This window comes from Paenalcaligenes hominis (assembly GCF_041359055.1).
GTDB lineage: Bacteria > Pseudomonadota > Gammaproteobacteria > Burkholderiales > Burkholderiaceae_B > Paenalcaligenes > Paenalcaligenes hominis_A.
Map to the genome: position 1 here is coordinate 113,953 of NZ_JBGJKZ010000003.1, position 230,686 is coordinate 344,638.

222 protein-coding genes, 4 tRNA genes, 1 other RNA gene and 1 riboswitch (1 of these 228 cut by a window edge) are annotated in these 230,686 nt (G+C 46.8%); of the genes, 142 read left to right on the plus strand and 85 right to left on the minus strand.

Translation table 11 applies throughout. From position 1 onward, the window contains the following. Together actP and ACBP46_RS07730 are read right to left on the minus strand one after the other, a co-directional pair. Positions 1 to 634, minus strand: the 5' portion of a protein-coding gene (gene actP / locus ACBP46_RS07725; RefSeq protein ID WP_371016167.1) for a cation/acetate symporter ActP. Its footprint begins 1,028 nt before the window's first position; the window shows 634 of its 1,662 coding nt (coding positions 1-634); the start codon lies at positions 632 to 634; the stop codon falls past the left edge of the window. Further along, positions 631 to 945, minus strand: a complete 315-nt coding sequence (locus ACBP46_RS07730; protein ID WP_371016168.1) for a DUF485 domain-containing protein — start codon at positions 943 to 945, stop codon at positions 631 to 633. The genes actP and ACBP46_RS07730 overlap by 4 nt, the downstream gene beginning before the upstream one ends. A 349-nt stretch (positions 946 to 1,294) precedes the next feature. On the opposite strand from ACBP46_RS07730, the gene ACBP46_RS07735 reads away from it, so the two are divergent. Next, on the plus strand, positions 1,295 to 1,603 hold the full coding sequence (locus tag ACBP46_RS07735; protein ID WP_371016169.1) for a helix-turn-helix transcriptional regulator: 309 nt from the start codon (positions 1,295 to 1,297) through the stop codon (positions 1,601 to 1,603). A gap of 228 nt (positions 1,604 to 1,831) precedes the next feature. Here the strand turns inward: ACBP46_RS07735 and ACBP46_RS07740 are convergent, their stop codons facing one another. From ACBP46_RS07740 to trxB, 3 genes are read right to left on the minus strand one after another with little or no spacing between them, the layout of a single operon-like run. After that, positions 1,832 to 2,158, minus strand: coding sequence for a DMT family transporter (locus ACBP46_RS07740; protein ID WP_371016170.1), 327 nt, complete (start codon positions 2,156 to 2,158; stop codon positions 1,832 to 1,834). 8 nt (positions 2,159 to 2,166) lie between these two features. Further along, the gene (locus ACBP46_RS07745; RefSeq protein ID WP_371016171.1) at positions 2,167 to 2,892 is read right to left on the minus strand and encodes a Smr/MutS family protein; all 726 of its coding nucleotides are present in this window, start codon (positions 2,890 to 2,892) and stop codon (positions 2,167 to 2,169) included. Continuing rightward, positions 2,879 to 3,838 carry a thioredoxin-disulfide reductase gene (gene trxB / locus ACBP46_RS07750; RefSeq protein WP_371016172.1) on the minus strand — a complete coding sequence of 320 codons (960 nt, stop codon included), beginning with the start codon at positions 3,836 to 3,838 and terminating at the stop codon, positions 2,879 to 2,881. The genes ACBP46_RS07745 and trxB overlap by 14 nt, the downstream gene beginning before the upstream one ends. A gap of 44 nt (positions 3,839 to 3,882) precedes the next feature. On the opposite strand from trxB, the gene ACBP46_RS07755 reads away from it, so the two are divergent. The 4 genes from ACBP46_RS07755 (at position 3,883) to serS (ending at position 9,732) form a co-directional block, all read left to right on the plus strand. Next, entirely contained in the window at positions 3,883 to 6,351 is a 2,469-nt protein-coding gene (locus ACBP46_RS07755; RefSeq protein WP_371016173.1) for a DNA translocase FtsK, read from the plus strand. A gap of 9 nt (positions 6,352 to 6,360) precedes the next feature. Then, entirely contained in the window at positions 6,361 to 6,987 is a 627-nt protein-coding gene (lolA, locus tag ACBP46_RS07760; protein WP_371016174.1) for an outer membrane lipoprotein chaperone LolA, read from the plus strand. A gap of 13 nt (positions 6,988 to 7,000) precedes the next feature. Continuing rightward, positions 7,001 to 8,329: a replication-associated recombination protein A gene (locus ACBP46_RS07765; RefSeq protein ID WP_371016175.1), complete on the plus strand. Its 1,329-nt coding sequence runs from the start codon at positions 7,001 to 7,003 to the stop codon at positions 8,327 to 8,329. Between the two features lie 68 nt (positions 8,330 to 8,397). Then, positions 8,398 to 9,732 carry a serine--tRNA ligase gene (gene serS, locus ACBP46_RS07770; RefSeq protein ID WP_371016176.1) on the plus strand — a complete coding sequence of 445 codons (1,335 nt, stop codon included), beginning with the start codon at positions 8,398 to 8,400 and terminating at the stop codon, positions 9,730 to 9,732. A 59-nt stretch (positions 9,733 to 9,791) separates the two neighbouring features. On the opposite strand, the gene ACBP46_RS07775 is transcribed toward serS, so the two are convergent. Next, positions 9,792 to 10,157: a hypothetical protein gene (locus ACBP46_RS07775; RefSeq protein WP_371016177.1), complete on the minus strand. Its 366-nt coding sequence runs from the start codon at positions 10,155 to 10,157 to the stop codon at positions 9,792 to 9,794. A gap of 174 nt (positions 10,158 to 10,331) precedes the next feature. Then, positions 10,332 to 10,796: an acyl-CoA thioesterase gene (locus tag ACBP46_RS07780; protein ID WP_371016562.1), complete on the minus strand. Its 465-nt coding sequence runs from the start codon at positions 10,794 to 10,796 to the stop codon at positions 10,332 to 10,334. A 340-nt stretch (positions 10,797 to 11,136) separates the two neighbouring features. On the opposite strand from ACBP46_RS07780, the gene ACBP46_RS07785 reads away from it, so the two are divergent. Together ACBP46_RS07785 and ACBP46_RS07790 are read left to right on the plus strand one after the other, a co-directional pair. Then, on the plus strand, positions 11,137 to 11,457 hold the full coding sequence (locus ACBP46_RS07785) for a hypothetical protein (protein ID WP_371016178.1): 321 nt from the start codon (positions 11,137 to 11,139) through the stop codon (positions 11,455 to 11,457). Beyond that, a complete protein-coding gene (locus tag ACBP46_RS07790; protein WP_371016179.1) occupies positions 11,457 to 12,671 on the plus strand; it encodes a PqqD family peptide modification chaperone in 1,215 nt (404 codons plus the stop codon). The genes ACBP46_RS07785 and ACBP46_RS07790 overlap by 1 nt, the downstream gene beginning before the upstream one ends. Before the next feature lie 816 nt (positions 12,672 to 13,487). Here ACBP46_RS07790 and ACBP46_RS07795 read toward each other — a convergent pair. Further along, positions 13,488 to 14,168: a GntR family transcriptional regulator gene (locus tag ACBP46_RS07795; protein WP_371016180.1), complete on the minus strand. Its 681-nt coding sequence runs from the start codon at positions 14,166 to 14,168 to the stop codon at positions 13,488 to 13,490. A gap of 198 nt (positions 14,169 to 14,366) precedes the next feature. Between ACBP46_RS07795 and ACBP46_RS07800 the strand changes: the two genes are divergently transcribed. The 8 genes from ACBP46_RS07800 to ACBP46_RS07835 are packed head-to-tail and all read left to right on the plus strand — an operon-like array spanning position 14,367 to position 22,105. Next, the gene (locus tag ACBP46_RS07800; RefSeq protein ID WP_371016181.1) at positions 14,367 to 15,134 is read left to right on the plus strand and encodes an SDR family NAD(P)-dependent oxidoreductase; all 768 of its coding nucleotides are present in this window, start codon (positions 14,367 to 14,369) and stop codon (positions 15,132 to 15,134) included. 2 nt (positions 15,135 to 15,136) lie between these two features. Continuing rightward, positions 15,137 to 15,655: a TRAP transporter small permease subunit gene (locus ACBP46_RS07805; protein ID WP_371016182.1), complete on the plus strand. Its 519-nt coding sequence runs from the start codon at positions 15,137 to 15,139 to the stop codon at positions 15,653 to 15,655. A 12-nt stretch (positions 15,656 to 15,667) separates the two neighbouring features. Continuing rightward, positions 15,668 to 16,984 carry a TRAP transporter large permease gene (locus tag ACBP46_RS07810; protein WP_371016183.1) on the plus strand — a complete coding sequence of 439 codons (1,317 nt, stop codon included), beginning with the start codon at positions 15,668 to 15,670 and terminating at the stop codon, positions 16,982 to 16,984. A 52-nt stretch (positions 16,985 to 17,036) separates the two neighbouring features. Beyond that, on the plus strand, positions 17,037 to 18,167 hold the full coding sequence (locus ACBP46_RS07815) for a C4-dicarboxylate TRAP transporter substrate-binding protein (RefSeq protein ID WP_371016184.1): 1,131 nt from the start codon (positions 17,037 to 17,039) through the stop codon (positions 18,165 to 18,167). Between the two features lie 10 nt (positions 18,168 to 18,177). Next, positions 18,178 to 18,915, plus strand: a complete 738-nt coding sequence (locus ACBP46_RS07820) for an SDR family NAD(P)-dependent oxidoreductase (RefSeq protein WP_371016185.1) — start codon at positions 18,178 to 18,180, stop codon at positions 18,913 to 18,915. A gap of 28 nt (positions 18,916 to 18,943) precedes the next feature. Further along, positions 18,944 to 19,696: an SDR family NAD(P)-dependent oxidoreductase gene (locus tag ACBP46_RS07825; protein ID WP_371016186.1), complete on the plus strand. Its 753-nt coding sequence runs from the start codon at positions 18,944 to 18,946 to the stop codon at positions 19,694 to 19,696. A gap of 21 nt (positions 19,697 to 19,717) precedes the next feature. Continuing rightward, positions 19,718 to 21,454: an FAD-dependent oxidoreductase gene (locus tag ACBP46_RS07830; protein ID WP_371016187.1), complete on the plus strand. Its 1,737-nt coding sequence runs from the start codon at positions 19,718 to 19,720 to the stop codon at positions 21,452 to 21,454. Positions 21,455 to 21,490: 36 nt separating this feature from the next. Then, positions 21,491 to 22,105: a glutathione S-transferase family protein gene (locus ACBP46_RS07835; protein WP_371016188.1), complete on the plus strand. Its 615-nt coding sequence runs from the start codon at positions 21,491 to 21,493 to the stop codon at positions 22,103 to 22,105. 18 nt (positions 22,106 to 22,123) lie between these two features. Here the strand turns inward: ACBP46_RS07835 and ACBP46_RS07840 are convergent. Further along, positions 22,124 to 22,213: transfer RNA gene (locus ACBP46_RS07840), tRNA-Ser, on the minus strand. A 159-nt stretch (positions 22,214 to 22,372) separates the two neighbouring features. On the opposite strand from ACBP46_RS07840, the gene ACBP46_RS07845 reads away from it, so the two are divergent. Together ACBP46_RS07845 and yaaA are read left to right on the plus strand one after the other, a co-directional pair. Further along, positions 22,373 to 23,155, plus strand: a complete 783-nt coding sequence (locus ACBP46_RS07845) for a 3-hydroxybutyrate dehydrogenase (protein WP_371016189.1) — start codon at positions 22,373 to 22,375, stop codon at positions 23,153 to 23,155. An 11-nt stretch (positions 23,156 to 23,166) separates the two neighbouring features. Continuing rightward, complete coding sequence (gene yaaA, locus ACBP46_RS07850) at positions 23,167 to 23,949, plus strand: peroxide stress protein YaaA (RefSeq protein ID WP_371016190.1); 783 nt, start codon at positions 23,167 to 23,169, stop codon at positions 23,947 to 23,949. Here the strand turns inward: yaaA and ACBP46_RS07855 are convergent. Beyond that, complete coding sequence (locus ACBP46_RS07855; RefSeq protein ID WP_371016191.1) at positions 23,915 to 26,221, minus strand: FUSC family protein; 2,307 nt, start codon at positions 26,219 to 26,221, stop codon at positions 23,915 to 23,917. The two genes, yaaA and ACBP46_RS07855, sit on opposite strands and share 35 nt — an antisense overlap. A 203-nt stretch (positions 26,222 to 26,424) precedes the next feature. Here ACBP46_RS07855 and ACBP46_RS07860 point away from each other — a divergent pair, with 203 nt between their 5' ends. The 9 genes from ACBP46_RS07860 to pssA all read left to right on the plus strand — a co-directional run bounded on the left by ACBP46_RS07860 (position 26,425) and on the right by pssA (position 37,079). Continuing rightward, complete coding sequence (locus ACBP46_RS07860) at positions 26,425 to 27,393, plus strand: TAXI family TRAP transporter solute-binding subunit (RefSeq protein ID WP_371016192.1); 969 nt, start codon at positions 26,425 to 26,427, stop codon at positions 27,391 to 27,393. 80 nt (positions 27,394 to 27,473) lie between these two features. Then, positions 27,474 to 29,495 (plus strand): TRAP transporter permease, encoded by a 2,022-nt coding sequence (locus ACBP46_RS07865; RefSeq protein ID WP_371016193.1) that lies wholly within the window; start codon positions 27,474 to 27,476, stop codon positions 29,493 to 29,495. Further along, positions 29,492 to 29,926, plus strand: a complete 435-nt coding sequence (locus tag ACBP46_RS07870) for a DUF1850 domain-containing protein (RefSeq protein WP_371016194.1) — start codon at positions 29,492 to 29,494, stop codon at positions 29,924 to 29,926. Before ACBP46_RS07865 ends, ACBP46_RS07870 begins: the two co-directional genes overlap by 4 nt. 73 nt (positions 29,927 to 29,999) lie before the next feature. Next, positions 30,000 to 31,247, plus strand: coding sequence for a CaiB/BaiF CoA transferase family protein (locus tag ACBP46_RS07875; protein WP_371016195.1), 1,248 nt, complete (start codon positions 30,000 to 30,002; stop codon positions 31,245 to 31,247). A 6-nt stretch (positions 31,248 to 31,253) separates the two neighbouring features. Next, positions 31,254 to 32,450, plus strand: coding sequence for an acyl-CoA dehydrogenase (locus ACBP46_RS07880; protein WP_371016196.1), 1,197 nt, complete (start codon positions 31,254 to 31,256; stop codon positions 32,448 to 32,450). A gap of 460 nt (positions 32,451 to 32,910) precedes the next feature. Then, on the plus strand, positions 32,911 to 34,644 hold the full coding sequence (ilvB, locus tag ACBP46_RS07885; RefSeq protein ID WP_371016197.1) for a biosynthetic-type acetolactate synthase large subunit: 1,734 nt from the start codon (positions 32,911 to 32,913) through the stop codon (positions 34,642 to 34,644). Then, entirely contained in the window at positions 34,644 to 35,135 is a 492-nt protein-coding gene (ilvN, locus tag ACBP46_RS07890; RefSeq protein WP_077733713.1) for an acetolactate synthase small subunit, read from the plus strand. Before ilvB ends, ilvN begins: the two co-directional genes overlap by 1 nt. A gap of 50 nt (positions 35,136 to 35,185) precedes the next feature. Next, positions 35,186 to 36,202 (plus strand): ketol-acid reductoisomerase, encoded by a 1,017-nt coding sequence (gene ilvC / locus ACBP46_RS07895; RefSeq protein WP_371016198.1) that lies wholly within the window; start codon positions 35,186 to 35,188, stop codon positions 36,200 to 36,202. 115 nt (positions 36,203 to 36,317) lie between these two features. Beyond that, positions 36,318 to 37,079 carry a CDP-diacylglycerol--serine O-phosphatidyltransferase gene (pssA, locus tag ACBP46_RS07900; protein WP_371016199.1) on the plus strand — a complete coding sequence of 254 codons (762 nt, stop codon included), beginning with the start codon at positions 36,318 to 36,320 and terminating at the stop codon, positions 37,077 to 37,079. Positions 37,080 to 37,109: 30 nt separating this feature from the next. On the opposite strand, the gene ACBP46_RS07905 is transcribed toward pssA, so the two are convergent. After that, positions 37,110 to 37,610: a hypothetical protein gene (locus ACBP46_RS07905; protein WP_371016200.1), complete on the minus strand. Its 501-nt coding sequence runs from the start codon at positions 37,608 to 37,610 to the stop codon at positions 37,110 to 37,112. A gap of 181 nt (positions 37,611 to 37,791) precedes the next feature. Between ACBP46_RS07905 and rpsO the strand changes: the two genes are divergently transcribed. Then, the gene (gene rpsO, locus ACBP46_RS07910; RefSeq protein ID WP_077733709.1) at positions 37,792 to 38,061 is read left to right on the plus strand and encodes a 30S ribosomal protein S15; all 270 of its coding nucleotides are present in this window, start codon (positions 37,792 to 37,794) and stop codon (positions 38,059 to 38,061) included. Between the two features lie 88 nt (positions 38,062 to 38,149). Continuing rightward, entirely contained in the window at positions 38,150 to 40,291 is a 2,142-nt protein-coding gene (gene pnp / locus ACBP46_RS07915; RefSeq protein ID WP_371016201.1) for a polyribonucleotide nucleotidyltransferase, read from the plus strand. 142 nt (positions 40,292 to 40,433) lie between these two features. On the opposite strand, the gene ACBP46_RS07920 is transcribed toward pnp, so the two are convergent. Next, a tRNA-Leu gene (locus ACBP46_RS07920) sits at positions 40,434 to 40,520 on the minus strand. Positions 40,521 to 40,539: 19 nt separating this feature from the next. After that, positions 40,540 to 40,629, minus strand: a tRNA-Ser gene (locus tag ACBP46_RS07925). A gap of 190 nt (positions 40,630 to 40,819) precedes the next feature. On the opposite strand from ACBP46_RS07925, the gene ACBP46_RS07930 reads away from it, so the two are divergent. The 21 genes from ACBP46_RS07930 to serB all read left to right on the plus strand — a co-directional run bounded on the left by ACBP46_RS07930 (position 40,820) and on the right by serB (position 61,362). Further along, positions 40,820 to 41,794 carry an NAD(P)H-quinone oxidoreductase gene (locus tag ACBP46_RS07930; protein WP_371016563.1) on the plus strand — a complete coding sequence of 325 codons (975 nt, stop codon included), beginning with the start codon at positions 40,820 to 40,822 and terminating at the stop codon, positions 41,792 to 41,794. 78 nt (positions 41,795 to 41,872) lie between these two features. Continuing rightward, entirely contained in the window at positions 41,873 to 42,613 is a 741-nt protein-coding gene (tpiA, locus tag ACBP46_RS07935) for a triose-phosphate isomerase (RefSeq protein WP_371016202.1), read from the plus strand. Between the two features lie 19 nt (positions 42,614 to 42,632). After that, positions 42,633 to 43,013, plus strand: coding sequence for a preprotein translocase subunit SecG (secG, locus tag ACBP46_RS07940; RefSeq protein WP_371016203.1), 381 nt, complete (start codon positions 42,633 to 42,635; stop codon positions 43,011 to 43,013). 163 nt (positions 43,014 to 43,176) lie between these two features. Continuing rightward, positions 43,177 to 43,261: transfer RNA gene (locus ACBP46_RS07945), tRNA-Leu, on the plus strand. Between the two features lie 366 nt (positions 43,262 to 43,627). Then, entirely contained in the window at positions 43,628 to 44,713 is a 1,086-nt protein-coding gene (locus ACBP46_RS07950) for a porin (RefSeq protein WP_371016204.1), read from the plus strand. A gap of 624 nt (positions 44,714 to 45,337) precedes the next feature. After that, positions 45,338 to 45,697: an NADH-quinone oxidoreductase subunit A gene (gene ndhC / locus ACBP46_RS07955; protein WP_371016205.1), complete on the plus strand. Its 360-nt coding sequence runs from the start codon at positions 45,338 to 45,340 to the stop codon at positions 45,695 to 45,697. Positions 45,698 to 45,724: 27 nt separating this feature from the next. Next, complete coding sequence (locus ACBP46_RS07960; protein ID WP_077733703.1) at positions 45,725 to 46,201, plus strand: NuoB/complex I 20 kDa subunit family protein; 477 nt, start codon at positions 45,725 to 45,727, stop codon at positions 46,199 to 46,201. Between the two features lie 18 nt (positions 46,202 to 46,219). Next, a complete protein-coding gene (locus ACBP46_RS07965) occupies positions 46,220 to 46,831 on the plus strand; it encodes an NADH-quinone oxidoreductase subunit C (protein ID WP_371016206.1) in 612 nt (203 codons plus the stop codon). Between the two features lies 1 nt (position 46,832). Continuing rightward, a complete protein-coding gene (locus ACBP46_RS07970) occupies positions 46,833 to 48,086 on the plus strand; it encodes an NADH-quinone oxidoreductase subunit D (protein WP_371016207.1) in 1,254 nt (417 codons plus the stop codon). Between the two features lie 29 nt (positions 48,087 to 48,115). After that, on the plus strand, positions 48,116 to 48,607 hold the full coding sequence (gene nuoE, locus ACBP46_RS07975; RefSeq protein ID WP_371016208.1) for an NADH-quinone oxidoreductase subunit NuoE: 492 nt from the start codon (positions 48,116 to 48,118) through the stop codon (positions 48,605 to 48,607). Continuing rightward, positions 48,604 to 49,968: an NADH-quinone oxidoreductase subunit NuoF gene (gene nuoF, locus ACBP46_RS07980; protein WP_371016209.1), complete on the plus strand. Its 1,365-nt coding sequence runs from the start codon at positions 48,604 to 48,606 to the stop codon at positions 49,966 to 49,968. Before nuoE ends, nuoF begins: the two co-directional genes overlap by 4 nt. A 14-nt stretch (positions 49,969 to 49,982) precedes the next feature. Beyond that, entirely contained in the window at positions 49,983 to 52,310 is a 2,328-nt protein-coding gene (nuoG, locus tag ACBP46_RS07985) for an NADH-quinone oxidoreductase subunit NuoG (protein WP_371016210.1), read from the plus strand. Beyond that, positions 52,310 to 53,383 (plus strand): NADH-quinone oxidoreductase subunit NuoH, encoded by a 1,074-nt coding sequence (nuoH, locus tag ACBP46_RS07990; protein WP_371016211.1) that lies wholly within the window; start codon positions 52,310 to 52,312, stop codon positions 53,381 to 53,383. Before nuoG ends, nuoH begins: the two co-directional genes overlap by 1 nt. Positions 53,384 to 53,399: 16 nt before the next feature. Further along, positions 53,400 to 53,888, plus strand: a complete 489-nt coding sequence (gene nuoI / locus ACBP46_RS07995) for an NADH-quinone oxidoreductase subunit NuoI (RefSeq protein WP_371016212.1) — start codon at positions 53,400 to 53,402, stop codon at positions 53,886 to 53,888. A gap of 18 nt (positions 53,889 to 53,906) precedes the next feature. Then, positions 53,907 to 54,524 (plus strand): NADH-quinone oxidoreductase subunit J, encoded by a 618-nt coding sequence (locus tag ACBP46_RS08000; RefSeq protein ID WP_371016213.1) that lies wholly within the window; start codon positions 53,907 to 53,909, stop codon positions 54,522 to 54,524. Continuing rightward, positions 54,524 to 54,832 carry an NADH-quinone oxidoreductase subunit NuoK gene (gene nuoK / locus ACBP46_RS08005; protein ID WP_167660739.1) on the plus strand — a complete coding sequence of 103 codons (309 nt, stop codon included), beginning with the start codon at positions 54,524 to 54,526 and terminating at the stop codon, positions 54,830 to 54,832. The genes ACBP46_RS08000 and nuoK overlap by 1 nt, the downstream gene beginning before the upstream one ends. 16 nt (positions 54,833 to 54,848) lie before the next feature. After that, complete coding sequence (nuoL, locus tag ACBP46_RS08010) at positions 54,849 to 56,852, plus strand: NADH-quinone oxidoreductase subunit L (RefSeq protein ID WP_371016214.1); 2,004 nt, start codon at positions 54,849 to 54,851, stop codon at positions 56,850 to 56,852. Continuing rightward, on the plus strand, positions 56,849 to 58,351 hold the full coding sequence (locus ACBP46_RS08015; RefSeq protein WP_371016564.1) for an NADH-quinone oxidoreductase subunit M: 1,503 nt from the start codon (positions 56,849 to 56,851) through the stop codon (positions 58,349 to 58,351). The genes nuoL and ACBP46_RS08015 overlap by 4 nt, the downstream gene beginning before the upstream one ends. Before the next feature lie 9 nt (positions 58,352 to 58,360). Continuing rightward, positions 58,361 to 59,905: an NADH-quinone oxidoreductase subunit NuoN gene (gene nuoN, locus ACBP46_RS08020; RefSeq protein ID WP_371016565.1), complete on the plus strand. Its 1,545-nt coding sequence runs from the start codon at positions 58,361 to 58,363 to the stop codon at positions 59,903 to 59,905. 12 nt (positions 59,906 to 59,917) lie between these two features. Continuing rightward, positions 59,918 to 60,460, plus strand: coding sequence for a DUF2818 family protein (locus ACBP46_RS08025; protein ID WP_371016215.1), 543 nt, complete (start codon positions 59,918 to 59,920; stop codon positions 60,458 to 60,460). Between the two features lie 56 nt (positions 60,461 to 60,516). Then, positions 60,517 to 61,362, plus strand: a complete 846-nt coding sequence (gene serB, locus ACBP46_RS08030) for a phosphoserine phosphatase SerB (RefSeq protein ID WP_371016216.1) — start codon at positions 60,517 to 60,519, stop codon at positions 61,360 to 61,362. A gap of 102 nt (positions 61,363 to 61,464) precedes the next feature. Here the strand turns inward: serB and mfd are convergent, their stop codons facing one another. Further along, complete coding sequence (gene mfd / locus ACBP46_RS08035; protein WP_371016217.1) at positions 61,465 to 64,926, minus strand: transcription-repair coupling factor; 3,462 nt, start codon at positions 64,924 to 64,926, stop codon at positions 61,465 to 61,467. Positions 64,927 to 64,938: 12 nt separating this feature from the next. On the opposite strand from mfd, the gene ispD reads away from it, so the two are divergent. Continuing rightward, on the plus strand, positions 64,939 to 65,649 hold the full coding sequence (ispD, locus tag ACBP46_RS08040) for a 2-C-methyl-D-erythritol 4-phosphate cytidylyltransferase (protein ID WP_371016218.1): 711 nt from the start codon (positions 64,939 to 64,941) through the stop codon (positions 65,647 to 65,649). Beyond that, the gene (gene ispF / locus ACBP46_RS08045) at positions 65,640 to 66,128 is read left to right on the plus strand and encodes a 2-C-methyl-D-erythritol 2,4-cyclodiphosphate synthase (RefSeq protein ID WP_371016219.1); all 489 of its coding nucleotides are present in this window, start codon (positions 65,640 to 65,642) and stop codon (positions 66,126 to 66,128) included. Before ispD ends, ispF begins: the two co-directional genes overlap by 10 nt. Before the next feature lie 33 nt (positions 66,129 to 66,161). Here ispF and ACBP46_RS08050 read toward each other — a convergent pair whose 3' ends face one another. The 3 genes from ACBP46_RS08050 to ompR all read right to left on the minus strand — a co-directional run bounded on the left by ACBP46_RS08050 (position 66,162) and on the right by ompR (position 68,906). Beyond that, positions 66,162 to 66,713, minus strand: a complete 552-nt coding sequence (locus ACBP46_RS08050; protein ID WP_371016220.1) for a peroxiredoxin — start codon at positions 66,711 to 66,713, stop codon at positions 66,162 to 66,164. A gap of 63 nt (positions 66,714 to 66,776) precedes the next feature. Then, positions 66,777 to 68,156: a sensor histidine kinase gene (locus ACBP46_RS08055; RefSeq protein ID WP_371016221.1), complete on the minus strand. Its 1,380-nt coding sequence runs from the start codon at positions 68,154 to 68,156 to the stop codon at positions 66,777 to 66,779. A gap of 15 nt (positions 68,157 to 68,171) precedes the next feature. After that, entirely contained in the window at positions 68,172 to 68,906 is a 735-nt protein-coding gene (ompR, locus tag ACBP46_RS08060; RefSeq protein WP_077733688.1) for an osmolarity response regulator transcription factor OmpR, read from the minus strand. Between the two features lie 226 nt (positions 68,907 to 69,132). On the opposite strand from ompR, the gene tsaB reads away from it, so the two are divergent. Genes tsaB through ACBP46_RS08075 form a run of 3 tightly spaced genes read left to right on the plus strand, consistent with a single transcriptional unit; the run spans position 69,133 to position 72,612 of the window. Further along, entirely contained in the window at positions 69,133 to 70,350 is a 1,218-nt protein-coding gene (gene tsaB, locus ACBP46_RS08065; RefSeq protein ID WP_371016222.1) for a tRNA (adenosine(37)-N6)-threonylcarbamoyltransferase complex dimerization subunit type 1 TsaB, read from the plus strand. An 8-nt stretch (positions 70,351 to 70,358) separates the two neighbouring features. Further along, positions 70,359 to 71,210, plus strand: a complete 852-nt coding sequence (locus tag ACBP46_RS08070) for a uracil-DNA glycosylase (RefSeq protein WP_371016223.1) — start codon at positions 70,359 to 70,361, stop codon at positions 71,208 to 71,210. 31 nt (positions 71,211 to 71,241) lie between these two features. Then, positions 71,242 to 72,612, plus strand: coding sequence for an amidase (locus ACBP46_RS08075; protein WP_371016224.1), 1,371 nt, complete (start codon positions 71,242 to 71,244; stop codon positions 72,610 to 72,612). Here the strand turns inward: ACBP46_RS08075 and lplT are convergent, their stop codons facing one another. Further along, positions 72,613 to 73,917 (minus strand): lysophospholipid transporter LplT, encoded by a 1,305-nt coding sequence (gene lplT, locus ACBP46_RS08080; protein ID WP_371016225.1) that lies wholly within the window; start codon positions 73,915 to 73,917, stop codon positions 72,613 to 72,615. A 172-nt stretch (positions 73,918 to 74,089) separates the two neighbouring features. Here lplT and smc point away from each other — a divergent pair, with 172 nt between their 5' ends. Genes smc through ligA form a run of 3 tightly spaced genes read left to right on the plus strand, consistent with a single transcriptional unit; the run spans position 74,090 to position 80,722 of the window. After that, positions 74,090 to 77,611: a chromosome segregation protein SMC gene (gene smc, locus ACBP46_RS08085; protein WP_371016226.1), complete on the plus strand. Its 3,522-nt coding sequence runs from the start codon at positions 74,090 to 74,092 to the stop codon at positions 77,609 to 77,611. Between the two features lie 43 nt (positions 77,612 to 77,654). Next, a complete protein-coding gene (locus ACBP46_RS08090; protein WP_371016227.1) occupies positions 77,655 to 78,680 on the plus strand; it encodes a cell division protein ZipA C-terminal FtsZ-binding domain-containing protein in 1,026 nt (341 codons plus the stop codon). Continuing rightward, on the plus strand, positions 78,677 to 80,722 hold the full coding sequence (gene ligA, locus ACBP46_RS08095) for an NAD-dependent DNA ligase LigA (protein ID WP_371016228.1): 2,046 nt from the start codon (positions 78,677 to 78,679) through the stop codon (positions 80,720 to 80,722). The genes ACBP46_RS08090 and ligA overlap by 4 nt, the downstream gene beginning before the upstream one ends. Before the next feature lie 49 nt (positions 80,723 to 80,771). On the opposite strand, the gene ACBP46_RS08100 is transcribed toward ligA, so the two are convergent. Genes ACBP46_RS08100 through msrB form a run of 4 tightly spaced genes read right to left on the minus strand, consistent with a single transcriptional unit; the run spans position 80,772 to position 82,767 of the window. After that, entirely contained in the window at positions 80,772 to 81,548 is a 777-nt protein-coding gene (locus ACBP46_RS08100) for a peptidylprolyl isomerase (RefSeq protein WP_371016229.1), read from the minus strand. A gap of 15 nt (positions 81,549 to 81,563) precedes the next feature. After that, the gene (locus ACBP46_RS08105; protein WP_371016230.1) at positions 81,564 to 81,821 is read right to left on the minus strand and encodes a BolA family protein; all 258 of its coding nucleotides are present in this window, start codon (positions 81,819 to 81,821) and stop codon (positions 81,564 to 81,566) included. A gap of 8 nt (positions 81,822 to 81,829) precedes the next feature. Continuing rightward, entirely contained in the window at positions 81,830 to 82,378 is a 549-nt protein-coding gene (locus ACBP46_RS08110) for a septation protein A (RefSeq protein WP_371016231.1), read from the minus strand. Then, the gene (gene msrB / locus ACBP46_RS08115) at positions 82,375 to 82,767 is read right to left on the minus strand and encodes a peptide-methionine (R)-S-oxide reductase MsrB (protein WP_371016232.1); all 393 of its coding nucleotides are present in this window, start codon (positions 82,765 to 82,767) and stop codon (positions 82,375 to 82,377) included. Before msrB ends, ACBP46_RS08110 begins: the two co-directional genes overlap by 4 nt. Before the next feature lie 299 nt (positions 82,768 to 83,066). Between msrB and ACBP46_RS08120 the strand changes: the two genes are divergently transcribed. From ACBP46_RS08120 to ACBP46_RS08135, 4 genes are all read left to right on the plus strand, one after another. Further along, positions 83,067 to 84,236 carry an ABC transporter substrate-binding protein gene (locus ACBP46_RS08120; RefSeq protein ID WP_371016233.1) on the plus strand — a complete coding sequence of 390 codons (1,170 nt, stop codon included), beginning with the start codon at positions 83,067 to 83,069 and terminating at the stop codon, positions 84,234 to 84,236. Positions 84,237 to 84,345: 109 nt separating this feature from the next. Further along, the gene (locus ACBP46_RS08125) at positions 84,346 to 85,383 is read left to right on the plus strand and encodes a branched-chain amino acid ABC transporter permease (RefSeq protein ID WP_371016234.1); all 1,038 of its coding nucleotides are present in this window, start codon (positions 84,346 to 84,348) and stop codon (positions 85,381 to 85,383) included. A 4-nt stretch (positions 85,384 to 85,387) separates the two neighbouring features. Beyond that, complete coding sequence (locus tag ACBP46_RS08130; RefSeq protein WP_371016235.1) at positions 85,388 to 87,223, plus strand: branched-chain amino acid ABC transporter ATP-binding protein/permease; 1,836 nt, start codon at positions 85,388 to 85,390, stop codon at positions 87,221 to 87,223. Then, positions 87,224 to 87,979 carry an ABC transporter ATP-binding protein gene (locus ACBP46_RS08135; protein WP_371016236.1) on the plus strand — a complete coding sequence of 252 codons (756 nt, stop codon included), beginning with the start codon at positions 87,224 to 87,226 and terminating at the stop codon, positions 87,977 to 87,979. It abuts the gene before it with no gap. Positions 87,980 to 88,043: 64 nt separating this feature from the next. Here the strand turns inward: ACBP46_RS08135 and ACBP46_RS08140 are convergent, their stop codons facing one another. The 5 genes from ACBP46_RS08140 to fdxA all read right to left on the minus strand — a co-directional run bounded on the left by ACBP46_RS08140 (position 88,044) and on the right by fdxA (position 91,727). Next, entirely contained in the window at positions 88,044 to 88,730 is a 687-nt protein-coding gene (locus ACBP46_RS08140) for an ATP-binding cassette domain-containing protein (RefSeq protein ID WP_371016237.1), read from the minus strand. 79 nt (positions 88,731 to 88,809) lie between these two features. Continuing rightward, complete coding sequence (gene nth / locus ACBP46_RS08145; RefSeq protein ID WP_371016238.1) at positions 88,810 to 89,457, minus strand: endonuclease III; 648 nt, start codon at positions 89,455 to 89,457, stop codon at positions 88,810 to 88,812. 12 nt (positions 89,458 to 89,469) lie between these two features. Then, the gene (locus ACBP46_RS08150; RefSeq protein WP_371016239.1) at positions 89,470 to 90,096 is read right to left on the minus strand and encodes an RnfABCDGE type electron transport complex subunit B; all 627 of its coding nucleotides are present in this window, start codon (positions 90,094 to 90,096) and stop codon (positions 89,470 to 89,472) included. A 47-nt stretch (positions 90,097 to 90,143) separates the two neighbouring features. Then, positions 90,144 to 91,367, minus strand: coding sequence for a polyhydroxyalkanoate depolymerase (locus ACBP46_RS08155; protein WP_371016240.1), 1,224 nt, complete (start codon positions 91,365 to 91,367; stop codon positions 90,144 to 90,146). 36 nt (positions 91,368 to 91,403) lie between these two features. After that, positions 91,404 to 91,727 carry a ferredoxin FdxA gene (gene fdxA / locus ACBP46_RS08160; RefSeq protein ID WP_371016241.1) on the minus strand — a complete coding sequence of 108 codons (324 nt, stop codon included), beginning with the start codon at positions 91,725 to 91,727 and terminating at the stop codon, positions 91,404 to 91,406. 237 nt (positions 91,728 to 91,964) lie between these two features. Here fdxA and pncB point away from each other — a divergent pair, with 237 nt between their 5' ends. Then, the gene (pncB, locus tag ACBP46_RS08165) at positions 91,965 to 93,149 is read left to right on the plus strand and encodes a nicotinate phosphoribosyltransferase (protein ID WP_371016242.1); all 1,185 of its coding nucleotides are present in this window, start codon (positions 91,965 to 91,967) and stop codon (positions 93,147 to 93,149) included. Here the strand turns inward: pncB and ACBP46_RS08170 are convergent. Next, on the minus strand, positions 93,146 to 93,655 hold the full coding sequence (locus tag ACBP46_RS08170; RefSeq protein WP_371016243.1) for a flavodoxin family protein: 510 nt from the start codon (positions 93,653 to 93,655) through the stop codon (positions 93,146 to 93,148). The two genes, pncB and ACBP46_RS08170, sit on opposite strands and share 4 nt — an antisense overlap. Positions 93,656 to 93,748: 93 nt before the next feature. Between ACBP46_RS08170 and ACBP46_RS08175 the strand changes: the two genes are divergently transcribed. The 4 genes from ACBP46_RS08175 (at position 93,749) to accD (ending at position 99,094) form a co-directional block, all read left to right on the plus strand. Beyond that, positions 93,749 to 95,962: a RelA/SpoT family protein gene (locus ACBP46_RS08175; protein WP_371016244.1), complete on the plus strand. Its 2,214-nt coding sequence runs from the start codon at positions 93,749 to 93,751 to the stop codon at positions 95,960 to 95,962. 116 nt (positions 95,963 to 96,078) lie between these two features. Then, positions 96,079 to 97,278: a tryptophan synthase subunit beta gene (gene trpB / locus ACBP46_RS08180; protein WP_371016245.1), complete on the plus strand. Its 1,200-nt coding sequence runs from the start codon at positions 96,079 to 96,081 to the stop codon at positions 97,276 to 97,278. Positions 97,279 to 97,298: 20 nt separating this feature from the next. After that, positions 97,299 to 98,120 (plus strand): tryptophan synthase subunit alpha, encoded by an 822-nt coding sequence (trpA, locus tag ACBP46_RS08185; protein ID WP_371016246.1) that lies wholly within the window; start codon positions 97,299 to 97,301, stop codon positions 98,118 to 98,120. 98 nt (positions 98,121 to 98,218) lie between these two features. Then, complete coding sequence (accD, locus tag ACBP46_RS08190; protein WP_371016247.1) at positions 98,219 to 99,094, plus strand: acetyl-CoA carboxylase, carboxyltransferase subunit beta; 876 nt, start codon at positions 98,219 to 98,221, stop codon at positions 99,092 to 99,094. Positions 99,095 to 99,151: 57 nt separating this feature from the next. Here the strand turns inward: accD and ACBP46_RS08195 are convergent, their stop codons facing one another. Next, entirely contained in the window at positions 99,152 to 102,385 is a 3,234-nt protein-coding gene (locus ACBP46_RS08195) for an Rne/Rng family ribonuclease (protein ID WP_371016248.1), read from the minus strand. A 482-nt stretch (positions 102,386 to 102,867) separates the two neighbouring features. Between ACBP46_RS08195 and ACBP46_RS08200 the strand changes: the two genes are divergently transcribed. Next, entirely contained in the window at positions 102,868 to 103,836 is a 969-nt protein-coding gene (locus ACBP46_RS08200) for an RluA family pseudouridine synthase (protein WP_371016249.1), read from the plus strand. Further along, a complete protein-coding gene (locus tag ACBP46_RS08205; protein ID WP_371016250.1) occupies positions 103,833 to 104,492 on the plus strand; it encodes an HAD-IA family hydrolase in 660 nt (219 codons plus the stop codon). The genes ACBP46_RS08200 and ACBP46_RS08205 overlap by 4 nt, the downstream gene beginning before the upstream one ends. Before the next feature lie 44 nt (positions 104,493 to 104,536). Here the strand turns inward: ACBP46_RS08205 and ACBP46_RS08210 are convergent, their stop codons facing one another. Genes ACBP46_RS08210 through ACBP46_RS08220 form a run of 3 tightly spaced genes read right to left on the minus strand, consistent with a single transcriptional unit; the run spans position 104,537 to position 106,653 of the window. Beyond that, complete coding sequence (locus ACBP46_RS08210) at positions 104,537 to 105,352, minus strand: N-acetylmuramoyl-L-alanine amidase (protein WP_371016251.1); 816 nt, start codon at positions 105,350 to 105,352, stop codon at positions 104,537 to 104,539. Next, entirely contained in the window at positions 105,345 to 106,061 is a 717-nt protein-coding gene (locus ACBP46_RS08215) for an SAM-dependent methyltransferase (RefSeq protein ID WP_371016252.1), read from the minus strand. The genes ACBP46_RS08210 and ACBP46_RS08215 overlap by 8 nt, the downstream gene beginning before the upstream one ends. Next, positions 106,054 to 106,653, minus strand: coding sequence for a Maf family nucleotide pyrophosphatase (locus ACBP46_RS08220; protein WP_371016253.1), 600 nt, complete (start codon positions 106,651 to 106,653; stop codon positions 106,054 to 106,056). The genes ACBP46_RS08215 and ACBP46_RS08220 overlap by 8 nt, the downstream gene beginning before the upstream one ends. A gap of 95 nt (positions 106,654 to 106,748) precedes the next feature. Here ACBP46_RS08220 and ACBP46_RS08225 point away from each other — a divergent pair, with 95 nt between their 5' ends. The 20 genes from ACBP46_RS08225 to rarD all read left to right on the plus strand — a co-directional run bounded on the left by ACBP46_RS08225 (position 106,749) and on the right by rarD (position 123,699). Beyond that, positions 106,749 to 107,264 (plus strand): YceD family protein, encoded by a 516-nt coding sequence (locus ACBP46_RS08225; RefSeq protein ID WP_371016254.1) that lies wholly within the window; start codon positions 106,749 to 106,751, stop codon positions 107,262 to 107,264. Positions 107,265 to 107,326: 62 nt separating this feature from the next. Continuing rightward, complete coding sequence (rpmF, locus tag ACBP46_RS08230; protein WP_077733664.1) at positions 107,327 to 107,509, plus strand: 50S ribosomal protein L32; 183 nt, start codon at positions 107,327 to 107,329, stop codon at positions 107,507 to 107,509. A 38-nt stretch (positions 107,510 to 107,547) separates the two neighbouring features. Continuing rightward, positions 107,548 to 108,627 (plus strand): phosphate acyltransferase PlsX, encoded by a 1,080-nt coding sequence (gene plsX / locus ACBP46_RS08235; protein WP_371016255.1) that lies wholly within the window; start codon positions 107,548 to 107,550, stop codon positions 108,625 to 108,627. A gap of 24 nt (positions 108,628 to 108,651) precedes the next feature. After that, positions 108,652 to 109,626, plus strand: a complete 975-nt coding sequence (locus tag ACBP46_RS08240) for a beta-ketoacyl-ACP synthase III (protein ID WP_371016256.1) — start codon at positions 108,652 to 108,654, stop codon at positions 109,624 to 109,626. A 46-nt stretch (positions 109,627 to 109,672) separates the two neighbouring features. Next, positions 109,673 to 110,608 (plus strand): ACP S-malonyltransferase, encoded by a 936-nt coding sequence (gene fabD / locus ACBP46_RS08245; RefSeq protein ID WP_371016257.1) that lies wholly within the window; start codon positions 109,673 to 109,675, stop codon positions 110,606 to 110,608. Positions 110,609 to 110,614: 6 nt separating this feature from the next. Then, on the plus strand, positions 110,615 to 111,355 hold the full coding sequence (gene fabG / locus ACBP46_RS08250) for a 3-oxoacyl-ACP reductase FabG (protein WP_371016258.1): 741 nt from the start codon (positions 110,615 to 110,617) through the stop codon (positions 111,353 to 111,355). A gap of 184 nt (positions 111,356 to 111,539) precedes the next feature. Continuing rightward, a complete protein-coding gene (gene acpP / locus ACBP46_RS08255; RefSeq protein ID WP_077733660.1) occupies positions 111,540 to 111,779 on the plus strand; it encodes an acyl carrier protein in 240 nt (79 codons plus the stop codon). A 166-nt stretch (positions 111,780 to 111,945) separates the two neighbouring features. Beyond that, positions 111,946 to 113,178: a beta-ketoacyl-ACP synthase II gene (gene fabF / locus ACBP46_RS08260; protein WP_371016259.1), complete on the plus strand. Its 1,233-nt coding sequence runs from the start codon at positions 111,946 to 111,948 to the stop codon at positions 113,176 to 113,178. 2 nt (positions 113,179 to 113,180) lie between these two features. After that, the gene (locus tag ACBP46_RS08265) at positions 113,181 to 113,630 is read left to right on the plus strand and encodes a hypothetical protein (RefSeq protein ID WP_371016260.1); all 450 of its coding nucleotides are present in this window, start codon (positions 113,181 to 113,183) and stop codon (positions 113,628 to 113,630) included. Beyond that, positions 113,627 to 114,208, plus strand: coding sequence for an RNA polymerase sigma factor RpoE (gene rpoE / locus ACBP46_RS08270; protein WP_371016261.1), 582 nt, complete (start codon positions 113,627 to 113,629; stop codon positions 114,206 to 114,208). The genes ACBP46_RS08265 and rpoE overlap by 4 nt, the downstream gene beginning before the upstream one ends. 11 nt (positions 114,209 to 114,219) lie before the next feature. Further along, positions 114,220 to 114,693 (plus strand): sigma-E factor negative regulatory protein, encoded by a 474-nt coding sequence (locus tag ACBP46_RS08275; protein ID WP_371016262.1) that lies wholly within the window; start codon positions 114,220 to 114,222, stop codon positions 114,691 to 114,693. Further along, a complete protein-coding gene (locus ACBP46_RS08280) occupies positions 114,694 to 115,674 on the plus strand; it encodes a MucB/RseB C-terminal domain-containing protein (RefSeq protein WP_371016263.1) in 981 nt (326 codons plus the stop codon). A gap of 23 nt (positions 115,675 to 115,697) precedes the next feature. After that, positions 115,698 to 117,158 carry a Do family serine endopeptidase gene (locus ACBP46_RS08285; RefSeq protein ID WP_371016264.1) on the plus strand — a complete coding sequence of 487 codons (1,461 nt, stop codon included), beginning with the start codon at positions 115,698 to 115,700 and terminating at the stop codon, positions 117,156 to 117,158. Between the two features lie 106 nt (positions 117,159 to 117,264). Further along, positions 117,265 to 119,061, plus strand: a complete 1,797-nt coding sequence (gene lepA / locus ACBP46_RS08290) for a translation elongation factor 4 (RefSeq protein ID WP_371016265.1) — start codon at positions 117,265 to 117,267, stop codon at positions 119,059 to 119,061. 15 nt (positions 119,062 to 119,076) lie between these two features. Beyond that, positions 119,077 to 119,961: a signal peptidase I gene (gene lepB, locus ACBP46_RS08295; protein ID WP_371016266.1), complete on the plus strand. Its 885-nt coding sequence runs from the start codon at positions 119,077 to 119,079 to the stop codon at positions 119,959 to 119,961. Next, positions 119,961 to 120,683 carry a ribonuclease III gene (gene rnc / locus ACBP46_RS08300; protein WP_371016267.1) on the plus strand — a complete coding sequence of 241 codons (723 nt, stop codon included), beginning with the start codon at positions 119,961 to 119,963 and terminating at the stop codon, positions 120,681 to 120,683. The genes lepB and rnc overlap by 1 nt, the downstream gene beginning before the upstream one ends. A gap of 15 nt (positions 120,684 to 120,698) precedes the next feature. Continuing rightward, positions 120,699 to 121,589, plus strand: a complete 891-nt coding sequence (gene era, locus ACBP46_RS08305; RefSeq protein ID WP_371016268.1) for a GTPase Era — start codon at positions 120,699 to 120,701, stop codon at positions 121,587 to 121,589. After that, complete coding sequence (gene recO / locus ACBP46_RS08310) at positions 121,582 to 122,175, plus strand: DNA repair protein RecO (RefSeq protein WP_371016269.1); 594 nt, start codon at positions 121,582 to 121,584, stop codon at positions 122,173 to 122,175. Before era ends, recO begins: the two co-directional genes overlap by 8 nt. Next, positions 122,162 to 122,743: a PIN domain-containing protein gene (locus ACBP46_RS08315; protein WP_371016270.1), complete on the plus strand. Its 582-nt coding sequence runs from the start codon at positions 122,162 to 122,164 to the stop codon at positions 122,741 to 122,743. Before recO ends, ACBP46_RS08315 begins: the two co-directional genes overlap by 14 nt. 47 nt (positions 122,744 to 122,790) lie before the next feature. Continuing rightward, on the plus strand, positions 122,791 to 123,699 hold the full coding sequence (rarD, locus tag ACBP46_RS08320) for an EamA family transporter RarD (protein ID WP_371016271.1): 909 nt from the start codon (positions 122,791 to 122,793) through the stop codon (positions 123,697 to 123,699). A 58-nt stretch (positions 123,700 to 123,757) separates the two neighbouring features. Here the strand turns inward: rarD and ACBP46_RS08325 are convergent, their stop codons facing one another. The 3 genes from ACBP46_RS08325 to ACBP46_RS08335 form a co-directional block, all read right to left on the minus strand. Continuing rightward, positions 123,758 to 124,459 carry a Bax inhibitor-1/YccA family protein gene (locus tag ACBP46_RS08325; protein WP_371016272.1) on the minus strand — a complete coding sequence of 234 codons (702 nt, stop codon included), beginning with the start codon at positions 124,457 to 124,459 and terminating at the stop codon, positions 123,758 to 123,760. A 77-nt stretch (positions 124,460 to 124,536) separates the two neighbouring features. Then, entirely contained in the window at positions 124,537 to 124,977 is a 441-nt protein-coding gene (locus tag ACBP46_RS08330) for a DNA polymerase III subunit chi (RefSeq protein WP_371016273.1), read from the minus strand. Between the two features lies 1 nt (position 124,978). Further along, positions 124,979 to 126,466, minus strand: a complete 1,488-nt coding sequence (locus ACBP46_RS08335) for a leucyl aminopeptidase (RefSeq protein ID WP_371016274.1) — start codon at positions 126,464 to 126,466, stop codon at positions 124,979 to 124,981. Positions 126,467 to 126,520: 54 nt separating this feature from the next. On the opposite strand from ACBP46_RS08335, the gene lptF reads away from it, so the two are divergent. From lptF to ACBP46_RS08350, 3 genes are all read left to right on the plus strand, one after another. Next, complete coding sequence (gene lptF / locus ACBP46_RS08340; RefSeq protein ID WP_371016275.1) at positions 126,521 to 127,630, plus strand: LPS export ABC transporter permease LptF; 1,110 nt, start codon at positions 126,521 to 126,523, stop codon at positions 127,628 to 127,630. A gap of 92 nt (positions 127,631 to 127,722) precedes the next feature. Next, positions 127,723 to 128,664, plus strand: coding sequence for a CysB family HTH-type transcriptional regulator (locus ACBP46_RS08345; RefSeq protein ID WP_371016276.1), 942 nt, complete (start codon positions 127,723 to 127,725; stop codon positions 128,662 to 128,664). Between the two features lie 139 nt (positions 128,665 to 128,803). Then, positions 128,804 to 129,133 carry a DUF2325 domain-containing protein gene (locus tag ACBP46_RS08350; RefSeq protein WP_371016277.1) on the plus strand — a complete coding sequence of 110 codons (330 nt, stop codon included), beginning with the start codon at positions 128,804 to 128,806 and terminating at the stop codon, positions 129,131 to 129,133. Between the two features lie 61 nt (positions 129,134 to 129,194). Here ACBP46_RS08350 and ACBP46_RS08355 read toward each other — a convergent pair whose 3' ends face one another. Beyond that, on the minus strand, positions 129,195 to 129,827 hold the full coding sequence (locus ACBP46_RS08355) for a C40 family peptidase (RefSeq protein WP_371016278.1): 633 nt from the start codon (positions 129,825 to 129,827) through the stop codon (positions 129,195 to 129,197). 241 nt (positions 129,828 to 130,068) lie between these two features. On the opposite strand from ACBP46_RS08355, the gene ACBP46_RS08360 reads away from it, so the two are divergent. After that, complete coding sequence (locus ACBP46_RS08360) at positions 130,069 to 131,340, plus strand: MFS transporter (RefSeq protein WP_371016279.1); 1,272 nt, start codon at positions 130,069 to 130,071, stop codon at positions 131,338 to 131,340. Positions 131,341 to 131,386: 46 nt separating this feature from the next. Here ACBP46_RS08360 and ACBP46_RS08365 read toward each other — a convergent pair whose 3' ends face one another. Genes ACBP46_RS08365 through ACBP46_RS08375 form a run of 3 tightly spaced genes read right to left on the minus strand, consistent with a single transcriptional unit; the run spans position 131,387 to position 133,537 of the window. After that, positions 131,387 to 133,033: an electron transfer flavoprotein-ubiquinone oxidoreductase gene (locus ACBP46_RS08365; protein ID WP_371016280.1), complete on the minus strand. Its 1,647-nt coding sequence runs from the start codon at positions 133,031 to 133,033 to the stop codon at positions 131,387 to 131,389. 53 nt (positions 133,034 to 133,086) lie between these two features. Then, entirely contained in the window at positions 133,087 to 133,239 is a 153-nt protein-coding gene (locus ACBP46_RS08370; protein WP_371016566.1) for a LuxR C-terminal-related transcriptional regulator, read from the minus strand. Next, the gene (locus tag ACBP46_RS08375) at positions 133,220 to 133,537 is read right to left on the minus strand and encodes a response regulator transcription factor (RefSeq protein WP_371016567.1); all 318 of its coding nucleotides are present in this window, start codon (positions 133,535 to 133,537) and stop codon (positions 133,220 to 133,222) included. The genes ACBP46_RS08370 and ACBP46_RS08375 overlap by 20 nt, the downstream gene beginning before the upstream one ends. Before the next feature lie 644 nt (positions 133,538 to 134,181). Between ACBP46_RS08375 and ACBP46_RS08380 the strand changes: the two genes are divergently transcribed. The 7 genes from ACBP46_RS08380 (at position 134,182) to ftsB (ending at position 141,771) form a co-directional block, all read left to right on the plus strand. Further along, positions 134,182 to 134,874 (plus strand): CoA transferase subunit A, encoded by a 693-nt coding sequence (locus ACBP46_RS08380; protein WP_371016281.1) that lies wholly within the window; start codon positions 134,182 to 134,184, stop codon positions 134,872 to 134,874. A gap of 10 nt (positions 134,875 to 134,884) precedes the next feature. Next, a complete protein-coding gene (locus ACBP46_RS08385; protein WP_371016282.1) occupies positions 134,885 to 135,538 on the plus strand; it encodes a 3-oxoacid CoA-transferase subunit B in 654 nt (217 codons plus the stop codon). Between the two features lie 63 nt (positions 135,539 to 135,601). Then, entirely contained in the window at positions 135,602 to 137,413 is a 1,812-nt protein-coding gene (locus tag ACBP46_RS08390) for an aminopeptidase P family protein (RefSeq protein WP_371016283.1), read from the plus strand. A 67-nt stretch (positions 137,414 to 137,480) separates the two neighbouring features. After that, on the plus strand, positions 137,481 to 139,130 hold the full coding sequence (locus ACBP46_RS08395; RefSeq protein ID WP_371016284.1) for a CTP synthase: 1,650 nt from the start codon (positions 137,481 to 137,483) through the stop codon (positions 139,128 to 139,130). Positions 139,131 to 139,181: 51 nt separating this feature from the next. Further along, complete coding sequence (gene kdsA, locus ACBP46_RS08400; RefSeq protein WP_371016568.1) at positions 139,182 to 140,024, plus strand: 3-deoxy-8-phosphooctulonate synthase; 843 nt, start codon at positions 139,182 to 139,184, stop codon at positions 140,022 to 140,024. Between the two features lie 112 nt (positions 140,025 to 140,136). Beyond that, the gene (eno, locus tag ACBP46_RS08405) at positions 140,137 to 141,423 is read left to right on the plus strand and encodes a phosphopyruvate hydratase (RefSeq protein ID WP_371016285.1); all 1,287 of its coding nucleotides are present in this window, start codon (positions 140,137 to 140,139) and stop codon (positions 141,421 to 141,423) included. A 51-nt stretch (positions 141,424 to 141,474) separates the two neighbouring features. Then, the gene (gene ftsB / locus ACBP46_RS08410) at positions 141,475 to 141,771 is read left to right on the plus strand and encodes a cell division protein FtsB (protein WP_371016286.1); all 297 of its coding nucleotides are present in this window, start codon (positions 141,475 to 141,477) and stop codon (positions 141,769 to 141,771) included. Here the strand turns inward: ftsB and ACBP46_RS08415 are convergent. The 12 genes from ACBP46_RS08415 to ACBP46_RS08470 all read right to left on the minus strand — a co-directional run bounded on the left by ACBP46_RS08415 (position 141,747) and on the right by ACBP46_RS08470 (position 153,869). Continuing rightward, complete coding sequence (locus ACBP46_RS08415) at positions 141,747 to 142,481, minus strand: TadE/TadG family type IV pilus assembly protein (protein WP_371016287.1); 735 nt, start codon at positions 142,479 to 142,481, stop codon at positions 141,747 to 141,749. The genes ftsB and ACBP46_RS08415 overlap by 25 nt on opposite strands. A 121-nt stretch (positions 142,482 to 142,602) precedes the next feature. Continuing rightward, positions 142,603 to 143,520, minus strand: a complete 918-nt coding sequence (gene hslO / locus ACBP46_RS08420) for an Hsp33 family molecular chaperone HslO (RefSeq protein WP_371016288.1) — start codon at positions 143,518 to 143,520, stop codon at positions 142,603 to 142,605. 22 nt (positions 143,521 to 143,542) lie between these two features. After that, a complete protein-coding gene (locus ACBP46_RS08425) occupies positions 143,543 to 144,061 on the minus strand; it encodes an RDD family protein (protein WP_371016289.1) in 519 nt (172 codons plus the stop codon). 323 nt (positions 144,062 to 144,384) lie between these two features. Then, entirely contained in the window at positions 144,385 to 145,848 is a 1,464-nt protein-coding gene (locus ACBP46_RS08430; protein WP_371016290.1) for a THUMP domain-containing class I SAM-dependent RNA methyltransferase, read from the minus strand. A gap of 5 nt (positions 145,849 to 145,853) precedes the next feature. Further along, positions 145,854 to 146,276, minus strand: coding sequence for a CopD family protein (locus ACBP46_RS08435; protein WP_371016291.1), 423 nt, complete (start codon positions 146,274 to 146,276; stop codon positions 145,854 to 145,856). Further along, positions 146,276 to 147,556 carry a glutamate-5-semialdehyde dehydrogenase gene (locus tag ACBP46_RS08440; RefSeq protein WP_371016569.1) on the minus strand — a complete coding sequence of 427 codons (1,281 nt, stop codon included), beginning with the start codon at positions 147,554 to 147,556 and terminating at the stop codon, positions 146,276 to 146,278. The genes ACBP46_RS08435 and ACBP46_RS08440 overlap by 1 nt, the downstream gene beginning before the upstream one ends. 38 nt (positions 147,557 to 147,594) lie before the next feature. Continuing rightward, complete coding sequence (gene holA, locus ACBP46_RS08445) at positions 147,595 to 148,608, minus strand: DNA polymerase III subunit delta (RefSeq protein WP_371016292.1); 1,014 nt, start codon at positions 148,606 to 148,608, stop codon at positions 147,595 to 147,597. 2 nt (positions 148,609 to 148,610) lie between these two features. Continuing rightward, positions 148,611 to 149,222, minus strand: a complete 612-nt coding sequence (locus ACBP46_RS08450; RefSeq protein ID WP_371016293.1) for an LPS-assembly lipoprotein LptE — start codon at positions 149,220 to 149,222, stop codon at positions 148,611 to 148,613. Positions 149,223 to 149,229: 7 nt separating this feature from the next. Then, positions 149,230 to 151,887: a leucine--tRNA ligase gene (leuS, locus tag ACBP46_RS08455; RefSeq protein WP_371016294.1), complete on the minus strand. Its 2,658-nt coding sequence runs from the start codon at positions 151,885 to 151,887 to the stop codon at positions 149,230 to 149,232. A 161-nt stretch (positions 151,888 to 152,048) separates the two neighbouring features. Then, complete coding sequence (gene rpmG, locus ACBP46_RS08460; RefSeq protein ID WP_371016295.1) at positions 152,049 to 152,216, minus strand: 50S ribosomal protein L33; 168 nt, start codon at positions 152,214 to 152,216, stop codon at positions 152,049 to 152,051. 39 nt (positions 152,217 to 152,255) lie between these two features. Next, positions 152,256 to 152,492 (minus strand): 50S ribosomal protein L28, encoded by a 237-nt coding sequence (rpmB, locus tag ACBP46_RS08465; RefSeq protein ID WP_077733622.1) that lies wholly within the window; start codon positions 152,490 to 152,492, stop codon positions 152,256 to 152,258. A 168-nt stretch (positions 152,493 to 152,660) separates the two neighbouring features. Continuing rightward, complete coding sequence (locus ACBP46_RS08470; protein WP_371016296.1) at positions 152,661 to 153,869, minus strand: Bcr/CflA family multidrug efflux MFS transporter; 1,209 nt, start codon at positions 153,867 to 153,869, stop codon at positions 152,661 to 152,663. A 124-nt stretch (positions 153,870 to 153,993) separates the two neighbouring features. Here ACBP46_RS08470 and ACBP46_RS08475 point away from each other — a divergent pair, with 124 nt between their 5' ends. Further along, on the plus strand, positions 153,994 to 155,244 hold the full coding sequence (locus ACBP46_RS08475) for a class I SAM-dependent methyltransferase (RefSeq protein WP_371016297.1): 1,251 nt from the start codon (positions 153,994 to 153,996) through the stop codon (positions 155,242 to 155,244). On the opposite strand, the gene ACBP46_RS08480 is transcribed toward ACBP46_RS08475, so the two are convergent. The 3 genes from ACBP46_RS08480 to radC all read right to left on the minus strand — a co-directional run bounded on the left by ACBP46_RS08480 (position 155,241) and on the right by radC (position 158,233). After that, entirely contained in the window at positions 155,241 to 156,995 is a 1,755-nt protein-coding gene (locus tag ACBP46_RS08480; protein WP_371016298.1) for a glycosyltransferase, read from the minus strand. The two genes, ACBP46_RS08475 and ACBP46_RS08480, sit on opposite strands and share 4 nt — an antisense overlap. A 126-nt stretch (positions 156,996 to 157,121) precedes the next feature. After that, the gene (locus ACBP46_RS08485; RefSeq protein WP_371016299.1) at positions 157,122 to 157,385 is read right to left on the minus strand and encodes a type B 50S ribosomal protein L31; all 264 of its coding nucleotides are present in this window, start codon (positions 157,383 to 157,385) and stop codon (positions 157,122 to 157,124) included. Between the two features lie 161 nt (positions 157,386 to 157,546). Further along, entirely contained in the window at positions 157,547 to 158,233 is a 687-nt protein-coding gene (radC, locus tag ACBP46_RS08490) for a RadC family protein (RefSeq protein ID WP_371016300.1), read from the minus strand. Between the two features lie 50 nt (positions 158,234 to 158,283). Here radC and ACBP46_RS08495 point away from each other — a divergent pair, with 50 nt between their 5' ends. The 4 genes from ACBP46_RS08495 (at position 158,284) to ACBP46_RS08510 (ending at position 162,060) form a co-directional block, all read left to right on the plus strand. After that, complete coding sequence (locus ACBP46_RS08495) at positions 158,284 to 158,760, plus strand: FKBP-type peptidyl-prolyl cis-trans isomerase (RefSeq protein WP_371016301.1); 477 nt, start codon at positions 158,284 to 158,286, stop codon at positions 158,758 to 158,760. After that, positions 158,757 to 159,740, plus strand: coding sequence for a 4-hydroxy-3-methylbut-2-enyl diphosphate reductase (gene ispH, locus ACBP46_RS08500; protein ID WP_371016302.1), 984 nt, complete (start codon positions 158,757 to 158,759; stop codon positions 159,738 to 159,740). Before ACBP46_RS08495 ends, ispH begins: the two co-directional genes overlap by 4 nt. A 64-nt stretch (positions 159,741 to 159,804) precedes the next feature. Continuing rightward, on the plus strand, positions 159,805 to 160,665 hold the full coding sequence (locus ACBP46_RS08505; protein ID WP_371016303.1) for an NAD(P)-dependent oxidoreductase: 861 nt from the start codon (positions 159,805 to 159,807) through the stop codon (positions 160,663 to 160,665). A 3-nt stretch (positions 160,666 to 160,668) separates the two neighbouring features. Next, positions 160,669 to 162,060 (plus strand): YdgA family protein, encoded by a 1,392-nt coding sequence (locus tag ACBP46_RS08510; protein ID WP_371016304.1) that lies wholly within the window; start codon positions 160,669 to 160,671, stop codon positions 162,058 to 162,060. Here the strand turns inward: ACBP46_RS08510 and ACBP46_RS08515 are convergent. The 8 genes from ACBP46_RS08515 to ACBP46_RS08550 are packed head-to-tail and all read right to left on the minus strand — an operon-like array spanning position 162,052 to position 168,542. After that, entirely contained in the window at positions 162,052 to 162,651 is a 600-nt protein-coding gene (locus ACBP46_RS08515; protein ID WP_371016305.1) for a Maf family protein, read from the minus strand. The genes ACBP46_RS08510 and ACBP46_RS08515 overlap by 9 nt on opposite strands. A 16-nt stretch (positions 162,652 to 162,667) precedes the next feature. Beyond that, positions 162,668 to 164,104, minus strand: coding sequence for a pyruvate kinase (pyk, locus tag ACBP46_RS08520; RefSeq protein WP_371016306.1), 1,437 nt, complete (start codon positions 164,102 to 164,104; stop codon positions 162,668 to 162,670). Between the two features lie 5 nt (positions 164,105 to 164,109). Further along, positions 164,110 to 164,580, minus strand: coding sequence for a 23S rRNA (pseudouridine(1915)-N(3))-methyltransferase RlmH (gene rlmH, locus ACBP46_RS08525; RefSeq protein ID WP_371016307.1), 471 nt, complete (start codon positions 164,578 to 164,580; stop codon positions 164,110 to 164,112). Between the two features lie 29 nt (positions 164,581 to 164,609). After that, the gene (gene rsfS / locus ACBP46_RS08530; protein WP_371016308.1) at positions 164,610 to 164,984 is read right to left on the minus strand and encodes a ribosome silencing factor; all 375 of its coding nucleotides are present in this window, start codon (positions 164,982 to 164,984) and stop codon (positions 164,610 to 164,612) included. A gap of 8 nt (positions 164,985 to 164,992) precedes the next feature. Next, on the minus strand, positions 164,993 to 165,589 hold the full coding sequence (nadD, locus tag ACBP46_RS08535; RefSeq protein WP_371016309.1) for a nicotinate (nicotinamide) nucleotide adenylyltransferase: 597 nt from the start codon (positions 165,587 to 165,589) through the stop codon (positions 164,993 to 164,995). Next, positions 165,571 to 166,485: an oxygen-dependent coproporphyrinogen oxidase gene (gene hemF / locus ACBP46_RS08540; protein ID WP_371016310.1), complete on the minus strand. Its 915-nt coding sequence runs from the start codon at positions 166,483 to 166,485 to the stop codon at positions 165,571 to 165,573. The genes nadD and hemF overlap by 19 nt, the downstream gene beginning before the upstream one ends. Then, positions 166,485 to 167,774 (minus strand): phosphoribosylamine--glycine ligase, encoded by a 1,290-nt coding sequence (gene purD, locus ACBP46_RS08545; RefSeq protein WP_371016311.1) that lies wholly within the window; start codon positions 167,772 to 167,774, stop codon positions 166,485 to 166,487. Before purD ends, hemF begins: the two co-directional genes overlap by 1 nt. A gap of 36 nt (positions 167,775 to 167,810) precedes the next feature. Continuing rightward, on the minus strand, positions 167,811 to 168,542 hold the full coding sequence (locus ACBP46_RS08550) for a YebC/PmpR family DNA-binding transcriptional regulator (protein WP_371016312.1): 732 nt from the start codon (positions 168,540 to 168,542) through the stop codon (positions 167,811 to 167,813). Positions 168,543 to 168,868: 326 nt separating this feature from the next. Between ACBP46_RS08550 and ACBP46_RS08555 the strand changes: the two genes are divergently transcribed. Then, on the plus strand, positions 168,869 to 169,801 hold the full coding sequence (locus ACBP46_RS08555) for a 2-hydroxyacid dehydrogenase (protein WP_371016313.1): 933 nt from the start codon (positions 168,869 to 168,871) through the stop codon (positions 169,799 to 169,801). Between the two features lie 32 nt (positions 169,802 to 169,833). After that, positions 169,834 to 170,817, plus strand: coding sequence for a quinone oxidoreductase family protein (locus ACBP46_RS08560; protein ID WP_371016314.1), 984 nt, complete (start codon positions 169,834 to 169,836; stop codon positions 170,815 to 170,817). A 75-nt stretch (positions 170,818 to 170,892) separates the two neighbouring features. Here the strand turns inward: ACBP46_RS08560 and ACBP46_RS08565 are convergent, their stop codons facing one another. Both ACBP46_RS08565 and pepN read right to left on the minus strand, forming a co-directional pair. Beyond that, on the minus strand, positions 170,893 to 171,915 hold the full coding sequence (locus ACBP46_RS08565; RefSeq protein WP_371016315.1) for a class 1 fructose-bisphosphatase: 1,023 nt from the start codon (positions 171,913 to 171,915) through the stop codon (positions 170,893 to 170,895). A 4-nt stretch (positions 171,916 to 171,919) separates the two neighbouring features. Then, positions 171,920 to 174,592: an aminopeptidase N gene (gene pepN, locus ACBP46_RS08570; RefSeq protein ID WP_371016316.1), complete on the minus strand. Its 2,673-nt coding sequence runs from the start codon at positions 174,590 to 174,592 to the stop codon at positions 171,920 to 171,922. Between the two features lie 78 nt (positions 174,593 to 174,670). On the opposite strand from pepN, the gene ACBP46_RS08575 reads away from it, so the two are divergent. Then, positions 174,671 to 175,309: a DUF4136 domain-containing protein gene (locus tag ACBP46_RS08575; protein WP_371016317.1), complete on the plus strand. Its 639-nt coding sequence runs from the start codon at positions 174,671 to 174,673 to the stop codon at positions 175,307 to 175,309. A gap of 61 nt (positions 175,310 to 175,370) precedes the next feature. On the opposite strand, the gene ACBP46_RS08580 is transcribed toward ACBP46_RS08575, so the two are convergent. Further along, positions 175,371 to 175,700 (minus strand): H-NS histone family protein, encoded by a 330-nt coding sequence (locus ACBP46_RS08580; RefSeq protein ID WP_371016318.1) that lies wholly within the window; start codon positions 175,698 to 175,700, stop codon positions 175,371 to 175,373. A 150-nt stretch (positions 175,701 to 175,850) separates the two neighbouring features. Here ACBP46_RS08580 and ACBP46_RS08585 point away from each other — a divergent pair, with 150 nt between their 5' ends. From ACBP46_RS08585 to thpD, 7 genes are all read left to right on the plus strand, one after another. Beyond that, positions 175,851 to 176,681: a carbon-nitrogen hydrolase family protein gene (locus tag ACBP46_RS08585; RefSeq protein WP_371016319.1), complete on the plus strand. Its 831-nt coding sequence runs from the start codon at positions 175,851 to 175,853 to the stop codon at positions 176,679 to 176,681. 18 nt (positions 176,682 to 176,699) lie between these two features. Beyond that, a complete protein-coding gene (tldD, locus tag ACBP46_RS08590; protein ID WP_371016320.1) occupies positions 176,700 to 178,160 on the plus strand; it encodes a metalloprotease TldD in 1,461 nt (486 codons plus the stop codon). A 124-nt stretch (positions 178,161 to 178,284) separates the two neighbouring features. After that, the gene (locus ACBP46_RS08595; protein ID WP_371016321.1) at positions 178,285 to 178,806 is read left to right on the plus strand and encodes a MarR family winged helix-turn-helix transcriptional regulator; all 522 of its coding nucleotides are present in this window, start codon (positions 178,285 to 178,287) and stop codon (positions 178,804 to 178,806) included. Continuing rightward, positions 178,803 to 179,342, plus strand: coding sequence for a diaminobutyrate acetyltransferase (gene ectA, locus ACBP46_RS08600; protein ID WP_371016322.1), 540 nt, complete (start codon positions 178,803 to 178,805; stop codon positions 179,340 to 179,342). Before ACBP46_RS08595 ends, ectA begins: the two co-directional genes overlap by 4 nt. Before the next feature lie 16 nt (positions 179,343 to 179,358). Then, complete coding sequence (gene ectB / locus ACBP46_RS08605; protein WP_371016323.1) at positions 179,359 to 180,663, plus strand: diaminobutyrate--2-oxoglutarate transaminase; 1,305 nt, start codon at positions 179,359 to 179,361, stop codon at positions 180,661 to 180,663. Beyond that, entirely contained in the window at positions 180,663 to 181,052 is a 390-nt protein-coding gene (locus ACBP46_RS08610; RefSeq protein WP_371016324.1) for an ectoine synthase, read from the plus strand. Before ectB ends, ACBP46_RS08610 begins: the two co-directional genes overlap by 1 nt. An 11-nt stretch (positions 181,053 to 181,063) precedes the next feature. Next, entirely contained in the window at positions 181,064 to 181,963 is a 900-nt protein-coding gene (gene thpD, locus ACBP46_RS08615) for an ectoine hydroxylase (RefSeq protein ID WP_371016325.1), read from the plus strand. 63 nt (positions 181,964 to 182,026) lie between these two features. Here the strand turns inward: thpD and ehuA are convergent, their stop codons facing one another. The 4 genes from ehuA to ehuB are packed head-to-tail and all read right to left on the minus strand — an operon-like array spanning position 182,027 to position 185,047. Beyond that, complete coding sequence (ehuA, locus tag ACBP46_RS08620; RefSeq protein WP_371016326.1) at positions 182,027 to 182,821, minus strand: ectoine/hydroxyectoine ABC transporter ATP-binding protein EhuA; 795 nt, start codon at positions 182,819 to 182,821, stop codon at positions 182,027 to 182,029. Beyond that, entirely contained in the window at positions 182,814 to 183,512 is a 699-nt protein-coding gene (gene ehuD, locus ACBP46_RS08625) for an ectoine/hydroxyectoine ABC transporter permease subunit EhuD (RefSeq protein ID WP_371016327.1), read from the minus strand. The genes ehuA and ehuD overlap by 8 nt, the downstream gene beginning before the upstream one ends. Next, entirely contained in the window at positions 183,512 to 184,183 is a 672-nt protein-coding gene (gene ehuC, locus ACBP46_RS08630) for an ectoine/hydroxyectoine ABC transporter permease subunit EhuC (RefSeq protein WP_371016328.1), read from the minus strand. Before ehuC ends, ehuD begins: the two co-directional genes overlap by 1 nt. Positions 184,184 to 184,186: 3 nt before the next feature. Next, on the minus strand, positions 184,187 to 185,047 hold the full coding sequence (ehuB, locus tag ACBP46_RS08635) for an ectoine/hydroxyectoine ABC transporter substrate-binding protein EhuB (RefSeq protein WP_371016329.1): 861 nt from the start codon (positions 185,045 to 185,047) through the stop codon (positions 184,187 to 184,189). A 402-nt stretch (positions 185,048 to 185,449) separates the two neighbouring features. On the opposite strand from ehuB, the gene aroG reads away from it, so the two are divergent. From aroG to ACBP46_RS08650, 3 genes are all read left to right on the plus strand, one after another. After that, positions 185,450 to 186,508, plus strand: a complete 1,059-nt coding sequence (gene aroG, locus ACBP46_RS08640; protein WP_371016570.1) for a 3-deoxy-7-phosphoheptulonate synthase AroG — start codon at positions 185,450 to 185,452, stop codon at positions 186,506 to 186,508. 175 nt (positions 186,509 to 186,683) lie between these two features. Then, entirely contained in the window at positions 186,684 to 187,799 is a 1,116-nt protein-coding gene (gene mnmA / locus ACBP46_RS08645; protein ID WP_371016330.1) for a tRNA 2-thiouridine(34) synthase MnmA, read from the plus strand. Then, positions 187,799 to 188,620: a sulfite exporter TauE/SafE family protein gene (locus ACBP46_RS08650; RefSeq protein WP_371016331.1), complete on the plus strand. Its 822-nt coding sequence runs from the start codon at positions 187,799 to 187,801 to the stop codon at positions 188,618 to 188,620. Before mnmA ends, ACBP46_RS08650 begins: the two co-directional genes overlap by 1 nt. Before the next feature lie 102 nt (positions 188,621 to 188,722). Here ACBP46_RS08650 and ACBP46_RS08655 read toward each other — a convergent pair whose 3' ends face one another. Continuing rightward, complete coding sequence (locus ACBP46_RS08655; protein WP_371016332.1) at positions 188,723 to 189,349, minus strand: glutathione S-transferase N-terminal domain-containing protein; 627 nt, start codon at positions 189,347 to 189,349, stop codon at positions 188,723 to 188,725. Between the two features lie 326 nt (positions 189,350 to 189,675). Between ACBP46_RS08655 and purB the strand changes: the two genes are divergently transcribed. Then, positions 189,676 to 191,052, plus strand: a complete 1,377-nt coding sequence (purB, locus tag ACBP46_RS08660) for an adenylosuccinate lyase (protein WP_371016333.1) — start codon at positions 189,676 to 189,678, stop codon at positions 191,050 to 191,052. A gap of 77 nt (positions 191,053 to 191,129) precedes the next feature. Here purB and ACBP46_RS08665 read toward each other — a convergent pair whose 3' ends face one another. The 5 genes from ACBP46_RS08665 to dsrO form a co-directional block, all read right to left on the minus strand. After that, positions 191,130 to 191,516, minus strand: a complete 387-nt coding sequence (locus tag ACBP46_RS08665) for a COG3650 family protein (protein WP_371016334.1) — start codon at positions 191,514 to 191,516, stop codon at positions 191,130 to 191,132. 31 nt (positions 191,517 to 191,547) lie between these two features. Then, complete coding sequence (ribA, locus tag ACBP46_RS08670) at positions 191,548 to 192,156, minus strand: GTP cyclohydrolase II (RefSeq protein ID WP_371016335.1); 609 nt, start codon at positions 192,154 to 192,156, stop codon at positions 191,548 to 191,550. 137 nt (positions 192,157 to 192,293) lie between these two features. Further along, positions 192,294 to 195,443, minus strand: a complete 3,150-nt coding sequence (locus ACBP46_RS08675; protein ID WP_371016336.1) for a molybdopterin dinucleotide binding domain-containing protein — start codon at positions 195,441 to 195,443, stop codon at positions 192,294 to 192,296. Positions 195,444 to 195,464: 21 nt separating this feature from the next. Continuing rightward, entirely contained in the window at positions 195,465 to 196,505 is a 1,041-nt protein-coding gene (gene nrfD / locus ACBP46_RS08680; protein ID WP_371016337.1) for an NrfD/PsrC family molybdoenzyme membrane anchor subunit, read from the minus strand. An 11-nt stretch (positions 196,506 to 196,516) separates the two neighbouring features. Then, complete coding sequence (gene dsrO / locus ACBP46_RS08685) at positions 196,517 to 197,284, minus strand: sulfate reduction electron transfer complex DsrMKJOP subunit DsrO (RefSeq protein WP_371016338.1); 768 nt, start codon at positions 197,282 to 197,284, stop codon at positions 196,517 to 196,519. Between the two features lie 159 nt (positions 197,285 to 197,443). After that, positions 197,444 to 197,619: riboswitch (yybP-ykoY riboswitch) on the plus strand. A gap of 16 nt (positions 197,620 to 197,635) precedes the next feature. On the opposite strand from dsrO, the gene ACBP46_RS08690 reads away from it, so the two are divergent. Together ACBP46_RS08690 and speE are read left to right on the plus strand one after the other, a co-directional pair. Next, positions 197,636 to 198,205 (plus strand): TMEM165/GDT1 family protein, encoded by a 570-nt coding sequence (locus tag ACBP46_RS08690; protein WP_371016339.1) that lies wholly within the window; start codon positions 197,636 to 197,638, stop codon positions 198,203 to 198,205. A 225-nt stretch (positions 198,206 to 198,430) separates the two neighbouring features. Then, the gene (speE, locus tag ACBP46_RS08695) at positions 198,431 to 199,669 is read left to right on the plus strand and encodes a polyamine aminopropyltransferase (RefSeq protein WP_371016340.1); all 1,239 of its coding nucleotides are present in this window, start codon (positions 198,431 to 198,433) and stop codon (positions 199,667 to 199,669) included. An 81-nt stretch (positions 199,670 to 199,750) separates the two neighbouring features. On the opposite strand, the gene ACBP46_RS08700 is transcribed toward speE, so the two are convergent. From ACBP46_RS08700 to ACBP46_RS08715, 4 genes are all read right to left on the minus strand, one after another. Beyond that, positions 199,751 to 200,938 carry a glycosyltransferase family 4 protein gene (locus ACBP46_RS08700; RefSeq protein ID WP_371016341.1) on the minus strand — a complete coding sequence of 396 codons (1,188 nt, stop codon included), beginning with the start codon at positions 200,936 to 200,938 and terminating at the stop codon, positions 199,751 to 199,753. Beyond that, a complete protein-coding gene (locus ACBP46_RS08705) occupies positions 200,938 to 201,660 on the minus strand; it encodes a polysaccharide deacetylase family protein (protein ID WP_371016342.1) in 723 nt (240 codons plus the stop codon). Before ACBP46_RS08705 ends, ACBP46_RS08700 begins: the two co-directional genes overlap by 1 nt. 44 nt (positions 201,661 to 201,704) lie before the next feature. After that, on the minus strand, positions 201,705 to 202,202 hold the full coding sequence (locus ACBP46_RS08710) for a nucleoside 2-deoxyribosyltransferase (RefSeq protein ID WP_371016343.1): 498 nt from the start codon (positions 202,200 to 202,202) through the stop codon (positions 201,705 to 201,707). Positions 202,203 to 202,292: 90 nt separating this feature from the next. After that, a complete protein-coding gene (locus ACBP46_RS08715) occupies positions 202,293 to 202,556 on the minus strand; it encodes a hypothetical protein (protein ID WP_371016344.1) in 264 nt (87 codons plus the stop codon). 458 nt (positions 202,557 to 203,014) lie between these two features. Between ACBP46_RS08715 and ACBP46_RS08720 the strand changes: the two genes are divergently transcribed. Then, positions 203,015 to 204,334, plus strand: coding sequence for an esterase-like activity of phytase family protein (locus ACBP46_RS08720; protein ID WP_371016571.1), 1,320 nt, complete (start codon positions 203,015 to 203,017; stop codon positions 204,332 to 204,334). A gap of 57 nt (positions 204,335 to 204,391) precedes the next feature. On the opposite strand, the gene ACBP46_RS08725 is transcribed toward ACBP46_RS08720, so the two are convergent. Beyond that, a complete protein-coding gene (locus ACBP46_RS08725) occupies positions 204,392 to 204,742 on the minus strand; it encodes a DUF4870 family protein (protein WP_371016345.1) in 351 nt (116 codons plus the stop codon). 173 nt (positions 204,743 to 204,915) lie between these two features. After that, positions 204,916 to 205,285: a transfer-messenger RNA gene (gene ssrA / locus ACBP46_RS08730) on the minus strand. Between the two features lie 113 nt (positions 205,286 to 205,398). Here ssrA and sstT point away from each other — a divergent pair. Further along, positions 205,399 to 206,625: a serine/threonine transporter SstT gene (gene sstT / locus ACBP46_RS08735; protein WP_371016346.1), complete on the plus strand. Its 1,227-nt coding sequence runs from the start codon at positions 205,399 to 205,401 to the stop codon at positions 206,623 to 206,625. A 54-nt stretch (positions 206,626 to 206,679) separates the two neighbouring features. On the opposite strand, the gene gph is transcribed toward sstT, so the two are convergent. From gph to ompA, 3 genes are all read right to left on the minus strand, one after another. Further along, positions 206,680 to 207,348 (minus strand): phosphoglycolate phosphatase, encoded by a 669-nt coding sequence (gene gph, locus ACBP46_RS08740; protein WP_371016347.1) that lies wholly within the window; start codon positions 207,346 to 207,348, stop codon positions 206,680 to 206,682. Beyond that, complete coding sequence (ubiG, locus tag ACBP46_RS08745) at positions 207,349 to 208,056, minus strand: bifunctional 2-polyprenyl-6-hydroxyphenol methylase/3-demethylubiquinol 3-O-methyltransferase UbiG (RefSeq protein ID WP_371016348.1); 708 nt, start codon at positions 208,054 to 208,056, stop codon at positions 207,349 to 207,351. A gap of 94 nt (positions 208,057 to 208,150) precedes the next feature. Beyond that, the gene (gene ompA / locus ACBP46_RS08750; protein ID WP_371016349.1) at positions 208,151 to 208,750 is read right to left on the minus strand and encodes an outer membrane protein OmpA; all 600 of its coding nucleotides are present in this window, start codon (positions 208,748 to 208,750) and stop codon (positions 208,151 to 208,153) included. A gap of 433 nt (positions 208,751 to 209,183) precedes the next feature. Here ompA and gyrA point away from each other — a divergent pair, with 433 nt between their 5' ends. The 14 genes from gyrA to cysM all read left to right on the plus strand — a co-directional run bounded on the left by gyrA (position 209,184) and on the right by cysM (position 224,101). After that, a complete protein-coding gene (gyrA, locus tag ACBP46_RS08755; protein WP_371016350.1) occupies positions 209,184 to 211,850 on the plus strand; it encodes a DNA gyrase subunit A in 2,667 nt (888 codons plus the stop codon). A gap of 24 nt (positions 211,851 to 211,874) precedes the next feature. After that, on the plus strand, positions 211,875 to 212,984 hold the full coding sequence (gene serC / locus ACBP46_RS08760; RefSeq protein WP_371016351.1) for a 3-phosphoserine/phosphohydroxythreonine transaminase: 1,110 nt from the start codon (positions 211,875 to 211,877) through the stop codon (positions 212,982 to 212,984). Then, positions 212,977 to 214,065 carry a prephenate dehydratase gene (pheA, locus tag ACBP46_RS08765; protein ID WP_371016352.1) on the plus strand — a complete coding sequence of 363 codons (1,089 nt, stop codon included), beginning with the start codon at positions 212,977 to 212,979 and terminating at the stop codon, positions 214,063 to 214,065. Before serC ends, pheA begins: the two co-directional genes overlap by 8 nt. Before the next feature lie 5 nt (positions 214,066 to 214,070). Then, positions 214,071 to 214,961 (plus strand): prephenate dehydrogenase, encoded by an 891-nt coding sequence (locus ACBP46_RS08770; protein ID WP_371016353.1) that lies wholly within the window; start codon positions 214,071 to 214,073, stop codon positions 214,959 to 214,961. Then, positions 214,958 to 216,280, plus strand: coding sequence for a 3-phosphoshikimate 1-carboxyvinyltransferase (gene aroA, locus ACBP46_RS08775; protein ID WP_371016354.1), 1,323 nt, complete (start codon positions 214,958 to 214,960; stop codon positions 216,278 to 216,280). Before ACBP46_RS08770 ends, aroA begins: the two co-directional genes overlap by 4 nt. Next, the gene (gene cmk / locus ACBP46_RS08780; protein WP_371016355.1) at positions 216,281 to 216,961 is read left to right on the plus strand and encodes a (d)CMP kinase; all 681 of its coding nucleotides are present in this window, start codon (positions 216,281 to 216,283) and stop codon (positions 216,959 to 216,961) included. 109 nt (positions 216,962 to 217,070) lie between these two features. Then, on the plus strand, positions 217,071 to 218,789 hold the full coding sequence (gene rpsA / locus ACBP46_RS08785; RefSeq protein ID WP_371016356.1) for a 30S ribosomal protein S1: 1,719 nt from the start codon (positions 217,071 to 217,073) through the stop codon (positions 218,787 to 218,789). A 3-nt stretch (positions 218,790 to 218,792) separates the two neighbouring features. Then, positions 218,793 to 219,098, plus strand: coding sequence for an integration host factor subunit beta (locus ACBP46_RS08790; protein ID WP_371016357.1), 306 nt, complete (start codon positions 218,793 to 218,795; stop codon positions 219,096 to 219,098). 112 nt (positions 219,099 to 219,210) lie between these two features. After that, positions 219,211 to 219,534 carry a LapA family protein gene (locus ACBP46_RS08795; protein WP_371016358.1) on the plus strand — a complete coding sequence of 108 codons (324 nt, stop codon included), beginning with the start codon at positions 219,211 to 219,213 and terminating at the stop codon, positions 219,532 to 219,534. A gap of 12 nt (positions 219,535 to 219,546) precedes the next feature. Further along, positions 219,547 to 220,761 (plus strand): lipopolysaccharide assembly protein LapB, encoded by a 1,215-nt coding sequence (gene lapB, locus ACBP46_RS08800; RefSeq protein ID WP_371016359.1) that lies wholly within the window; start codon positions 219,547 to 219,549, stop codon positions 220,759 to 220,761. Further along, entirely contained in the window at positions 220,758 to 221,690 is a 933-nt protein-coding gene (gene rfaE1, locus ACBP46_RS08805; RefSeq protein WP_371016360.1) for a D-glycero-beta-D-manno-heptose-7-phosphate kinase, read from the plus strand. The genes lapB and rfaE1 overlap by 4 nt, the downstream gene beginning before the upstream one ends. Continuing rightward, on the plus strand, positions 221,687 to 222,673 hold the full coding sequence (gene rfaD, locus ACBP46_RS08810) for an ADP-glyceromanno-heptose 6-epimerase (RefSeq protein WP_371016361.1): 987 nt from the start codon (positions 221,687 to 221,689) through the stop codon (positions 222,671 to 222,673). The genes rfaE1 and rfaD overlap by 4 nt, the downstream gene beginning before the upstream one ends. A 106-nt stretch (positions 222,674 to 222,779) precedes the next feature. Further along, the gene (locus tag ACBP46_RS08815) at positions 222,780 to 223,118 is read left to right on the plus strand and encodes a ComEA family DNA-binding protein (RefSeq protein ID WP_371016362.1); all 339 of its coding nucleotides are present in this window, start codon (positions 222,780 to 222,782) and stop codon (positions 223,116 to 223,118) included. A gap of 74 nt (positions 223,119 to 223,192) precedes the next feature. Next, positions 223,193 to 224,101 (plus strand): cysteine synthase CysM, encoded by a 909-nt coding sequence (gene cysM, locus ACBP46_RS08820; protein ID WP_371016363.1) that lies wholly within the window; start codon positions 223,193 to 223,195, stop codon positions 224,099 to 224,101. Between the two features lie 74 nt (positions 224,102 to 224,175). Here cysM and mltB read toward each other — a convergent pair whose 3' ends face one another. Beyond that, complete coding sequence (mltB, locus tag ACBP46_RS08825) at positions 224,176 to 225,330, minus strand: lytic murein transglycosylase B (RefSeq protein ID WP_371016364.1); 1,155 nt, start codon at positions 225,328 to 225,330, stop codon at positions 224,176 to 224,178. Between the two features lie 11 nt (positions 225,331 to 225,341). On the opposite strand from mltB, the gene ACBP46_RS08830 reads away from it, so the two are divergent. The 6 genes from ACBP46_RS08830 to rplS all read left to right on the plus strand — a co-directional run bounded on the left by ACBP46_RS08830 (position 225,342) and on the right by rplS (position 230,678). Beyond that, complete coding sequence (locus ACBP46_RS08830) at positions 225,342 to 226,274, plus strand: histone deacetylase family protein (protein ID WP_371016365.1); 933 nt, start codon at positions 225,342 to 225,344, stop codon at positions 226,272 to 226,274. Positions 226,275 to 226,355: 81 nt separating this feature from the next. Next, the gene (locus ACBP46_RS08835; RefSeq protein WP_371016366.1) at positions 226,356 to 227,105 is read left to right on the plus strand and encodes an electron transfer flavoprotein subunit beta/FixA family protein; all 750 of its coding nucleotides are present in this window, start codon (positions 226,356 to 226,358) and stop codon (positions 227,103 to 227,105) included. Continuing rightward, positions 227,106 to 228,035, plus strand: a complete 930-nt coding sequence (locus ACBP46_RS08840) for an electron transfer flavoprotein subunit alpha/FixB family protein (protein WP_371016367.1) — start codon at positions 227,106 to 227,108, stop codon at positions 228,033 to 228,035. It abuts the gene before it with no gap. 65 nt (positions 228,036 to 228,100) lie between these two features. After that, a complete protein-coding gene (locus tag ACBP46_RS08845) occupies positions 228,101 to 229,894 on the plus strand; it encodes an acyl-CoA dehydrogenase (protein WP_371016368.1) in 1,794 nt (597 codons plus the stop codon). A 136-nt stretch (positions 229,895 to 230,030) separates the two neighbouring features. Further along, positions 230,031 to 230,198: a hypothetical protein gene (locus ACBP46_RS08850; RefSeq protein ID WP_371016369.1), complete on the plus strand. Its 168-nt coding sequence runs from the start codon at positions 230,031 to 230,033 to the stop codon at positions 230,196 to 230,198. A 105-nt stretch (positions 230,199 to 230,303) separates the two neighbouring features. Beyond that, positions 230,304 to 230,678: a 50S ribosomal protein L19 gene (gene rplS / locus ACBP46_RS08855; protein WP_371016370.1), complete on the plus strand. Its 375-nt coding sequence runs from the start codon at positions 230,304 to 230,306 to the stop codon at positions 230,676 to 230,678. Positions 230,679 to 230,686: the final 8 nt, after the last annotated feature.

Consider the following 230,686-nt stretch of genomic DNA (forward strand, 5'->3'; position numbering starts at 1 on the left):
CTAGTAGCATAAGCACTGCCTTAATAATTTGTACCCAAGTAGTGGCCGTCATGCCGCCAAAAGCGACGTAGATCATCATGAGAGAGCCAACGATAATCACGGCAAATTTGTACTCAATACCGAAGAGCAACACAATTAGCTTGCCCGCGCCTACCATTTGAGCAATTAAATATAAGGCAATAATTAAAAGAGAAGCGCTGGCAGCTAAGACTCGCATAGGGGTTTGGCGTAACCGGAAAGAAGTCACGTCAGCAAAGTTATAGCGACCTAAGTTGCGTAAGCGTTCAGCAATTAAAAACATCACCGTTGGCCAACCAAACATAAAACCAATGGCGTAAATCATGCCGTCAAAACCACTGACGTACACCATTCCCGCAATACCTAAGAAAGAGGCCGCAGATAAATAGTCACCCGCAATAGCCAAACCATTTTGAAAGCCGGTGATGCCCCCGCCAGCAGTATAGAAATCAGAAGTGGTTTGTGTACGACGTGCCGCCCACCATGTAATTACCATGGTCCCTGCAATAAAAATCAGGAACATAACAATGGCAGACATGTTATTGGGTGTCTCGGCAGCATGGGCTATTGAAGAACTTGCCGCAAATAAAGCAAAGGCAGAAATCCATGGTTTCATTCTTTTACCTCCGCTAGAACGGCATTTAATAAAGGATCAAAAACCTTATTAGAGATATAAACGTAAAGTGCGACGAGAATACTTGCACTAATCAAAACTAAAATGCCAATGAACACGCCAATGCTCATGGTGAGATTGCCCATTGGGCGACTAAATAGCTCAGGATCAAAAGCAAGGGTTAAAATAAAGCCTGCGTAGATAATGAGAGTGACCACAAAAAATGCCATACTGATGCGGGTACGTCGTGCCAGTAGCTCTTGGTATTTTGGGTTGTGGATCACCTCGGCGACGATATCGCGGGATGAACTCATGTATGTCTCCTTTTATGATGTTGTTTTCATCGATAAGGTTTTTTTACTGCTAAGGGCAATAAGGTGGCGTATGAGTACGCTCTAGCATCCCAATATACGGTGGCAAGATAAATTTCAATAGACGACTTTGGTTGTAGATTGGGGGGTAGAGACACAAGGGTAAATACTAGGAAACAGAGGTTAATTCACGATATAAGTCGTAAAAAAGCTTTTTTCTAGATAGGGATCATGTTCTAGCGCTTGCTTTTATGCTAAATAGATTACTTATAGACAAAGATTGATTAACCCTTACAGCCAACGCTCTTTGCATAAAAGGCTAACGTGGAATAAGACATTACCGAGGACAGGAATGAGTTATCAGTTTATGGATGCATATCGTTTTGGTGAGTTACTGCGGGAAAGGCGACGCCAGCTAGGGCTTAGCCAAGCTGAAGTGGCATCTCAGGTAGGGGCCAGCAGACAGTGGGTGATCGATATAGAAAAGGGTAAAGAGCGTGCGGAAATAGGTATGGCTTTTAAATTAGCTCAGGTTTTAGGGGTGCAGTTCAAAACACAAACAAAAGCGGCGCGCTCTTTAAAAACTCCGATCAATCCTCAAGCAAAGCAAGCAGAACAAACCATGCAGGATTTAGCCGCTGCTATGGATTTTTTAGACTAGGGCAATATTTCTTCCATGCAATCAAAAAATAAATGCTTATCCTAGTGCATACCCTAAGTGTCAGGCTGAATAAAGTAGGGCACAATAAGAACATGTTGGTGAGGAGACCATAGGCCCATACATAGGGCTAGCCATAAAAAAATAATGGCATCAGCAGTAACCAAAATTATAATAAACCCACAAAACCAGTCTGGAAACCAGACTGGTTTTGTCTTTTCTGGCTTTGGTTTAACTGCTGGTTTTAGAAAAAATATTTAAAATAAGTACCCCAACCACAATAAAACCCACCCCAATCATAGCAGCAGCATCTAAGCGTTGTTTAAATAAAACGAGCCCAATAATTGAAATGGCTACGATGCCAATGCCAGACCAAACTGCATAGGCCACACCCACAGGAATATCTTTTAAAGATAACGATAAAAAATAAAACGCAATCGCATAACCGCTTACCGTCACAATTGAAGGCACTAATACACTAAACCCTTCGGCTTTTTTTAGGGCTGTGGTGGCAATAATTTCGGCGAAAATAGCGATAGATAAATAAATCCAGCTCATAGAAAACCTTATGAATGACGCTTGATACGTAATAGTACTTTTACAGCGCCACTCCCTCCTTCAGCTGGGTTGCAGTCTGTAAAGGCTAATACAAAGTCTAACTGACTTAACCAGCGTCGCACCGCTAAAGGTAACACCGGGCTTTTATCTTTAGAACCATATCCAACCCCATGGACAATACGCACACAACGGTATTGTTCAATAAGACTATGTTTTAAAAAATAATTAAGGCGCAAACGGGCTTGCTCTAGGGTTGAGCCATGTAAGTCAATATGGTTGGCAATGGGCCAGCGTCCTTTTTTTAAATCGCGTAATACATCAGTACCGCAATAGGAGCTGCGGTATTCGTTGATAGGTCTATCGTAAAACTCGAGCGCAAACTCATCTGACAGGCCGTAAATGTCTAAAAGCTCATCTTCACCACTGGCATGTCGTTGGCGTTGTAAATATTGTTCGGATGGAACGGTATTTTTTTTAGGCAATACAGGCAGTTTTTGGCCTGTGTTTTTTGTCTTTAATGGGGTGGTGCCACGTACAGCTTGGTGAAAGAGGGCTTTGTCATTAGGGTCTAGCACAGCATTAAGCGTGCTTTTTGAATGGAGCCCGAAGCGCAACGTGGGTTTTTGAGTAGACTGCGCCTCAGCCACCATAGGAGGAGGCTGAGGCGGTGTTTGCAACGCTTTTTTTAAGGCTTTAAGTTCAGCCAGCGTTTTGTGGTGTTTAAAGGTTTTCACTCTCGAGCCAACGCTGAGCATCTAAAGCCGCCATACAACCAGTACCAGCGCTGGTGATAGCTTGGCGGTAAATGGTGTCTTGTACATCGCCTGCAGCAAATACACCTGGAACGGATGTCATGGTAGCCATTCCCTCTAGACCACTACGCGTAATAATATAGCCGTCTTTCATAGTTAGCTGATCTTGGAATAGCTCAGTGTTAGGGTGGTGACCAATAGCAATAAACACACCCATCACATCTAATTCTTCGGTTGTGTTGTCTTGATTATTACGTAAGCGCACACCTGTTACGCCCGAGGCATCGCCCAAGACCTCGTCAAGCTCGTAAAAGAGTTTGAGCTTGATATTGCCATTTTCTACACGCTCCATAAGTTTGTCCGTTAAGATAGCCTCTGAGCGGAAGGTATCACGACGGTGAACTAATGTTACGGTTTTGCAAATGTTTGATAGGTACAATGCCTCTTCAACCGCTGTGTTGCCGCCACCGACTACAATGACGTCCTGATTTTTGTAGAAAAAACCATCGCAGGTCGCACAACCGGAAACACCACGCCCCATGAATTCTTGCTCAGAATCTAAGCCTAAGTACATGGCAGAGGCTCCTGTGCATATAATCAGTGCATCACATGTATATGTATTTCCGCCGTCACCCTTTAAGGTATATGGACGTTGTTTTAAATCTACCGATACAATTTGATCAAAGATGAGTTCTGTTTCAAAGCGCTCGGCATGGGCCTGGAAGCGTGCCATGAGGTCTGGTCCTGTTACCCCATTTGCGTCAGCGGGCCAGTTTTCTACGTCTGTGGTGGTCATTAGTTGCCCACCGGGCTCCATACCCGTGATCAGCATGGGCTTTAAATTAGCACGAGCTGCATAGATGGCCGCTGTATATCCAGCGGGGCCGGAGCCTAAAATCAAAACTTTAGCATGTTTAACAGTAGACATTATCTATTTCCCAATAATCAATGATCAGCCAATTATAATGAGTCATGGCTAGAATACCTGCAACTACAAATCGATCAGCAAAAAACGTCCGTAATGGGCCTTCTAAATGGCAACAGCGGCTTAGCTCTTTGGCGCTTGAAGCCCGTTGGGTTGTGTTTCTATTATTAGCGACCTGGCTAGCTTTGGTCCTATTTACATGGAATAGTTCCGACCCGGCTTGGTCCCACTCGTTGGATGCAGGGGCTATTCATAACCAAGGTGGCAAGCTAGGCGCTTATGTATCCGATATTCTGTATTACCTATTTGGTTACAGCGCATGGCTTTGGATTGTATTGCTAGTGCAATACTTAGTGGTCGGCTTTTACCGAATTACTAACATTGTAATGCCAACTGGGCGCATTCAAGAACCCTTAGCCAGAGTGCCATGGGAAATCGGCATAGGATTTGTGCTTTTCTTGTTTGGCTCAATGGGGTTTGAGGCGCTCCAGTTGCGGTTTGGTTTCGATTTACCTGCGGGCGCTGGGGGGCAAATTGGACAGCTATTTGCCTCACTTTTAGTTACGTATTTAGGCATGGCTGGCGCTATAGTCATGCTGCTCGTTGCTGTTTGCGTTGGGGCCAGTTGGTTTTTTGGTTTTTCGTGGTTAAATGTGGCGGAACACGTAGGCCGTAGTTTAGAGATCATTTATTTTAAAATAGGTGCGCTCAAAGCGCGCTGGGATGATAAGCGAGTGGGGCAGCGTAAAGCCGCTGAACGTACCGAGGCTATTTCGACCAAACAAGAACTACGTCCCGAACCTAAGTCTGAGCCTGTGCTCACAGCACCTTCACCCGCAGAACGTAAAGAGCCCACTTTAGGTGGTTTGGCACACACTCAAGCTGCTGGCCTAGAGCAAGAGCCAATCACTTCTAGACCTTATAAACATCCAATCTTTGATGAGCCTGCCGTTGCCAGTCCCGAGCCAGAGGCTCCCAAAGCTGTAATACAAACACAAACGCAAGCCGTGGTGGTTAAAGCAGCACGGCCTGTAGCAGACGTTAATTTGCCTCCTCTTGATCTTTTAGACGTAGCTCAAGAGCTAGGTGAGCCTATTTCTGCGGAAACTCTCGAGTTCACATCACGCTTAATTGAGAAAAAATTAGGTGACTTTGGTGTGAATGTGACCGTAATGGAAGCCCAGTCTGGGCCTGTTATTACTCGCTATGAGATAGAGCCTGCTACCGGGGTAAAAGGCAATCAAATTGTGAATTTATCCAAGGACTTAGCCCGTTCTTTAAGTCTAGTAGACATTAGGGTGGTAGAAACGATCCCTGGCAAGAACTTAATGGGTTTAGAGCTGCCCAATCCTAAACGCCAAATGGTACGTTTAGAGGAAATTGTGGGATCTAAAAGCTTTGTGGAAAGCAAGTCTTTGCTAACGGTAGCTTTGGGTAAAGACATTGCAGGGCACGCTGTTGTGGCCGACTTGGCGCGTATGCCGCACCTATTAGTGGCTGGTACCACTGGCTCAGGTAAATCAGTGGGGATCAACGCCATGATTCTTTCTATTCTTTACAAAGCCACACCAGAAGAAGCACGACTCATTCTTATTGATCCTAAAATGCTAGAAATGAGCGTGTATGAAAACATCCCTCATTTATTGGCTCCTGTAGTGACGGATATGCGCGAAGCCGCCAATGCGTTGACATGGTGTGTGAATGAAATGGAGCGGCGCTACAAGCTAATGAGTAAAATGGGGGTGCGTAATTTGGCTGGCTTTAATAGCAAAATTAAAGAGGCCAAAGAGCGTGGTGAAAACATTCCTAACCCGTTCTCTTTGACACCGGATGCACCTGAACCTTTAGACGCGCTGCCCTTTATCGTAGTGGTTATTGATGAGTTAGCCGATTTAATGATGGTGGCTGGCAAGAAAATCGAAGAGCTTATCGCCCGCTTGGCGCAAAAAGCCCGTGCTGCCGGTATTCATTTGGTGTTGGCGACTCAACGCCCCAGTGTGGACGTCATTACTGGTTTGATTAAAGCGAATATTCCCACGCGTATTTCGTTTCAAGTTTCGTCACGTGTGGACTCCCGCACTATTTTGGATCAAATGGGGGCCGAAAGCTTGCTGGGCCAAGGCGATATGCTGTATTTGCCGCCGGGCACTTCCGTGCCTATACGTGTTCATGGCGCTTTTGTGGATGATGAAGAGGTTCATCGCGTGGTGGACTACCTCAAAGAGCAAGGCGAGCCCGATTATATAGATGGCATTTTAGATGCTGGGGGCGAAACCGGTGATGGCGTGAATGCGGTAACCGGATTCGTCGATGCCGAGTCCGACCCGTTGTATGATCAAGCGGTAGCGGTAGTTATGGAAACACAACGTGCCTCCATTTCAGGAGTACAACGTCAACTGCGAGTAGGCTATAACCGTGCGGCCCGTTTAATTGAAGAAATGGAAAAAGCCGGAATTGTTTCAGCAATGGGGCCAAATGGAAATCGCGAGATTTTGGTTCCTGTTAATAAAGACTAAAGGAATGCTATGACATGGTTGTCAAAAATTAGCGTAATGGCTCTGAGTCTTGCTGCAAGTGCGATGGTGTATGCGCAGACAGCAACGCAACAGCTTCAACAGTTTGTTCAACAGGTGCACAGTGCATCGGGACAATTTAGTCAAAGTACCATTGATGCTCAAGGTGCCTCGCGTCCTGCTCAAACAGGGGAGTTCGCGTTTAAGCGCCCAGGAAAGTTTAAATGGTCTGTATTGAAACCCTACGAACAGTTGGTGGTTTCTGATGGTAAACAGCTCTACCAGTACGATCCCGACCTTAACCAGCTAACTCAGCGTGGGGTGGATCAAGCCATTGGCACGTCACCGGCAGCTATTTTATTTGGCTCAGGGCAACTTGAAGACAGTTTTGTATTGGAAGACAGGCCCGACGAAGAAGCGGTACAGTGGTTACGGGCCACGCCCAAGTCCAAGGATGCTGGGTTTACTTATGTAGATATTGCGTTTAAAGACCAGCTACCTATTCGTCTGGTGCTATTAGATAGCTTTGACCAGCGCACAATCATTGATTTAACCCAGGTAAATACACAGGCAAATCTAGCAGACTCAACATTTGAATTCAAAGCCCCATCGGGTGTCGATGTGGTGACCTTGCCTTAACCAATACACGCTAATGGCTGACGATTTATTTACTTCTCAAACAACTCCCTATGCGCCCTTAGCAGAGCGATTACGACCTCGTCATCTTGATGAGGTCGTGGGGCAGACCGATCTGGTCGGAGAAGGTAAACCCTTGCGTGTGGCTTTTGCTTCGGGTCGTCCTCACTCAATGATCTTCTGGGGGCCTCCCGGTGTGGGCAAAACCACCTTGGCTCGCATGATGGCGCAGGGTTTTGATGCGCAGTTTATTGCTATTTCTGCCGTGTTGGGTGGTGTTAAAGACATTCGAGATGCGGTGGTAAAAGCTCAGGTTGCACAAGGCCAAGGTAGACGCACTATTTTGTTTGTCGATGAGGTGCACCGCTTTAATAAGGCCCAGCAGGACGCCTTTTTACCGTATGTGGAAAGCGGCTTGTTTACTTTTATTGGGGCAACAACGGAAAACCCCTCGTTTGAAGTGAACTCGGCCTTACTTTCTAGGGCGCGAGTCTATGTATTGCAGCCACTAACTATAGAGCAGCTTTTGCTCTTGGTTCAAAAAGCCATTGCGCGTTATGTTGAGGATGCGCAAATTAATTTGCATTTCACTGATGACGCACAGCAGCAGTTGGCGGCTTGGGCAGATGGTGACGCCCGTCGTGTTATTAATGCTGTCGAGGTAGTGGCGGAGTCGGCTCAAGCCGCAGGCGTTGACCAAGTCGATCAAGCTTATCTAGAGCAGTCACTTTCACATAATTTGCGACGCTTTGATAAAGGCGGTGATGCATTTTATGATCAGATTAGTGCCTTGCATAAATCTGTACGCGGCTCAGACCCCGATGCGGCTTTGTATTGGTTTAGTCGCATGCTAGATGGGGGCGCAGACGCCTCCTATTTGTCTCGTCGCATTGTGCGAATGGCATGGGAAGACATTGGTTTGGCTGACCCCAGAGCCATGCAAATTGTGAATGATGCAGCGGCTACGTTCGAGCGACTGGGTTCGCCCGAGGGCGAACTTGCCCTAGCACAAGCCGTGATTTATTTAGCTATAGCACCAAAAAGCAATGCGGGGTACATGGCGTATAATCAAGCGCGTCGTTTTGCTGCCGAGCACGGTAGTGCTGCGGTGCCAGTGCACTTACGTAATGCCCCCACTAAATTAATGAAGCAGCTTGGGCATGGCAAAACGTATCGCTATGCGCACGATGAGCCTCATGGTTATGCGGCAGGTGAAAATTACTTCCCTGATGGTTTAAGCCCACGTTTTTACATACCTACTGACCGAGGCTTAGAGCAAAAAATAGCAGAAAAGCTTCGTTTTTTGTCTGATCTAGACCGTCAATCCCAACGCACAAAATCCTAGTTTCGACTTAAATCTTAGTCTGAACTTCGCTACAATCTTTTTATTCTTATATTCCTTGAGCTTTTACTATGTTAGATATTAATTCGTTGCGTAGAAATTTAGATGAGGTGGTTGCGGCTTTAGCAACCCGTGGGGTGCAGTTTGATACCGAACGTTTTAATACGCTAGAGAGTCAGCGTAAAGCGATCCAAGTAGAAACAGAGTCCCTGCAAGCCCGCCGCAATACGCTATCAAAGCTCATTGGACAATTACGTGCTAAAGGCGAGGATGCGTCCCAGGAAATGGAGGAATCCAAAGCCATACCTAAAAAACTGCACGAGCTAGAAGCTCAATTGGGTGAGTTACAGGCTGAAATTCATGATTGGCTCAGTGGTTTACCTAATACGCCTCATGCCTCGGTTCCGGTTGGCGATTCCGAAGAGCAAAATGTAGAGGTGCGTCGTTGGGTGCCTGGCAACGAAGCCGCTGATGCAATACCTCAGCCGTTTGACTTTGAAGTAAAAGACCATGTTGCTATTGGCGAGGGTATTGGGCTTGATTTTGAAGCCGCGCGCAAGCTCTCTGGGGCTCGCTTTATGGTGTTGCGTGGTCAAATAGCCAAATTACATCGCGCTCTAGCGCAGTACATGCTTGATGTACAAACCGAAGAGCACGGCTATACCGAATGTTATACCCCTTACATTGTGAATAGCTCCACATTATTTGGCACCGGACAGTTACCAAAATTCAAAGACGATATGTTTTGGGTAACCAAAGGGGGACAAGACCATACTGACGAGCACGAGGGCCAAACCGAAGATTTATACTTAATTTCTACCTCGGAAATTACATTAACGGGGACGGTGCGCGATGAAATTTTACGTGCCGATGAGCTTCCTATTCGTTTAACTGCTCATACGCCGTGTTTCCGTTCTGAGGCGGGCAGTGGTGGCCGAGATACACGCGGTATTATTCGTCAGCATCAGTTTGATAAGGTCGAAATGGTGCAAATAGTGCATCCCGACCAGTCCTACGATGCGTTAGAGCAAATGGTTGGACATGCAGAAACCATTTTGCAGCGTTTAGGTTTGCCTTATCGAGTCGTGTCTTTATGTACGGGTGATATGGGCTTTTCAGCTGCAAAAACGTATGACCTCGAGGTATGGCTACCCGCGCAAAACACATGGCGTGAAATTTCCTCTATTTCTAATTGCGAAGCATTTCAAGCGCGACGTTTACAGGCCCGTTTCCGTCAAGAAAAACGGCCGGAGTACGTGCATACACTAAATGGATCTGGTCTAGCCGTAGGACGTACCTTGGTGGCTGTATTAGAAAATTTCCAACAGGCCGATGGCAGTGTTTTAGTACCAGAAGTATTACGCCCTTATTTGGGTGGTAAAGCGTACTTAACGCCCCATATTTAATTTAAGTGGTTTTTCACTAAAAAGCTGGCGTTAAGCCAGCTTTTTATTTGCTTGCCTAGTTAAAGAGTAGGGCGTCGCAGAACAGGATAGTCTTTGGGCATAGGCAGCATTAAAGGTTGTGTTTTGCTGTCTTCGTCCAAATACACGGGGTGACGTTTTGGTCTGGCAGTAAAGTTGAGAAGTTGAATAAAAAGAAATAGCCAAACAGCACAAGAAACCACCTTTGCGATAAGTCCATTTAAGCTGGCATACCCTGTTTCGGGCGAGGCTGCAATACCTAAAAGACTAGCAAGGCTAGGAAAAGCGCCAATGAGCTCAACAAATAAATTACCCGGTAGAGTAAAAGCAAGGCGTAGGTAATCCCAAATGCCTACTGAGCTGGACGCTTGGAGGTCGTAAAACCACTGTAGCGATTGAATATGCATAATAGACTCCTTAGAAGAAAGCCTGTGAACATGCACAAGAGACAAAAATTACCCTGTCTCAATTCAATATAGAAGCGTTCATTAAAGTTGGCAAGGCCTTGTTGCTTAAACGTTATCCCTAGTTTTGGCCTATCTGCTTGTGCGACAGGGGGTAAATGAGGGTTTCAGCTCTTATTAAGAGGATGCCGCATTGAGGAGTGCTTTTTGTCGTTGTTCAATTTCCTGGCGCAGCTCGCGTCGCATTTGGGCTGCTTTATAGCGCCTTTTTTCATCTTCTGTTGCGGGGATTAGTGCAGGTACAGGCACAGGCTTTTTATCCTGATCATCGACTGCTACCATGGTAAAAAAACAGCTGTTAACGTGACGTACAATACGATTTCGAATGTCTTCAGCTATAACTTTTACGCCAATCTCCATAGAGGTTTTACCCGTGTAATTAACGCTGGCTAAAAAAGTGACAAGTTCGCCCACATGGATAGGCTGCTTAAATGTCACTTGGTCCACACTCAGTGTAACTACATAACGATTAGCATAGCGACTAGCACACGCATAGGCGACTTGATCTAATAATTTCAGAATGGTTCCCCCATGCACATTGCCCGAGAAATTGGCAGTATCGGGGGTCATCAGCACACTCATAGTCAGCTGGTGTGTAGGTAAATCAATCAACGTAAACTCCTTGAGCTTAAACAAAAAAGAACGAGCTTACCATTGGTGGGTGTAGCGGAAAACATATAAGCCTGTGATGCTTTAAATAGAGCAGGTGCTTTTACTCGCTGCTCTGATGGGTTAGGCCGCAATAAACGTAATTAGTAACGCCTGCTGAAACATTTTTACAGGTATTAGCGGTACCTTATAGGCTCTTGGGCTTAGCCCTTATTATGTGTTGTGGTTAATGGGCAGTGATGGCGTTTTTGTCTGAACCCTACCGTAAAAATACCCGACGCAGTAATGACTTAGCCATAGTTAAGGTTTCAATATGTCAAAAAAGCAAAAAAGTGAACTGAATGAGAAAAAGCAGCGCCGTCGCCGTTTGCTTTCTAGTATAGGAATAGGAATGCTAGGTGCTTATGTAGCCCCCACTTTTTTCACAGTCGGCGAGGCTCAAGCACAATGGCGACGTCAGCGTAGCTACTCTCACCCCAGCTATTCACGTTATCGCCGCTCCTACTCCTACTCGTATTCGTATTCAGCACCCAGCTATCGAGCTCTGCAACGTCAGCGTAGTCGAATTCGTGACTATGCCGAAGATCCATTATTGATTATTGAGGATGCTATTACAGGCTCACGGAAACGATAGTGACAGATTCGGTTGTTGATTTATGCCTGCCAGGGATCGGGCCGTGTGTACGTATCATCCATGCTCCAGAGGTAACGGCTGCTTTTAACGCTGCATTAGCTGGCTGTTCAGTTAGCTTTACGCCTCCTCATAACGAGGCACCGCCTTTTTATATTAAAAAAGACAAAGAAGGCTTATGGCAGGGAGAGTGGACTAGCCGTGACGAGTTTTACATACCATCTGCGACCTCTGCAGTATGCAGCGTGGTGGGTGAGCTAATGGGGCGCTACTTGGCACAGCAACCAGAGATTTTGGGCTTACATTGTGCCGCAGTGGAAATAGCAGGTCGATTAATACTCTTTCCAGAGGATAGTCGGGCGGGTAAAAGCACCTTATCAGCGGCTTTTATGGCAGCTGGTTATAAAGTATTTGGTGACGATGTCTTGGGCTTAACCGCTCAGGGCGAAGGAATAGCTATGGGCGTGGCTCCACGCCTACGATTGCCTCTGCCAGCGACTTTTTCTGCTGAATTTCTTGATTATTTAAACGATTCACTGCGTCTTTCCGATGAGCGATATGGTTTTGTGCTCCCCTCAGAGTCGCGCTTAGCACAACATGCCGAGCGCGCTCCTGTAGGGGCCATTGTCTTATTAGAGCGCAGTCATGATGAGTTAGCGCAAGCGGAACCAGATCTTATTCGTCTTTCAGCAGGCGAAGGTTTGTTGCAATTACTCTGTCAAAATTTCGCCTACGAGGCTTCTGGCGAGGAGCTTATCACTTTTTTAATGCCGCTAATGCAACGCACGCCGTGTTATTTATTGCGCTATAGTGAACCGCTTGCAGCGGCGCGCTACTTGGCTGATCAATTAAAGCAACCAACTAGCATAGTGCAAGCAGCCAGCTTGCTCAGTTACCCGCCGAATGAGCAAAACGAAGTAGAACAAAATTTAACACCTGATACGGTATGGCAGCCTGTGCAGAATGTAAGTCTCTATGAGCTTGATGACGACTTATTTTTAATTCATGCCGATACCGGAGTCATCCATCGATTGAATAGTACGGCTAAAGCTGTGTGGCAGCTGCTGCAACAAGAGCCGTTGTCTGGACTAGAGATAAGTGAAGTGCTAGCAGAGTATTTTGAGATAGGCCTAGCGCGTGTACAACGCGATATATTGCCGTTGTTGGCAGCGTTGGCACAAGCCGAGCTGATTACTCAGACAAGGAATGAGCAATAGCTGTAAAGAAATAAAAATGGCGTATATTGGCACAAGATTTACAACTAAGGTTTTTATCTTTATTGAGTTATCAAAGCTCTCTAAAGAGGCAGCATGACATTTGATTAGAACGCACTGCCATTTAATATCATTGGCATCTAGCTCCTATAAGCAAATTCAAATAACAAAAAAATGAATTTGATTTTTCTTATATATTATTCTAGGTGAGTAATTGATTTTTTAACGCACTTTGATATTTATTATTCTTAAATGTTTTTTATTTTATTCAACATAATCGAACCGTTTTTTGGTAATGATGAATGGGAAAAAGTTTGAGGTTTTAATTGCATATATAAGTTAAAAAATTGGGTATTATGTTCAAAATTTTAATTAACTTATTAAATAATAAAACTTAAATAGAAAGCATTGTTTTTTCAGATGCTGTGTCTTTATTTGTATAGTTAAGTTTGCATTTTACCTCTAGTATAAAGACCGATCTCTGATAGAATTTGACTCTCAAAGAATTGATTAATAGTTTAGTATATTTCTAGAGATCTATTGTAAAATTACCGACTAAAAAAATAACTATTTAGAAGGTTGGCAATACTGAAGTTTATAAATTCATCCTTTGGTTTTTATCGTGGGTTTGTTATAGGTATTATGAGTACATAAATCACTCCTAGAGGAGTTCTTTTTGGAATGTATGTAACCCAGTGGAGTTGCCTTTCAATCACTATTGCTAAATAAGTCTTTAGTAACTCAGATGAATGAATAGAAATTAGCTATAAATTATTTTTCTATTTTTTATTTTAAGTCTCAAGGTTTTATGAGCAGTTTTTAATTAATATTTTTTTCAATAAGTTTAGCGTAATGGTTTTTCATAATAACGCTTGCATAGTACACATGCTCACTCATTAAAATATCTGCTCTATAAGGATCTTTTTCTATTACAGCCTTCACAATACGGTGATGATCCTCATGGGAATGTTGTATTATGGCATGCTCTACATCCCATAATACAAACCAATCAGAAGCATAGGGGATTTGTTGGGTTTGGTGAGTAAAACGCTTTAACCAAGGGTTATTAGCTGCCTCTATAAATATACTATGTAGTTTGGCGTTCATGGCTTGATAAGGAGCATGATCCTCAGGCAATAGTTTCATTTTGCTTAAAATCTCATCACCTTGAGCTAAACAAGTTTGTAAAGCATGCACTTGCTCATCGCTCAATCCTTTTGACGCAGCAGTACGGCAAGCTAAACCTTCTAAAACAGATCGTACTTGATATGCGGCCATCACATCTTCTAAATCAAAACTACGTACGGTATAGCCTCGCTTAGGCTGATAGTCTATTAACCCTTCATTGGCTAGCGCAGCTAAGGCAGCCCGTATAGGTGTACGCGATACACAAAGTTGTTCAGCCATAGGTATTTCTTCTATACGTTGCCCAGGTAAAAAACGCCCTCCCAAAATCCAATTACGTAGAGTATGCGTTACCTTTTCTGAAAGTGTAGTCATGGTAATCATCCTTAATGAAATAAACCCATTATGACGCATCACCTTCTCAGAAGTTAAGTTTATGTATCTAAAACACCAATACGTCGCCATCATGTATACATGATAGGGGAAAATAAGGGTTTTAGGGTAACCACTTAGTGTTTTTTTGATTTCATGTATACATAATGGAGTCTCTATTGTTATCTAGCAGAGTGGTTCATGAGCAAAAAAACACAACGGTTAGCTTTAGTGACAGGTGGCGGTGGCGGTATAGGTAAAGCAGTATGCCGTCGTTTAGCACAAAGTGGAATGCGAGTTATTGTTACTGACATAAACAAAGAATTAGCAGAACAAACCGCTTCAGATATAGGTAGTGGACACCTAGCTTATGCGATGGATGTAGCTTGTGAGCAGTCAGTACAGCAGTTATTCCAGCAAATAGAAACTGAGCAGGGGGCTTTGTCTGTATTGGTATGTGTAGCTGGTCTACTCATCTTACCCAATGGTGAAAGACCTCTCATAGAAGACACTACTTTAGATATTTGGGATCAAGGTTTCGATGTAAACAGCAAAGGGGCTTTTTTATGTAGTCGAGAGTTTTTGCGAGCACGTAAAAAGCAGCCTATAGATGGGGCTAGCGTCGTGTTTTTTAGCTCCGTAGCAGCACAGTTGGGTGGATATCGCTCTAGCGCTAGTTATATAGCAGCTAAGGCTGCTGTATTAGGCTATGCCAAGGCTTATGCACGTGAAGGGGCTGCTTATGGAATTACGGCAAATACCGTAGCGCCTGGCTTAATAGATACAGATATGTTACGAAACACAGTAAATAGCAGTGGTGCTTTGAATAGTGCGGCCAAAAGCATTCCTTTACAACGTATAGGCACCGTTGATGATGTGGCTAATGCTGTTGATTACTTGGTCTCCCCACAAGCGTCTTATCTCACAGGTAGTGTAATAGACGTAAATGGCGGTTATCGGATGCAATGATTATGAAGCGCGTCATAGATTTATTAGCTCAAATTTTAGCGGTAATAGCAGGCTTATCTTTAGTGCTTATGCTTGTGCATGTCACTTTAGATGTTGCGGGGAAATACTTATTTCATGCACCGTTACCGGGTACAGCTGAAGTAGTAGCTAGCTATTACATGATTGCGGTGGTGTTTTTACCGTTAGCTTATATAGAAGTGCATAATCGCCCCATTTTGGTAGAGCTGTTCTATGACCGCTTTGGCCCCCATTTGCAAGCGGCATGTGACGTAATAGCTTCCTTATGCTCTATTGCTTTCTACTTTTTTTTGGCTAAAGAGAGCTGGGTTATAGCAATGAAAGCAATGGAAATACGAGAAATTGTTGAAGGTACATGGAAAGTAGTGGTCTGGCCTAGCCGTTTTATTATACCGCTAGGTTTAGCTATAGCTTGTATAGCCTTACTTCTTCGATTGTGCATGCTGTTAACTGGTAAACGTGCGCAGTTGCGCTCTGAGTCCTCCTCTTCTTTTAATCAGTAGTAGGTCTAGTATATGGAATTGGATCGATCCACTATAGGGATGATAGGCGTAGCCATCACACTTTTGCTTATATTTATACGGGTACCAATAGGGGTAGCAATGGGCCTAGTAGGCTTAGGAGGTATTGCAGCTATCATGTCTTGGAGCGCAGCCGTAGGCATAGCTAAGGGGATTCCTTACGCACTTATAGGTGATTGGAATCTTTCAGCGGTACCTATGTTTTTACTTATGGGTTATATAGCTTCCTCTACTGGACTTACGAATGGTATTTTTCAAGCTGCGCGTATATTTGTAGGCCGCGTTCCTGGAGCATTAGCCTCGTCTACTGTATTAGGAAGTGCATTATTCGCGTCAGCCTCCGGGTCTAGTGTAGCTACAGCAGCTGCATTTTCTAGAATCTCTATTCCCGAGATGATGCGCTCTAAGTACGATCCAGCTTTTGCGTCAGGTAGCGTAGCTATAGCAGGCACTTTAGGTTCCTTAATTCCTCCCAGTGTGCTCTTTATTATTTATGGCATGCTAGCAGACGTGTCTATATCAGCCATGTTTATGGCTGGGGTAGTGCCGGGTATTTTATCAGCGGTTATGTTGGTTGCGTATATTACGATACGAGCCAAACTAAATCCTACTATTGCACCGCCTGATCACACGGTATATAGCCGTCAAGAAAAAATCGAGACTCTTAAAGATGTATGGCCCTTACCAGTACTTATTTTAGGTGTGTTAGGGGGGATATTCGCTGGCATATTTACCGCTACTGAAGCTGGAGCTATAGGTGCAGCCTTAGCCTTGATATTGGCTTTAGCTCGTAAGGCACTTACTCGTAAAACCTTTATTAAAGCCTTAGTAGACACCGCAGAAGGCACTGCCGCTATCTTTATTATTGTGGTTGGGGCCGCTATATTTTCTCGCTTTATGTCTTATAGCAACTTGCCGGGAGTGATGTCCGATTGGCTAGTGTCCTTTAGCGATAATCCCATGATACTGATGATTGCGATCAGCGGGATCTTTCTAGTGCTAGGCATGGTATTAGAAAGTATTTCTATTATGTTGCTAATGGTGCCGTTGTTATTACCTTTGTTAAATGTCTTGGATATTAATCTGATTTGGTTCGGATTAATTATGGTGAAACTATTAGAAATAGGTTTATGCACACCTCCGGTAGGTATGAATGTCTACGTAATTAAAAGTGCATTAGGGGACCAAATTAAACTGACAACTATTTTCCGGGGGGTATTCGGCTTTATCTTAGTAGACCTACTTACTTTGGGTCTGTTGCTAGCTTACCCACAAATCAGCCTGTGGTTACCTAACTTAATGTCAAGATAGCTCACAACATTATTTAAATAATTTAAAACTATTCATCAAAAGGAGGCAGTAGATGTATAAATCTATTTTTGCAACTACTTTGGTTGCGGGGCTAACATTAGCTGCTTGGTCTGTTCCAGCCAAGGCAGACTTGTACATGGCAACAAATTGGATGACGCCAGTACATATTCTGAATGAAAACCCTTATCAGCGTTGGGCTAAAGATGTCAAAGAAGCGACTGATGGCTCTATAGAGTTTGAGGTGCACTCTTCGGGTTCTTTAGTGCCTGCTCGCTCTACTATGCAAGGGATACGTGATAACGTCGCTGCTGTGGGGATTGTATACCCAGGTTATACCCCTTCTGAGCAGCCCCTAAATAATGTACTCAATGATTTAGTGTTTGTGGCTGATGACGATTTTGCTGCCGCCTTTGCTTTTATAGAACTCGGCATGAGCTCGCCTAGCTTACAAAATGAATGGAAACGTAATGGAGGCTTGTTTGCGGGTGGTTATGCTACACCGGTTTATAACTTTATGTGCATGAAGCCAGTGCGTAGTCTGGCCGATGCCAAAGGAATGAAAACACGTACAGCAGGTGGAGCACAAACGGACTGGATTAAGCATATTGGTGGGGTGCCAGTTTCCGTACCTATTGCAGATGTTTACTCTGGCTTAGAGCGAGGATCTTTAGATTGCACCCTGTCTGATCCTACTAACTTAGATAAAGGTAATAAATTTTGGGAAGTTGCTAAGTCAGTTACTACTTTGCCTATGGGGGTGGTTTTAGGTGCTACTTATGTATACAACATTGATTTTTGGCAAAGTCGCACATCTGAAGAGCGCAAGATTTTATTAGACACCATGGCTAAAGGGGTAGCACGCTCTCAAGTGCAGTACCACATAGGAGTACAAACTGCTCTAGAAGGTGCCAAAGAACGTAACTTAGAAATCATCACACCTGATGAGAGTTTGACTAGTGAGTTACAGGTGTTTGCCGAACAGTTTATTGCCGCTTTACCTGAGCAGTCAATAAAAGTACGTAAAGTAGAAGACCCTACTGAGCTTATTCAAGAGTATTTAGGTCTTTACGATAAGTGGAAAGAATTGGCTAAAGACGTAGATCGCACCGACGAAGAAGCTGTATATGAGTTAGTTTATCAAAACTTATACTCCAAAATTGATGAAAATACCTTTGGCATGTAAAGGATAATTCATGATGAGTACCTCCCCCCAGTTGGCCTTAGTCACGGGGGCTGGTTCGGGAATAGGCAAAGCAATTGCCGCCCAACTGGCCCAGAATGGCTATAAAGTTATTATTGCGGACATACGTCTAGAGGCAGCTCAACGAGTCATGAGTGGACTTGTGGAAATGGGTTTACAAGCGCAGGCAGTAGCTATAGATATTACTGACAGCCGAGCAGTAGCCACTTTGATTGATAAGCTGCCTCCTCTACAAATATTAGTGAATAATGCTGGCATTTTTAATGTGAAAGCATTTTTTGACTTATGTGAAGAGGACTTTAGACAAATGTATGAGGTCAATACTATATCGGTCTTTACCTTATCTAGATTAGCAGCTAAAAAAATGCCCGCTGGTGGCCGTATTATTAATATTGCTTCACGTTCTATGCTTGGCGCTAAAGAATATGTGCATTATGCGACATCTAAAATAGCCGTAGCGGGCCTAACACGCAGTATGGCTTTAGAGTTAGCTCAAAAGCATATCACAGTAAATGCTGTTTCTCCCGGTGTAATAGAAACCGATATGCTTAAAGCAAGATCAGATACCGATTTAGATCACCTGCGTACCTTGCAACCCATGGGAGAGTTGGGATCCCCACAACACATAGCGCATACTGTGGCTTTTTTAGCGCATCCTCAGGCTCAGTTTATCACCGGACAGGTTCTGATGGTGGATGGTGGCCGTTCTATAACTACGGCTTCTTTTTAAGTCGAGTTTGCAAAGATAGGAATTAACTATGTTGAGCTTCATAGATAAACGGGTATTGGTAACAGGAGCAGGAAGAGGGATGGGCGCAGTTATAGCTCATGGTTTTGCTGCACGCGGAGCGCACGTAATCGTGGCTGATATAGACCAAGATAATGCGCAAAAAGTAGCAACAGAAATCGCTCAGCTAGGCTTTAAAGCTTCAGCTCATAGGCTGGATGTGGCAGATAGTGTAGACGTTAAAAACTTTGCCCGAACACTACGCCAAACTCAAGGTCCTATGCATATAGTCATCAATAATGCAGGTATCTCAGGGCGTGAATCGGCAGAGCATGAAACTGAGGAGATGGTGTGGGACAGAGTTATAGCGACTAATCTAAGTGGAACGCGCAATGTAGCTTACGCTTTTAAAGAAGATTTAATTGCTACTCAGGGTAATTTAGTCAACTTTTCCTCCATAGTTGCTTTTGTTAGTGGCAGCTCTAGAGCTTCGTATATTGCCTCTAAAGGGGCTGTGCGCTCTCTAACTCAAGCTTTAGCGCGCGATTTAGGTAAATATGGAGTGCGAGTAAATGCTGTTGCTCCAGGTTTTATACTGACGGATATGGTGCAACCACAGTTAGCTACAGAGTCGGGTACCGATTGGTATATGCATCGTGCTCCTTTAAAACGAGGGGGGCAACCTGAGGAAATGGTGGGTCCTGTACTGTTTTTAGCTTCTGAGTTAGCTAGCTATGTGAGCGGTGTCATATTGCCGGTAGATGGTGGCTTTTTAGCTGCATAGGCATTTTAAGGAGTTATACGCATGACCCAAACATCTTCATCTGTCTCAGAGTGGGATGCTGAATATGATGTATTGGTAATTGGTTCAGGCGCAGCGGGTCTGTCCACAGCTATTACCGCTTCTATAGAAGGCGCTAAATCTTTAGTCATAGAAAAAACTGCTTATATAGGGGGCTCTACAGCTATATCTGGAGGTGCTATTTGGGCTCCGTTGCATGCTCAAAGTGCTCAAGCTGGCCATCTTGATAGTTTGGGAAATGTTAAAAAATACCTAGATCAAGTAGTAGGTTCTGCAGGCAAAGCTGAAACAATGGCTTGTTTTTTAAAGTATGCGTCTCAAATGGTGGATTATTTTAGTGAGCATGATGTGCTGCATTTGGTGGCCCGTACTTATGCGCCTGACTATTATCCAGATTTAGAAGGTGCTTTACTAGGGGGTCGCTCATTTGATCCTGTAGTATTTGATGGTAAGAAACTAGGTAAAAAGTATCTAAAAGAGTTGCGTAACCCATTGAGCGAGTTTATGGTTTTGGGCGGAATGATGGTTAATGTAACAGATGCAAAAAACCTTTTGGCGGCTACACGCTCTTTTTCCGCTTGGAAGGCTAGCATGAAGTTGTTAATACGTTATGCTCAAGATCGGCTTATGGGTTACCACAGAGGCACGCGCTTATTATTAGGAAATGCTGTAGCCGGTCAGCTTTTTCACAGCTTGTTACAGCGTGCTATACCTTATTGGTTAAACACCTCTTTAGAGCGTTTAGTGCAGGATGAGACTGGACGTGTAGTAGGTGCTATTGTTCTAAAAAACAGTAAAAAAATACGTGTTTTAGCTAAAAGGGGAGTGGTCTTAGCTACAGGTGGTTTTGCCTTTAATGAACAAATGCGCAACGAATATTATCCTCAGCCTACACAACTTTGGTCTATGGCTCCTAGTTCAAATACTGGTGATGGGATACAAAATGCACTAGCGGTTGGCGCAGCTATGGGTCAAGGCCATACTAGTCCCGCTTTTTGGGCACCAGTTTCTGTACGTCAATTAGCAGATGGCTCGTGGCAGCGTTTTCCTCATTTAGTTTGGGATAGAGCTAAGCCGGGTTTAATGGCAGTAAATGCCGCAGGTCAACGTTTCGTGAATGAGTCTACTTCCTATCATGAATTTGTGTTGGCTATGTATGAGTCAAATAAAGTTGTGCCTACTGTGCCCGCATTTTTAATTTGTGATAGTCCCTTTATGGAAAAGTGGGGAATGGGATTAGCTTTGCCTGGAGGCCGTCCTCGTCAGCACTTGGTTAAGGATGGTTATTTATATAAGGCAGAGACTCTACAAGAGCTAGCCGAATTATTGCAAATAGATACCGAGGGGTTAATCAACTCAGCAAAACAGTTTAATGATGCGGCACGGCTAGGCGTAGACACTGCTTTTGCTAAAGGTAGCACGTCTTACAACCGTTACTTGGGTGACCCCGACCATGGCCCTAACCCTTGTTTAGGGACTTTAGAGCAAGGGCCTTTTTATGCAGTAAAAGTTTATCCAGGAGATATAGGTACAGCACATGGTTTGGATTGCAATGAAAAAGGACAGGTGCTTAATGCGCAAGCAGAGCCTATACCAAGCTTATATGCGGTAGGAAATGATATGCAGTCAATTATGGGTGGATGTTATCCTGGCCCAGGGATTACTTTGGGACCAGCCCTAACTTTTGGCTGGCTAGTGGGCAGGCAATTAGCTCAAATATCATCAGATAGCATTCTATAGACGAAATTTTTAAATATACTTTTGGTTTGGAGTTAAATGATGAAGTTATATTTCTCACCTTTTTCCCCTTATGTGCGTAAGTGCTTGGTAGTGGGATATGAGCTAGGATTAAATGATCAAATTGAGTTACTTAACTCAAATGCTCATCCAGTTAACCGTGATCTAGAAATAGTGAAAAGCAATCCTTTAGGAAAAGTCCCTACTTTTTTTAATAAAAAAGGTCAGCCGTTGTTCGATAGTCGTGTGATTTGTGAATACCTAAATCATGAAGGTCGTGGTAACTTATTCCCCGTCCAAGCAGAGCAGCGTTGGACTGCTCTTGTTTTACATGCATTGGCTGATGGTATATTGGACTCGGCTTTATTAGCTCGCTATGAGACAGTAGCACGCCCAGAGCAATATTATTGGCAGGGTTGGGAGCAGGCTCAAATGGAGAAAATTAACTCTAGTTTAGATTATTTGGAGACCGGTAAATTAGAGCTTGACCAACAGCCTTGCATTGGTACTTTAAGCATAGCTTGTGCTTTGTGGTATTTGGATTTGCGTTTTTCTGATTTTGATTGGCGACAGGTATACCCTAAAGTCGCTGAGTGGTACGCTGAGTTCTCTCAAAGACCATCTATGCGCCATGAGTGGTCTTTAAAAGTTTAATCTTTTTTAAATAAAAAATGGCGGGCAGGGTGGGATTCGAACCCACGATACGCTTGCACGTATACTGAATTTCGAGTCCAGCGCATTCGACCTCTCTGCCACCTACCCGCACGCTACTTTTAATAAAAAAGTAAGACTCACATTCTATCAGAGTTTACTAAAAAAAGACCAGTGCTTTGTGTAGATTAAAGCAGTACCTTCCCCGAGAGCAACGCGCTACACTAAGAGTCATAACGAATGGGTTAGTGCTTTTTCTCGGAGAAATGAATGCTTACAGATAAAACAGCAGTGGTTACGGGCTCTACTAGCGGAATAGGCTTAGCTATTGCACAGCAATTAGCTTCCCAGGGTGCCAATATTATTTTAAATGGCTTTGGGGATGCTCAAGACATAGAAAAACTACGCGTGAATTTAGAGCTGCAAAACGATGTCAAAGTGCATTATATTGCTGCTGATCTAAGCCAGCCCGAGTCGGCCCGACAGTTCATACGCCAAGTCATTCAACTCATGGGCCGACTCGATATTCTGGTTAATAATGCCGGCATTCAACATACGGATCGTATTGAGTCTTTCCCTACCGAGCGCTGGGACCAAATTATTGCTCTAAATCTATCTGCTGTTTTTCACACTACAGCGGAAGCTCTACCGCAAATGCAAAAGCAAAAGTGGGGGCGCATCATTAATATCGCTTCAGCACATGGTTTGGTGGCTTCAGAGCAAAAAGCGGCCTATGTGGCGGCTAAGCATGGGGTGGTTGGCTTAACCAAAGTCACCGCGCTAGAAAATGCTGGTCAAAATATCACATGTAATGCTATTTGCCCTGGTTGGGTACGTACTCCTTTGGTAGAGGCTCAAATCGAAGCCTTGGCAGCGCAGCATCATGTAGATATTGAAACAGCTGCCCGCCAGTTACTAGCAGAAAAGCAGCCATCTTTGCAATTCGTGACACCAGAGCAAGTCGGTGCGGCTGCGGTGTTTTTATGCTCTGATGCCGCCCAACAGATGACGGGGACCACGATGTCCTTAGATGGTGGTTGGACAGCTCGCTAACAGAGGACATTATGTTATTTATTTTATCTCCCGCTAAAAAGCTTGATTACGACACCCCTGTACGTACCACATTATTTACCCAGCCTGTTATGGTGCCCCAAGCCCAAGCTCTTATAGAGGTATTGCGTACCAAACCTGCTGCAGAAATCCAAGCCTTAATGAAACTAAGCGATGCTCTAACTCAGCTGAATGTGCAGCGTTATCACGATTGGCAAGCCCAGTTCGATTTAGACAATGCGCGTCAGGCCGTTTTAGCTTTTAATGGGGATGTCTACGAGGGCTTACAGGCAAACACCTTATCGGATGTACAGCTTGAGTGGTTGCAACAGCACGCCTTAATTTTAAGTGGTTTGTATGGCGTGTTGCGCCCCTTAGACTTAATGCAAGCGTATCGCTTAGAAATGGGAACGCGTTTGGTTACCCCAAAGGGTAAAAATCTGTATGACTATTGGGGCAGCCAATTAGCGCAGTATATAAATCAGCATTTTGAGCAGCACCCAAGTCCGCACCCAGTAGTGGTGAATTTAGCTTCAAATGAATACTTTAAAGCCGTAGATAAAAAAGCATTAACTGTTCCTGTAGTCGAATGCGTTTTTCAGGATCAAAAAGGCGCTGACTGGAAAATTATTAGTTTTTATGCCAAAAAAGCCCGTGGTTTAATGCTGCGTTATGCGGTTGATAATCAATGCACTACGCCAGAGCACTTAAAAGGCTTTAACTACGAAGGTTATACCTTTGCTCCAGATGTGTCGTCAGCAACTAAGCTTGTGTTCCGCCGCCCCGAACCGAATTAAATAGCCGTCTAAATTGGCCTGGGGCAGGGGGCCCCGAACTTAATGCTAAGCCTTGCATGTCTTGACGTATAAGCTGCGAGGCTTTCATCATTTGACGTAACGGATACGCTAACATGGCTAATTCACCTTCGGTCTCTAGACTACCCACAGGTGGTGCATCAAGATTATTTAGCTCGCGTTCAATAAATACAATTGCATTATTTACCTCGGGGGGAATCTCTGTTAGCGAGGCCAATAATGGAATAGAAGCACTTATTTGCGATGCTAAAACATGGTTTTGGCTAAGCAAATTATTTAAGATCGCTACATTGTGTTGATGTGAGCTGGGCTCATTCATCATTCTATAAAAGCCTGAAGAAAAATTGCTAAAACTAACATGAACTTGGCGTCTGGCTAACTGCCATTGGGTTTCCGCTTCGGTGAGATCATGAGCTAATTTGCTAATGGTATCAGTGCTAAGAGCTAAAGCTTGTTCGTCGTGAGTACTAGTCGTGGCTGCTGTGTATTGGCGATTCAATTCCGCATAATACAAACCTGTGCGTAAATAGTTTTTATTGGCTTGTAAGGCGTCTTGGGCAGCGCCAGTCATCGAGTTTGATTCCCACCATGGCAAAATATAGCTACAAATCAGAGCGATGACACACCCGATTAACGTGTCTACAAAACGCTCACCAATAATAAAGCTGCTGCTACTGTGCAAGAACTGAAAAGCAATCAATACGAAAACTGTATTGAACATGGCCGACAGCATATAGTTTACGAGCGTTAGGCTGTTGCCCAATATATAAGCAAAAAATAATACGATTAAATACACCTCGCTGTTAGAGGTGGTCTTTAATAGCAGCAAGGTCAAAACGCAACCCAAGGCCGTGCCTGCTAAACGATAGGTATTGCGTTGCTTAGTTAAAGAGAACCCAGGTTTTAAAATAACTAAGCACGTCATAATGATCCAGTAGCTGTACGAGGTCAAAGCGCTAAGTATTTCTGTCTGAGGAGAAAAATACGCCGCTACAGTTGGTACCGTTAAGCTTAATAAACAGGCGCAGCTAATGCGCACCGCATACCTAAATGTGGCTGAGTTCCAGCGTAAATTACTGGTTAGCATGCCAAACCGGATTTCATCCCGTGATAAAAAGCGACTTAGGGATTTTTCTAGATACTGGTCAAGTGGAATGTCATTGCTAGGGCTGCGGGTTTGCGCTGCCATGTGATTAATTAGCTTTTGAATATTGCGTAATCTACGCACAATTTGCACAAGTAAAGCATAGATCTCGGGCTGTTCTTTGTTGAATTGGTTTTTTTTATAACGTTCCAGCTCGTATTCTAGGGCACGTATTTCTGCTTTAGCGCTTTGTGGGGCTTGGGTAGTGCGGCGGCGCGAGACATTAAGCGCTATACGGCCTACAGCCAAACCCATTTGGTACAAGGCATCGTGTGTAAACAATAGAAAATCACACTTGCCCATAGCGCGACGTAAATTAACGTAATCGGTGTGACTGGCGACAAGTGAGTCACGTAAACTTTCCATATTAACGTAAATCGCCAGCATAGAAAGACGGGTGGACTCAGCAGTACCGCCTCCGCCTTTAGGCAGTTCGCGTAACACCATATCGCGTGCTGCTTGTTGGGATTCAGTCATGTCAGCTTGAATTTGAATCAGCTGACGGTACGTGTCATCCAGTTCGCTATCTGTATCGTAGAATTTAGCGCGTTGCTGCATGTAGGCCGCCGTAGAAAATAGCGCTACAGCCAAGGTGCTGCGCTCGTCTTGATAAAAGAGCAAACGCCTAAATAGCACACTAAAAGAAAAGTAAAAAAAAGCGCCTGCTGCTGAGGTTAATGTATGGATAAATACCTCATCAGGACTCATGGGGTAGCGCAGGGTAAGCACCATCAACAGCAAACAGGCAAACCCGATTAGCCCCCCGCGCTTTCCATATACATTTAACATGGAATAGCAAAAGCCAAGGGTAGGCACTAATAACCAGATGGCTATTGATGAGCTAGAGCTTAGTCCAGTAATACAAGCGGTAAAGGTGCCTAGAATGGCAGCACCTAGCATTTCATTGGTGCGGTAGCGCCTTGGGCCGCCCGCTTGGTCAACAATGGCAACGCATAATGCGCCCATCGCCGCAATAATGCCTAGGTGATAGAGCTTAAAAATACCCCCTAAAATAATAACAGGTAACAGCACGCCAATAGATTGACGTAATCCAGCCAATAAATGATGGCTGTAAAAAAAACGCTGTAAGGGGGGAATAGGGAGAATCATGAAGCCAGCAAGTTCACTCTAGAAAAGATTAAGTATACCTAGGTGAGTGGCTTTTGCACTCTTTTGCAAAGAGCGATTTGGGGTAATCCCGTCTTGTGATGCAGAGCAATACACGGCAACGTATCAAAGAGGATAAATCCGACATATACGATAAGAAACATCTATCCTTATTACTTGGGTAGTACCAATATCTGGAGACATATATGCGAGTGAAAAAATGGATTGTTGCCGCGGCCGTAACCAGTGCCTCAGCATTTGTAGCGTTTTCTGGTAGTGTCCAAGCCCAAAAGGCTCAATTTGTTAATGTGCTCACCGGAGGGCAAAGTGGGGTTTATTATCCTCTTGGGGTGGCCATGGCACAGCTATATGCACAAAAAATTCCCGGTGTAAAAGCCACCGCACAGGTTACCAAAGCCTCTGCGGAAAACATGAACCTTTTACAAGCAGGCCGAGGTGAAGTCGCTTGGTCGTTGGCAGACTCAGTTTCTGATGCTTGGGAGGGCAACGAGGAGGCCGGGTTCACTAAAAAGCTCGATAAACTACGCGGTCTCTCAGCCACCTACAACAACTATATTCAAATCGTAGCAAATGCCGATGCCGGTATTAATAGCCTAGAGGACTTAAAAGGCAAGCGTATTTCAGTAGGTGCCGCGCGCTCAGGCACCGAACTTAACGCACGCGCCATTATAAAAGCAGCAGGTCTAAGCTATGACGACTTTGCCAAAGTCGAGTATTTACCTTTTGGTGAGTCTGTCGAGCTCATGAAAAACCGTCAACTAGATGTCACCTTGCAGTCTGCTGGCTTAGGCGTTTCATCAATCCGAGACTTGGCCACTGCCGTAAAAATTGTGGTAGTTCCCATTCCCAAAGAGGTAGTAGAAAAAGTAGGCAAAGCTGCGTATCAGCCTGGCATCATTCCAGCCAACACCTATGCGGGCCAAGATCAAGACCTTCCCACCGCAGCTATTCCAAACTTCTTAGTCACACACTCTGATGTGCCCGAAGAGCTCGTCTATGAAATGACTAAAACTCTCTATGACAACTTAGGGGCTTTACAGTCAGCTCACAATGCAGCTAAAGCCATTGATCTTAAAAACGCAGCCACTGGGATGCCGGTGCCTATTCACCCTGGTGCAGAGCGCTATTACAAAGAAAAAGGCATTATCCAATAATACGCGCAAGTAAAACGGAACGAGGACGGCTTCTTTAGGTAACAGATGCCGTCTTTTCTGAGGCTGTTAAGGGTTTTTTAATGAATCTTGATCAAGAAAAATCAATGGATGCGCTGCCTAAAGCAGTGTTTGCTGTAGCAGTTCTGTTTTCTGCATTCCAAATCTACACCGCAGCATTTAGCCCCATGTCTAGCCAAGTTATACGTGCTATTCATGTGGGCTTTGTTATTTTGATGATTTTTACGCTTTATCCCACTTTTTTTGGCCGGCGTATTCCTTGGCTAGGCTGGTTGTTAGGTGGGGTTGGCTTTGTATTTAGTTTTTACCACTGGGTTTTTGAGTCGGACTTAACGGCTCGTGCAGGTGAGATGACCGATACGGATATGGTCATCGGTATTGTATTGATTGTGATGGTTTTTGATGTCACGCGCCGCATGATGGGGTGGGCCTTACCTATTATTTGCGCCTTGTTTTTGGCATATGGCTTATTTGGCGAGTATTTACCTGGCGCTCTAATGCACAGAGGCTATGGGTTTGATCAAATCATAGGCACATTAGGTTTTGGGACCGAGGGGATTTACGGTGTGCCTACCTACGTTTCATCAACCTATATCTTTTTGTTTATTTTGTTTGGCTCATTTCTTGAGCGCGCCGGCATGATCGGTTTATTTAGTGACTTTTCCATGGGCATGGTGGGTCATAGCCGTGGTGGTCCAGCCAAAGTGTCTGTGGTGAGCTCAGGTTTAATGGGCACCATTAATGGTTCTGGCGTGGCGAATGTAGTCACTACTGGTCAGTTCACCATTCCATTAATGAAACGCTTTGGCTATAGCTCCTCGTTTGCTGGTGGTGTAGAAGCAACCTCCAGCATGGGTGGGCAAATCATGCCACCGGTAATGGGCGCGGTGGCTTTTATTATGGCCGAAACCATTAATGTCCCTTACGTGGAAATAGTAAAAGCGGCAATTATTCCTGCTTTGCTTTATTTCTTTACGGTATTTTGGACTGTGCACCTCGAAGCGGGACGTAAAGGTTTAGATGGTTTACCGCGCTCTGAGTGCCCTGACCCCTGGAAAGCGGTCAAAGAAAAATGGTACCTATTGGTGCCATTAGTGGGGCTGGTTGCATTGCTATTCTCTGGTTATACCCCCTTGTTTTCTGGAACTGTAGGTTTGGGTTTAACTGCGATCTTAATTTTTGGCGCTGCTGTCATGAGCAATGTGTCATCGATGACGCTGCGTTATATTTTCTGGATAGTCTTGGCTCTGGCGTGTTCGGCATTTATGCAGGTCGGAGTCATCAGCTTTTTCGTTATTATTGCTCTGCTGGTGGCGATTTTGCTGGTCAAAAAACACCGTGAACCAGTCTTGCGTGAATCCTTAGTTTCCTTAGCTGAGGGCGCTCGCCATGCGCTGCCTGTGGCTACGGCGTGTGCATTGGTCGGGGTTATTATTGGCATTATTAATCTTACCGGTGTAGCCGCAGAGTTTGGTGGGCAGGTTATAGCCATTGGTCAAAACAATTTGCTTTTGGCACTGGTTTTAACCATGGTGACCTGCTTGCTCCTGGGGATGGGCATTCCCACCATACCCAATTACATTATTACTAGCTCCCTAGCGGCACCTATTCTTTTGGATTTAGGCGTGCCGTTGATCGTATCCCACATGTTTGTGTTTTATTTTGGGATTATGGCGGACCTGACGCCACCCGTGGCGTTGGCGGCTTTTGCGGCAGCACCTATTGCTAAAACATCCGGTTTAGCCATTAGTTTTCAAGCATTGCGCGTAGCTATAGCGGGGTTTATCGTGCCATATATGGCCGTTTATGCACCTGCTTTAATGCTTCAAGATTACTCAAGCTGGTTTGAGGTAGCGTATGTGGTGGGCAAAGCGTTATTAGCTATTGTGCTGTGGGGGGCAGGTGCGACGGGTTTTCTCTTGGGGCGTTTAAATGCACTTGAGCGCATATATGTTGTGCTAGCAGCGGCTTTGCTCGTGTGGGCAAACCCTCTTTCAGACCAACTAGGAGCCGCTGCCACAGTGCTTTTTGTGGTTTGGCATGTGTGGCGTATTAAACGCAAAACGGTGGGCGTATCCGTATGAGTTGGGTAATAACAGTGGGGGCTTGCATGCAGTGGGCCGCTGCTGTGCCTGCTCCGGTCGTAGTTATGCCCACGCAGGCTTTTACGTTGGCTTGGCAGCACAGCATAGAGAAAGTACGTTGGGAAGAGGATTACACCATAAAGCTAGATGCTATTTCTCAACAGCCTGTGCTGCTAGCCGGTTTAGCTCGTGTAACGGGTTCTGCTGCTGGCATGGAGCCACCTCCTAACGCCAAATGGCGAGCAGGGTGGTATGAATACCAGCCCGAACCAATTAAGCAGCCTGTTTTGACCTTAATGCGCTCTGAATACACCGCCGATTACGAATGGTGTGAGCAAGATCAATGCAGGCCCTTAGCAGACTACTTACCATCAGATGGCGGTGTGACCCAGCTAAGTGCGTGTCAGCATTGGAAATGGTCAGCATTTTGACTTATCAACGTGCGCAGAAAGCCTCGTCGTTTATGACGAGGAAGATGTCAATTGACTCAATAGGATAAAGACGATGAGCGGTTTACGTGTAGCGCCTTTAACTGGATTACGGGTTTTGGATTTGACCCGGGTATTAGCAGGACCATGGTGTACGCAGAATCTTGCTGATTTAGGGGCTGAGGTCATCAAAATTGAACGCCCCAATCAGGGTGACGATACCCGACGCTGGGGGCCGCCCTACATGCCAGATGATTCAGGCCAACCGTCTAACGAAGCCGCTTACTATGCTGCGGCCAACCGCAATAAAAAATCGGTCACTATAGACATAGCCACTCCGGCAGGGGCCCAAGCTATCCGCAAGTTGGCCGTTCAAAGCGATATTTTGGTAGAGAATTTTAAAGTAGGTGGGCTCAAAAAATATGGTCTTGATTATGAAAGCTTACGTCTGATCGCTCCCCGTTTGATTTACTGTTCAATTACAGGGTTTGGTCAAACGGGCCCGTATGCCGAACGTCCTGGCTACGACTTTATGATTCAAGGGATGGGAGGGCTAATGAGTATTACAGGAGAACAAGACCCTCTGCCTGGTGCGGGCCCTCAAAAGGCAGGGGTTGCCGTAGCCGACCTCATGACAGGCATGTATGCCACAGTAGGTATTCTTTCGGCTTTGCATGAGCGTAACCAAAGTGGACTGGGTCAACATATTGACATGGCGCTTTTAGACTGTCAGGTGGCCATGTTGGCAAACCAAAATATGAATTACTTAGCCACCGGCCAAGCACCCACACGAGCAGGCAATGCTCACCCTAATTTAGTGCCTTATCAGGTATTTACTGTAGCAGATGGTCATCTCATTATTGCGGTGGGTAATGACACACAGTTTCAAGCCTTAACTCGGGTATTGGGTTGCCCAGGGCTAGCTCATGATGAGCGTTTTGCAACGAATCCGCAACGTGTGCGCTATAGAGAGCAACTAATTCCTTTACTACAGCAGCGTTTACATCAAGGCAGCCAAGCCCATTGGCAAACGCAGTTAGAGCAAGCTAATGTGCCTGTGGGGCCCATCAATACCCTAGACCAAGTCTACGCTGATCCACAGGTTCAAGCACGGGGCTTAAAACTCACTTTGCCCCATGCTGAGATTGGTCACATGAGTTCTGTGGCTAATCCTATACGATTATCAGGTAGTCCTCTTAGTTATAAAACAGCGCCTCCTTGTTTAGGGGAGCACACCGAACAAGTTCTTAGCGAATTGCTTGGCTTGGACTCGTCTCAGATTGAGGCGTTGCAAGGCAACCGTCACGATTTTATTAAGGAGTAAGTACTCATGGCAGCACGTCCTTCATTTCATTGGGAAGATCCTTTGCTTATCGATGCGCAGCTCTACGAAGAAGAGCGTATGGTGCGCGATGCCGCGTTGGCTTATGCTCAGGAAAAACTCGAGCCCCGTGTGCTTAATGCGTTTAGAAATGAGCAGACTGACGTTGAGATTTTTCAAGAAATGGGGGCGCTCGGTTTGCTAGGGCCTACTATTGCTGAAAAATACGGTGGGGCCGGATTAAATTATGTCAGCTATGGCTTGATTGCGCGTGAGATTGAGCGTGTGGATTCGGGTTATAGATCTATGATGAGTGTGCAGTCTTCATTAGTTATGGTTCCCATTGAAACATTCGGTTCCGAGCAGCAAAAACTTAAATATCTGCCTAAACTAGCCAGTGGCGAGTGGGTGGGTTGCTTTGGCTTAACTGAACCAAATCATGGCTCAGACCCAGGTGCTATGGAAAGCCGAGCTCGACTCACTCCTGACGGGTCTTATGTGCTGCATGGCACCAAAATGTGGATTACCAACTCCCCTATTGCCGATGTGTTTGTGGTGTGGGCTAAGGTCGTGGGGGGTGACGACGACGGTAAAATACGTGGCTTTATCTTAGAAAAAGGGATGCCAGGTTTAAGTGCGCCCACTATTCATGGCAAAGTAGGGTTACGGGCTTCCATTACCGGTGAAATTGTTATGGATGGCGTCGAGGTCGATGCCGAGCAAATGTTGCCTCACGTCAGTGGGCTGCGTGGGCCATTTACCTGCTTAAATTCTGCGCGTTATGGAATTGCATGGGGCGCGCTAGGGGCGGCAGAGTTTTGTTGGCATACGGCACGTCAATACACCTTAGATCGTAAACAATTTGGGCGTCCTCTGGCTGCTACACAACTTGTGCAGAAAAAGCTGGCTGATATGCAAACAGAAATTACCTTGGGTTTACAAGGGTGCTTACGTTTGGGACGCATGAAAGACGAAGGCAGCGCTGCGGTTGAAATCACATCAATTATGAAACGTAATTCTTGTGGTAAAGCTTTAGACATTGCACGCATGGCGCGTGATATGCTGGGGGGCAACGGCATCTCAGACGAGTTCGGTGTAGCACGACACTTGGTAAATCTAGAGGTGGTCAATACTTACGAAGGAACGCATGATGTGCATGCGTTAATCCTCGGCCGCGCACAAACCGGCATACAAGCTTTTTTCTAAAAATCAGCCATTTTGCAAAAGCCAAGTTCATTGCTTGGCTTTTTTTGTTTTAAAGAGCTACGAAATGCGTTTTTAAGGGTATGCTATTGCATTGCACAATACCAACATGCTATGGCTTGGGGTTGCTTAGGGTTTGATAAACGGGTTATTCTAATTAATTCATTCTTATCAGAATGAATTAATAGGCTTTAAGTTGCACGGTTATCCGCCTGTTATTTTGCGCCTTTTTTACTGCTGCTGGCCGCGTCACAAGCGTGTGCTGCCGGGCTTTCGTTTCAAGCTGTACGCCATGTTGGCGTGATTGCCGTATCTCACAGAGTGCAGATGGCTCTGTAATGTGTCTAGGTGGCAAAGCCCTGTGGGCTTTAAAGCGCTAGGTCATGTTGCAGTTGCTGATTCAGACTCCGGCTTAGGTGCCAAGTGGGGTGTTTGAGCAAAACCTGAAAGGAAAACTATTATCATGGAACTTAATGGCGCCGATATCGTGGTGCGCACCTTAGCCGAAGAAGGGGTTGAACACGTTTTTGGCTATCCCGGTGGTGCGGTACTTTACATCTACGATGCTATTTTCAAGCAAGACAAATTTCGTCATATCTTAGTACGTCATGAGCAGGCGGCTGTTCATGCGGCGGACGCGTATTCACGTTCGTCCAACAAGGTTGGCGTAGCTTTGGTAACCAGTGGCCCTGGTTTGACTAATGCGGTGACGGGTATTGCTACTGCTTATACGGATTCAATTCCTATGGTAGTCATTAGCGGCCAAGTCCCTAGTCAGGCTATTGGTGAAGACGCTTTCCAAGAGTGTGATGCTATAGGTATTACACGCCCTTGTGTTAAGCACAACTTCCTCGTTCGCGATGTGCGCGACCTAGCAGATACCATTCGCAAAGCATTCTACATTGCCAAAACCGGACGTCCTGGTCCCGTGTTGGTTGATATCCCTAAAGACATTACAGTAGCGATGGCACGTTACACCCCTAAAAAAGGTGAGCCGCGCTTACGTTCTTATATGCCTGTTACTAAAGGGCACCAAGGGCAAATCAAAAAAGCGGTTCAGTTATTAGCCCAAGCCGAGCGTCCCATGATTTACGTGGGGGGTGGTGCTATTTTGGCTAATGCTTCAGCCGAGGTCATTGACCTAGTCAAGCAAACGGGTGCGCCATGTACCACTACATTAATGGCTTTGGGCGCATTCCCAGGGTGCGATGATCAATACGTAGGTATGCCAGGTATGCACGGCAACTACGAGGCAAATATGGCTATGCAGCACTGTGATGTGTTGATTTCCGTAGGGGCTCGTTTTGACGACCGTGTTATTGGCAATCCACGCCACTTCGCCCAAGTACCCCGTAAGATTATTCACATTGATATCGACCCGTCATCAATATCTAAACGCGTCAAAGTCGATGTACCTATTGTGGGCTGTGTCAAAGACGTGCTGGTAGAGCTCAATGAGTTCTATCAACAATCTAAAGCCGCTAGCCAAGCCAAAAAAACGGCATTGGCAAAATGGTGGCAACAAATTAATGAATGGCGTGGCGTTGAGTGTCTGTCTTACCAAAAATCTGACAGTGTAATTAAACCTCAGTCCGTCGTTGAGGCCCTCTGGGAAGTCACTGGTGGCAATGCCTTTGTGACCTCTGATGTGGGGCAGCACCAAATGTGGGCTGCTCAATACTATAAATTTAATCACCCGCGTCGTTGGGTTAACTCTGGTGGCTTGGGCACCATGGGTGTAGGCTTGCCGTATGCCATGGGTGTACAAATGGCTAACCCAGGCGCTGATGTGGCAGTTATTACTGGCGAAGGCTCTATTCAAATGAATATCCAAGAGCTCTCCACATGCAGCCAATACCGTTTATCACCCAAGGTGCTTTGCTTAAACAACCGCTATTTGGGTATGGTACGCCAGTGGCAAGAAATTGATTACGGTTCTCGTTATTCCGAGTCGTATGTTGATGCGCTGCCCGATTTTGTCAAACTGGTTGAAAGCTATGGCCACGTGGGTTTACGTATCGAAAGCCCTTCCGATGTTGTTCCTGCTATCCGTGAAGCCTTTACTAAACATAAAGACCGTTTGGTTTTCTTGGATTTCATTACTGATCAGTCTGAAAACGTATGGCCAATGGTGAAAGCCGGTAAAGGCCTAACAGAAATGATTCTCAGTGCAGCGGATCTCGAGGAGGGGGCATAATGAAGCACGTTATTTCCGTTTTATTAGAAAACGAACCCGGCGCGCTGTCTCGGGTAGTTGGTTTGTTTTCTGCACGGGGTTACAACATTGAAACCTTAACCGTTGCGCCAACCGAAGACGAAACCCTGTCTCGTATGACTATTGTAACAGTGGGTTCAGATGAAACCATCGAACAAATCACCAAGCACCTCAATCGTTTGGTTGATGTAGTGAAAGTGGTGGACTTATCCGAAGGCCCGCATGTAGAGCGTGAGCTCATGCTAATTAAAGTTCGCGCTGTTGGAAAAGAGCGTGAAGAGCTAAAGCGTATGGCTGATATTTTCCGTGGTCGTATTATTGATGTTACCGATAAGACCTACACCATTGAGCTTACCGGTGTACAGGAAAAAATCGCTGCTTTTATTCAAGCTATAGATCGTAGTGCTATTCTTGAAACGGTGCGCACTGGTGTTTCCGGCATTAGCCGCGGTGAACGCATCCTAAAATTATAAAAACACCTCGTTTAGATTAAGACAAATCAAATCGTTTTTCGGAGTTATCCATGAAAGTTTTTTACGATAAGGACTGCGATCAGTCTCTCATTAAAGGCAAAAACGTTGCCATCATCGGTTACGGTTCACAGGGTTATGCCCACGCAAACAACTTGAACGATTCAGGTGTTAACGTAACAGTTGGCTTACGTAAAGACGGTGCGTCTTGGTCCAAAGCCGAAGCCGCTGGCCTACAAGTAAAAGAAGTCGCTGACGCAGTTAAAGATGCAGACGTGGTTATGATTTTATTACCTGACGAAAGCATCGCTGAAGTTTATCGTAATCAGGTTGAGCCCAACATTAAAGCCGGTGCTGCTCTTGCTTTTGCACATGGTTTTAACGTGCACTATGGTCAAGTGGTGCCGCGTAAAGACGTAGACGTCATTATGGTTGCTCCTAAAGCACCAGGTCATACCGTACGTGGTACGTACCAACAAGGCGGTGGGGTGCCACACCTTGTAGCCGTGTACCAAGACGTTTCTGGGGCAGCACGTGATGTAGCTTTGTCCTATGCTAGCGCAAACGGTGGTGGCCGTGCCGGTATTATTGAAACTAACTTCCGCGAAGAAACAGAAACCGACTTGTTCGGTGAGCAAGCTGTACTATGTGGTGGTGCTGTAGAGCTCATTAAAGCGGGTTTTGAAACACTAGTCGATGCGGGCTACGCTCCTGAAATGGCTTACTTCGAGTGTTTGCACGAGCTAAAACTTATCGTAGATTTAATCTACGAAGGCGGCATTGCCAACATGAACTACTCCATTTCTAACAACGCAGAATACGGTGAGTACGTAACAGGTCCTCGCATTATTACAGACGAGACCCGTAAAGCCATGCGCGAGTGTTTAGAAAACATTCAAAACGGCGAATACGCAAAGAACTTTATTCTAGAGCACGCAGCAGGTGCGCCTTCTATGACAGCTCGTCGTCGTATTAATGCTGACTCACAAATTGAGCAAGTGGGTTCGCAGCTACGCGCCATGATGCCTTGGATTGCAGCGAACAAGCTAGTAGACCAAAGCAAAAACTAATAACTTACTCTTAGTTATTAGTAATAAAACCCCTGCCAAAGGATGGCAGGGGTTTTTTTCTGGGTTATGCTGTAGATTAAGTATAAAATACCCTTTTTTTTTATATAGAACGTGTATGCCTAACTTGCATTCCGAAGACAAGCGTCGCCGTAGCATTTATTTGCTACCAAATGCGTTTACTACAGCTAATTTATTCGCTGGCTTTTATGCCGTGGTTCAGGCCATGGGCGGGCACTTTGAGGTGGCTGCCATAGCGATTTTTTTGGCTATGGTATTTGATGGCATGGATGGGCGCGTGGCACGTCTAACTAATACGCAGTCAGCCTTTGGAGAGCAATACGACTCCATGGCAGACATTATTTCATTTGGTGTTGCCCCGGCTTTTGTCATGTATGTGTGGGTGCTTCAGGATTTGGGTCGTTGGGGCTGGCTTGCTGCTTTTGTGTATGTGGTAGGAGCAGCTCTACGTTTAGCGCGTTTCAATACCAATATTGCCGTTATCGACAAGCGTTTTTTCCAAGGCTTACCCAGCCCAGCTGCAGCAGCATTAATTGCCGGCTTTGTGTGGTTAGCGGTAGACAACAAAATCAATGTTGATGCTCAGCCCATGTCTTGGTTGGCTTTTACATTGACGGTTTATGCTGGCGTTACGATGGTGTCGAATGCTCCATTTTATAGTGGAAAATCATTTGCACTGGGCCGTAGTGTTCCGTTTTGGGTCATGCTGCTTTTTGTTTTGCTTTTTGTTTTTGTGTCGTCTGATCCACCCATTGTTTTATTTAGTTTGTTTATTGTGTATGGGTTATCGGGTTGGGGGCTCATGGCGTGGCGTTGGCGCAAGGCCAGACGGCTTGCTGCTAGTCGACGCGCAGAGTAATAAAAACGGTGCTTAGGCACCGCTTTTATTTTAAAAGTTAAAAAAAGTTGGTTCTTCGCGCAACGATAGTGGGTCGGGGCCAGGGTGATGATGTTTGACTAAGCCGTCATCGCCAAAATACACGTACATAAGTGCTGGCCAGACGCTGCTTTGCTTGTAGCGATAAGACCAAACCCGCATTTTGACACCCACATAGGGGGTGTAGTCTTTTTCAGCAGGAGGGCCAAAATGACAAAATACACGCTCTTTAGTCCAGTCGCCTTGGCTTAGCTGCTCGAACTCGTGGTCAGACAGCACTTGTGTCATTTGAACTAGTTCGTGTTGTTCATTTACATCAGCAGCCCAGGCAAATTGACCAAAAGGTTGTTGGCTCCATATAAAACGCTGGGGCAGCTGTGGGGGGCAAGCCACAGAGGGGCGGCCAAACTGGCGCTGTAGTTCACTTAGCGGGGTGCCGGGCGGCATGTCACTAAGCGTAGTACAAGCGCTAAGGACTAAAGGGAAAAGGGCCAAGCACAGTTTTCGTAACATAACGTCTCCTGATAATAAGGCCTAATTAATGAGATACACACTGCCGCATGCATTTATTCTTATTATAGTATCGGCTTTTTGCTTTAAATCCGTTATAATTTTCTACTTGGCTTAATTTTTAAGCTTTTTGTATTGCACGTCAGAGCATTCTCGGCCCTGACGCATGTTTATCGAGGTTAAAATGTCTGGTACAAATATCAATAAAGCTGAAGTCGTTGAACAATTTCAACGTACTAAAGGCGACACAGGTTCTCCTGAGGTTCAAGTTGCACTACTAACTGCACGCATTACAGTGCTAACAGAGCACTTCAAGAGCCACAAAAAAGATCATCACTCACGTCGTGGTTTGTTAAGCATGGTAAGTCGTCGTCGTAAATTGCTCGACTACCTAAAAGATCGCAAACCTGACTCTTACCGCCAACTGATCGAAAAACTCGGTCTACGTAAGTGATACTCGGGCCTGGTCCCGCGATACAGCCGTGCATCTGGCGAGCCTAAGCTCGCTGTGCGCGGCTTTTTTATTGTAAGGATATATCCTAATGTTCAATAAAGTGACGAAGTCATTTCAATATGGACAGCACCAAGTTGTAATTGAAACGGGCGAGATTGCTCGCCAAGCGTCTGGTGCTGTACTCGTGTCAGTTGAAGACACGGTTATCTTAGCTACTGTGGTTGGTGCTAAAAAAGCAAAGCCCGGCCAAGACTTCTTTCCTCTAACTGTTGATTATGTAGAAAAAACCTATTCTGCGGGTCGTATTCCCGGTGGTTTTTTCAAACGCGAAGGCAAGCCATCCGACCGTGAAACATTAACAGCTCGCCTTATTGATCGTCCATTGCGTCCTTTGTTCCCCGAAGGCTTTTATAACGACGTTCAAATCATTATTCACGTTTTATCTGTTAACCCAGAGATCCAGCCAGATGTGCCAGCAATGATTGGTGCTTCGGCTGCATTAGCCATTTCAGGTATTCCATTTAATGGTCCTGTTGGCGCTGCGCGTGTTGGTTACATTAACAACGAATACGTTTTAAACCCTGCTTCCTCTCAAATCCAAGAGTCTGATCTTGATTTGGTGGTAGCCGGTACCGAGGCTGCAGTGCTTATGGTAGAGTCCGAAGCCGAGCAGTTGTCTGAAGACGTAATGCTAGGTGCAATTGCGTTTGGTCACGAGCAAATGCAAGCAGCAATCAATGCGATTAATGAATTAGTCGAAGAGGCAGGCAAGCCCGAGTGGGACTGGCAGCCAGCACCGGCTAACGAAGCCCTAATCGCTGCGGTTAAAGCAATTGCCTTTGATGATCTCAAGGCCGCTTATCAAATTCGCCAAAAACAAGCGCGTACTGATGCATTAAAAAACGTACGTACTAAGCTTGAGGCCGCTCTTAGCGAGCAGGCTGCAGCAGCTAACGAAGCCGCAGCCGACTCTGTTGAAGTCGACAACATTGTATTTGGCCTAGAGAGCGAAATTGTTCGTGGTCAAATTTTAAATGGCGAGCCGCGCATTGATGGCCGTGATACACGCACAGTACGTCCTATCGAGATTCGTCTCGGGGTGTTGCCGCGAGCTCATGGTAGTGCGTTATTTACTCGTGGTGAAACTCAGGCATTGGTTGTGACCACATTGGGCACACGTCAAGACGAGCAAATCATTGACTCCGTTATGGGCGAAGCGCGCGATCGCTTTATGCTGCATTACAACTTCCCACCGTTTGCTACTGGTGAAACGGGTCGTTTTGGTGCGCCTAAGCGTCGTGAGATCGGTCATGGAAACTTAGCCAAGCGTGCGTTGACACCTTTGCTTCCTAGCCCCGAAGACTTCCAGTACTCCTTGCGCGTTGTGTCTGAAATCACTGAGTCTAACGGTTCCTCTTCTATGGCATCGGTTTGTGGTGGCTCACTGGCTATGATGGATGCAGGGGTACCATTAGCGCATCACGTGGCGGGTGTTGCTATGGGTCTAATCAAAGAAGGCGGCAAGTTTGCTGTACTTACCGATATCTTGGGTGATGAGGATCACCTTGGCGATATGGACTTCAAAGTAGCGGGTACCGAAGATGGGATCACCGCTTTGCAAATGGACATTAAAATCCAAGGTATCACTACCGATATCATGCGCGTTGCTTTGGCCCAAGCCAAAGAAGGCCGTATGCATATTTTAGGCCGTATGCAAGCCGCTCTAGATGGTTCTCGTACCGAGCTATCAGCTTTTGCGCCACGCATGCTCACTGTCAAAATTAATCCCGACAAGATCCGTGATGTGATTGGTAAAGGTGGTGCGACAATTCGTACCTTAACCGAAGAAACTGGCACGCAAATTGATATTGGCGATGACGGTACCATTACTATCTCTAGCGCAGATCTAACTATGGCCCAAGAAGCCGAGCGTCGTATTAAAGAACTCACCGCCGAGGTTGAGGTCGGTCAAGAGTACGATGGTTCTGTGGTTCGGGTGCTGGACTTTGGTGCGATTGTTCAGGTGTTGCCAGGTAAAGACGGTCTACTGCATATCTCCGAGATCGCTAACTACCGTATCAATAACATCAATGATGTAATTGCTGTGGGTCAAGCTGTACGTGTTAAGGTTATCGAAGCCGATGACAAAGGCCGTTTACGTTTGTCTATGAAAGCAATTGGCGGTATTGAAGCTCAAGGTGGTCCACAAGACCCAGCTAGCGAAGAATAATCAATTCTTCTGAAGCACAGCAAAACCCCTCTTAGGAGGGGTTTTTTGTTTGGGGGTGTTGCTTAGGTCGAGTAGAGTTTAGGGAAGTCGCATAGCAGAAATGAAAAAAGCCCTGACTAGTGCTAGTCAGGGCTTTAAATCTTGGTGCATCCACCCGGAATCGAACCGGGACGAACTTGCGTTCGAGGGATTTTAAGTCCCTTGCGTCTACCTATTCCGCCATGGATGCGGCGTTTGTGTAATTGGTGTGGCGGAAGCGGTGAGATTCGAACTCACGGATGAGTTACCCCATCGCTGGTTTTCAAGACCAGTCCATTCAACCACTCTGGCACGCTTCCGGTGCCTAACTACGCAAATTGTTTTTTTAGTCTTTTTGCATCGGCATCAAGCTAAAAAAACTATATTAGCCTATCTAAAATTAAAAGTCACGCATTTTTTAACTAAAAGACGCTAAATCATAAAAGCTGATGCTTTATAATGACATTGATGACTGATAATAGGACTACGGAGGAAGCAGTGTCTGAATTAATGAATGTGGTTGAGATTACCGTCCCAGGTGGGCCCGAGGTGCTATCGTTGGCGCAACGTGAAATACCAACACCCCAAGCTGGGCAGGTGCTGATCAAGGTGGCTGCTGCTGGCGTAAACCGTCCCGATGTTTTTCAGCGTCAAGGTACTTATCCGCCACCTCCTGGTGCCTCCGATCTCCCCGGGCTAGAGGTTGCGGGTACGATTGTAGCGGGTGATCTGACCGGAACGGACTTGCAGCTAGGTGATGCCGTTTGTGCCTTAGTGCCTGGCGGTGGTTATGCTGAATATGTGGTTACACCGGCGCAACATTGTTTACCTGTGCCAAAGAATCTCTCTCTGATCGAGGCAGCGGGGCTAGCGGAAACCTGCTTTACTGTTTATAGCAACGTTTGGATGCGAGCGGCATTACAGCCGGGCGAATCATTATTAGTGCACGGTGGCGCAAGCGGTATAGGTACCACTGCTATACAAATGGCAGTAGCGCTTGGGCATACGGTGTATGCGACGGCAGGCTCGGATGAGCGTGTGCAAGCCATTGAGGCGCTGGGGGCTGTAGGTATCAATTATAAAACGCACGATTTTGTTGAGGTGGTGCAGCACCATACTCAAGACAAAGGGGTTAATGTCATCTTAGATATGGTCGCAGGCGAGTACATAGATCGAGGCCTACGGTGTTTAGCGGATGATGGACGTTTGGTTGTGATCGCTTTGTTGGGCGGGGCAAAAAGCACCATTAATATGGCGCAAATCTTACGTAGACGTTTGCATATCACTGGGTCAAACCTACGTCCTCAGTCTGATGCGAAAAAAGCAGCGATGGCTCAGGGCTTACGCCAGCATATTTGGCCTCTAATTGAAGCGGGTGAATTGCGACCTTTGATTCACGCTACTTACCCCTTAAAAGAGGCGGCCCAAGCACACAGCTTGATGGAAAGTGGGGCGCAAATAGGCAAGATTATTCTAACTGTCTAGTTTTTCTTAGGTGCTACACGTTACAATGCGTGGTTTGGCTACCTGTTTGTGGTGTGGGACCACGTTTGGGCTTTTATTATGACTAGACAACGATTAGTAATAGGCAACTGGAAAATGAATGGTTCGCTAGAGCAGAACCGTCAGCTCTTAGAGCAATTGGTTGCGCAGCGGGATGAGTTCTTAGCTCAAAATCATGTTGTTGTGTGTGTGCCACACCCTTATTTAGCGCAAACACAAAATGCGCTGCAGGATTCGGGCATACAGTGGGGTGCGCAAAACCTCAGTTCGCAACAAAATGGAGCCTTCACCGGCGAGGTTTCTGCAGCCATGCTGCAAGATTTTGGTTGCCAATGGGCACTAGTAGGGCATTCAGAGCGTCGTGCCTTATATGGCGAAACCGATTTGGATGTGCTTTTAAAAACCAAGGCAGCTCTGGATGCAGGTTTAACCCCTGTGGTGTGTGTGGGTGAAACAGACAAAGAACATGCTGAGGGGTTAACAGAAGCTATTGTTTTGCAGCAGCTTCAGTCCATACTAAAATTAGATGCTGAGCAGTTAAAGCGTTTAGTGATTGCGTATGAGCCCGTTTGGGCCATAGGTACTGGAAAAAGTGCTACGCCAGAACAAGCCCAAGCTATTCATGCCTATATCAGGGAACTCTTAGCTCAACACGGGGCTGGCTCTGTTCAGATTCTTTATGGGGGCAGTGTTAATGCCACCAATGCGCAGGCATTGTTTGCTATGCCAGATATTGATGGGGCGTTAGTAGGCGGCGCATCATTAAATGCAGTCGATTTTTTATCTATAGCAGCCGCATAAGCGGCTCGGAGTCAAATTCATGGAATGGTTATCTCCTTTGTTGCAAGCAGTACAGGTTATTGCTTCGCTTTCTATTATTGGTTTGGTGCTTTTACAACAAGGTAAGGGCGCTGATATGGGTTCGGCCTTTGGTGCTGGTTCGGCAGGTAGTGTGTTTGGTGCAGCAGGCGCGGCCAACTTCCTCTCCCGTATGACCCGTTGGGCTGCCATTGTGTTTTTTATTGCTACTGGTGGTTTGGCTTGGGTGGCTCATCATCCTGTTCGTGTCGAAGCAGAAAGCAGCATTATGCAGGGCTATGAATCCATTGTTCCAGGTGTATCTGTTGCACCAGACCAACAGTTGGATGCTCCTGTTTCTACGCCAGAGGTACCCCAAGTTCCGACTTCGCCTGCGCAATAGTTGCTTAATCTTACCTGTCTAGTTGATCGTCATTGAAAAAATGAATTGTTGTGAGTTTGCAACGAGATTTTGAAAAAGGCGCTTTGTTTTTTCAATTAGATAGTGTTTTTTTAGACAGGCGTGGTATAGTTTGGTCTTCGTTGTTTAGGCATATCTAAACAAGGCCGACGTGGTGGAATTGGTAGACACGCTATCTTGAGGGGGTAGTGGCGAAAGCTATGCGAGTTCGATTCTCGCCGTCGGCACCAGAATTTTTAAAAACCGAGCATGGCTCGGTTTTTTTATGCTTGCATGTTTGGTGCAATGCAGGCTTAAATGGAATCATTCATTAGCCGCATGGCGACGTGATGTTGTTTGAGCAAAATTAATGCAAAGAGCATCTAAAAGATGCCACCAACCTCAAGTAGTCGTGTTAGTTTTACGCTACGACTTGTTGTGGTTAAGCAACGAAATGCAGTGGTTATGTGGGTTTTTTACTTCAAACCATAGCCAGTTGCTCTGAATTTTGCTGCAATAGCATCAACTTCCCATTGCGGAGTTAGAAAGAGCAGTAGCACACAACCTGTTGTTGGGCTGCTCTGATTTACTCAAAAAAATCCACGGAGATTTCACAAATGAAAAAGACTCTGCTCGCTGCTGCTCTGATGGCCGGTTTTGCTGGCATCGCTCAAGCAGAAACTTCTGTTACTTTGTACGGTATTATTGACGGCGGTATCGGTTACGATCGCACTAAAACTCACGCTAACGGCGAAAAACAAACACGCACTGGTTTGATCCAGGGTGTGCAGCTCGGTAACCGTTGGGGTCTAAAAGGTACAGAGGACCTAGGCAATGGTTTACGTGCTACTTTCCAACTAGAAAGCGGTTTTGACCTAGCTACTGGTAACCAGCTACAAGGCGACGATTCTAACGATCGTTTGTTTGGTCGTTGGGCTACATTGGGTCTAGCTGGCGACAGCTGGGGTCGTTTAGACGTGGGTCGTCAAACAACCGTTGGTTCTCAGTACTTTGTTGACGTACACGGTCAGGGCTGGGACACAACAGGATCTGGTAGTGCTTTCCGCGGCCAAGATACAAACCGTATCGATAACGCCGTTATCTACCAAACACCTAACTTCTCCGGCTTCCAAGCTGGTGTAGGTTACAGCTTCCAAGCTAACGGTGGTCAGACCGCTAAAGAGTCTGGCTTCAAAGACACTAACAAGAGCGCAATCACAACTGGTATTCGTTACGCAAACGGTCCTATCGCCGTTGCAGCGTCTTATGACCAAGTTCGTTTGCCTGTTCCTGGTGTAGCCGAGAAATACAAAAACGGCCAAACATGGGCAGTTAGCGGCTCTTACGACTTCGAAGTTGTAGCGCTATCTTTGGCTTTTGGTCAGGATTTCAACGGTAAATACACAAGCGCCTACGGTGCTAATCGTGAGTACAACAAAAACTTTGATTACAACAACTACGCTGTAGCGCTAGCTTTCCCAGTAGGTGAAGGCAAGCTAAGCGGTGAGTACTCAATGAAACAGCCACGTAAAGCTGCTAAAGATGACGGCGAGAAAAAACAACACGCCTTCAGCTTGGCTTACAAGCACCCACTATCCAAGCGTACTGACGTTTACGCTATTGGTGCTTACGTGAAAAACCTAAACAACCAGACCAAAGACACACGTACTGTTGCTGGTGTAGGTCTAACACACCGCTTCTAATCTCTAACGCAGCATTAGCTGTCTAGAGTTAGATGTAGAGCGACTTTAGGGTCGCTCTTTAAAAACCTCAAAAAGTTATACATGACTTTTTGGGGTTTTTTTGTTGTCTAAACCACTTGAGTAGTTTGGGTTTGCTTACTAATTATAAGAAATAAGCAAATAACTGAAATGAATCTGGTGATGTGGTGAGTTGCTTGTCTCGTCCGAAATCATAGCCTCCTTGGGTAATAGCCTTTAGTGAAGTTCGTTCGGGTATAGGCTAAAAGCGTGTATTCGAGGCTTAGGGTATTTTAGACGAGGAGGAAATCAATATTTAACGCACTTTGTGGGCTGAAAAGTAGAGTCAAAATAAATAAGATTAATGTGCGTACAATGAAATTTAACCGAGTGTTACTCTTATATAAGAGTAATACTTCTGTTAAAATAAGTGCGTTGCAAAATGGTTGCAATAAATCGTACGCGCTACGTACAGATTGAGGTAAGTGTAGCTTACGTCAAACTCAACGGTGGCGCTCCTTACGCGTCCTGATCGCTCTTAAATCTTTGTTTTATGGGCGTTTTACGTAAACTCGGAATGTAAAATGCTACAATCTAAGAGTTTATCTATTGTGAGTGGGTGATTGCATGAATCTGCAAAATTACTTTCCCGTTTTACTCTTCATTATTGTGGCAACACTAATCGGCTTGGCTCTGTTAGGGGCAGGTCGCCTGCTTGGTCCACATCGCCCTTACGATGAAAAACTGTCACCCTATGAGTGTGGGTTCGAAGCTTTCGGCGATTCGCGCATGAAAGTGGATATCCGCTATTACCTCATTGCTATTCTCTTCATTATGTTCGACCTTGAAATTGCATTTTTGTTTCCATGGGCTATGGCTCAGGGAGCAGTCGGCATTGTGGGCTTTGGGGCGGTGATGGTCTTCCTGTTGATCCTAACAGTAGGCTTCATCTACGAATGGAAAAAAGGCGCTCTCGATTGGGAGTAAATAGCTTAACGCTTAAAAGGCAACACTATGGCTATCGATGGCATTCTAAAAGAAGGTTTTATTACCACCAGTGCAGACAAGCTCCTGAACTGGGCGAAAACAGGCTCAATGTGGCCGATGACGTTTGGTTTGGCCTGCTGTGCAGTTGAAATGATGCACGCTGGGGCAGCTCGCTACGACTTGGATCAATTTGGTATTATTTTCCGTCCTAGTCCTCGTCAGTCAGACTTAATGATTGTTGCGGGCACTTTGTGTAACAAAATGGCTCCTGCACTACGCAAAGTATACGACCAAATGGCTGAGCCTCGTTGGGTGGTTTCAATGGGGTCCTGTGCAAACGGGGGTGGCTATTACCACTATTCCTATTCGGTAGTGCGTGGTTGTGACCGGATTGTGCCCGTAGATATTTATGTACCAGGGTGTCCTCCTACTGCTGAAGCATTGGTTTATGGCTTATTGCAAATGCAAAATAAAATTCGCTTGACCAATACCATTGCCCGATAAAGCTTTTAAGGTACAAAAATGACTTGGCTTGAAACTCTACACACAAATTTGCGAACGGTATTTGGTGAAGACGCAAAAATCACCCAGGCGCTTGATGAAATTACCCTAGAGGTGCCTTCCGAGAAATGGATAGATGTTTGTACTACACTGCGCGATCACCAGCTATTGCGCTTTGAGACCTGTATAGATTTATGTGGCGTTGATTATTCCGCGTGGAAAGCACCCACTTATGAACAAGCTTCCTCTATCTTTCCCCATCGTTTTGCTGTTGTCATTCATTTACTTTCTTTAACTCATAATTGGCGTTTACGTGTTCGTGCTTTCAACACTGATGATGAGTTTCCTTCAATTCCCACTTTGTTCCCAGTTTGGCCTACTGTTAATTGGTTTGAGCGTGAAGCTTTTGACCTTTACGGTATTGTGTTCGAAGGGCATCCAGACTTACGCCGTATCTTGACTGATTACGGTTTTATCGGTCACCCATTCCGTAAAGACTTCCCTGTTTCCGGTTATGTGGAAATGAAATACGACCCTGAGCAGAAACGAGTGGTGTACCAGCCTGTCACGATTGAGCCACGTGAAATTGTGCCACGTGTAGTGCGTGAAGATGATTATGGAGTAGGACGCTAAGATGGCTGAAATTCAAAATTACTCGCTTAACTTTGGACCTCAGCACCCAGCGGCTCACGGTGTGTTGCGCTTGGTGCTAGAGATGGATGGCGAGGTCATAGAGCGCGCAGATCCACATATTGGTTTGTTGCATCGTGCAACAGAAAAACTAGCCGAGCATCGTACTTATCTACAGACGATGCCCTATATGGATCGTCTGGACTATGTGTCCATGATGTGTAATGAACACGCGTATTGCTTGGCAGTGGAAAAGCTGCTGGGTGTAAAAGTACCACTGCGTGCACAGTACATCCGCGTTATGTTTGACGAAATCACTCGTCTTTCAAATCACTTAATGTCTGTGGGTTCCCATGCTTTAGACGTGGGGGCAATGGCGGTGTTTTTGTATGCTTTTCGCGAACGCGAAGACATCATGGATATGTACGAGGCGGTTTCCGGTGCCCGTTTGCACGCGGCTTATTACCGCCCAGGTGGTGTATATCGCGATTTGCCAGACACTATGGCGCAATACCAAGGCAATAAATACCGTAGTGAAAAAGAGCTACGCCAAATGAACGAGGCTCGTTCTGGGTCGCTACTCGATTTTATCGAAGACTTCACTAACCGTTTTCCTGCTTGTGTTGATGAGTACGAGTCCTTATTAACGGATAATCGTATTTGGAAGCAACGTCTGGTTGATGTCGGTATTGTGACACCCGAGCGTGCAATGGCGCTAGGTTTTACTGGTCCTATGCTACGAGGCTCAGGGGTTGAGTGGGATGTACGCAAAAAACAACCTTACGAAGTCTACGATCGCTTGGATTTTGATATTCCTGTGGGCACCAATGGCGATTGTTATGACCGTTACTTAGTGCGTATTGCCGAAATGCGGGAAAGTAACCGTATTATTCGTCAGTGTGTTGAGTGGCTACGTCAAAATCCAGGGCCTGTCATTATAGACAACCACAAGGTGGCACCGCCTAGCCGAGTTCAGATGAAATCGGGTATGGAAGACCTCATTCACCACTTTAAGTTGTTCTCAGAGGGTATGCACGTGCCTACTGGTGAAGCGTATGCCGGTATTGAACACCCCAAAGGCGAATTCGGTATTTACCTGATATCTGATGGGGGCAATAAACCCTACCGTATGAAAATTCGTGCACCGGGATTTGTGCACTTGCAATCGTTGGATGAAATGTCCCGTGGTCATATGTTGGCGGATGCGGTGACTATCATCGGTACCCAAGACATTGTTTTTGGCGAGATCGACCGCTAAGGCGGCATTAAACATAACGGAATCGAATTATGCTGCTTTCCGAAAAAGCCTATCAACACATCGACAGGGAATTAGCAAAATTCCCAACCGAGCAAAAACGTTCGGCCATTATGGCTGCGTTAACCATAGCCCAAGAAGAAAAAGGCTGGTTATCTAACGAGCTCATAGAAGATGTAGCGAACTACCTTGGTTTGCCCCCTATTATGGTGCAAGAGGTGGCCACGTTTTATGATATGTATCATTTACAACCCGTAGGAAAATACACTATTTCGGTGTGTACGAACCTACCCTGTGCGTTACGCAATGGCGTGAAATCAGGTCAGTATCTCCAAGATAAATTGGGAATTGGCTACGGAGAAACCACGGCAGATGGTCTTTTCACACTCGAAGAGTGCGAGTGTATGGGCTCTTGTGGGGATTCTCCTGTCATGCTTGTGAATAATCACTTTATGTGCGTGCGCATGGAGCCAGAGCGTATCGATACCATGTTAGACACCCTGAAAAACGGAGAGTCAGCATGAATTTAGATGTATTAAATCGTTTGGCAGAAGGTCTAAATCCAAACCCTGGTAACGATCTAACGACTAGCATGATCTTTCATGGTCGCCATATCAGTCCCCAGATCTTGGCAGACCTAGATGGCACTAACTGGGATTTAGATGGATACGTCAAACGCGGTGGCTACGAAGCCTTACGCCGTATATTGACCACCGGTTTAACGCCTGACGACGTGATTGCCGAAATTAAAACGTCCGCATTACGTGGTCGTGGTGGTGCAGGTTTCCCTAGTGGTCTGAAGTGGAGCTTTATGCCTCGCACCATGCCTGGTCAAAAATATTTAGTTTGCAACTCGGACGAGGGCGAACCAGGCACCTTTAAAGACCGCGATATTCTGCGCTTTAACCCCCACTCCGTCATCGAAGGTATGGCTATTGCTGCATACGCAATGGGTATTACCGTAGGGTATAACTACATACATGGCGAAATTTTTGAAGTCTACAAGCGCTTCGAAGAGGCCTTAGAGCAAGCACGTGCAGCAGGGTACTTGGGCGATAATATCTTGGGCTCGGGCTTCAACTTCGAACTGCACGCTTTCCATGGGTATGGCGCCTATATTTGTGGCGAAGAAACGGCGTTGCTAGAGTCGCTCGAGGGCAAAAAAGGTCAACCCCGTTTTAAACCTCCGTTCCCTGCCAGTTTTGGTTTATATGGTAAACCCACCACTATTAACAACACCGAAACCTTTGCCGCGGTGCCTTGGATTATGCGCAACAGCGGCCAAGAATACCTCGAGGTTGGGGTGCCTAATGCAGGTGGAACCAAAATCTTCTCAATCTCTGGTGATGTCGAATTACCCGGCAACTACGAGATTCCTATGGGTACTCCATTCTCTAAGCTGTTGGAGCTAGCGGGTGGTGTACGTGGTGGTCGTAAACTCAAAGCAGTCATTCCAGGTGGCTCCAGTGCACCAGTGGTTCCTGCTGATATTATGATGCAAACCAACATGGACTATGACTCCATTGCCAAAGCTGGCTCAATGCTAGGTTCTGGTGCGGTCATTGTCATGGACGAAACCCGGTGTATGGTGAAGTCTTTATTACGCTTGTCTTATTTTTACTATCACGAAAGTTGCGGTCAGTGTACGCCTTGTCGTGAAGGAACAGGTTGGCTCTGGCGTATGGTTCATCGTATCGAGAACGGCCAAGGTCGCCCCGAAGACTTAGCTATGCTTGACGAGATCGCAGGCAATATCATGGGACGTACTATTTGTGCGTTAGGTGATGCGGCAGCCTTGCCGGTACGTAGTTTTGTTAAGCATTTCCGCGACGAGTTCGCACACCACATCGAGCACAAAAGCTGTGTGGTGCCCCAATATTTGTAGGCTCAGGAAAACAAATGGTAGAACTCACCATCGATGGCATTAAACTGGAAGCTCCTGAAGGCAGCATGGTTATCCAAGCTGCGCATGAGGCAGGCGTTTATGTGCCGCACTTCTGTTATCACAAAAAGCTTAGCATTGCAGCAAACTGCCGCATGTGCTTAGTTGACGTAGAAAAAGCTCCCAAGCCTTTGCCCGCCTGCGCAACGCCGGTAACCAATGGCATGATTGTGCATACACGCTCAGAAAAGGCGATTGCAGCACAAAAAGACGTAATGGAGTTTTTGCTTATTAACCACCCCTTAGATTGCCCGGTGTGTGATCAAGGTGGCGAATGTCAGTTGCAAGACTTAGCTGTAGGGTATGGCGGTTCCACTTCTCGTTATAAAGAAGAAAAACGTGTTGTGTCTGCTAAATCCATGGGGCCGCTTATTTCCACCGAGGCCATGCAGCGCTGTATTCAATGCACGCGCTGTGTGCGCACAGGCGAAGAGATCGCAGGCATCCAAGAGGTCGGAATGGTTAACCGCGGTGAACATGCGGAAATCACCACCTTTGTTGGACGGGCTGTAGAGTCTGAGCTTTCTGGAAACATGATTGATGTGTGTCCGGTTGGGGCTTTGCTCTCTAAACCTTTCCACTTTAAAGCGCGTTCTTGGGAACTAGGGCGACGTCGCACGGTTAGTCCACATGATAGCTTAGGCGCTAACTTGGTTGCGCATACTAAGCGCGATCAGGTATTACGTGTGGTGCCTTTTGAAAACGAGGCCGTGAATGAGTGCTGGATCAGCGACAAAGATCGCTTTGCCTATGCAGGTCTTTATCAAGACCGCTTAGAGCATCCCATGATTCGTGAAAACGATGGCTCTTGGCGTGAAGCCTCTTGGAATGACGCATTACAAATGATTGTGCATGGTGTTAAAGCCATCCAAGAAAAATTCGGTAATGATCAAATCGGTGCTCTAGGCTCAGCCACTTCCACCACGGAAGAGTTAGCACTTTTAGCACGTTTGACTCGTGCATTAGGCTCTGAAAATATTGATTTTCGGTTACGTCAAACCGATGCGCGTTTTGATCAAGCATTAGCAGGGGTGCCATGGCTAGGCATGCCTTTAACCGAGCTAAATCAACTTGACCGCGTCATTGTTATTGGTTCGTTCTTGCGTAAAGATCATCCACTAATGGCTCAGCGTTTACGTCAAGCCATTAAACAGGGCGCGCAGGTGTCATTTATTGACTCCGCAGCAGATGATCCTCTGTTTACCCATGTAGCAGGGCGCATGACGGTAGCACCTAGCCAAATTGCTAACGCAGTGGCTCAGGTCTCAGTTGCCCTGGCGCAGTTGCGTAACCAAGCCCCGCATGAGGCTTACCAAGGACTAGAAGCCTCTGAACAAGCAAAAGTTATTGCGCAAAGCATTGCTTCAGGCGAACGAGTTGCTGTTTTCTTAGGAAATATGGCGGTGGCGTCTGATCAAGCTAGTGTCATCATGGCAAATGCCTCGGCCTTAGCCAAAGCTGCCGAAGCCAAACTAGGGTTTTTAACTGCTGGTGGTAATACAGTGGGCGGGTATCTTGCTGGAGCTACTCCGCAAAATAACGGTCTTACTGCAGAGCAAATGCTGGCACAGTCATTACGTGCTTACTTTGTGCTGAACGTCGAGCCAAGTCTAGACAGCGATTTAGGCGAGCGTGCTGTAGAAACGCTAAAAGCCTCTACTTTAGCTGTGGCGTTAACGCCTTATAAGTCGGCTGCCCAAGACTGGGCTGATGTGATGTTGCCTATTGCTCCTTTTACAGAAACCTCAGGTACTTTTGTGAATGCCGAAGGTCGTGCTCAAAGCTTTAAAGGCGTGGCGGCACCCGTGGCCGATTCGCGTCCAGCTTGGAAAGTGCTGCGAGTGCTAGGTAATTTGTTCGAGCTTGACGGTTTTGACGAGGAAACCTCTGAAACGGTACGTGATACAGTTCTTAGCTCAAATATCCTAAGTCGTCTCAACAACGACATTACAGCAGCACCTGCTGTATTGCCTGCGACTACGGCTTTAGAGCGTGTTACTGAAGTGCCTATTTATCGCACAGACAGTATGGTGCGCCGTTCTGAACCTTTACAGCAAACGCCAGCCAGTGTGTCACCTACAGCACGTATGAATGCAGCGACGCTTGCTGAGTTACAGCTAGTTGATGGCGATAAAGTTCGCGTTCGTTCGGCTCAAGGCGAGGTTCAGCTGCTTGCTCAGCTTGATCCGACTGTGGCGACTGGCTGCGCACGTATAGCGGCTGCTTTTGCTGAAACGGCTGCGTTAGGCAGCGCCTTTGGTCAATTGACAGTGGAGCGCGTGTAATGGAGTTGCTGGCTACTATTCAAACCTTTGGTGAGGGCCTATTAGGGCCCACACTGTGGTATGCCGTTTGGACTTTAATCAAAATTGTTTGTATTGCATTACCTATCATTATTTGTGTTGCCTACTTAACGTATTGGGAACGCAAAATGATTGGTTTTATGCACGTCCGTAAAGGGCCAAACCGCGTAGGTTATCGTGGTTTGTTACAACCATTTGCTGATGTATTCAAACTACTAACCAAAGAAGTCATTATTCCCAGTAAAGCAAACCGTGTGTTGTTTTTACTAGCGCCAGTAGTGACATTGATGCCTGCATTGGCGGCTTGGGCGGTTATTCCGTTCGGACCTGAGCTGGTTCTAGCTGATGTGAATGCTGGGTTGCTTTATGTATTGGCAATTAGCTCTTTAGGTGTATACGGGGTAGTGGTTGCAGGTTGGGCCTCTAACTCTAAATATGCCTTATTGGGTGGCTTGCGTGCTGCAGCTCAAGTTTTGTCTTACGAGCTAGCGATTGGTTTTGTTTTGGTTACCGTTTTATTGGTATCCGGTACGCTTAACCTCAGCGGTATAGTCCAAAGTCAAGATGCAGGGATGTTTGCTAATAAAGGCTTGAACTTCTTGTCTTGGAACTGGCTACCTTTATTGCCTTTATTTGTCATTTATGTGGTTTCCGCAGTGGCTGAGACAAACCGACACCCATTTGACGTGGTGGAAGGGGAGTCTGAGATCGTAGCGGGCCCAATGGTGGAATATTCCGGCATGGGTTTTGCCTTATTCTTCTTGGGCGAATACGCCAACATGATTATGTTGTCTGCGTTGGCTTCAATCATGTTCTTAGGCGGCTGGTTACCCCCCTTGGACTTTGCGCCATTTACTTGGGTACCCGGTTGGTTATGGTTAGGATTAAAAACCTTTGTAGTGGTGTCCATGTTTGTATGGTTCCGCGCTACTTTCCCACGTTATCGCTATGACCAGATCATGCGCTTAGGTTGGAAGGTTTTCATTCCCTTGACGGGTGTATGGCTAGTTGTAGTGGCGATTTGGATGCAAACGCCATGGAACATCTGGAACTAAGGCACAGGGGTAAATTATGGAAGCAATTAAGGATTTTTTTGGCAGTTTAATGCTGTCGGAAATGCTAAAGGGCATGCGCCTGACAGGACGGTATTTTTTCCGTCGTAAAGTCACGTTGCATTACCCGTATGAAAAAACACCGGCCTCACCACGTTTTCGCGGTTTACATGCGTTGCGTCGTTACGAAAATGGCGAAGAGCGCTGTATTGCATGCAAACTATGCGAAGCCGTTTGTCCAGCATTAGCGATATCTATAGAGTCACATGAACGCGAAGACGGCACACGTCGTACTACTCGTTATGATATTGACCTCGCTAAATGTATTTTCTGTGGTTTCTGTGAGGAAAGCTGTCCTGTGGACTCGATTGTGGAAACACATATTCACGAGTATCACGGTGAGAAGCGTGGTGATTTGTACTACACCAAAGAAATGCTTTTAGCGATTGGTGATCGTTACGAATCGGAAATTGCCGAGCGTCGCGCTGCTGACGCGAAGTATCGCTAGGGTAAAGGGACAGACTTCATGTTTACTACTATTCTGTTTTATGTCTTGGCCCTTATCTTAGTGGTTGCGGCATTTCGCGTGGTTATGGCACCCAGTCCTGTGGCGGCTGCGCTTAACTTGATCCTCGCTTTTTTCACAGCGGCTATGTTGTGGATGACTCTAGGGGCCGAGTTTCTTTCTCTACTCTTAGTGGTGGTGTATGTGGGTGCGGTGATGGTGATGTTCTTGTTCGTCATCATGCTGTTAGATACACGCATGCCATCCTTGCGTAGTGGGTTAAAAGCCTATCTACCATTGGGTGCTACGGTAGCCATCATCATGATTTTAGAAATGGCCTTTGTGCTAACGCGCGCTTGGATGGATGCAGGCGCACCTGCCCAAATGCCCGAGGACTACAACAACACCTTAGCAATTGGTACAGCAATGTATACCGACTACATCTTAGCTGTAGAGGTAGGGGGTATTGTGTTGCTAGTGGGTATGGTTTCGGCCATTGCACTGACCTTGCGTAAGCGTACTGATGTTAAACGCACTGTATCGTCTGATCAGGTTCGTGTTAGAGCGTCTGATCGTCTACGTATTGTCAAGATGGAAGCCACTCAATCGACTTCAGCCCAAGCAGGAGACAAAGAATGATGACCGTGGGATTAACGCATTATTTGGTGCTTAGCGCCATTTTGTTCACCATAGGCTTATTTGGCTTCTTTTTAAACCGTCGCAACTTGATCATTTTGTTGATGTCGGTCGAGCTGATTTTGCTTTCTGCCAATATGAACTTCATCGCTTTTTCCTCTTGGTTTGGGGATACAGCGGGTCAGGTCTTTGTTTTCTTCGTGCTAACGGTGGCAGCAGCAGAAGCCGCTATTGGTTTGGCTATTCTGGTCTTGCTGTTCCGTAACCTGAATACGATTAACGTAGAAAAACTGGATCACCTGAAGGGTTGATGGGGTAGCACATACAATGAACTCACCAAGTCTATATCTAATCATTGCATTAGCTCCCCTCGTCGGGGCGCTGGTCGCAGGTCTTTTTGGCACGGGCTTTTTAGGCCGTTTCGTGTGTAAAAAAGGCGCACATATTATCACCATCCTCGGTGTGGTGGTGTCCTTCGTCGGTTCCGTCATGGTGCTTAAACAGACCTTAGGCGGTTTAACTTTCGATGGGCCAGTCTACACGTGGGCCACCATTGGCGATGCCACATGGCAAATTGGTTTCTTAATTGATAACCTAACAGCGCTCATGATGGTGGTTGTTACCTCTGTGTCGTTGATGGTGCATATCTATACCATTGGCTATATGGCAGACGACCCAGGGTATCAACGATTCTTTTCCTACATTTCGCTCTTTACTTTCTCCATGCTGATGCTGGTCATGTCAAACAACATGCTACAGCTCTTCTTTGGATGGGAAGCGGTAGGTCTGGTGTCGTATTTGCTAATCGGCTTTTGGTTTAAAAAAGAAACCGCTATTTTTGCCAACATGAAAGCCTTTTTGGTAAACCGAGTCGGTGACTTTGGTTTTGCGCTAGGCATTGGTTTGCTTTATGCCTACACGGGCACCATGCATTACGGCGAAATCTTTGCTCAAGTCGAGCAATTAGCACAGCTCACTTTCCCCGGTACAACGTGGCAGTTACTGACAGTAGCCAGTATTGCGTTATTTATCGGTGCGATGGGTAAATCAGCACAGGTGCCGCTGCATTCATGGTTACCTGATTCCATGGAAGGCCCAACTCCTATCTCTGCATTGATTCACGCTGCAACGATGGTGACAGCTGGTATCTTTATGGTGGCGCGCTTCTCTCCCGTGTTTGAGCAGTCCACGACCGCTTTGTCATTTATTTTAGTGATCGGTTCGATTGGGGCGTTGTTTTTGGGTATTTTGGGTATTATCCAAAACGATATCAAACGCGTGGTGGCGTACTCCACATTGTCTCAGCTAGGGTACATGACCGTAGCCTTAGGGGCATCGGCATACTCCGTGGCGATTTTCCACTTAATGACACACGCTTTCTTCAAAGCTTTGCTGTTTTTGGGCGCGGGCTCGGTCATTATTGGAATGCATCACAACCAAGATATCCGTGCGATGGGTGGTTTACGTAAATACATGCCCATTACGTGGTTAACGTTCCTAATTGGTACGGCTGCTCTGGTAGGCACTCCATTTTTCTCTGGTTTTTACTCCAAAGAGCACATTATTGAAGCCGCGGCTGCTGCGTCCGCTGCCGGTGTATGGGGGGCTACTTTTGCTGAGTATGCAACCTTAATTGGTGTCTTTGTGACATCGCTGTATTCGTTCCGTGTTTACTTTTTAGTCTTCCATGGCAAGGAAAATTTCCGTAACCCTAGCCCCGAAGCCCTAGGCGAGCACGAAGCATTACATGGCGAGCCTAAAGAGTCACCATGGGTGGTGACCTTGCCGTTAGTTTTATTAGCCATACCGTCTGTGATGGCAGGTATTTGGTTTATCGATCCATTGTTATTTGGGGATTTCTTCAACGGTATTATCGCCGCAAGCCCTGATAACACAGTGATGATGACCCTAAAAGAAGGTTGGCATGGGTGGATGGCGTATGCGTTACATGGTTTTGTAACCGTGCCTTTCTGGCTCATGATTGCTGGTCTAGTGGTAGCTTGGTATTTTTACTTGGTGAACCCAAGTATCCCAGCTGCTATCAAGCGTAATTGCTCAGGCATTTACCGCATCCTCGAAAATAAATATTACGTGGATTGGGTTAATGAGCAGGTCATAGCACGCGGTGTACGTTGTTTAGGAACCGGCTTGTGGAAAGGCGGTGACATGGGGCTAATTGATGGCCTGATTGTCAACGGCAGTGCTCGTGTTGTGGGCTGGGTAGCCGCAGTATCCCGTCGTTTACAGACTGGTTACATTTACCACTACGCCTTCGCCATGATTCTTGGCATTATGGCGCTCTTAACCTTTTTCGTGTTGACGGTTCAATAATGGCTAGCGATATGGCGTCTTCTACTTTTCCTTGGTTAACGCTAACTATCTTTACGCCTATAGTGGCAGGGCTATTAGTCCTTGCCCTAGGGCGTGACGATCGAGCCAACTTTACGCGTACTCTCGCGTTAATTGGTTCTGTAATAGCGTTTCTTATTACTTTACCGCTGATAACCGGCTTTGATCCGAGCACAGCGAATATGCAGTTTGTGGAGTTCGCTCCATGGATTAACACCTTTTCGGTTAATTACCATCTAGGTATTGACGGAATTTCTTTGTGGTTTATTCCCTTAACTGCTTTTATTACCATCATTGTGGTGTTAGCGGGTTGGGAAGTAGTTAAAGAGCGTATCCCACAATACATGGGTGCTTTTTTAATTCTTTCCGGCCTAATGATAGGGGTGTTTGCTGCATTAGATGGCTTGTTGTTCTACATCTTCTTCGAGGCAACCTTAATCCCGATGTACATTATTATCGGGGTTTGGGGTGGACCACGTCGGGTGTATGCCTCAGTTAAGTTTTTCCTCTATACGTTGTTAGGTTCTTTATTGACCCTAATTGCCTTTATTTATCTCTGGCACAGTGCCGGCGGTAGCTTTGACATCCTGACCTGGCATAAATTACCTCTAGGTATGAATGCACAGGTACTGGTTTTCTTAGCAATGCTAATGGCTTTTGCTGTCAAGGTTCCAATGTGGCCAGTACACACTTGGTTGCCTGATGCACACGTTGAAGCACCAACGGGTGGTTCCGTGGTGTTAGCCGCCATCATGCTGAAATTGGGTGCGTATGGGTTCTTACGTTTTTCATTACCCATTGCACCGGATGCCTCCCAAAGCTTATCGGGTTTGATGATTGCTTTGTCTTTGGTTGGGGTGGTGTATATAGGCTTAGTGGCTATAGTCCAAAAAGACATGAAAAAGCTAGTGGCGTATTCCTCTGTGGCCCACATGGGTTTTGTGACGCTCGGTTTCTTTATCTTTAACAAGACGGGAATGGAAGGTGCCATCATGCAAATGATTTCGCACGGTTTCGTTTCCGCTGCGATGTTCTTGTGTATTGGTGTGCTGTACGACCGTTTACATTCCAGAGAAATCGCCGACTATGGCGGTGTGGTTAATGTGATGCCACGCTTTGTCACTTTCTTTGTGCTGTTCTCTATGGCTAACAGTGGTTTGCCCGGCACGAGTGGGTTTATTGGTGAATTTACCGTCATCATGGGCGCAGTGGAATACAACTTCTGGATTGGTTTATTAACAGCCACAGCGTTAATTACCGGTGCTTCGTATTCACTTTGGATGCTCAAGCGCGTGGCTTACGGTCCTGTCACTAACCCTGCGGTAGGGGCAATGAATGACCTAAGTAGTCGTGAGTTTTTTGTGTTGGGTGTTATGGCAATTGCAGTGTTGGGCATGGGTATTTATCCGGCACCATTTACTGAAGTCATGCACACCTCCGTCGATGCTCTGCTGCAGCATGTCTCTGTATCGAAACTGTAGACCTGGAACATTATGCAAAATTCATTTGATATCGCTCTGGCTTTGCCTGAGATCCTGCTTCTGATCCTTGCTGCAGGTGTATTGGTTTTTGATTCTTTCTCTAAGTCAGAAGCTAGACATAGTACCTTTGCGTTTAGCCAATTTAGTCTGATTGTTGTGGGGCTAGCAGTCGTCTGGCAGTGGACCACCGATCTATACGGCGTCACCTTTAGTGGCCTGTATGTGGTGGACCCTATGTCTCACTTTTTGAAATTACTGTCGTGTATAGCAGTAGCTGTAACGCTGTTATATGGTCGTCAGTATGCAGAAAATAGTCAGATGGTAGAACGAGGTGGTGAGCTGTATTCGTTGACTATGTTGGCGTTGTTAGGCCAATTGCTCATGATTTCAGCAGGCAACTTAATCATGGTGTTCTTAGGTGTAGAACTCATGTCATTTGCCTTGTACGCCTTGGTTGCTATTCGACGTGAGCACACGCAATCCGTTGAAGCCGCCATGAAATACTTTATTCTAGGCGCATTGTCCTCTGGGGTATTGCTCTACGGTATGTCGATGATTTACGGGGCCACAGGCCACTTAGATCTTGAGCAAATCGCGGCTGTGATTAATGCAGGGGATGCTGGACGTCTGGCTTTGGTTTTTGGTGTGGTTTTTGTGGTGTCAGGGTTGGCGTTTAAATTAACCGCCGCACCCTTTCATATGTGGACACCAGATGTTTATCAAGGTGCACCAACTACGGTAACTCTCATCATTGCGGCGGCTCCTAAGTTAGCGGCTGTAGCCATTACTTTGCGTTTACTTACCGAAGCACTTCATGGCATAGCCTTAGACTGGCAGCCCATGTTGCTTTTGCTAGCTGTGTTGTCATTAGTTGTAGGGAACTTTACCGCTCTAGTACAGACTAATTTCAAACGTATGTTGGCGTATTCCACCATTTCTCACATGGGTTTTATTTTCCTTGGGTTGATGGCAGGGGTATCTGCAGAGGTAGGTGCAGCAGAAGGCTTAGCCGGTCTAATTCGTCAGCTCATCGGTACTGATGTGGCTATGGCGCATTTTGCTTATGGTTCTGCTTTGTTTTATGCCGTTATTTATGTACTCACAACCCTAGCGACCTTTGGTATTATTTTGGTGCTTAGCCGTAAAGGTTTTGAATGTGAAGAAATTGCTGACTTAAAAGGCCTTAACGCCCGTCATCCATTTCTTGCCTTGCTTTTACTGTTGGCTATGTTCTCGCTAGCTGGTATACCTCCTATGGCAGGCTTTTATGCCAAGCTTAGTATTCTTCAAGCTGTGGTAGGGGTTGGGCACATTGGTATAGCCGTTTTAGCTGTGTTGTTGTCTTTAGTGGGGGCGTTCTACTACATTCGTGTTGTAAAAGCCGCTTACTTTGACAAGCCTGAAAACGATCTGCTAGAGCAGCCCTTACAAATTGGTGTGGTAGCTAAAACAGTATTAGCTATCAATGGGTTGCTAATACTAGTGTTAGGTATTTTGCCAGGCGGCCTCATGGAGACCAGCATGCGTGTTATTCAAGAATCACTACGCTTTTAAATTAGGTTAGTCATGAGTCAAAATGTTGCTATTTGGGTATTAATACTGGTGTCGTTAATCGGTGCTAATTTACCGTTTTATATTCAACGTCCCCTGTTATTTTTACCCTGGCAACAAAAAGGCGAGGTTGCACGTCCTGCGGTGTTGCGCTGGTTTACGTTTTTAGCTTATACCGCCTGTTTGCTTGCCGTAGGTTGGTTTATGCACCGCACCCTAAGCCAAACACTTTTTGTTAGCCCGTTGCATTTGCTTTTAATTAGCGCCGTGTGTGTGGTGGTAGCAATACTAATGTTTGCCATTCCCGCATTACTACAGCGCACCCAAGCAATTGAAAAATCGTTTTTTGCACGCTTACTAGAGGTGACGGCGCTCTATGCTTTTGTGGGGTTGTTAGGGGTAGGGTTTGAGTCCAGTTTAGGTAGTGTATTTCCCCAACGTTGGGAGTTTTATGTCATTACCTACTGTTTATTCATTATTTTGGCTTACCCAGGCTTTGTGATACGTTATTTGCTTAAACGTAGACGTGTTTTAGTCGCTCAACCAAAAACCGCGTAGTTGTTATTTCTTTTATAATGACCCCTCTATTCCGAGGGGTCTTTTTATTGCTATCTATGTCTAATTTAATTTTACAAGCACCACTAGTAGATGCTTCTGCTATCGAGAAAATCGCTGCTATTGTAGGAGCCGATGGTGTCCAAGAGTTAGGGCCTACCGTAGTGCGTATGTTGGGAGCCGATCCAAGCGCTCAGGCCGAGATAAAGCCTATTTGTGAGCAAGCTAAATTGGATTTTGCTTTTATTGAGCCTATTCATTATTTACGTGACATTAAAATCCTAGCTATGGACATGGATTCCACGTTAATTAATATTGAGTGCATAGATGAAATTGCCGCTGCTGTAGGGCGCAAAGCCGAGGTGGCTGCCATTACTGAGGCAGCAATGCGCGGGGAAATAAAAGACTTTGCAGAAAGTTTGACGCGTCGCGTTGCTTTGCTTGAAGGCGTACCCGAGTCCGCATTGCAGCAAGTCTACGATCAACGTTTACAGCTAAATGCAGGGGCTCAACAGCTAGTGCAGAAGGCAGCAGATCATGGTATACGCACACTCTTGGTGTCGGGTGGGTTTACTTTTTTTACTGAACGTTTAAAACAACGTCTAGGTATTGATGAGGCGTATTCCAATACATTGGAAGTAAAAGATGGCAAATTAACAGGTCGTGTGGTGGGTGCAGTGGTGGGGGCACAAACCAAAGCGGATCATGTGGCACGCTTAGCGTCCGAGCTCGGGGCCAATAAAACGCAAATCGTAGCAGTAGGAGACGGTGCCAACGATTTGCCTATGTTGGCACATGCGCATTACTCAGTGGCTTATCGCGCTAAACCCATCGTACAAGAGCAAGCTAACTATGCGTTAAATTACTCTGCTTTAGATAGCATTTGGAACTGGTTTAGGGTGTAGTTCTATTTGTTGATTTAATTAAAAACCGCTCTTTCTGAACAGATCCCTAAAAATTAGACCGTCATCTAACTTCTAGGGACCAGTTCCCTAAGAGCGGTTTTTTTAGCTCAAGTGCTGCATAAGTTGATTAAGCTTTTGTACGCGTTGCGGGATAGGGGTCGTTTCTGCTAATTCCACCCGCAATTTGTCAGGGCCATTAAAGCGAATTGATTTATCTTTTTGGACTAGCTCGATTAAGCGCACCGGATCCACGTTGGGTTTGGCGTTAAATTGCAATACCAGCTGATCCTCTTGTAGGTCCATTTTCTCTAAGCCTAAGTGTTCACCTTTAATGCGCAGTTGATGCACGGTGAGAAGGTTTTGTGCAGGCTCAGGTAGCAGTCCATAGCGATCAATAAGCTCTTCTTGGATATCAGATAACTCCTCGGCAGTGGCAGCATGAGAAAGTTTTTTATAAAAACCTAAACGGGCATGTACATCTGGGCAGTAATCATTAGGCAATAAAGCAGGGCTGCGCAGGTTGACCTCACACTTAGTATCAAAAGGCGACATCAAATCTGGTTCTTCGCCGGCTTTTAATGCTTTTACTGCTTTGTTCAGCATATCGGAATACATGGAGAAACCAATTTCATGGATATTTCCGGATTGGTGCTCACCTAAAACCTCGCCCGCACCCCGAATTTCCAAGTCATTCATAGCTAAGAAAAAGCCGGCCCCTAATTCATCCATGGCTTGAATGGCCTCAAGCCGTTTTTTGGCATTAGAGGTAATAGCGTCTTCACCAGGGGTTAATAGGTAGGCATAGGCTTGGTGATGAGAGCGACCTACTCGGCCACGTAACTGATGCAGCTGTGCCAAACCCAGTTTGTCTGCTCGTTGAATGACAATGGTATTGGCGCTAGGTACATCAATACCGGTTTCAATAATCGTGGTACATAACAACACATTGAAGCGTTTTTGATAAAAATCCTTCATGACGCTTTCTAGCTCACGTTCGGGCATTTGACCATGAGCTACGCCAATACGCGCTTCAGGAACAAGCTCTTGGAGTCGTGCGCGACGGTTTTCAATGGTTTCGACTTCGTTATGCAAGAAGTAAACCTGACCACCTCGTTTTAACTCACGCAGTAAAGCTTCCCGTATCGTGCCATTGTCTTCTCTGCGCACAAAGGTTTTGATGGCAAGGCGCTTTTCTGGTGCTGTAGCAATAATAGAGAAGTCACGAATACCTTCTAAAGACATGCCTAGGGTACGTGGGATAGGCGTGGCGGTTAGCGTGAGCATATCCACTTCGGCACGTAAGGCTTTAAAAGCTTCTTTTTGACGTACACCAAATCGGTGTTCCTCATCAATAATAACCAAACCTAAATTCTTGAATTTGACCTCTTTGGAAAGCAGCTTATGCGTGCCAATCACAATATCCACATGACCATTAGCTAAGCCTTCGATAGCGGCTTTGGTTTCTTTGCTGGTTCTAAAGCGTGATAGCTCGGCAACCTGAATGGGCCAATCTACAAAACGATCGGCAAAGTTTTGAGCATGTTGCTCTGCCAATAGGGTGGTAGGACATAAAATCGCCACTTGTTTACCATTGGCGACAGCCACAAAGGCGGCGCGTAGAGCCACTTCTGTTTTACCGAAGCCCACATCGCCGCAAATCAGGCGGTCCATGGGTTGGCCTGATTTCATATCGTCCAGTACAGCCTCTATTGCTGCTGCTTGATCGGGCGTAGGCTCAAAACCAAAACCTGCTGCAAACGCTTCGTAATCGCTAAGAGGAACTTTGTATTGTTGGCCTTCACGTAATGCGCGCTGTGCGTACAGAGCTAGTAGCTCTGCTGCGGTGTCGCGGGCTTGTTTAGCTGCTTTTTGTCGTGCTTTTTCCCATTGACCGGAGCCAAGTTGATGCAAAGGAGCGGATTCGGCATCGGTGCCGCTATAACGTGAAATCACATGTAGCTGTGCAACAGGCACATACAGAGTTGCCTCGTTAGCGTACTCCAGATGCAGCAGCTCTACTGGCCCTTCGCCTAAATCCATTTCAATCAGCCCCTGATAGCGCCCGATGCCGTGCTCAGTATGCACAACAGGGTCGCCGGCGCGTAGTTCAGATAAATCTCGAACCATGGCTTCGACATTAGTACGCTGACTACGTCGTGTCCGTTGACGGGTACGGACCTGATGAGGATAGAGGTCGTTCTCGGTTAAAAGGGTAACTGCGGCCTCGTGTAAGGCAAAGCCTTGGTACAAGGATGCGGTAACCAGAGCAAACGGAGCATTGCCATATAAAAAGCTGTCTAGCTCTAGGCAGTGAGGGTCGGGAGCTAAATGATGCTCGCTTAGCATCTGAGCGATGGTTTCACGTCTACCTGGCGATTCGGCACACAACAAGGTGCGTCGGGCTGGATCACGTACTTCGGTGCGCAAAGCCGAAAGGGGATCCTCAGCGCGCCGAGCTACAGCCACATCAGGGACAGGAATAAAATCAGGATGCAGGCCATTTGCTTGTAAATCTAATCGAGCAAATAACTTTAATGCACTGAAAAACTCATCTTCGTTTAAAAATAGATGTTCGGGGGCTAAAACAGGGCGTTCATTATCACTTTTTAAGAACTGGTAACGCTGTTGAGCGTCGGCGTGAAAGCTTTGTATGGCGTGCGCTGTGGCTCCATGGGTTACGACAATACTGTCGTTAGGAAGGTAGTTAAATAGCGTGGCCGTTTGTTCAAAAAACAAAGGTAAATAGTATTCGACCCCGGCAAAAGCAATGCCATTGCCTATTTCTTTATAAGGCAAAGCACGCGAGGGGTCGCCCTCAAAATGCTCACGAAATTGAGCTCTAAAAATATGACGCGCCTCTTCGTCCATAGGAAACTCGCGCCCTGGCAGTAAATCTACCTTTTTGACAGGATAAAGACTGCGTTGGGTGTCTGCATCAAAGGCACGAATGGACTCAATCTCATTATCAAATAAATCTAAACGGTAAGGTACCACCGAGCCCATAGGAAACAGGTCAATCAGACCACCACGTATAGAGAATTCGCCGGGTGCAGTGACTTGAGTAACATGATTGTAGTTGGCAAGCACCATTTGCTCTTTAAGTTGTTGCTCATTAAGTTTCTCGCCTTGTTGGAAACTAAAGCTGTGAGCGGCTAAAAAAGCAGGCGGCGCTAAGCGATAAAGAGCCGTACTGACAGGAATGGTAAGTACGTCTACTTCGTTGTGCAATAAAGCATTTAAGGCTTTAAGGCGTGCAGAAATTAAATCTTCATGAGGGGAAAAGCTATCATAGGGCAAGGTTTCCCAGTCGGGGAATTGCTGCACGGTAAGCTCAGGCCCAAAAAGCTTAATTTCATGGTTTAAACGCTGTGCATCTAGCGGATCAGTGCAAAACACGATTACACTGTGGGTGCTTTGCCGTGCTAAATCAGCAAGCAGCAAAGCGTCTCCCGAGCCCGGTGGCAAGGGTTGTTGAAAACGTTGCCCAACTTTTAAGGCCTGTAAACTGGATGAGGTGCTGCTAAGATAAAGGCTGGTTGTAGTAGGGCTTTTGGTTTTGCTCATGGGAATACGTTTATGTCAAAGAAAATAATTGCTTTAGTGCCTGCTGCTGGTATTGGTGCGCGAGCAAGACGACAAACTACAGCGGCAATATTAAAACCAGATTTACCTAAACAGTACGAATTAGTAAATGGCTTGCCGATGTTGCGACTCTCAGTAAAGGCTATGTTAGCCGATCCCCGCATTGATCATGTGCGAGTTATTGTAAGTCCGACTGATACATGGGTAAATGATGCATTAGCGGGGTTAGAGCGTACTACTTGGCGTGCAGTAGGGGGGGAAACCCGAGCCGATACAGTACGTAATGGCTTGAAAGATTTAAATCCAGACCCCGAGCAATGGGTGGTGGTCCACGATGCGGCCCGTCCTGGTCTTCCTGCCGAGGCCCTAACCCGTTTGCTAGATACCTGTCTAGAACAGGATCAAGGTGGATTATTAGCATTGCCTGTGCCGGATACAGTTAAAAAAGCAGGGGGGGCAACCGACCCAGAGGTGCAGCAAACGGTATCACGGGAAAACCTTTGGCTTGCTCAGACCCCTCAAATGTTTAAAGCGACAGAGCTGTTGCAGGCTTTAGAGCAAGCAGAGCGTGAGCAATGGTCTGTTACCGATGAGTCATCTGCTATGGAGCAAGCTGGATACCGCTCTTTATTAATTCGGGGCGCTCCGCAAAACTTCAAGGTAACATGGCCAGGTGATTTTCAAATATTGGAGAAATGGTTATGAATTTGCGCGTAGGTCAGGGCTTTGATGTACATGCTCTGGTTGAGGGGCGTCCATTAATAATTGGTGGGGTGACGATTCCTCATACGCATGGCTTGTTAGGTCATTCTGATGCAGATGTGTTGTTGCATGCGTTAACAGATGCCCTACTTGGGGCTGCGGCCTTGGGCGATATAGGACGTCATTTTCCTGATACAGACCCACGTTACAAAGGGGCAGATAGCCGTGTTTTGCTGCGCGATGCGTATGCATTAGTGCAAAAGCACGGTTGGCATGTGATTAATGTGGACGCCACCATTCATGCCCAAGCGCCAAAGATTGGCCCGCATGCAGCGGCTATGATTGAGGTGATCAGTACGGATTTGGGGTTGGCTGTGAGCTGTATTAATATCAAAGCTAAAACCAATGAAGGTTTAGGCCATTTAGGCCGTAAAGAAGGCATTGCAGCAAATGTAGTGGTGCTGTTGCACCAGCCTACCTAAATAAAAAGCGTAGACAGTTTCTACGCTTTTTTATTAATCGAGTGTGGGGCCGCCAATTTGACGATTGCTAGGGCATAACGCATCGGTTTGAATTGCGTCTAGCAAACGTAATATTTCCTCGGGACTACGGCCTACGTTTAGGTTGTTGACAGAAATATGTTGGATAAGATTGTCAGGGTCGACAATTAAGGTGGCACGCAATGCCACGCCTTCGGTTTTATGGCGTATGCCTAGCTGGTCAATGAGCGCACCGCAGGTGTCTGCAAACTGATAATGCTGTAGACGATGCAGATCGGGGTGTTCACGGCGCCAAGCCAGTTTTACAAACTCGTTGTCGCTGGAGCCCCCCATCACAATAGCGTTGCGCTGGGTAAAATCGGGCTGTAAACGACCAAAGTCAGAAATTTCAGTCGGGCAAACCGTAGTGAAATCTTTAGGATAGAAATAAATAATTTTCCACTTATGTGGAAAAGAGCTTTCTGTGATTTCCTCAAAAGCCGAGATGCCGTTTTCTTGAGCCTCGTTAAAGCCAGGCTTGATGCCGATGACCTTAAAAGGTTCGAGTCTATCGCCAACCGTTTTCATAAAGTTCCTTTCAGTACACTAGTCAGAATAATTCTACCCGAATGGATTTGTTTGCCTAGTCGTTTAGCGCACTTTTAACTTAGGGATTTCGATACGTGCAGTTAAGCCTTGTCCGGGTGGGGAGGTTAACTCAAAGCGACCCCCAACTTGCAGTAATAAGCGTTCTACGATGGCTAAACCTAAACCCGCACCATTGACACCTGTGCGTGCTAATTCGCCTCTAGAAAAGGGGCGCAATAGGCGTTGTACTTCGTGTTCTTCAATACCAACCCCTTGGTCTTGGACTTTTATTTCAATTAGGTTGCCTTTAGGTTGAGCAGAAAGGTAAATATAGGCTTTGTCATCTGCGGCACTACGACCATAACGACGCGAGTTTTCAATTAGATTGCTTACAATGCGTTTTAAGTCGTTTTCATCAATGCGCCCAAAGAGATTAGGAGCAATATCGGCAGTGAGTTCACCACCTAGACTTTCGGTGTGGCTGCGCTCACGCTCATATAAAGAGTTAAGCGCTTTGCTAATATCAATGCCTTGCTCTGGGGCTTTGGCTGCAGGGCGAGCGTACTCCATAAGCTGGTCAATGCTGTGATCGATTTGAGCGAGGTCTTCGTCAATGGCTTGGCGTGTTGCATCACTGACATTAGATAGCTCGATTTCCAGACGCATGCGAGCTAGAGGGGTGCGTAAATCGTGGGAAATACCGGCCAACATAATTTCTCTATCGGCTTCGGCCTGACGAATATCGCGTGTCATACGGTTAAAAGCCACATTCATGTCGCGAATTTCAGCAGGACCGCGTTCCGGTAAGGGCGACGGCGTTTCACCCCGAGCGAGCTGATGAGTAACCTGAGCTAGACGGGCAAGTGGGCGGTTTACAAAACGTACACTGATTGCTGCCCCTAAGAAAGAAAGGAGCAGGGCTGATAAAAGCCACCCAATCCATTCTGCGCCAGCAATTAAACTGAGTTGCTCGCGATTAAAGACAAGCCAGTACTGTTCGGTATCGAGCTCAAAAGAGACCCAAACCCCAGGAACGTTGTTGACTGACCACATAATCAGGGTGTTACTGCCTAGATCTTTGCGTACCTCTTTAGAAACTTTGGTCCAGTAGGCAGAGTGCTGAATGGGTTCCAGAATGTCGTCCGGTTCGCGCGGCTGAATACGCAGGCTTTCTTTAGTTGCTAAATCAAGCAGCAGGGCGGGGCGTTGATCAAAGGGCGCATACGCCAACGCAGAGCGTGTAATGCTGACGGAGGTAGAAACGCGTTGAGCCATTTGGGTGGCGCGGGGGCCGGATTCGATTGAGAAAAAGACCTGAAGCCAGATGCCAAAGCTCATGCCCATAAGGCCAAGCAGAAGAAAAAAAGTACGACTAAAAAGCCCCATCTTAAAAGGGGGCTTTTTTGAAGGGGCACTAGAGGAGGAAAGGGCAGTTTTGCTCATGCCCTTATCATACCTTTAATGACCACCATCAGGAACAAAAACATAGCCCAAGCCCCAGACCGTTTGAATAAAAACGGGTTTGGATGGATTGGGTTCAATGAGTTTGCGTAAACGAGAGATTTGAACGTCTAGGCTGCGGTCAAATGCCTCGTACTCTCGGCCACGGGCTAACTCCATTAGCTTGTCACGAGACAAGGGAATTTTTGGGTGGCGTGCAAATACTTTTAATACGGAGAACTCACCTGTAGTGATAGGGACGACTTCATCTCCTTTAGTAAGCGTGCGCGTAGAGAGGTTCAGCGAATACGGACCAAACTCGATCGCTTCATTTTCTTGGCTAGGTGCGCCAGGATGCTCTTCTGTGCCGCGACGGCGTAAAATGGCATTTACCCGAGCAAGAAGCTCGCGTGGGTTAAATGGCTTCACTAAATAGTCGTCCGCACCCATTTCCAAGCCAACGATGCGGTCAATTTCTTCCGCCTTTGCTGTTAGCATAATAATAGGTGTGTTATCGTGACCCCCTCGTAAACGACGACAAATTGAAAGTCCATCTTCGCCTGGCAGCATTAGATCAAGGATAAGTAAATCAAAATGTTCGCGTTGCCAGAGTTTAGACATTTCTTTGCCATCTTCGGCAACAAAAACATTAAAGCCTTGTTCCGTTAGATAGCGTCGCAATAAATCGCGTAAACGTGGATCGTCATCGACGACGAGTATTTTTCTGGTAAGAGGTTGATTTTGTGTGTTCATGATTAAAATGTAACAGGCAAAAAGGGGGGCGTACAGGCTCGTAGAAAATTTTTACAATTGATGCTTTTTGCTCATAAAACGCCCGTAAATTAACTGAAAAGTTTTCATTTTGTTACATGGTTTGGGTGGTAATTAGCAACCACGCCAAAGGTGCTACGCGTTTACAATCATTCCATCTAATCATTCTAATGCTAAATAGCTGTTATCTGAGCGAAGTAATACATCAATGAAAGTAAATCTTTTGGCTTTAGATAGTGCAAGTGCTGTGTGTGGTGTTGCGATATTGCAATCCGATGCCGGACTATCTGGATTAACTGTGGCTGAACACGAGGGTTCTGCCCAACATGCAGAGCGTATGCTGCCTTTAATAGAGCAATGCCTAGAAGAGGCTAGTATAGAGCGTTCCGACCTACATGCTATTGCGTTTGCGCAGGGGCCGGGTGGCTTTACTGGGCTGCGGGTTGCCTGTGGGGTTGCCCAAGGTTTGGCTTATGCGCTTGGTGTGCAAGTGGCCCCGATCCCTTCATTACTAGCCATTGCGGCCCAACAAGAGCTACTGCCCAATGCCTCTATTGAAATAGTGGTAGCAGATGCGCGTATGCAAGAGCTGTATGTAGGGGCTTACCAACGCACCCAACAAGGTTGGTATAGCTTACATAAACCTATTTTAATGGCTGAGTCGGCGTTTTATTACTATTTGCAGCAATTAATTCAACAACAAACTGAACTGAAAACAGGTACCGCAGTGCGTGTGTCGGGGGATGGCTTATGCGCTTTTCCGGCCCTTAATCAACAGGTACTAAGTTTAGGAGCGCAGCTAGGCAATACCGAGCGTGTCCAGGTTCAGACCTTAGCCAAATTGGCGTTATTGGCGTTCAAACAAGATCAGTTGATTGACCCAGCGTTAGCCGCGCCATTATACGTGCGTAACCGCGTGGCTTTTACTATAGCAGAACGTGAAACGGGGCTAGGGGGCAACCCCAGCGCATTATGGCAAGCAGTGCAGTTTAAACCGATGACTGCCGAGCATTTCGAGGCGGTAGCTGCCATAGAACATAAGCTTCAATATGAACCCTGGTCTGCCGGACAATTTGAACAAAGCATAAAGGCTGGACATTGGGGTTGGGTGGCATTGTATCAGGACCGAGTAGTGGCATATGCTGTAGTAAGGCCTATAGTAGATGAGGCCGAGCTATTACTTATTGGTGTGGCTCCCGATCAGCAACGTCAGGGCATAGGACAGCAGTTGTTGTGCTATATAGAACAGGATGCCAAAGCTAAAAATGGCTTAACTATGCACTTAGAGGTTAGGGAGTCGAATACAGCAGCACGAGAGCTATATACTGGTGCGGGTTATTATCCCGTTGGTATTCGAAAGAATTACTACAAAACGTCGGCAACAGCAAAAGAGGCCGCAGTGCTATATAGTAAAATTCTGGCATAGATGTATTTATGACTCACTCTTTTCCTCAACTTAGCTCTATTCAGCAAGCGTGGTTACGCGAGTTACAGGTGGCTTCAGTATTTTTGACTCCTGCTCCTGCTGTCGCTGCATCGCAAGCGCAACGAGCTAGTCCACCTGTGTCTGACACCCCGCTAAAGGCCACAGGCACAGCTACTACTATGCCTGCCGCAGCTCGGGCTCAGTTGCATGATCAATTAGGTTTAAAAAAATCAACTACGCCTGCTGTGGTAAAGGCCGATGTGCCGCCCCAGTCACCGCCTGTGGCGCTAGAGGCCATCAACAAACTAAACCTAGAGCAAATTCAACACTATGCGGATCAATGCGCGGCCTGTGCTTTGCATGAGCAACGCCAACGCGCAGTACTTGGTGCTGGCCATACCGATCAACCCGATTGGATGGTCATTTCAATTGCTCCTAGCAGTAACGAAGAAATGGCTGGTTTGCCTATGCAAGGTAAAACCGGAGAGCTTTTTGCGCATCAGCTGCAAAGCATCACAGTACCGAGTCATTTTACTTTTTATACGACTCAATTAGTGAAATGCCGGAGTCCTCACCATACAAAATCTGAATATATTCAGGCCTGTCAACAAATTTTGTGGCGTCAAATAGAGCTGATCCAGCCAAAACATATATTGCTACTAGGAGAGGCTGGCGCAGAGCTATTTTTTGGAGCTAGCGCCTCGTTTGATGAATTACGTGCTGAGGCGCAATCTTGGCAGCGCCCAGATGGGGTAAGGATTCCAGTGATTGTTACCTTTGATCCAGTGTCTTTATTATTACGTCCCCAAGACAAAGTTAAAGCGTGGGCAGATTTATTACTGATGCGAACGCTATTCTAAAACAACAATTAGGTATTAATTAGGAGACAGTATGTCTAGCTTTTCATTAAAGCAGATGCGTGAATTATTTTTAACTAAGCAGTTATCGCCTTCAGAGGTAGTCGAGGACTACCTAGCTCGAATAGAAAAGCACCGTGATGCCAATATTTATATTACGGTTAACGCAGCACAGGCGCGTCATCAAGCCGCATTAGCTACGCAACGATATCATCTAGGTGAAGCTTCAGGGTTGTTAGAAGGGATACCTGTAGCCTACAAAGATAATATTTTTGTACGAGGTTTACCTAACACGGCAGGCTCATCCATAGAAAAATCTTTTATTCCTGATCAAGATGCTCCTGCGGTCAGTCGCATGCAACAGGCGGGTGCAATTAATTTGGGCAAGCTTAACTTGCATGAGTATGCGTTTGGTATTACCAGTCAAAACCCTTTTTATGGCGCAGTAGAAAACCCATGGAATCGTCGCTTTAGTCCCGGAGGCTCTAGTGGTGGGAGCGGAGCTGCTTTGGCGGCTGACCTAGCTATGATGACTCTAGGCACTGACACAGGCGGCTCCATCCGTATTCCGGCTGCAGCCTGTGGTGTGATTGGTCTGAAAGCAACGCGGGACGTAATTTCTGCTCAAGGAACGCGTCCTATTGCGGCTTCCTTAGATCATGTGGGTCCGCTTACCAAAACCGTAGAAGACATGGCATTAGGTCTAGAGGTGCTAACAGGTCAAGATTACCTTGCTCACTTAGCTCGATCTTTAAAGGGCTTGCGTATTGGGGTGCCGACCAATTATTTTTGGCATCAAGTGGACGCTCATGTAGGGGCTGCCTATGAACGAGCTTTGCAGCAGTTACAAGCGTTAGGAGCGGTATTAATAGAGGTTGAGGTACCCTACACAGAGGCCGATGCGGGCGTGGTTTTTGCATTAGCTATTTGCGAGGGGGCGGCTGAGCATACAGAGCGCATGGCACAGTATCGGGACCAGTACGGCGCTGATGTATTAGCGGCTTTAAGTGCAGCAGAGAATTTCACCGCTGTGGATTATATTAAAGCCAAAGAGCGTCAAGTAGAGCTTACTCAGCAGTTCGAATACCTACTGCAAGACATTGATGTGTTGGCTATACCCACTACGCCGGTGACTGCCCAAGAAATAGGTGTAAACGAGCTTGAGATAGCAGGCCAAAAACAGGATCTTTTTGGGTTAATTGTACATAACTGTGCGCCATTTAGCGTAACGGGACACCCGGCATTGAGCTTGCCATGTGGTCTAGGCGCACACTCTATTCCTATTGGTCTACAACTGGTAGCGGCTCATCACAGAGAGCGTGTGGTATTGCAAGTGGCTTATGCTTACGAACAAGAATACCTTGCTGACTTTTACGCACAACGAATGCAGGTGGCATTTAGCTGATTAGCGTAGGGCTTGGCCGTGGCACTCTTCGCCAATACAGTCATCTAAGTGCGGGCTATGCTGATGGTTTTGTTTATCCCAACGGATGAACACCACCATCAGCGTGGCGACGAGCAACCCAAATATCGTAATAATTACATTGATAGGTATATCTAGCCACAACATAAAACTATAAAAGCTCAGCATAAATAAAATATTGAGCTGTTCGTTAAAGTTTTGTACTGCAATAGAGTGGCCTGCCGATAATAAGACGTGACCACGGTGTTGCAGCAAAGCATTCATGGGAACTACAAAAAAGCCTGAGGTGGCCCCAATTAATAGCAGTAAACTATAAACGGCCCATGTGCTTTTTACAAAAGGCATCAACAGTACAGTTAAACCCATGACCACCCCCATAGGTAAAACTTTTAATGCTTGTTTTAAAGGCACTTTACCAGCCAGATAGGCTCCCACCACGGTACCTAAAGCCGCTACGCCCATTAAAATCGAGGATTGATCTAATCGATAACCCAGCTGGTGGGCTCCCCACTCAATTACAATAAACTGTAATGTGGCCCCTGCACCCCAAAAGAGGGTAGTTACAGCTAAGGAGATTTGTCCGAGCTTATCGCCCCATAAAATTACCACATAGCCTTTGAAGGTTTTAATAAGCTCAATAGGGTTGGTTTTCTGTTTAGGGTAAATAATATTGGTTTTAGGAATAAGTAGATTACAGGCTGCTGCTGCTAAATAAATAAAACCAATGATAAGAATAGCGGTTTCAGTAGGGTTTAACGTCATTTGGTTTATGACAGGAGCATTGCGTAACACAGGGCTGATGTCAGGGTGAATTAAGACCCCGCCAAGCACTGTGCCTAAAATAATGGAAAGCACAGTAAGGCCTTCAATCCAGCTGTTGCCTTTGACGAGTAGCTCGGGTTTGAGCATTTCAGTGACAATGCCGTATTTGGCTGGTGAATAAGCGGCTGCGCCTATGCCCACGAGTGTGTAAGCAAAAAATACGAGAAAAAGCTGAGAGTCTTGGTGTTGGGATAACTGGTGCACCCCAAACATTAAAAGACAGCCTAAGACCTTGATGCCGTTAGTAATGAACATAACGCGCCCTTTAGGGAAGGCATCGGCAAAAGCACCCACAAAAGCAGCCAAAACGACATAAGCAAGTGCAAACCACCATTTCATTAAAGGAGCCATCCAGTCGGGACCACTTAACTCTACAATTAGGGCTATAGCAGCGATAAGCAAGGCATTATCGGCTACAGATGACAGCGCTTGCGCTGCCATAACTAGATAGAAACCTTTGTTCAAAATGGATCTCGATAAGCAATAAAAGCGTTAAGGGCGGCGTATGTAAAACTACAGCCAGCCCAAATAAGTAAATCAGTATAACTCTATGCTATTTTCTAGGTAAGTCAGCATCTCTATAATGGCTTGGGCTATTATACGAAAGCTGTAATTATCTTGCCTAAGCGAGTACTTGGTGCGTTTAACACAAATTAAATTATCAGGATTTAAATCCTTTGTAGATACTACCCTAATCCCCACCCCTAGCCAGTTAGTGGGCGTGGTCGGGCCTAATGGGTGTGGTAAGTCAAATATTATTGATGCAGTACGTTGGGTGCTGGGGGAAAGTCGTGCCTCGGAACTACGTGGCGGCTCCATGCAAGACGTGATTTTTAATGGTTCCGGGCAACGTAAAGCAGCGGCTCGGGCTTCTGTGGAGCTTAGCTTTGATAACTCCGAGGGCCGTGTATTAGGGCAATGGGGAGCTTACACCGAAATTTCCGTTCGACGCGAACTGACACGTGATGGTACTAGTGGTTATTTTATAAACGGGCAACAAGTTCGTAGACGTGATATTAACGATATCTTTTTAGGAACTGGGCTAGGGGCTAGGGGGTACGCCATCATTGGGCAAGGCATGATTAATAGACTAATCGAAGCCAAGCCCGACGAGTTACGTGTTTACCTTGAAGAGGCCGCAGGTGTATCGCGCTACAAAGAGCGCCGCAAAGAAACAGAAAGTCGATTGCGTGACACCAATGAAAACCTAACTCGTCTAGAAGACATACTGCAAGAGCTAGAGCAGCAGCTGGTTCGGCTTGAGTCTCAGGCAGAAATTGCACGTCAATATAAAGACTTACAAGCTGAGGGCGAAAAAAAGCAACATGCGTTATGGTGGTTGCGCGAACAAAATGCACGTCAAGAACAACGTCAGCATGCATTGGCTATTGAGCAGGCGCAAACAGCTGTTGAAGCAGCTATGGCAGATATGCGCAGTACTGAAGCGCGTCTTGAAGCTTTACGTCAATCACAGTTAGACCAAACTGATGCGGTACAAAAAGCCCAAGCTCAGCTTTATCAGCACGCCGCTCAGGTTAATAAGATCGAAGCCGAGATTCATCATGCCAAAACAGCACAGCAACGGCTAGAACAACGGCAACAGCAGCTGCAAGCACAACAGCTTGAGTGGCAGCAGTTACGTAGCGATAGCAGCGATGAACTAGAGCTAAAACAGGATGAGTTAGAGGAGCTCGCTTTACGCAATGAGGAAGTGATTGGGCGTCTAGAGGCGTGCCAACAGCGTTTAGCTCCATTAGAAACGGCTCAGCATCGAGCCGTTCAGGAAAAAGAGCAATTACAAGAACGTATTCAACAAACTCGACAGCAGATTGCCTTAGCGACGCAGCGCCTAAGCTCTGCGCAGGTGCAGCAAGAGCAGCTACAGCAACGGCAGCAGCGATTTGAGTCTGATCTCAGCCAGTTGCAGTTAGATAAAAATCAGGACAGCACCGAGCTAAAAACCGAATGGTTACAAGCCCAAGAGCGTGTGGTTACGCAGCAGCAAATTGTGCAAGCCCTGGTGCAGCAAGAGCCTGAGCTCCAACATGCCCAAGCGCAAACCCAACAGGTCTTGCAAGAGCAAGAGCGTACTTATACTCAAATCCAAGCGCAACTGCAGGCGATGGAGCAGCTCCAAACGCAGTTGCAACGCCATGAACAGATGGAGCCTTGGCTTAAACAGTATGGTTTGGATCAGTCGCAACCGTTTTGGCAGCGTTTACAGGTGAATGAGGGGTGGGAGACCGCATTAGAAGCAGTGTTGGGCTTACGTTTGCAAGCATTGACTGTGGATGAGCTTAATGGATTAGCTGATTTAGGCAGTTTGCCGCCAACACGACTTTGGTTAGTAGAGGCGTTCGAGCAAGAACAGGCTGATGAGTTGCAAAGTCAGATGTTGAGCCCATTAAGTGATTATGTACGCGCCAAACACAGTGCGTGGCAAGATGTTTTAAATCAATGGATAGCTGGGTTTTACGTGGTGCGTACTCTAGAGCAAGCGCTGAGTCTACGTTCTGCCCTTAGCTCTACCATGTCATTGGTTACCTCTGAGGGCCATATTGTACAGGCGCATCAGGTTATGCTGTATGCGGCTGACACCGAGCAAGCGGGTGTGTTGGGGCGTCAGCAACAAATAGAACAACAGCACAAAGCGTTAAAAGCACAAGCCCTGCATCTAGAGAGCGCTAAAGAGCACGCTTTGCTAGCGCATCAAGCGCTGATTGCCAACAGAGACGAACAGGCTAAAGCCAGCACACGCTTACAAGAACTCACCCATTTAGCGCATGAGTTGCAGTTACACTACCATCAAATTGAGCAAAAAACTCGACAGCAGCAAGAGCGCCTGCATCAAGTACAGGTTGAGCTACAAGAGATAGAGGAGTTAAAAACGCAGTGGCAAGAAACACAAGAAGAGGCCTTGTTACAGCGCGAAGAGCAAGAGCTTATTCTTGAGGCGCTTTTAGAGCAGCAAGATGAGCTGCAGCAAAACTTAACGGAACTTAACGATCAACTGCAGGTATTGCGTACCCAGCTGCGTGAATTAGAACAGCAGAGTCAGGGCTTGCAATATAATCAAAACTTGACACAGGCTCGTGTAGACGAGTTATTGCGTAGTCAACAACAGGCTCAAGAGCTGGCTCAGCGCGCACAAATTGAACTGGCAGGTTTAGTGGATGAGTACGAAAGTACGGATGTAGCAGAACTGCATGAGCAGCTCCAAGAGGCTTTAGAGCAGCGCGTCTATGCAGAAGACTTACTTCATGCAGAACAAAAGCAATTGACAGAGCTCACTACGCAACTGCATGACTTGCAACACAGTCGCCACCAAACGGGTGATGGGTTAGAGCCATTACGTCAGCAAGTTACTCAGTTGCAACTAGCCGAACAGTCGGCGCGGCTGACCGTAGAGCAATATGCGGCGCAGTTGGATGCGCAGCAGGTTAATCGCCAAGCCTTAGCCGCATTTATGCAAGAGCAAGAGGAAAACTGGCATAAAGTGACTTGGTTGCAAAATGAAGTACAGCGTATTAATCGCGCTATTGAAGCATTAGGGGCGGTTAATTTGGTGGCTCTAGAAGAGCTACAAACCGCACAAGAGCGACAGGTTTATTTACAGTCTCAACATGATGATTTAACACTAGCTATTCAAACACTAGAAGACGCTATCCGAAAAATAGATAGGGAAACGCGCGCATTATTACAAAGTACGTTTAACGAGGTGAATACGCATTTTGGTGAGTTGTTTCCTAAGCTTTTTGGTGGGGGTGAAGCAAAACTCATGATGACAGGTGAAGAAATTCTTGATGCGGGTGTACAAGTCATGGCTCAACCGCCAGGCAAAAAAAACAGTACTATTCAGCTGCTTTCTGGGGGCGAAAAAGCATTAACAGCAACGGCTTTGGTTTTTGCGTTTTTCAAATTGAACCCAGCGCCTTTTTGTTTATTAGATGAGGTGGATGCGCCTTTAGATGATGCGAATACTGAGCGATACGCGAATTTAGTTGAAAGTATGAGTGATCAAACTCAGTTTTTATTTATTTCTCATAATAAAATTGCTATGCAGATGGCAAAGCAGTTGGTTGGCGTTACTATGCAAGAACAAGGTGTATCTCGCATTGTTGCGGTAGATATGGCCGCCGCTGTAGAAATGACACATTAATGTGATTTGCAATTTTTTAGCCTAATAAGGGTCGGGTCAGAGAATGAGTGATTTAAAAATAGCCTTAGTGGCCTTAGGGGCCATACTCATTTTATTGGTATTGCTTTTCAATTGGTGGCAAGACCGTCGTGTACGCAACACCATGAAAGATAAGTTTCCAGAGGTGCCTGCAGATCCGTTGATGACGCAGCTAGAGGCTGAGCGCCGTGAGCCTACTGTACGCATAGCAGAAACCTTAGCACAACCTAAAGCGGAGCCTGCGGTGCTAGCCGAAGACATTGATGCAGCTACAGAAGCGGTAATTGATGTGCAGTTTCCCAAAGCGGTGCCAGGGGCAGAGCTTATGGACTTACTGCGAGCGTATCTACGCGTTGAAACCAAGCCCGTGCGCTTATTTGCATTAAGCACCCAAGGCGAGCATCATGCGTATCCCCACGAGGCCGAGCAGTATGTAGGAATGCAGTTGGCGATGCTACTTGCCAATCGTAAAGGGCCGCTCAGTGAAATTGATTGGTCAAGACTATGGATGGCAGCGCAAAATTTAGCGCAGCAGCTCGATGGCACTGTAGACGGCCCAGAGCAGCAAGAGGTCATAGAGCGTGCTCAGCAGCTTGATAACTTGTGCGCTAATCTAGATGCGCAAGTCGGTTTAAGCCTGCGCTTAGCCGAGCCTTTAGCCACTGCAGAAGTGCGTCAGGTGGCGTTAAATGCTGGTTTTATGGAGTACGGTAAACAACTGGGTTGGTTAGCCAGCTCTGGCATACCTCGTTTTACTTTATTGTTTGATGGCAAACCTGCCATGGATTTGCACTCTGCTCAAGTCAATCGCTTAGATTTGCTGCTTGATGTGCCCAATAGTCCTAAAGACACCAACGCATTTAGTCGCATGGCAACCGTAGGGCGTGATTTAGCGGTGCGTCTGGATGCAGAGCTCATTGATGACCAAGGCCAGCCTTTAACCGACCATTACGATGACGAAATTGATCAACAGCTCTATCAAATTTACGAGCAACTAGAAGACGCTGGCTTTAATGCTGGCGAAACCAGAACGTTACGGGTATTTACGTGAAACAACGCTTAGATGAACTGAAAGAACAACTGCATTTTCATAATTACCGGTATTACGTTTTAGACCAACCCGTGATTGCGGACGCTCAGTACGATGCATTACTGCGCGAATTACAGCAAATTGAAGCGGCACACCCCGAATGGGTTAGTGCGGACTCTCCCACTCAGCGCGTGGGAGCCGCGCCCGTATCAGCGTTTAGTACGGTAACGCATAGCCGTCCTATGCTTTCCTTAGGGAATGTGTTCGACGAAGAAGAGCTATATGCTTTTGATAAGCGCATTGCAGAGCTTTTGCGCGCAGAAGGAGTGATTCAAAACCAAGCCATTGAATACAACGCTGAGTATAAATTTGATGGTTTAGCGGTTAGTTTGCGCTATGAAAATGGTTTGTTAGTACAGGGGGCTACCCGCGGCGATGGCATAACGGGCGAAGACATCACCTCTAATGTACGTACTATTAGCTCTGTACCCCTTCGCCTTCAAGGCGAGGCTGCCCACTGGCCTGCTGTGCTTGAGGTGCGTGGTGAGGTTCTGATGCACCGTGCCGATTTTGAAGCGTTAAACCAAGCACAATTACGTAGGGGTGAAAAAGTTTTTGTTAATCCACGTAATGCCGCAGCAGGTAGCTTACGCCAACTAGATCCTCGCATTACGGCACAACGCCCTCTGCGTTTTTTTGCATACGGTTGGGGTGAAATCCAAATTGCAGGTGCAGCGCCCTCTACTGAGCCTTACCGCACGCAATCTGCCATGCTTGATTGGTTACGTCAGTTAGGCTTTGCTGTGGATAATCATCAACGCGTACTACAAGGTGCAGCAGCGTTACAGCAGTTTTATATTGATACCGAGCAAGTCCGCTCTGAACTGCCTTACGAAATTGATGGGGTGGTTTACAAGGTCAACGTCCTAGCTCAGCAAGAGTTATTAGGCTACGTGGCTCGTGCTCCACGTTTTGCGGTAGCGCATAAATTTCCCGCCCAGGAAATGACCACTAAACTGCTGAGTATTGATGTACAAGTAGGGCGCACCGGAGCCATCACACCCGTAGCACGCTTAGAGCCTGTTTTTGTGGGAGGAGTCACTGTAACCAATGCTACGTTGCATAATGAGGATGAGATCCGCCGTAAAGATGTGCGGGCAGGTGATACGGTAATTGTACGCCGTGCCGGGGATGTCATTCCCGAGGTTGTAGCGCCTATTATTGAGCTCAGACCCGAACACACTGAGCTTTTTGAATTTCCTACCCAGTGTCCTGTGTGTGGTTCAGCTATTGAACGCCCTATAGATGAGGCAATTGCACGTTGTACAGGGGGGTTGGTTTGTGCTGCTCAACGTAAACAAAGTTTAGAGCATGCAGTTAGCCGCAAAGCATTAGATGTAGATGGTCTAGGAACCAAATTAATCGAGCAGCTAGTAGATGCTAATCGAGTAAAAAATCTTGCCGACTTATTCACGTTGACCCAATTAGAGCTAGCGACTTATCCTCGAATGGGAGCCAAATCGGCAGGCAATGTAATTGTTGCTTTAGAGCAAGCCAAAACACCGCCATTGGCACGTTTTATTTATGCATTAGGCATACGTCATGTAGGTGAGGCAACAGCTAAAGCCTTAGCTGATCATTTTTTGCATTTAGAGCGCTTAGTGCGGGCCACTGAGGATGAGCTATTAGAAATTGATGATGTGGGGCCGGTTGTAGCGGCTGAGATTGTTAACTTTTTTGCAGAGCCCCATAATCGTGAGGTATTGGCCCAACTGGAGCATGTGGGGGTGGTGGCTATCGAACCAGAAACACAAGCAAACCGTTCTGTAAGCACAGCACTAACGAGTAAAACGGTAGTCTTAACAGGAACCCTGCCCACATTGTCTCGTACTGAGGCCCAAGCCTTAATCGAAGGAGCAGGAGGACGAGTAACGGGGTCAGTCTCTAAAAAAACAGATTTTGTAGTAGCAGGCTCGGAGGCTGGTTCTAAACTAACCAAAGCGCAAAGCTTAGGCGTTACCATTTTGAATGAAGCGCAGTTTTTAGAGTTGCTGCAAACCTAACTGCTATCCCCTCAGCACAGGTAATGCTCCTGTGCTGAGGGGCTTTGTTTTATTGAATTTTGGCTTTTTCCATTAATGTATTTTGGAAATCAGTCAGTTGCTTTTGACGTAGTAGTTCTTCAATTTGTGGTTTTACTTCGTCTAAAGTAGGGAAGCTCATGTCGCGTACATCGTCCACTTGCAAAATATGCCAACCAAACTGAGATTGAACGGGTGCGGCGCTGAGCTCACCTTTCTTTTGTTTGGCTACTGCATCCGCAAACTCTTCTACATAGATGGTGTTAGGTGCCCAGCCAAGATCACCACCTTGTGCACCACTACCAGGGTCAATGGATTTATCTTTGGCAGCATCTGCAAAGCTGATTTTTTTGGCTTTAATGTCAGCTAGCAGCTGTTTGGCTTCGGCCTCGTCTTTAAGCAAAATGTGTTTGACTTTATATTCTTTTTGACCCGCTTCTTCTTTTTTTAAGCGCTCGTATTCGGCTTTGATGTCTTTGTCAGAAAGTGGGTTTTTAGTGACGTAATCATTAAGTAATGCACGAACGAGGATGCCTTGTTGGGCAAGTTCTAGTTCTTGGGCCACTTGGGGTTTTTTATCCAAACCCATTTTTTTGGCCTCTTGGGTGGCAACTAAGCGCACCGTCATTTCTTTTTGGACTTGTTCACGTAATTGAGGCGAGTCTTGCGCACCTTGTTCAATGAGTAAAGCCACAAAGTCATCGAGTTGTTTTTGGGTAATGCTCTCGCCATTTACTGTGGCAATGTTTTGAGCAGCTAAAGGAAAGGCCAAAGCACAGCTAAGCGCAGCAATAGCAAATCGTTTCATATATAAAGTCCTTGGTTAAATAATTTCAATGGCTAAGGCGTGAATAGGAAAGGGCATCAAGTCATTCACCTGTTGATAGATCAAGCGATGTCTAGCCACTGTATTTAAATTGTCGAACTGCTCGGAAGCGATCACTACACGAAAGTGACTAGCGCCACCTTTGGCGCCAGCATGCCCCTCGTGGAGGTGAGACTCATCTATTAAATCGAAATAAGTCGGGTTTAATGTTTGCATGCGCTGTGTGACCAGCTCAATTAATTCTTGTTTAGACATAGTTTTTACTAACGTTCAGATTGATCGTTCATATATTTGCCCAACCAAAGTGATTGAACAATTATAAAAATGACCAGCAAAATCAGGGAGCCAAAGACTTTGAAGCTAACCCATTGAGATTCGCTGAAATAGCCAGAAAAGGCCACAAATAAATTGACTGCGCCAGAAAATATAAAAAATAAGGCCCAGCTATAGTTAAGTTTTGTCCAAGCCGGTGCAGGAAGAACCAGTTGAGATCCCATTAGTTTTTGCATGAGGTTGCGACCTAGAAAGAGGTGGCTACCAATTAAAACCGTTGCAAAAAGCCAGTACAAAACGGTGGGTTTCCATTTGATAAACGCATCGTTTTGAAAAAATAGCGTGGCAGAGCCAAATACAACAATAACGCCCAGGTTAATCCAATGCGTGCCTTCAATGGTGCGTTGGCGCACTTTTAGCCATACGATTTGTAATACAGCGGCTGCCATCGCAACGGCTGTTGCCGTGTAGATATCAAAGGTGCGAAAAGCAATAAAAAATAAAATAAGGGGGAAGAGGTCAAACAGAAATTTCTTCATGCAGGTTCAAAGCGAAGAGCAACAGAGTTAATGCAATAACGTAAACCGGTAGGCTCGGGTCCGTCCGGAAACACGTGTCCTAGGTGTGCATCACAGAGGGCGCATAGAATTTCAGTACGTATGCGACCATGGCTGAAATCAGGTTCTTCACGGACGTGGTCTGGATTTAAGGGAGCAAAATAACTAGGCCAACCACAGCCCGCATCAAACTTAGTATCGGATGCAAACAAAGCCGTATCACAACACACACAATGATAAATACCGTGTTCAGAGTGGTGATTGTATTGACCAGTAAAAGGGCGTTCAGTTCCTTGTTGGCGTGTAACATAAAACGCATCTGGACTAAGTTGAGCCTGCCATTCTGCTAAGCTTTTACGAACTTTATTCATAAAAAGTGAATTGATAAAACAAAATAAATAAGATCACAGTGTAGCCTTGATCGAGGCGGACGCAAACTATTCTATGCGTAATAAAAGCAGGGATAATCCTTAAAGCGTTAGCGTTAGTAACTTTACGATAATACAGGGCAGCCCAGTGTAATTAGTTTAGAACTGAGCTATTTAAGGTTAATACCTATATGGTTTTAACCAACGATTTGATACGGTTACGCTGTATCTGTTATGAAAAATGTATAACAACGAGCTAATAAATTACTCTCAGCTCAAATCAACACTTCTGGAGACATACTATGCAGCTCTCTCAATCTATGAAACGTACTGTATTAGCAAGCGCTATTGCGTTAGCTTTACCTATGGCTGCTATGGCTCAGGTAAAGGTTGGTATTTCTGTATCCTCTACAGGTCCAGCCGCATCATTGGGCATTCCTGAGCGCAACACTGTCAGTTTGTTACCCACCGAGATAGCAGGGCAAAAGGTGGAGTACATTGTACTGGATGATGGAACAGATACTACAGTAGCGGTGCGCAATATGCGCAAACTCATCACTGAGGATAATGTGGATGTAGTTATTGGTACTTCCGTAACACCGGGCTCGTTAGCCATGGTGGACGTGGCTGGTGAAACCAAAACACCCATGATTAGTGTGGCCGCGAATGCACGTATTGTAGAGCCTGCAGAAGGCGCGCGTGAGTGGGTATTTAAAACCCCGCAAAACGACCAGTTAATGGCGGCAGCCTTAGCGGATGCGATGGAAAAACAAGGTGTTAAGACCCTAGGTTTTATTGGTTTTAATGACGCTTATGGCGATGGTTGGCTCGATGTGATGACTAAGGCTGCTGAAGCCAAAGGCATCAAAATGACCGCAGTAGAGCGCTATAACCGTAACGATACGTCGGTTACAGGTCCTGTGTTGAAGTTAACTGCCGCAAACCCAGATGGGATTTTAATTGCTGGTGCAGGTACCCCAGTGGCTCTACCACAGGGTGAAATCATTAACCGCGGCTATAAAGGAGTGCTCTATCACACTCACGGCTCTGCCAACAACGACGTATTGCGTGTGTGCGGTAAAGATTGCGAGGGCATGGTTCTACCCGCTGGTCCATTACTCGTAGCCGATCAGTTACCTGACGACAATACCGTAAAAACTTCCGCTCTAGAGTATAAAAAACTTTACGAAGACAAATACGGCGAGGGCTCTATTAACACCTTTGGCGGCCATATGTGGGATGCTGCTTTATTGGTGCACGATGCAATTCCTCGCGCTTTAGAAAGCGGTGCTAAACCTGGTACTGCCGAGTTCCGTGCAGCATTACGCGATGCAATTGAAAAAACATCAGACCTAGCTGCCTCACAAGGCGTATTTACCATGTCAGCAGACGATCACGCTGGTTTAGACGAGCGTGCCCGTGTCATGGTCAAAGTAGAGGGCGGCAAGTGGACCTATCAGCCCGACCTATAAATTACTGCCTATAGGTTTTCGAGCGGCTAGCCTGTATATTACGGGCTAGCCTGATCATTGGTTACATTAACCTTTGATTTTTTATGTGTGTTGTCATGGTGCATCCGAAATGGATTCAACGATAGTTCTGATATTACTGCAGGACGGCCTCTTGAACGGAGCGATTTATGCTCTGCTTGGTCTGGCTTTGGTGCTAGTGTTTGCCGTCACTCGTGTTATTTTTATTCCCCAAGGTGAGTTTGTTACTTTTGGTGCGTTGACCTTAGCGTTTTTAGTAAATGGTCAGGTACCTGGTACTGTGCATCTTTTGCTCATTATGGGCGTGTTGGTCTTTTTGCTAGAGCTAGGCTGTGCTATTCGAGCTAAGCTATTTGGCGGGCTATGGCGTACAGCGCTATGGACCTTAGCTTTACCTGCGGCTTTGTATTATTGTTTGCCGTTAGTTTTGCAAAAAGACACTTCCTTATGGTTGCAGGTGATATTTTCTATGGCTCTGGTAGTACCAATGGGGCCCATGATCTATCGTTTGGTGTATCAGCGTGTCGCTGAGGCCAGTGTTTTGGTTCTGCTGATTACCTCCGTAGCGGTGCACTTTGCCTTAACTGGTTTAGGTTTGGTTTTCTTTGGTGCAGAAGGCTGGCGTACCCCTCCTTTCATGACCGGTCAGGTCGAGCTATTGGGTATGGCGTGGTCGGCACAAACCTTATTTGTTCTTGCCGCAGCGGCTATTTTAATTGGGGCGCTTTGGCTATTTTTTGGTGGCACGCTATACGGTCGCGCCTTGCGAGCCACGGCAGTGAACCGACGTGGCGCACGCTTAGTCGGCATTAGCACGCTAATGTCAGGTCGTATTACCTTCACTTTAGCGGCAGCAATCGGTACCTTGTCAGGGATGCTCATCGCTCCAGTTACTACTATTTATTACGACACTGGCTTTTTAATTGGCCTGAAAGGTTTTGTGGCTGCCATTGTGGGTGGGCTTGCAAGCTACCCCCTTACTGCAGCAGGCGCTATTTTTGTAGGGATTCTCGAAGCCTTTTCCTCTTTCTGGGCTAGCTCCTACAAAGAGGTCATCGTATTTACATTTATTATTCCCGTTTTACTCTGGCGCTCTTTTGGTGTGCGTCCTGTAGACGATGAGGACTAAGGACATGAATCGCTTACTTTTAGTTGTTGTGGTGGGCGTATTGGCCATATTGCCACAACTTAGTCTGGTACCCGAGTTTTGGATTACTCAACTGAATTACATTGGCTTGAGCAGTCTTGTGGTTCTTGGTTTGGTGTTGTTAACTGGCGTAGGGGGGCTCACTTCCTTTGGTCAGGCTGCTTTTGTGGGCATTGGTGCCTATACAACTGCTTGGTTCACAACCAAGCTAGGCTGGTCGCCTTGGCTTACGTTGTGGGTAGCTCTTGCCCTGACTTTTGTGTTTGCCACTATTATTGGTGCGATCACTTTGCGGTTGTCCGGTCACTATCTACCACTCGGTACCATTGCTTGGTCATTATCGTTGTATTACTTATTCGGTAATCTTGGCTTTTTAGGTCAACACGACGGTATTTCTGGTATTGCTCCACTTTCCATTTTTGGGATTTCATTGGGGGCAGGCCGAAATATGTATTATTTGGTCTGGATATTTGTCTTAGGCAGTTTATGGGTGACATATAACCTCTTGCACTCTCGCCCTGGGCGCGCTATTCGAGCACTCAAAAGCGGTAGCAATATGGCGGAGTCCTTTGGGGTAAACATGGCCAACTACAAAGTCATTGTCTTTGTGTATGCGGCGCTGTTAGCGTGTGTATCTGGTTGGTTATATGCCCATTTACAGCGTGCTGTTAGCCCAAGCCCATTTGGTCTGAATTACAGTATTGAGTATTTATTCATGGCTGTTGTTGGTGGGGCAGGCAGTGTCTGGGGCGCGGTAGTGGGTTCTGCACTCATTCTGACGCTAAAAGATCAATTGCAAAACCTCTTGCCTCGTCTTTTTGATACCACGGCTAACTTTGAGCTAATCGTATTTGGCATTTTGATGATTTTTATACTGCAATACGCCGGCAATGGGATTTGGCCTTTATTTGCTCGCATTGGTCAGCTCCTGGGCGGTGGCGCTAAAAAAGATCAGCTCAAAGCCCCTGCTCAGGCCGAGCCCCTGGTGCAACGTCCACGTCCAGAAAAAGGTACGCTTATCCTAGAGCTTGATAAAGCACGTAAAGAGTTTGGTGGTTTGGTAGCGGTTAATGACATTAGCTTCAAATTACACGCTGGCGAAATTATGGGGTTAATCGGCCCTAATGGCGCGGGTAAGTCCACCACCTTTAACCTCATTACAGGTGTGTTGCCCTTAACAAGTGGCGATATCCGTTTTGAAGGGCAGCGTATTGATAAGTTGCGTGCTCGCGATATAGCTCGTCTTGGTATTGGCCGTACTTTCCAGCACGTGCAACTTATTCCTACCATGAGCGTATTAGAAAACGTCGCTCTGGGCGCACACTTGCGCCGTGACGTAGGTGTGGTTGCGGCCGCATTGCATGCCGAGCGTCGCAGCGAAGCCGAGCTATTGCATGAGGCAGCGGTGCAGTTACAGCGTGTTGGTTTGGGTGATTATTTATACGAAGAAGCGGGTAACCTAGCCCTAGGTCAACAGCGTATTTTGGAAATTGCGCGTGCCTTGGCGGCTGACCCGGTGTTGTTACTATTAGACGAGCCAGCAGCAGGCTTACGTTACAAAGAAAAGCAAGAGCTCGCTCACGTGTTAAATCAGCTTAGCGCCGAAGGAATGAGTATTTTGTTGGTTGAGCATGACATGGACTTTGTGATGAACTTGACTGATCACTTGGTAGTGATGGACTTTGGAACCAAGCTTGCCGAAGGCAAACCTCAGGAAGTCCAACAAAACCCGGCTGTGCTTCAAGCCTACCTAGGTGGGATTGATGACGATTTTGATGAGAACGAGCTAGCAGGCCTTCATCCAAATAAGGAGGCGGTGTAAATGCAGCCTTTATTAGAAGTTAAAAATTTAAACACCCAATACGGCAAAGTCACCGCCTTAAACAATGCCAATATTGTAGTGAACCCAGGCAGCATCGTAACGGTAATTGGGGGCAATGGTGCAGGCAAGTCCACCATGTTGAACTCCATTATGGGAAATTTGCCTGCCAATGGTCGTAATGAGGGGTTAGTTACTTACGATGCCCGCAATTTAGCTGGGTGGCAGGTAGAGCGTCGTGTTAGCGAAGGGCTTTGTTTAGTACCTGAAAGTCGTGAGTTGTTTGCCAGTATGTCGGTCGAGGACAACTTGCTGCTTGGCGGCTTTCGCCTATATCGTCAACGCGTCAGTGGATGGCGGGATACCATGGACGAGGTGTATGAGCTATTTCCTCGTTTAAAAGAACGTCGTACCCAACAAGCAGGAACCTTATCCGGAGGGGAGCGTCAAATGCTGGCTGTAGGGCGAGCTTTAATGTCACGACCCAAGCTACTTATGCTAGATGAGCCCAGTTTGGGCTTGGCTCCACGTATTGTGCGAGAAATCTTTTTGATTATTGCACGCTTACGGCGCTCAGGTGTGTCGATTTTGCTGGTCGAGCAAAATGCCCGTGCTGCTTTACAGGTGGCCGATTATGGCTATGTGTTAGAGACGGGGGAAATTATTCTAGAGGGGCAGGCTGCAGAGTTAAGCGATAACCCCAGAGTAATTGAAAGCTATTTGGGTCTAGGTAATAAAGATCGTAGCGAGGATGATTAAGCTCACTAAAAACGGTGCAGTTACAGCACCGTTTTTTTATGTCTAGATGGGTAAAACATATGAGCTAATCCGAGATAGGGTGAGCACGTTGGTGGATAACGGAAAGACGCACGTCATTGTTTTGTAAACAATAGATCTTATCAGCCAAATTAGCGGCAAAATTTTTATCCGACTCGTTAAGAATTAGGGTGTATCCGCGGTTTTTTAATTGCGTAAGCACTTTGATGGCATGAGGTAAAATGGCAGGGCAAATATCAATGTGCAAATCGTGAAAAATAATGATATCGGCCCCAGTACGCAACACGCGAGCTAAGGCTAAAAGATGTTGTTCGCCTGGGCTGAGCCGCGAACAAGGGGCGTCTTTATAGAGGGTGAGTAAAGGAAAAAGATCGTAGATTTCGGTTAAGGATAAGCCACCACCCAGACTAAGGCCGGACAGGGGCAAAAGAAGATTTTCTTCGCAGCTTAAATCTAAATCTAGGCCCATGGCTTTTGAGCAAAAGGCAACACCTAACCATGTCATTTGCTTGGAGCTAAGGTGAATAGTTTCCGTTTGGTGGATGCGTATGGAGCCTTTACGGTGTTGGTTAATACCTAATAGGCTTTCCAAAAGAGAGGACTGAGTGCTTTTGCAGTTAGAAACCAAAGCAATCATCTCGCCTTGTTTGGCATACAGGCTTAGGTCTTGAATAATCGGTTGATGATTATTCCAGGTGTGCAGATTGCGAACTTCTAAAGCCGTTTTATGCATAACGGTTCCCCTTTAGAGACAAAATAGTCCTGAGTAAGTCCTATTATGCGGTGCAGCATAGGGAACGGCTATGAGGGTTTTACTTAGTTTGCTGTAAAGTGATTTTTTCTTTAAATTCGCATAGGTCTGAAATACCGCATTCAGGGCATTTGGGCTTGCGGGCAACACATACATAGCGTCCGTGCAAAATTAACCAATGATGCGCATCCAACAAAAACTCGCTTGGTACCAGACGCATCAAACGATCCTCAACCTCGCGCACGTTTTTGCCTTTGGCTATACCCGTGCGATTGGATACCCTAAAAATGTGTGTATCTACTGCCATAGCAGGTAGGCCAAATGCTGTATTTAAAACCACATTTGCCGTTTTTCTGCCAACACCAGGTAAAGCTTCCAGTGCTTCGCGCGTATTAGGCACCTCTCCTTGATGCTTTTCAATTAATAACTCACAGGTCCGCATTACATTTTTGGCTTTGGTTTTGTATAACCCAATGCTTTTAATGCACTCGGTTAATCCTTCTAATCCCAGTGCAATAATACCCTCGGGGCTACCGTGGGTAGGAAAAAAGCGTCGGGTGGCAATATTCACAGACACATCGGTGGCTTGCGCTGACAAAATAACAGCAATCAATAATTGAAAGGTGTTTTCATACTCAAGCTCGGTGGTGGGATGTGGATTTGCAGCTTTAAAGCGTTCAAAAATTTCAGTACGGATTTGACGATTCATGAAAGCAATATATTAGGGTGATTGACGACGTGCACGTGCTTTGGCTAAAACATCAGCAATAGTAGCAGCGCGGTGTGTGCTTGAGTCAGCCTGTGCGCTGACCTTGGGTTTGTTAGCTAAAACACGAGCGGCAACGCCAGTCGCCTCACCGTGTTTTTCTGCTAATCGTTCTTGGCGCTGGTTAAAATGATCGCGAGCTTGGTTGGCAAGATGAACTGTCCACACAGCAGGGCCTGGCACCATAGTAATACAATCTACAGGACACGGAGCAAGACATAAATCACAGCCGGTACAGCGATCGCTTAATACGGTATGCATTTTTTTATTAGCGCCCACGATGGCATCGACCGGGCAAGCTTGAATGCACAGGGTGCAACCTATGCAGTGTTCTTCATCAATGAGTGCTACCGTTGGGGCTGTATGAGCACCGCACTCGGGGTCAAGCGCTTGAATCGGTTGTTGGGTTAGGGCTGCTAGGGCTTGGATGCCAGCATCCCCACCAGGAGGACAACGGTTGATCGCCTCGTTATCTATAGCAATAGCTTGCGCATAGGGCAAACAGGCATCATACCCGCAACGGGTACATTGAGTTTGCGGTAAAACAGCATCTATCTTTTGGATTAGGGCGTGAGTATTCATGTGACAAAAAAAGAGGGCTTAGCCCTCTGTGGCCGCAGATTTAAGGTCTAGGCGTGTTGTTGAATAAAAGCTTTAACTTGTGGGTAAATATGTTGGCGCCAGCGGCGGCCAGAAAAAATACCATAATGACCACTGCCTTGGGCAATATAGTGGCGCTTTTTAGACTGAGGAATGTGCTGACAAAGGTGTTGTGCGGCTTCAGTTTGACCTAAGCCTGAAATATCATCAAGTTCACCTTCTATAGTTAGCAGCGCAGTATGAGTGATGGCGGCCGGATCTACTTTTTGTCCATCAATAGACCATGTGCCTTTAGGTAATGCATAGTCTTGGAAAACCACTTTGATGGTATCAAGGTAGAATTCAGCAGGCATATCTAACACGGCATTATATTCATCATAAAAACGACGGTGAGCTTGGGCATCGTTATCTTGCCCTTTAATTAGGTGCTGATAAAAGTCGTAGTGCGATGACATATGTCGGTCGGGGTTCATAGCCACAAAACCAACATGTTGTAAAAAACCGGGGTAAACACGTCGGCCAGCGCCCATATAACGTGCTGGAACGCGATGAATTAAATGATCTTCAAACCAGCTGTATGGCTTGGTTGTGGCTAGGCGGTTGACTTGGGTCGGTGATTGACGTGCGTCAATGGGCCCACCCATTAGCGTTAAGCTTTTGGGTGGGTTGGGGTGTGCCTTAGCAGCCATTAATGATATTGCAGCTAATACAGGAACGGTGGGTTGGCACACAGCAATAACATGCACATCTGTATTCAAAAACTGTAAAAAGTCCTCGATATACCGTACATAATCATTTAAGTGAAACGAACCCGCTGCAAGTGGGATCATACGAGCGTCAACCCAGTCGGTTACGTAGACATCGTGATCTTGCAGTAAAGTACGTACCGTGTCCCGTAATAAGGTGGCATGGTGCCCAGATAACGGAGCAACCAACAAAACCGTGGGTCTAGGAGCTGCTGGGGGGTGTGCTAAGCTAAAACGTACCAAATGACAAAAAGGCGTGGAATACACCGTATGCTGATTAACAGCTATATGTTGGTTGGGACTACGCAACGCGTTAATGTCCCACTCCGGTTTTTCGTACTCTTTACCTAGGCGATGTATCAGCTCGTAGCCGGCTGCTAACTGCTTTGATATGGGAGTATAGGCCCATGGGTTATATGGATTAGTTAAAAGTTGTGCACTATGGCTTGAAAAAGTCGCTAATGGCGACAGAAAAGAGCGTTGTAGCTCGTGTAGATCATACAACATGAGGCCGTAATCCCTTGTGAGGTTTTAGACTGACTCTTAACGCTCTAGGTGCTGTAGTTTATCGGGCACCCCGTTCCAATTGTCAGCATCAGGAAGTGGATCTTTTGATCGGTTAATCATACCAAAGACTGGGGTAAGTTCTGCATTGAGTTCAATGAAGTGGACTTGGTCTGCTGGCACATCTTCTTCAGCATAAATGGCGTTGGCTGGGCATTCCGGAATACAGACGGCACAGTCAATGCACTCATCAGGGTCAATAACAAGAAAATTTGGGCCCTCGCGAAAACAGTCCACCGGGCAAACATCTACGCAATCGGTAAATTTACATTTAATACAGTTTTCGGTGACGACGTGTGTCATTTTGAGGCTCCAGCTTGAATCAAGGCAACAAAAAGTAGATAAATAAGAATGGTCTTTGAGGGAAAGAGTAAAAAAAGAGTCTTTCCTGTAGACCAAGTTAACTATTTTAACGAATATATAGGCATAGGTTTGAATTTAAACTAAAGTGTAGCGCTTTAGTGCTGTGCCTTGGCATAAAACATACATAACACCACGTTGGTGTGGTGTTGCTTTTTTCCTTTATTAGGTGGTGTGGCGATGATAATTACCTCTTTGCTAGATACAGATTTATATAAGTTTTCCATGATGCAGGTGGTGCTACATCATTTTCCAGCCGCTCAGGTGCAATATCGCTACCAATGCCGCACACCTAATATCAATTTGCATCCTTATATTGATGAAATTCGCCAAGAAATTAAAGCGTTGTGTCAGCTTCGCTTTAACGAGGACGAGCTGAATTATTTGCGACAGCTGCGTTTTATCAAAAGTGATTTTGCTGACTTTTTAGGTTTGTTCCAGTTGCCTGAGCGTTGCATACGAGTGGATTATGGTGACAAACCAGGCGAGTTGAGCATAGAGGTAGAAGGGCCCTGGTTACATACTATTTTATTTGAAATTCCTGTACTGGCTATTGTAAACGAGGTGTACTTTAGAAACACACAACCTCAACCCGATTGGGAAGAAGGGCGTCGTCGCCTCAAAAACAAAATGGAGCTCGTGTTAACGGACGCTGACCTTAGCGACTTTAAAATTGCCGAATATGGCACACGTCGTCGTTTTTCAAAGGTATGGCACAACGAGGTCGTTGCTACGCTTAAAGCCACCATGGGTTCTCATTTTGCAGGAACAAGCAATGTACTCATGGCAAAAAATCATGGTGTATTGCCTTTAGGCACTATGGCGCACGAATACCTTCAAGCTTGCCAAGCTCTTGGTCCGCGTTTACGTGATTCACAAATTTACGCGTTCGAGGTCTGGGCCAAAGAGTATAGGGGTGACTTAGGGATTGCTTTGTCCGACGTATATGGTTTAGAGGCCTTTTTAAATGACTTTGATATGTATTTTTGTAAGTTGTTTGATGGCGCGCGGCATGACTCAGGAGACCCTTTTGTTTGGGGCGAGCGCTTATTGGCTCATTATCAACAAAACCGTGTGGATCCTCGTACAAAGACTTTGATTTTTTCTGACGGTTTGAATTTCCCTAAGGCCATTGAGCTAGCCAAGCATTTTGCTGGTCGTTGCAAATTGGCGTTTGGTATAGGCACAAACTTAACTAATGATTTGGGGTATGAGCCTTTGCAGGTGGTAATGAAAATGGTGCGCTGTAACGGACAGCCTGTGGCTAAAGTGTCAGATACACCGGGTAAAACCATGTGTGATGATCCCGCCTATTTGGCTTATTTGCGTCAAGTCTTTAATTTGCCAGAGGTTATAGATAATTAGTTTAACTGAAGACTTAATTGGGCGGCTAAGAGTCCGCCCAGCTCTTTGGCCTGAGCAATAGCCTGAGGGGAAAGTGTTTTAGGAGCGAGAATAGCCGCAGGTGACTGAGCGTCAAAAAGAACAATGGCGGTGGGATAAATACGTTGCAAGCGCCACCCTGTGCAAATGCTTTCTAGTTGTTTTGCTGCGCCGGTACCTGAACTGCCTGCACTAATCATAGCGCTATAAGGGCGACCATTCAGTTGGTCTAAAACCGCATAGTAATTACGATCGAAAAACGCTTTCATTTCCCCGCTTAGGCTGCCTAGGTTTTCTGGCGCACAAAATAAATAAGCAGAGGCATTAAGCAAATCGTATGCCTGCACTTGATCAGCTGGTAGGCAGATGATGCTGCAGCGGGAGCGTAGCTGTAACTCGTCCAGCACCTCTTTAGCGCCCTCAGCAGCAAAAAAAGCCAGTTGTTGGCTGGCACTGGTGCGGGAATGCCATACAATAAGTAAACGCACAATAATTCCTGTGTATATCGTAATAGGGTGTCGAGTCAGGTACATAAAGTACGATAACTTGCGTATAAAACAACTTATTTCATCTCCATCGTTATGTCTAGCTTTATTCCCGATCAGCCTCAGTCAGCCATAACGGCCAGTAGCCCATTCACTGCCGAGTGGCTTCGTCACGTGTCGGCAGACTTACCCGCACCTCAACAGGAAATGCTTGCTTCGGCTGTAAAGCGAGCAGAACCATTAATCCATGGTTTGTATACCCCAGCCGGCGAGCCCTTAGACTCACATACGGCAGCGGTGCTTGGTATTTTGCATGATTTAAATGCCGATGCTCACACTCGCATTTGTGCATTGTTAGCGGTGCTCGAGACCAAAGACCAGCTGAAACACGAGGTTCTGAAAAACGAGTTTGGTTCGCAAGTCGCCACCATGGTGGGGGGCGCACGAGCCCTGTATGACCTGGGCGTATTAGCCGCTAAAGCTCATGATCAAGCAGCCACAGGCACCGATCAAAAAGAAATGAAGCGCAAAATGCTTTTAGCTATGGCAGTGGATTTGCGTATTGTGCTGGTACGTTTGGCTTCACGCCTACAAACGTTGCGCTGGTTTGTGTTTAGTAAAACACCATGCCCGTATGATTACGCTAAAGAAACCATGGAGCTATATACACCGTTGGCAAACCGCCTTGGGATTTGGCAGCTTAAATGGGAAATGGAGGACTTGGCGTTTAGGTTTATGCAGCCCGATACCTATAAAGCCATAGCAAAACAGCTCGAGGAAAAACGGGCTGAACGTGAACAGTTTATTGATCACATTGTGCAGACTTTAACTCGAGCCCTACTCGATATGGGGGTTCGTGCCGAGGTTAATGGGCGTCCCAAGCATATCTACAGCATTTACAACAAAATGCGCAATAAAAATTTGCGTTTTGACCAGCTTTACGATATTCGAGCATTGCGCGTTATTGTGGACGATGAGCGCAGCTGCTATAGCACGTTGGCGTTAATTCATGCTATGTGGACACCCATAGCTAACGAGTTTGATGATTACATTTCTCGACCTAAACCTAACGGATACCGATCACTGCATACCGTAGTGGCCGACGAGGAAGGGCGCACCTTTGAGATTCAAATTCGTACCGCTGAAATGCACCATTTTGCCGAGTTTGGGATGGCAGCGCACTGGCATTATAAAGAGGCTGGCGCAAAAGGAGGGCAAGTATCTGCCTCTGCTGAGGAGCAAAAAATTGCCTGGATGCGGCAGCTCCTAGCATGGGATCACACCACCGATGATAAGGCGTCGGCTATGGTGGAGTCCGCTCCCGAACATATTTATGTGCTTACTCCCCAAGCCCGAGTCATTGAGTTACCTTACGGGGCGACTCCTGTGGATTTTGCGTACTACTTGCATACCGACTTAGGGCACCGTTGTCGTGGAGCCAAAGTAGACGGGCATATGGTGCCTCTGCTAACTAAACTAAAAACAGGGCAAACCGTTGAAATTATCAGCACTAAATCAGGCGGTCCATCCAGAGACTGGCTCAATCCTCAACTTGGTTTTTTAGCTAGTCCCCGCTCTCGTGCCAAAGTGCGAGCTTGGTTTAATGCCGTTGAGTTGCAACAACGCATCAGCCAAGGGCAAGCTCTGGTGGAAAAAGAGCTACAGCGTTTAGGCAAAACAGCAGTTAACTTAGAACAGCTGGCGCAGAAATTAAATTTTGCTCGCGCTGATGACTTGTATATAGCGGTAGCCAAAGACGAGTTTAGTCTGCGTCATATAGAAAATGCGTTTAAGGTTTCTAGTGATAGTGCAGCAACATCTACGACGACTAAAATTTTTAATGCCAATGCGGCTAGTGTGACGCGCACGGGTCGTAGCGGGGTATTGGTGGTTGGGGTAGACTCGCTTATGACACAATTGGCGCGTTGCTGTCGGCCTGCTCCACCTGATAGTATTAGTGGGTATATTACCAAGGGCCGAGGTGTATCTATTCACCGCAGCGACTGTAAATCATTTTTAGGTCTTGTGGCAGCCCAGCCTGAGCGAGCCATAGATGTAGACTGGGGTGATACAGGTGATGCCTTGTATCCTATTGACTTATTAGTCAGTGCCTCCGAGCGCCCTAATTTATTACGGGATATTTCCGAAGTCTTTGCTCGACTACGTGTGAATGTCGTAGGGGTAAACAGCCAAAGCCGCCGGTCACTAACTCAACTGCTTTTTACCATCGAGGTCAAAGACGGCGAGCAAATTCAACGCACTATCAGTACTTTGCAGGATATTCCAGGCGTGCGTGCTGTGCGTCAGTAGTGTCAGTCTAGCTAGGCAGAGCAGTATTGGTTCTTCATCGGTCTTAGCGTTAAACTGATAAAATTATGACCTTAATCATGATCATCTTGAATTTTTAAAAAACAGAGAGTATTACTTTGACTACCTATAGTTATCCCGATCAGAAAGGGCATTTTGGTCCTTTTGGTGGGTCTTTTGTCGCAGAGACGTTAGTACATGCTCTAGCTGAGCTGCGTGAGGCCTACGATACGTATCGTAATGATCCCGAGTTTTTACGAGAGTTTCACTACGAATTAAAGCATTTTGTAGGGCGTCCGTCGCCTGTGTATCATGCTAAACGATGGTCGGAGCAACTAGGTGGCGCACAAATTTGGTTTAAGCGTGAAGACTTAAATCACACAGGTGCTCATAAGGTGAACAACTGTATTGGTCAAATACTCTTAGCCAAACGTATGGGTAAAACCCGCATTATTGCAGAGACAGGTGCAGGTCAACATGGGGTTGCAACGGCAACTGTGGCAGCTCGTTATGGCCTAGAGTGTGTGGTGTATATGGGCAGCGAGGACGTAAAGCGTCAAGCCTCTAATGTCTATCGCATGAAACTATTAGGTGCAACCGTGGTGGCGGTTGACTCTGGCTCTTGTACTTTAAAAGACGCTTTAAACGAAGCCATGCGTGATTGGGTCACCAACGTAGAAAATACATTTTATATTATTGGCACTGTTGCTGGGCCTCATCCTTACCCAGCCATGGTGCGCGATTTTCAGTCGGTCATTGGCACAGAATGCTTAGAGCAAATGCCAGAGGAAACGGGCCGTCAACCTGATTACATCGTGGCAGCCGTGGGCGGTGGCTCTAACGCCATGGGTATTTTTTACCCGTATATTGACCAGCCCCAAGTCCAATTAGTTGGGGTAGAAGCAGGAGGCGAGGGCTTAACCACATTAAGGCATTCAGCCTCGCTTAACGCCGGGCGCGTTGGTGTCTTACATGGAAACCGAACCTATGTGCTTCAGGATGAGTTTGGTCAGGTTCAAGCTACGCATTCTATTTCGGCAGGTCTGGACTACCCTGGGGTTGGACCCGAGCACGCATGGTTAAAAGACTCAAAACGCGCACTGTACGAGGTTATTAACGATGACGAGGCATTGCAAGCGTTTCATAACTGTTGTCGTATCGAGGGCATTATGCCTGCTCTAGAGTCCTCTCATGCTATTGCTCAGGCTGCGAAAATGGCACCAAGTTTAGCTAAAGACAAAATTATTTTAGTCAGCTTGTCTGGTCGAGGCGATAAAGATATGCATACTGTTGCCGAGCACAGTGGCATCAGCCTTTAATTTTTTGTGGCCTTAATTTTATGTCTACTACATCTAACCAACGATTAAAGGCGGCCTTTGAGCGCCTTAACGGACGAGCAGCGCTTATCCCTTATATAACAACCGGCGATCCTTCAGTAAGTATTACTGTGCCTCTTATGCATGCTTTGGTCAAAGCGGGGGCCGATGTGATTGAGCTTGGCGTACCGTTTTCCGACCCAATGGCCGATGGCCCTGTTATTCAGCGTGCTGCAGAGCGCGCAGTGAGCAGAGGTGTTTCACTTAGTAAAGTTCTCGAGTTAGTCGCCACCTTTAGAGAAACCGATCAGCAGACACCTGTGGTATTAATGGGATATGCCAACCCAATCGAGGCCATGGGACAACAGACTTTTGCTGCCGCCGCTGGTGCAGCTGGCGTAGACGGGGTATTAACCGTCGACTATCCGCCCGAGGAAAGCGAGGACTACATTCGCTATTTAAGTGAACATCACATTGATCCTATTTTCTTGCTGGCTCCCACTTCAACAGAGGAGCGCATGCAATGTATTGCTGACATCGCGCGCGGTTATGTTTATTATGTGTCCTTAAAAGGAGTGACGGGTTCTGCAGCCTTAGATGTAGAAAGCGTTGCTCAGCAAATTAAACGCATCCGTGAATATGTCACCATTCCAGTTGGGGTGGGTTTTGGTATTCGTGATGCTCAAAGCGCACAAAAAGTGGCAGAGGTGGCTGATGCAGTAGTAATTGGCAGCAAGTTAATTGAAACCCTAGAGCAATCTTATGCCGAACATGGGGATGATCAACGCGCCATTGATGCTGCTGCTCAGTGGCTCCAAAGCGTAAGCCAATCCCTATCTGCTTAAACTTTTGTTTTGATAACCTTTTTTAGCTCAGTATTTTATGTACTTAGCTAGTAGTGGTTTTAGGGTGTGCCCTAAAACCCCTTCAACAGGATTACCCAATGAGCTGGATCCAAAAATTATTACCCCCTCGAATTAACCGAGATCATGGCAGTAGCAAACGCGTTCCTGAAGGACTTTGGGTGAAGTGCCCTTCATGCGAGTCGGTGCTCTACAAAGAGGATTTGCAAGCTACTTTAAATGTCTGCCCCAAGTGTGACCATCACTTGCGTTTAAATGCACGGGGCCGCATTGATGCTCTTTTAGATACGGATAACCGTGTAGAAATTGGTCAAACAATTCGACCCATGGATCCATTAAAGTTTCGTGATACGAAAAAGTACCCCGACCGTGTGACACAAGCGACTCGAGCTACTGGCGAGACAGATGCGATGGTGGTCATGGCTGGTACGATATTATCCATGCCTGCTGTTGTAGCGTGTTTTGAATTTGAGTTCATGGGCGGCTCCATGGGGTCAGTAGTGGGCGAACGCTTTGTGCGTGGTGTCCAAGAAGCCATTCAGACTCGCTCTGCTTTTGTGTGTGTGGCCGCCTCGGGTGGTGCACGTATGCAGGAAAGCTTATTTTCTTTAATGCAAATGGCTAAAACAAACGCGATGCTGGTGCAGCTTTCTGAGGCCGGTCTGCCCTTTATTAGTGTGCTTACTGACCCAACAATGGGTGGGGTATCTGCCAGCTTTGCATTTATGGGTGATGTGGTGGTTGCCGAGCCCAATGCGTTGATAGGTTTTGCTGGTCCACGTGTTATTGAGCAAACAGTACGAGAAAAACTACCCGAAGGCTTTCAGCGCGCTGAGTTCCTTTTAGAGAAAGGTGCTATTGACATGGTGGTAGACCGTCGAGAAATGCGCAAAGAGCTTGCTGAGCTGATGGCATTAATGATGCGTCAGCCTGCAGAAGCAGTGCAAGCGCGTTAATTAAGCGACTACAAAAAAAGCCGGGATGCGATCCCGGCTTTTTTTTGCTTAACGTAATCAGTCTTGCTTTTGTGTCTCGATTTGCTCAAGTGTTGTTTGGGTTACTTGAGGTACAGTACGACGTGGTCGACCAAGAGGCACAGTGGGCTGTTTGATTTCTACGATAGCGTCTGCGCGAGTTTGCACCAACTCTAGACCCGCAGCTTCCAGTTCGGCTTGTAGTTGTGCTGGATCAAAACGAGCCGTGGATTGTGGGGCTTGAGCTAGGGAAGGCTCTGCGCTGATCTCTGTCTGCTGTTGGGGGCTAGGCTCTTCAATGGCTGCGTCAGCAACTGAGGTGATTTCAGTAGGCGTAGTTGCTTCATCAGTTAAGAGCTCATCCGTTACAGGAGAACTTGGCGTAGCATCAGCTTCGTCAACTGCAGAAAGGTCTTGTGCAGCAGTAGGCGTGGTCTCTGCTGACTCAGGACTGAACTCAACAGCTTGGGTTGCTTCTGATACGCTTTTTGCTGTTTCTGTTGACTGAGGAGCTTCTGCTGCTTCTGTGGCAACAGGAACGGGAGCGTTGCCTGTCTCAACCATGACTAATGGCTCATGTGCGACGGGCTCAGCCCAACGAGACCGTGGATTACGGCCTAGAGGTTGGGTAGGTGCCTCAGGCTCTGGTATAGCAGAAGTCTGAGTTTGGATTAACTCTAGACCTGCGTCAGCCAACTCAGCATGCAATTCCTCATCCTTAGGGGTTTCTGGTGTGAGGCTGTCAGCAGTTTGGACTGTTGGGCTGGTTTCTGTGACCACTGTATCGGTGGGCTCACTTGCAACGAAATCATTGCTAGAAACAGGGGTTGGCTTGACGGTTGTGTCAGAGTCCTCTGTTGAGCTAGCGGTTTCAGTTACGGGTGAAGTCGGTACGTCAGTAGCACTAGATGTTTGCTCTTCCTCTAGCACAGAGGCGTCGAATCGTGGCGTTTCATGGGCAACAAACTGAGAGGCGTTTTCTTCAATGTGTTCTGTGGACTCCACTTCTACATTGGTTTCTTCGCTAGGGCGACGACTACGACGACTGCGGCGGCGGCGATTGCGGCGGCGCTCAGTGGGCTGCTCATCATCGTGCTCAGAGGCAGTCTGCTCAGTGTTTAGCTCTTCAACCGGTGCTGTTTCATCAATAGGCTCTTCGATTGGCTTTGATGGCTTTGATACGGGAGCAGGGCTTTTGGATTGCTCGCTGACCTCGTTCAAAGCGGCGCTTTGTTGCAGGTTTTGTTCATCTGTAGCCACGTTTTCACGTCGACGATTGCGTGGGCTGCGACGACGGCGGCGGTTGTTGCTTTCAGCTTGTGCTGGCTGCTGCGCTGATTGATCGACCTCGGGGCTGCTGTCTGGCGTTACCACGGTATCCGTTGTGGGTTTGGCGGCACGACGATTGCGCACTGGGCGTCCAGACTCCACTACTGCTTTAGGGTCGGTGGGGTCAGGGCGGCGCTCGTTCTTATTGCGATTTTGTCGTTGGCGGTCGTGAGGACGACGTTCATTTTTCGCTTGGCGCTGACGTTTTTGTGGTTCAGGTTTTGGCTTGGCTGCTTTTTCTTCCGTAGGAGCAGGACTAGCGAATAAGGTTTTAATCCAAGAGCTTAAACGCGTCAGCAGGTTGACTTGGGTTTGTTTTTCAACCGCTGCCATAGGCGCGGGTTGAGCAGGAGTCACCCCTTTTACTAGCGCTACAGGGCGTGGCTTGATTTCATGGGTGCGGTGTGGTGTTAAGGTGCTTTCTTCCTCAACTTTGACCTGTTGATAACTGGACCGTAGCTCTTCTAGACGGGGATCATCGTGCCGTAAGCGCTCGATAATATGATGGGGGGTTTCTAGAGACTTATTAGGAATAAGGGTGAGATTGACGTTTAAGCGTGATTCAATCTTCGCTACATCGCTGCGTTTTTCATTGAGCAGATAAGTGGCTACATCGACCGGCAATTGTGCATGAATGGCGGCAGTGCCTTCTTTCATGGCTTCTTCTTGGAGCAGGCGTAATACGTGCAACGCACTGGACTCAGCATCACGGATCACACCTGTACCGGTACAGCGTGGGCAGGTAATGTGCGAGCCTTCGTTAAGAGCAGGGCGTAAACGTTGACGTGATAGCTCCATGAGACCAAAACGTGAGATTTTGCCCATTTGCACACGAGCGCGATCAAGGTGCAGAGCGTCGCGTAAGCGTTGCTCAACAGCACGTTGGTTTTTATTGTCTTCCATGTCGATAAAATCGATCACGATTAGACCACCTAAATCTCGCAAGCGTAACTGACGCGCGACCTCATCTGCGGCTTCGAGGTTAGTACGTAGGGCGGTTTCCTCGATGTCGGAACCCCGCGTAGAGCGTGCAGAGTTAACATCAATAGCGACTAGTGCTTCGGTATGATCAATGACAACTGCACCGCCTGAAGGTAGCTGTACAGTACGTGAATACGCCGTTTCAATTTGGTTTTCTATTTGAAAACGTGAGAATAAAGGGATGTCATCGCGGTACATTTTGACGCGACTGACGTTATCGGGCATAACCAAGCTCATAAAAGCGGTGGCTTGTTCGTGGATATCATCCGTATCGATGAGGATTTCACCAATATCTAGAGAGAAATAATCACGAATGGCACGGATAACTAGACTGGACTCTAGGTAGATAAGAACAGGGGCCTGATTTTCCTTGGCCGCGCCATCAATGGCAGCCCAAAGCTGTAGCAAATAGTTTAAATCCCATTGCAGCTCTTCAACGCTACGTCCAATGCCGGCTGTGCGCGCAATAATGCTCATGCCTTGTGGAACTTTGAGTTGGTCCATGGCCTCGCGCAGCTCTTGGCGTTCTTCGCCTTCTACGCGACGCGATACGCCGCCACCGCGGGGGTTATTAGGCATGAGTACTAAATAACGACCCGCTAAAGAGATAAAAGTGGTTAAGGCTGCCCCTTTGTTGCCGCGTTCTTCTTTTTCTACTTGGATGATGAGTTCTTGACCCTCAACCAATGCATCTTGAATTCGAGCATTACGTACATCGACGCCTTCTTTGAAATAAGAGCGAGCGACTTCTTTAAAAGGCAAAAAGCCATGGCGGTCTTCGCCATAGCTTACAAAACATGCTTCAAGTCCAGGTTCAACACGAGTGATAACACCTTTATAAATGTTTCCTTTGCGTTGTTCTCGACCGGCAGCTTCAATGTCGAGGTCAATCAGTTTTTGACCATCAACAATAGCAACACGTAGTTCTTCTTGGTGTGTTGCATTAAATAACATGCGTTTCATGAGTGTTATTCTCCGTAGTCATGGCGCGCAGACAATCGGCGCGCGACCGCGGGTCACTCGGTGTGGGGCACTACAATCACTGCGAAAGCGGGGGCAATTACATGCTGCCCACACTTAGTCGAATGGGCACAGCGCGTTTCACAGGGCGCAGTTCTATCAGCAGGGGGGTCATATTCACAATAGTGTTAGACAATATCAATAAATTGCTGGAACCACCGTTGTATGGGTCACATACAACGGGTGCTAAATTCTTTTTACAGCGACAACTTTGCAGAATGAGGAGTGCCGCACGCGGTAATCAACACAATAAGTGCGCGCGGAACTAGTTAACCGCGTCTATACAGAGTGTTGCTCCGACGACCTTATGACCCGAAAACTGTGCACAATACGTATTACAATAAATACTTTTACGGCTAGCGGAGACGCACCCTTGCATCTCTACGTCTAGCGGTGTCACAGTTCCCATAGGCTGAAGCGATTATATGCCTCTTTTGAGTATGAGAAAACCATTAGCAGTGAAAAAGACCATACCGCAGGTACGGATACTAGAAATTAGCCCAGAATGGGCGGGGCAGCGACTCGATAATTTCTTGGTTAGGGAGTGCAAAGGTGTGCCGAAAAGCCACATCTATAAAGCCATACGTAGTGGTCAGGTTCGAGTCAATAAAGGTCGCGTTAAAAACGAGTACCGTTTACAAGAGGGTGATGTGCTGCGTATCCCGCCTATGCGCATGCCCGACCCTGAAGCCGCGCCACGCGTGCCGCCAGCGCAGTTTCCGGTTGTGTTCGAGGACGATTACTTATTAGTTATCAACAAACCCGAAGGGGTTGCGGTACATGGCGGAAGTGGGGTGTCTTTTGGTGTGATTGAACAGTTGCGTGCCGCGCGCCCAGAGCAAAAATTACTCGAATTGGGTCATCGCCTCGATCGCGATACCTCAGGGCTATTAATTATCGCTAAACGTAGACGCTCGTTGGTTGCCATCCATGATATGTTTAGAGAGGGTCAGATAGAAAAATTCTATCAAGCCTTAGTCGAAGGGGATTGGGTCAATGACCGTCAGCATTTAAAAGCCCCTTTGCTGCGCTGGATGACTGCATCCGGAGAGCGTCGGGTGCGGGTGGATGCCGAGGGCAGGCCCTCTCATACTATTGTTAGCTTATTACAACGCTATGGTGACTATAGTTTGGTTGAGGCCGAGCTAAAGACAGGGCGTACGCACCAAATTCGTGTGCACTTGGCACACGAAGGCTTCCCTATTGTGGGCGATGATAAATACGGCTCTGATGCGGTTCGTGCGCAGTTTGCTCAATGGGGCTTTAAGCGCATGTTTTTACATGCGGTACGACTTCGTATGCGACATCCCGTAACCGAGCAATGGCTAGAGCTCGAGGCTCCTTTGCCTCAAGCATGTACTGAAATTCTTACTACGTTGGAGAAAAACTGTTGAAACACTACGATGCGGTCATTTTTGATTGGGATGGCACCCTAATGGATTCCACGCACTCTATTATTGAATCTATTCAGCTGGCTAGTGCGGACTTAGGTCTACCTGTACCCCCAACTATGCAGGCCAGTTGGATTATTGGCTTGTCTTTAGAAAGTGGGTTGTATAGAGCCGTTCCCGAGCTAACAGCAGAGCAAATGCCGCAATTCTTAGAGCGTTACCGTCACCATTTCTTTCAGCGGGATGCGACCATTAAAATGTTTGATGGGGCTGTCCCCATGCTAGATCAACTGCGTGATCGCGTGGTGCCCATTAGCGTGGCTACTGGCAAAAGCCGTCTAGGCTTAGATCGCGTTTTAAAAGTGGTCGATTTAGCGCATTACTTTACAACTACGCGCTGTGCAGATGAGACGCGTGGCAAGCCCGATCCATTAATGTTGCAAGAAATCCTATGGGAACTTGATCTGCAGCCCGAGAATGTACTGATGGTTGGTGACACCACCCACGATACCTACATGGCGCATAATGCAGGCATGGATTGTTTGGCGGTTACCTATGGTGCGCACGATGTACCTACTTTGGAAAAATCTGAACCTACTGCTATTGTGACTTCAGTGCCGGAAATGCACGAGTGGATAATTAGTCGCTTAAAAGACTAGCAATAAAAAACTGGCGTAAAGCCAGTTTTTTTATAGGCTAAGGCTTAGGACTCATTGGGCGCAGCACCCTGTTGTAAAGCGCGTAGAATGCCTGCGGTTTCAGTATCTAAAATACCATCGTAGCGAGCTGGCCGGTAGTGCATTTGAAAAGCTCGCAAAACATTGATGGAGGCATCATCCCATAGCCCTGTGAGGTCGATTCGGTAACCTATTTGCTGTAATAGCTGTTGTGATTCCAACGCCGAAGGTAAACCTTCGGCGGCATAGTAATCAGCAAAGTGTTGTGCTGTCGCAGCATCAAACCAACGACCTAAACCCGCTTGTGCTAGCTGTTCCCAAGGGAATAGCGGGCCTGGATCGATTTTACGTTGTGGCGCAATATCACTGTGTCCCACAATATGCTCTGCGGTGATAGCGTGCTTTGCAACTAAATCGCGTAATAAAGCAATTAAGGTATCGACTTGCTGTGGTGTATACGGTGCCCAGCTTAGGTCTGGGCGACGGCCTTCGTTGACCAATTCTATACCTATAGAGCTGGTGTTGATATCGGGGTAGTCATACCATGAGCTTAGGCCTGCATGCCAGGCGCGCCGGTTTTCATCAACCAGCTGATACACCACTGGTCTAGTAGTATCTGAAATTAAATAATGGCTGCTAACGTCTTGTTCGGTTAGGGTTTTTAAGGCGACTGGAAATGGGCTGGAGGTATAGTGAATCACAATATGACGGATTCGGCTGCTTTGCCCTTGTGCTTCAAAGTCTGTGTTTAACACATAGTCGGGTTGGGGCGCTAAGCCACTGCATGCACTGACCAAAATACATACCCCTGTTAATAAACTAAGACGTAATGCGTTACGCATGAGCTTGAAATAAGAATAAGGTGGGAAGCTTGTTGAGTTCTGGCGCGGGCTGGTTGCGCCATTGGCTGACAGTATGAGTGCGTACCCATTCGTCGGCAGTGGTTAAGGCTCGAGCCACACATAAGCGCGTAGTAGGAGCTAAGTGTTTGAGTAGACTATCAAATAAAGCTGGGTTGCGATAGGGCGTTTCAATAAAAATCTGGGACTGGTTGAGCTTTTTAGATTGTTGCTCCCAGAGCTTCAAGGTGCGGACCTGATCGTCCGACTGGCGAGGTACATAACCATGGAAGCAAAAATTTTGACCATCAAGACCACTGGCCATTAAGCCCAATAAAATCGATGAGGGGCCCACATAGGGTTTGACCGTAAAGCCTAAATCGTGCGCCATGGCTACTACTAGAGCGCCGGGGTCTGCTACGGCAGGGCAGCCGGCCTCGGACATCAGGCCAATGCCGTTGGCAGCTTCTGGGCTTTGCAACCATTGTTGGATTTGTTGTTTAGAACTGTTGTGCTTATCAAGTTGAAATAAGGTGATGTCTTGTAAAGCGTGTTGGGTTCCCATTTGTTTTAAAAAAGCGCGTGCTGTTTTGGCGTTTTCCACAATAAAGCAACGTAACTGAGCCGCTTGATTTTGTACCGCAGTAGGTAACCACAAAGCATTGGCGCTATCACCTAATGGAACGGGTAGTAAATGTAATGTTTTAGTCATGGTGCACAGAAGAAAGTGGATTCAGAAGGGGATTCACGCCTCGTTCGCGCAACAAACGAGCTAATTCAATAAGTGGCAAGCCTATAATTGCGGTGGGGTCATCTGACTGCATGGATTGCATCAGACTGATACCTAAGCTTTCTGCTTTGGCACTACCAGCTGTATCGTAGGGCTGTTCAAGCGTCAAGTAATTTTCTATTTCCTGATCGCTTAATGAGCGGAAATAACAGGTGGTTTTTACATTGACGGTTTGGTAGTGTGTGTTTTGTGCCACGCATAAAGCAGTGTGGAAAACAACCTTTTGGCCTTGAAGTTGTTTGAGTTGTGCTACGGCCAGAGAATGGCTGCCAGGCTTGCCTAGGCTTTGAAAACCCAGTGCAGCCACTTGGTCCGAGCCAATCACAATGGCTTGGGGGTGCAGGGCTGCTATAGCCTGTGCTTTGCACGTGGCTAGACGCAAAGCCAGTTGCTCGGGGTGCTCGTTGGGCAAGGGGCTTTCATCCACATCAGGAGCAAGTACTTCAAAGGGAAGACGAAGGCGCTCTAGAAGTTGACGGCGATAAATAGAGCTTGAGGCCAGAATAAGACGCATAATCGCTTTGTGGTGTAAAATGAGTGAAGTGTTTGACTAGCTAAAGGTCAACGCGTTATTATCTCCCTTTTTCTTCGTTATTGGAAATACTTGCCTTGCAGCCAACACAATATCTATTAGATACTGCGGCGTTCACTCGCAACGGTGAAGTGTTTGCAGCCCAAAACCCGATTTCTGATTTTAAACGTGCCCTAGAGGGCTTGCCTCAGCAAAAAGGCCAGTCTTTAAGTTGGTCCGTACAAGGTAGCGTCGATACAGCAGGTCAAGAGTTTTTAACTATTACCTTGACAGGCTTTGTAGTGTTGACATGCCAGCGTTGTATGCAAGATTTTGACTATGCTATCGATGCTAAAAATCAGGTTCTAGTGGTGGCTAACGAACTAGAGTTAGACATAGACGCAGACGATCCCGATGCCATCGAGCGTATATTGGGAACGGTGCAGATCAATGCATTAGATCTGGTCGAGGACGAGCTGATCCTCAGCCTACCCTACGTTCCGCGTCACACTCAGTGTCCTCACCTACCCGAGGCGCTCGCTATCCAAGACGAAGAGGCCGAAGACGAAAAGCCCAATCCTTTTGCCGTCCTCAGCCAACTTAAAAAATCGTAAATTTATTTTATTTTTCATTTACGGGGCTGATTTATCGATCTGCCCTGTTTACAGGAGTCATCATGGCTGTTCAGCAAAACAAAAAGAGCCCGTCTCGTCGTGGCATGCGTCGTTCGCACGATGCCTTAACCGGTCCTGCAACTGCAATCGAGCCCACTACAGGCGAGCTACATTTGCGTCACCACATCAGCCCTAACGGCGTTTACCGTGGTCGTAAAGTGCTACAAACTAAAAACGACGATTAATTCTTTGCGTCGTCGTTTAATGCGCCGTTGCGTTTCACATGTCTAATCCGTTTATACGTATCGCCATCGATTGCATGGGGGGCGATGTAGGTTTGGCTGTAACCATTCCTGCTGCCGCTCAGTTCGCTCAGCAACACGAGGATGTTTTGTGCTTGCTCGTTGGTGACACAGAAGCCATTGCAACTCATTTGCAACAGCATCGTGGTCCCGATCGTAACTGGTACGAAGTCATACATGCCTCTGAGGTCATCACTATGGATGATTCGGTCGAGGTCGCACTACGGCGCAAAAAAAATTCCTCAATGCGCGTCGCTGCTCAGTTAGTAAAAGATGAGCTTGCTGACGCGTGTGTTTCGGCCGGTAATACAGGTGCATGGATGGCGATTTCTCGCTACGTGCTTAAAACCTTAGACGGCATTAGTCGTCCGGCCATTGCGACCTCCATTCCCAATCAGAAAGGGGGCGCGACAACCATGCTTGATTTAGGTGCCAACGTGGACTGCAGTGCTCAGCACTTATTGCAGTTTGCCATTATGGGCACGGCATTGGCCTCCATCGTAGATAAACAACAAAGCCCTTCGGTAGGCTTGCTCAATATTGGTGAAGAGGTCATTAAAGGCAACGAGGTAGTGCGTCAAGCTGCCGAGTTGTTGCGTCACAGCGGGTTGAACTTTTACGGCAACGTAGAAGGCGATGATATTTGCAAGGGCACCGTAGACGTTGTAGTGTGCGATGGCTTTGTAGGTAATGTGGTCTTGAAATCCCTAGAGGGGTTAGCCAAAATGGTCGCCTCTATGTTGCGCGAAGAGTTCACCCGCAACAGCTTGTCTATGGCGGCGGGTCTAGTCGCCAAGCCAGTCCTAAGCCGTTTAGGGCATCGTGTCGATAACCGCCGCTACAACGGCGCGGCACTACTTGGGTTACGTGGTATCGTAATTAAAAGTCACGGCTCTGCCGATGCTTATGCTTACGGCTACGCGCTTCAACGCGCTCGAGATGCGGTGAAAAATGGTTTACTTACCGGAACGACCGAAGCCATCGACCGCTTGCGCCACCAACTGGAAACGCAAAACGGCAAAGAGCTTCCTCTGGACACGCAGTCTGAGCCTGCGCTATAAGCGCAGCATATCAAGGATTTCACAATGCCATATACCAAAATAATAGGTACTGGTTCCTACTTGCCCCCTCATGTTGTTAGCAATGACGATTTAGCTGCTCAACTGGCTCAAGATGGTATCGAGACTTCTGATCAATGGATTATGGAGCGCACAGGAATACGGCAGCGACACATTGCAGAGCACGGTGTCACCACAAGCCAACTGGCAGCACAAGCTGCTCAGGCTGCTTTGTTAGATGCGGGTATAGATGCCTCTGAGATCGACTTAATAGTAGTTGCCACATCTACGCCTGATTTTGTATTCCCAAGTACGGCTTGCTTAGTTCAAAACCAGCTCGGCATTTCTGGTGGGGCCGCTTTTGATGTACAGGCGGTTTGCAGCGGTTTTGTTTATGCATTAACAACTGCTGATGCCCTGATTAAGGCAGGTAATGCCACCAAAGCCTTGGTCATTGGTGCAGAGGTGTTCTCTTCCATTTTAGACTGGAAAGATCGTAGCACCTGTGTGTTGTTTGGCGATGGGGCGGGCGCAGTGGTGCTGGCCGCATCGTCTGAACCCGGGTTACTGGCAACCCAACTTAAAGCAGATGGCAGTCAAAGCCATATATTATGCGCAGCTGGAAATGTTTCCTATGGCAAGGTGGTGGGTGATCCTTTCTTGCGTATGGATGGTCAGGCTGTATTTAAATTTGCTGTTAATGCGTTGACCAAATCGGGTCAAGAGGTCGTGGCTCAGGCCGGACTGACAATGGACCAAGTCGATTGGCTCATTCCCCATCAAGCAAATGTGCGCATTATTAATTTTATTGGCCGCAAACTAGGTGTTCCCAACGAGAAAGTGGTTATCACTTTAGATAAACATGCAAACACATCGGCGGCGAGTGTGCCCTTAGCTTTAGACGCAGCCCGCAAAGATAGCCGGGTTAAAGCCGGTCAAACTGTCCTGATGCAAGGCGTTGGTGGCGGTTTTACTTGGGGTTCTATCCTAGCGCGTGTTTAGGCAATTTATGCTAGGCTAAACAGCAGTTATTTTTACAGTCAAACACATGAAAAAAATTGCATTCGTATTTCCAGGTCAAGGCTCCCAGTCGGTGGGCATGCTTGATGCATGGTCTGATAACCAAGCGGTCCAAACCGCCATTCAAACCGCCAATCAGGCTCTAGGCCAAGACTTAGGTCACTTAATTGCTACAGGGCCTGATACAGATCTTAATTTAACTACCAATACACAGCCGGCCATGTTGCTTGCTGCGGTTGCCATGTTTAATGCATGGATCGAAGCAGGCGGGGCATTGCCAGATCTAGTTGCTGGTCATAGCCTAGGTGAATATTCCGCTTTAACCGCTTCGGGTGTGTTGCGTTTAGCCGATGCCGTGAAGCTAGTGCGTATTCGTGCTAATGCAATGCAAGAGGCTGTGCCTGTTGGCGTAGGGGCAATGGCGGCCGTGCTTAATCTTAACGATGAGCAAATTCGTCACGTGTGCGCTGAGGCTGCTCAAGGGCAGGTTGTAGAGCCTGTTAACTTTAATGCGCCCGGTCAAATTGTAATTGCAGGCCACAAAGAGGCTGTAGAACGTGCCTGTGAGCTTGCTAAGGCCGCTGGTGCCCGTCGCGCTGTATTGCTGCCTGTATCTGCTCCTTTTCACTCAAGTCTACTTGAGCCTGCTGCGGATGTATTAGCGGTAGCACTAAATCATATCGAGCTTGATGCACCCCGAATTCCCGTCATTAATAACGTAGATGTGGCGTATCCGGACGAAACCACTGCCATTAAATCAGCGCTACAGCGCCAAGCCTGGCATCCTGTTCGTTGGGTGGAAACCATCGAGAAAATGCGTGCCTTAGGGGTCACCCACATTGTAGAATGTGGTCCAGGTAAAGTTCTCTCCGGCTTAGTTAAGCGTATCGATAAAGATATGATAGTCTTATCTATTAACGATCCGGCTTCGCTTGAGCACGTCTTAACAAGCTTACAAAATTAACTGCATATGACAACACTACCTTTAGCTGGAAAAATTGCTCTTGTGACGGGCGCTACGCGTGGTTTAGGCCAAGCAATTGCCTTACAGCTGCAAGCCCAAGGAGCTCAGGTAATAGGTACTGCCACCACAACTGCAGGGGCTGAAACCATTACTGCTTATTTAAATAGCCCCCACAGTCGTGGCGTACAATTAGATGTCACTGACGATCAGGCCTGCGATGACTTAATTGCCCAATTGTCCAAAGAGGGTGGGCCGCATATATTAGTCAATAACGCGGGCATCACTCGTGACAACTTAGCAATGCGTCTAAAAGACGAAGACTTTGATGCTGTTATAGACACCAACTTGCGTGCTGTTTTTCGCCTAAGCCGAGCAGTGATTCGTCCTATGATGAAAGCTCGTTGGGGTCGTATAATAAACATTAGCTCAGTGGTTGGTTACAGTGGCAACCCTGGGCAAGCCAACTACGCTGCGGCCAAAGCCGGCGTAGCAGGCATGTCACGTGCTCTAGCGCGTGAGCTAGGCAGTCGCAATATCACTGTTAACTGTGTGGCTCCGGGTTTTATTGATACTGATATGACTCGCTCGCTTTCAGATGAACAAAAAACGGCTTTGCTTACTCAAATACCATTAGGTCGATTAGGTCAAAGCGAAGATATTGCGAATGCTGTAACCTTTTTGGCAGGCCCTCAAGCCGATTACATTACAGGTACCACTTTGCATGTCAATGGTGGTATGTACATGTAAAAGGCTTGGCGAAAAGCCGATCTAAGGTTAAATTAATCACTTTAACTATTTTTTAAGGGGCGTATCGTTTTATATCAATGCCTTATTGAGACAAATCGATATTGCCATTTTTGGTCATAGCCTGCACCCTTTCAATTGTTTGGCTATAATTTGCGGGAATTAATCCCCAATTTGGAGAATCTGCATGGAAAGCATCGAACAGCGCGTCAAGAAGATCGTCGCTGAACAACTTGGCGTAAACGAAGCCGAGATCAAGAACGAATCTTCTTTTCTTGACGACCTCGGTGCCGACTCGCTCGACATGGTCGAGCTCGTGATGGCGCTCGAAGACGAATTCGAAACCGAAATCCCAGACGAAGAAGCTGAGAAAATCACGACGGTTCAGCAAGCTGTTAACTACATTAACGCTAACAGCGAGCAGTAATTTCAAACCTGGGTGTGGGCAGGCCAGACATAAATAGATGTGACGGCTTGCCCCTAAGCTCAAGGCGGTTTACAGAGAATGATACAGTGGCTCTACCTTAGCTTGCTTTGGTAAATGTATTGGGTCATTCGCTACGAACCGCTTTTTTTGTATTTAGGAGTCATCCGTGAAACGACGTGTCGTAATTACCGGGTTAGGTATTGTGTCTCCAGTCGGTAATGACATACCAACCGCTTGGGATAACATCGTTAATGGGCGTTCAGGTATTGGGCGTATTACACGCTTTGATCCCTCAGCTCTCACAGCCCAGATTGCGGGTGAGGTTAAAGATTTTGATGTCACGCAATACATTACAGCTAAAGAAGCCAAAACCATGGATACTTTTATCCATTATGGTGTGGCTGCTGGTGTACAGGCGTGGCAAGACGCTGGCCTAGAGGTCACCGAAGACAATGCCGATCGTATCGGTGTTATTGTTGGTTCGGGGATTGGCGGTTTACCTCGCATCGAGGCCACACAATCCGACTACCTCGAACGCGGCCCGCGCCGTATTTCCCCGTTTTTTGTGCCCGGCTCTTTAGTCAATTTGGTTTCGGGCCAGTTATCTATTTTACTGGGCCTTAAAGGGCCAAGTTATGCTGTGGTGTCGGCCTGTACAACTGGTTTACATTCTATTGGTGATGCTGCTCGTCTGATCGAGTATGGCGATGCTGATGTTATGGTAGCTGGTGGTGCCGAGGCCACGGTATCTCCCTTAGGGATTGGTGGTTTTGCAGCAATGCGTGCACTCTCTACCCGCAACGACGATCCCGAAACGGCCTCACGCCCTTGGGATACCGACCGAGACGGTTTTGTCTTGGGCGAAGGGGCAGGGGTTTTAGTACTCGAAGAATACGAACATGCTAAAAAGCGTGGTGCTCGTATTTATGGCGAGTTCGTTGGTTATGGCATGAGCTCAGATGCTCATCACATTACTACGCCTGATAGTGATGGGCCGCGTCGTGGTATGTTAAATGCCCTACGCAATGGAAAAATTAATGTAGAGGAAATTGACTACATTAATGCACACGGTACATCTACACCACTAGGTGATATTAATGAAACCGTAGCCATCAAACTAGCACTCGGAGAGCACGCAAAAAATGTAATTGTGAACTCAACGAAATCCATGACTGGACACTTGCTAGGTGCGGCAGGTGGTATTGAAGCTGTTTTCACTACCCTTGCGCTCTACAATCAAGTCTCGCCACCTACAATTAATATCTTTAATCAAGATCCTGAATGCGATCTGGATTATTGTGCTAATCAAGCGCGAGAAACCAAAATTGATGTCGCTGTATCTAACTCTTTTGGTTTTGGTGGCACAAATGGCACCATGGTGGTGCGTCGTTTGGCCTAACCATGGTTCCCCGAACCCAACACTTCACTACACGTATTCCTTTACGTGTTCGAATGTTGGGTTTGTTGTTTCTTGTTTTGGTTTTAGGCGTGCTGGGCCTGCTTAGTCAACAGTGGCACCTTTCTCTTGTCGTATACTTAGGCATCAGCTTTACAGCTATAGTGGCTTATCTCTATCAAAGCCTAACGCAGCCTATTCATTACCTAAGCTGTACCCACCAAAGTCAGTTTTATTTCACTTACCCTCATCCTCAGCCAGTGCATATTACACATGTATGGCAGAGCGCTTGGGCTGTTTGTTTACGCCTTCACCATAACGCTCAACCTCAGCGTGCGCAGGTGGTGGTTTTTTGGCGTAGCGCTCAGTCAGTAACCGCATGGAGATATTTACATATTCACGTATTGCGTTATCAACTCCAGCACAGTGACCCCTCTGCAGAGAGCATGGTATGAGTCATGATGTAGATAAAGAGCTAGTGCGTCAGGTTCAACAGGGCGATAAACGTGCTTTTGACCTGCTTGTTATTAAATATCAACGTCGTATTATGCGTTTGTTGACGCGGATGATTTCGGATCCGGCCGAGGTCGAGGACGTGGCCCAAGAAACGTTTATTAAAGCTTATAGGGCCCTACCACAGTTCCGTGGTGATAGTAATTTTTATACATGGCTCTATCGCATTGCTATCAACTCTGCGCGAAACTGGCAAGCTGCTAGTGGTAGGCGTCCACTTCAGGTTCACGAGTTTGAAAATGAGGAAGGTGAAACTTTTAGTTCACTTGACACTCTAACTGATATCAATACACCGGAGTCCATGTTGGTAAGCCGACAGGTAGCAGATACCGTTAACGCGGCCATTAATCAGCTGGCTCCAGAGCTGCGCACAGCCATTGTTTTGCGCGAAATTGAAGGTCTAAGTTACGAGGAAATTGCTCAAACTATGGACTGCCCTATCGGCACGGTTAGATCCCGTATTTTTCGAGCTCGAGAAGCCATTACCGAGCAATTACGTAAAGTACGAGAAAGCAGCTAAGGAATTACACTATGCAAGCCAAAAAACAGGAATATCTCGACCAAAGTCTCGATCTAAGCCTAGAGGAATCCATTTCGCTCTGGGTAGATAGCGAGCAGTCTATTGACGCTGAACAACTTAATAGCCCTTATGGGCGTCAGCTTTGGGATAACTATAATCTCATTGGGGATGTGTTGCGTAGCGAAGAGCTTGCCATTGAACCTTCCGAGTTATTTTATGCGCGCGTCTCTAAGGCCATAGATGAAGAGCCCATTGTATTTGCGCCTAATGCGATTAAGGCTCCTGTGTGGCGTCGTTGGTCCATGTCGTTAGCTGTGGTTGGGGCTGCTGTGTTTCTAACGTTTCTAATGGTCCAACCCCAATCCACTACAGACGAGGCACCCGTATTAGCCAGTGCCGATGATATGTGGGGCGATTATATTGATGCGCATCATGCGATGACGGGCTTAGCTCCAGCTAGTTATGTTTCTTATGTGGGTAATTAAATGAAGCGCTTTTCAGCTCATCTATTACGATTTGCTTTAGGGGCTACGTTGGTGTGTGCTTCTGCGTTGCAAGCCGCTCCTGCCGATCTAAATACCTTGTTGCAGCAGGTGCAGCAGGCAGCTCGAGAGCTAGATTACTCGGGCGTATTTAGTTACAGCAATAGTGCAGGCGTACAGACTATGCGCTTGGTGCATGTAATAGACGGTAAAGGCGAGCGTGAGCGCCTAGAAAGCTTAGATGGCCCCGAGCGTGAATATTTGCGTATTAACGACGTCACCCAGTGCTTAATTCCCGAACGTCAGATCATTATCCTAGAACAGTCCCGAAACGATCGTTTCCCCGCATTGCTTACCGGGGCTACCGATAAAATCGATCAGTTTTATCAAATGCAGACCCAAGGTAAAAAGCGTGTAGGGGGTCGAGAATGTCAAGAATATACATTGACCCCCCTTGATGAGTGGCGCTATGGCTACCATCTATGTGTTGATACTGAACATAATTTGCTATTGCAAACACAAACCATAGCTATGCGATCCGAGCCCGCTGTGGTCAATCAAACGGCTTTTGCTAGTTTGACTGTGGGTGGGGCAGCTGCTCAGGCCCTTGACTCTAGCTGGAAGTACAATGAATGGCGCGTTATTGCGGCCAATAGGGAAGACGTGGATTTAGCCGCTACAGGCTGGCGTATTCCTTATCCGGCTGGCTTTGTGCCGGTTTCACAGATATCCCGTTTTATGCGTAGCGAGCGTCAAGTAGCACAGCTTGTTTTATCTGATGGTTTGGCTTCTATTTCAGTATTTATTGAGCCGGTTGATAGTTATAGCCAACGTCTTAAAGCCGACCCTGGCTCTAAAAAAGGTAGTATTCACTTATTTCGCAAACGCATAGGTGATTACTGGTTAACGGCAACAGGTGAAGTCCCTCTGACTACTTTGCACTATGTGGGTAATGGGACGGAGTTTGTTCCTGTAGTTAAATAAATACATCCTTCGGAGTGCATACAATGCAAATTCGCACCACTCGTCTTTATCATGCTTTAGGTAGCGCCTGCTTGGTCGCCGCACTAAGTCTTGGTGTCAGCACAAGCCCTGTGCAGGCACAAACGTCTTCGCCTGCTGTGGTGCTGCCAGATTTTTCTCAAATTGTTGAGCAAACAGAAAAATCTGTAGTGAATATTCGCACTACAGAATCCATCCCTGTACGTCCTGTACGTGGTGGTGGCAACGACCCATACGATTTGTTTAGGTGGTTTTTTGGTCCAGATGTAATGCCACATGGCCCTGGCGCTAGCCCGCATGGTGGTAACTCAGCTCCACAAGAAGAACGTGTGGTGCCACGCGGTGTAGGCTCAGGTTTTATCATTTCTAAAGATGGTTATATCTTAACGAATAACCATGTTATTGCTGACGCCAAAGATATTTTCGTCACGTTAGTTGATGGCAAAGAATACAAAGCCAAGGTGATTGGTGCTGATGAGCGCACAGATGTGGCCTTGATTAAAGTAGAGGCCGATGATTTACCGCCCTTGAAAATTGGTAGCCCTAGTGCTTTGAAAAAAGGGCAGTGGGTCATGGCAATTGGTTCACCTTTTGGTTTGGACTCCACTGTGACTGTTGGAATTGTTAGTGCTATTAATCGTGATACAGGCGATTATTTACCATTTATTCAAACCGACGTAGCCGTTAACCCAGGTAATTCAGGTGGTCCCTTACTTAACCTATCTGGTGAAGTGGTTGGGGTGAACTCCCAAATTATTTCACGTAGTGGTGGTTTCATGGGTATCTCGTTAGCCATTCCTATTGACGAGGCCATGAACGTAGTTGAGCAGTTAAAAACCCACGGTCGAGTGACTCGCGGTAGAATAGGGGTGCAAATTACCGATGTTAGCGAAGAGGTCGCTAAAGCTCTAGGTCTAAAAGACAGCAAAGGGGCTTTGGTCAGTAATGTCGAGGAAAACGGTCCTGCAGCAAAAGCGGGTATACGTAATGGCGATGTGATCTTGCGCTTTGGTGACAAAGAGATCAAACAAATGAGCGATCTTCCTCGTATCGTAGGCTCTGTCCAACCAGGCACTCAAGTCGATGTACAAGTATGGCGCAAAGGTAAAACCCATACAGTCAAAGCCGAAGTGGGCGAGCTCACTACTGGCACAGCCGTCGCAGAAAAACCCGAAGCCACGGTATCGGTTGACCGCTTAGGTTTACAAATTGAAGCCTTAGCGGCTAATGAACAACAGCGCTTAGGTATCAGTGGTGGGGTAAAGGTTAAACAAGCTGCGGCTCCTGCTAGTGCAGCCGGTATTGCCGAAGGCGATATTATTGTGCAAATCAATAACCATGACGATTTAGATGTCGGTAATTACGAGCGCATAGTAAAATCATTATCTGCTAATGAAAATGTAGCGCTATTAGTTGTACGTGGAAATAATGCCCAGTGGGTTGTAGTAAAACCAAACACTAAATAATTCACGTAATAAAAGGCTAAAATAGCAATCAACAGGGGCGCCCTGAGCGCCCCTTTTCTGTCGTATGTACAGAGTCCGATTAACAGGTGTTTTTTTATTTAGGTCTATGGATCTTATCCGCAACTTTTCTATTATTGCTCATATTGACCACGGTAAATCTACCTTGGCCGATCGTCTAATTCAACGCTGTGGAGGACTCGAAGACCGTGAAATGTCGACACAGGTTCTGGATTCGATGGATATCGAACGAGAACGTGGCATTACTATTAAAGCCCAAACCGCAGCCCTCAGCTATCAAGCCAAAGACGGTAATACCTACCGCTTAAATTTAATCGATACTCCAGGGCACGTTGACTTTTCTTACGAGGTCAGCCGTTCGCTACAAGCTTGCGAGGGCGCGTTGTTAGTAGTGGACGCATCTCAAGGCGTAGAGGCGCAAACCGTTGCCACGTGTTATACCGCCCTAGAGCAAGACCTAGAGGTCATTCCTGTTTTAAATAAAATTGATTTACCTTCCGCAGACCCTGATGCTGCGCGTCAGGAAATCGAAGACGTCATCGGCATTGATGCCTCCGAGGCTATTGAGGCCAGTGCTAAAACAGGTCAAGGCATTGATGATATTCTTGAAGCCATTGTGGCTCATATCCCTGCTCCTGAAGGCGACCCCGACGGCCCCTTACAAGCCCTAATCATTGACTCATGGTTTGATAACTATGTAGGGGTAGTGATGCTGGTGCGTATCGTGAATGGCGTTATGAAGCACCGTGATAAAATTCAACTCATGGCTAACGGCTCCAATCACATTTGTGAGCAAATTGGCACTTTCACACCAAAAGCCACTCCGGTCGACCAGTTATCAGCCGGAGAGGTTGGCTTTGTAGTAACTGGTATCAAAGAGCTAGAGCAAGCCAAAGTTGGTGATACCATTACTCATAGTGGTAACAAAGCTGCTCCTTCACCGTTACCTGGTTTTAAAGAGGTTAAGCCGCAGGTTTTCGCTGGTGTGTATCCGGTAGAAAGCAGTGAGTACGACCAATTACGAGACTCGTTAGAAAAACTAAAACTGAACGATGCGTCGCTGATGTTTGAACCCGAGGTCTCACAAGCCCTAGGGTTTGGCTTTAGATGCGGCTTTTTGGGTTTGCTGCACCTAGAGATCGTGCAAGAGCGCCTAGAGCGAGAGTTCGATATGGATATCATTACCACTGCACCGTCAGTGGTTTACGAGGTTCATCGCAACGACGGTGAAGTGCTCATGATTGATAGCCCATCACGCATGCCCGAGGTCGGTCAAATTGCTGAAATTCGTGAGCCTATAGTTGAAGTCACCTTATTAATGCCTCAGGACTATGTTGGTCCTGTGATGACGCTGTGTAATCAAAAGCGTGGGGTGCAATTAAATATGACGTACTTAGGGCGTCAGGTTAGCCTAGTGTATGAAATTCCGTTAGCTGAAATTGTGCTAGATTTCTTTGATCGGCTAAAGTCGGTTTCCCGCGGCTATGCTTCCATGGATTACGAGTTCAAAGAGTATCGCTCCGCAGAGGTGGTAAAAGTTGACCTCTTAATTAACGGTGACCGAGTCGATGCTTTATCCATGATTGTGCATCGCTTGAACGCACGTTACCGAGGGCGTGAAGTGGTCTCCAAGATGCGCGGTATTATTCCACGTCAAATGTTTGATATTGCCATTCAAGCAGCCATTGGTGCCGAGGTAATTGCACGGGAAAACGTTAAAGCCTTGCGCAAGAACGTGCTAGCGAAATGTTACGGTGGTGATATTTCTCGCAAGAAAAAACTGATCGAGAAGCAAAAAGAAGGTAAAAAACGCATGAAACAAGTAGGGAACGTAGAGATCCCTCAAGAGGCGTTCCTTGCCATTTTACAAGTCGAAGACAAATAAGAAACGGTGTTATCTATGCGTTGGGATTTCTCGCTTATATTATTTATTTTGTTGGTGATTACTGGGGTCGTTTGGTTTTGGGACAAGTACTCTCTAGCGGCCAAACGCAAACAGCGTGTTGAAGAGGCTGCAGCCAGTGTGCCTTTTGTGCCCGGCCTTAGTGCAGAGCAACAGCAAGAGTTACGCGAGGAAGCCCGTACAAAAGCCGCTCGTATGGCTTGGTGGGTTGAGTACGGGGTCAGTTTCTTTCCCGTTATTCTTTTTGTGTTTGTATTACGTTCGTTCATATTTGAACCATTTCGTATACCGTCTGGCTCCATGTTGCCCACATTGCAAAATGGAGATTTTATTTTGGTAAATAAATTCCAATATGGTGTACGGCTGCCCGTCGTAAATAAAAAAGTTATCCCACTAGGTACACCTAAAGCGGGTGATGTATTGGTGTTTAGGTATCCGGTTGACCCCAGTATTGATTATATTAAGCGCGTGGTGGGCGTGCCGGGCGATACCGTGCGTTATGAAAACAAGCAACTCTACATTAATGACAGTCCCGTAGAAAACAGCTCGGTAGGACAGTACTTTGAGCCCGATCGTGCTGGCTATACGACTGAGTATGCCGAGTTGTTAGGTGAAACCTCGCACCATATCTTGCTTAATAAACAGCCTAACCAAGACTACATGCCTATAGTACGGTTCCCGTATTATGACAATTGCACTTACGGACGTCAGGCCATAGAGTGTGTAGTGCCTGAAGGACAGTATTTTGTGATGGGGGACAACCGTGATAACAGCTTAGATAGCCGTTATTGGGGTTTTGTACCAGATGAAAATGTAGTGGGTCGCGCATTTTTTATTTGGATGAATTTTAGCGAACCCAGTCGAATAGGACGATTCCACTAATGCTAGCACGGCTTTCTCGCTTACAGGATGCGATTGATTATCAGTTCAAACAGCCCGAGTTGTTAGAACAAGCTGTGACTCATCGCAGCCACAACGCCAAGCATAACGAACGCCTCGAGTTTTTGGGCGATTCGGTGCTGAATTTTGTGGTGGCCTCGTTGCTCTACAACCAGTTTGATCGCATTGACGAGGGTGATTTGTCACGTCTACGTGCTAATTTGGTCAAACAGTCCACCTTGGCCGATATTGCACAAAAATTAGCTTTGGCGGATTATTTGCGCTTGGGCGAGGGCGAGCTAAAAAGCGGTGGTTTTAGACGCCCTTCGATTTTGTCAGATGCTCTTGAGGCCATCTTTGGTGCGGTGTATTTAGATGGTGGTTTTGATGCCGCTGCCTATGTGGTGGGGCGTCAATACGAGCCCATTTTGTTAACCGTGGACCCTAAAACATTGGGCAAAGACCCTAAAACCCTACTCCAAGAAATGCTACAAGGTCGTCGCATGGAGCTGCCTGTGTATTTAGTTATCGCCACCCATGGTGCCGCGCATAGTCAAATCTTTGATGTAGAGTGCCGTATAGACCGCTTAGATATTGTTGTTCAGGCCAGTGGCAGCAGCCGACGTGCAGCAGAACAAGCCGCTGCCTTGCAGGCTATTGATCAAGTCCAAGCTATAGAGCCAGCCAAAAGCCCGCGTTCCGCGCGTCGTCATCGTCCTGCCTAAAAAATTGATACAGTTATGAGTACACCTGAATTTAAATGTGGTTTTGTTACGGTAGTAGGACGCCCAAACGTGGGAAAGTCCACACTTACTAATGCGTTAGTCGGGGCAAAAATTTCTATTGTGTCGCGTAAAGCGCAGACCACGCGGCATCGCATCCATAGTGTCTTAACACGTGACAACGAGCAGTTTGTGTTTGTGGATACACCGGGCTTTCAAACGCGTCACGGTGGGTTGATGAACCGCATGATGAATCGTGTAGTAACTCAGTCTTTAACCGATGTGGATGTGGTGCTTCATGTGGTGGAAGCGGGGAAGTGGAATGCGGGTGATGAACAATTAATTCCTTTGTTACCTAAAGACGCCAAGGTCATCTTAGTCATAAATAAAGTCGATTTAATTAAAAATAAAACCGACTTGCTGCCTTATATTGCACAGGTTAGTGCTCAGTTTGATTATGCTGCGGTAATTCCTATCAGTGCAGAGCGCGGTGTGCAGCTAGATACTCTCTTAGATGAAATTGCGCGCTTTTTACCTGTGAATGAGCCTATGTTTGATGAGGACACGCTCACAGATCGCTCCATGCGTTTTATTGCTGCAGAAATTCTTCGCGAAAAAGTTTTTCGTTTGGTCGGAGACGAATTGCCATATGGCTGTGCTGTCATGATCGAGCAATGGGATGAAAATGAGTCCGGGGCGCGTATTGCGGCATGTATTTTGGTAGAGCGCGAAGGGCATCGCCCGATCTTATTAGGGGCCAATGGCACTCATATGAAGCGCATAGCCACTGAGGCACGGCAAGACATTCAAAATCTGCTTGAAAAGCCCGTGTTTTTAGATGTGTATGTAAAAGTGCGTCGTGGCTGGACCGAGCGTGAGTCAACGCTACGTGAACTAGGGCATGAGTAAACGCCAACGTGTGGCAGAGGCTCCGGCCTATTTATTACATGCGGTTGCCTGGAAAGAAACCTCGTTAATCACTCAAATGTTTAGCCGCGATCATGGCATAGTGGCATTAGTGGCTAAAGGCGCAAAACGTCCGTATTCTGCATTAAAACCGGTCTTGCTTAATTTTCAGCCATTGTTGCTGTCATGGAGCGGTGCTAACGAAGTAAAAACGCTAACCAAAGCAGAAATCATGGGGTTACACCCGCTAAGTGGACGTAACTTAATGCCTGCTTGGTATATGAATGAATTAATTATGCGTTTGTTACCGCGTGAAGACCCACATCCAGCGCTATTTGACCAGTATAAAAATGCGTTACAGCGTTTGGCTGCTAGCGGCACTGCCACCGCCCCTATTCTAAGGGAGTTTGAGTGGTTTTTATTACAAGAAACGGGTTATGGTATGGATGAGCCAATGCCTGACTTTTTGGAGTTAGACAACGAGGTAGGATTACGCCAGCGCTTGCGCGAACGCATTGATTACCTTTTGGGGCGGCCTTTGCGCACGCGCGCTGTGTTAATGGAGCTCCAGCACTATGGTCGAAACTAAAACCAACACCCAAGTGGTAGTACTGGATACTTGTATTCTTATTTCTAATGTACTGCGCTTTTTAAGTTTAGGTTTAGCCCAAGCAGGGTATTTTCAGCCTGTATGGAGCCCTCACATTCGTGAGGAATGGTTGCGTAACGCATCGCGGTTATGGCAGGTCGAGCGCTCTGCACTAGAGCAAGACTGGGAACAATGGGAGCACCAATTCCCGCGTGCAAATCAAGGCATCGTGTCTGGTTTTCAAGATGGGCTAAAATATAGTGACCCTAAAGACTGGCATGTGATTGCGGCAGCCCGAGCGGCTCAGGCTAATTTTGCGGGTCAACCTGTCAGTATCTTGACTAAGAACAGCAAAGACTTTAATCGCAGTGAACTAAAGCGCTTAGGGATTACGCGTTGGGCCCCTGATCGTTTTTTCTGTGCACTTTGGCCTCAGGCACAAACTCACCTACGTCTTTTGTTGCAGCAACTCCCTGTTGCAGTATGTGCGCCCGACAAAGCGCTACTATCAACCGAAGCACTATTAAAGCGCGAGCGATTATTTGATTTAGCTAGTCTTTGCGCTTAGTTATCTATGCCTACAGCTAGGCTTTGAATTTCCCTGTTGGAGTCCTTATGAAGCAAGGTATTGCCTTATCGGTCGGTGCCTCTTTTTTATTTGCGGTAATTTATTATTACGCAACACTCTTGCAGCCCATGACTGGTACTGAACTGTTTGCTTGGCGCATTGTATTGGGCATTCCCGCTTTAGCATTGTTAATTACACAGCTGCGTGCCTGGGATGAAATTAAACAAGTTGGATTACGTTTAATTAATGAGTTGCGTTTTTTTCTTTTTATGTTGCTGTGTGCTTTATTGTTTGGCATTCAAATGTGGTTATTTGTTTGGGCACCCGTACATAATAAAGCGCTGGATGTGTCATTAGGCTATTTTCTTTTACCATTGACCATGGTGGTAGCAGGACGAGTGGTTTATAAAGAAAAACTGAGTCGACTGCAGAAAATAGCTGTGGGCTTTGCGGTATTGGGGGTGTTGCATGAGTTTGGGCGTAATTATTCGTTTTCTTGGGCGACTGCTTTAGTCGCGTTTGGGTATCCGCCTTATTTTATGTTGCGTCGTCATTTGCGATTGGGTGCTTTAACAGGGTTGTGGTTTGATTTTAGCTTTTTGTTTGTGCCTACCTTGTATGTATTGTTTAGTCAGGAAGTAAGTCTTAAACAAACATTTTTAAATACACCACATTTTTTTTGGCAAGTGCCTTTGTTTGGTTTGTTAAGCTCTATCGCATTGGCCTTTTATTTAAGCTCAAGTCGCTTATTGCCTTTGGGTTTATTTGGATTACTGGGTTATGTGGAACCCATACTTTTATTTTGGGTGGCGTTTTTATTGATTGGTGAGCCTATTCAACCAGGTGAGTGGTGGACCTATATTCCTATCTGGATTGCAGTAGGCATAGTAGTAAGTGAAATTGTTTGGCAACTGTATAAAGACTGGCGTTGTGGGCGCTTGGTATTAAAAAGCTAATGTGTAATAAAAAACGCCTCGCAGTTACGAGGCGTTTTTTTTATGGTGAATAAGGCGTTTATTCGCGGTCACCACCTAAAATACCAAATAGAGCTAAGAGGTTGCTAAAGATATTATAGAGGCTGAGGTAAACCGATAAGGTCGCGCTGATATAGTTGGTTTCACCGCCATTAATAATACGTTGTAAATCTACTAATAAAAACGCAGAAAAAATGGCAATAGCCATGACCGAAATGGTAAGCATTAAGGCTGGCATTTGTAAAAAGATATTCGCTAGTGCAGCTAAAATAAGAATAACAGCACCAATGAAAAGGAATTTTTGCATACCGCTGAAATCGCGTTTGCTGGTGCTGGCAATGCTGGCCATAACTCCAAATACTGCAGCGGTGCCGCCAAAGGCGAACATAATTAATTGAGTACCATTACTCATGCCCATGACGAAGCCAACTAGGCGTGAAAGCATAATGCCCATAAAAAAGGTGAAGGCTAATAGCAAAGCTACGCCCACAGAGCTGTTTTTATTGCGCTCAATGAGATACATCATGCCAAAGGCACCCACTAAAAATACAATCGCGCTCATTCCAGGGCTGGAGCCCAGAGCATAGGTAAGACCAGTGGCTAAGCCAAGCCAAGCCCCCAACACGGTAGGGATCATGGAGACTGCTAATAGCAAATAGGTATTACGTAGCACGCGGTTGCGCATGACAACGTTGGTTGCGCCTCCGTACTGGGAGGGCATATCAGGACGATATTGATTCATAACATTTCCTTAACAGCATAATTGAATAAAATAAGCATAGCTGACAATTAGCTGAATGATCAAGCATAATACGTGCTTTAACGGGACGGTAATTGATGCGCTCGTACATCGAACTGCCATTGTTGATATTGTCGCCAACGCTGACGAGCACTTTGTTTGTCTTGCTCTTGATCGGATACTATTTCTAGTATGCGCTGAAACTGTGCAGCGGTAGAGGGACATTGATTGTCGAGATTTAATAACCAGATAGGTTCGGCAGGGTTGACCGTTAAGGGTTGTGGAGCGGTATCCGTTAGCAAAATAGGGGTTTGTGCCGCTAATGGGTGCTGAACACTAACATGAGGTATAAACGCATCGGGTTCAAACCCCCACAATAATCGGTCGAACCGAGCAAGAGCGCGTTTATCAGAGTGGTAAATAATTAATTTGCGCCCGGCTAAATAGTGTTTACGCACTACCTGGCAGGCGGTGCGTAAACGATGGGGCGCGCCGAAAGCAAAATCGACGCGAGTTGTCATATTATGCGGTTTGATTAATTAAGTATTGGACTAATAAAGGTACGGGGCGTCCGGTTGCACCTTTGTTGGCACCACTGGACCAAGCGGTACCCGCTACGTCTAGATGCGCCCATGGGTAGCTTTCTGTAAAACGTGCCAAAAAGCAAGCTGCAGTAATAGAACCAGCACCTGGTGTGCCAATGTTGGCTATATCAGCAAAGTTGGATTTTAGCTTGGCTTGGTATTCATCAGTAATAGGTAGCTGCCAGACGCCGTCGTTGGTCTGTTGGCTGGCTTCTTTGATTTGCTCGGCTAAGTCATCGTTATTGCTGAATAGGCCGCTATTAATATCGCCCAATGCTACGATACATGCCCCTGTGAGCGTAGCAATGTTGATCACTGCTGCAGGCTTGAAGCGCTCAGCATAAGTTAAGGCATCGCATAATACTAAACGGCCTTCGGCGTCTGTATTGAGAATTTCAATGGTTTTACCTGCCATAGAGGTGACAACGTCGCCGGGTTTGTTGGCGCGCCCACTTGGCAAGTTTTCGCATGCTGCCACAATACCAATAATTTCACGGTTTAAACCCAGTTCAGCTACAGCACGCATAGCACCAAAAACACTGGCTGCTCCGCCCATGTCGTATTTCATTTCATCCATGTTTGCAGCGGGTTTTAATGAAATACCACCCGCATCAAAGGTTAACCCTTTGCCTACTAAAACAAGAGGGGCCTCGTCGGATGCTGTGCTTGGGGTGTGTTTGATAACAATAAATACAGGGGGTTCATCTGAGCCTTTGGCTACAGAAAGGAAAGATCCCATTTTTAATGCTTCAATTTGCTTGCGTTCGAGAACCTCGACTTTAAGAGAGTCGAATTGCTCGTCTAGTTTCTTGGCTTCTTGGGCTAGGTAGGTAGGAGTACATACGTTAGGCGGTAAGTCGGCCAATAAACGGGTAAAATTAACCCCATCAGCAATAGCTTTACCCTGTTTGAAACCGGTTTCTACTTCGGCGGCTAGAGTGGGTGCAGACCAAATGGCTGCGCGTTGAATAGCCGTAGCCTTTTCTTTTTGGCTAAGCGTTGCATCGTATTTGTAATTCGCATAGCCCAGAGCCTGAGCAGCAGCTCGGCTACGATCTGCAATGCTGCTGTCTGCAGTATCAATGCTAGCTAGGGTGCTGACGACCTCGGTAATAGAAGCGCCCTTGGCATAGTGTGCAAAGGTAGCTTCAGCTGCGGCATGGGCTTTGGCGTTGTATTTGTCTTTTTCACCCAAACCAATAATGACTACGCGTTTAGCAGCTACTCCGTTAAGATGGCGCAATACCAAAGAGCTTTTAGCATCGGCTTTGAATTCAGACTCGAGCACTGAACGAATAGCACCACCACTGGCTTGATCAATTTGTTCGGCGGCGGGGCTAAGTACTTGGTTTTTAAATACACCGACGGCCAAGGCTTCTGTGTTAATTTGAGCTAAATCAGTTGAAGTTTGTGTGCTAAATTCCATAATCGTTCCTTTAAAAACTGGCTTTTTGCCACTGTTATTACTCTATTGTCTCATATGTCTTTATTTAAACGAGCTGTTATCGCAGAAATTCTCAGTCATGTAGGGGTTGTGTTGTCGACTTTGCTGATTGTGTGGGTCAGTGTGCTCTTAGTGCGCTTATTAGGCGAGGCAGCAGGAGGCAATATCGGTGCAGAGGTTGTATTAAGTTTGGCGGTTTTCTCTAGCATTACCGCTTTACCTGTGATTCTTACAGTCTCATTATTTATTGCTGTGCTCAGTACCGTTACACGCAGCTTCAGAGAGTCTGAGATGGTGGTGTGGTTCACCAGTGGTTTGTCATTAAAAGATTGGATTAATCCTATTTTGCGCTGCGCCGTACCCATGGCTATTTTTATTGGTTTGGTTACCTTTTATGCGGCTCCATGGGCTTATAGACAAATGTCTGAATATAGGCAACGTTACGAATTACGCTCTGATTTAAGCAAGGTCACCGTGGGCCAGTTTATAGAAACAGAAAATGGCAGCCGTGTGTTTTTTACAGAGTCTCCAGAGCGTCCCCAAGATGAGCTGGGTCAGGTTGTGGCACGGGTTTTAGATGATGAGGGCTGGATTAATGTCATCAGTGCAGACAGCGCTCATGTGGAAACCGCAGAAAATGGTGATCGATTTTTAGTACTGAATGAAGGGCAGCGCTACGACATTATGCCGGGCCAAACTCAGCTGCGTTTAGTTAATTTTGAGCGCTATGGGGTGCGTTTGGAAAGCAAAGACGACCAAAGCAGTCCAGAGTCCATACGGGCCAAAGCAGAGCAACAAATTAAAGGCAGGCCTACGCAGCAATTAATAGCAGATCAAACAGAAAAATCGTGGGCGCAAATCATGTGGCGCTTGGCCTTACCCTTAGCAGTAATTAATTTATGTTTACTTGCTATTCCTTTAGGTGCGGTTAATCCTCGTTTGGGTAAATCCGGTGACATTATGTTGGCAGGATTAATAGGTTTGCTCTATATGAATTTAATTAATTTATCGCGAGGGTGGATTGCTAGTGGGGCCTTAGCTTTCGGTGTAGGGGTGTGGGCTGTACATGCTGTGTTTGCCTTGTTAATGGCGTATTTATTTTGGCAACGATTACGATTAAAAGCACCGAAAAAGCAAGCAACTTAATACCTCTTTCGCTGTTAAGTTTATAGCTAATAGTCATTATAGCTTCTGTCTATATTCAATATAATGAGGTTATAACTACGGGGGCTACTTATATGAATTTACAGCAATTTCGATTTGTGCGTGAAACCATACGCCAAAATTATAATCTCACCGACGCTGCTCGCGCTCTTTATACATCACAACCTGGTGTGTCTAAAGCGATTATTGAATTAGAAGACGAGCTAGGAATTAAAATTTTCGAGCGTCACGGTAAACGCCTAAAGGGGTTGACTCGTCCTGGTGAGGCTGTAGCAGAAGTAATAGATCGCATTATGCGTGAAGTGGATAATTTGCGTCGTGTTAGTGATGATTTTGCACGGCATGACGAGGGGGCTTTGGTCATTGGTTGCACCCATGCTCAAGCGCGTTATCTGCTGCCTAAAGTGATTCCTAGCTTTAGAGCACGCTTTCCTAAAGTGCATATGTCATTGGCCGAGGGCAGCCCGCCTGCGTTGGCACAAATGGTATTGCACGAACAGGCAGACTTAGCCATAGCAACAGAAACCTTATCCAATACACCTGGGTTAATTACCTTGCCGGTTTACTCTTGGCAACATACGGTGGTGGTGCGGCCAGATCATCCGCTAGCCGACTTGCCTTCGAACCATGCCGAAGCACTTAGTCTACAAGAGCTAGCTAAATACCCAATTGTCACATATGACCATGCTTTTTCAGGCCGTACCGCTATCGACGAGGCCTTTGAGCAAGCCGCTGTGGAGCCCGATATTGTATTGGCGGCTTTAGACGCTGATGTAATTAAAACCTATGTGGATGTGGGTTTAGGTATTGGAATTATCGCTGGTATGGCCTTTGATCCACGTCGTGATAAAGGTTTAGTTGGGCTTCCTGCAGGGCATTTATTTGGCACACACCAAACACGTTTAGCTGTTAAAGAGGGCGCTTTTATGCGTGACTACTTGTATGTGCTGCTTGAAATGCTGAATCCAGAGTTAGAACGTGATGTAGTAGAAGCCGCTCTTGAACCCACCGAGTAATCCACTCTGTATTTTTCTGGACCTTTACCCCACAAAGCTAACTAATACATAGTTAGCTTTTTTTTAAATAAACACCTGATTGACAATCTAAATGAGAATGATTATCATTTGTCATAAACTCATTTAGTGGAGACTGGTTATGTCACAACGTGTAAGTGCTGTTATTGTCGGGGCTGATCGGTTGGGAAACATTCCAGCCTTGCTTCAGACGCATAATATTAAGATCAAGCAACACATTAGCGGTCGCGATCCTTCGCATCAAAAAAAGACCTTAGCTTTGCCTTCCGGCACGGAACTGTTGATTTTATTAACAGATTTCTTGGGTCATAATGTGATGAAGACGTTTCGTGCAGCGGCGCAGCGTTCAGGCGTAAAGGTGGTGGCTTGTAGACGCTCGGTGTGTAGCGTTAAAGCTGCGTTACAACAAGAAGGCTTTTGCGAAAATTGCCCCTATAAACAATTGCATTAAAGTTAGTTTGAATACAAAAAAAGCAGCCTAATTTAGGCTGCTTTTTTAATGGGTATTAAGACTAGTTATTGGTGCTTGCGCTTGATAAGCGACGTGCCCCGTTATAGCGTTTTTGCCAATAGGCAATAGTCATGTCCTCGACACGGACCACAGCACCTGTGCGTGGCGCATGAACAAATTTGTTATCACCTAGATAGATACCAACATGCGAATACCGTTTGCCACTGGTATTAAAAAAGACTAAATCGCCTTTTTGAAGGCTTTGCTTGTTGATGTTTTTACCTAGACGAGCCATCTCGGCCGAGGTACGAGGCAGTTTTAAACCCAATGATTTTTCTGCAACGTAGTTAACTAAGCCGCTACAATCAAAGCCGTTGGATGGGGCGGTGCCACCAAACCGGTACTTTACCCCTAGAAAATCTAGTGCAGCGTTTGCAAAATGATGCTGCGAATTTTGTGGGGTGTCCTGTGGTTTGCTGTAGGTGGTGATAACATCTGAGCGGCCGCGATTAGCTAAATAAGCACCTAGCGGGTCGGCCTGTGTGTCGTAGTGGTATTCTTTATTGAGCTGGGCAAGTAGTGCTTCGGCTTCGGCGGAATCTGGCCCTTGGGTGGTAGCGCAACCGGTTAATACTAACACAGCGAGAACTAAACCGAAGCGAACAGGGCTAAGGAGGCGGAGTAGTGATGACATAAAATTATTGACTGTTATGGCTTGCTTTGTTGGTGGGACAAATCAGAACGTTGTATCGTTACAAAACGATAAAAAAGTCAACTTCTGGCAAATTGAACAATACCAACGTAGCAGTTTACCTAAGCAAAAGAGTTAGGTAAACCGTAAATGCCCTAACTAGACATATTTTGTGTAAAAAAACGCAGTTAATCGGTTAATTTCGGGTTATATGGCCTAATTAGTGAAAAATAAAGAGCAGAAAATGGAAACAAAAGGTGTCTTGCAACCCGAGGTAAAGCCCAGAGAATTATATGCCTGGGCTATGTATGATTTTGCAAACTCTGGCTATACCACCGTAGTGATTACCACTGTATTTAGTGCGTATTTTGTGGGGGTGGTTGCACAGGAATACGAATGGGCTACCTTGCTTTTAACTTTAACGTTGTCGGTATCGTATTTGCTGTTAATGCTCAGTTTGCCAGCCATGGGCGCTCGTGCTGATCGCCAAGGCAGTAAAAAATGGATGTTGTTTTTTAGTACCTTGTTATGTGTAGTGACCACAGCTTGTTTGGCTTTTTCTGGCCCGGGTTATGTAGTGTGGGCTGTTGTGTTTTTGCTGCTTTCAAATTATGGCTATGGTTTGGGTGAAGCCTTAATCGCTTCTTTTTTGCCCGAAATAGCAAAGCGTGAGGCGCTAGGGCGTGTTTCAGGCTGGGGGTGGGGGTTTGGCTATTTGGGCGGCTTATTAACACTTAGCTTAGCTATTGCCATCGTGGCATTTTTTGATCATCAAGGGCTTGGACCAGAATACTCTGTGCCATGGGTAATGATTTTAACTGCGGTTGTTTTTCTTGTTATGGCGTTACCTGCCTTGGTGTTTTTGCGTCAACGTCGGCGTAATACTAGCCATTTGCCTTCATCGTCGTTTATGTTGAGCCAAGTATGGTTAAGCTTAACGCAGTGTAGGCGTGATCACCCCAACTTGTTTAAATTATTGCTATGCGGGGCATGGTATCACGCGGGCATTGCTGTGGTTATTATCTTATCTTCGGTCTATGCCACTCAAGTGATGGGCTTTAGCATGCAACAGACCATGATGCTGATATTTATAGTGAATATTGCAGCAGCAATAAGCGCTTTAGCTTTTGGTCATGTGCAAGATAAAATCGGGCATAAAAGTGCGCTAGCCTTAACACTATGTGGTTGGATAATTATGGTCGCGATTGCCGCGACCACCCACACAATAGCCGGATTTTGGCTGGCAGCCACCTGTGCGGGGCTTTGTATTGGCAGTAGCCAAAGTGCAGGTCGTGCCATGGTAGGGGTTTTGGCACCCAATGACCGTTTAGCTGAAATGTATGGATTATGGGCTTTTGCTTTGCAGTTTGCTGCAATAGTAGGGCCGCTCGCCTATGGGCTGATTACCTGGCTCAGTGCTGGCAATCATCGCTTGGCCTTGGCATGTACTGGGGTGTTTTTTTTAATGGGGCTGTGGCGTTTGCGTGCTGTGCAGTTTGCCCAAACGAACTCATAATACAACCAAAGCCAAGCCTATTAACAGACCTGGCTTTGGTGCAGGCTTACATACCGCTGTAAACAGGGCCTTCGCCGCCCTGAGGCACAACCCAAACAATATTTTGGCTTGGGTCTTTAATATCACAGGTCTTGCAATGCACACAGTTTTGCGCATTGATTTGTAGATGGTCCGCTCCGGACTCATCAGTAATAAACTCGTATACCCCTGCAGGACAATACCGACTTTCTGGGCCTGCATAGTCTGCTAAATTTACGCGTACTGGTACGGTGGGATCTTTAAGGGTGAGATGAACCGGTTCGTCTTCCTCGTGATTCGTATTCGATAAATACACAGAACTTAATCTATCGAAAGTTAATACACCGTCTGGCTTGGGGTATTCGATAGGCGTACATAAGGCAGCGGGTTGTAGCGTGGCGTGATCAGGTTTGTGATTGGTAATTGACCATGGCATTTTGCCTTTAAGTAGCCATTGCTCTATGCCGGTCATAAGCGTCCCCACAGTACGACCTTTTTTAAACCATTGTTTAAAATTTCGTGCTTTGTTGAGCTCTTCGTAAAGCCAAGAGCGTTCAAACTCATGGGTATAAGCGCTTAGTTCATCGTGTTGACGTCCGGCAGTGATAGCAGCAAATGCGGCCTCAGCGGCAAGCATACCGGATTTAATAGCAGCATGGCTGCCTTTGATACGCGATGCATTTAAAAATCCAGCCTCACAGCCCACCATGGCCCCGCCAGGGAATACAAATTTGGGTAAAGCCAATAACCCCCCAGCCGTTAGCGAGCGGGCTCCGTAAGCAATTCGTTTTGCTCCGTCGAAGGTGGGTTTAATAGCGGGGTGAGTTTTGTAGCGCTGGAACTCCTCAAAGGGCGAAAGCCACGGGTTGGCATAATCCAAACCCACTACCAAGCCGACGACGACAAGATTATTATCTAAATGATATAAAAATGAACCGCCATATGTGTCGGCATCTAAGGGCCAGCCAGCTGTGTGGATCACCAAACCGGGCTGTGACTGTGAGGGATCTACCTCCCACATTTCCTTAATGCCTATACCGTAGCTCTGGCTGTTTTTACCGGCATCTAATTTAAATTTTTCTATTAGCTCACGACCTAGGTGGCCTCGGGAACCCTCAGCAAAAATAGTGTATTTAGCTAGAAGCTCCATACCAGGCTGGTAGTCTGGTTTATGAGTGCCATCACGTGCGATACCCATATCCCCAGTCAAAACACCGCGTACTGAGCCATCTTCGTTGTAAAGCACATGCGCAGCAGCAAAGCCCGGAAAGATATCGACTTCTAGTGCCTCTGCCTGTTCTGCGAGCCATTGGGCGACTTCGCCCAAACGCACCACATAATTACCTTCATTTTTAAAACAGTCGGGTAAAAGCCAGGAGGGCGTATTACGGGTTTTGCTTTCAGTTAAAAATAAAAACTGGTCTTGTGTAACATCTACTGTTAATGGCGCACCACGCGCCTGCCAATCAGGAATAAGCTCATTGAGCGCGATAGGGTCCATGACGGCCCCAGACAGAATATGTGCACCGACTTCGGCACCTTTTTCTAATACACAAACGCTGAGTTCTTGATTTTTTTCGGCAGCTAGCTGTTTAAGACGAATAGCGGTGGATAATCCCCCTGGGCCAGCCCCTACGATGACTACGTCGTATTCCATCGATTCACGTTCAGACATGGGTTTTCTCCAAGACAAAGGGTTAATGTTTTTATGATAATAGAATGAAGCGATTAAATGATTTGGAGCCGTATTGCTAACTGTACTAATTGCGCTAATGACTCAAGCTCTAGTTTTTGAATCAGATTAGCACGATGTCCTTCTATTGTTTTACGATTAACACCTAAGACATCTGCTGTTTCGTGATTAGATAAACCGTGTGCTATATGAAAAAGACCTGTTTTCGCGTTTAGTTAGACTCTGGTATTTTTGCTTAATTAATAAGGTTTCCTGATATTCTATACGATTTTGTTTGTCTTGTTCTAAAGCCGCATAAATATAATCAAGTAGCTTTTGTTCATCAAACGGTTTTTCTAAAAAAGTGACAGCACCTTGTTGTAATGCCTGAACAGCGGTTTCAATACGGTCATGGGCTGAAATCATTATTAATGGCATTGTAATGCCATAGTCCGAAAGTTTCTTGAGGGCATCCAGCCCGTTTAGGCCAAACATATGTAGATCCATCACAATGTATCTGGTGTATCGGCGCTATAGTCCACAATATATACAAAAGCATTGGTTGCTATAGTTGAAATAAATGCACTGTTCCTCTAAAGATGGAGTGCAAGCTTAATTGAAGGTGAAAAACAGGTGTCTGGTTCTGGGGCTGACTAGACTCAACGTTCTACACCCAGTTGTTCTATTAAGGATTTACTAATTGCTAAACCCATGCTTTTGCGGAAAAGCCCCTCATGCGGTGAATTTTAGTCCCTGATCGTAACGCTGTTTCTGTGATGTTAGCTAGGGTTTGATCAAGATCAGTAGTACTGTTTACAGCACCTTGCACGTTTTAAGGCTCTTAAAAAAGTGGTGTTCGTGGCAGAAATTCCTAAAACCCCAACAGGGAAAATTCAAAAAAATCTCTTGTGGAATCAGGCCGCTGCAACTACATAGCTAAGTTTTGCAGGGTTCATTTAAAAAGGCTTCACTTTCAAGTTGATTAACTAAATAGTGAGGCTTTTTTATTCTGCTCTTTCATGCTTTTAGATTTGGGCTCAACTGTATATACTCATAAGTAGAAAGAGTTTGCTGCAAAGCAACAACTAATTAAATAAATTAATACCTGTAATTGCTGTTTTTGAGCACATACTTATAGAGGAGCTGTCATTATGAATAAGGTCTATGCCAGCGCTGCCAAAGCTCTTGAGGGCTTGGTAGCAGATGGGCAAACCATCGGGGTAGGTGGTTTTGGCTTGTGTGGAATTCCCGAAGCGCTGATTGCGGCCTTACGCGATACGGGTGTTAAGGATTTAACATGCGTTAGTAATAATGCGGGGGTAGACGGATTCGGCCTAGGACTGCTGTTGGAAACAAGACAAATCAAAAAAATGATTTCTTCCTATGTCGGCGAGAACAAAGAGTTTGAACGTCAGTATTTAGCCGGAGAGCTTGAGCTTGAGTTCACTCCCCAAGGTACCTTGGCCGAGCGTTTGCGTGCAGGGGGGGCGGGTATTCCTGCATTCTTTACTGCCACTGGTGTAGGAACCATAGTGGCCGAGGGCAAAGAGGTGCGCGAGTTTGAGGGTAAACAATACGTGATGGAACGTGCTATTGCCCCCGATGTTTCGCTAGTTAAAGCGCATATTGCAGATCGTAGCGGTAACCTCATTTTCCATAAAACCGCCAGAAACTTTAACCCTAACGTAGCCCAAGCTGGTCAAGTTACGGTGGTTGAGGTCGAGAAAATTGTAGAGGTGGGCGAGCTAGACCCCGATCAAATTCATTTACCTGGCATTTTTGTGCATCGTATTGTGTTAAACGAAAATCCAGAAAAACGTATTGAACAGCGCACCACTCGCTAGGAGGTTAAAAATGGCTTGGACTAGAGAACAAATGGCAGCTCGTGCTGCTCTAGAGTTAGAAAACGGCTTTTACGTTAACTTAGGCATTGGAATGCCTACGTTAGTTGCCAACCATGTGCCTGAAGGGATGCAAGTGTGGTTGCAGTCTGAAAACGGACTATTAGGCATTGGGCCTTTCCCTACTGAAGATGAAGTTGACCCTGATCTTATTAACGCAGGCAAACAGACGGTGACTACATTACCCGGTTCGTCTTTTTTCTCTTCTGCCGATTCATTTGGCATGATTCGCGGTGGTAAGATCAACTTAGCTATCCTCGGTGCCATGCAGGTGTCAGAAAAGGGCGACCTAGCCAACTGGATGATTCCTGGCAAAATGGTAAAAGGCATGGGTGGGGCCATGGATTTAGTTGCAGGCGTAGGGCGAGTAGTGATTCTTATGGATCATGTTGCGCGCTCTAAAGACGGTACCGAGTCCATGAAAATTCTACCCGAGTGCACCTTACCATTGACAGGGGTTGGGGTGGTCGACCTTATCATTACAGATTTAGGTGTGCTTGAGGTGACCGAGGCGGGACTCAAGGTCTTGGAGTTAGCCGATGGGGTTACTGTTGATGAGATTCAATCTAAGTCAGGCGTGAACTTAGATGTCTCTGCCGTGGCTTAATTTATTATGTGTTTCCAGACAGGCACGCCAGTTTGCGTGCCTGTTTGTTTTTAAGAGTCATTTATGTCTGTTTATTTCTCTCGTTTGCAAGCTCTGCGTCAAGTAATGCAGCGCGCTGGGGTAGATGCTTATGTGGTCCTAAGCTCCGACCCCCATTTGTCTGAGTATCTGCCCGATCATTACCAAGGCCGAGCGTGGTTAAGTGGTTTCAAAGGATCGGCGGGCTCAATACTAGTGACAGCAGAGTTTGCGGGGGTATGGACAGACAGCCGATATTGGGTACAAGCCGCTGAAGATTTGCAGGGGTCAGGCTTTGAGTTGATGCGCTGGGGCGACCCAGAAACTCCCGACATGATGGAGTGGATAGCGCAGCATTTGCAACCGAATCAAGTCATTGCTTACGACGGTCAAGTCGTGGCTCTAGCGCAGTCGCGGGCATGGCAGGAGCTCGCCCTAACGCATCAGTTTACATTGGATCAGTCCAAAGACTTACTGGCCTTAATCTGGCCTGATCGCCCACTATTGCCCAAGGCAGCGATTCAAATTCATGCTGCACCGTTTTGTCAGCGCACCGTAGAGGAAAATGTCCAAAATGTACGAGCTAGTATGCAAAGCTTGGGCGCTAGTGCCCATTTGCTGTCTAGCTTAGATGATATTGCGTGGCTATTAAATTTACGCGGCAACGATGTGGTTTACAACCCTGTGTTTATGGCACATGTGTTGCTCACTTTAGATGACGTGATTTTGTTTGTGGATGCCAACAAAATTACAAATGAGGTTCAACATTATTTAACCCAACATCAGATTAGTGTGTTGCCATACGAGCAGCTCTCACACGCATTGGCTGCTTTACCCCATTCCTCTTCTTTGCTGGTAGCACCCCATGCTGTAACGGTAGGTACATTAGCGGCCGCTTCCCAAGTACAACTCATCGAAACCCCAAATCCATCCACTTTAGCTAAAGCGTGTAAGCTGCCTGCCGAGGTGCAACAGGTACGTCAAACCATGGAGGCGGATGGGGCAGCGCTATGTGAGTTTTTTGCTTGGTTTGAGCAAACCATTCAGCAGCGTGCCATTACAGAGCTAGAGGTGGATGAACAAATTACGGCAGCGCGAGCTCGTCAACCTCATTTTGTTTCCCCTAGTTTTGGGACTATTGCCGCTTTTGGCCCGAATGGGGCCATGCCACATTACCAAGCCACTGCCGAGGCCTATGCCACCATTCAAGGGGACGGCTTATTGTTAATTGATTCCGGTGGGCAGTATTTAGGGGGCACTACTGATATTACTCGTGTTATCCCAGTGGGTACGCCTACTTCCGAGCAAAAACGCGATTACACCTTGGTGTTAAAAGGTATGATTGCTTTATCGCAAGCGGTATTTGTTAAAGGGCTAACAGGGCAGCAGCTTGATACGGTGGCACGTATGCCGCTGTGGCAAGCAGGGGTAGATTTTGGTCATGGTACAGGTCATGGCGTGGGGTATTTTTTAAATGTCCATGAAGGACCTCAGTCGATTTCTTGGCGTACACGGCCGGGCAGTCAAGCTGTGGCGATGCAGCCAGGTATGATTACGTCAAATGAGCCAGGTCTATATCGACCAGGGCAATGGGGTATTCGTATTGAAAACCTCATTGTTTGTGTGGAGCATTTACACAACGAATTTGCAGAGTTTTATGCATTTGAAACATTGACGCTGTGTCCAATTGATACCCGTTGCATTGAGACTTCATTGTTAACTCTGACCGAGCTACATTGGCTAAATCAGTATCACCAGCATGTGTATGAGCGCTTAGCGCCTCGTTTGTCGGGCTCGGCCTTGGCTTGGTTAGAGCAGGCAACTCAACCTTTGGCTACAACAAATTGTTCCAACTAGGCCGGTCTAACCGTTATAATTCAAATTTCCAGTTCTTGCCTGATCCAAGTCAGGATTGCTATTCACAATGACCACCAAATACGTATTTGTTACCGGAGGGGTTGTTTCCTCCTTAGGTAAAGGTATTGCGGCTGCCTCCCTCGCCGCCATTCTTGAGTCGCGTGGTTTACGCGTGACCATGCTGAAGCTTGATCCCTACATTAACGTAGACCCAGGCACAATGAGTCCTTTTCAGCACGGCGAGGTATTTGTTACCGAAGACGGCGCTGAAACCGATTTAGACTTAGGCCACTACGAGCGTTTCATCACGACGCGTATGCACAAGCTCAATAACTTCACAACGGGTCAAATTTACGAAACCGTACTACGCAAAGAGCGCCGTGGGGATTACCAAGGAAAAACCGTTCAGGTGATTCCTCATATTACGAATGAAATTCAAGACTCCATTGCCCGAGGCGCAAAGGCCGCGTTTAATGGCGAGGCAGACGTAGCCATTGTGGAAATTGGTGGTACGGTCGGTGACATCGAATCACTACCGTTTCTTGAGTCAATTCGTCAGATGCGTTTACGTTTGGGGCGCAATAACACGGCGTTAGTACATTTAACCTTAGTCCCATTTATTCCTTCTGCGGGCGAGCTTAAAACCAAGCCTACGCAACACTCTGTGCAAAAGCTGCGCGAAATTGGCTTGTACCCCGATGCGATTTTGTGTCGTGCTGACCGTGAAATTCCTGATGACGAGCGTGCCAAGATCTCTATGTTCTCTAGCGTGCCTCTGGATGCCGTTATTTCTGTTCAAGATGCCGAAACCATCTATGAAATACCTTCTATGCTACATAGTCAGGGCCTAGACAACTTAGTGTGTGATGCGTTGGCGCTATCACCTCCCCCTGCTGATCTCAGCATGTGGGATCGCTTAGTTCATACCTTGAAAAATCCTAAGCACCTAGTGCGTATTGCTATGGTTGGCAAATACGTTGATTTAACAGAGTCCTATAAATCCTTGTCCGAGGCCTTGACGCATGCGGGTATTCATACTGAAACCCAAGTGCAAATTGAATACATTGACTCCGAAGACATCGAGGAAAATGGTACAGGTTGTCTCGAGGGTTTTGATGCTGTTTTGGTACCCGGTGGCTTTGGTAAACGAGGCACCGAAGGCAAGATCCAAGCGGTACGCTATGCGCGTGAAAACCAAGTGCCTTACTTAGGCATTTGTTTAGGTATGCAGTTAGGGGTAATCGAATACGCCCGTCATGTGGCTGGCTTGGGTGGCGCTAACAGCACCGAATTTGATCCTTCTGCTGCTCATCCCGTGGTCGCTTTAATTACCGAGTGGAAAGACCGCGAAGGTCGAGTAGAGCATCGTACTGGGGACGAAGACTTAGGCGGTACGATGCGTAAAGGGGCTCAAGAATGCCCAGTTAAGCAGGGTACTCGGGCTTATGAAATTTATGGCCCCGTTGTTAACGAGCGTCATCGCCATCGTTTTGAGGTCAACAATGTGTATGTGCCTCGTCTCGAAGAAGCAGGTTTAGTCATCAGCGCGCGTACCCCTAACGAGAGTCTGCCCGAGATCATGGAGTTACCGGCCAATGTGCACCCTTGGTTTATGGGCGTGCAATTCCATCCCGAGTTCACCTCAACTCCACGCGATGGTCATCCGCTCTTTATCAGCTATATTAAAGCTGCGCTTGCCCATAAAGCCAATTCGTAATCGTTTCATCATGCACCGCTTTATGCGGTGCTTGTTTTTGTGAGAATGATGATGGAATTATGTGGTTTTACCGTTGGTATAGACCAACCTTTTTTTTTAATAGCTGGTCCGTGTGTTATTGAGTCTCGTCAAATGGCATTTGATACGGCGGGCTATCTCAAAGAAATTACTGACGAGCTAGGCATTCCTTTTATTTATAAAAGCTCGTTTGATAAAGCGAATCGAAGTTCCGGGGCGTCGTATCGTGGCCCGGGGGTGCTCGAAGGTCTGCAAGTTTTAGTTGATGTGCGTGAACACTTTGGGGTGCCCGTATTAACGGATGTTCATGAAAAGGACCAAGTGGATGATGTGGCTGCCGTCGTCGATGTGCTGCAAACACCGGCCTTTTTATGTAGACAGACCGATTTTATCCAAGCCTGTGCCGCAACCTTAAAACCTGTCAATATTAAAAAGGGGCAGTTTTTAGCGCCTCACGATATGGCACATGTGGTAGACAAAGCCCGTGCAGCGGCATTGGATGCCGGCGGCGATGGGGACACTATTATGGTGTGTGAGCGGGGCACTTCCTTTGGCTATAACAACTTAGTCTCGGATATGCGCTCGCTAGCTATTATGCGTGCAACGCAATGCCCAGTAGTCTTTGATGCCACGCATTCGGTTCAGTTGCCAGGGGCTCAAGGCAATGTATCTGGCGGACAACGTGAGTTTGTTTCTGTGCTGGCCCGTTCTGCTGTTGCTGCAGGCTTAGCAGGGCTGTTTATGGAAACACACCCTAATCCAGATCAGGCCCGCTCTGATGGTCCTAATGCTGTACCTTTAGATCAAATGGCGGCATTGCTGCGCCATTTAAAAGAAATTGATACTATTGTAAAAACCTCGGGGATGCTGGATTAAGGCTATTATTTACCATAGCTGGTTGTACAATAGGGGCAACTTTATTTCCTAAGCGTAATTATTACGTTTTTCATTTATTAGCGTTATTGCTGTACAGCAAGGACTACATTTCATGAGTGCTATTGTAGATATTATTGGTCGCGAAATTTTAGACTCGCGTGGCAACCCCACCGTAGAGTGTGACGTGCTATTAGAGTCCGGTGCTATGGGACGTGCGTCTGTACCTTCCGGAGCCTCCACAGGAACGCGCGAAGCGCTAGAGTTACGTGATGGCGATGCGGCCCGTTATTTAGGTAAAGGGGTATTGCGCGCTGTAGAAAACATTAACAATGATATTGCCGAGGCGCTAATTGGTTTAGATGCTCAAGAGCAAAACTTCATTGACCAAACCTTGTTAGATTTAGATGGCACTGAAGACAAAAGTCGTCTAGGCGCTAATGCAATGCTAGCAGTTAGTATGGCAGTCGCACGTGCGGCAGCAGATGATTGCGGTTTGTCGCTGTATCGTTACTTCGGTGGCAGTGGCGCTATGCAAATGCCTGTTCCCATGATGAATGTCATTAACGGTGGCGCACACGCTAACAACACCCTTGATATGCAAGAGTTCATGATCATGCCTATCGGTGCAAAAAGCTTCCGTGAAGCCTTGCGTATGGGTGCAGAGGTCTTTCATGCGTTGAAAGATTTAATTCATGCCCAAGGCATGTCCACTGCGGTGGGTGACGAGGGTGGTTTTGCCCCAAACGTCACAAACCACGAAGCAGCTATTCAGTTGATCCTTCAGGCTATTGATAAAGCCGGTTACGAAGCCGGTACACAAATTGCATTGGCTCTGGACTGTGCTAGTTCCGAGTTTTACCGCGATGGTGCCTATCACCTCGAGGGCGAGGGCGGAATCAGCCTAAACGCTACGCAGCTGGTTGATCTGCTAGAAAGCTGGTGTGATAAATACCCCATCGTTTCCATCGAAGATGGCATGGCAGAAGACGACTGGGAAGGTTGGAAAATCCTTACCGATCGTTTGGGTAAAAAAGTACAACTCGTAGGCGACGATTTGTTCGTGACCAACACCAAAATTTTGCGTGAAGGTATCGATCGTGGCGTAGGTAACTCCATTTTGATCAAGATTAATCAAATTGGTACGTTGACTGAAACCTTTGCTGCTATCGAGTTAGCCAAACGTTATGGTTACACCGCTGTGATTTCACATCGCTCTGGTGAAACCGAAGACTCCACCATTGCTGATATCGCTGTAGCGACAAATGCTATGCAGATCAAAACCGGATCCTTATCTCGTTCCGATCGTATGGCTAAATACAACCAGTTATTACGTATTGAAGAAGAGCTCTCTGGTGTGGCCTCTTACCCAGGTCGCGATGCTTTTTATAACCTACGTTAATAAGGGTTAAGGCAAAGGGCTGAAATATCAGCCCTTTGTTGTCGCTAGATTATGCGTTTGATTTTTATATTTCTCTTAGGCTTATTGTTCTATTTCAATTATGAGCTATGGCTAGGGGATAATGGCGTAAGCCGTATTGCTGAATTACAAACAAAAATTAATGAACAGCAAGAGCTTAATGACGCTTCCCTGGCGCGCAATAATGCCATGTCAGCCGAAGTCCAAGACTTGCGTGATGGCTCGTCCGCCATCGAAGAACTAGCCCGGTTTGAACAAGGTATGATTAAGCAGGGCGAAGTGTTCGTGCAAATTTTAGGTACAAATCAAAAAAGCGGCCCACAACACTGATCTCCGTCACAGGCGGCTTCTGGAATGAAAGGATCAGACCTAGGAGCCCATGGCGATAACCAACCCGAGTCAACTGTATTCCACCCTAACGAGCTGAGGGGGGCTGGGCGCAATTGCGCAGCAGTAGTGGCATCATTTAATGCGCGAGCAGTGCGCTGTCCCGAGTAAGGCGTGGACTGATTAGACTGCATAGGTAGTTGGAGTTCTGTAACGATAGGAATCAAACCATATTGGGCTAGAGCGGCATGCTCAGTGTGTTGCCAAGTATGTGTCCATGCTATAACTGTGCGCACTAGGGGAGTTAATGGTTTGTGGGCATACAGCAACTGCAGCACTAAGGTGTTTTGATCAAAAATGGCCGTATTACCTTGGGTGTATTGTAGGGCTTGATAACTGTGGCGTACCGGCCCATTGGATTGGGCAAGTGAATGATGCTGGATTCGCCAGTAAGTATGTGATGCAGGCCGTACAAAGGAGCGTAAAGATTGCAGTTGCTCTTCAAAGGCTTGCTGTATTATTTGAGGGTGAGCCTGCTGTGTGACGGCAATACGCGCTGTATTAAATAAGGCCTGATTAAGAGCCTGTCTAAGCAACAGCCAATGGGCGCTTTCAATTAAGCCTAAAAAAATTAAGCAAAAAATCAGCAAGCTTAGGCTGCTTTCAGCTAATGTAGCCCCTGACTGTGAGTGGGTATAAGTGGTGTATGCCATACACCTAAGTATGCATACCCACATGCACAGCGCCTAGTTGTGACTTGTGCTTGGACAAATAAACCCGTCTTAATGTAAAAGACCCTGTTAATTAACAGGGTCTGTCAAAGCTGGGTTTAGGTTAATGCAGTGTTTTTTTCGATTCCGGCTGATCGGATTTTGCAATAAAAAGCTGAGCGCTATCTACGGCATCAAAATGGTAGGGTTTGCCGCAAAAGTTGCATGCTACTTCTATGTATTCTTGTTCGGACAAGATGGATTCAATTTCATCACGACCTAACATTTGTAGCATGTCTGCTACCCGTTCGCGTGTGCATGGGCAGTGCCATTGTAAATCGGTAGGCTCTAGTTGTAATAGGTCCTCTTGCCAAAATAGACGATGAATAAGCTCAGCAGCAGGCAGCTCAAGTAGCTCTTCATTTTTAATGGTCTGGGCCAACTGTTGCGCACGTTCCCAACTGGGTTCCTCGGGGGCCTCTGTGCCTTCGATGGAGCCGCCAGTACCGGGCAAACGCTGCAACAACAAACCATTTGCTTTGTTAGCATCTGCCGCTAGGAAAATTTTTGTATCTAGCTGTTCAGAGTGCTTCATGTAGTTTTCCAGCACTTCTGCTAGGTTTTCGCCTTGCAGAGGCACAATGCCTTGATAAGGTTGCATATCGGTACCAGGCTTGGGCTCAAGTACGACAATAAAACGTCCATTGTCATAGGTATTCAGCAAGCTTTGCAAATCGGCATTTTCAGGTATAACCGCATCCTCGCGCAGTGTAGCGGTTGCACGAATTTCAAATTGTGATGTGCATTCGACCACCATCAATGCAATGGGGCCATCGCCTTGCGCTTGTAATACTAGCGATCCATCAAGTTTTAAGTTGCCTGCTAACAGCACTGCTGCCGCCGCAAGCTCACCCAGTAAATTGCGTACGCTTTCTGGGTAATGCTGATGCTCTAGGCCCGTTTGCCAAGTATGTTGAAGCTCTACGGTTTGGGCACGTGTTAGTTGATCAGCGAAAAGGTATTTATTGAGTTGGTCTGTCATGGTGGTAGCGTAAAAAAGAGTCTTATTTATTTATATGGGGACGAAGGTCCACAATTCGAGTCCCTGCTAAGCGATCGTGCAAAAAAAGTTGATCTGGATCGAACCATGTCCAGATAAATAGGCTTAACGGGGTGAAGACAATGAACAAAAGCAAAGCAGGCTGGCTGGTCATAGCGGCAGCAAACTGTAGTGCTAAAGTAAAAGCCAACGGAATTAACCACATCAATAGGTAACGGTATACGGCCCTGAGCCAACTGGGCTTGGATCCGTCAGCCATTTGCAAACGCATATGCCATGTTTTCATGGGTAAAGTTTGGCCTGTACGACGCCAACACAATAAAAAATAAAGGCCTATGCTTAGGAACAGGATGACCTGACGTGCATCACGCAAAAATAAAGCATGACGACTTTGGGTGAGGGAGTCAAAAACCAGCAAAACACCAAACACAATGCCAAAAAGCAAAATGCCTTCGTACACCATGCATAAAAAGCGGCGCCAGCGGGAGGGAGTAGGGAGGGGGAAAAAAGCTTCAGCAGACATGGCGAAATTATAATCTAACTCGCCGTTGTTTAGGTGCTAGGAGGAGAAACTAGCGCATGTGCGGCCACTGAAGCTTAAAGGAGATTCACTATATGAAAAAACTAGGCAAACAGCTGCTTAAACCACGCTTTTAGTGTTAGCAAAGGGCGTAAACGCTCTTGGTGCTCTACGGCGTGTTGAATAAGACGACGTTCTAGGTCGTCTGTTAATAGCATATCATGAGAATTTTGCTAATACATAATAATTACTCACATTAAAATAAGTATTAACCCTATTATAGGGGTTAACCCTTGATATTTCAATGTGAGTAGTTAATTACCTAGCTATCTGTTGCTGGCTGTCACCATTTGGAAATTAAACAGTCTGCAGTCTAAGGGGCCGTTAAATAGTGGAAAACGGCGGTTTGGTTTTAGACGCAGTTTAGATGGCAGCTCCAAGTCGCTCGTAATGACGTTCACGCTCCAACCGCTGAAATTACGTTTAAGATGACTTGCCCATGCGGACCAGAACTCAGTATCTGTATCGTCAAGGCGCTCGCCATAAGGGGGGTTGGTAATAATCCAGCCTTTAGAGGCAACGGGTTGGATATCCAGAGCATTTTTGACTTCAAATTGAATGGTGTCAGAGTGCAGGTGGGCTCGCGCTAAGTTGGCGCGCGCAGCAGCAATAGCACCTGGGTTTAAGTCGCTGCCCAGCAATGGCACCTCAATTTCTGGGGCGATGTGAGCACGGGCTTCGGCTTTGAGGTCTTGCCAGGCACGGGCGTCATGATGACGCAAGCGTTCAAAATGGAAAGGACGCCCTATTCCGGGTGGCGCTCCTAAGGCAATCCAAGCGGCCTCGATAAGAATAGTGCCACTACCACAAAAGGGGTCGATCAAAGGTTGATTGGGATCCCAGTCAGCTAGAGCTAACAGCCCCGATGCTAGGTTTTCACGTAAAGGCGCATCCCCTTTATCGTGACGCCAACCCCGTTTAAATAAGGACTCTCCTGAGCTATCTATATAGAGCGTAGCGGAGTCTTCGTTTAAAAACGCATGGACTTTAGCATCAGGTCTTACGGTATCAATATCAGGACGTGCCCCTTCGCGGTCGCGCAAGCGATCACAGATGGCATCTTTTACACGCAAGTTAGCATATTGAAGACTTTGGAAAGGGCTGCGTATGGCTGAGGTATCAACGCGCAGCGTTTGTTCAGCGCCAAACCAGTTTTCCCAAGGGGTTTGGTACGCTAACTCATAGAGTTCGTCTTCATTTTGAATTTTGGCAAAAGCCATTTGCACCAAAATACGCGTTGCTAGGCGCGAATAAAGGTTCGCTCGTAGTACATCATGCCAATCACCTGAAAAATGGCAGCCAGCTCGGCCTTGGGATACCTCGGCGAAGCCTAGAGCTTGTAGCTCAGTGGCAAGAGCTTCTTCAAGACCAACTGGGCACGGTGCAAATAAAGTGAATTCGTCATCGCGCTGTGCCGTGAATCGGGCTTGGATTTTAGGGCCTTCAACTCGATGACGTTTAGGGAGAGAGGATTTAGCCGGTCGTTTACTGGCCGGAGCATAGCCGCTTGGTGCACGCTGTGGTTTAGCTGTGACTTTAGGGCGACTTTGCGCAGGAGAGACCGGCGTGCTCTCTGGTGTGGTGCTATTGGGAGTGTTGTCACGCAAACGCTGCATTTGCTGAGCTTGTCGAGCACGAGCACCCGAACGTTGACGGGGCACAGAGCTGTCGCCGTCAGTGGTGCGGGGCTTTTTTTTGAGAGTCAGCGTTTTTTTAGGGGTAGAGGTCATACAAATTAAAAAGGTTTAATGACAACAAGAATTAAGACTAAGAGCAGCAGTAAGACCGGAACTTCGTTATACCAACGATAGTACACGTGGTTTTTGGTGTTTGTGCCGGCTTTAAAAAGACGAAGTATGCGTCCACAATGCCAGTGATAAAGCAATAAAGCGAATACTAGTAACAGCTTGGCATGAATCCAGCCCATGCCTTTACCTACACCGAAACCTAAATAGAGGATTAGGCCCGTAATAATGGTGAGTAGAGCGAGTGGTTTCATGAACCTAAAGAGACGCTGCGCCATACCGATTAATACGGTTTGCGCTGCAGGCTCAGTTTGTTGCGCTAAATTGACATAGATACGTGGCAAATAAAAAAGACCGGCAAACCACGAAGTCACCATCAAAATATGAAAAACTTTAACCCAAAGATAGGCCATTATTTTTGCCCACGTAGTTGAGCATCACCCGTGAGCACCCATTTTTGAGTGGTTAGGCCTTCTAGGCCGACTGGACCGCGTGCATGCAAGCGGTTGGTGGAAATGCCAATTTCTGCGCCTAAGCCGTATTCAAAGCCATCGGCAAAACACGTCGGTAAGTTGATATAGACGGAGCTAGAGTCGACTTCACGTTGAAAACGGCGCGCAGTGGTTAGGTTTTCAGTGACAATGGATTCAGTATGCTCAGAGCTGTATTGCTCGATATGGTCCATGGCTTCGTCTAGGCTATTGACTATACGTATCGCTAGGATGGGCGCAAGGTATTCGGTTTCCCAGTCAGACTCGTCGGCGGGATTTACGCCGCTAAGCAAAGCACGAGTGCGCTCACAGCCACGCAGCTCAACCTGCATGTCTTGTAAGGTTTGTGCTAGCTCGGGTAGCACTGCTGGGGCAATTTCATGGTGGACTAATAAGGTTTCCATCGTGCCGCAAATGCCGTAACGATAGGTTTTGGCATTAATGGCAATGCGGTGCGCTTTTGAAACGTCTGCGTCTTTATCGATATAGACGTGACAGTTTCCATCTAAATGCTTAATAAGCGGCACCTTGGCATCAGCACTAAGGCGGGCTATTAGACCTTTACCGCCACGAGGCACAATCACATCCACGTAATCGGTCATGGTAATTAGGTGACCTACTGCATCGCGATCGGTGGTGGCGACGACTTGAACAGCGTGCTCTGGTAGGCCTGCTGCTGCCAGACCTTGTTGGATAATTTGGCCTAGGGCTTGATTGGAATAAAAGGCTTCGCTACCCCCACGCAAAATAGTAGCATTGCCCGATTTAAGACAAAGGGCTGCAGAGTCAATGGTAACGTTGGGTCTGGATTCATAAATAATACCAATGACCCCAAGTGGGACCCGCATTTGGGCTACATCCATTCCGTTTGGACGTTTAGTTGTTGGGCCCACCGCGCCTACAGGGTCTGGCATTGCGGCAATTTGACGCAAACCGGTGGCCATGGTGTTCAGGGCTTGATCAGAGAGTTTTAAGCGATCAACAAGAGCAGGTTCTAGACCATTTTTTTCTGCTGCGGCAATATCTTTTGCATTTTCAGCCTGAAGATAGGTTTTATTTGCCTCAAGCAAATCGGCCATAGCTAAAAGCGCTTTGGATTTTTTTGTGTCAGACGCATTGCGTACAATACGAGATGCAACGCGAGCTTGGCGGCCCATTTTTAGCATCTCTTGAGTTAATTGATCTTGATTCTGTTCGGTCATAGCGTTGTAGTAAAAACGAATGATAAGAATGCCTATACCTAGTGGGCTAAGGCAATGCGTAAGCACAAGCGAGCGGCTTCTTCCCATGGGTCGTCTAAGCAACCCGGAACAGAAAGCCCCTTGATGAGCTGGTCAACTTCATGAGCATGTCGAACGGCGGCAGGCCATGCTTGGGGAGCAATACGTTGTAGACAGCGCATGAGCTGTTGTTCACGAGGGCCAAAAACGCGCTGAGCACGCAGTGCATTTTGCAGATTGCCTCCGGTTTGTTGCAAAGCGGATAGCGCTGCAAGAAGACGAATTTCATCCCCTATAGCCCATAATACCAATGGTAGGGCTTCGCCTTCGCCACGTAAACCGTGCAATATAGTTAAGGCACGTTTGGCATCCCCTAAAAGCATGGCTTCGCGTAAGTCAAATACATTATAACGGGCTACATTTAAAACAGCAGCTTGTACTTGTTCAAGACTAAGCATCCCTTGGGGATAAAGCAAAGCCATCTTTTGGATTTCTTGATGGGCTGCTAACAAGTTGCCTTCGACTTGTTGACTAAGCCAGTGTAGAGCTTCCGTATCTAACTGTTGCTGATTGAGTTGAGTACGCTGTTGCAGCCAATTGGGCAGTTGGTTTTTGTAGATAGTAGGAACATCTAACCACTGACTGTTTGCCTCGAGTGCTTTGGCCCATTTGCTTGAGCGTGTACTGCGATCTAAACGGGGTAGTTGGAACAAAAAAACAGTATCGGAGGCTGGTTGGTCCTGTTGTGCTACTAATTGCACAATGGCTTCGCTGCCTTGGCGACCTGGTTTACCCGTTGGGATACTGATGTCTATTAGGCGTTTATCGCCAAAAAGTGATAGGGCTTGGCTGGCTTCGAAGACCTCAGTCCAGTCACTGCGTCCATCCATTACAAAGCGATGACGTTCGTTAAAGCCTTGTTCTGTGGCGGCATGCCGAATAGCATCGCATGCCTCGACGTGCAAAAGAATTTCATCACCACTAATGCAATAGTAGCTTTGTAGTGGAGTAAGAGATAAGCGAGTAGTAGCCACAGTTAGTTGAACGACGTTGCGGAAGCCGGAGGTTGTGCTCGTGGGGTGTTAGACGGCGTGGCCGAGCGCTGGCTGGCTTCGTAAGCCTCGGTAATATCCGAGGCACTAAGACGACGTATAACGCGGTCCACTAAAGACATTTCCATGTTTTGGAATAATGCCTCCATTTCTTGATTTTTAGCCTCGGAGTTGGTGGGTGAGTTGGGTATTTCACGCGTAGAACTCAAAACAGTAGGAGGCAGAATGGCTTGTCCAGCGGCATCGATTAAACTGAAGATAAGCTCTAGATGGAGCTCGTAATTTTCGACTTGGCCTGAGGGGTCGAGCGATAAGTCTCGAACTGAGCGTTGCAACTGTTCTTGGATGAGTTGGACTTGGGCTAGCTCGGGTTGCGATACAAAACGTAATGACGGAGAGTTTACGCTTAATACGCGACGTAATTGGGCACCAAAAGCAGAGTTGTCTGAAATATTGGTGTAGAGGGTGGTAAACGGTAAGGGATGTGCCTGCTTGAGTTTAAAGCCGCAGGCACCTAAGGCCAAGCTTAGCACCAGTAAACTACTGCAGAGCAGTCCACTACGTTTTGTGAAAAAAGAGAATACGGTGCTAAGCATAATGGCATTACCCTACAACAATATTAACCAAACGACCTGGTACCACAATAATACGTTTTGGTTCACGGCCCTCGAGGTAACGCTGAGCGGCTTCGTGTTGAACTGCGGCCTGTTCTATTTCAGCTTTATCAGCAGAGCTAGCAACAGTGAGCGTACCACGAAGTTTGCCGTTGACTTGGAGGGTTAAGTTAATTTCATCAGCAATTAAAGCGGCCTCATCAACCTGGGGCCAAGTGACATCAAGTAGATCGCCTTGGGCGCTAGCATAGCCTAATTCTTGCCAGAGATTCCATGTAATGTGTGGCACAACAGGGTAAAGCACACGTAATAAAATGGAGTAGCACTCTGCCAGTACCGCTTGATTGGCGGGGGAATCTGCCAGTTTTGCATGATCAAGGGTATTGAGCATTTTCATTGCCCCTGACACCACGGTGTTGTACTGAATGCGCTGATAGTCGTATTCTGCTTGCTTTAAGATGCTGTGGATTTCGCGGCGTAACTCTTTTGCGGCAGGCTCTAAGTCGTTAGGTACAGGTTGATCCACACCCGCTTTAAGTTGGGCTTGATGTTTGTGGGCGAAATTCCAAAGACGACGCAAGAAACGGTTAGCGCCATCAATGCCGGATTCGGCCCACTCTAGCGTTTGCTCGGGAGGGCTAGCAAACATGACAAACAAGCGCGCTGTGTCTGCACCCATTTCATCAATTAAGTGCTGAGGATCAACACCATTGTTTTTGGATTTAGACATGGTGCCTATGCCATCATAATTGACCTCAGAGCCATCGGATTTTAGGCGGGCGCTAATAATGCTGTCTTTTTCGTCGTAGACGTTTTCAACCTCATCGGGCCAGAAGTACTCGATGCCGCCTTGGGGGGTACGGCGCTTGTAAATGTGATTCAGGACCATGCCCTGAGTAAGCAGCTTGGTGAAGGGCTCGTCGAATTTTACTAAGCCTAAATCACGCATCACTTTGGTCCAGAAGCGTGCATACAGCAAATGCAAGACGGCGTGCTCTATGCCCCCAATGTACTGGTCCATAGGCATCCAGTAATCGTTGCGCTCGTCCACCATAGCCTGGTCATTTTTGGGTGAGGCATAACGCATAAAATACCAGGATGAGTCCACAAATGTATCCATGGTATCGGTTTCGCGGCGTGCGTCTTTGCCGCATTTAGGGCAAGAGCAGGCGAGAAAGGCTTCGTCTTTGTTAAGCGGGTTGCCGCTGCCGTCTGGGATGTGGTGTTCGGGCAAAATAACCGGCAGATCGCTTTCAGGTACAGGCACAGGGCCACAGTCTGTACAGTGAATGATGGGTATGGGTGTGCCCCAGTAGCGTTGACGGGAAATACCCCAGTCGCGTAAACGATAAGTGGTTTTCTTTTCACCTAGACCCTGCTGGCTGAGATTGGCGGCAATGCGGTCTATGGCTTCGGCAGAAGACAGGTTGTTGTAATCGCCAGAGTTAACAGTAACACCGTTGTCTTTGTCGGCATACCAGTCGTGCCACTGTTGGTCGGAGAAGAGCTGTTCGCCTACCTGAATGACTTGTTTAATAGGGATTTGGTACTTTAAAGCAAAAGCAAAGTCGCGTTCGTCATGGGCGGGTACACCCATTACAGCACCATCGCCGTAAGACATGAGCACGTAATTCCCAACCCAAAGGTCTACTTGTGCGCCAGTAATAGGATGGGTAACGGTTAAACCGGTAGGCATACCTTCTTTGTCGCGCGTGGCAATGTCGGCTTCGGATTGACCGCCTTGTTTGCACTTTTCAATAAAAGCCGCTAATTCAGCGTTAGAGCGGGCGGCTTGGGTAGCTAAGGGGTGCTCAGGAGCTACAGCGCAAAAAGTCACGCCCATAATCGTGTCAGCACGTGTGGTAAACACATACATGCGGCCGTCTTGGATTAGGTTGCCGGCCTCATCTTTAATGTCATGTGTAAAAGCAAAGCGCACACCGAAGCTTTTGCCGATCCAGTTTTCCTGCATTGTGCGTACGCGCTCGGGCCAACCGGGTAGATTGTTTTGGACTTGATCTAAGAGCTCGTCTGCGTAGTTGGTAATAGCTAGGTAGTAACCTGGGATTTCGCGCTTTTCTACTAAAGCACCAGAACGCCAACCTCGTCCGTCAATAACTTGCTCGTTAGCGAGTACGGTTTGATCTACTGGGTCCCAGTTCACAGTTTGGGTTTTGCGATAGGCTATGCCGGCTTCGAGCATTTTTAGGAACAGCCATTGGTTCCATTTATAGTACTCGGGATCACAAGCACACATTTCACGCGACCAATCAATGGCTAGACCCATAGCGTTCATTTGCTTTTTCATGTATGCAATGTTGTCGTAGGTCCATTTTGCGGGAGGAACTTGAGATTTGATGGCTGCGTTTTCGGCAGGCATACCAAAAGCATCCCAACCCATAGGCATGAGAACGTTATAGCCACGAAGTCGAAGCTGGCGCGCCATTACATCGTTAATGGTGTAGTTGCGTACATGGCCCATATGCAATTTGCCACTGGGATAGGGCAGCATGGAGCATGCATAGAATTTAGGTTTTAAGCTGCCATCGGCATTTTTAGCGTTTTCTACAACGCGGTAAGCGTCGCGATCTTGCCAGTTTTGTTGGGCAGCGCGTTCGACTTGTTGTGGATTATAACTTTCCTGCATGAGATTTGAGCTACCAAGTAAGGTATGAATAAAAAGAACTCTTACATTATACGGGGCAAAAGCGCTTGTGCCAGTGTTGCAAGAGCTAAATAATTTAACCACAAAAAAGCCCTGCAATTGCAGGGCTTTTTGCCGTAGTCTCGCTGGGTAATACCTGGGTATTAACGCAGACGAGTTTCTTTGTACTCTACGTGTTTGCGCACTACAGGGTCAAATTTTTTGATGACCATTTTTTCAGGTGTGTTGCGCTTGTTTTTGGTTGTGGTGTAGAAGTGACCAGTTCCTGCGGAGGATTCGAGTTTAATTTTCTCGCGGATTCCTTTAGCCATGATGTATTCCTTTAACTAGCTGTGAGATGAAGCGAGCGATTAAACGCGTTCGCCGCGAGCACGCATGTCTGCAAGAACGGACTCAATACCGTTTTTGTCGATCAAGCGTAGAGCTTGGGTGGATACGCGTAAACGTACCCAGCGGTTTTCGCTTTCAACCCAGAAACGGCGAGATTGCAAGTTTGGCAAAAAACGACGTTTGGTTTTGTTGTTGGCGTGAGAAACATTATTGCCCACCATTGGGCCTTTTCCGGTAACTCGGCATACGCGTGCCATGGTTATACCCCTTTAGAGTCTAAATCGGCTTCCGCGCTTGCAGTAAAATCGTTACTACGGGCGCATTAAAGCACAAACCAAATCAAAGAAATCTTTTTTGCTCTGATTTAGTCTAAGTAGTTCATAAAACAATACATTCTAATATAAAAAATGGCGGCAAAGCAAGCATCACGCCATTTCTTTCAAGGCTTTTCGGCCCGAAAACCACGAAATAGTGACACAAGCACTAAGTACAACCACCAGAGGCACGGCAGAGATTGTGTGCCAAGAGCTGACTGCTAGACCTGCTAAGGCACCACAAAGCATTTGTAGTGTGCCCATCAGGGCTGAAGCAACGCCAAGACGATGGCCTTGGGCTGAAAGGGCCAATGCTGCAGCATTGGGGTTGATAAAACCCTGGCAAGCCATAAACACCATCAAAATTGCCATAACCCCAAAGACATTTATTATACCTAGAAGAGTGCAAACTAAGCCAATCATAACGGTGCTGAACTGTATGGTTTGGGCTACAGCTAAAATACGATGAGGTAAATAGTATTTTAGTAACCGAGCTCCAATTTGCGAGGCGGCAATAAGGCAAAATGCATTTAAGCCAAATAAAACGCCAAACCATGTTGTAGGTACTGCAAAAGCGCTAATAAAGACGCGCGGAGCACCACTAATATAAGCAAACATCCCTGCAGAGCCAAAAGCCGCAGTAAGTGAATAAAACAAAAAACCGCGGTGTTTTAAGAGTTCTTTGTAGTTTTTAGCAATAAGGCCTGGACGCAAAGGAATGGTGTGCGCTTTATCTAAGCTTTCTTTCATAGTAAAAAGAGTACTAATCAATAAAGCGACACCACATAAGGTCATTATATGGAACAGAAAACGCCAATCTGCAAAAAGCAAAACCTGGCCTCCAATAATGGGGGCTAGAATAGGTGTGGCTCCCATAATGAGCATAATCATCGATAACGCCTTGGCAGCGTCACGTGTTTCGAGATGGTCTCGAATTACAGCGCGGGGTATGACGGCCCCAGAGGCCCCCCCAAAAGCTTGCACTATACGCCATAATGTTAAGTGCTCTATGTCCTGACTAAAGGCCACTGCAACCGAAGCAATACTAAAAAGCAGTACGCCGAAAACTAAAGGAGGCTTACGACCAAAACGATCTGCTATAGGCCCATAAAAAAGCTGGGCCAAAGCCATACCAAATAAATAGCTTGCAAGAGTGCGTTCTACGCGTCCTTCGGAGGTAGCCAAATCGACTGCAATCTGAGGGAAGGCAGGAAGGTACATGTCTACTGCTAGAGGCCCTAATGCAGTAAGCAGCCCCATGAGTATTAACCAAGACGGAATCGTATTGGATAAATGACGTTTAGGTTTAGAGGTAGACATAATTCCAACATCAAATACAGAAACCCTACATAGTAGCATGCACTTGTAGAGCAAACGATACGCATCATCCATGTTTTAGTGCTTAGCAAAATTTTAATTTTGCAATACACATAGGAGGCAGAAAATGAGTGTAAATGCAGCAATTCAGTCAGTGCTAGATAAACTTCCCATGCCCACGCGCCTTATTATGCCGGATGGGACGAAGCTAGGGGATGGGGATCCAGAGCTTATAGTCCAGGCTAAAACCCATACTGCTTTAACGCGTTTGGCATCAGGGCAAATTGGTTTGCTGGGCGAGGATTACGTTAATGGGGACTTTGATTTTCAAGGCTCTATGCGCAATCTTATGCGAGCAGCGGTAAGCATACTTCCCACTACACCTATTAATCAAAGCCGCTCTGGTGCTTTTATTAATTTTTTGCAACGCTTGCGCTCGGCATGGCGTCACACCTTAGAGCGTGATGCAAAGCAAATTCAGTTCCATTATGATTTATCAGATGAGTTTTATGCGCTATGGCTAGATCCAAGGCGGGTGTATTCCTGCGCTTATTACGTACAGCCAGACTCTACCTTAGAGCAAGCTCAAGAGGCCAAGTTAGATCTAATTTGTAAAAAGCTGAAATTGCAGGCGGGAGAGCGCTTTTTAGATATCGGTGCAGGCTGGGGTGGGTTGTTGTTATGGGCTGCAGAGCACTATGGGGTGCAGGCAACAGGGATTACCTTATCGCGCAATCAACATGCATATGTTAATCAGCTCATTCAAGAAAAAGGCCTAGAGGGGCGAGTCACCATGTCGTTGATGGATTATCGTCAACTTGAGCCAGAGCAGCCATTCGACAAAATGGCCTCGGTAGGTATGTTTGAGCATGTGGGGCGCGCTCAGCTTACGCAGTATTTTGTTCGTATTAACGAGCTCTTACGTCCGGGTGGTTTGGTGCTCAACCATGGTATTACCTCAGGAGGGGTGGACCATACGCAATTAGGGGCTGGAATGGGCGAGTTTATTGACAAGTTTATTTTCCCAGGTGGGGAGTTAACTCATATTAGCCATGTAACGCGACATTTAGCCGAAGGCGGTTTAGAGGCGGTAGACATAGAAAATCTTCGCCCGCATTATGCACGGACTCTATGGGCGTGGAGTGACCGGCTTGAGCGCCATTTGGATGAGGCGAATCGGATTTTAGATACTGCAGATGGGCAGCGTTCATTACGTGCTTATAGGGTGTATTTAGCAGGGTGTGCAATGGGTTTTGAGCAGGGGTGGGTGTCTTTGCATCAGGTATTGGCGCAACCCATGCATGGGCCTAGACCGGACGAGCTAGACTATCCCGCCGATCTCAGTTACCCATGGCGTCGTAGCTATATTTATAACTAAGGCTGTGTTTGGCGTTTAAGTAGGCGGAACATTTCATTCCGGTCGCCACCTCGGCGGCCTTGCCAAAGCTCTTGTGTGGGCCCGAAAAAACTATTTTGCTCGGCCATGCTTAGCTTTGGTGAGGTTTGCTGCAAAATGTACTCGCATTTTGCATCAAAGCTAAAATTCATACCACTAAAAGCATAAAAAGAGGCACGTTGCCCAAGGCCTAAGCCCACCGCATGTATACACGTGTTTGCAGGCAAGCGTTGAACTTGTTGTGCCAGCTCATAAGAGACCTGTCTGTAGCTGCGAGCGTAGTCCAAGGCTGGAAGCCACAAGGTGACAAGCAGTAACCAGGTAGTAATTAAACCGCCAGCAGAAAGCACTGTGCCGCGCCATAACGCTGGCGGATGAGTGCGCAAACGCCAGCTGACTAAGCTTATCCATGCTACCGTGCCTAGCATTGCAACACTTAACAAGACCCACGAGATGCTGGTGTCAAACCCTTGGGTTTGACGGTGGATGCTAAGAGCAATTTTTGGGGGCCAACCCGTGTGCTGTGCTATCCAGCCTAGCCAAACGGCAGCGGCAAATAAAGAAAAGCACATCACAGCAAACCAATCAAAGCTGTTAATCGCGCCTCGACGTAAAGTGGGTAGAGCAAAGGCGGCTAATACCGCGCATGGCACAACTAATAATGCATACTCTGGCTCAAAAGCCTGAGCAGAGAAAAAAAGTAAACCCAATGGGCCGACTAATAAGCTTACCGGAATAGCAATATGAGCAAAACGCAGCCAAGAGCGCCATTGCCAAAGTGCGATTACAACTAAAGGCCAGGTGGGCCACAAAAACCATAGCAGATCCCGTCCGCTTTTTATTAGAGCGCTAGTTTGAGGCCAGGTTATTTGTTGTAGGTGCCAAAGCTGCCATTGTTGCCACCAATACGGATAGCCTTTAGCGGCCATGATCCATAATGTAACTAGCCCCACAGCAGTAAGAAGGGCCAGTATCAACGATTGCACGTGTTGACGCAATGACATACACAATGCATAAGCGAGTGTGGCGCTAAAGCATAAGCTTAAAGCAACCCATAGGCCTTGGTTTAAAAAGCTTAGACCAATGGCCGCGCCTAAAAGCAAAGCGGCGCGTAACGGTTTGGCATAGGTTAGGCTAAGAGCATAAAAGGCCGTGGCATATAAAGCTAGGCTGAGTGGGACAGAGGAGGTTTCATGCAGCCGCCAAATAATGCCAACGGTAGCCACACATAACAGCAAAGCCGCATCGGCAATCATTCGGCCGTAGTCCACCGTAGAGGGCTCGCCACCAAAAGGCAAGGGCAGGGGCTGGGCGGCGCGCCGACTGGCTAATCTAAATACGCCTTGCCATAGTGTACTGAGAAGCACCAAAAAATACAGTAAATTTGGTAAACGAGAGGCAAGAATGGTGGCGTCTAATGGCGAAGTGAAAAGCTCAAAAATTGGTGCAAAGACCTGAATGCTAAGTACCCCTATCCAGATATGCAAGGGGCCTATTTCAGCAAAGGCTAAATTACCGATCTGAGGGGTGATTAGTGACTGCCACCCTTCGTACTGAACGGCGCTAAGCATAGCTGCTAAACCAATAACGTCATCCGTTTTCCATGGGTCGCGTAAAAATAGACCAGCAAAAATATAGATCAGGCCGACTACCCACAGCACGGCTCGCGGCAACTTGCTCGCGGCGGAGGTGGTTAAACGTGCAGGAGTTGTGTGGGGAGTAGTTATGGACACAGCATTTAGAATAAAGATAAAAACAGAGCATATCTTAATTCATATTAGCTGTTGGGGGGAAACTCTGCCAGAAGATGCGGAAATAAAAAAAGCAGCCTGAGAGGCTGCTTTTTTAGGGAGCTGGGCTTAGGCTTTTTTAAGCGTACCAGCAGTGCGAGCAAAACGGGCGCGGAATTTCTCAACACGACCTGTTTCAACGATGCGTGTTTGCGCACCGGTGTAGAAAGGGTGAGATTCGGAGGTGACGTCACACTTGAATAGAGGGTATGTTTTGCCATCTAGCTCGATGTTTTCACGAGTGTTGACGGTAGAACGAGTAATAAAAGTGTTGCCAGTTTGTTGATCCAAGAACACCACTTCGCGGTATTCGGGGTGGATGCCTACTTTCATGATGTTATCCTGTTGTCTAAAGCGGACCGCCAACAGATGGATTAACACTAATCTGCCACGTATCCTGTAAAACCAAAGATTCTAACATTTAAGCGCGTTTTTGCAAAGAAAATGACACGAGCTTTAAAAAGCCCTAGGTAAATGTTGCATAAAAGCGATGGCTACATTTTACCGAGTTCGGCTAAAGAGGTGGCATATCCGGCGGTAACGATTAAATGATCTATTAAGCGAATATCGACCAAGCTCAGGGCGCGTTGCAGTTGTTGCGTGAGATGTAAATCGGCATCGCTAGGCTGGCGCACACCCGATGGATGATTATGTGCAAGTATTATAGCGGCAGCATGATGTTTTAGGGCAGATTTTACCAGTTCACGGGGGTAAACCGAGGCTTGGGTTAAGGTGCCCTTAGCGACCTCTTCGCTAGTAATAAGGTGCAACTGATTATCGAGGTAAAGAGCAATGCAATGCTCTATAGTTAAATGGCCTAGTCGTGCAATACAGTAGTCTTTAACCAGTTGTGGGCGATTCATAACGGGGCCCATCTGTAAGCATTGTTGTAGAGCGCGTTTATTAATTTCGCTCATTGCTAAAATTTCACAGGCTTTGGCTAGACCTATGCCTTTATATTGCTGCAACTGGGTGATATCAGTGGCTAAAAGACCACGTAATCCGCCTAGCTCTTTTAATAAGCTTTGGGCGAGTTGCAACACAGGGCGTTGCCTGTGCCCCGTGCGAAGCATGATGGCTAATAGCTCAGCATCACTGAGCGCGGCAGGGCCAGATCGGAGTAAACGCTCGCGTGGGCGCACTTTATTTAGGGTTTTGCTGTCAGAAGTCATTGTAGGCATTAAAATGAGCAAATGAATAATCACGATTTAGACTTATAGGGTGACAGACCTTGAGCGTGGAAAACCAACAAGAGCGACCAATTGTCCATGCGGACTCTTACCTAACGCTGCACTATTGCATTCAGATTTTGACGGGGCCCGCAGGCGGTACCGTTTTTGCTAATACCTTTGATGGCCGTCCTGCTACCTTACAACTAGGAACGGGGCAGTGGTCTCCCGGCCTAGAGGCTGCCTTATTAGGCCGCTCCGAAGGCGAGGTGTTTGGCTGCACCCTAGAGCCCGAGCAAGCTTATGGCGAGCGTAACCCTGCATTGGTGCAATGGATAGCTCGAGAGCTGATGACCGATCTACAAAACCCCGAGGACACTTACGAGCCGGGTGATATGGTGGAGTTTGCCGCACCAACAGGTATTCGTTATGCCGGGGTGTTAAAGCAATGGAGTGACGATTCCGCTTTATTTGACTTTAATCATCCTCTAGCCGGTGCACAAATACGTCTAGACGTACATATTTTGGGAATATTATGAAGCCTCAGATTGAATCTTTAGATGACCTACAGGTTGTTTTGGCGCAACCGCGTGGTTTTTGTGCGGGTGTGGATCGCGCGATTGATATTGTAGAGCGCGCCTTAGAGCTACACGGCAAGCCAATTTACGTGCGTCATGAAATTGTACATAACCGCTATGTGGTAGATGGTTTACGCAATAAAGGCGCGGTTTTTATCAAGGAATTAGACGAAGCTCCAGCTGGTTCTATTGTGGTGTTTTCCGCTCATGGGGTTTCGCTTGCGGTGCGTGAAGAGGCTGAAAAGCGAGGGCTTACTATATTTGATGCGACCTGTCCTTTGGTTACCAAGGTGCATCGTGAAGTCTCTAAAATGCGTAACGAAGGCCGTGAAATTATCATGATTGGTCACAAGGGGCACCCCGAAGTCGAAGGCACTTTAGGTCAGGCCGATGCGGGGATGTTTTTGGTGGAAACCGTAGAAGATGTGTTGAATTTACAGGTGGCGGATCCTAATAACTTGGCTTTTGTAACTCAGACCACGCTGTCTGTGGATGATGCAGAAGAGGTGGCCCAAGCCTTACGAGAGCGTTTCCCTGAGATCGAAGAGCCTAAAAAAAGTGACATTTGTTATGCCACCCAAAATCGTCAAGATGCCGTTAAGTTCATGGCACCTCAATGTGACGTGGTCTTAGTGGTGGGCAGTGTGAATAGCTCTAACTCTAACCGTTTACGTGAAGTCGCCGAGCGCATGGGCACCCCTGCATATTTGTTGGATGACCCTGCCATGGTCCAAGAAGACTGGTTTGTGGATGCAAAGCGCGTTGGCATCACAGCAGGAGCTTCTGCTCCCGAAGAGCTAGTGCAGCAAGTCATAGCCCGTATCCGAGAATTAGGTGGGTTGTCGGTACGTACCCTCGAAGGCGTAGAGGAAACCATTTCCTTCCCCTTGCCAAGAGAGCTATCGCGCAAGATTAATGAAACGGAAAGATCGGCTTCTTAATTTTCAGCTAGCTAGTAAAAAAGCGCGCCTTTAGCGCGCTTTTATTTTGACCACAGGAGATAACATGCGTATTGGATTTGCAGGGGTGGGCTTAATGGGCTTGCCAATGTGTACTCGCTTATTACAGGCAGGGCATCAATTAGCGGTTTGGAACCGAAGCAAAGCCAAGGTGACGCCTTTAGTGGCAGCAGGGGCAACAGTGTGCGACAGCCCTAAAGCCTTAGCAGAGCAAACGGATGTGGTGATTATGTGTTTGTTTGATGCTGACGCAGTGGCTGAGGTGGTATTTGGGCCGCAGGGCTTGGCTCAGGCCTCCAGAAGTCTGCCCTTAACAGTGGTGGACCACTCTTCTATTGCCCCACAGCGCACTCAAGAGTTTGCGGCACAATTGCCTGCGGGCTGGCAGTGGGTGGACGCCCCTGTTTCAGGAGGAACCGCAGGGGCTGAGGCGGGAAGCTTAGCGATTATGGCAGGTGGTGAGGCCGAGCAAATTGAGCGCTTACAGCCTGTGCTAGAAGCGTATGCGGCGCAAGTAACACATATGGGGGCAGTAGGGGCAGGACAGGTTACAAAGCTGTGTAATCAAACCATCGTGACCGCTACCATTACAGCCATAGCAGAAGCCATGTGCTTAGCTGAGGACGCCAACGTGGACGTGGCTAAATTACCCAAGGCGTTGGCTGGGGGCTGGGCCGATTCAGTGCTATTGCAATGGTTTGTTAATCGCATGCTAAATTTGCCTGAACAGCCTACGGCCACGGTACAGACTATGTTAAAAGACTTAAACACTATTGCAGAGCTAGCGCAGTCTCAGGGCACTGCAATGCCAGTAAGTCATGCGGTACAGCAACTTTATCAAATCGTGCAGCGTCAAGGTCTAGGCAATCAGGACGTATCACATATTATTCAAACTCTAAAAGGCTAATTCATGAGTAAATCAGTAAAGCTAGTGCTAGGTGCAGCGGTAGTCGCAGCGGTCTATGTTGGCAGCACGTGGTATGTAGGAGGTCAAGTACAAGACGAGGTGCATAAGCAAGCCGCTATTGCACAAGATTTTCTTGCTACCCATTCTTCCGTAGCCATGTTTGACCAAAAGCGCAGCTTTAAAATTACCCATTATGAGCGTGGTGTTTTTTCTTCTACGGTCCAGTATGAGATTGAGCTAGCCGATGCTGAAACGGATTTCACTTTTAAATTAGAGGACAAGATCTACCACGGTCCATTGCCAGTGGCTGCCGGGCATTTTGCACCAGCGTTGGCCGTTGCCGAGGGCCAAGTACTACATACAGCGCAAACCCAAGCTTGGTTTGACGCAGCGCAGAATCAGCGCCCAGTCAGTACCAAAACAGTATTTGGTTTTGGGGGGACTGTAACGGGTCAGGCACAGCTAGCCGCATTAAATTATGTGGATCCTGAAGCCAGCGTCACATTAAATACTGAAGCCGTAGCGGTGGGGTATGAGTATCAAAAGAAAACAGGTGAAATTAGCTTAGATATTGCTGCACCCAAGCTAAGTCTGATTGACCCCGAGCAATTTAAGCTAGAGCTTAATCAACTGCATATGCAGGTTAATGCGAGTGAAAATCCGGACCAAGGTCATTATGATTCTGTGCTCACACTTGATCACTTACATTTAAATTCTACCGACACGGGGTTGATGGATTTTAAGGGCTTAGAGGCCAAAGCTAATTACGCCATGCAGGGCGAGCTGACAAATGTTGCTGCAGCCTATGAGCTACAGCAAATAGTGGTCGAGGGCACAGATTATGGGCGTTTAGATTTTGATGTTAATGTAAAAAATCTGCATCAAGATACCATTAATCAAATTGCTTTAGTGGCTGAGTCAGAGCAACCTCAAGACGAAGCCAAATTACGTGCTTTAATAGGCGATTTCTTAGCCTACGAGCCAGAGCTAGAGCATGCCAAAATGACTTGGGCTAACCAAGCGGGCAATAGCTATGTAGCAACCCGCATGAAAGCGGCTCCCGCTTTGGTGCAGCACTTCAAAGAAGGTACCGAACTACAAGGTGAATTAAATCAAGTCTATGAGATTTTGAATTTAGACATCGCAGTGTCGCGCCCAATGCTTCAACAGGTATTGGCGGGTAACGGTTTAATGGCATCTATGTTTGATATGATGTTTGACAGCGCCGTTGAAGCAGGGCAGGAAGTGGGTTTAGTCACCTACGATGGGACACAAGTGCGTTTACAGTTTGCCTTTGATGCCAACCAAAACACCTTGTTGCTTAATAACAAACCCATTACTGAAGAAGAGCTACTGCAGCTATTTTTGGCTTTACAAATGGGTGGCTTACTGTAGACCAGCCTGATGTAATAACTGATGGGTTTGGTAAAGATCTAGACCCATCACACTGCTATAGCTGCCCTCAAGGTGCTGAATAAACACGGCGGCTCTGCCTTGGATTCCATAAGCACCTGCTTTGCCTAAAGGCTCGTTCGATGCACAGTAGTGCTCAATTTCTGCTGTGCTTAGGGCTTTAAATTGAATGGTGCTAGTCGATAAAGCCTGATAAATTTGGCCCTTATAACCTAAACAGCAAGCGCTGTGCACTTGATGAGTGCGTCCTGATAGCCTCTGCAGTATGGCGGCGGCATCGTTAAGATCCGCGGGCTTGCCCAAAATATGCCCATCTAGCTCAACCGTGGTATCAGCACAGAGTACGGGCCAGTCTTGATTTAAGTCTGGCCGCGTAGTGCGCCATTGCAAAGCATGCTGTAATTTCTCTAGTGCAGTACGCTGTACATAATGCCGTGCGGTTTCGTTTGCCAAGATAGGCTCATCTTCATTTCCCTGCGCAGGCACATGCAAAACCGTATGAGCTATACCAATTTGCAGCAATAACTCATGGCGTCGTGGGCTGGCCGAGGCCAAATAAAGTGGGGTGTGCATTAGCAAGCTATCCGCATCAAGAAACCTGTAAAATTTGCATGCTGTCAGTGCCGCCTGGTTGGTTTTGAGTGCCTTGAGTCAGCACAATCCAATCACCGGTCTGAAGTCGATTTTGTTTAACCAAAAAATCAATAGCAGTCGATGCAACCTCGTCGGCAGCATATGCGCTGGCATCAAAATCTACACCATATACGCCCCTAAACAACGCGCTGCGTTGGAAGGTGGCAGCGTGTCGAGTAAAACAGTAAATAGGTACGCTAGATTTTATACGTGACATGATAAGGGGTGTACGACCACTTTCACTTAGACTAATAATGGCTTTAATGCCTGGAAAGTGGTTTGCAGCATACATGGCTGACAAAGCAATGGTGTCATCGCAGCGTTGGAAAACCTCACCTAAGCGGTGCTTAGAAATACCGCTGGTGGGCTCTGCTTCGGCACCTAAACAAATACGTGCCATGGCTTGAATGGCCTCTACGGGGTATTGGCCCGTAGCGCTTTCCCCTGACAGCATCACCGCATCGGTATAATCTAGCACCGCATTGGCTACGTCCGATACCTCTGCCCGTGTAGGCACGGGGCTGGTAGTCATGGACTCCATCATTTGAGTAGCTGTAATAACCAGTTTATTTAAGGTGCGAGCATGGGAAATGATGCGTTTTTGAATGCCTACCAAACGCGCGTCTCCTATTTCTACACCTAGGTCCCCTCTAGCCACCATGACGCCATCGCTGGCGGAAACAATGTCATCCAAAGCGTTGTCGTCTGCTACGGCCTCAGCCCGTTCTATTTTGGCTATAAGCCAAGCCGATGAGCCGGCAGCGTGTAAGAGACCGCGGGCTTGTTGGATGTCTTTACCGTAACGCGGAAAAGAGACTGCCACATAATCTAACTGTAGCTCTGCAACTAATAAAATATCCTTTTTGTCTTTATCGGTTAGGCTGGGGGCGGAAATGCCGCCGCCGCGACGGTTCACCCCTTTGTTATTTGATAGCTCACCCCCATTGATTACAGTGGTGTCTACGCGATCGTCATGGACGGACTGCACTTGCAAAACGATTTTTCCATCATCTAGCAAGAGCTCATCACCGGGTTGACAGGCATCAATTAATGGTGGGTATTCCACAGCAACGATTTGTTCTGTTCCGGCTTCGGTGGGGTGCATAGTGGACAAACTAAACGATTGACCAGCGTGCAATTGCACTGCCCCCTCTTTAAAGCGTGCGATACGAATTTTGGGGCCTTGCAAGTCTCCCATGATCGCTACGCTACGACCATGTTTGGCAGCCAGTTTGCGTACAAGCTGAGCTTTTATACGATGATCTTCTGCTGAGCCATGAGAAAAATTAAGACGGGCCACATCCATTCCAGCCAGAATGAGTTGTTCTATTGCGGCTGCGCTATCGCTAGCAGGCCCCAATGTAGCAACAATTTTTGTTCTTCGCTGTGTCATACCGGTTAGCTCCGATGGTAAGGGTGGTTATGATTAATAGACCAAGCACGATAGAGCTGCTCGGCAAGCAGTACGCGCACCATAGGGTGGGGCAGGGTAAGATCCGATAAGCGTATTTTTTGTGGGCACCGCTTTTTAAATTCAGCATCTAGGCCATCTGGCCCACCAATAATAATAGCAAGGTCTTGGCTTTGGTCGCGCCAACGCTGGAGTTGATCAGCCAATTGCATGGTGGTTAGGTTACGCCCTAACTCATCCAGAGCCACTACATGTGCATGGGCAGGTATAGCTGCCTCAATGCGCTTGGCCTCGGCCGCCATCATTTGAGCTACCGTTTTTCCAGTGGTGCGTGGCTCGGGTTTGATTTCTTTAAGCTCTAAGCTGTAATCCGCAGGCATGCGCTGGCTGTAATCAAGCCAGGCCGTTTGGACCCAGTCTGGCATGCGTTGCCCTACTGCAATAATGTGTATTTTCATAAAGCACAACGCCCATAAAGGGCGTTGAATTAATCATCTGATAAAGAAGGCATTTGATCTGTTTTTAGATCCAATTCCACGGGAAACTCACCCCAAATTTCTTCAAGGTGGTAGTAGTCGCGAATAGCAGGTTGCATGGCGTGCACTACAATGTCGCCTAAGTCCACCAGTACCCATTCACCCGTTTCAGCGCCCTCGTAAGCCAATACATGTAAGCCGGCTTTTTTGGCAGCGTCGACCACGCTGTCGGCCAGTGCTTTAGTTTGACGGCTTGAGTTACCGCTGGCAATGACCACACGATCAAAAAGACCAGTGAGTTTGCTGGTATTAAACGCTTTGATGTCTTGGGCGCGTACATCGTCCAGTGCGTTCACCACAAGTTGAAGTTGATCTTCGATATTCATAAAGTTTTTCATAGCTGATAGAGATGATGTTGTTCAATGTAGTGCACCACAGAGTGAGGCACCATTGAAGCTACGGACTGATGCTGTTGTAGCCGTTCACGTATCAGCGTAGCGGAAATAAACGTAGGGGCAAAGTCTATATGATGCAAGACTTTGTTCTGCGATTGCAAGTAGTCTTGAAGTTCAGTAGGGGCGTGTAACGCGGCACCAGGGCGCTTAGCGACGGCTAAGCGCACATGGTCCAATATACCTTGCCAATGATGCCAGCTGGTAAAGTTTTGCAGCTGATCGGAGCCAAGAATCCAAAAATAATCTTTATCAGAGGGCAGTTGGCTAACCGTATCATAGGTATAAGTGGGGCCACCACGCTCAACTTCTACGGGATTGACAACCAAATGATGATAAGGCTCACAAGCCAACTCCAACATAGCAATACGATGAGGTGCAGAGGCACCCAGCTGCTCTTTTTGCCAAGGTTGTGCCGCAGGCAGCAATTGCACCTGATGCAGGCTAAGGCTATGAAGTGCTGCATTGGCTAGCGCAATATGCGCCGAGTGAACCGGGTCAAAGCTGCCCCCCAATAAACCTATGCGTTCTTTAACCATTCTCTGGGTTTCAGGTAATCGTAAAGCTTAGCCTCGGGGCTATTCGGTTCGGGCTCCCAGCAGTAACGCCAATGCGCTACCGGTGGCATAGACAGTAAAATGGATTCAGTACGACCACCAGACTGCAAACCAAAAAGAGTGCCACGGTCAAAGACTAAGTTAAACTCAACGTAACGGCCACGGCGATACGCTTGAAACTCGCGTTCACGGGTACCATACTCAAGCTGGTAGCGCGCTTTGACTATGGGCATATAGGCTTTAGAAAAATGATTCCCAACGGACTGAATCAGTGCAAAGCTTTGCTCAAAGCCACCTTCATTTAGGTCGTCAAAGAAAATGCCCCCTATGCCGCGGGTTTCATCACGGTGTTTAAGATAAAAGTATTCATCACACCATTTTTTATAAGTGGGGTATTTATCTGTACCGAAAGGCGCAAGCGCATCAGCACACATTTGATGAAAGTGTACGGCGTCTTCTTCGAATGGATAATAAGGCGTCAGGTCTAAGCCACCACCAAACCAGAAAACAGGCGCTTGATCTTCATGAGTGGGGTGCGCGACAAACAAGCGCACATTCATGTGTGAGGTAGGCACATAGGGGTTGCGAGGGTGTATGACCAACGATACTCCCATGGCTTCCCAAGGGCGGCCAGCCAGTTCGGGGCGCTGTGCGCTAGCAGAAGGAGGCAGTTGCGAACCTTTAACATGGCTAAATAGCACCGCAGCACGCTCGAAAACAGTGCTATTTTCAAGATAACGTGAAATGCCGCCACCGCCTTCGGCACGTTCCCACTGATCAGTGGCAAAACGGGCACCATCTATGGCCTCGAGTTGGCCCACAATGTCTTTTTGTAGGCCAATTAAATAATCATAAACAGGTTGAATAGTGGAATTCATTACGACTCGGAGGTAGGTAAAGCACGCCAACCAATATCATTGCGGAACTGTTTGCCATCAAAGTGAACGTGGGTGACAGTGGCATAAGCGGCTTCTTGAGCGCGACGCACGGATTCACCAAGTGCTGTAACGCAAAGTACGCGGCCACCAGACGTTTTGAGTTCGCCTTCGTCTAGCTGTGTGCCTGCATGGAAAATCATGCATTTTTCTGTATTAGCTGGCAAGGTGTGAATCACATCGCCATAGCGAGGGTCTTCGGGGTAGTTGGCAGCCGCCATTACCACGCCAATGGCAGTACGACGATCCCAGTCGATGGTAGCCTCGTCTAGCTTGGTAGCAAAAGCGAATTCAAAAACCTCAGTTAAATCGTTTTTGATACGCATCATAATAGGCTGAGTTTCAGGGTCGCCAAGGCGGCAGTTGTACTCAAGCACTTTCAAGGGACGTGTAGCGTCTGGGCCGTCACCGATCATCAGGCCTGCATATAAAAACCCTGTGTAGGGCAAGCCTTCTTTGGCCATGCCTTGTAGCGTAGGGTTGATTACTTCGCGCATAATGCGGTTGTGTAAGGTAGGGCTGACAATAGGGGCGGGTGAATAGGCCCCCATACCGCCCGTATTCGGGCCTTGGTCGCCGTCTTTTAAGCGTTTGTGATCTTGGCTAGTAGCCATGGGCAAAACGTGTTTGCCATCGCACATCACAATGAAGCTGGCTTCTTCGCCGGTTAAGAATTCTTCGATGACCACGCGAGCACCCGCTTGACCAAACATGCCACCGCCAAGCATATCGTCAACGGCCTCAAGCGCTTCGTCTTCGGTCATGGCAACAATAACGCCCTTGCCGGCAGCAAGACCGTCAGCTTTAACAACAATGGGCGCGCCGTGTTCGCGAATGTAGCTTTTAGCCGCTTCAATATCAGTGAATGAGGCGTAAGCAGCTGAAGGAATTTGATGGCGTGCCATAAAGTCTTTGGCGTATTCCTTGGAGCTCTCTAGTTGTGCGGCGGCTTTGGTTGGGCCAAATATTTTTAAACCGGCAGCGCGAAACGCATCTACCACACCCGCGGCTAAAGGGGCTTCGGGGCCAACAACGGCAAAAGCAATTTGATTGTCTTGGGCAAACTGGACAAGCTCAGCTACCTCTGTGATAGGAACGTTTTGCATACGCTCACCGGTGGCTGTGCCGCCGTTGCCAGGGGCCACATAGACCATTTCAACGCGTTGAGATTGAGTGAGGCGCCATGCCAATGCATGTTCACGGCCGCCACCGCCGATAACTAGTAGCTTCATAATGGAGAGGGTTGGGTGTACCTTAAAAAGTGTTAATTATTCTGTTTCGTCCATAACGGCCGTGGTGTAGACCTCTTGGACATCATCAAGTGACTCAAGAGCATCTAAGAGTTTTTGCATTGTAACTGCCTCTTCGCCCTCGAGTTCGGTTTCGTTCTCGGCTTTCATGGTGACTTCGGCGACTTCAGGGGCCAGACCAGCGGCCTCAAAGGCAGCTTTTACCGCGCTGAAGTGGGTAGGCTCACAAATGACTTCGATTAGACCCTCTTCGTCGGTAACAATATCGTCGGCACCGGCTTCGAGAGCAGCATCCATAACGGCTTCTTCGTTGGTGCCAGGGGCGAAAATAAATTGACCGCAGTGTTTAAATTGAAAAACTACCGAGCCATCTACGCCAAGGTTGCCACCATGCTTGTTGAAGGCATGACGGACTTCGGGAGCTGTGCGGTTACGGTTATCTGTTAAGCAATCTACAATAACGGCAGCACCACCTACCCCATAGCCCTCGTAGCGGACCTCTTCGTAGTTGCCGTCATCGGCACCACCAGCCCCACGCTGCACGGCGCGGCTGACGTTGTCTTTAGGCATGTTAGCTGCGGTGGCTTTATCCATCGCCAAGCGTAAACGGGGGTTTGAGTCGGGGTCAGGGCCTGCCTCGCGTGCCGCTACGGTAATTTCGCGAATAATTTTTGTCCAAATTTTAGAGCGCTTTGCGTCTTGACGCCCTTTACGGTGTTGGATATTAGCCCATTTACTGTGACCAGCCATAACAAATACCAAAAGAAAAAGTGAATGGAAAAGTGAAGAGCCCTGCACGTGTATTCAGGTCTTTGTTCTATGTGTGAACTACACTATTGCAGTGCATCTAGGTTTTGTGCGAGGCTCTATTGTATAACGAGAGCAGTATCGCCCACGCAAAGCGTTCATTTTACAATGAAAAGTATGTGAAACAGCAGAGTTTTGATACGTGGTACTAGTGATACACACTCTAGTGTAGCAATAGACGTGATAATTAGGCAGAGCTTGTTTGTTTGAAGGAACAATTTAGGTGGTATGCCTCTTCACAAGCTAACTTAATAAAAGGTTAAAAAAACATGACCACAGTGTTTATAGCGGTAGAACACCCTAAATTAGGACAGGAATGGGTACGTATTTTTCAAGAATTGCAGCCCGACTGGCAGGTTTTAGAGTGGACGCCAGGGCTTGCAGCTAAAGCAGATATTGCCATTGTGTGGCGACCCGATGCGCAGCTGTTTGTCGAGCAGCCCCAATTGAAAGCGGTATTTAATATGGGGGCGGGGGTAGATGCTATTGATTTTGATGTGATTCCCGAGCATATACCGGTATATCGTGTAGAGGATGGGGGCATGGCCGTACAAATGGCTGAGTACGCGATTTATGGGGTATTAAATGCCACACAGCGGTTTGCTCCCTATGTTGAGCTACAGCAGAAAAATACGTGGAAAGTGCTTCGTCCTGTACATAGAGAGCAGTGGCCTATTGGGGTGATGGGGTATGGGCAAATAGGTCAGAAAGTCGTACAAAGCTTGCAGGTGCTTGGGTATCCAGTGAATGCATGGGTACGTACAGCACGGCAGGCTCCTGCAGGGGTAAAGCTCTATGCCGGAGCACAAGAGTTGGATGCGTTTTTAGCTGCATCGCGTATTTTAGTTAATGTATTGCCTTTAACCCCAGAAACCACTGGGTTATTAGATAAAACAAATTTATTAAAACTGCAGCCCAATAGCTACTTGATCAATATGGCCCGAGGTCCTCATGTGGTGGATCAGGATTTGCTTGAGGTGATTGATAGCGGACATATGACAGGGGCGTTATTAGATGTGTTTCACCAAGAGCCGTTGCCTGCAACGCACCCTTTTTGGCAGCATCCTCGCATTATGATTACCCCTCATATTTCTGGTGTTTCGTTACGGTATCCAACAGCACGTCATATTCATGAAAAAGCACAGGCTTTTTTAACAGGCCAACCCATTTCCGGTTTAGTGCAACGCCAGCGTTTGTATTAATTTTATTGTTTGATGCAATCAGGAGTCTAACTATGTCAACGTCGATTAAAGCCATTCGCATTGAGAAAAATGGTGGTCCAGAGGTGATGCAGCTCGTGCAAATTCCTTTGCCGCAGCCTCAGCCCCATGAAGTCGTAGTGCGTAATAAAGCCATAGGTTTAAACTTTATTGATATTTACTGTCGTGATGGGTTGTATCCATCTGCACTCCCGCATGGTCTAGGTTTTGAGGGCGCGGGCATTGTTGAGGCTGTGGGGTCTGAGGTGACGCATGTAAAAGAAGGCGATCGCGTGGCTTATGGTCAAGGGCCTTTGGGTGCGTATGCCGAAGCTCATTGTTTGCCTGCTGATCGCGTGGTGAAGCTGCCCGACGCCATTAGCTTCGAGGAAGGGGCTGCGATGATGCTTAAAGGGCTAACGGTACAGTACTTATTTCGTCAAACCTATCGCTTAGAACCAGGACAAACTATTTTATTCCATGCAGCAGCGGGTGGCGTCGGGCTGATTGCTTGCCAGTGGGCCAAAGCGCTGGGTGTGAATTTAATTGGCACTGCCTCTAGCGCTGAAAAAATAGAGCTCGCCACACAACACGGTGCGTGGGCCATGATTAACTACAAAACTGAGGATGTGGTGCAGCGTGTGCTTGAGCTTACCGACGGAGCAAAAGTACCCGTGGTGTACGATGGGGTAGGCGCTGCAACCTGGGAGCGCTCTTTGGACTGCTTACAGCCGCGTGGGTTAATGGTGAGCTATGGTAATGCTTCAGGCCCAGTCACAGGCGTTAATTTGGGTATTTTGGCGCAAAAAGGGTCTTTGTATGTGACCCGTCCTATCTTAGGTAATTTTGTGGCCACCCAAGAGGCCATGCAAACGGCAGCAGACGAGCTTTTTGATTTAGTGGAAAGTGGTCAAATTAAAATTCAAATTGGTCAGCGGGTGCCATTAGAAAAAGTGGGTGAAGCCCACCAGGCCCTAGCCGCCGGTCAAACCACTGGTGCCACGATTTTAACTTTATAACGTAATTAATGGCCTGAAGTCATACAAAAGCCGACCCTAATAAGGTCGGCTTTTTTTAAGCAGGAAGTGCCAGTTTTAGGATGCGTCGTGCTCTAAGTGATAACGCTGGACGCGTTCCACTTCATTTTTAGAGCCCAAAATAACGCCTACGCGTTGATGCAAGGCGCTAGGTTGGATGTCTAAAATACGTTGTGCACCATCAATAGCAGCGCCGCCGGCTTGCTCAACCAAAAAGCTCATGGGGTTGGCTTCGTACATTAGGCGTAGCTTGCCATGACGCACCGACTCTCGGTGATCGCGAGGGTACATAAAGATCCCCCCACGACTTAAAATACGATGCACATCGGCCACCATGGAGGCAATCCAACGCATGTTGTAGTTTTTACCTAAGGGACCCTCTTTGCCTTGCAAGCACTCGTCAATATAACGGCTGATAGGGGCTTCCCAATGACGTTGGTTCGACATATTAATAGCGAACTCAGCAGTATCTTGGGGAATGGTAATGGCAGGGTGTGTTAATACCCACGACCCCGTTTCTCGGTCTAGCGTAAAGCCCACTACGCCAGATCCTACAGTCAAGATCAGCATAGTCTGTGGACCATATACAGCATAGCCTGCGGCCACTTGTTTGGTGCCAGGCTGCATAAAATCTTTTTCTTCAATATCGCGGCTGTGTGCTTCTTCGGGAAGTTGCAGCACAGAGAAAATCGTTCCAATAGAAACATTCACATCGATATTTGAGGAGCCATCCAGTGGATCAAATAACAAGAGGTTTTTGCCTTTAGGAAAATGGCTAGGGATACGATGGATGGTATCCATTTCCTCAGAGGCCATAGCGGCTAAGTTGCCACCCCATTCATTAGCCTCAAGCAAAATTTCATTTGAAATCACATCCAATTTTTTTTGCACTTCACCTTGGACGTTTTCACTGTCTAGGCTGCCTAGCACGCCACCTAAAGCCCCTTTGCTAACAGCATGGCCGATGGCTTTGCACGCGCGTGCCACCGTTTCGATGAGTAGGCGTACATCAGCAGTGACTACGTTGTGTTCGCGCTGTTGTTCAACTAAATAATGGGTAAGGTTTTTCTTTAAATGCATGACGTTATTCAATAGTGAGAGCTTTGTGAACGATTTCTTTGACATTGGCAGAGAGCTGCGTTTGTTGCTGTAAGCGCTCAAAACGCTGTTTTAGTTCTGAGCGTAATGGTTCGGCGTAATGCGACCAATTGTCAAAGGCTCGGCATAAGCGTGCTGAAATTTCTGGGTTTAACGCATCCAGAGCCACTACATGGCTGTACCAAAAATCATAACCGGATGGACTGTGTACCTGCGTCATATTATTCGTGCAGAACTGAAAGATCAATGCACGAGCACGATTTGGGTTACGTAAGGTGAAGTCTGGATGCTGGGTCAGAGCAAGGGCTTGGGCTACATCAAAATAAGGAGCGTTCGCCTGAATACTAAACCAGCGATCCAGTACCAACGCATTTTGGTGCCACTTAGCGTAGAAATCGTCCAAGAATGATTGACGCAGTTCAGCTGGGCCATAATGCACAAGTGCTACTAAAGCACCCCACTGATCTGTCATATTCGTCGCACTATGGTATTGAGCTTGCGCCCATGTCAAAGCGTGTGGATGCTGAGCAATGATAAGCTCTTGAAGTGCTAGGTTCTTTAATGCACGGTTACCTGCCTCGATAGCATCAGGCGAATAAGCAGTGGGCGCAGTGGCGACTAAGCGTTCATATAAAGCGGCCCAGGTGCTACTGAGTTGTTGAGCGAGTTGTTGCTGCAGCAGACGGTGACGCTGTATCAAACGGTGGGGTGCCATCGGGCGCATTTGGGTAAGCAGCTGACGCACGCTAGGTAAATTCAAGGCACGGCTTAAATAAGCGCTGGATAAGCTAGTGTCGTTTAATAGCTGTGTCCAGACCTGGAGTAGTGCTTGTTGTAACTGGGTGTTTAGGGCTTCATCATCCGTTAAAAGACAACGTTGGACTAGGTGCTGGATAGCATGCCAACGACTGAACGCATTGTCATCGTGCAGAGCCAGAACAATTAGCTCGTTGATGGAGCGCTCATAATCAAGATGAACCGGGGCAGAAAAATCACGCAATAAGGACAATACAGGTGCTTCGCTAACCTGTTCAAACACAAACTGTTGCTCGTTTTGGTCAAGCTGCAAAGTGAATTCGTTGGCCTGTTTTTTTCCGTGCGTAACAGTAAGAGGCGTACCTGTGGCATCTAAAAACCCAAGGGTTAACGGAATTAACAAGGGGGGCTTAGTAGGCAAAGGCTGAGTTAGTAGCTCTATACCAACCGGTGGGTTGTGTTGCTGAATGCTTAATGTCGCTGTTTGTGATGCGGCCTTATAGTGCATATGAAGCTCTAAGCGCGGTGTGCCTGCTTGCTCATACCAGCCTGCAAAAGCAGCCAAAGACTGTCCTGGAAACTGCGTTTGGTATTGTTGATCCATGCAGGCCATAAAATCGTCGCAGGTGACGGCTTGACCATCAAATTGGGAAAAATAGGTTTTTAAGGCGGCTTGAAATCCACTCTCGCCAAGAAGAGTATGAAACATGCGGATTACCTCGGCCCCTTTTTCATAGATGGTCGCGGTATAAAAGTTGCTGATTTCCTCGTAGCTATTTGGGCGTATAGGGTGCGCCATCGGCCCAGCATCCTCTGGAAATTGCGCCAGACGTAATAGATTTACGTCGTCAATGCGTTTTACAGCTCGAGCGCTTTGGGCTGCTGCGCCTTCTAGTCCTGCCGCTAACATATCCGCGCTGAACTCTTGGTCTCTAAAGACAGTGAGGCCTTCTTTGAGCGATAATTGGAACCAGTCGCGACAAGTGACTCGATTTCCGGTCCAGTTGTGAAAATATTCGTGACCAATTACCGCTTCTATATCGCGATAACTTTGATCCGTTGTACTTTGAGGCTGTGCCAAAACGTAAGCGGCATTGAAAACGTTAAGCCCTTTGTTTTCCATGGCACCCATATTGAAATCGGCAGCAGACACTATCATATAACGATCTAAATCAAGCTCTAAGCCAAAGCGTTGTTCGTCCCAACGTAAGGCGTTAATTAAGCTTTGCATGGCCCACTCGGTTTTGTCGTAGTCGCCTTTATCGCTATAGATTTGCAATAAAACGTTGCGCCCCGAGGCGGTATTAATCGACTGCTCTCGGCAATCAAAATCGCCTGCCACGACTGCAAATAAATAGGAGGGTTTAGCAAATGGGTCTTCCCAAATGGCTTCGTGTTGGGTGCTATTAAGGTCTGCGCTGTGGACGAGGTTGCCATTAGAAAGCAGGTAGGGAAATTGCTGCTTATCGCCTACTAAATGCACAGTGTATCGGCTGAGGACGTCTGGGCGATCCGCAAACCAAGTGATTTTTCTAAACCCTTCAGCCTCGCACTGAGTGAATAAGTGTGATCCGGATTGATATAAGCCCATCAAACTGGTGTTTTGAGCCGGCTCACAATAATTTTCAATTTCGATACTGTGTGAGGGTTGAGTTAGGGGTATACGTAAAGTAGAGGAGTTAAGCTCGTAGTCCGCGTCGCTTAAAACGTGACCATCAACTCGAATGCAGATTAGGTGTAAGTCTTCACCATTTAATACTAATGCAACACCAGGTGTTTGCGTGTGAACAGTAAAACGGCTGTGGACATGGGTGCGTTGCAGATCTAAATCAAAATGTAAATGTAAATGTGGGATCTGGTAGGCATAGGGGGTGTAGTTTTTTCTTAATATGCTTAGGGTCATCGGCTAAATTACAAGAGATAAAAATAAAAACGTTTAATAGGTTTATTGTAGTCTTTTCACGTAATTAAAGGAGTTGATATGCGTGTAGCTAAGACAAAGTTTTACTATAAAAGTATCGGGTATTTTTTGCTGGCAGCCTTGGTGCTGCTGCTTACGGGTTGCGCTAGCTCATGGTCAGCAAAGGTGACTACTTTTCAGCAGTGGCCTGCTGAGCTCTATAATGCGCGCTATCAAATAGTAGCAAACACAGAGCAAAAAAATAGCTTGGAATTTCAATCGGTTGCTGATTCGGTGCGTGTAGCGATGGGCGCAGCAGGTTTAGTAGAAGGGGGCGAGGAAAGTCGATTAGCGGTTGAGTTAAATTATGGTAACCCTGTGCAACAAGAATGGGTAGAGCGTTATACAGACCCTTACGATCCTTTTTTCTATGGTGGACCATTTTCTACGGGGGTGTGGGCTGGTTTTGGATCAATGCGTTTTGGGGGTATGTATTATCCCACGCCACAATATGTATCTGTACCAATTAATGTGTACAACAACACGTTATCAGTTGTAATTAAAGATCGCGAGTTGGGAATGAAAGAAGTGTTTAAAGTAACAGCTATTAATAAAAGTAATGACGATAACTTAGTATCTGTTATCCCTTTGCTTGCTAAAGCAGCATTTACTAACTTTCCTGGAATGAATGGTAAGGTTCAGTATGTAGACTTTAAATAATAAAAAACGCGCAGTTCTTATCGATGAACTGCGCGTTGTAATAGTAATTGGGGTGACGTTACTATTTGATTAAGAAATCATCGCGATTTTTGCCTTGGGCTTCGGCGTCTACAATCCAGCGGGGTGGACGGCCGCGGCCAGTCCATGTATCGCCAGTCTCGGGGTTTTGAAAACGAGCAGGGGTAGAACTCGTTGCAGGAGCACGCTTTTGACGGCGCTCGAAGACCTGGGTGATTTCCTCGGGGGTAATGCCGTATTCCTGCATGGATTTAATTATTGAGTTGATAACAGGGCGGCGCTGACGAGCATGCAGGGTACGCATTTTCCGTTGTAATTTTTGTATTTGTTTTTCAAGCTGCTGCTTTTCGTTTAAGAAATTTTCTTGGGGCATTGTCTTTTCCTGTGTTTGTGTGTTTAGTTAAGTTATTTAACTATTTTGTATTAATGCAAGAGTTAGTTCTTGCAAATAGATTCTAACGCTTTTCATTAAAGAATAAAATATATTAAAAAAGATAGGTTAAGTAAAGTCCAACGTGGAGCCATGATTATGAGTTACCCTGATAATAAACGAATAAATGTAGCAGCCATTCAAATGGTTTCTGGGCCTGAATTAAGCGAAAATTTAAAAGTGGCTGCACATTGGATTGCACAAGCGGCTTTTTCTAAATCGAAAATTATTTCTCTACCGGAATATTTTTGTTTTTTAGGAAATACGGATGCGCAGAAGCAAGTATTAAGTGAACCGTTTGGGGATGGGCCTATTCAACACTTTTTATCAACCCAAGCAGCTTTACATGGCATTTATCTGGTGGGCGGTACGTTGGCATTGCGCTCAACAGAGACCAGCCGTTTTTTTAACAGTACATTGGTTTATGGTCCTAATGGCGAATGTATTGCTCGCTATGACAAAATTCATTTGTTTAGCTTTCAGCGCGGGGCGGAACAATATGACGAAGCCCAAACCATCCAAGCCGGGCCACTGGCTCCCACTGTAGTTGATATAGAGGGTTTTAAGGTGGGGTTGGGCATTTGTTATGACTTGCGCTTTCCCGAGCTTTTCAGAGCGATGGGGCCAATTGATCTTTTGGTTTTGCCTGCTGCTTTTACCTACACCACAGGTCAAGCTCATTGGGAACTCTTATTGCGTGCTCGTGCGGTTGAAAATCAATGCTATGTGCTCGCACCCGCTCAAGGGGGAACCCATCAAAATGGCCGTCGCACTTGGGGGCATACGCAACTTATAGACCCATGGGGTGTGGTAATTAACGATTTGGACACAGGGGAAGGTGTAGTCAGTGGCATAATAGAGAAGAAGCGATTAGACGAAGTGCGTTCAGATTTGCCTGCACTTGTGCATCGCCGCTTTGTTTGAGTTATTTAAGGATTGTAGATGATGACAAGTCCATCGGCTTTGGATGCATTGAGCACAGCCAAATCGGTTTTATTAACCCCTTGGGGCGTAACCGAGCACGATTTACAACATAGTTTGGCTGAGATTTTCACCCATCGAGTGGACTATGCCGATTTGTATTTTCAATATTCGCGTAGCGAGGCTTGGAGCCTAGAAGAAGGTATAGTTAAAACAGGCAGTTTCAATATTGAGCAAGGCGTAGGTGTACGCGCTATTAGCGGTGAAAAAACGGCGTTTTCGTATTCCGATACCCTAAGCCAAGACGCTTTGCTTAGCGCCGCTCATGCGGTACGTAGCATCGCTCGTCAAGGCCAACAAGCACAAGTCCCTTTGCTCAGCGCACGACCTAGCACTAAGCCTTTGCTGTACGTGCCTAACGACCCCTTAAACAGTTTAACGGCACCCGAAAAAGTCGCCTTACTGGAAAAAATCGAACGTATGGCACGAGCCAAAGACCCTCAAGTTATACAGGTCATGGCTAGTCTAGGGGCTACTTGCGATACGGTGCTAGTGGCGGGCAGCGATGGCCGTTTAGCGGCCGATGTGCGTCCTTTAGTGCGTTTATCAATCACCGTTATCGCAGAACGAGCCGGTCGCAGAGAAAGTGGTAGCTCAGGTGGTGGTGGGCGGTTTGATTTAGGCTATTTCGACGAGGGGGTGCTGCAAAGCTATGTAGATCAGGCCGTTAGTCAGGCTTTGATCAACCTAGACGCCAAACCGGCTCCGGCAGGAGAAATGCCTGTAGTGCTTGGCGCAGGCTGGCCCGGTATTCTATTACACGAAGCTGTAGGCCATGGTCTAGAGGGTGATTTTAATCGCAAAGGCTCAAGTGTATTTAGTGATCGAATTGGTGAACAAGTGGCCTCTAAAGGGGTAACGGTTATTGATGATGGTACATTGAATAATCGCCGTGGCTCATTGAATATTGATGACGAAGGTAACCCAACTCAACATAATGTACTGATCGAAGACGGTATTTTGACAGGTTACATGCAAGACATGCTGAATGCACGTCTTATGGGCATGCCCGTAACAGGTAATGGTCGACGCGAATCGTATGCGTATTTGCCCATGCCACGTATGACCAATACGTATATGTTAAATGGCAAACATCATCCTGATGAGTTAATTGCTTCCGTGAAAAAAGGCATTTATGCCGCGAATTTTGGTGGGGGGCAAGTCGATATAACGAGCGGAAAATTTGTGTTTTCCGCTTCCGAGGCTTGGCTAATTGAAAACGGTAAATTGGTACATCCCGTAAAGGGAGCCACCTTAATTGGTTCAGGCATTGAAGCCATGAACCAAGTGTCTATGATCGCTAACAACATGGCTTTGGACTCTGGTGTGGGCACGTGCGGTAAAGATGGTCAAAGTGTTCCCGTCGGGGTGGGCATGCCATCCATTCGGATTGATGGGCTCACTGTTGGTGGCACGGCATAGTCAGGGTAGTAACAGCATGACGAGGGCCGCATTAGCGGCCTTTTCTTTATTTGACAATACTCATTTCAATAGATATGATTTCAGTTGAAATGATTATTTGCTTGATGTGGAATATGAAAGCTAAATGAAAAAACAGGATCAATATGATTTGCGCATCTTGCGTGCTTTACGTCGTATAACACGCTCTATTGCGTTGCATTCTCGGCAGTTATCGGCGGGTAGCAATATCACAGCTCCCCAGTTGGTTTGTTTGCGTACTGTCATAGAAAAAGGTCCTTTAACTGCCACCATGATCAGTCGCGAAATGCATGTAAGCCCTAGCACTGTGGTGGGAATTCTTGATCGACTCGAAGACAAAAACCTAGTTCAACGTGAACGAAGTCGTGAAGATCGTCGTATTGTGTATGTAACTGTTACCGCAGCAGGCAAAGAATTGGCCCTAAGCACGCCATCACCGCTACAGCAAAAGCTGAGCGAAGCTTTACAGCAGCTTTCTGAGCAAGAACAAAAGCAAATTACTACGGCCTTGGAGCGCGTGGTGGCCTTGATTGACTCAGATGCAGAAATGGAAGCCGACCAGTCTGTATCTGCCTTATTGGAGATACCCGAGGGTGCTGTACCACCGGAATCGGGTTTAGTGGTTTGAGCATTACAAAAACAGAGACAACTACTACTACGGAAAGCAGCGACGAAGACCCGCTGCGATACCGCCAGCCAACTATTAACGATGGGGCCGCCATCTACGAATTAATTCAGGCGTGCCCTCCGTTAGACCTCAATTCAAATTATGTGTATTTACTTTTAAGTACACATTTCGCACAAACATGCATCGTTGCATATGATGCTGATCAACTCGTAGGCTTTATATCGGCCTACCGACATCCAAAGAAAGAACACACTTTATTCGTTTGGCAGGTGGCTGTGAGCGCGACCATGCGTGGTCGTGGGCTGGCACCGAGAATGCTAGATGTGCTTTTGGATCGCGACGGTTTAGAGGATATTCAGTTCATTGAAACCACTGTCGATCCGGAAAATAGCGCATCACGACGCCTGTTTGAAAAATTGGCTCAGCGGCATCAAGCACAGCTGACAGAGCTTGAGTTTTTGGTCGCAGAGCATTTTGTAGAACCGCAAGTGGAGCCGTTGCTGCGCATCGGACCCTTGACAACAAACTTGTTATAACAACGAGGAGAAAATCATGTCAGATTTAAAAATATTCGAACGCATGGAATCACAAGTGCGTGGCTACATCCGTTCCTTCCCTGTACTGTTTACTTACGCTAAAGGTTCACTATTGCGTGATGAATCAGGTAAAGAATACATCGACTTTTTTAGCGGGGCAGGAACCTTAAACTATGGCCACAACAATGACTTGTTTAAGCAAAAGCTCATTGAGTATGTGGAAAGCGATGGTGTGGTCCATGGTTTAGATATGGCCACCTCAGCAAAAAAAGCGTTTCTAGAAGCGGTAGATAAGCATTTATTCAAACCGCGTAATTGGAATTACACCTTGCAGTTCACTGGGCCTACCGGCACGAATGCGGTTGAGGCAGCACTAAAATTAGCACGTCAAGTGACTGGGCGGCAAAATGTAATTTCATTTACCCATGGCTTTCACGGTGTGAGCTGTGGCGCTTTAGCGGCTACTGCAAATAAAAAATTCAGAGACGCAGCAGGTGTGCAGTTGCACAACACCACTTTTATGCCTTATGACGGTTATATGGGGCCAGACGTTGATACGATCAGCTACTTAGAGCGTCTTTTGGATGACCCAAGCAGTGGCTTAGATAAGCCTGCTGCAGTTATTGTGGAAACAATCCAAGGTGAAGGCGGGGTAAACGTTGCCACTGCTCGTTGGCTCAAAGCGCTCCAGCAACTATGTAAAGCCCACGGTATGTTGATGATCGTTGATGATATTCAAGTGGGTTGTGGGCGCACTGGCACCTTCTTTAGCTTTGAAAAAGCCGGCATTCAGCCTGACATCATTACTTTGTCTAAGTCCCTCTCTGGTTATGGTTTGCCCATGTCCTTAGTGCTAATGAAACCCGAGTTGGATATCTGGAAGCCCAGTGCTCATAACGGAACCTTCCGTGGTAACAACTTGGCCTTTGTGACTGCAACCGCTGCCCTAGATGCTTATTGGGCCGACGCGAAGTTCAGTAAAGAAATTCAAAACAAAGAAAGCATAGTGCGCGATTGGTTAGAGAATATTGTTCATAGCTACCCTGGCTCTGGTCTTAGTGTGCGTGGTCGCGGCTTAATTCAAGGTTTGGTTAGTCCTGCTGGTTCCGATTTGGCAGCACAAATTGCCAGTCGTGCGTTTGAAAAAGGCTTGGTGATTGAAACCTCAGGCGCTCAAGACGAGGTGGTAAAGCTGCTGCCAGCCCTGACGATTGAAACAGAGCACTTGAAAAAAGGGTTGCATATCCTAGAGCAAAGTGTGGCTGAAGTCATGGCGCAAACACCGCAAACAGCAAAAATTCTTAAACTTGGAGCAAGCTAATGATCGTACGTAATGTAAAAGATGTGATTGGGACTGAGCACGAAGTTCGTACAAACAACTGGGTTAGTCGTCGCGTTCTGCTTAAAAAAGACGGCATGGGTTTTTCTTTTCACGAAACGGTAATTTTTCCTGGGACTGAGACCCATATTCATTACCAAAACCACCTCGAAGCGGTGTGGTGTGTGGAAGGCGACGGGGAAATTGAAACAGTAGCCGATGGAAAAAAATACGCGCTTGGCCCCGGTGTGGTCTATGCATTAGATGAGCATGACGAGCATTATTTACGCGGGGGTGAGAAACCTTTGCGTGTGATTTGTGTGTTCAACCCGCCTCTAAGTGGGTTGGAAGTTCATGATGAAGAGGGAGTCTATCCTGCAGACGTAAGTTAGGAGGTTTATCTATGACAGTTGCTACCGATTACTATCCGTCTCGCGTAGCAACGCCTATGGCATTAGTTCCTCGTGTTGAACCAGTGGTTTATGCACGAGGAGGTTATGCCAAAGCGTTGAGTGCCGAACAGTTACGTAGTTATGAAGAAAACGGTTTTTTAGTCATGCATGATGTGTTTGACCCGGACGAGGTACAAACCTATGCAGCAGAGCTGCACCGTCTCTTGCAAAAGCAAGAGCTAGTAGGGCAACCTGGTACTATTACCGAGCCAGGTAGCGATGCCATTCGCTCATTATTTAAGGTGCATGAGCACAGCGCCTTGGTACAGCAATTGGTACAAGACCCACGTTTGCTAAATGTGGCCTGCCAGATTTTAGGTTCTGATGTGTATATGCATCAATCCCGAGCTAATTTTAAGCCTGGCTTTACCGGTAAAGCATTTTATTGGCATTCGGATTTTGAAACATGGCATGTAGAGGATGGTATGCCAGCCATGCGAGCCCTAAGTTGCTCTGTCTTGTTAACGGATAACAACGCCAGCAATGGTTCTTTAATGCTCGTGCCGGGCTCACATCGATACTTTGTGCCATGTTTGGGTGAAACCCCGGATCAACACCACAAACAATCGTTGAAAAAACAAGAATACGGTGTGCCGAGTCAAGAGCACTTGACACAGTTGGTGGATGAGGGCGGTTTAGTGACTGTGCAGGCTAAAGCGGGCTCTGTCATCTTTTTTGACTGCAACACCATCCATGGCTCGGCAAATAATATTAGCCCTTGGGCTCGCTCTAATTTATTCATGGTCTACAACAGTGTGGAAAATGCATTACAAGCACCTAAATATGGTTTAGAGCCACGTCCTGACTTTTTAGGGCAGCGTAACGTTCACCATGTTTTGAGTCCTTCGTGATGAGTACTATTAGGCACAAAAAAGGCGTCGTATTGACGCCTTTTTTGTTAGGGTAGGGCTTTGTTAAGCGCTCTGACCATTATGTTGCATAAAATGACTTAAAAACTCTTTAGTACGCTCATGCTGGGGAGCTGAAAACAGTTGCTCAGCTGGCGCGTCCTCAACAATGACTCCTTGGTCGAAAAAACAAATACGATCGGAGATTTGACGAGCAAATTGCATTTCATGAGTTACAAGTAAAATAGTCAGGTCGTGTTTAGTACATAAGTGTTCAATCACTTGTAATACTTCCCCAACCAGTTCAGGGTCCAAAGCAGAAGTGGGCTCATCAAATAGCATAATATTCGGACGCATCGCCAAAGCGCGTGCTATGCCCACCCGTTGCTGTTGTCCGCCAGAGAGTTGACTGGGAAACTTGTTTGCATGGTCAGTAAGGCCCACTAAATCTAAATACTCCATAGCGCGCTGTTTGGCCTTTTTCTTGTCCAGCCCAAGCACATGAATAGGGGCTTCAGTGACATTGCGCAACACGCTCATGTGGGGAAACAGATTGAACTGTTGGAAAACCATACCCATTTTTTTGCGCATATGACGTAGGTGCGCCTCACTTGCAGGAACGAGCTGGTCGTTTTTGCTTTCATGCCATAGCGGCTCACCATCTACGTAAATGACACCGCCTTGAATGTCTTCTAGTGTCATAAGAATGCGTAGTACGGTGGACTTTCCTGACCCAGATGGACCAATGATGGTCACTTTCTCGCCTTTATTGACTGTGAAATTTAATTCGTTGAGCACCGTGTGATCACCGAATTTTTTGGTCACGTTTTGAAAATCGATAATGGGGTTAGCCTTAGTCATGGTGTAAATGTATCCCTTCTTTGGGTAAGCGTTCATCCAATAACCGTACAAGCCAAGCAGCAATTAAGGTCATGATGAGATAAATGAGTCCGACCATAGATAGTGGGATAAGGTATTGAAAACTACGATCACCAATAATTTTGGCAACGTTAAGCAGCTCCAGCACGGCAACTACCGATAAAATCGGTACGTCTTTCATAATAGAAACCAAGTAATTACCTAAAGCGGGCACAATACGTGGGATGGCTTGAGGCAATACGATGGTGCTGAAAGTTCTCCAGCTCGATAAATCTAAAGCGCGTGCAGCTTCTAATTGACCACGGGCTACCGACTCGATGCCTGCGCGATAGACTTCAGATGTATACGCGCTGTATTGCAAGCCCAACGCTAAAGCACCTGTTAAAAAAGCAGGTAAAACCAGTCCGTAATCAGGGAGTACATAATATAAAAAGAACAGCTGTACTAATAACGGTGTATCGCGAATAAATTCGCTGATAAATCGTGCAGGCCAAGAAATGAGTTTAAGTCTGACACTTTTTAAAGCCGCTAACACTAAACCCAATACAGCAGCTACAAAAAATCCCAGCACAGTGGCCTGTAAGGTCACTATAAGGCCCTTGCCTAAAATGGGTAAAATAGACCAAGCAAATGCCCAAGCGCTACTGGTATCCCAACTGATGCCAAATAACATTACTGACCTCCTGCGCGCCAACGACTGGTATAGCGCTCAAGCAAATGCATGAGGCCGCTAATTACTAATGCCATACCAAAATACATAACAAGCAACATGGTATAAATCGTGGTGCTGTCTTGGGTGAAGTTGCGAATTTGTTCGGCTCTGAACGCCATATCGGCTAAACCAATTAGTGAGACTAATGCGGTGTCTTTTAGATTTTGAATGGCTAAATTGCCAAAGGTAGGCATCATTTCTGGAATAGCCTGAGGCACAGCAATTCGCCACATGGTTTGTCTTGCATTGAAATCTAAGGCCTTGGCGGCTTCGTACTGCGCAGGAGGAACGGCTTGAATAGCGCCGCGTACGACTTCAGCACCATAAGCGCCTATATTTAACGCAAGCGCTAAAGTACCCGCCAACACAGGGGGCAGTCGTAGATCAAGACCAACGAGTTGGCCCACCATGGGCAAAGCGAAAAACAACCAAAACAGTTGAACTAATAGCGAAGTGCCTCTAAAGACTTCGATAAAGCTTATGCTAATCGCCTTGACCCACCAGTGGGGGGAGAGGCGACCTACACCAAATAAAAAGGCAAACACGACCCCCAGTACAGAGGAATAGAGAGTCAGTTGCACTGTGACCCAGGCACCGGAGAGCAATGGGCCACTGTATTGTATCCAGTTCATAAATTATGAACTCATACAAAGATCAGCAGTGCTCTTGGCGTTGGACTCGCTTTGGTCCACATCGCTAAAACCATAACGGCTCAGAATTTCCTGCCATTCTTTGGTTTTTTTGAAGGCTGCTAATTCCTTATTGATGGCATCGCGTAAGCTTTCTGAGTTGTTAGCGAAAGTGAAACCGCCCCAACTGCGAATGGCTGCACCGTCAATAACAGGGTCTTCAAACTTAGCGGCTAGCTCTACCTTATCACTTTGCTTGGCTAGCTCGGCGGCGGTTAAGCCAGTAGCGGCATAAGCATCAGCACGACCGGTAGCAACGGTTGAAATGGCATCGGCATTATTAGAAATAGTTACCAGTTGCGATTCATCTACCCCAAGTGCTTGCATCATTTCTAGTTGGTCGGCCCCTGCCATAATCGCTACTTTATTTTTGCCATCTTTAAAGTCTTCGTAGCTGTGCAGGTCTTTAGGATTGCCGCTGGCAACTAATAGACCTTCTCCATACGAACTATTAGGTTCTGAAAAGAGAATTTGCTCGCAACGCTGTGGCAAAATAGCCATTTCAGCAGCCACCATGTCAAAGCGGTCGGCTTGTAGCCCAGGGATAAGTGAACCGAAATTAGTGGTTTGCCATTCGATGTTATCGATACCTAGGGCTTTGACTAAGTGCATAGCGACCTCAGGCCCTGCTCCTTTGGCTTCACCGTTTAAATCGGTATAACCATAAGGGATTTCATTAGCTACCGCGATACGGATGGTACCTTTTTTTTGAATCTCCTCTAGGCTTGCTGCATGAGTAGAAAGACCTAGGGTTAATAGAGTCATTGCGGTACTACAAAGAAGAGTGGATCGTGAAAATAAGCGCATTGCTTTTCCTTTCTCTGATTACGTTCATCTGAACTGACGGATGAGGTCAGCAATTTATTTGCATAGTAATAATAGCCTAACAAATCATTTCAACTCAAATCATTTAGGGGCAGTCTATTTGAATAGTAAAGCGTTAGTTAAAATTAATCGCGCAGTTGCTGTAAAACGCACAGCGGATTAGTGATTGTGCTTTATCCAAATAGTGTGGTAGGATAAATTTATGTACAAAGCACTATCCTTTTTCTTCTTTTATTTTTATGCTTTTCCTATGCCGCTGGCGCAGGAAGGGATAGCTTGTACACAACGCACATAGCAAAAAATTCCCAACTAAAGCCGCCAGCGCAGAAGGCGGCTTTTTTTATGCCGCACACTCTGGCAGCACAACCTCAATGGAGTCAAGACGTGTCGCACAATACAGATGATTTACGTATTCGGGAAATTAAAGAGTTAAGCCCACCCGCTCATTTAATGCGCGAGTTTGCCTGCTCAGTCGATGTATCTAAAGTGGTGCACACTGCGCGTCAGGCCATCCACAATATTCTGCACGATCAGGATGATCGTTTAGTAGTGGTAATTGGGCCCTGCTCTATCCATGACACCGAGGCAGCTTTGGATTATGCCCGTCGTCTTGTTCCTTTGCGCGATAAATACAAAGACGAGCTAGAGATCGTAATGCGTGTTTACTTTGAAAAGCCACGCACTACTGTGGGCTGGAAAGGTTTAATCAACGATCCAAGTTTAGATGGCAGTTTCAACATCAACCAAGGGTTGCGTATTGCACGTCAGCTTTTGCTCGAGGTTAATGCATTGGGGCTACCGGCTGGTTGTGAATACCTAGATATGATTACACCGCAATACATTGCTGACTTGGTATCGTGGGGAGCCATTGGGGCACGTACTACTGAAAGCCAAGTTCATCGTGAGCTGGCTTCTGGCTTATCTTGTCCTGTGGGTTTTAAAAACGGCACGGGTGGTAGCACTCGCATTGCTATTGATGCTATTAAAGCGGCATCCCAGCCTCACCATTTCTTATCTGTCACCAAAGGTGGTCACTCTGCTATTGTGTCTACCAAGGGAAATGAAGACTGCCATATTATTTTACGTGGTGGTAAAACCCCTAATCACGATGCTGCCAGTGTAGAGCAAACCGGTCAGGAAATGACCGCATCAGGTTTATTACCACGTATCATGATTGACGCTAGCCATGCGAATAGCAATAAAGACTACCGTCGTCAGCCAGAGGTGATTAATGAAGTGTGCGAGCAAGTCGAGCAGGGCGATGACCGTATCTTTGGTGTAATGGTAGAGAGTCATTTGGTGGCTGGACGTCAAGACTTGGTTGAAGGGCAGCCACTTACGTATGGTCAGAGCATCACTGATGGTTGTATTGGTTGGGAAGACTCCGAGGCCGTACTCGAGCGTTTGGCACAAGCGGTTCGGGTGCGTAGACAAAAGAGCTAATCAACTCGTCTATACTCCACAAAAAAGCAGAGCTGAATACACGACGTTCAGCTCTGCTTTTTTTGTATTTCACCGACAACTTCGCTTAGATTTAGGGTCTGGCTAGATGAGAGGGGTACAATACGCTATGTTTTATAAATAGTCGAAACGACTTTTTTAGGTACAGATTTGCATTATGACAACATCGACAGGCTCTAAAGGGCGAGTAGTAATCGGTCTTTCTGGTGGGGTAGATTCCTCTGTTTCTGCTTGGTTATTAAAACAGCAGGGCTACGAGGTCATTGGCTTATTCATGAAAAATTGGGAAGACGATGACAATAGTGAATACTGCTCAAGCCGCCAAGACTGGCTAGACGCAGCAAGTGTTGCCGATTTGCTTGGTATTGAAATCGAAGCTGTCAATTTTGCTGCCGAGTACAAAGACCGTGTTTTTGCCGAGTTCTTACGCGAGTACACGGCTGGCCGCACACCAAATCCAGATGTGTTGTGCAATGCCGAAATTAAATTTAAAGCCTTTTTAGATCATGCGATGAGCCTAGGAGCCGAGCGCATTGCGACGGGGCACTATGCGCGCGTCCGAGCGGTAGATACGACTCAGGGTAAGCAATATCAACTGTTAAAGGGTGTAGATCAAAGTAAAGATCAAAGCTATTTTTTACACCGTCTCAATCAGGCGCAATTATCACGCACTTTGTTTCCTTTGGGTGAGATTGAAAAAACCGAAGTGCGCCGCATCGCCCAGCAATTGCAACTCCCCAATGCTCAGAAAAAAGATTCGACCGGTATTTGTTTTATCGGTGAGCGCCCTTTCCGTGAGTTTTTAAACCGTTATCTCCCTACCAAACCTGGCCCTATTAAAACGCCAGAGGGGCAAGTGGTGGGCGAACACATGGGCTTGGCTTTTTACACCTACGGCCAACGCAAAGGCTTAGGGGTAGGGGGTATCAAAGGCAAACAGCGCGATGACGGCACTGCCGATGCGTGGTATGCAGCACGTAAAGACTTACAAAGCAACACTTTATACGTGGTTCAGGGCCATGATCACCCGTGGTTATTAAATCACGAGTTACAAGCGGAAAACATCAGTTGGATAGCAGGCCATGCCCCCGATCTTACTCATTGCGCTGCTAAAACGCGTTATCGTCAAACGGATGCGGCTTGCCAAATTCTTCATGCCGATGCCGACACACTTCGTTTGCATTTTGAGCAAGCACAATGGGCCGTAACACCGGGCCAATCCGTGGTGCTCTATGACGGAGACGTGTGCTTAGGTGGTGGGATTATCCAGTAATGAGTCTGCTTTTTATTTTTTTATTGGCTTTACTAGGAACCTTTGTTGGTTTTGCGGCTGGCTTATTAGGTATTGGCGGCGGCATGATCCTGGTGCCGTTTCTTAATTTGCTCTTGCCTTTACTGGGGGTACCTGCAGAAATAGCTGTGCATGTAGCTATTGCTACTGCGATGGCAACTATTATTTTTACCTCATTATCTAGCGTTAAAGCGCATCAGGCGCATGGTGCTATTCGTTGGGATGTGGTGAAGCTTATGGTGCCTGGGCTATTGATTGGCGGTTTGCTCTCTGGGGGAGCTGTTTTTGCTTATATTAATGGCTTAGTGCTTGCCATCATATTTGCTCTTTTTGTGGTGTACAGTGCGCTCAAGATGTTTAAAAACAGCCCACCTCCAGTCGGGGTAGGTCTACCCGCCCCATGGAAGGTGACTGGTTTCGGTGGCGTGGTGGGTTTTATTTCTGGCTTATTGGGTGCAGGGGGCGGGTTTTTATCTGTGCCTTTTCTGGTGCGCGCTAATATTTCCATGCCCAAAGCGATTGCTACTTCTGCGGCATTAGGTTTTTTTATTGCTATAGCTAATGGCGTGGGCTATGTATGGGCCGGATCTCAATACACGGATATAGCTCAGGGTTTGATTGGTTTTGTGTATTGGCCCGCGTTGGTGGTGTTAACGGTATGTAGTATGGTGAGTGCACCGTTTGGTGCTCGCATGGCACATCGATTGCCAGTTAAAACGTTAAAGCGTTTGTTTGCGACCATGCTGCTGATCTTGGCTGTACAGATGTTATTTGAAACCCTACGTGTGCATCTGGGACTGTAGCTGCCAAAAAAAAACCTGACTTGAACTGCTCGTACTAGATTAGATGTTTAATCAACCTTTGTGTGGGCAGTTCACTTTTCAGGGAGTGTCTGGAAATATGTCCTAGCTAGCTGCTAGTTCATCAAGCTGAGTGGTTTGAAAAGACGGGCGGCTTTCCAGTTTGGTTAGGAGTAAAGCCAGTTTTTCGCACTCAGAGCGCCAGTCTAATTCGGGAAAACGCAAATCCAGATAAGCCAGTGCACAGCCTACAGCTAAGTCAGCGAGACTTAGATTGTTGCCCGTGCAGTAGGGCTGAGTGGACGATAGCTCGGCCTCCATGTGTTTCAGTGCAGCCAAGATTTTGTTCTTTTGTCGGTTAGTCCAGTCAGAGCATTGACGTGCAGTGGGGCGCTGCGTTAGTTCGACGTGAATACTTTCTGCAGCATCCATAAGACCATCGGCTACGGCCTCCCAAGCTTTGGTGGTGGCACGCTCACGCCCAGATTGGGGTATGAGACGACTAACCGGCGATAACGTATCAAGGTATTCAACAATGACACGAGAGTCGAACAAACTGCCGTAGTCATCCATAATTAAACAAGGGATCTTGCCTAATGGGTTGTATTGCTGAACGATGGTGTCGTCGGCCCACACGTCTTCGAGAAGTAATTCGTAGTCGAGTTTTTTTTCTGCCATAACGACGCGCACTTTGCGTACAAATGGACAAGTCAGTGAACCAAGAAGTTTCATAGAGAGAATGTGTGAGTTGCTAGCTAAAAAAGTATATCAAGTTCTAACATGGAAAAAGTAAAGCAACAGGATATTTAGCTCTGCACGAGGATAAACGGGCTTTTTTGTGGTTTTAATGTCATGTGCTGTGCATTTATGCAGTTATTTCTGGCTTTAAGCAGGGAACTATGCATAGTGTGGTGCTGCGCTTAGTTAGCAAAATATGATGCATAAAAAATACTGTTTACCCAGAGGCACGAGCACCTAGGCTAAGCGAAGAGGACGTAACTCAAAGGCCAATGGTAGAATAGCGTTTTAGCTATTTTTCCTCTTATACCTAAATTACCATGCAGATTGCTGATCAACTTACTCCTTTAAATGCTTTGTCTCCGCTTGATGGGCGCTATGCGAGCCGCTGCAATGACTTACGCGGTCTTTTATCCGAAGCGGGCTTTATGGCTCATCGTGTCGAGGTCGAAGTAGCGTGGCTTATTGCGCTATCCCAAGCCAACTTGCCCGAACTACCTGCGTTTAGCCAAGGGGCCATTGATCGCTTAAATGCACTAGTTACAGACTTCACCGAAGCCGATGCTCAACGCATTAAAGAAATCGAACGCGTTACAAACCACGATGTTAAAGCGGTCGAGTACTGGCTAAAAGAACAAGTCCAAGACGATGCCGAGCTTAAAACCGCGGCCGAGTTTATTCACTTTGCGTGTACTTCTGAAGACATCAACAACACCTCGCACGCGCTGATGCTAACGCGTGCTCGTCAGCAGGTAATCCTCCCGCAGTTGCAGCAGGTTTGTGACACCATCAAAGCCAAAGCACTTGAGTACGCTGATCAGCCTTTGTTGTCACGTACACATGGTCAGCCAGCTAGCCCCACCACTATGGGTAAAGAGTTTGCCAACGTAGCAGCGCGCCTAGAGCGTGCTATTGCTGCTATTCAAGCGGTAGAGCCATTAGCCAAGCTGAATGGGGCCACAGGCAATTACAACGCGCACCTTAGCGCCTATCCCGAAATAAACTGGCCTGCTTTTAGTAAAGCGGTATTGCAGCAGCTAGGTTTGGTTCAAAATGAACACACTATCCAGATTGAGCCGCATGACTGGATGGCTCAGTTATTCGACGCCATCGCTCGTGCTAATACCATTTTATTAGACTTCAATCGCGACATCTGGGGTTATATTGCTTTGGGATACTTCAAACAGCGTCTTAAAGAGGGGGAAATTGGTTCTTCCACCATGCCTCATAAGGTCAACCCCATTGACTTTGAAAACTCCGAAGGCAACTTAGGTTTGGCTAATGCGGTGTTCCGTCACTTATCGGAAAAATTACCCGTATCTCGTTGGCAGCGTGACCTAACAGACTCCACCGTATTACGTAACCTAGGTGTGGGCTTGGGGTATAGTGTGGTCGCTTACGATGCGTGTTTACGTGGTCTGAACAAACTTGAGATCAATGCTGAAGCCATTAATACTGACTTAGACAATTGCTGGGAAGTGTTAGCCGAACCAGTTCAAACGGTGATGCGCCGTTACGGTTTGCCTAACCCATACGAGCAATTAAAAGAGCTCACCCGTGGTAAAGGCATTAACGAAATTGGTTTACGCGAATTTATTACCAACCTAGACTTACCGCAAAATGTTAAAGCCGATTTATTAGCCATGACACCGCGCAGTTATATTGGTTTAGCGGCTCAGCTAGCTAAACAAATCTAAATTTACTATTTGTTGGTTCATAAAAAACGCCTCGTTAAACCGGGGCGTTTTTTGTTAGGGCTAGAAGTATTAGCTAGCTAAAGATCTATAGCCACACGCCCACACCCTTGTAGTACTTCATTATTAATTGTTAATTCAGCCTGATAGGGGTAAAGGGTATCGCTCATGGTGTCGTTGCAGTAGCCTGGACGAATACGTAATACCAAAATATCGTTTCCGTGCTTTGCCTGAGCCACCCACTCTGTGTCGTCGTCACGCTTGGGGGTAAATGTCGTGCTGAACCGCGTGCTTCCAGTATCGAGGATGACGTCCGCTTTTAAACTATATTGCAGCCGCACAGACCAGCCGGGTTCGTTACCTAGAGCTTGAAAAGGAAAAGTTAACGAGGAAGACGGATTAGGAGAAGTGCTGCAAGCACTAAGCAGTACTACACCTAAACTCGCAATAATGTGTATGGGCCTCATGTGTCATCCCTTTAAAGTAGATAAACAACGTTTACTCTTCAGTTGATTCATCTGTGTCGTTTTTTAATAAATGACCTAGTTTTAGGACTTTTGTGTGTAAGTAGTACTGGTTATATGGGTTGGGCTTGATTCGATGTTCAATGCGCTCCACCACATCGTAGCCCATGTTTTCGAGTGCTTTTACTTTACGTGGATTGTTGGTCATTAGACGAATAGAACGAATAGTAAAGAAGTCCAACATAGGGCGTACTAGCTCGTAATCGCGCTCGTCTGCTTGAAAACCCAGTTGATTATTGGCTTCGACGGTATCCGCCCCTTCGTCTTGTAGGTGATAAGCTCGAATTTTATTAATTAAGCCAATGCCGCGGCCTTCTTGGCGTAAATACAAAACGGCACCTCGGCCTTCGGCTGCAATACGTTGTAGGGCTTTTTTCAGTTGAGGCCCGCAGTCGCAGCGTAAGCTAAATAGAGCATCCCCCGTTAAACACTCTGAGTGCAAACGCAAAAGCACTGGCTCGGGCGTGGTTAAATCCCCCATCGCAATGACCAAATGTTCTTTTTGGGTTTGCTTTTCAATAAAAACATGAAGATTAAATTCGCCCCACTCAGTGGGCAGGCGGCTGGATGTAACGTAATTCAAAATAGAGACCTAAAGGCTAAAAAGAGCCTAACAAAATAATTACAGCAACTAATATAGCATTATGATGTAAAAAAAAGCACCTTGATAGTGTTTACCAAGGTGCTAAGCCAGTATGTCTAGAGCCTTAGCTTAATGGGTTAGATTTTCTCAATACGTGCTGGTAGCCCTTGGCGAACCACAGCACCCGAGACCCAGTCAATCCACACGTTATTGTGTTGACCGCGGGTGATATCGCGAAAACCTAAATCGTTAATGTTTACCCCTGCGGCTAGGGCCGGGTTGTGGGCAGTGGTTTGACCATCAATTTGATGGGCACGAGCCCCTAACTCTTTGTGACCATAGCCGTGCTCAATAGCTAATGCCCCTTGCATGACCCCATCACGAATCATAGCGACCCCTTGGGTGCTGTGCCCAGGGCTTACAATACGAATGGCATCGCCGTTACGTATCCCCAGTCGTTCTGCATCGGCTTTGTTAATGGATACGGGGTTGTGCGGATGCACTTGACGTAAACGGTCTACAGCAATAGACATGGAGCTCATTAAATTCGACTTGTACGAAGTCATTAAGAATGGCCACTCTTGTTCTGAGTAATGTTCACGCATAGCACTACCGTCTGCCATACGGGTTGGGTACCAGGTTGGACAACCACTGTTGTGTGCACCTGTGTAAGCATGCTTAGAAAGAAACAGCTTTTCATCCCATACAGGTAACATGAACTCATGCAGTAGTTTGAGTTGTCCTTTGTTTTCATCCCAAGCGTCTGCTACACGATCAAAACGGCCGCCTCGGCTCATGATGGTGGCTACTTTACGCCACTCTTCATCTGAGACGCGCTCTTTAATGCGCGCTTCATAACGATTAACACCGGTTAAAGCTAAATCATCGTCGCTAGCATCAGCTACTGGTCGTTTCATTGCGTACGCAATGTTTGCAAAGCCACGCAGGTAGAAATCGGGGGCGGAGTGCAAGCCCAAACGCGTTTCGCTATTGGGAACCCCAATTGCGTTATCTCCAAAGCCAGGCATATCCAATCGTTTTGCCACGGAAATTAAAAAGCTTTCTAATGAAATAGGCTCGCCATCAGCGGTACGGCTTACTTTGGGTTCAATGACAGGCCAACGCACAGTGGATGTTTTGGCAATCACGTCGGCCCAAGGGGCTGATACGCCCCAGCTTTCGTAGGTGACAGTATCAGGAACAATATAGTCCGCAATCGCACTGGTTTCATTAATAAATGGCTCAATCGACACAATCAGAGGCATTTTCTTTGGATTGCATAAATCCTCATACAGTGCATTACGCATGCCCGCAATGCCATAGAGGAAATTCCCCATGTGGTTAATCCAGGCTTTAGCTTTGTAAGGGTAGCCTGCCATGCCTGAGGCCACGATTTCAGAGCTAAGCGTGCCATTGACGATTGGATACCAAGGCGCTGGAGCCGGGTACGGGTTTTCACCTGCCGCCACACGGCGTTTGTACTCAGATGATTTTTCATACGCCATACGATTGCGTGCCAAGGAAAGCCCCTTGGGTTGTGTTTGACCTTTAAAGCGGAAGTCATAGCGAGGACCAGGGCCAAAGGGGCCAAAAGGACCGGCATCCAAAACTAAACCGCCTTTAACGTTTAAGTTACCCACTAAGGTATTCAACATAGCAATTGCATAAGCGGTGTAAAAACCGGCACCGCTCATGGTGCCACCATGGGCATCCACAACAGCGCGTTTACCATAGCTAGTGAATTCTTCGGCTAAGGCAACTATGTCTTGGACAGCAACGCCACACTGAGCACTGTATTCTTCTAAGCTCATGCGTTGTGCTTCTTCACGCAGTTTGCTTAGTGAGCTGCAGACATTGATGGGGGTTTCGCCCAAGCCGGGCACCACGATACGGCGATTGACAAAGAGTTCGGCGCTTTCTAGCGTTGTGTCATGCGGCGCTAGACTGCCATCAGCACGCTGCACCACAAAAACAGTTTGGGCCTCTTCTGCTTCAGCTGGCTCTTGGACAGGCCATCCCATATCGCTAGCACGTAAAAAAGTACCATGACGTGGGTGTGAGGGATCGTTAATCATCAAGTGAGTGGCATTACACCACGAGGCTTCACCCGCAGCTAACATGGCAGCCGGGCCTGGCTGAGCTAGCATTTTATGATCAAATCGCTCGTTCTCTAGCATCCAGCGAATCAGTCCCATAACTAGGGCCAAATCGGTAGCTGGTTTAACGGCGAGCCAGCGATTGCCCGAACCGGCTGCCAAGCTGGAGGAGGTAGGTAATACAGGTGAAACCACCACATATTTAAAAGGGTTTTCTGGTCTGGAGCGGGCTTCTGCAAGTTCACGACCTTGGCGTTGGAATGGGTTACCCGATTGAGCTGGAGCTGCACCAATAAATAAACCAAACTCGGCGTTCGACCAATCCGGTTTGCCATGTGGCATACCAGCTACGTTCCCTAAAGCTAAGCCTGCACCAACGCGAAAGCTTTGGCCGCAGTAAGAGCCGTGGTTTGCAAAATTCATGGTCCCAAAAGACTGTTGAGCAAAACGACGAATAAGCGGTGTACGACCTTCGTTACCTGCGTCGGTCATAATAAGCTGATTGGATAAGGGGCCGTACTCTGGGTTGTCAGGATCGATTAAGGTTTCACGATCAAAAATAGCACGTAAGCCATCAACATGGCCTTCACCGAAAAGGTCGCCGCCTTCGCAAACCTCTTCGATCAACTGCTCAAAACTAATGCTTTCCCATTTGCCTTCACCACGCTTGCCCACACGCTTGAGCGGACTTAGAACACGGTACGGGTTTGTGACCTGTTGCTGCATAGAGCTGCCACGCGCACAGGAGGTAGCACGGTCGTCAATACCGTACTCTAAGCCAAGTTTGGCATAGACCTCGCGCACTTCTAGGTTCATGTCAGCGGGGCGCGTGGTTGCTAACGGATGATAGGGGTTGCCGGCAATACGCATAATGCTATTGCTTTCTTGGTCAACACGTACACGCACGCCACATTGGGTCCAGCAACCTAAACACAAGGATGGGCTAACAACTTGACCAGGTTGGGTGGTGAGTTGTCCTGTTTCTTGATTAATGGTGAATTCCGGTGTGAGGGAATTGCCACGGGTTGCGCTTTTTGGGGGATGCCCTGCAGAGCCGTGTGTGAATCCTTTGACCGCATTGACCACGGTGTCGGTATAACCAGCAGCAAAGACGGCCATACCACCTGCTGCCAATGAACCATGTTTTAACAGTTTACGTCTGTCGTTGTTGGGTTTGTCCTGTTTACTCATAGCAATTTCCGAATTTGTTCATTAAGCATTGTGGGGACGTAGAGCGGTCCAAGAAGGGTAACGGTCTATAAACCAAGTGACCAGGGCTAAAAGAGCTGTACAAAGACCAAATACCCCCAGCATCCCTAATAAACCGTCACTACCAAGTGGCATGCTGTGTAAGTAAAGACCTGCACCGTATTTAGGCACACCTTGGACGCTCATGAGCACAATCCAACGGAATACCCAAGCGGCAGCCATCATCAATAGCGCGCACAGCATAGAGTGCACTGGTGTGCATAACCGAGAGGCAGGTACGCGAAGCAAAAGAAAGAGAAGCAAAGCCAAAACTACCGAAGCAATAAGGCTAGTACGCCAAGTAGGGTACGTAGTAAATAGCTCTAAAGCAGCGGCAAATGAAGGGTCTAAGCCAAGCCAGCCAGTAACTAACCAAGCCACTGCGCTAAGCGTAAGAAGTACTAATGCGCTTAACCCTAATTTGCGCATAAATGCAGCAGGTAAAGCTCCAACGCCACCAGGTAACCAACGTGCTACAAAGAGCATGGCTCCTAAGGCAGCAAGCCAGCCTGTTAAAGCAAAGTTAATGGGAAGAAAATACGTATGCCAAAGCGGACGTGAACGTAAAATCATGACCTCAGCGCCGGTATAAATCAGAATGCTTAAAGCAGAAACCAGCAAAGCCAAAGCACATACACGCAATAGACTGTTTTTACCCAACCACCACAGAGCACAAAAGAGCAAAGATAGGCTCACAAAAATGGGCAGAAGTACCGCGCCAATCGACATCCAAGACCACGGTGTAAAATGAGCATAAAAATGCCAGAAACGCGCAGGTTGATGCAAGTCTGCCAATAAGGCCACGGGGGCAGAAATCGCCGTCACTGCTAAGACAGTGATAGCGGCAGGTAAAAGACGACGCTCAGGGGCGTCGACGGGGCGAAGTGCCACCATGGCTGCAGTAATAGCTGTAGTACAAGCAATAGCAACTAAAAAGAAATATTGCACTGCCCAAGGTAGCCAGGCCGCATCATAAGAAGGGGTAAGAATTTCAATAATATTCATAACGGCATCCTTTAGTACTCAGCCACTAAGCGCACGCTAGTCTGGCCCTCTACGCCATCCACAAACTCATCAGGCATACCAATGTAATAGACACGGGGAGCCGTATTCATATCGGGTTTGAGAACCTTGATCTCGTCTTTGTGTTCAGCGATAAGTTGCGAAGCAATGCTGTTTGGGTCATTGAGATCCCCAATAATACGTGCACCGCCAACACAGGTTTCGACACAAGCGGGTAATAGACCAACTTCCAAACGGTGCTCACAAAAGGTGCATTTATCTGCCGTTTGGGTTTCGTGGTTAATAAAACGGGCATCGTATGGACAGGCTTGTACACAATACGCACAACCCACACAGCGATCACTGTCTACCAACACAATGCCATCCTCACGTTGGAAGGTTGCTTGTACGGGGCAAACTGGCACACAGGGAGGGTTATCGCAGTGGTTACATAAGCGGGGCAGGTTAAACATCGCAGGCAGGCCGTCATCGTAATCAGCGACCTCATATTGCAATACAGTGGTTCTAAATTGACCAATAGGTGGCTGGTTTTCCATAGAGCAGCCCACAGTACAGGCTTGACAGCCAATACATTTACGCAGATCTATAACCATGCCGTAACGTTTACCAGCTATGCCTGGTCGACGCGGAGGCTGGTCATTAATACCCGCTTGTACGGGTTGGATGGGAATGACGGTGGCAGCAGCACCTACCCCCAGCAAGTTTTTTAAAAAACCTCGCTTGCCAGGTTGTAATTGTTCAGTTTTTACCGTTTTACTCATTGGTCTACCTTTAAAGGTGGGCGGATGATGTGATAGTTATTAGCATTTTTGGCATAAGCTTATTAGCATGATAAATATAAGCTTATACGGGCAATCCCTTAGGTGGGTTGAGTTATATCAAGGGTCGGTTAGACAATGAGTAAATAATCCGTTATAGTTTGGTTCGTCATTGGGGAGTAGCCGCTCTAACACAACAATGTGTAGAGGTCTGCGTCAACATACTTGATCCCTCCTTGGGTCATGGCGCCGACAGTCCTATACCTGGCAAGACCTTTGACCGTATTGCTTCCAGCATGGCCGGGGAAGCAATACGGTCAATTGTCTAAAAAACCGGCCAGGAGAAATAATAAAGTGGATGCTTTTCTCGTCTCTACCGGTATTGTGGCATTAGCTGAAATAGGGGATAAAACCCAATTATTGGCATTTATTTTAGCTGCCCGTTTTAAACGCCCCCTACCCATCATCTTAGGTATTCTTGTCGCAACATTAGCAAATCACGCATTGGCTAGTGCTCTGGGCGCTTGGTTGCCTGGGTTATTCCAACCCACCACACTCGCTTGGATTCTTGGGGTTGGTTTTTTGCTTATGGCTGTTTGGATGCTTATCCCAGATACCTTTGATGAAAAAGACGCACAGTTAGCAAAATTTGGTGTATTTACCACTACGCTGATTGCTTTTTTCATAGCCGAGATGGGCGATAAAACACAGGTAGCTACCGTGGCTTTAGCGGCACAATATCAGTCGTTTACTTACGTGGTATTGGGTACTACGCTTGGGATGATGGTTGCAAACGTGCCGGCAGTGCTAATAGGTGACCGTATTGCTGGTGTTATTCCGGTTCGTTTGGTGCATAGCATTGCGGCATTTATTTTTGCTGCACTTGGGGTAGCAGCCTTAGGTCGTGCGCTAGGCCAGTGGTAAGGTTTTTGCACTAAGATAAACGATTTGCAGCTATTTGTGGCGTATATGCCGCTATCGTAATTTTTTTATTAAGTGGGCATAGGTACGGCTCTTTTATTGCTGTATTATGCTACGTTTTCGTGAAGCCAAGGTTAAACAATAGTATTAACAAAACTGGCTTCGGGCTTTTTTCACCCTTGTGATGTCTGCAAGGGTGAAATCCTTTAATCAAGGAGCGCTGTTCCTATGCAAGGCCTGCACCTTACCGCAGATTTATACCAATGCACCGGCAATACGTCTATTTTTATTGACGAAGTTGCATTGGCAGACTTATGTCGCCACCAAACTGAACTTTCTGGTTTGACCATCGTGGGCGAGAAATGGGTGACTTTTCCTGAATACCAAGGTGAACCTGGCGGTGTAACGGGGGCGATACTACTCGCTGAATCCCATTTGGCTATCCATACCTGGCCTGAACGGGGCGGTGTGACCGTAGATGTGTATGTGTGTAATTTTAGCGATGATAACTCCAGCAAAGCGCAACGGTTGCTAGATGGTATTATTGCTGCGTTTAACCCTACCCAAATTCAACGTAATCACTTGATCCGTGGCGACCAAGACGAGCCCAGCGAATCCGAACTGCTTTGGGAAAACATTAACCCAGATAGTTTGTATGGCTTTAGATTTAAGCGTCGCGTTTTGTCGAAAAAAACGCAATTCCAACAACTAGAGTTATTAGAGTCTAAGGATCTGGGGCTGACTTTACGTTTAGATGGCTGTTTAATGACAGCGGAAAACGAAGAGTTTTTCTATCATGAAAGCCTAGTACACCCTGCAGCAATTAGTCATCCTAACCCACGTAATGCTTTAATATTAGGGGGTGGTGACGGAGGTGCACTAGAGGAATTACTAAAGCACAACACCATTGAATCAGCGACTTTGGTTGATATTGATGGCGATGTGATCGAGGTATCTAAACGCTACTTACAGCGTATTAACAAAGGCTCACTCGACAACCCACGTGCTACGGTTCTAGTCGGTGATGGTGCACAGTTTATTCGTGAAACAACGGAAAAGTTTGATCTGATTTTGTTAGATTTAACCGACCCAGAAACACCCGCTGGTCCACTTTATACCCCTGCTTTTTTTGCAGAATGCAAAAAAGCCTTAGCAGAAGGGGGAGCCATGGTGATTCATCTAGGTGCACCATTTTATGAGCCCGAGCAAATTCGCCGTTTAAATACCGAGCTACAAGCCGTATTTACGCACGTTAATGCTTATGGGTTACATATTCCGTTATATGGGGCATACTGGGCCATGGCAGTGGTATCAGATAGCTTGGTACCTACAGCACTTGATGCGGAAGAGGTCGAGCAGCGTATAGCACAGCGTCAGTTAACCGAGTTGCAATATTATAATAACGCTGTGCATGGGGCCTTGTTTGCGCTACCTACGTATTATAAAAACCTTTTAACTACAGATTAATCGTATTGGGTTAACCATTTATAGCAACGCCCTAGATCCTACACAGGTCTAGGGCGTTTTTAATTCATAATTATTCAGTGGTTATTCTTTTTCCAATGGATCGACCAAAGTCGGTTTAGCGCGATGCAGCTGTGCCGCTAAAATTTCTGCATAAATAAGTAAATAGCGCTTTGCAATATTTTCCCAACTAAATTGCTCGGCCAGTGCACGCCCTTCATGGCCTAACTCATCTGCTAAGGAGGGATTGTGTAGTAATTTGTTGATGGCATCCGTTAGTTCAGTCTGTTGGCGCGGGTCATGTAAAAGTAACGCGTGTTTTTCATGCTTCACATAATGCGCCAAACCGCAGAAGTTGGCCTGACTTAAAATAACGGGCAGACCATAACTCATCGCCTCTAGGGGGGCCATACCAAAGCTATCATTCAATGTAGGGTGCACAGCTAAGTCAGCAGCATGAAAATAAGCCTCGATGGCTGGGCTTTGCTCGATAAGAACTACGCGATCTTGCAAAGCAAGCTGAGTTAACTCGTTACGTAATGAGTTAATTTTTTGTGCTGCTACTCCTACTACCAACAGCTTTACTTCGGCAGGAAGCGCTTGCATCGCGCCTAGCAAGGTATTTAGCCCTTTGCTGCGCGGGTTGCGAGCGACAAAAAGACACACGCGGTCAGTATCATTAAAGCCTAAGGTTTGGCGTGTGTGTTGGCGTAACTGGGGGTTTGGGCTTGGTAACTGCACGCCCGGTGTGATGACATCAAAAGGATACTGAGTTTGATAAGCTTGTTGAAGTTGTTTCTTTACTAATTCCGATACAACCACGGTGCGTTTAGGTGGTTTAAGATGCACACGCTTTTGCTCTAGGTATAAATACATAGCAATGCGGGGGCTTAGACGGTGCCATAACCGTTTAATAGGGTTGGCTTGAGTGATCCAATGATAACGCACGCTTTTTACATGCAGCACATCTACATCAGCTGTCCAGCCATTGACGTGAGAGTGCACAATATCAAACGAATGGTCAGTGAGTTCTTTTTCTATGTTTTTAGCAAAACAATAAGTGCGCCACCAAGATGGTCCAGTAGTGGGCGCGGCCACTAGGGTATGTGGAAGCTGTACAGAGCAAGAACTGTCATAAAGGTGAGTGTAAATATGCACGTCATGGTGTAGAGCTAACTCGCGCATGAGCTCTACGCCATAGGCTTCGGCACCGCCATACTGATGGCCGAACTTTAAAGTAATAAAAGCAATACGCAGGCGTGGAAAACTCATTATTGGGTTCTTTTTTTGTGTTCAAGTTGGGTTAAGCATTTTTGCAAAAAGCGGAAAATATGAGTTGAACGGGCCACTAATACTCGAGGCAAATCCATCATGTCGTCAGTAGCGAGCGCCAAGCCTCGTGCGGTTGTGGTGGCGTTGCTATAGCCGCTTTCACGCACCCAGTTCTCTATAGCTGAGTTTTTGTGACCATAGGGATAACAAAAAGCATTAACCGACGTGTCTAGCTGTTGCTCTAAATCTTTTTTGGATTGAGAAATTTGTCGCTGTGCTTCTTCGGGACTGATTTCAGGTAAATGCACATGATCCAATGTGTGCGAACCAATTTCATGACCTAAGGCAACCCATTGCTGTAGCTCCTGCAGTGTCATTAAGTCGGAGCTAGGTACCCCTTTAGCATGATCCCAGAAATTGGTACCCCCTAGGTGATTACTAACGATGTAATTGGTAGAGGTAAAACCAAGTTGGTTGAGTACAGGAATAGCATGCTGTAAGACATTGCTATAGCCATCATCAAATGTAATGCCAACCACCTTACCTGTTTTTTCACCAGTAATATAAGGCAAAAGGTCGCGCATGGCTAAACCGGTATAACCAAAGCGCTTTAACCATGTCATTTGTCGTTTGAAATCGTTGGGGTGTACTGTCAACCCCCTGTAGGGAGTGCCTTTAGGGTTTGGGGTCCCTACTTGGTGATACATTAATATAGGAATCATGCTTACCCATACCTGAGTGAATAATGGCCATATAGTACCATTGCTTAATCGTAAAGTTGGCCTTGTAAATGGATGATAGCAGTTAGTAAATCGCCAAAAACCAATTGCGATGATATTCCCAGCATCAAGTTTACGGGCAAGCCAAAGTCCTCAACCATGCTTTGGTTTTGGTCTAGCCACATTTGTTTTTCGTCATCAAAATAAATGGGGCCATAATACGTTTTTACTTGATTTTTAATTTCTGTTGGGCCTGCTAAATAACCAATAACAGGAATGCCACGCGCTATTGCATAGCCTACTTCGAATGCCGTACCAGAGTCGGGCTCAGCCCCTCGAAATGGATTCAAGTTAGCTAATACGGCATCGGCCTCTTGGATCATGCGTATATTGGCATGATAAATGCCTGCTGCAGTGGTTTCTATACCATCGGCTGGGTGCAAAGGTTCAAAACCATGTGATAAGCACAAATTTTTGTGTTGTTCGGCGCGTAAGGCTGCATCATGAAAAAACACATCTGGTCCAGCTAAGTAGACTTTTTTCATTGGGGTTCCTATTAGTGCTAAATGGCTTTAGTGTAGCTGCAATAAAAAACGCCTGCTATATGCAGGCGTTGTTATGGAAATAAAACGTGTTTAATGCATGGCATCGGCACGCGGTGCAACATGATGAATGTCTTTTAATCTAAAGCGAAAGCGAATACGTTGACCTTTTTGGCAAGAGGCATCTGCTGTATAGGTCGTGCAGCCGAAGAGCGGAGCACTATAAATTACCGTACTGGCAATTTGTGGGCCGTGTTTAGGCTGTAAATAAACCACATCGCCCAGACGGATATCGGTTTTATTTAGTATTGCGTGCTCTGGACGAGAAATAAGTTCATTTGGGTAAATTGTTTTCATTATAAGACTCCCTTTTGGTTGTTTTTATAAATGACCGATCACGTAGTAATAAGCGCAGTGTAGCGCTGAGAGATGTTTTTTTTATGACAACGTGTCGGTGAGTTGATTAGTAATAATTATGATTTGATGCTTTAAAGCAACACACCAAGCTTAGAAGCATCCGTGTAGTATGTGGTGCGCAGACTAAGTTGTCAATAGGGAAATAGCCGGTGTTTGTTAATAAGTCTATGTTTTAGTTAAGGCTTATATGATGCGCTGCTGTAGGCTCAGTAAAAAGAAAAAAGAAAAGTGTGGTGAGGCCTTCAAATAGCTGTCGCGTAGTAATTGACATTTCAAGGATAAGGTTTGGTTGTAGTCATTAGTTTTTAACACGGGGTCTTTACACTGCCTTTTTACCTCATTTACCTTAGTTAAAGGACCTTAGTGTGAAGATAAAGCATACCGTGTTGTGTTTTGGGATGGCTCTAGCCTTTGGAAATGCATGGGCTCAGCAGGAGTTCACAGCCACCTTAAAAGGCCATGCAATCTTAAAAGCAGAAGCAAGCATAGCTGCTCCAGCAGATGCCCCGTTGGATTTACAGACCTCAGGTAAATACACCACTGGCAAGAAAGTAACCGCACCGGGTACTGTGCCAGGTAAATCAGCAGACAGACCTACAGGCCATCACTTACCTATACAAGGCCAACCCTTACAAGGACACTCTGGTATTCAGGTGATGCCTGATGGCAGCATGTGGATAGTGACAGATAATGGATTTGGCAGCAAAGCCAACTCCTCTGATTCCATGTTGTATGCCAATCGTTATCGTATCGACTGGGAAAAAGGGGATTATCACCATTTAGAGACAGTTTTTTTAAGTGATCCGGACAACAAGGTACCGTTTCGCATAGTGCATGAGCTGACTGCTGAACGTTATTTAACAGGTTCTGACTTTGATTTAGAAAGCCTGCAGGTGATTGGTGACAGCTTGTGGTTTGGCGAAGAATTTGGGCCTTATTTAATCAAGGCAAATAAAGAGGGCCAGGTTCAGGCCGTATTTGAAACCGAGGTTGAGCAAAATGTAGTACGTTCGCCAGATCATTATGCAGTGCAATCTCCAGGCGCTCCAGGTGCTACCTATACTAACGTTAATGCGAAACGTTCTAAAGGTTTCGAGGGCATGGCGGCTTCCAAAGACGGTGCTTTTTTATATCCCATGCTAGAGGGGCCTCTGTGGGATCAGAATGCCAGCGACTGGGAGCAAGAAGGTCAGAGCACGGTATTACGTATTTTAGAGTTTGATGTAGCAAAAGAGCGTTGGACAGGGCGCTACTGGCTCTATCCGTTGGAAGCAGAGCACCACGCTATTGGCGACTTTAATATGATTGATGAAAATACGGCCTTGGTTATTGAGCGCGACAATGGCGAAGGAACACCTGATAAAGCCTGTCAACCAAACCAAGACACCACAACGTGTTTTTCACAGTTACCTGAGTTTAAACGTGTTTATAAAATTGCGTTTACACCTGAGATGGCGGGTGGGGTAGTGCAGAAAGTGGGCTATATTGATTTGTTGGCTATCCAAGACCCGCAGCAATTAGCACGTAAACCACTGACAGATGGTGTACTGCAATTTCCTTTTTTCACTATTGAGAATGTCGATGTGGTGGACGCGGAACATATTGTGGTAGGTAACGATAATAACTACCCTTTTTCCTCCAGTCGCGAACCTAATCAACAAGACGATAATGAATTAGTGTTACTCGAAGTGGCGGATTTCTTAAAAGTCAAACCCTAAATAGAGTGAAAGGAAGCTAGGTTGGTTGCGCTAGTAGGCAGCCACCTAGCTAGAGATTTAGTTGAAGCTATACATGGCTTTATTATCATTGAGCGCTAACAAACCGCGCAGCATACGGTAGAGTAGCCAAATACTATTAGCTATTAAAATAAAAATACCGATAATAAAACTGATAGACAAAACCCCTAACACAGCCCACAGCAGACCAAACCAGAACGTGCGCATTTGCCAACGAAAATGGGTTTCTAAATAGGTACCGACGACCTCATCACGTTTTAAGTAATTAATAATAATGGCGGCAAGCGCAGTAACACCCATAAAAACAGAAAGCAAATACAAAATGTAGATGATCATGGTTAACTGCTTTAGATTGTTATTAGTACGACCAGAGTCAACAATTGGATTCATTTGTATTTTTCCATACGATGAATAAAGAGTGAGTGTATCTATAATACCTATAAGTTTGTGCAACTAGCTAAGTAAAATAGACAAAGCCTAAGCGAAAAGCACAAAAACAACCCAAAAAAAAGCCAACTTTTACAGTTGGCGATTTTTTAAGTACTTGATTTTGCTGGAAATCTTGGTGGAGCCGGGGGGAATTGAACCCCCGTCCGCAAGCCGTCCACAGGCAGTTCTACATGTTTAGTCGAATAACTTTATTTTTTAGCCTTGAGCCATGCCATTCGACAGGCCATCTCTTAGCGATCCACGTAGTTTTAGGTCTGATCCGTGTGGCCCGAACCCGACCGATTCTTTGTAAATGACGTTGCTGCTAGGAACCTAGCCTGGCCCAAAGACAAACCAGTGCAACGACTCTAAGACCGGTTTTTAAGCGGCTAGAGCGAAACGCTCATCGTTGGCGTTTATAGTTTTCCAGTGGATTTACGAGCTGACTGGTGCTCGACATGCCCTACTCTGTTTCTTGACCCACGTCGAAGCCAGGTCGGCCCCAAGTCAATTAACTTTAGAAAGTCTTTTAATTATACGGTATTCAAGATGATTTGTCGAAGTGAATAGAGTACTATGCGGTGCATTAGCCAATTTTTTAATAAAGGATATGAACTATGACTAGTTCTACTCAACCACGAGGGCTGATGCGTTGGATTACTTCAACCAGCCTAGTTAGCCAAATTATTGTAGGTTTACTGGCAGGCGTGGTGATTGCAGCTATAGTGCCTGAGTTTGCGCGTTCGTTGGCCCTGTTGGGTGATATTTTTGTGAATGCGTTGAAGGCAGTAGCACCCGTATTAGTGTTTGTTTTGGTAATGGCCTCTATTGCAAACCATCGTCATGGTACCCAAAGCAAAATGGGACGTGTTATTACTTTATATTTAGTGGGCACATTTTTAGCGGCCGTGTTGGCTGTAATGGCTAGCTTTCTCTTTCCTGTGACTATTCAGTTGCAGCCTTCTGTAGAGGCGATGAATCCACCTGATAATGTGGTAGAGGTTTTATTTACTCTGGTGCTAAATATTGTTGATAACCCTGTGAATGCGCTAGTAAAGGCAAACTACATGGGGGTGTTAGCGTGGGGTATTGGCCTGGGGATTGCATTGCGCCGTGCGAATGACAGTACCAAAAATCTACTGGCTGATTTTAGTCATGCCGTTTCTGCGGTGGTGCGTATTGTGATTCGTTTTGCACCATTAGGCATCATGGGTATTGTAGCGGGTACCATTGCAAACACAGGTTTTGGTGTGTTGGCGGATTACGCACGTCTACTTAGTCTGCTTATTGGATGTATGGTGATTGTGGCATTGGTAATCAATCCATTCATTGTATGGACGCAAATTCGTCAAAATCCCTACCCCTTAGTTTTTGCTTGCTTACGCGAAAGCGGTGTAACGGCTTTCTTTACACGTAGCTCGGCGGCTAATATTCCCGTTAATATGGCTTTGGCTAAAAAACTAAATGTGAATGAGGACATTTATTCGGTTTCCATCCCTTTAGGTGCCACCATTAATATGGGCGGCGCTGCCGTTACCATCACGGTATTAACTTTAGCTGCTGTACATACTTTAGGCATCTCTATAGATTTTGGTAGCGCGCTGTTATTAAGTATAGTTGCAGCTATTGCAGCATGTGGTGCATCAGGGGTGGCAGGTGGTTCGTTATTACTTATTCCTCTAGCCGCCAGTTTGTTTGGCATGCCCAATGACGTTGCTATGCAAATTGTAGGGGTGGGTTTTGTGATTGGTGTGGTGCAAGACTCTGCGGAAACAGCATTGAACTCATCTACGGATGTCTTGTTTACTGCAGCAGCCTCTATTCATCACGATAAGCATTCGTAATGAATAATGATGTAAAAAAAGCTAAGTGTGAACTTAGCTTTTTTTATGCTTTGGCTATTTTTGTGCCCACTCAAGTACGCAGGGCAGTATTTCGCTAGCATGCTGGCTGACGTAATCAGCTTGCCAAGAGGCAATGGCTGGGTCAAAGTCACAATAACCATAAGCAGCCACAAGGGTAGCCATACCTGCGGCTTTGCCGGCCACAATATCCCGTTCGTCGTCACCCACATAAATGCAGTTTTCAGGGCTAATGCCTGTTAATTCACAAGCTAAAAGCAGCGGGGCGGGGTGCGGTTTAATGTGAGGCGTAGAGTCGCCCCCCACTAAGACTTTGCTAGTTTGGCTAAGACCAAAATGATCCATGATAGGTTGGGTTAAATGCACAACCTTATTTGTCACTACCCCCCATGCCAAGCCAAGCTCATTAAGCTGCTCAACTAATGTTTCAATGCCATCAAAAGGGCGGCTTAATACAGTTGAGTTCGCCGCATAGTGCGCTAGAAAAGTGTCTTTTTCTGTTTCGTAATCGGGGTGATCTGTTTCGAGTTGCAAAGAAGCCTGTAACAAGCCGCGTGCCCCTTTGGAAGCATAAGGGCGTAGATACGAGAGGGGCAGCGGTTCCAGATTTTTTAGCTTACGCAAATGGTTAGCGCTAGCGGCTAGGTCGGGTGCTGAGTCTACAAGCGTGCCATCAAAATCGAACAAAACCAATTTGTTAAGCATCTAAGCGTCCTTTTGTGTTGCGATCAAGTAATTAACAGAGCTGTCATTGCTAAGGGTGTAATGTTTGGTAATGGGGTTGTACTCAAGCCCTTTAATCTGAACGGGATTTAATTGAGCTTGGCGGGCACTACGGATTAATTCGCTAGGTTTGATGAAGCTTTCGTAGCGATGCGTGCCTTTGGGAACAAGATTAAGCGCGTATTCAGCCCCCACAATAGCAAATAAAAATGATTTTGGATTGCGGTTTAGGGTAGAGAAAAATACCCAGCCCCCTGGTTTTACTAGTCTGGCGCAGGCATGAATAATAGAGGCCGGATCAGGCACATGCTCTAGCATTTCCATGCAAGTGACTACATCAAAGGAAGCAGGCTGGTCGCTGGCGAGAGCTTCTGCGCTGATGTGTTGATAGTCGACGGCAATACCACTTTCTAAACTATGCAATCTAGCTATTTTTAATGAGCGCTGGGCTAGATCAATACCCGTGACTTGAGCCCCTTGGGCCGCCATTGATTCGGCTAAGATACCACCGCCACAGCCCACATCGAGCACTTTTTTGTTTTGTAGCGTGCCCACGGTGTCTTGAATCCAACCTAATCGTAGCGGGTTGATTTCATGTAAGGGCTTGAATTCGCTAGTGGGGTCCCACCACTTAGAGGCGAGAGCACTGAATTTTTCAATTTCAGCAGGATCAACGTTAACGGTAGACATATGCATTAGACCTAAAAAAATAAAGGCTCCTGTAACAGGAGCCTTTATTGTATCGCTTTACGCTGAATCAGTAAGCTTTGAATAAATCAAAGGATTACTGTTTGCGTGAACCCACGATTTCGATTTCTACGCGACGGTTTTGTGCGCGACCTTCACGGGTTGCGTTAGTAGCGATAGGATCTAACTCACCTTTACCTTCGGTGTAGATGCGGTCGGCAGCAATACCTTTAGATACGAGGTATTCTTTAACAGAGTTTGCACGACGCTCAGATAGCTTTTGGTTGTAAGCTTCTGGACCGGTGGAGTCGGTGTGACCCACAGCAATTAGTGTTTCTAGCTCTAGACTGGAAGCTTGGTCAGCAACCTGGTCTAAAACTTGACGGCCTTCAGGCTTCAGTGTGGCTTTGTCGAAGTCAAAGAAGGTGTCAGCGTTGAGAACAACTTTGGTGCTAGTAGGAGCGACTACAGGAGCTTCTGGAGCTTGAGCTACAGGAACGCCATCACAACCAGCGATGCCTGTGGCAGGTGTCCAGAAGTTATTACGCCAGCACAATTCGTTTGTGCCGTTTTTCCATACTTCGCCAAAGCTACTTTGCCAGTTGTTTACTTCGCCACTAGTTTGAGCTGACACAGCACCAGTGGCTGTGGCTGCCGCAAAGGCGAGTGCAAGTGCGATTTTGGAGGGTTTATTCATGTTTCTCCTCGTTTGAGCTGATGCTGTTAAGTGACCGCAGCGAACCCCTGCCGCTTAACTAAGATTATCGTTGATCAGAGCCTAGTCGGCAACGCTTAGATTTTCATCAAAACGCGACGCTGGGTTTCTGTGCGTGTTAGCCAGAATGTTAAGACATTTCTGTCCAATGCGCTAAGAGCAGAGGCGATTTATCGTGCAGATCGACCGAATAGAGGCCGATAAATGGCATTATTGTTGGTTTTAGGCAACAAGGCAAGCACTGCTTCTCATCAGACCACGTATTCAATTTTTTTGGTGTTTTTTGTCTACACCAATCCATTTTTAATGCGGATGCTGGGCATAGTACAATGATAGCTTGGGGTGATGGTAGAATTTCCTATTCGCCCTTCTACGGTTTGCATCTTGCTTAACTCATCTAAAAAGACAATTTAATATGGATTCCTTTGCTAAGGAGACCCTTCCAATTTCTCTGGAAGAGGAAATGCGTCGCAGTTATTTAGATTACGCCATGAGTGTAATCGTGGGGCGTGCCTTACCTGATGTGCGTGATGGCTTAAAGCCCGTACATCGCCGCGTTTTGTTCGCGATGCACGAGCTCAATAATGACTGGAATCGCGCCTACAAGAAATCTGCGCGTATTGTTGGTGACGTAATTGGTAAATACCACCCACACGGTGACTCTGCTGTTTATGACACTATTGTGCGTTTGGCCCAAGACTTCTCCATGCGTTATATGTTGGTCGATGGACAAGGTAACTTTGGGTCCATTGATGGTGACAGTGCTGCCGCCATGCGATATACCGAAGTGCGCTTGGCAAAAATCTCCCATGAAATGCTGGCAGATATTGACCAAGAAACAGTCGATTTTGTGCCTAACTATGATGGCAGCGAACTAGAGCCGGCTATTTTGCCTTCTCGTTTACCTAACTTATTAGTCAACGGTAGTTCGGGTATTGCGGTGGGTATGGCTACAAATATCCCTCCTCACAATCTCTCCGAGGTAGTAGACGGCTGTTTATATTGTTTGCGCAATCCCGATTGCACGGTTGATGATCTCTTCGAATTCATTCCGGCACCTGATTTCCCTACTGGTGGCATTATTTATGGCATGTCTGGTGTACGCGAAGGCTACCGCACCGGTCGCGGTCGCGTCATCATGCGTGCTAAGGCTCACTTCGAAGACATGGAGCGAGGCTCTCGTCAGGCCATTGTGATCGACGCACTGCCTTATCAGGTCAATAAAAAATCCCTACAAGAACGCATTGCTGACTTAGTCAACGAAAAGAAAATCGAAGGTATCTCCGATATTCGTGATGAGTCAGATAAAGACGGTATGCGCTTGGTTATTGAACTAAAGCGCGGAGAGGTTCCCGAGGTCATTCTCAATAACCTCTATAAAAACACTCAGCTCCAAGAAACGTTTGGTATGAATATCGTGGCTTTGGTAGATGGCCAACCACGTTTATTGAACCTAAAGCAGTTGGTGGAGTATTTCTTATTCCATCGTCGTGAAGTCGTAACACGACGCACTGTATTCCAGTTACGCAAAGCGCGTGAGCGGGGTCATGTGCTTGAGGGTTTAGCCGTAGCTTTAGCGAATATTGATGAATTCATCCGCATTATTCGTGCCGCGCCTACGCCTCCTGATGCACGTCGCGAACTATTGTCGCGTAGTTGGGATGCGCAAATTGTGCGCGACATGTTGGCTCGCGCTGATGATAGTGCGATTCCAGGGGGGCGCTTAGCTTATCGTCCAGACAACCTCGAGGCTCAGTTCGGTTTACAAGCGGACGGTATGTACCGCCTTAGCGAAACTCAGGCTCAAGAAATCCTAAATATGCGCTTACAGCGTTTAACGGGCCTAGAGCAAGACAAGATTGTGGGCGAGTACAAAGAGGTCATGGATCGCATTGCTGATCTATTAGATATCTTGGCGCGTCCCGAGCGTGTAACGCAGATTATTTCAGATGAGCTTATTGCTCTCAAAGACGAGTTCTCTTCAGAAAAAGACGTACGTCGCTCTGAAATCGAATTCAACGCCACCGAACTAGACACCGAAGACTTAATTACCCCCATGGATATGGTGGTTACTTTGTCACACGAGGGCTATATCAAGAGCCAACCGTTGTCAGAATACCGTGCGCAGCGCCGTGGCGGCCGAGGTAAACAAGCAACCACCATGAAAGAGGACGATTGGATCGATAACCTCTTTATTGCGAATACACACGATTATCTCTTGTGTTTCTCGGATCGAGGCCGTGTGTATTGGCTCAAGGTATGGGAAGTACCCCAAGGTTCTCGTAACTCCCGTGGTCGTCCTATTGTGAATATGTTCCCGCTAGAACAAGGCGAAAAAATCACAGTTGTGCTGGCCGTGAAAGAGTTTAGTGATGACCGGTTTGTTTTTATGGCTACCTCTCAAGGTACGGTCAAAAAAACCCAGTTGTCGCATTTTGCCAATCCGCGCAAAGCCGGCATTATTGCCGTAGGCTTAGACGAGGGCGATTACTTAATTGGGGCGCAGATCACGGCTGGCGATCATGATGTCATGCTGTTTTCTGATGCAGGTAAAGCTGTGCGTTTCTGCGAAACGGATGTGCGCCCAATGGGCCGTACTGCTCGTGGTGTGCGTGGTATGAACCTAGACGAAGGCCAAAATGTCATTTCATTACTGGTTGCCGAAGACGAGTCTCAGTCTGTACTGACTGCTACCGAAAACGGCTTTGGTAAGCGTACTTCTATTTCTGAATACACGCGTCATGGGCGCGGTACAAAGGGTATGATTGCTATCCAAACCTCAGATCGAAATGGTTGCTTAGTGGGTGCTGTGCTTGTACGCGAAAGCGACGAAATCATGTTGATTACCAATGCAGGTGTGTTGGTGCGCACTCGCGTTGACGAGATCCGCGAAATGGGCCGGGCTACCCAAGGTGTGACCTTAATTAACGTGGATGAAAGCAGCAAGCTCTCTGGTGTGTACCGTGTGGTAGAAAGTGATGTGGATGTAGATATCGATGTGGACGAGGAAGACCTCGAAAACGAGGATACCAAGCACCCGCCAGTCGATCCAGAGACCCATGACTCCCAAACAGAAGAGTAATTATTGTAATTAGGAAATAAAACTATGCGTCCTTGGAATTTTTCTGCTGGTCCATCCAAGTTTCCAGAGGCAGTGTTGCACAAAGCCGCTGCGGAAATGCTGGACTGGCATGGCTCGGGCATGTCTGTGATGGAAATGAGCCATCGTGGTAAGGAGTTCATGCAAATACGCGATGAGGCAGAGCAAGATTTACGCGACCTACTGCAGGTGCCAGATAATTTTACTGTGCTGTTCATGCAGGGTGGCGCTCAAGCACAAAATGCTTTGGTACCATTAAATTTGCTGGGCTTAAAGCCTGCCGCCAAAGCGGATTACGTGGTTTCAGGTAGTTGGTCAAAGAAATCTTTCCAAGAGGCGCAACATTTTGGTGATATTCAATTAGCTGCTACCTCCGAGGTCATTACACAGATTAACGGTACAGAGCAGGGGGCTTTTACTTGGTTTCCTGAGCCCAGCTCATGGCAGGTTCGTCCTGATAGTTCTTATGTGCATGTGTGCTCGAATGAAACCATTGGTGGCGTAGAGTTCAATGACTGGCCTCGTCTTGATGTGCCTCTAGTCGTTGATGTGTCATCCAATATCCTGTCACGGCCTATTGATTTCACTAAGGTTGATGTTGCTTACGCGGGTGCACAAAAAAATGCAGGGCCTGCGGGGCTTACCTTGGTTATCGTGCGTAAAGATCTATTAGGCTTTAGCAATCCGCATTGCCCTAATGCTTTTAACTACGAGCTCGTAGCAAAAAATGACTCAATGTTAAACACTCCCCCTACCTACTCTATTTATTTAGCTGGCTTAGTTTTTAAGTGGTTAAAAGAACAAGGCGGGGTAGGTGCTATTGAACAAGCCAATCAGGCCAAAGCAGAGCTGTTGTATAGCTATTTAGATCAGTCTAATTTTTACAGAAACACAGTGGCTGCAGCAGCTCGTTCGCGTATGAATGTGCCTTTTTTATTAAATCGAGCCGAGCTAGACGAGACCTTTTTAACCGAAGCCTCAGCAGCAGGCTTATTGCAGTTGCGCGGCCACAAAAGCGTGGGTGGTATGCGGGCCTCTATATACAATGCGATGCCTCTAGAAGGCGTGCAAGCACTGGTTGATTTCATGAAAGGGTTTGAAGCACGCTATGGCTAAAACGCTTTTAGAACGATTACGCCCATGGCGCGAACAAATAGATAGTCTTGACTTGCAGATTCTGCAGCTCTTAAACCAGCGTGCCCAAGCCGCTCTAGAAATCGGCAAGATTAAAGAGCATTACAACGCCACAGACAGCATTCTCAAGCCCGAGCGTGAAGCCCAAATCGTGGCGCACTTACAAGCTATGAACACAGGGCCTATTACTGGTAGCTCTGTTCAAGCGGTTTGGAGCGAAGTGATTTCTGCCTGTAGAGGTTTGGAACGTCAAATGCGCGTGGCCTATTTAGGTCCACAGGGTTCTTTTTCAGAGCAGGCAGCCCTAAGCCACTTTGGTCATTTTGTTGAAACCTTACCCTGTTCCAGCTTTGATGAGGTATTTCGACTAGTTGAGGTCGGTGAGGCTGATGTAGGTATGGTGCCTGTGGAAAACTCTACCGAAGGCGCGGTCAATCGCACTCTAGACTTATTACTGAATTCGTCTTTAAAAGTCTTAGGAGAGCGCTCCATAGCCGTGCATCACTGCTTGATGACTCAAAGTGGCACTATGGATGGGGTAACCCGTGTTATGGCTCACCCGCAGGCTTTGGCTCAATGCCAAAGCTGGTTATCGCGTCACTATCCCAATCTTCACCAGGACGCAGCCTCAAGCAATGCCGAAGCAGCACGTTTAGCGGCCCAAGACCCAACAATAGCTGCTATTGCTGGGCAGCATGCAGCCGAATTTTGGCAGCTTAAATTAATACAAACGGGTATTCAAGACGATGCTCAAAACCGAACTCGTTTCTTGGCGATCGGAAACATCGAGTCGTTGCCATCAGGGAATGACAAGACCAGTTTGATTTTAGCTGTACCGAATCGGGCTGGTGCCGTGCATGAAATGATAGCGCCCTTTGCGGAGCATCAGGTTTCTATGACACGCCTTGAGTCACGGCCTGCACGTACCGGTCAATGGGAATACTATTTTTATATTGATTTGCTCGGTCATAAGGATGACGCAGCGGTGCAAAGCGCCCTAGAGCAGCTCAAGCAACAAGTAGCCTTTTTCAAAGTTCTGGGTTCATACCCACATCAGGCCTAGTCGCTATGACAACAGCAACAGGTTTTGTTATTCCTGTACTTGCAGTGGTTGGGCCAGGCCTGATCGGTGGTTCCATTGCCGCTGCGCTAAAACAAGCAGGGTGCGTGGGCCGCGTGCTTGGCGTAAGTCGTCAGGCCAGCACCTCACAGCAGGCGTTGCAGCTTGGGCTTATTGATGAGATTGTTGATATAACTACGGCCACTCAACGTGCTGACATTATTGTGTTAGCAACTCCAGTAGGTGCTACACGATCTTTGCTCCAGCAAATAAAACCGCATTTACAGCCCCATACGCTCATTACCGATGCCGGCAGTACCAAAGCAGATGTATTGCAAGCAGCCACAGAGGTGCTAGGTGATCAAGTAGCGCAGTTTATCCCTGGGCACCCCATTGCAGGAGCGGAAAAAGCAGGGCCTGATGCTGCATTCGCTGAGCTATACCGTAATCGTATTGTTATTTTGACCCCTCATAAAGAAACCGCTGCAAGCGCGAAGGCGAAAATAATTGACTTATGGGAGCAGTGCGGCGCTCGTGTGATGCTCATGTCTGCTGAAGACCATGACAGGGTATTGGCATCCATTAGCCATGTACCGCATTTTCTGTCTTCTGTGTTTATGTGGCAAGTGGCTAGTGCTGCCGATGCGGATGTGCGTTTGCATGTAGCGGGCAGTGGTTTTAGAGATTTTACTCGTATTGCAGCGGGTTCAGCAGAAGTGTGGCGCGATATTTTTCTTAGTAACCGTGCGGCTGTTTTGGCGGAGCTAAAACAGGTGCGTAAAGCCTTTGAGCAGGCCGAGGCTGCGTTGTTAGAGTCGGACGGAACTGCTTTATATGAATTTTTAGAAAAAGCTGCCTTGGCCCGTCGTTTATGGGGCAGCAGGAGTGGATTGGAATGAGTCTTGAGCAAATTACCCTAGAGCCTGCAACCCACGCCAGTGGCACGGTGCGCCTACCTGGCTCTAAAAGTATTTCTAACCGCGCTTTGCTCTTAGCGGCGTTAACACCAGGCATCACTAGTCTGACAGGGGTACTAGCCTCAGATGATACACGTGTCATGATTGAGGCATTGAATCAATTAGGTGTGCCAGCAGTCAAAGTATCAGACAGTGTGTACCAAATTCATGGGGGCACTCCTTTTAAACACAACCAAGCCGAATTGTTCTTAGGCAACGCAGGAACTGCTTTTCGCTCATTAACCGCCGCATTGGCCTTTTTAGGTGGCGACTATACGTTGACAGGCATTCCGCGTATGCACGAGCGTCCCATAGGGGATTTGGTTGAAGCACTGCAAGGGGCTGGGGCGCAAATTGAGTATCTTGAGAATTCTGGGTATCCACCCCTAAAAATAGGCCAACCTACATTTGATCTGAGTCAGCCTATTCGGGTCAAAGGGTCCGTGTCCAGTCAATTTTTAACTGCATTACTAATGGCTGCTCCCATTGCTGTAGCCCAGACACAAACAGATCTAATCATCGAGGTCGAGGGCACACTTATATCTCAGCCGTATATCGCTATTACAGTCGATATGATGGAAAAGTTTGGGGTGTTGGTGCGCCACGATGAGCACTGGCAGCGTTTTGTTATTCCAAGCGATGCCAGATATGTGTCTCCTGGCGAGTTTCACGTTGAAGGGGACGCCTCTTCTGCCTCCTATTTTTTAGCATTGGGTACTATTGCTGGTGGTCCTATTGAGATCCAAGGGGTAGGAGCACTATCTGTTCAGGGCGATGTACAGTTTGCCAAAGTGATGGAGCTTATGGGAGCGCAGGTAACGTATCTGGCTAACTCTATGGAAGTGACTGGCGTCAATGTGGCCCAGGGTCAACGATTAAAGGCCTTTGATTTGGATTTTAACTTGATTCCCGACGCGGCCATGACAGCCGCTGCTTTAGCCGTTTATGCAGATGGGCCGTGTACGCTGCGCAATATTGCTAGTTGGCGCGTTAAAGAAACAGATCGCATTGAGGCCATGCAAAATGAACTACGTCAGGTGGGGGCTCGGGTGGAATCAGGGCCGGATTGGATTACGGTCTACCCCATTGCAGAAGGGGAGTGGCGCTCGGCTCAAATTGAAACCTATGACGACCACCGTATAGCCATGTGTTTGTCCTTAATGTGTTTTGGGGGCATGTCGCAAACTATTTTAGATCCCAATTGCGTTAGTAAAACCTTCCCCGATTACTTTTCAGTTTTTCAACAATTAATAAAAGGCTAGATGCTCATGGTGGCACCCAACCCTATTCCCCCTGTTATTACCATAGATGGGCCGACCGCATCAGGCAAAGGAACGGTCAGTCACCTTGTGGCCGAGCACTTAGGCTGGCATGTGCTCGATAGTGGGGCTTTGTACCGTTTAACTGCCTTGGCTTGTTTGCGTCAAGCTGTAGACGCAACACATCAAGACCACGTAGCCCAGCTCGCTCGCCAGCTCAATGTGCGTTTTAATCAGGGGCAATGTGTTTTAGATGGTGAGAATGTAACGGACGCCTTGCGTGAGGAACAGGTTGGTTTGCTGGCCTCCCAAGTCGCGACGTACGAGCCTGTACGTACCGCCTTATTAGCACGTCAACGCGACTTTCAACAGCCCCCAGGTCTGGTGGCAGATGGCCGTGATATGGGCACGGTCGTTTTTCCATCGGCTCCTTTAAAAATTTATCTTGTTGCAGATGCGCAATCCCGTGCCGAGCGTCGTTATAAACAGTTGATAGACAAGGGTATATCTGCTAATCTTTCAGAACTATTAGCTGATTTACAGGCACGAGATTTACGCGATACGACACGTTCTATTGCGCCCCTAAAGCCTGCCAAAGACGCAATTACACTGGATTCTTCTCATCTCACCATAGAAGAAACCGTCAATCAGGTGCTAGCCCACTGGGCAGCTACCCAAAATTAAAGGTGTTGTTTAGGCGTTTTTTGCCTTAAATAACGTGTGTTCACTCCACTGGGCGCTTGCGCCCCGTGTGTTCTTGACAAAGCCAGTAATGGCTGATGGATTTTATTTAATGTCCTCCATCTCTACTACCGATGTATTAGGCGGCGAAAGCTTTGCCGATTTATTTGCAGAAAGCCTTCAGTCCCAAGACCTAAAAGCCGGCGAAGTTATCTCTGCCGAAGTCTTGCGCATTGACCACAACTACGTATTGGTTAACGCAGGCTTGAAATCCGAGTCCTTGATTCCTCTCGAAGAGTTCTTGAATGATCAAGGCGAACTCGAAGTGGAACCCGGTGATTACGTTTCTGTTGCTATCGACGCATTTGAAAACGGTTACGGCGACACAATCCTATCTCGCGATCGCGCTAAACGCCTATCAGCATGGCTATCCCTAGAGCAAGCTCTAGAGTCTGGCGAGCTAGTTACCGGTACCATTACTGGCAAAGTAAAAGGCGGTATGACCGTTATGACTAACGGTATCCGTGCTTTCTTGCCTGGTTCTTTGGTTGACCTACGTCCTGTAAAAGACACCACTCCTTACGAGGGCAAAACCGTTGAGTTCAAAGTGATCAAACTCGATCGCAAACGCAACAACGTTGTATTGTCCCGTCGTGCCGTGCTCGAAGCCAGCATGGGCGAAGAGCGTCAAAAACTACTCGAAACCCTCACCGAAGGTATCGTTGTTAAAGGTATTGTTAAAAACATTACCGATTACGGTGCATTCGTGGACTTGGGCGGTATCGATGGTCTATTGCATATCACTGATATGGCATGGCGTCGTGTACGTCACCCTTCCGAAGTCCTTCAAGTGGGTGAAGAAATCGAAGCCAAAGTTCTTAAATTCGACCAAGACCGCAGCCGCGTTTCCTTGGGCGTGAAGCAACTAGGCGAAGATCCTTGGATCGGCCTATCCCGTCGTTACCCTCAGGGCACACGCTTGTTCGGTAAAGTAACTAACCTTACCGATTACGGTGCTTTCGTCGAGGTAGAAGACGGCATCGAAGGTCTAGTACACGTTTCCGAAATGGATTGGACCAACAAAAACGTAGACCCACGCAAAGTTGTTACTTTGGGTGAAGAAGTCGAAGTAATGGTTCTAGACATTGACGAAGATCGTCGTCGTATCTCTCTAGGTATGAAACAATGTCGTCCAAACCCATGGGAAGAGTTCGCATTGAACTTCAAACGTGGTGATAAAGTACGTGGTGCTATCAAATCCATCACTGACTTCGGCGTATTTGTTGGCCTAGACGGTGGTATTGACGGTCTAGTTCACTTGTCCGACCTATCTTGGACTGACAGCGGCGAAGAAGCCGTTCGCAACTACAAGAAAGGCGACGAAGTGGATGCAATCGTTCTTGGTATTGACACCGAGAAAGAGCGTATCTCTTTAGGTATCAAACAGCTCGAAGGCGATCCTTTCAACAACTACGTATCTGCAAACGATAAAGGTGCTGTAGTTAAAGGTACCGTCAAGTCTGTAGAGCCTAAAGGTGCTGTAGTGACTCTATCCGTAGACGTCGAAGGCTACCTACGTGCTTCTGAAATTTCTGCTGGTCGTGTTGAAGATGCAACTACTGCTATCAACGAAGGCGACGAAGTCGAAGCCATGATCATCAACGTAGACCGTAAAGCACGTTCTATTCAGTTGTCTATCAAAGCTATCGATAGCGCAGAAACAGCACAAAGCATGCAGCGTTTATCCGATGCAAGCGCTTCTGCTGGTACCACTAACTTGGGTGCTTTATTACGCGCTCAACTTGAACAGCAGCGTGAAGACGCTGAGTAAAGTGTGACGAAGTCTGAGCTTATTGCACTGTTGGCCAGCCGCAATACGCAGCTGGCCCCAAAGGACACAGAGCTGACGGTAAAGACTATTCTTGATGCCATGACTGCTGCGTTAGAAAGTGGTCAACGTATAGAAATTAGGGGGTTCGGCAGTTTTTCCCTTTCTACACGGGCGTCACGTATAGGGCGCAACCCTCGCTCTGGCGAAAAAGTCCATGTGCCCGCAAAACAAGTACCACACTTTAAGGCAGGCAAAGAGCTCCGCGAACGGGTTGATAATGCTTTTTTAGCACAGCAATCTAACTCGTAGCTTGATGTACATGTCTCAAAAACAGGCTCTTTATGAGCCTGTTTTTGCGTCTGGGCTAATCCCCCCTTTTGCCTTTACAATCAAGGCATCCTTTAATTAGTTGGAGCCATCTATGCGTTATCTAGTCTGGGTATTGCGATTATTGGTTTTTGTCGTGGTGCTATTGTTTGCTCTTAAAAATACAGAGCCAGTTCATGTTAGTTTTTTTGCTGACTATACGTTAACTAATGTCCCACTAATCGTAGTGATGTTGGTCGCATTTTTATTAGGTTTGGTACTGGGGCTATTGCTCATGATTTTAAATATTATGCGCAAGAAACGGGAAATAGCTAAACTCAAACGTGATGTAGCTCGTTTACAAGAGCAGATTCAAAATCCCGCAAAACCTACCGACCCTGCAGCAGTAGAAATTATTGCTCCGCTGGCTCCCCTATAACCGAGGTGCAAAGTGGACTTTGAACCATGGTGGCTCATTATTGTGCCTGTTTTATTTGGCTTGGGTTGGCTAGCGGCACGCTTTGATTTCAAACAAATGCTTTCTGAAAGCAAACAGTTGCCAGACTCGTATTTTAAAGGCTTAAACTTTTTGTTAAATGAAGAGCCTGATCAAGCGATTGATGCTTTTATTGAGGTAGCGAAATTAGACCCGGAAACTACCGAGCTGCATTTTGCCTTAGGCAGTTTATTTAGGCGTCGTGGCGAGATGGAGCGAGCCATCCGCGTGCATCAAAGCCTCTTGGCTCGCACCGATCTGCCTGAAGTAGACAGAGAAAACGCACAGTTTGAAATAGCCCAAGATTTTTTAAAAGCTGGCATGTTGGATCGTGCAGAGGCAGCGTTCGAGGCTGTATCACAAGGGCGGCATGCTGTTCCTGCTGTGCGCGCATTAATTCATATTTACGAGTCGGGGCACGATTGGCCGCAAGCGATAGCTACGGTGGAGCGTTTACGTCAGCTCGTTGATGAGCCAGTGCCCCAGTTAATTCATTACCAATGCGAGCAAGCAGAAGCAGCATTAAAAAAGCGTGAGCCAGAGTTAAAACAGGCCGAGCAGGCACTTAATGAAGCAGAGCGAGCCGCTAAAGAGCTAGGTGCCAAAGAGGGAAGCCGAGCCGCGGCAGCACGCATCTTTATGTTGCGTGCACAGGTAGCACACTTGCAGCAAAATTTGGCTTTGCAGCAGTTTTATCTACAAGAAGTGCTGAGAGTGGCTCCGTTATATGCTGGTTTGGTTGCTGATCAGCTCATGCAGTGTTATGCGGCCCAAGGTTTAGCTGAGCAGGCGTTGCGCGAATTACAAAAACACTATGAACAATATCCCTCGGTTGATGTATTTACTCAGGTTTTTAAAGCCTTACGTACGCAGCAGGGGGCTACTGCTGCATGGGAGTTTGCGCGTGAGGCTTTGCATCAATCCCCCTCTTTACTTGGCTTAGATCGTAGTCTGCAGCTCGAGTTGCAGCACCCAGATAACCCCGAGGCTGCTCATGTACTCGGTGGCGATTTAACGCTCTTACGTACGTTGGTACACAAACATACCCAACGTTTAGATCGTTATGCTTGCCAACATTGTGGGTTTGAGGCTAAACATTTTTACTGGCAATGCCCAGGATGCACGCATTGGGAAACCTATGCACCTAAACGACTCGAGGAGATGCAATGAGTCCGTTTCCAACTCAAGAGCGCATTGCAGCCGTAAAGATTCTTGTGGTCGGGGATGTAATGCTAGATCGGTATTGGTTTGGCGCTGTTAATCGTATTTCCCCCGAGGCCCCAGTTCCTATTGTCAAGGTAACACGCAAAGAGGATCGCTTAGGGGGGGCCGCTAACGTAGCACGTAACTGTGTGGCTTTAGGCGCACAAGCTAGCCTTATTGGCTTAATTGGTAATGACGAAGCCGGCTCTTCGGTACAGCAGCTGTGTCAGACAGAGCAGGTGGATTCGTATTTATGTGTAGATAGCAATCTACCTACTATTTTGAAGTTGCGTATTTTAGGCCGTCAACAGCAATTGCTTAGGGTGGACTTTGAACAAGCCCCTAGCGCAGTCGCTTTGGCTCAGCTTGAAACGCACTTCACGGCATTAGTGGCGCAGCACCATATCGTAGTGTTATCAGATTACGCAAAAGGTGCATTAAGTAGCGTAGAAAAACTTATTCAAATTGCTCGCGACCAAGGGGTGCCCGTGTTAGTAGACCCCAAAGGGGATCAATACACGCGTTATACAGGGGCAGCTAGCATCACGCCAAATCGGGTGGAAATGGAGCAAGCCGTAGGTAAATGGTCGTCTGAAGACGATTTGACGGCTAGAGCTCAAGAGTTACGCCAAAGCTTGAAACTAGAGGCTCTATTAATTACGCGCTCAGAGCAGGGTATGACCATGTATACCGCGCAAGGGCGTGCTCATGCTGCCGCTGAGGCGCAAGAGGTTTTTGATGTGTCTGGCGCAGGTGACACTGTCTTAGCGACGTTAGCAGTTACGCGGGCGGCAGGATTAAGTTGGATTGACGCCATGCACTGGGCTAATAAAGCAGGCAGTGTAGTGGTGGGTAAATTAGGGACTTCAACCGTTACAGCAGAGGAATTACGATGATAGTAGTAACTGGCGGTGCAGGATTTATAGGTAGTAATTTATTACTGGGCCTAAATAAACTAGGCATTAATGACATTTTAGTCGTGGATGATTTGCTTGAGGGTGATAAGTTTCACAATTTAGTCCATGCTGATATTGCGGACTACATGGATAAAGACGCATTTCGGCAGTTAGTTTTATCCGGTGGTTTGCCTCGTATTCAGGCGGTATTACATCAAGGTGCTTGTTCTGCAACCACTGAACGCAATGGCCGCTATATGATGGATAACAACTACCGTGTCACACTAGAGCTGTTTGAATACTGTCAAAAACATAATACGCCGTTTATTTATGCTTCATCGGCTGCTGTTTATGGAGCAGGCCCACGCTACGCAGAAGACTTGCACAATGAAGCCCCATTAAATGTGTATGGCTATTCTAAATTTCTTTTTGACCAAGTAGTACGCAAGCACATGAACCAATTAAGCGCACCCGTTGTGGGTTTGCGTTATTTTAATGTGTATGGCCCCCAAGAAAATCATAAAGGCCGCATGGCATCGGTCGCATTGCACAATATGCATCAATATAAAAATGAAGGATGTGTGCGTTTGTTTGGTGCCTGGGATGGGTATGAAAACGGTGGGCAGCAGCGCGATTTTGTTTATATAGATGATGTGGTTGATGTGAATTTACATTTTTTACAAAACACCGTATCAGGCATATTTAATTGCGGTACAGGACGTGCTCAGCCCTTTAATGACGTAGCACAAACTGTAGTAAACACCATGCGTGAACTAGACGGCCAACCAGCCCTAAGTCTAGAGGATTTGGTACAACAAAATATATTGCAATACATGGATTTTCCAGATGATTTAAAAGGGCGCTATCAAAGCCATACCCAAGCAGATCTGACCCAGTTACGTGCTGCTGGCTATAAAAAAGCATTTGTTGATGTACAAACAGGGGTGCGTGATTACGTATTAAAGCAAAAAGCACAGCTCTAAACGACTGTGAAAACTACGCAAGGGTTCGCTCTTGCGTAGGAGTACGAGCTAGGCAGGGGTAAAAATTTGGTGGATGCTTAATTGCCATCATTTCAAGGAGAACCCTATGTGCTTATTTCGTACCTTATCGCATCCCAAACAATGGGGTCGTGTTATTGTTTGTGTAGTGCTTTTGGCTTGGGCTTGGCAGGCACAAGCAGTCAATTTAAATCAGGCCTCGTTGCAACAATTGCAGCAAATTAAAGGGATTGGGCCTAAAACGGCTGAACGTATTATTCACGAGCGGGATCGAGCGGGCCCATTTAGCTCGTTACAGGATTTATCCGATCGGATAAAAGGCATCGGTCCCAAACGTCTCAGTGGTCTGCATGAGGCTGGCTTAACCATAGAGCCCATGCCCGCAGTGCCGCCTGCAGACAAAAACACAAAAAAACAAGCCAAGTAATACGGCAGTCAGTATCATAGAACTATATAGGTTGAGCTCAGTACGCTGAGCTCTGGGTATTCAAAAGAGGTGGTATGAAAAATTATCCAACAATAGAAGATACGATAGGAATGACTCCACTGGTGCGCTTGCAGCGTCTACCCGAGCTTTATCAAGTCGGGCGTGGGACTGTTGTCTTGGCTAAACTCGAAGGCAATAACCCCGCTGGCTCAGTCAAAGACCGTGCAGCCAGCTCCATGATCAAAATGGCCGAAGCCCGTGGCTTAATCAAACCCGGCGATACACTGATCGAGGCCACCAGTGGCAATACAGGTATTGCTTTAGCCATGATAGCTGCGGTACGTGGCTACAAAATGATTTTGATCATGCCAGATAACCTATCCCTAGAGCGTCGGGCCTCCATGACCGCCTATGGTGCCGAACTTATCCTAACACCAGCCGAGGCCGGTGGCATGGAATACGCGCGCGACTTAGCTTTACAAATGCAAGCCGAAGGCAAGGGCATAGTGTTGGATCAGTTTGCAAACCAAGACAATCCTCTAGCACATATCCAAGGCACAGGCCCTGAGCTCTGGCAGCAAACCAATGGTCAGATTACCCATTTTGTCAGCGCAATGGGCACAACTGGCACCATCATGGGTGTAGGCAGTTATTTGCGTTCTCAAAACCCAGCTGTACAAATTATTGGTGCTCAACCCGCCGATGGCGCACAAATTCCAGGTATTCGTAAATGGCCCCAGGAATACCTACCAAAAATCTATGACGCTAGCCAAATTTCTGCACTAGAGTCTATAGGCCAAGACGAGGCCGAACAAATGGCGCGTGCTTTAGCTGCCCAAGAAGGGATTTTTGCGGGTATTTCATCTGCTGGTGCTTTGGTGGCGGCATTGCGCGTGGCACAGCGCGTTGAAAATGCCACCATTGTGTTTATTGTGTGTGACCGTGGCGACCGTTATCTTTCTACTGGGGTATTCAACCCTTAGTCTGTATACCCCAAACCCAAAAACCCTCTGCTAACTACGTTATACAGAGGGTTTTTATTTGGTTGTATCCTATGCTATTGCGCTCGGCGTTGTGCAAGCAGGTCTGCAAAATCAGACACAGTGCTGGCATAAAAGTAGCTACGATTGTACGAGGTAATAGCGTAGAAGTTAGGGGTGGCCAAGCGGTACTCTGCTGTGCCTTGGCTTTCTTCGACTAAGTTAATTACACCCAGTGGCTGTGACATCCATAGAGCAGAGCTGGTGTTAGGGTCGCGCACGGCCTGGGCTTGTAGCAGTGTATTCCAGTTTGATTTAGGGGTTAGTCCCCCATCGACCCAGTCTTTGGCTTTTTGGTCATTGAGATGTACCGGAGCAAAAACGGGTATGTCGGGTTGCCAACCGTGTTCAATTAAAAAATTGGCTACAGAGGCCAAAATATCTGGCAAGGAAGCAAATAAATCAATCTCGCCATCGTTATCAGCATCTACGGCATAGCGCATCAAACTGCCAGGCATAAATTGGGGTAGGCCAATAGCGCCAGCAAACGAGCCTGTGATGGTATTGGCATCAATCTTGCCTTGGTAGTCCAACACAATAAGATCAGCAAGTTGGTCCCTAAAGAGCTGTCCGCGTTCTGGGCGACTATTGTCAGGGTAGCTGAAACCCAGTGTTAACAAAGCATCTAGCACTCGAAAGTCACCCGTATAGCGGCCATAAATAGTTTCTACACCAATAATCGATACCAAGATCTCGGGGGGAACGCCGTATTGTTGGGCTGTGCGTTGTATCACATCGGCATGTTGATCCCAAAACTCTAGTCCAGCTTTAATACGAATTGGTTCAATAAAGCGGTTTTTATAGGTGCTCCAACTGCGTTTGATTTGTCCTTTGTTGGGAGCCATCAGTTGGGCCACCTTGGCATTGTAATTAGCCGTTTTTAAGAGCGCTTCGATGCGAGCAAAAGGGATGTTCGTTAATTGGGCCAATTCTTGTGCCCACTCGTATAAATACGGGCTCAGACTACCGTCAGCTTGAAAATAATCCTGTCGGCCATGAATGGATGAGCCGGATTTAGGGTGAGCCTCCATATCTAGGGTTAAGGCTGATGGTGTAGAAGGCGTAGAAGGCACATGATGACTGGATTGAGGGCTGTTAGTTTGGGAGGTCGCGCAACCCATTATTAACAAACTGCAAAAACAAGCTTGCACTAAGCGCGTTTTTCTGAACATAATCAAACCTTATGGAGACAATATTTATAACTCATCCTTCTTTTTATCAGCATGAGATGGGAACAGAGCACCCCGAGTCGCCGTTACGCTTACAGGCCATACAAAAACACTTAGCGCAAACGGGGCTAGCAAACATGCTGCACGAAATGACTGCTCTTAAAGCCAAAGAGGAGGATTTGTCGCGTGTACACAGCCTACATCATATCGCTAAAATACGGCAATACGCACCTGAAACAGGCTACTACAGCATCGACGCGGATACGGTTCTAAATCCACATACTCTCGAGGCAGCTTATTACGCAGCCGGAGCCGGGGTTTTAGCTGTAGATCAGGTGATGTCAGGGCAGGCCCACCGTGCTTTTTGTGCAGTGCGTCCGCCTGGGCATCATGCCTGTTTCGATCAAGCCATGGGTTTTTGTTTTTTTAATAATGTTGCTGTTGCAGCGGCGTATGCGATTGAAACATATGGTTTAGATCAAGTTGTTATTGTGGATTTTGATGTGCACCATGGGAATGGAACCGAAGACATTTTTGCCCACCAAGACCAAGTACAGATGTTTGGCTTTTATCAGCATCCTTTTTACCCACATGCTCGCCATTTACCCGAAGCACCAAATATGTACAATGAGGCGGTGCCAGCGGGTACTGATTCCGCCGCTATTCGAGAGTTAGTAACACACAACTGGCTGCCCCGATTACGCCAGCTGAAGCCCAAACTATTATTTTTTTCTGCTGGCTTTGATGCGCATACCGAAGACACCATGGCACAAATGCATTTAACCGAGGCAGATTTTGCTTGGATTACCGATCAGGTCATGCAGGCAACGGCGCTCAGTACCCATGGTCGAGTTATCAGTATGCTTGAAGGAGGCTATGCGTTAGACGCTTTAGCGCGTAGTGTGGCTGCACATATAAAGGTGCTAGCGGGACTAGCCAATGACTAAGTCATTTTTTTGAGCAACACACAAAATGCTTTATGATTAGTCATTGCACAATCTATTTTTAGCTAAATTGGAGATTACCTGATGAAGGTGTTGGTGCCTGTGAAACGTGTAGTTGACCATAACGTCAAGGTACGCGTAAAGTCTGACCAAACTGGTGTAGACATAGCAAACGTAAAAATGTCAATGAATCCCTTTGATGAGATTGCAGTAGAAGAAGCAATTCGGCTTAAAGAAAAAGGGGTGGTAACCGAGGTCGTAGCGGTATCGTGTGGTGAAAAACCTTGCCAAGAAACCCTACGCACGGCAATGGCAATTGGTGCTGATCGTTCAATTCAGGTTGAGACTGATGTTGAGCTACAGCCCTTAGCCGTGGCTAAACTATTAAAAGGGGTCGTAGATTCCGAGCAGCCTCAACTTGTCATTTTAGGCAAACAAGCTATTGATGATGATGCGAACCAAACTGGTCAAATGTTGGCAGCTTTATTGGATTGGCCCCAAGCCACCTTTGCTAGTGCGGTAGAGCTCGAAGGGGATCAGGTAAAAGTAACGCGTGAAGTAGATGGTGGGCTAGAAACCATCAGTCTTAGCTTGCCTGCTGTTATTACCACCGACTTGCGCCTCAATGAGCCACGCTATGTGACCTTACCGAACATCATGAAAGCAAAGAAAAAAACCATTGATGTGTTGACCCCAGAAGGCCTAGGGGTAGATGTAGCTCCGCGTATCAAAACGCTTAAAGTCACCGAGCCAGCAGCCCGTGCTGCAGGAGAAATGGTAGCGGATGTGGCAACACTGGTTGCAAAACTTAAAAATGAAGCAAAGGTGATTTAAATGTCGATACTTGTCATTGCTGAACACGATAATGTAGAGCTCAAAGGCGCGACCTTAAATACCGTTGCTGCCGCCTCCCAATTAGGAAACGACATTCATGTGTTAGTGGCCGGAGAAAATGCCGGGGCTGTTGCTGAGGCAGCGTCCCAAATTCAGGGCGTTACCAAAGTGCTTTTAGCCGAAAGCTCTGCTCTAGCTAATGGTTTGGCCGAAAATGTAGCAGCGCAGGTTTTAAGCGTAGCCGATGCCTACACGCACCTTTTATTTCCTGCTACAGCAGCAGGTAAAAACGTAGCGCCGCGCGTGGCAGCTAAATTGGACGTGGCACAAATTTCAGATGTGTTGTCGGTTGAGTCTGCTGATACGTTTACGCGTCCTATTTACGCCGGCAACGCGATTGCAACCGTACAGTGTGCAGATCCTAAATTGGTGCTTACTGTTCGTACCACTGCGTTTGATGGGGCAGAGCCCACAGGGGGCGCTGCAGTAGTAGAAACCTTAGCTACGCAAAACGACAGTGGAAAGTCCAGCTTCGTAAGCCGTGAAATGGCAAAAAGTGATCGTCCAGACCTAGCCGATGCGACGGTAGTCGTATCAGGCGGACGTGGTCTAGGTAGCAAAGAAAACTTTGCCTTAATTGAAACCTTGGCTGATAAGCTAGGTGCAGCCGTAGGGGCTTCTCGTGCTGCCGTCGATGCTGGCTATGCGCCTAACGACTGGCAAGTGGGGCAAACAGGTAAAATTGTGGCACCACAGCTTTATATTGCGGTAGGCGTATCGGGTGCTATTCAGCATTTGGCTGGCATGAAAGACTCCAAGGTCATTGTTGCTATTAACAAAGACCCCGAGGCACCCATCTTTAGTGTGGCAGATTACGGTTTAGTGGCTGACCTATTCGAGGTTTTGCCCGAGTTAACCAACGCTCTCTAAATCAAGAAAAAGCCTGTAGTTTTGCTACAGGCTTTTTTTATGGCCGTCTTGCTTGAGGATAAACTATGACTTATCACGTACCGCGTGCTGATATTCAGTTTGTGTTTGAACATTTGGTTGATGTGCCTGCTTTGCTAAGCTTGCCAGGAAATGAAGAGCTTTCGGCTGAACTACTACAAGCCGTACTTGATGAAGGGGCGCGCTACATAGAGCAAGAGGTGGTTCCGTTAAACCAAGCCTCCGATAGACAACCACCTCAAAAAACAGCGCATGGTGTAACGACGACGCCAGGCTTTAAGGCTGCGTACCAGACCTTTCAACAATCGGGATGGCAAGGCTTACAGCACAGCAGTATCTACGGAGGCCAAGGTCTGCCTAAATTGGTTGGGGCTGCATTTGGCGAAAGCATGAGTGCAGCGTGTGCCTCGTTTGCGTTGTGCCCTGTGTTAACAGATTCGGTTATTGAAACGTTAATTGTGGCGGGAACGCCCAGTCAGCAAGAACTGTATTTACCCTCCATGATTACAGGAGCGTGGACGGGTACGATGAACTTGACTGAACCACAGGCAGGTTCGGATTTATCATTGGTGCAGTGCCAAGCCATACCTCAGTCCGATGGAAGCTATAGACTGCATGGTGAAAAAATATTTATCTCTTACGGCGAGCACGATCTAGCGGACAATATTATTCATTTGGTTTTGGCGCGTACCCCTGAGGCAGCCCCTGGTATTGCAGGTTTGTCGTTATTTTTGGTTCCTCATTATTTGGTGCAAGATCAAGGTGACTATGCCAAAGGCGCACGCAATGACGTAATTTGTGCTTCTTTAGAAGAAAAAATGGGCCTACATGGTAGTCCTACTGCTGTGATGCGTTATGGGGATGACGGCGGTGAGGTGGGGGCGGGCGCTATTGCGTACTTAGTGGGTGAGCTGAACCAAGGCTTGAACTATATGTTCATCACCATGAATGCGGCACGTTTTGCTATTGGTATTCAAGCTTTGGGGGTAGCGGATCGTGCTTTATACCAAGCCGAACAGTACGCAGCTGAGCGTCAACAAGGCCCTGATTTAAAGCGCCGTTTTCCTAGTCCCGTTTATATTCATCATCATCCCGATGTAGAGCGCATGCTTCAAACCATGCGTGCCTTAACGGAAAGCACCCGCGCATTAAGCTATTATGCGGCCTGGTTAAAAGACATGGCTTTGCATCATCCGCATGCCGATCAGGCTGCGAACTATCAACGGCAGCATGAGTTTTTAGTGCCTATAGTAAAAGGTTTTGCTACCGAAATGGTGAACGAGGTCGCTGCCTTGGGCATACAAGTGCATGGCGGTATGGGTTTTATCGAGGAAACGGGTGCAGCCCAATATGCGCGTGATTGTCGTGTCTTTGCTATTTACGAAGGCACCACAGCCATTCAGGCCAATGATTTAATAGGTCGTAAAGTGTTACGCGATCAGGGGCAGCAAGCGTTGTCGTGCTTAATTCCCATCCGTACCACTATTGCTGAACTTGAGCAGCAGCGCAATCAGCCTGAATTACTTTTTATTGCCCAGCGTTTAGAGCAGGCTTGTCAGGCTTATGAGCAAGCAGTATCGCACTTATTGCAGCAGCATCAAGCCCAACAACCCCGAGCTGTTTATTTTGGTAGTGTGCCGTTTCTTATGTTGGCAGGCATTGTTCTAGGGGGCTGGATGATCGCACGCTCGGCTCAGGCCAGTGTGGGTGCAGAGACAGAGTTTTTGCGTAAAAAAATCAGTACGGCTTTGTCTTACGCAGCCTATATTTTGCCACGAGCCCAAGGGCATGCGCAGTCCATTCAGGCAGGAGCTCTGTTGGATCAGTACAGTAGTTATTAATTTTAACTAGTCATAATTCAAGCCCTTGGCATAGTCCAAGGGCTTTTTTGTGGTAAATAGGACGCAATTGGACTTGAGAATAATGCTGTATGGATATACAGTACATTTATTGATCCTACTCGATAACGGAGCACCTATGACCAAACCTTCTTTTGCCCAATACCTTTTACAAAGTCGAGCTCACCCTGCATTAGCTCATAAAAGTGCGTTCGAACTCTATAAAAGCTATCAGCGCCTAGAGATGCGTTCGCGTTGGCCGGCTTCTTTATTTATTTGGCGACGTGCATCAACAAATTACTCCTAAACGCTTTCTTTATCATAATTTTTAATGTTAAAATGGCGGATTCATCCTCTGTCGGGCTGTATATAACAACCCTTTGCCCGTATACGATGTAATCTGGAGCTTATTGTGAATATTATTGATATCCTAGAACAGGAAGAAATGCAGCGTTTAACCGCTGACAATCCACGTCCTGAATTCAACCCTGGTGACACTGTAGTTGTTAGCGTTAACGTAGTTGAAGGTACACGCAAACGTGTACAGGCATACGAAGGCGTTGTGATTGCTAAACGCAATCGTGGTCTAAACTCCTCTTTTATCGTGCGTAAAATCTCTTCTGGCGAAGCCGTAGAGCGTACATTCCAATTGTACTCTCCTCAAATCGCTAACATCGAAGTGAAGCGTCGCGGTGCTGTTCGTCGTGCTAAGCTATACTACCTACGTAACCGTTCGGGTAAAGCTGCACGTATCAAAGAAAAATTGGTACGTAAAACCGTTGCATAATTGCTCCG

Coding starts and splice junctions, on each gene's coding strand:
- pssA (WP_371016199.1), top strand. CDS start 36,318: ATGCCTAACTTGCATTCCGAAGACAAGCGTCGCCGTAGCATTTATTTG.
- ACBP46_RS08665 (WP_371016334.1), bottom strand. CDS start 191,516: ATGAGGCCCATACACATTATTGCGAGTTTAGGTGTAGTACTGCTTAGT.
- ACBP46_RS08840 (WP_371016367.1), top strand. CDS start 227,106: ATGTCGATACTTGTCATTGCTGAACACGATAATGTAGAGCTCAAAGGC.
- lptF (WP_371016275.1), top strand. CDS start 126,521: ATGTCTTTATTTAAACGAGCTGTTATCGCAGAAATTCTCAGTCATGTA.
- lepA (WP_371016265.1), top strand. CDS start 117,265: ATGGATCTTATCCGCAACTTTTCTATTATTGCTCATATTGACCACGGT.
- ACBP46_RS07875 (WP_371016195.1), top strand. CDS start 30,000: ATGAGCGGTTTACGTGTAGCGCCTTTAACTGGATTACGGGTTTTGGAT.
- ACBP46_RS08360 (WP_371016279.1), top strand. CDS start 130,069: ATGGAAACAAAAGGTGTCTTGCAACCCGAGGTAAAGCCCAGAGAATTA.
- rpoE (WP_371016261.1), top strand. CDS start 113,627: ATGAGTCATGATGTAGATAAAGAGCTAGTGCGTCAGGTTCAACAGGGC.
- ndhC (WP_371016205.1), top strand. CDS start 45,338: ATGAATCTGCAAAATTACTTTCCCGTTTTACTCTTCATTATTGTGGCA.
- ACBP46_RS08200 (WP_371016249.1), top strand. CDS start 102,868: ATGCCTCTTTTGAGTATGAGAAAACCATTAGCAGTGAAAAAGACCATA.
- fdxA (WP_371016241.1), bottom strand. CDS start 91,727: ATGACACACGTCGTCACCGAAAACTGTATTAAATGTAAATTTACCGAT.
- ACBP46_RS08395 (WP_371016284.1), top strand. CDS start 137,481: ATGACCACCAAATACGTATTTGTTACCGGAGGGGTTGTTTCCTCCTTA.
- ACBP46_RS08470 (WP_371016296.1), bottom strand. CDS start 153,869: ATGTCTACCTCTAAACCTAAACGTCATTTATCCAATACGATTCCGTCT.
- hemF (WP_371016310.1), bottom strand. CDS start 166,485: ATGAATTCCACTATTCAACCTGTTTATGATTATTTAATTGGCCTACAA.
- ACBP46_RS08050 (WP_371016220.1), bottom strand. CDS start 66,713: ATGAAAACGGTTGGCGATAGACTCGAACCTTTTAAGGTCATCGGCATC.
- rfaE1 (WP_371016360.1), top strand. CDS start 220,758: ATGAGTCCGTTTCCAACTCAAGAGCGCATTGCAGCCGTAAAGATTCTT.
- ACBP46_RS08130 (WP_371016235.1), top strand. CDS start 85,388: ATGAATCGCTTACTTTTAGTTGTTGTGGTGGGCGTATTGGCCATATTG.
- ACBP46_RS08515 (WP_371016305.1), bottom strand. CDS start 162,651: ATGCACACCCCACTTTATTTGGCCTCGGCCAGCCCACGACGCCATGAG.
- ACBP46_RS08125 (WP_371016234.1), top strand. CDS start 84,346: ATGGATTCAACGATAGTTCTGATATTACTGCAGGACGGCCTCTTGAAC.
- ehuD (WP_371016327.1), bottom strand. CDS start 183,512: ATGTTATTTGGCATCAGTTGGGATACCAGTAGCGCTTGGGCATTTGCT.
- ACBP46_RS08365 (WP_371016280.1), bottom strand. CDS start 133,033: ATGTCTGAACGTGAATCGATGGAATACGACGTAGTCATCGTAGGGGCT.
- pyk (WP_371016306.1), bottom strand. CDS start 164,104: ATGACACAGCGAAGAACAAAAATTGTTGCTACATTGGGGCCTGCTAGC.
- ehuB (WP_371016329.1), bottom strand. CDS start 185,047: ATGCGCTTATTTTCACGATCCACTCTTCTTTGTAGTACCGCAATGACT.
- ACBP46_RS08150 (WP_371016239.1), bottom strand. CDS start 90,096: ATGAATACTCACGCCCTAATCCAAAAGATAGATGCTGTTTTACCGCAA.
- ACBP46_RS08375 (WP_371016567.1), bottom strand. CDS start 133,537: ATGGATCTACATATGTTTGGCCTAAACGGGCTGGATGCCCTCAAGAAA.
- ACBP46_RS08215 (WP_371016252.1), bottom strand. CDS start 106,061: ATGACTAAAACATTACATTTACTACCCGTTCCATTAGGTGATAGCGCC.
- ACBP46_RS07860 (WP_371016192.1), top strand. CDS start 26,425: ATGCGAGTGAAAAAATGGATTGTTGCCGCGGCCGTAACCAGTGCCTCA.
- ACBP46_RS07775 (WP_371016177.1), bottom strand. CDS start 10,157: ATGCATATTCAATCGCTACAGTGGTTTTACGACCTCCAAGCGTCCAGC.
- ACBP46_RS08675 (WP_371016336.1), bottom strand. CDS start 195,443: ATGAGTAAACAGGACAAACCCAACAACGACAGACGTAAACTGTTAAAA.
- purB (WP_371016333.1), top strand. CDS start 189,676: ATGCAGATTGCTGATCAACTTACTCCTTTAAATGCTTTGTCTCCGCTT.
- rarD (WP_371016271.1), top strand. CDS start 122,791: ATGAAGCAAGGTATTGCCTTATCGGTCGGTGCCTCTTTTTTATTTGCG.
- ACBP46_RS07765 (WP_371016175.1), top strand. CDS start 7,001: ATGGCTGACGATTTATTTACTTCTCAAACAACTCCCTATGCGCCCTTA.
- ACBP46_RS07965 (WP_371016206.1), top strand. CDS start 46,220: ATGACTTGGCTTGAAACTCTACACACAAATTTGCGAACGGTATTTGGT.
- mltB (WP_371016364.1), bottom strand. CDS start 225,330: ATGTTCAGAAAAACGCGCTTAGTGCAAGCTTGTTTTTGCAGTTTGTTA.
- thpD (WP_371016325.1), top strand. CDS start 181,064: ATGACAGTTGCTACCGATTACTATCCGTCTCGCGTAGCAACGCCTATG.
- gyrA (WP_371016350.1), top strand. CDS start 209,184: ATGGATTCCTTTGCTAAGGAGACCCTTCCAATTTCTCTGGAAGAGGAA.
- ectB (WP_371016323.1), top strand. CDS start 179,359: ATGTCAGATTTAAAAATATTCGAACGCATGGAATCACAAGTGCGTGGC.
- nuoL (WP_371016214.1), top strand. CDS start 54,849: ATGAACTCACCAAGTCTATATCTAATCATTGCATTAGCTCCCCTCGTC.
- ehuA (WP_371016326.1), bottom strand. CDS start 182,821: ATGACTAAGGCTAACCCCATTATCGATTTTCAAAACGTGACCAAAAAA.
- rnc (WP_371016267.1), top strand. CDS start 119,961: ATGCTAGCACGGCTTTCTCGCTTACAGGATGCGATTGATTATCAGTTC.
- mfd (WP_371016217.1), bottom strand. CDS start 64,926: ATGAGCAAAACCAAAAGCCCTACTACAACCAGCCTTTATCTTAGCAGC.
- ACBP46_RS07880 (WP_371016196.1), top strand. CDS start 31,254: ATGGCAGCACGTCCTTCATTTCATTGGGAAGATCCTTTGCTTATCGAT.
- ACBP46_RS08435 (WP_371016291.1), bottom strand. CDS start 146,276: ATGGCCTATCTTTGGGTTAAAGTTTTTCATATTTTGATGGTGACTTCG.
- msrB (WP_371016232.1), bottom strand. CDS start 82,767: ATGAATAAAGTTCGTAAAAGCTTAGCAGAATGGCAGGCTCAACTTAGT.
- ACBP46_RS08195 (WP_371016248.1), bottom strand. CDS start 102,385: ATGAAACGCATGTTATTTAATGCAACACACCAAGAAGAACTACGTGTT.
- ACBP46_RS08240 (WP_371016256.1), top strand. CDS start 108,652: ATGCCATATACCAAAATAATAGGTACTGGTTCCTACTTGCCCCCTCAT.
- nrfD (WP_371016337.1), bottom strand. CDS start 196,505: ATGAATATTATTGAAATTCTTACCCCTTCTTATGATGCGGCCTGGCTA.
- ACBP46_RS07805 (WP_371016182.1), top strand. CDS start 15,137: ATGAAGCGCGTCATAGATTTATTAGCTCAAATTTTAGCGGTAATAGCA.
- ACBP46_RS08655 (WP_371016332.1), bottom strand. CDS start 189,349: ATGAAACTTCTTGGTTCACTGACTTGTCCATTTGTACGCAAAGTGCGC.
- ACBP46_RS07800 (WP_371016181.1), top strand. CDS start 14,367: ATGAGCAAAAAAACACAACGGTTAGCTTTAGTGACAGGTGGCGGTGGC.
- ACBP46_RS08795 (WP_371016358.1), top strand. CDS start 219,211: ATGCGTTATCTAGTCTGGGTATTGCGATTATTGGTTTTTGTCGTGGTG.
- ACBP46_RS07795 (WP_371016180.1), bottom strand. CDS start 14,168: ATGACTACACTTTCAGAAAAGGTAACGCATACTCTACGTAATTGGATT.
- ACBP46_RS08275 (WP_371016262.1), top strand. CDS start 114,220: ATGCAAGCCAAAAAACAGGAATATCTCGACCAAAGTCTCGATCTAAGC.
- lolA (WP_371016174.1), top strand. CDS start 6,361: ATGACATGGTTGTCAAAAATTAGCGTAATGGCTCTGAGTCTTGCTGCA.
- rpmF (WP_077733664.1), top strand. CDS start 107,327: ATGGCTGTTCAGCAAAACAAAAAGAGCCCGTCTCGTCGTGGCATGCGT.
- ACBP46_RS08120 (WP_371016233.1), top strand. CDS start 83,067: ATGCAGCTCTCTCAATCTATGAAACGTACTGTATTAGCAAGCGCTATT.
- ACBP46_RS08440 (WP_371016569.1), bottom strand. CDS start 147,556: ATGACCGAACAGAATCAAGATCAATTAACTCAAGAGATGCTAAAAATG.
- ilvN (WP_077733713.1), top strand. CDS start 34,644: ATGAAGCACGTTATTTCCGTTTTATTAGAAAACGAACCCGGCGCGCTG.
- cysM (WP_371016363.1), top strand. CDS start 223,193: ATGAAAAATTATCCAACAATAGAAGATACGATAGGAATGACTCCACTG.
- nadD (WP_371016309.1), bottom strand. CDS start 165,589: ATGGTTAAAGAACGCATAGGTTTATTGGGGGGCAGCTTTGACCCGGTT.
- ACBP46_RS08850 (WP_371016369.1), top strand. CDS start 230,031: ATGACCAAACCTTCTTTTGCCCAATACCTTTTACAAAGTCGAGCTCAC.
- rpsA (WP_371016356.1), top strand. CDS start 217,071: ATGTCCTCCATCTCTACTACCGATGTATTAGGCGGCGAAAGCTTTGCC.
- speE (WP_371016340.1), top strand. CDS start 198,431: ATGCAAGGCCTGCACCTTACCGCAGATTTATACCAATGCACCGGCAAT.
- ACBP46_RS07865 (WP_371016193.1), top strand. CDS start 27,474: ATGAATCTTGATCAAGAAAAATCAATGGATGCGCTGCCTAAAGCAGTG.
- ACBP46_RS08770 (WP_371016353.1), top strand. CDS start 214,071: ATGACAACAGCAACAGGTTTTGTTATTCCTGTACTTGCAGTGGTTGGG.
- tldD (WP_371016320.1), top strand. CDS start 176,700: ATGATGACAAGTCCATCGGCTTTGGATGCATTGAGCACAGCCAAATCG.
- mnmA (WP_371016330.1), top strand. CDS start 186,684: ATGACAACATCGACAGGCTCTAAAGGGCGAGTAGTAATCGGTCTTTCT.
- ispD (WP_371016218.1), top strand. CDS start 64,939: ATGTCAAAGAAAATAATTGCTTTAGTGCCTGCTGCTGGTATTGGTGCG.
- ACBP46_RS08725 (WP_371016345.1), bottom strand. CDS start 204,742: ATGAATCCAATTGTTGACTCTGGTCGTACTAATAACAATCTAAAGCAG.
- ilvC (WP_371016198.1), top strand. CDS start 35,186: ATGAAAGTTTTTTACGATAAGGACTGCGATCAGTCTCTCATTAAAGGC.
- ACBP46_RS07970 (WP_371016207.1), top strand. CDS start 46,833: ATGGCTGAAATTCAAAATTACTCGCTTAACTTTGGACCTCAGCACCCA.
- ftsB (WP_371016286.1), top strand. CDS start 141,475: ATGCGTTTGATTTTTATATTTCTCTTAGGCTTATTGTTCTATTTCAAT.
- pepN (WP_371016316.1), bottom strand. CDS start 174,592: ATGACCCTAAGCATATTAAGAAAAAACTACACCCCCTATGCCTACCAG.
- radC (WP_371016300.1), bottom strand. CDS start 158,233: ATGCCTACAATGACTTCTGACAGCAAAACCCTAAATAAAGTGCGCCCA.
- nuoE (WP_371016208.1), top strand. CDS start 48,116: ATGCTGCTTTCCGAAAAAGCCTATCAACACATCGACAGGGAATTAGCA.
- ACBP46_RS08110 (WP_371016231.1), bottom strand. CDS start 82,378: ATGAAGAAATTTCTGTTTGACCTCTTCCCCCTTATTTTATTTTTTATT.
- accD (WP_371016247.1), top strand. CDS start 98,219: ATGAGCTGGATCCAAAAATTATTACCCCCTCGAATTAACCGAGATCAT.
- ACBP46_RS08830 (WP_371016365.1), top strand. CDS start 225,342: ATGGAGACAATATTTATAACTCATCCTTCTTTTTATCAGCATGAGATG.
- ACBP46_RS08210 (WP_371016251.1), bottom strand. CDS start 105,352: ATGCGTAACGCATTACGTCTTAGTTTATTAACAGGGGTATGTATTTTG.
- pncB (WP_371016242.1), top strand. CDS start 91,965: ATGATAATTACCTCTTTGCTAGATACAGATTTATATAAGTTTTCCATG.
- cmk (WP_371016355.1), top strand. CDS start 216,281: ATGCTCATGGTGGCACCCAACCCTATTCCCCCTGTTATTACCATAGAT.
- ACBP46_RS07950 (WP_371016204.1), top strand. CDS start 43,628: ATGAAAAAGACTCTGCTCGCTGCTGCTCTGATGGCCGGTTTTGCTGGC.
- nuoH (WP_371016211.1), top strand. CDS start 52,310: ATGGAGTTGCTGGCTACTATTCAAACCTTTGGTGAGGGCCTATTAGGG.
- ACBP46_RS08155 (WP_371016240.1), bottom strand. CDS start 91,367: ATGTTGTATGATCTACACGAGCTACAACGCTCTTTTCTGTCGCCATTA.
- rlmH (WP_371016307.1), bottom strand. CDS start 164,580: ATGAAAATACACATTATTGCAGTAGGGCAACGCATGCCAGACTGGGTC.
- ACBP46_RS08175 (WP_371016244.1), top strand. CDS start 93,749: ATGTCTAGCTTTATTCCCGATCAGCCTCAGTCAGCCATAACGGCCAGT.
- ACBP46_RS07755 (WP_371016173.1), top strand. CDS start 3,883: ATGGCTAGAATACCTGCAACTACAAATCGATCAGCAAAAAACGTCCGT.
- ilvB (WP_371016197.1), top strand. CDS start 32,911: ATGGAACTTAATGGCGCCGATATCGTGGTGCGCACCTTAGCCGAAGAA.
- ACBP46_RS08610 (WP_371016324.1), top strand. CDS start 180,663: ATGATCGTACGTAATGTAAAAGATGTGATTGGGACTGAGCACGAAGTT.
- ACBP46_RS08285 (WP_371016264.1), top strand. CDS start 115,698: ATGCAAATTCGCACCACTCGTCTTTATCATGCTTTAGGTAGCGCCTGC.
- ACBP46_RS08720 (WP_371016571.1), top strand. CDS start 203,015: ATGGCTCTAGCCTTTGGAAATGCATGGGCTCAGCAGGAGTTCACAGCC.
- lepB (WP_371016266.1), top strand. CDS start 119,077: ATGCGTTGGGATTTCTCGCTTATATTATTTATTTTGTTGGTGATTACT.
- ACBP46_RS08100 (WP_371016229.1), bottom strand. CDS start 81,548: ATGAAACGATTTGCTATTGCTGCGCTTAGCTGTGCTTTGGCCTTTCCT.
- ispF (WP_371016219.1), top strand. CDS start 65,640: ATGGTTATGAATTTGCGCGTAGGTCAGGGCTTTGATGTACATGCTCTG.
- ACBP46_RS08345 (WP_371016276.1), top strand. CDS start 127,723: ATGAATTTACAGCAATTTCGATTTGTGCGTGAAACCATACGCCAAAAT.
- ACBP46_RS08815 (WP_371016362.1), top strand. CDS start 222,780: ATGTGCTTATTTCGTACCTTATCGCATCCCAAACAATGGGGTCGTGTT.
- eno (WP_371016285.1), top strand. CDS start 140,137: ATGAGTGCTATTGTAGATATTATTGGTCGCGAAATTTTAGACTCGCGT.
- ACBP46_RS08135 (WP_371016236.1), top strand. CDS start 87,224: ATGCAGCCTTTATTAGAAGTTAAAAATTTAAACACCCAATACGGCAAA.
- ACBP46_RS08265 (WP_371016260.1), top strand. CDS start 113,181: ATGGTTCCCCGAACCCAACACTTCACTACACGTATTCCTTTACGTGTT.
- yaaA (WP_371016190.1), top strand. CDS start 23,167: ATGTTATTTATTTTATCTCCCGCTAAAAAGCTTGATTACGACACCCCT.
- era (WP_371016268.1), top strand. CDS start 120,699: ATGAGTACACCTGAATTTAAATGTGGTTTTGTTACGGTAGTAGGACGC.
- ACBP46_RS08710 (WP_371016343.1), bottom strand. CDS start 202,202: ATGAAAAAAGTCTACTTAGCTGGACCAGATGTGTTTTTTCATGATGCA.
- ACBP46_RS08025 (WP_371016215.1), top strand. CDS start 59,918: ATGAGTCAAAATGTTGCTATTTGGGTATTAATACTGGTGTCGTTAATC.
- ispH (WP_371016302.1), top strand. CDS start 158,757: ATGAAGCCTCAGATTGAATCTTTAGATGACCTACAGGTTGTTTTGGCG.
- ACBP46_RS07835 (WP_371016188.1), top strand. CDS start 21,491: ATGATGAAGTTATATTTCTCACCTTTTTCCCCTTATGTGCGTAAGTGC.
- ACBP46_RS07855 (WP_371016191.1), bottom strand. CDS start 26,221: ATGATTCTCCCTATTCCCCCCTTACAGCGTTTTTTTTACAGCCATCAT.
- tpiA (WP_371016202.1), top strand. CDS start 41,873: ATGACTAGACAACGATTAGTAATAGGCAACTGGAAAATGAATGGTTCG.
- ACBP46_RS07815 (WP_371016184.1), top strand. CDS start 17,037: ATGTATAAATCTATTTTTGCAACTACTTTGGTTGCGGGGCTAACATTA.
- ACBP46_RS08075 (WP_371016224.1), top strand. CDS start 71,242: ATGTCTAGCTTTTCATTAAAGCAGATGCGTGAATTATTTTTAACTAAG.
- ACBP46_RS08475 (WP_371016297.1), top strand. CDS start 153,994: ATGAGTGTAAATGCAGCAATTCAGTCAGTGCTAGATAAACTTCCCATG.
- ACBP46_RS08425 (WP_371016289.1), bottom strand. CDS start 144,061: ATGTCTGCTGAAGCTTTTTTCCCCCTCCCTACTCCCTCCCGCTGGCGC.
- kdsA (WP_371016568.1), top strand. CDS start 139,182: ATGGAATTATGTGGTTTTACCGTTGGTATAGACCAACCTTTTTTTTTA.
- ACBP46_RS08575 (WP_371016317.1), top strand. CDS start 174,671: ATGCGTGTAGCTAAGACAAAGTTTTACTATAAAAGTATCGGGTATTTT.
- ACBP46_RS08325 (WP_371016272.1), bottom strand. CDS start 124,459: ATGAATCAATATCGTCCTGATATGCCCTCCCAGTACGGAGGCGCAACC.
- fabG (WP_371016258.1), top strand. CDS start 110,615: ATGACAACACTACCTTTAGCTGGAAAAATTGCTCTTGTGACGGGCGCT.
- pheA (WP_371016352.1), top strand. CDS start 212,977: ATGGCTAAAACGCTTTTAGAACGATTACGCCCATGGCGCGAACAAATA.
- ACBP46_RS07735 (WP_371016169.1), top strand. CDS start 1,295: ATGAGTTATCAGTTTATGGATGCATATCGTTTTGGTGAGTTACTGCGG.
- ACBP46_RS08350 (WP_371016277.1), top strand. CDS start 128,804: ATGTCACAACGTGTAAGTGCTGTTATTGTCGGGGCTGATCGGTTGGGA.
- ACBP46_RS08335 (WP_371016274.1), bottom strand. CDS start 126,466: ATGGAATTTAGCACACAAACTTCAACTGATTTAGCTCAAATTAACACA.
- purD (WP_371016311.1), bottom strand. CDS start 167,774: ATGAAGCTACTAGTTATCGGCGGTGGCGGCCGTGAACATGCATTGGCA.
- fabD (WP_371016257.1), top strand. CDS start 109,673: ATGAAAAAAATTGCATTCGTATTTCCAGGTCAAGGCTCCCAGTCGGTG.
- ACBP46_RS08355 (WP_371016278.1), bottom strand. CDS start 129,827: ATGTCATCACTACTCCGCCTCCTTAGCCCTGTTCGCTTCGGTTTAGTT.
- ACBP46_RS08585 (WP_371016319.1), top strand. CDS start 175,851: ATGATTATGAGTTACCCTGATAATAAACGAATAAATGTAGCAGCCATT.
- ACBP46_RS07780 (WP_371016562.1), bottom strand. CDS start 10,796: ATGAGTGTGCTGATGACCCCCGATACTGCCAATTTCTCGGGCAATGTG.
- ACBP46_RS07730 (WP_371016168.1), bottom strand. CDS start 945: ATGAGTTCATCCCGCGATATCGTCGCCGAGGTGATCCACAACCCAAAA.
- ACBP46_RS08220 (WP_371016253.1), bottom strand. CDS start 106,653: ATGCGTCTTATTCTGGCCTCAAGCTCTATTTATCGCCGTCAACTTCTA.
- ACBP46_RS08280 (WP_371016263.1), top strand. CDS start 114,694: ATGAAGCGCTTTTCAGCTCATCTATTACGATTTGCTTTAGGGGCTACG.
- ACBP46_RS08450 (WP_371016293.1), bottom strand. CDS start 149,222: ATGCTTAGCACCGTATTCTCTTTTTTCACAAAACGTAGTGGACTGCTC.
- ACBP46_RS08705 (WP_371016342.1), bottom strand. CDS start 201,660: ATGATTCCTATATTAATGTATCACCAAGTAGGGACCCCAAACCCTAAA.
- ACBP46_RS08090 (WP_371016227.1), top strand. CDS start 77,655: ATGAGTGATTTAAAAATAGCCTTAGTGGCCTTAGGGGCCATACTCATT.
- ACBP46_RS08700 (WP_371016341.1), bottom strand. CDS start 200,938: ATGAGTTTTCCACGCCTGCGTATTGCTTTTATTACTTTAAAGTTCGGC.
- ACBP46_RS08560 (WP_371016314.1), top strand. CDS start 169,834: ATGTCAACGTCGATTAAAGCCATTCGCATTGAGAAAAATGGTGGTCCA.
- ACBP46_RS08070 (WP_371016223.1), top strand. CDS start 70,359: ATGACTCACTCTTTTCCTCAACTTAGCTCTATTCAGCAAGCGTGGTTA.
- ACBP46_RS07870 (WP_371016194.1), top strand. CDS start 29,492: ATGAGTTGGGTAATAACAGTGGGGGCTTGCATGCAGTGGGCCGCTGCT.
- ACBP46_RS08415 (WP_371016287.1), bottom strand. CDS start 142,481: ATGGCATACACCACTTATACCCACTCACAGTCAGGGGCTACATTAGCT.
- ACBP46_RS07960 (WP_077733703.1), top strand. CDS start 45,725: ATGGCTATCGATGGCATTCTAAAAGAAGGTTTTATTACCACCAGTGCA.
- ompA (WP_371016349.1), bottom strand. CDS start 208,750: ATGAATAAACCCTCCAAAATCGCACTTGCACTCGCCTTTGCGGCAGCC.
- acpP (WP_077733660.1), top strand. CDS start 111,540: ATGGAAAGCATCGAACAGCGCGTCAAGAAGATCGTCGCTGAACAACTT.
- serC (WP_371016351.1), top strand. CDS start 211,875: ATGCGTCCTTGGAATTTTTCTGCTGGTCCATCCAAGTTTCCAGAGGCA.
- ACBP46_RS08715 (WP_371016344.1), bottom strand. CDS start 202,556: ATGAAAACAATTTACCCAAATGAACTTATTTCTCGTCCAGAGCACGCA.
- nuoF (WP_371016209.1), top strand. CDS start 48,604: ATGAATTTAGATGTATTAAATCGTTTGGCAGAAGGTCTAAATCCAAAC.
- ACBP46_RS08550 (WP_371016312.1), bottom strand. CDS start 168,542: ATGGCTGGTCACAGTAAATGGGCTAATATCCAACACCGTAAAGGGCGT.
- ACBP46_RS08580 (WP_371016318.1), bottom strand. CDS start 175,700: ATGCCCCAAGAAAATTTCTTAAACGAAAAGCAGCAGCTTGAAAAACAA.
- ACBP46_RS07905 (WP_371016200.1), bottom strand. CDS start 37,610: ATGTTACGAAAACTGTGCTTGGCCCTTTTCCCTTTAGTCCTTAGCGCT.
- ACBP46_RS07820 (WP_371016185.1), top strand. CDS start 18,178: ATGATGAGTACCTCCCCCCAGTTGGCCTTAGTCACGGGGGCTGGTTCG.
- rfaD (WP_371016361.1), top strand. CDS start 221,687: ATGATAGTAGTAACTGGCGGTGCAGGATTTATAGGTAGTAATTTATTA.
- leuS (WP_371016294.1), bottom strand. CDS start 151,887: ATGCAGGAAAGTTATAATCCACAACAAGTCGAACGCGCTGCCCAACAA.
- ACBP46_RS08555 (WP_371016313.1), top strand. CDS start 168,869: ATGACCACAGTGTTTATAGCGGTAGAACACCCTAAATTAGGACAGGAA.
- ACBP46_RS08430 (WP_371016290.1), bottom strand. CDS start 145,848: ATGACCTCTACCCCTAAAAAAACGCTGACTCTCAAAAAAAAGCCCCGC.
- ACBP46_RS08835 (WP_371016366.1), top strand. CDS start 226,356: ATGAAGGTGTTGGTGCCTGTGAAACGTGTAGTTGACCATAACGTCAAG.
- serB (WP_371016216.1), top strand. CDS start 60,517: ATGTCTAATTTAATTTTACAAGCACCACTAGTAGATGCTTCTGCTATC.
- ACBP46_RS08385 (WP_371016282.1), top strand. CDS start 134,885: ATGGCTTGGACTAGAGAACAAATGGCAGCTCGTGCTGCTCTAGAGTTA.
- ACBP46_RS08510 (WP_371016304.1), top strand. CDS start 160,669: ATGAGTAAATCAGTAAAGCTAGTGCTAGGTGCAGCGGTAGTCGCAGCG.
- ACBP46_RS08565 (WP_371016315.1), bottom strand. CDS start 171,915: ATGCATTTAAAGAAAAACCTTACCCATTATTTAGTTGAACAACAGCGC.
- trxB (WP_371016172.1), bottom strand. CDS start 3,838: ATGTCTACTGTTAAACATGCTAAAGTTTTGATTTTAGGCTCCGGCCCC.
- tsaB (WP_371016222.1), top strand. CDS start 69,133: ATGAAAGTAAATCTTTTGGCTTTAGATAGTGCAAGTGCTGTGTGTGGT.
- rsfS (WP_371016308.1), bottom strand. CDS start 164,984: ATGAATATCGAAGATCAACTTCAACTTGTGGTGAACGCACTGGACGAT.
- ACBP46_RS08845 (WP_371016368.1), top strand. CDS start 228,101: ATGACTTATCACGTACCGCGTGCTGATATTCAGTTTGTGTTTGAACAT.
- rpmG (WP_371016295.1), bottom strand. CDS start 152,216: ATGGCTAAAGGAATCCGCGAGAAAATTAAACTCGAATCCTCCGCAGGA.
- ACBP46_RS08000 (WP_371016213.1), top strand. CDS start 53,907: ATGTTTACTACTATTCTGTTTTATGTCTTGGCCCTTATCTTAGTGGTT.
- nuoI (WP_371016212.1), top strand. CDS start 53,400: ATGGAAGCAATTAAGGATTTTTTTGGCAGTTTAATGCTGTCGGAAATG.
- sstT (WP_371016346.1), top strand. CDS start 205,399: ATGACTAGTTCTACTCAACCACGAGGGCTGATGCGTTGGATTACTTCA.
- ACBP46_RS08380 (WP_371016281.1), top strand. CDS start 134,182: ATGAATAAGGTCTATGCCAGCGCTGCCAAAGCTCTTGAGGGCTTGGTA.
- aroA (WP_371016354.1), top strand. CDS start 214,958: ATGAGTCTTGAGCAAATTACCCTAGAGCCTGCAACCCACGCCAGTGGC.
- pnp (WP_371016201.1), top strand. CDS start 38,150: ATGTTCAATAAAGTGACGAAGTCATTTCAATATGGACAGCACCAAGTT.
- nuoK (WP_167660739.1), top strand. CDS start 54,524: ATGACCGTGGGATTAACGCATTATTTGGTGCTTAGCGCCATTTTGTTC.
- ACBP46_RS08330 (WP_371016273.1), bottom strand. CDS start 124,977: ATGACAACTCGCGTCGATTTTGCTTTCGGCGCGCCCCATCGTTTACGC.
- nth (WP_371016238.1), bottom strand. CDS start 89,457: ATGAATCGTCAAATCCGTACTGAAATTTTTGAACGCTTTAAAGCTGCA.
- ACBP46_RS08650 (WP_371016331.1), top strand. CDS start 187,799: ATGAGTCTGCTTTTTATTTTTTTATTGGCTTTACTAGGAACCTTTGTT.
- ompR (WP_077733688.1), bottom strand. CDS start 68,906: ATGAACACACAAAATCAACCTCTTACCAGAAAAATACTCGTCGTCGAT.
- nuoG (WP_371016210.1), top strand. CDS start 49,983: ATGGTAGAACTCACCATCGATGGCATTAAACTGGAAGCTCCTGAAGGC.
- ACBP46_RS08105 (WP_371016230.1), bottom strand. CDS start 81,821: ATGTCTAAACAAGAATTAATTGAGCTGGTCACACAGCGCATGCAAACA.
- ACBP46_RS07830 (WP_371016187.1), top strand. CDS start 19,718: ATGACCCAAACATCTTCATCTGTCTCAGAGTGGGATGCTGAATATGAT.
- ubiG (WP_371016348.1), bottom strand. CDS start 208,056: ATGTCTACCGTTAACGTTGATCCTGCTGAAATTGAAAAATTCAGTGCT.
- ACBP46_RS07785 (WP_371016178.1), top strand. CDS start 11,137: ATGTCAAAAAAGCAAAAAAGTGAACTGAATGAGAAAAAGCAGCGCCGT.
- ACBP46_RS08315 (WP_371016270.1), top strand. CDS start 122,162: ATGGTCGAAACTAAAACCAACACCCAAGTGGTAGTACTGGATACTTGT.
- recO (WP_371016269.1), top strand. CDS start 121,582: ATGAGTAAACGCCAACGTGTGGCAGAGGCTCCGGCCTATTTATTACAT.
- ACBP46_RS07740 (WP_371016170.1), bottom strand. CDS start 2,158: ATGAGCTGGATTTATTTATCTATCGCTATTTTCGCCGAAATTATTGCC.
- ACBP46_RS08055 (WP_371016221.1), bottom strand. CDS start 68,156: ATGAGCAAAACTGCCCTTTCCTCCTCTAGTGCCCCTTCAAAAAAGCCC.
- ACBP46_RS07845 (WP_371016189.1), top strand. CDS start 22,373: ATGCTTACAGATAAAACAGCAGTGGTTACGGGCTCTACTAGCGGAATA.
- serS (WP_371016176.1), top strand. CDS start 8,398: ATGTTAGATATTAATTCGTTGCGTAGAAATTTAGATGAGGTGGTTGCG.
- ACBP46_RS07825 (WP_371016186.1), top strand. CDS start 18,944: ATGTTGAGCTTCATAGATAAACGGGTATTGGTAACAGGAGCAGGAAGA.
- ACBP46_RS07930 (WP_371016563.1), top strand. CDS start 40,820: ATGAATGTGGTTGAGATTACCGTCCCAGGTGGGCCCGAGGTGCTATCG.
- secG (WP_371016203.1), top strand. CDS start 42,633: ATGGAATGGTTATCTCCTTTGTTGCAAGCAGTACAGGTTATTGCTTCG.
- rpsO (WP_077733709.1), top strand. CDS start 37,792: ATGTCTGGTACAAATATCAATAAAGCTGAAGTCGTTGAACAATTTCAA.
- trpA (WP_371016246.1), top strand. CDS start 97,299: ATGTCTACTACATCTAACCAACGATTAAAGGCGGCCTTTGAGCGCCTT.
- ACBP46_RS08390 (WP_371016283.1), top strand. CDS start 135,602: ATGTCTGTTTATTTCTCTCGTTTGCAAGCTCTGCGTCAAGTAATGCAG.
- ACBP46_RS08595 (WP_371016321.1), top strand. CDS start 178,285: ATGAAAAAACAGGATCAATATGATTTGCGCATCTTGCGTGCTTTACGT.
- ACBP46_RS07810 (WP_371016183.1), top strand. CDS start 15,668: ATGGAATTGGATCGATCCACTATAGGGATGATAGGCGTAGCCATCACA.
- ACBP46_RS08485 (WP_371016299.1), bottom strand. CDS start 157,385: ATGAAAGTAGGCATCCACCCCGAATACCGCGAAGTGGTGTTCTTGGAT.
- ACBP46_RS08140 (WP_371016237.1), bottom strand. CDS start 88,730: ATGCATAAAACGGCTTTAGAAGTTCGCAATCTGCACACCTGGAATAAT.
- hslO (WP_371016288.1), bottom strand. CDS start 143,520: ATGACAGACCAACTCAATAAATACCTTTTCGCTGATCAACTAACACGT.
- plsX (WP_371016255.1), top strand. CDS start 107,548: ATGTCTAATCCGTTTATACGTATCGCCATCGATTGCATGGGGGGCGAT.
- ACBP46_RS08505 (WP_371016303.1), top strand. CDS start 159,805: ATGCGTATTGGATTTGCAGGGGTGGGCTTAATGGGCTTGCCAATGTGT.
- gph (WP_371016347.1), bottom strand. CDS start 207,348: ATGCTTAACAAATTGGTTTTGTTCGATTTTGATGGCACGCTTGTAGAC.
- dsrO (WP_371016338.1), bottom strand. CDS start 197,284: ATGAGTAAAACGGTAAAAACTGAACAATTACAACCTGGCAAGCGAGGT.
- rpmB (WP_077733622.1), bottom strand. CDS start 152,492: ATGGCACGCGTATGCCGAGTTACCGGAAAAGGCCCAATGGTGGGCAAT.
- ehuC (WP_371016328.1), bottom strand. CDS start 184,183: ATGAACTGGATACAATACAGTGGCCCATTGCTCTCCGGTGCCTGGGTC.